This window comes from Nostoc sp. (genome assembly GCF_036917415.1).
GTDB lineage: Bacteria > Cyanobacteriota > Cyanobacteriia > Cyanobacteriales > Nostocaceae > Nostoc.
On the sequence record NZ_JBALDJ010000025.1, the window covers coordinates 115,344 to 313,863 of the forward strand.

191 protein-coding genes, 1 tRNA gene and 3 pseudogenes (1 of these 195 running past the window's edge) are annotated in these 198,520 nt (G+C 42.1%); 90 read left to right on the forward strand and 105 right to left on the reverse strand.

What is annotated here, in order from left to right; genetic code table 11:
• From purC to V7K41_RS03815, 7 genes are all read left to right on the forward strand, one after another.
• On the forward strand, window positions 1-442 hold the 3' portion of the coding sequence (purC, locus tag V7K41_RS03785) for a phosphoribosylaminoimidazolesuccinocarboxamide synthase (RefSeq protein ID WP_334845792.1). It extends 299 nt beyond the left edge of the window; 442 of the gene's 741 nt are visible here — the last part of the coding sequence; its start codon lies beyond the left edge, outside the window; it ends in the stop codon at window positions 440-442.
• Between the two features lie 175 nt (window positions 443-617).
• Window positions 618-3,224, forward strand: a complete 2,607-nt coding sequence (locus tag V7K41_RS03790) for a BamA/TamA family outer membrane protein (protein WP_334845793.1) — start codon at window positions 618-620, stop codon at window positions 3,222-3,224.
• A gap of 203 nt (window positions 3,225-3,427) precedes the next feature.
• Complete coding sequence (gene lpxC / locus V7K41_RS03795) at window positions 3,428-4,288, forward strand: UDP-3-O-acyl-N-acetylglucosamine deacetylase (protein WP_334845794.1); 861 nt, start codon at window positions 3,428-3,430, stop codon at window positions 4,286-4,288.
• 74 nt (window positions 4,289-4,362) lie between these two features.
• Entirely contained in the window at window positions 4,363-4,893 is a 531-nt protein-coding gene (fabZ, locus tag V7K41_RS03800; RefSeq protein ID WP_334845795.1) for a 3-hydroxyacyl-ACP dehydratase FabZ, read from the forward strand.
• 312 nt (window positions 4,894-5,205) lie between these two features.
• Window positions 5,206-6,024, forward strand: coding sequence for an acyl-ACP--UDP-N-acetylglucosamine O-acyltransferase (gene lpxA, locus V7K41_RS03805; RefSeq protein WP_194046773.1), 819 nt, complete (start codon window positions 5,206-5,208; stop codon window positions 6,022-6,024).
• A 213-nt stretch (window positions 6,025-6,237) separates the two neighbouring features.
• On the forward strand, window positions 6,238-7,407 hold the full coding sequence (gene lpxB, locus V7K41_RS03810) for a lipid-A-disaccharide synthase (RefSeq protein WP_334845796.1): 1,170 nt from the start codon (window positions 6,238-6,240) through the stop codon (window positions 7,405-7,407).
• A 119-nt stretch (window positions 7,408-7,526) separates the two neighbouring features.
• On the forward strand, window positions 7,527-8,792 hold the full coding sequence (locus V7K41_RS03815; protein ID WP_334845797.1) for a DNA cytosine methyltransferase: 1,266 nt from the start codon (window positions 7,527-7,529) through the stop codon (window positions 8,790-8,792).
• A gap of 34 nt (window positions 8,793-8,826) precedes the next feature.
• Here the strand turns inward: V7K41_RS03815 and V7K41_RS03820 are convergent, their stop codons facing one another.
• From V7K41_RS03820 to V7K41_RS03835, 4 genes are all read right to left on the reverse strand, one after another.
• Window positions 8,827-9,792 carry an aldo/keto reductase gene (locus V7K41_RS03820; protein WP_334845798.1) on the reverse strand — a complete coding sequence of 322 codons (966 nt, stop codon included), beginning with the start codon at window positions 9,790-9,792 and terminating at the stop codon, window positions 8,827-8,829.
• Between the two features lie 338 nt (window positions 9,793-10,130).
• A complete protein-coding gene (locus tag V7K41_RS03825; RefSeq protein ID WP_334845799.1) occupies window positions 10,131-11,309 on the reverse strand; it encodes a TonB family protein in 1,179 nt (392 codons plus the stop codon).
• 447 nt (window positions 11,310-11,756) lie between these two features.
• The gene (locus tag V7K41_RS03830; RefSeq protein ID WP_334845800.1) at window positions 11,757-12,920 is read right to left on the reverse strand and encodes a hypothetical protein; all 1,164 of its coding nucleotides are present in this window, start codon (window positions 12,918-12,920) and stop codon (window positions 11,757-11,759) included.
• 184 nt (window positions 12,921-13,104) lie between these two features.
• The gene (locus V7K41_RS03835; RefSeq protein ID WP_334845801.1) at window positions 13,105-13,626 is read right to left on the reverse strand and encodes a hypothetical protein; all 522 of its coding nucleotides are present in this window, start codon (window positions 13,624-13,626) and stop codon (window positions 13,105-13,107) included.
• Window positions 13,627-13,867: 241 nt separating this feature from the next.
• Between V7K41_RS03835 and nfi the strand changes: the two genes are divergently transcribed.
• From nfi to V7K41_RS03850, 3 genes are all read left to right on the forward strand, one after another.
• Window positions 13,868-14,533, forward strand: coding sequence for a deoxyribonuclease V (gene nfi, locus V7K41_RS03840; protein WP_334845802.1), 666 nt, complete (start codon window positions 13,868-13,870; stop codon window positions 14,531-14,533).
• A 107-nt stretch (window positions 14,534-14,640) separates the two neighbouring features.
• Window positions 14,641-15,192, forward strand: a complete 552-nt coding sequence (locus tag V7K41_RS03845; protein ID WP_334845803.1) for an FHA domain-containing protein — start codon at window positions 14,641-14,643, stop codon at window positions 15,190-15,192.
• Window positions 15,193-15,345: 153 nt separating this feature from the next.
• Window positions 15,346-17,304 (forward strand): FHA domain-containing protein, encoded by a 1,959-nt coding sequence (locus V7K41_RS03850; protein WP_334845804.1) that lies wholly within the window; start codon window positions 15,346-15,348, stop codon window positions 17,302-17,304.
• On the opposite strand, the gene V7K41_RS03855 is transcribed toward V7K41_RS03850, so the two are convergent.
• Window positions 17,296-17,706, reverse strand: coding sequence for a hypothetical protein (locus tag V7K41_RS03855; protein ID WP_334845805.1), 411 nt, complete (start codon window positions 17,704-17,706; stop codon window positions 17,296-17,298). The genes V7K41_RS03850 and V7K41_RS03855 overlap by 9 nt on opposite strands.
• 70 nt (window positions 17,707-17,776) lie before the next feature.
• Complete coding sequence (locus V7K41_RS03860) at window positions 17,777-18,037, reverse strand: hypothetical protein (protein ID WP_334845806.1); 261 nt, start codon at window positions 18,035-18,037, stop codon at window positions 17,777-17,779.
• A gap of 59 nt (window positions 18,038-18,096) precedes the next feature.
• On the opposite strand from V7K41_RS03860, the pseudogene V7K41_RS03865 reads away from it, so the two are divergent.
• From V7K41_RS03865 to V7K41_RS03885, 5 genes and pseudogenes are all read left to right on the forward strand, one after another.
• Window positions 18,097-18,219: pseudogene (locus V7K41_RS03865) on the forward strand (tetratricopeptide repeat protein); the annotation flags it as partial.
• Between the two features lie 586 nt (window positions 18,220-18,805).
• Window positions 18,806-19,537 carry a class I SAM-dependent methyltransferase gene (locus tag V7K41_RS03870; RefSeq protein WP_334845807.1) on the forward strand — a complete coding sequence of 244 codons (732 nt, stop codon included), beginning with the start codon at window positions 18,806-18,808 and terminating at the stop codon, window positions 19,535-19,537.
• A gap of 196 nt (window positions 19,538-19,733) precedes the next feature.
• Window positions 19,734-19,880 carry a hypothetical protein gene (locus V7K41_RS03875; protein WP_334845808.1) on the forward strand — a complete coding sequence of 49 codons (147 nt, stop codon included), beginning with the start codon at window positions 19,734-19,736 and terminating at the stop codon, window positions 19,878-19,880.
• Window positions 19,881-19,923: 43 nt separating this feature from the next.
• Complete coding sequence (locus V7K41_RS03880) at window positions 19,924-20,568, forward strand: hypothetical protein (protein ID WP_334845809.1); 645 nt, start codon at window positions 19,924-19,926, stop codon at window positions 20,566-20,568.
• A 531-nt stretch (window positions 20,569-21,099) separates the two neighbouring features.
• The gene (locus V7K41_RS03885) at window positions 21,100-22,866 is read left to right on the forward strand and encodes a tetratricopeptide repeat protein (protein WP_334845810.1); all 1,767 of its coding nucleotides are present in this window, start codon (window positions 21,100-21,102) and stop codon (window positions 22,864-22,866) included.
• A gap of 72 nt (window positions 22,867-22,938) precedes the next feature.
• On the opposite strand, the gene V7K41_RS03890 is transcribed toward V7K41_RS03885, so the two are convergent.
• Window positions 22,939-23,436, reverse strand: coding sequence for a pentapeptide repeat-containing protein (locus tag V7K41_RS03890; RefSeq protein WP_334845811.1), 498 nt, complete (start codon window positions 23,434-23,436; stop codon window positions 22,939-22,941).
• A gap of 256 nt (window positions 23,437-23,692) precedes the next feature.
• On the opposite strand from V7K41_RS03890, the gene gcvT reads away from it, so the two are divergent.
• The 3 genes from gcvT to gcvP all read left to right on the forward strand — a co-directional run bounded on the left by gcvT (window position 23,693) and on the right by gcvP (window position 28,508).
• Window positions 23,693-24,829, forward strand: coding sequence for a glycine cleavage system aminomethyltransferase GcvT (gene gcvT, locus V7K41_RS03895; RefSeq protein WP_334845812.1), 1,137 nt, complete (start codon window positions 23,693-23,695; stop codon window positions 24,827-24,829).
• Between the two features lie 123 nt (window positions 24,830-24,952).
• Window positions 24,953-25,342 (forward strand): glycine cleavage system protein GcvH, encoded by a 390-nt coding sequence (gene gcvH, locus V7K41_RS03900; RefSeq protein ID WP_069072677.1) that lies wholly within the window; start codon window positions 24,953-24,955, stop codon window positions 25,340-25,342.
• Between the two features lie 175 nt (window positions 25,343-25,517).
• The gene (gene gcvP, locus V7K41_RS03905) at window positions 25,518-28,508 is read left to right on the forward strand and encodes an aminomethyl-transferring glycine dehydrogenase (protein WP_334845813.1); all 2,991 of its coding nucleotides are present in this window, start codon (window positions 25,518-25,520) and stop codon (window positions 28,506-28,508) included.
• A 218-nt stretch (window positions 28,509-28,726) separates the two neighbouring features.
• On the opposite strand, the gene V7K41_RS03910 is transcribed toward gcvP, so the two are convergent.
• From V7K41_RS03910 to V7K41_RS03925, 4 genes are all read right to left on the reverse strand, one after another.
• Window positions 28,727-30,316, reverse strand: a complete 1,590-nt coding sequence (locus V7K41_RS03910) for an alkaline phosphatase D family protein (RefSeq protein ID WP_334845814.1) — start codon at window positions 30,314-30,316, stop codon at window positions 28,727-28,729.
• 227 nt (window positions 30,317-30,543) lie between these two features.
• Complete coding sequence (locus V7K41_RS03915; protein WP_334845815.1) at window positions 30,544-31,095, reverse strand: PEP-CTERM sorting domain-containing protein; 552 nt, start codon at window positions 31,093-31,095, stop codon at window positions 30,544-30,546.
• 501 nt (window positions 31,096-31,596) lie between these two features.
• Window positions 31,597-32,469 carry an SDR family oxidoreductase gene (locus V7K41_RS03920; protein WP_334845816.1) on the reverse strand — a complete coding sequence of 291 codons (873 nt, stop codon included), beginning with the start codon at window positions 32,467-32,469 and terminating at the stop codon, window positions 31,597-31,599.
• Between the two features lie 78 nt (window positions 32,470-32,547).
• Complete coding sequence (locus tag V7K41_RS03925; RefSeq protein WP_334845817.1) at window positions 32,548-33,291, reverse strand: tetratricopeptide repeat protein; 744 nt, start codon at window positions 33,289-33,291, stop codon at window positions 32,548-32,550.
• 643 nt (window positions 33,292-33,934) lie between these two features.
• On the opposite strand from V7K41_RS03925, the gene V7K41_RS03930 reads away from it, so the two are divergent.
• A complete protein-coding gene (locus V7K41_RS03930; RefSeq protein ID WP_334845818.1) occupies window positions 33,935-35,689 on the forward strand; it encodes a trypsin-like serine protease in 1,755 nt (584 codons plus the stop codon).
• A 231-nt stretch (window positions 35,690-35,920) separates the two neighbouring features.
• Here V7K41_RS03930 and crtO read toward each other — a convergent pair whose 3' ends face one another.
• The 4 genes from crtO to V7K41_RS03950 form a co-directional block, all read right to left on the reverse strand.
• The gene (gene crtO, locus V7K41_RS03935) at window positions 35,921-37,615 is read right to left on the reverse strand and encodes a beta-carotene ketolase CrtO (protein WP_334845966.1); all 1,695 of its coding nucleotides are present in this window, start codon (window positions 37,613-37,615) and stop codon (window positions 35,921-35,923) included.
• A gap of 105 nt (window positions 37,616-37,720) precedes the next feature.
• Window positions 37,721-38,479, reverse strand: a complete 759-nt coding sequence (locus tag V7K41_RS03940) for an LmeA family phospholipid-binding protein (RefSeq protein ID WP_334845819.1) — start codon at window positions 38,477-38,479, stop codon at window positions 37,721-37,723.
• Between the two features lie 102 nt (window positions 38,480-38,581).
• Window positions 38,582-39,958: a cytochrome P450 gene (locus V7K41_RS03945; RefSeq protein ID WP_334845820.1), complete on the reverse strand. Its 1,377-nt coding sequence runs from the start codon at window positions 39,956-39,958 to the stop codon at window positions 38,582-38,584.
• Window positions 39,959-40,437: 479 nt separating this feature from the next.
• Entirely contained in the window at window positions 40,438-41,820 is a 1,383-nt protein-coding gene (locus tag V7K41_RS03950) for a cytochrome P450 (protein WP_334845821.1), read from the reverse strand.
• A gap of 187 nt (window positions 41,821-42,007) precedes the next feature.
• Here V7K41_RS03950 and V7K41_RS03955 point away from each other — a divergent pair, with 187 nt between their 5' ends.
• From V7K41_RS03955 to V7K41_RS03965, 3 genes are all read left to right on the forward strand, one after another.
• Window positions 42,008-44,221 (forward strand): phosphoketolase, encoded by a 2,214-nt coding sequence (locus V7K41_RS03955; protein WP_334845822.1) that lies wholly within the window; start codon window positions 42,008-42,010, stop codon window positions 44,219-44,221.
• 394 nt (window positions 44,222-44,615) lie between these two features.
• Window positions 44,616-44,876, forward strand: a complete 261-nt coding sequence (locus V7K41_RS03960; RefSeq protein ID WP_334845823.1) for a DUF2281 domain-containing protein — start codon at window positions 44,616-44,618, stop codon at window positions 44,874-44,876.
• Window positions 44,863-45,276 carry a type II toxin-antitoxin system VapC family toxin gene (locus V7K41_RS03965; protein WP_334845824.1) on the forward strand — a complete coding sequence of 138 codons (414 nt, stop codon included), beginning with the start codon at window positions 44,863-44,865 and terminating at the stop codon, window positions 45,274-45,276. Before V7K41_RS03960 ends, V7K41_RS03965 begins: the two co-directional genes overlap by 14 nt.
• Window positions 45,277-46,345: 1,069 nt before the next feature.
• Here V7K41_RS03965 and V7K41_RS03970 read toward each other — a convergent pair.
• The 3 genes from V7K41_RS03970 to V7K41_RS03980 all read right to left on the reverse strand — a co-directional run bounded on the left by V7K41_RS03970 (window position 46,346) and on the right by V7K41_RS03980 (window position 50,961).
• Window positions 46,346-46,546, reverse strand: a complete 201-nt coding sequence (locus V7K41_RS03970; protein WP_334845825.1) for a hypothetical protein — start codon at window positions 46,544-46,546, stop codon at window positions 46,346-46,348.
• A gap of 58 nt (window positions 46,547-46,604) precedes the next feature.
• The gene (gene treS / locus V7K41_RS03975) at window positions 46,605-49,991 is read right to left on the reverse strand and encodes a maltose alpha-D-glucosyltransferase (protein ID WP_334845826.1); all 3,387 of its coding nucleotides are present in this window, start codon (window positions 49,989-49,991) and stop codon (window positions 46,605-46,607) included.
• 745 nt (window positions 49,992-50,736) lie between these two features.
• Window positions 50,737-50,961 carry a DUF4926 domain-containing protein gene (locus V7K41_RS03980; protein WP_334845827.1) on the reverse strand — a complete coding sequence of 75 codons (225 nt, stop codon included), beginning with the start codon at window positions 50,959-50,961 and terminating at the stop codon, window positions 50,737-50,739.
• A gap of 37 nt (window positions 50,962-50,998) precedes the next feature.
• Between V7K41_RS03980 and V7K41_RS03985 the strand changes: the two genes are divergently transcribed.
• Window positions 50,999-51,358, forward strand: a complete 360-nt coding sequence (locus V7K41_RS03985; protein WP_334845828.1) for a CopG family transcriptional regulator — start codon at window positions 50,999-51,001, stop codon at window positions 51,356-51,358.
• Window positions 51,359-51,466: 108 nt separating this feature from the next.
• Complete coding sequence (locus V7K41_RS03990) at window positions 51,467-51,769, forward strand: PIN domain-containing protein (RefSeq protein ID WP_334845968.1); 303 nt, start codon at window positions 51,467-51,469, stop codon at window positions 51,767-51,769.
• Window positions 51,770-51,774: 5 nt separating this feature from the next.
• Here the strand turns inward: V7K41_RS03990 and aroH are convergent, their stop codons facing one another.
• On the reverse strand, window positions 51,775-52,188 hold the full coding sequence (aroH, locus tag V7K41_RS03995; protein ID WP_334845829.1) for a chorismate mutase: 414 nt from the start codon (window positions 52,186-52,188) through the stop codon (window positions 51,775-51,777).
• A 24-nt stretch (window positions 52,189-52,212) separates the two neighbouring features.
• Between aroH and V7K41_RS04000 the strand changes: the two genes are divergently transcribed.
• Window positions 52,213-52,371, forward strand: coding sequence for a hypothetical protein (locus V7K41_RS04000; protein ID WP_334845830.1), 159 nt, complete (start codon window positions 52,213-52,215; stop codon window positions 52,369-52,371).
• A gap of 18 nt (window positions 52,372-52,389) precedes the next feature.
• Here the strand turns inward: V7K41_RS04000 and sppA are convergent, their stop codons facing one another.
• Both sppA and V7K41_RS04010 read right to left on the reverse strand, forming a co-directional pair.
• The gene (gene sppA, locus V7K41_RS04005; protein WP_334845831.1) at window positions 52,390-53,211 is read right to left on the reverse strand and encodes a signal peptide peptidase SppA; all 822 of its coding nucleotides are present in this window, start codon (window positions 53,209-53,211) and stop codon (window positions 52,390-52,392) included.
• Window positions 53,212-53,754: 543 nt separating this feature from the next.
• Window positions 53,755-54,051, reverse strand: a complete 297-nt coding sequence (locus tag V7K41_RS04010; RefSeq protein WP_292870244.1) for a hypothetical protein — start codon at window positions 54,049-54,051, stop codon at window positions 53,755-53,757.
• A 423-nt stretch (window positions 54,052-54,474) separates the two neighbouring features.
• Between V7K41_RS04010 and V7K41_RS04015 the strand changes: the two genes are divergently transcribed.
• The 4 genes from V7K41_RS04015 to plsY all read left to right on the forward strand — a co-directional run bounded on the left by V7K41_RS04015 (window position 54,475) and on the right by plsY (window position 57,936).
• A complete protein-coding gene (locus V7K41_RS04015; RefSeq protein WP_334845832.1) occupies window positions 54,475-55,269 on the forward strand; it encodes an MlaE family lipid ABC transporter permease subunit in 795 nt (264 codons plus the stop codon).
• Window positions 55,270-55,361: 92 nt separating this feature from the next.
• Entirely contained in the window at window positions 55,362-55,748 is a 387-nt protein-coding gene (locus tag V7K41_RS04020) for a DUF3119 family protein (RefSeq protein WP_334845833.1), read from the forward strand.
• A 127-nt stretch (window positions 55,749-55,875) separates the two neighbouring features.
• The gene (locus V7K41_RS04025; protein WP_334845834.1) at window positions 55,876-57,150 is read left to right on the forward strand and encodes a DUF3086 domain-containing protein; all 1,275 of its coding nucleotides are present in this window, start codon (window positions 55,876-55,878) and stop codon (window positions 57,148-57,150) included.
• A gap of 105 nt (window positions 57,151-57,255) precedes the next feature.
• Entirely contained in the window at window positions 57,256-57,936 is a 681-nt protein-coding gene (gene plsY, locus V7K41_RS04030; protein WP_334845835.1) for a glycerol-3-phosphate 1-O-acyltransferase PlsY, read from the forward strand.
• Between the two features lie 86 nt (window positions 57,937-58,022).
• Here the strand turns inward: plsY and V7K41_RS04035 are convergent, their stop codons facing one another.
• The 11 genes from V7K41_RS04035 to V7K41_RS04085 form a co-directional block, all read right to left on the reverse strand.
• Window positions 58,023-58,280 (reverse strand): hypothetical protein, encoded by a 258-nt coding sequence (locus tag V7K41_RS04035; RefSeq protein WP_334845836.1) that lies wholly within the window; start codon window positions 58,278-58,280, stop codon window positions 58,023-58,025.
• Between the two features lie 83 nt (window positions 58,281-58,363).
• The gene (locus V7K41_RS04040; protein ID WP_334845837.1) at window positions 58,364-58,582 is read right to left on the reverse strand and encodes a hypothetical protein; all 219 of its coding nucleotides are present in this window, start codon (window positions 58,580-58,582) and stop codon (window positions 58,364-58,366) included.
• 345 nt (window positions 58,583-58,927) lie between these two features.
• Window positions 58,928-59,500 carry a hypothetical protein gene (locus V7K41_RS04045; RefSeq protein ID WP_334845838.1) on the reverse strand — a complete coding sequence of 191 codons (573 nt, stop codon included), beginning with the start codon at window positions 59,498-59,500 and terminating at the stop codon, window positions 58,928-58,930.
• Between the two features lie 37 nt (window positions 59,501-59,537).
• Window positions 59,538-61,163, reverse strand: coding sequence for a hypothetical protein (locus tag V7K41_RS04050; protein WP_334845839.1), 1,626 nt, complete (start codon window positions 61,161-61,163; stop codon window positions 59,538-59,540).
• Window positions 61,160-61,864: a hypothetical protein gene (locus V7K41_RS04055; RefSeq protein WP_334845840.1), complete on the reverse strand. Its 705-nt coding sequence runs from the start codon at window positions 61,862-61,864 to the stop codon at window positions 61,160-61,162. The genes V7K41_RS04050 and V7K41_RS04055 overlap by 4 nt, the downstream gene beginning before the upstream one ends.
• 47 nt (window positions 61,865-61,911) lie before the next feature.
• A complete protein-coding gene (locus V7K41_RS04060) occupies window positions 61,912-62,736 on the reverse strand; it encodes a hypothetical protein (RefSeq protein ID WP_334845841.1) in 825 nt (274 codons plus the stop codon).
• A 107-nt stretch (window positions 62,737-62,843) separates the two neighbouring features.
• Window positions 62,844-63,893: a hypothetical protein gene (locus V7K41_RS04065; RefSeq protein ID WP_334845842.1), complete on the reverse strand. Its 1,050-nt coding sequence runs from the start codon at window positions 63,891-63,893 to the stop codon at window positions 62,844-62,846.
• Between the two features lie 111 nt (window positions 63,894-64,004).
• A complete protein-coding gene (locus V7K41_RS04070) occupies window positions 64,005-64,877 on the reverse strand; it encodes a hypothetical protein (protein ID WP_334845843.1) in 873 nt (290 codons plus the stop codon).
• A gap of 226 nt (window positions 64,878-65,103) precedes the next feature.
• Window positions 65,104-67,851 carry a hypothetical protein gene (locus V7K41_RS04075; protein WP_334845844.1) on the reverse strand — a complete coding sequence of 916 codons (2,748 nt, stop codon included), beginning with the start codon at window positions 67,849-67,851 and terminating at the stop codon, window positions 65,104-65,106.
• Window positions 67,805-68,176, reverse strand: a complete 372-nt coding sequence (locus V7K41_RS04080; protein ID WP_334845845.1) for a hypothetical protein — start codon at window positions 68,174-68,176, stop codon at window positions 67,805-67,807. Before V7K41_RS04080 ends, V7K41_RS04075 begins: the two co-directional genes overlap by 47 nt.
• A gap of 18 nt (window positions 68,177-68,194) precedes the next feature.
• Window positions 68,195-68,800 (reverse strand): hypothetical protein, encoded by a 606-nt coding sequence (locus tag V7K41_RS04085; protein WP_334845846.1) that lies wholly within the window; start codon window positions 68,798-68,800, stop codon window positions 68,195-68,197.
• 802 nt (window positions 68,801-69,602) lie between these two features.
• On the opposite strand from V7K41_RS04085, the gene V7K41_RS04090 reads away from it, so the two are divergent.
• Complete coding sequence (locus V7K41_RS04090) at window positions 69,603-70,070, forward strand: hypothetical protein (protein WP_334845847.1); 468 nt, start codon at window positions 69,603-69,605, stop codon at window positions 70,068-70,070.
• A gap of 209 nt (window positions 70,071-70,279) precedes the next feature.
• A complete protein-coding gene (locus V7K41_RS04095; protein WP_094350689.1) occupies window positions 70,280-70,513 on the forward strand; it encodes a DUF3134 domain-containing protein in 234 nt (77 codons plus the stop codon).
• A gap of 253 nt (window positions 70,514-70,766) precedes the next feature.
• Here the strand turns inward: V7K41_RS04095 and mltA are convergent, their stop codons facing one another.
• Both mltA and V7K41_RS04105 read right to left on the reverse strand, forming a co-directional pair.
• Complete coding sequence (gene mltA, locus V7K41_RS04100) at window positions 70,767-72,059, reverse strand: murein transglycosylase A (RefSeq protein ID WP_334845848.1); 1,293 nt, start codon at window positions 72,057-72,059, stop codon at window positions 70,767-70,769.
• 111 nt (window positions 72,060-72,170) lie between these two features.
• The gene (locus V7K41_RS04105; protein ID WP_442943117.1) at window positions 72,171-73,514 is read right to left on the reverse strand and encodes a proton extrusion protein PcxA; all 1,344 of its coding nucleotides are present in this window, start codon (window positions 73,512-73,514) and stop codon (window positions 72,171-72,173) included.
• Window positions 73,515-73,601: 87 nt separating this feature from the next.
• Between V7K41_RS04105 and V7K41_RS04110 the strand changes: the two genes are divergently transcribed.
• Window positions 73,602-75,782 (forward strand): recombinase family protein, encoded by a 2,181-nt coding sequence (locus V7K41_RS04110; protein ID WP_334845850.1) that lies wholly within the window; start codon window positions 73,602-73,604, stop codon window positions 75,780-75,782.
• A 346-nt stretch (window positions 75,783-76,128) separates the two neighbouring features.
• On the opposite strand, the gene V7K41_RS04115 is transcribed toward V7K41_RS04110, so the two are convergent.
• The 8 genes from V7K41_RS04115 to V7K41_RS04150 form a co-directional block, all read right to left on the reverse strand.
• A complete protein-coding gene (locus tag V7K41_RS04115) occupies window positions 76,129-78,102 on the reverse strand; it encodes a hybrid sensor histidine kinase/response regulator (RefSeq protein ID WP_334845851.1) in 1,974 nt (657 codons plus the stop codon).
• Between the two features lie 10 nt (window positions 78,103-78,112).
• On the reverse strand, window positions 78,113-80,245 hold the full coding sequence (locus tag V7K41_RS04120) for an ATP-binding protein (protein ID WP_334845852.1): 2,133 nt from the start codon (window positions 80,243-80,245) through the stop codon (window positions 78,113-78,115).
• Complete coding sequence (locus V7K41_RS04125) at window positions 80,242-81,249, reverse strand: ATP-binding SpoIIE family protein phosphatase (protein WP_334845853.1); 1,008 nt, start codon at window positions 81,247-81,249, stop codon at window positions 80,242-80,244. Before V7K41_RS04125 ends, V7K41_RS04120 begins: the two co-directional genes overlap by 4 nt.
• 1 nt (window position 81,250) lies before the next feature.
• Window positions 81,251-81,649, reverse strand: a complete 399-nt coding sequence (locus V7K41_RS04130; RefSeq protein ID WP_334845854.1) for an anti-sigma regulatory factor — start codon at window positions 81,647-81,649, stop codon at window positions 81,251-81,253.
• Window positions 81,636-82,049: an STAS domain-containing protein gene (locus V7K41_RS04135; protein ID WP_334845855.1), complete on the reverse strand. Its 414-nt coding sequence runs from the start codon at window positions 82,047-82,049 to the stop codon at window positions 81,636-81,638. Before V7K41_RS04135 ends, V7K41_RS04130 begins: the two co-directional genes overlap by 14 nt.
• An 11-nt stretch (window positions 82,050-82,060) precedes the next feature.
• Window positions 82,061-82,912 carry an STAS domain-containing protein gene (locus tag V7K41_RS04140; RefSeq protein WP_334845856.1) on the reverse strand — a complete coding sequence of 284 codons (852 nt, stop codon included), beginning with the start codon at window positions 82,910-82,912 and terminating at the stop codon, window positions 82,061-82,063.
• A gap of 138 nt (window positions 82,913-83,050) precedes the next feature.
• Window positions 83,051-83,209 carry a hypothetical protein gene (locus V7K41_RS04145; protein ID WP_334845857.1) on the reverse strand — a complete coding sequence of 53 codons (159 nt, stop codon included), beginning with the start codon at window positions 83,207-83,209 and terminating at the stop codon, window positions 83,051-83,053.
• A gap of 122 nt (window positions 83,210-83,331) precedes the next feature.
• Window positions 83,332-83,769 (reverse strand): YidH family protein, encoded by a 438-nt coding sequence (locus tag V7K41_RS04150; RefSeq protein WP_334845858.1) that lies wholly within the window; start codon window positions 83,767-83,769, stop codon window positions 83,332-83,334.
• 220 nt (window positions 83,770-83,989) lie between these two features.
• Between V7K41_RS04150 and msrA the strand changes: the two genes are divergently transcribed.
• Window positions 83,990-84,658: a peptide-methionine (S)-S-oxide reductase MsrA gene (msrA, locus tag V7K41_RS04155; RefSeq protein ID WP_334845859.1), complete on the forward strand. Its 669-nt coding sequence runs from the start codon at window positions 83,990-83,992 to the stop codon at window positions 84,656-84,658.
• 773 nt (window positions 84,659-85,431) lie between these two features.
• Here the strand turns inward: msrA and V7K41_RS04160 are convergent.
• The 6 genes from V7K41_RS04160 to lgt all read right to left on the reverse strand — a co-directional run bounded on the left by V7K41_RS04160 (window position 85,432) and on the right by lgt (window position 90,692).
• The gene (locus tag V7K41_RS04160) at window positions 85,432-85,899 is read right to left on the reverse strand and encodes a hypothetical protein (RefSeq protein WP_334845860.1); all 468 of its coding nucleotides are present in this window, start codon (window positions 85,897-85,899) and stop codon (window positions 85,432-85,434) included.
• A gap of 141 nt (window positions 85,900-86,040) precedes the next feature.
• A complete protein-coding gene (rlmN, locus tag V7K41_RS04165; protein WP_334845861.1) occupies window positions 86,041-87,132 on the reverse strand; it encodes a 23S rRNA (adenine(2503)-C(2))-methyltransferase RlmN in 1,092 nt (363 codons plus the stop codon).
• A gap of 79 nt (window positions 87,133-87,211) precedes the next feature.
• Window positions 87,212-87,565, reverse strand: a complete 354-nt coding sequence (locus tag V7K41_RS04170) for a phenylpyruvate tautomerase MIF-related protein (RefSeq protein ID WP_334845970.1) — start codon at window positions 87,563-87,565, stop codon at window positions 87,212-87,214.
• Window positions 87,566-87,849: 284 nt separating this feature from the next.
• A complete protein-coding gene (locus V7K41_RS04175) occupies window positions 87,850-88,668 on the reverse strand; it encodes a class I SAM-dependent methyltransferase (protein ID WP_334845862.1) in 819 nt (272 codons plus the stop codon).
• Between the two features lie 133 nt (window positions 88,669-88,801).
• Complete coding sequence (gene cobM / locus V7K41_RS04180; protein ID WP_334845863.1) at window positions 88,802-89,626, reverse strand: precorrin-4 C(11)-methyltransferase; 825 nt, start codon at window positions 89,624-89,626, stop codon at window positions 88,802-88,804.
• Between the two features lie 190 nt (window positions 89,627-89,816).
• Entirely contained in the window at window positions 89,817-90,692 is an 876-nt protein-coding gene (gene lgt, locus V7K41_RS04185; RefSeq protein WP_334845864.1) for a prolipoprotein diacylglyceryl transferase, read from the reverse strand.
• A gap of 292 nt (window positions 90,693-90,984) precedes the next feature.
• On the opposite strand from lgt, the gene coaD reads away from it, so the two are divergent.
• The 3 genes from coaD to V7K41_RS04200 all read left to right on the forward strand — a co-directional run bounded on the left by coaD (window position 90,985) and on the right by V7K41_RS04200 (window position 92,603).
• The gene (coaD, locus tag V7K41_RS04190) at window positions 90,985-91,536 is read left to right on the forward strand and encodes a pantetheine-phosphate adenylyltransferase (protein ID WP_292863671.1); all 552 of its coding nucleotides are present in this window, start codon (window positions 90,985-90,987) and stop codon (window positions 91,534-91,536) included.
• The gene (locus tag V7K41_RS04195) at window positions 91,446-92,114 is read left to right on the forward strand and encodes a DivIVA domain-containing protein (RefSeq protein ID WP_334845865.1); all 669 of its coding nucleotides are present in this window, start codon (window positions 91,446-91,448) and stop codon (window positions 92,112-92,114) included. Before coaD ends, V7K41_RS04195 begins: the two co-directional genes overlap by 91 nt.
• Before the next feature lie 162 nt (window positions 92,115-92,276).
• Window positions 92,277-92,603: a Ycf66 family protein gene (locus V7K41_RS04200; protein WP_334845866.1), complete on the forward strand. Its 327-nt coding sequence runs from the start codon at window positions 92,277-92,279 to the stop codon at window positions 92,601-92,603.
• Between the two features lie 104 nt (window positions 92,604-92,707).
• Here the strand turns inward: V7K41_RS04200 and V7K41_RS04205 are convergent, their stop codons facing one another.
• The 5 genes from V7K41_RS04205 to cysS all read right to left on the reverse strand — a co-directional run bounded on the left by V7K41_RS04205 (window position 92,708) and on the right by cysS (window position 97,665).
• Window positions 92,708-92,899 (reverse strand): DUF6887 family protein, encoded by a 192-nt coding sequence (locus V7K41_RS04205; protein ID WP_334845867.1) that lies wholly within the window; start codon window positions 92,897-92,899, stop codon window positions 92,708-92,710.
• Window positions 92,896-93,072: a DUF6888 family protein gene (locus tag V7K41_RS04210; protein ID WP_334845868.1), complete on the reverse strand. Its 177-nt coding sequence runs from the start codon at window positions 93,070-93,072 to the stop codon at window positions 92,896-92,898. The genes V7K41_RS04205 and V7K41_RS04210 overlap by 4 nt, the downstream gene beginning before the upstream one ends.
• Window positions 93,073-93,137: 65 nt before the next feature.
• Window positions 93,138-94,484, reverse strand: coding sequence for a TldD/PmbA family protein (locus tag V7K41_RS04215; protein ID WP_334845869.1), 1,347 nt, complete (start codon window positions 94,482-94,484; stop codon window positions 93,138-93,140).
• Window positions 94,485-94,600: 116 nt separating this feature from the next.
• Window positions 94,601-96,040, reverse strand: a complete 1,440-nt coding sequence (locus tag V7K41_RS04220) for a TldD/PmbA family protein (RefSeq protein WP_334845870.1) — start codon at window positions 96,038-96,040, stop codon at window positions 94,601-94,603.
• Between the two features lie 95 nt (window positions 96,041-96,135).
• On the reverse strand, window positions 96,136-97,665 hold the full coding sequence (cysS, locus tag V7K41_RS04225; RefSeq protein WP_334845871.1) for a cysteine--tRNA ligase: 1,530 nt from the start codon (window positions 97,663-97,665) through the stop codon (window positions 96,136-96,138).
• 347 nt (window positions 97,666-98,012) lie between these two features.
• On the opposite strand from cysS, the gene V7K41_RS04230 reads away from it, so the two are divergent.
• From V7K41_RS04230 to V7K41_RS04250, 5 genes are all read left to right on the forward strand, one after another.
• A complete protein-coding gene (locus V7K41_RS04230; RefSeq protein WP_334845872.1) occupies window positions 98,013-99,134 on the forward strand; it encodes a CobW family GTP-binding protein in 1,122 nt (373 codons plus the stop codon).
• Between the two features lie 222 nt (window positions 99,135-99,356).
• Window positions 99,357-99,809: a D-aminoacyl-tRNA deacylase gene (gene dtd / locus V7K41_RS04235; protein ID WP_334845873.1), complete on the forward strand. Its 453-nt coding sequence runs from the start codon at window positions 99,357-99,359 to the stop codon at window positions 99,807-99,809.
• A 104-nt stretch (window positions 99,810-99,913) separates the two neighbouring features.
• Entirely contained in the window at window positions 99,914-100,255 is a 342-nt protein-coding gene (psb28, locus tag V7K41_RS04240; RefSeq protein WP_334845874.1) for a photosystem II reaction center protein Psb28, read from the forward strand.
• A 253-nt stretch (window positions 100,256-100,508) separates the two neighbouring features.
• Window positions 100,509-101,018 (forward strand): MogA/MoaB family molybdenum cofactor biosynthesis protein, encoded by a 510-nt coding sequence (locus tag V7K41_RS04245; RefSeq protein WP_442943118.1) that lies wholly within the window; start codon window positions 100,509-100,511, stop codon window positions 101,016-101,018.
• Between the two features lie 328 nt (window positions 101,019-101,346).
• The gene (locus V7K41_RS04250; protein WP_334845875.1) at window positions 101,347-103,101 is read left to right on the forward strand and encodes a diguanylate cyclase domain-containing protein; all 1,755 of its coding nucleotides are present in this window, start codon (window positions 101,347-101,349) and stop codon (window positions 103,099-103,101) included.
• A gap of 267 nt (window positions 103,102-103,368) precedes the next feature.
• Here V7K41_RS04250 and mraY read toward each other — a convergent pair whose 3' ends face one another.
• Window positions 103,369-104,472, reverse strand: a complete 1,104-nt coding sequence (gene mraY / locus V7K41_RS04255; RefSeq protein ID WP_334845876.1) for a phospho-N-acetylmuramoyl-pentapeptide-transferase — start codon at window positions 104,470-104,472, stop codon at window positions 103,369-103,371.
• Between the two features lie 79 nt (window positions 104,473-104,551).
• Window positions 104,552-104,794, reverse strand: a complete 243-nt coding sequence (locus V7K41_RS04260; protein WP_334845877.1) for a DUF3134 domain-containing protein — start codon at window positions 104,792-104,794, stop codon at window positions 104,552-104,554.
• 243 nt (window positions 104,795-105,037) lie between these two features.
• Here V7K41_RS04260 and V7K41_RS04265 point away from each other — a divergent pair, with 243 nt between their 5' ends.
• From V7K41_RS04265 to V7K41_RS04285, 5 genes and pseudogenes are all read left to right on the forward strand, one after another.
• On the forward strand, window positions 105,038-105,622 hold the full coding sequence (locus V7K41_RS04265; protein ID WP_334845878.1) for a PAP/fibrillin family protein: 585 nt from the start codon (window positions 105,038-105,040) through the stop codon (window positions 105,620-105,622).
• Between the two features lie 298 nt (window positions 105,623-105,920).
• Window positions 105,921-106,136 carry a photosystem I reaction center subunit IV gene (locus V7K41_RS04270; protein ID WP_094349537.1) on the forward strand — a complete coding sequence of 72 codons (216 nt, stop codon included), beginning with the start codon at window positions 105,921-105,923 and terminating at the stop codon, window positions 106,134-106,136.
• Window positions 106,137-106,388: 252 nt separating this feature from the next.
• A complete protein-coding gene (locus V7K41_RS04275; RefSeq protein WP_334845879.1) occupies window positions 106,389-107,255 on the forward strand; it encodes a DNA-formamidopyrimidine glycosylase in 867 nt (288 codons plus the stop codon).
• A 72-nt stretch (window positions 107,256-107,327) separates the two neighbouring features.
• Window positions 107,328-107,543, forward strand: a complete 216-nt coding sequence (locus tag V7K41_RS04280; RefSeq protein ID WP_104907474.1) for an NAD(P)H-quinone oxidoreductase subunit O — start codon at window positions 107,328-107,330, stop codon at window positions 107,541-107,543.
• A gap of 341 nt (window positions 107,544-107,884) precedes the next feature.
• Window positions 107,885-108,031: pseudogene (locus V7K41_RS04285) on the forward strand (malate dehydrogenase); the annotation flags it as partial.
• A 295-nt stretch (window positions 108,032-108,326) separates the two neighbouring features.
• Here the strand turns inward: V7K41_RS04285 and V7K41_RS04290 are convergent.
• Both V7K41_RS04290 and V7K41_RS04295 read right to left on the reverse strand, forming a co-directional pair.
• The gene (locus V7K41_RS04290) at window positions 108,327-108,653 is read right to left on the reverse strand and encodes a translation initiation factor (RefSeq protein ID WP_334845880.1); all 327 of its coding nucleotides are present in this window, start codon (window positions 108,651-108,653) and stop codon (window positions 108,327-108,329) included.
• Window positions 108,654-108,747: 94 nt separating this feature from the next.
• Window positions 108,748-109,242 carry a hypothetical protein gene (locus V7K41_RS04295; RefSeq protein ID WP_334845881.1) on the reverse strand — a complete coding sequence of 165 codons (495 nt, stop codon included), beginning with the start codon at window positions 109,240-109,242 and terminating at the stop codon, window positions 108,748-108,750.
• Between the two features lie 338 nt (window positions 109,243-109,580).
• Between V7K41_RS04295 and V7K41_RS04300 the strand changes: the two genes are divergently transcribed.
• The 3 genes from V7K41_RS04300 to V7K41_RS04310 all read left to right on the forward strand — a co-directional run bounded on the left by V7K41_RS04300 (window position 109,581) and on the right by V7K41_RS04310 (window position 113,705).
• A complete protein-coding gene (locus tag V7K41_RS04300) occupies window positions 109,581-110,270 on the forward strand; it encodes a hypothetical protein (RefSeq protein WP_334845882.1) in 690 nt (229 codons plus the stop codon).
• Window positions 110,271-110,334: 64 nt separating this feature from the next.
• A complete protein-coding gene (locus V7K41_RS04305) occupies window positions 110,335-112,242 on the forward strand; it encodes a P-loop NTPase fold protein (protein WP_334845883.1) in 1,908 nt (635 codons plus the stop codon).
• A complete protein-coding gene (locus V7K41_RS04310; RefSeq protein ID WP_334845884.1) occupies window positions 112,239-113,705 on the forward strand; it encodes a DUF1802 family protein in 1,467 nt (488 codons plus the stop codon). The genes V7K41_RS04305 and V7K41_RS04310 overlap by 4 nt, the downstream gene beginning before the upstream one ends.
• Window positions 113,706-113,971: 266 nt before the next feature.
• Here V7K41_RS04310 and V7K41_RS04315 read toward each other — a convergent pair whose 3' ends face one another.
• Together V7K41_RS04315 and V7K41_RS04320 are read right to left on the reverse strand one after the other, a co-directional pair.
• Window positions 113,972-114,334, reverse strand: coding sequence for an aspartyl protease (locus V7K41_RS04315; protein ID WP_334845885.1), 363 nt, complete (start codon window positions 114,332-114,334; stop codon window positions 113,972-113,974).
• Window positions 114,331-114,648 (reverse strand): hypothetical protein, encoded by a 318-nt coding sequence (locus tag V7K41_RS04320; protein ID WP_334845886.1) that lies wholly within the window; start codon window positions 114,646-114,648, stop codon window positions 114,331-114,333. The genes V7K41_RS04315 and V7K41_RS04320 overlap by 4 nt, the downstream gene beginning before the upstream one ends.
• A gap of 279 nt (window positions 114,649-114,927) precedes the next feature.
• Here V7K41_RS04320 and V7K41_RS04325 point away from each other — a divergent pair, with 279 nt between their 5' ends.
• Window positions 114,928-115,587 carry a Nif11-like leader peptide family natural product precursor gene (locus V7K41_RS04325; RefSeq protein ID WP_334845887.1) on the forward strand — a complete coding sequence of 220 codons (660 nt, stop codon included), beginning with the start codon at window positions 114,928-114,930 and terminating at the stop codon, window positions 115,585-115,587.
• 196 nt (window positions 115,588-115,783) lie between these two features.
• Here V7K41_RS04325 and V7K41_RS04330 read toward each other — a convergent pair whose 3' ends face one another.
• The 3 genes from V7K41_RS04330 to V7K41_RS04340 all read right to left on the reverse strand — a co-directional run bounded on the left by V7K41_RS04330 (window position 115,784) and on the right by V7K41_RS04340 (window position 117,999).
• On the reverse strand, window positions 115,784-117,370 hold the full coding sequence (locus tag V7K41_RS04330; RefSeq protein WP_334845888.1) for a glucose-6-phosphate isomerase: 1,587 nt from the start codon (window positions 117,368-117,370) through the stop codon (window positions 115,784-115,786).
• A 112-nt stretch (window positions 117,371-117,482) separates the two neighbouring features.
• A complete protein-coding gene (locus V7K41_RS04335; protein ID WP_099102182.1) occupies window positions 117,483-117,740 on the reverse strand; it encodes a cytotoxic translational repressor of toxin-antitoxin stability system in 258 nt (85 codons plus the stop codon).
• 61 nt (window positions 117,741-117,801) lie between these two features.
• Entirely contained in the window at window positions 117,802-117,999 is a 198-nt protein-coding gene (locus V7K41_RS04340) for a hypothetical protein (RefSeq protein WP_334845889.1), read from the reverse strand.
• Between the two features lie 406 nt (window positions 118,000-118,405).
• On the opposite strand from V7K41_RS04340, the gene V7K41_RS04345 reads away from it, so the two are divergent.
• From V7K41_RS04345 to V7K41_RS04355, 3 genes are all read left to right on the forward strand, one after another.
• The gene (locus V7K41_RS04345) at window positions 118,406-119,539 is read left to right on the forward strand and encodes a branched-chain amino acid ABC transporter permease (RefSeq protein ID WP_334845975.1); all 1,134 of its coding nucleotides are present in this window, start codon (window positions 118,406-118,408) and stop codon (window positions 119,537-119,539) included.
• Entirely contained in the window at window positions 119,529-120,311 is a 783-nt protein-coding gene (locus V7K41_RS04350) for an ABC transporter ATP-binding protein (RefSeq protein ID WP_334845890.1), read from the forward strand. The genes V7K41_RS04345 and V7K41_RS04350 overlap by 11 nt, the downstream gene beginning before the upstream one ends.
• Window positions 120,312-120,493: 182 nt before the next feature.
• A complete protein-coding gene (locus tag V7K41_RS04355; RefSeq protein WP_334845891.1) occupies window positions 120,494-121,069 on the forward strand; it encodes a Uma2 family endonuclease in 576 nt (191 codons plus the stop codon).
• 83 nt (window positions 121,070-121,152) lie between these two features.
• On the opposite strand, the gene V7K41_RS04360 is transcribed toward V7K41_RS04355, so the two are convergent.
• From V7K41_RS04360 to glpX, 4 genes are all read right to left on the reverse strand, one after another.
• Complete coding sequence (locus tag V7K41_RS04360; protein WP_334845892.1) at window positions 121,153-121,743, reverse strand: Uma2 family endonuclease; 591 nt, start codon at window positions 121,741-121,743, stop codon at window positions 121,153-121,155.
• Between the two features lie 221 nt (window positions 121,744-121,964).
• On the reverse strand, window positions 121,965-122,531 hold the full coding sequence (locus V7K41_RS04365) for a DUF2087 domain-containing protein (protein WP_334845893.1): 567 nt from the start codon (window positions 122,529-122,531) through the stop codon (window positions 121,965-121,967).
• Window positions 122,532-122,631: 100 nt separating this feature from the next.
• Complete coding sequence (locus V7K41_RS04370) at window positions 122,632-123,918, reverse strand: glutamyl-tRNA reductase (protein ID WP_334845894.1); 1,287 nt, start codon at window positions 123,916-123,918, stop codon at window positions 122,632-122,634.
• Between the two features lie 228 nt (window positions 123,919-124,146).
• Window positions 124,147-125,184, reverse strand: a complete 1,038-nt coding sequence (glpX, locus tag V7K41_RS04375; RefSeq protein WP_334845895.1) for a class II fructose-bisphosphatase — start codon at window positions 125,182-125,184, stop codon at window positions 124,147-124,149.
• Between the two features lie 393 nt (window positions 125,185-125,577).
• On the opposite strand from glpX, the gene grxC reads away from it, so the two are divergent.
• The 6 genes from grxC (at window position 125,578) to grxD (ending at window position 129,632) form a co-directional block, all read left to right on the forward strand.
• Window positions 125,578-125,892 (forward strand): glutaredoxin 3, encoded by a 315-nt coding sequence (grxC, locus tag V7K41_RS04380; RefSeq protein WP_196523084.1) that lies wholly within the window; start codon window positions 125,578-125,580, stop codon window positions 125,890-125,892.
• Window positions 125,893-126,115: 223 nt separating this feature from the next.
• Entirely contained in the window at window positions 126,116-126,601 is a 486-nt protein-coding gene (tadA, locus tag V7K41_RS04385) for a tRNA adenosine(34) deaminase TadA (protein WP_334845896.1), read from the forward strand.
• A gap of 112 nt (window positions 126,602-126,713) precedes the next feature.
• On the forward strand, window positions 126,714-127,472 hold the full coding sequence (locus tag V7K41_RS04390; RefSeq protein ID WP_334845897.1) for a lysophospholipid acyltransferase family protein: 759 nt from the start codon (window positions 126,714-126,716) through the stop codon (window positions 127,470-127,472).
• 659 nt (window positions 127,473-128,131) lie between these two features.
• Window positions 128,132-128,740, forward strand: a complete 609-nt coding sequence (locus tag V7K41_RS04395; protein WP_334845898.1) for a hypothetical protein — start codon at window positions 128,132-128,134, stop codon at window positions 128,738-128,740.
• A gap of 223 nt (window positions 128,741-128,963) precedes the next feature.
• Window positions 128,964-129,221, forward strand: coding sequence for a BolA family protein (locus V7K41_RS04400; protein ID WP_292859473.1), 258 nt, complete (start codon window positions 128,964-128,966; stop codon window positions 129,219-129,221).
• Window positions 129,222-129,308: 87 nt separating this feature from the next.
• Entirely contained in the window at window positions 129,309-129,632 is a 324-nt protein-coding gene (gene grxD / locus V7K41_RS04405) for a Grx4 family monothiol glutaredoxin (RefSeq protein ID WP_292859475.1), read from the forward strand.
• 349 nt (window positions 129,633-129,981) lie between these two features.
• On the opposite strand, the gene V7K41_RS04410 is transcribed toward grxD, so the two are convergent.
• A complete protein-coding gene (locus V7K41_RS04410; RefSeq protein WP_104907495.1) occupies window positions 129,982-130,230 on the reverse strand; it encodes a DUF6761 family protein in 249 nt (82 codons plus the stop codon).
• A 601-nt stretch (window positions 130,231-130,831) separates the two neighbouring features.
• On the opposite strand from V7K41_RS04410, the gene V7K41_RS04415 reads away from it, so the two are divergent.
• A complete protein-coding gene (locus tag V7K41_RS04415; protein WP_069070133.1) occupies window positions 130,832-131,605 on the forward strand; it encodes a response regulator transcription factor in 774 nt (257 codons plus the stop codon).
• Between the two features lie 57 nt (window positions 131,606-131,662).
• On the opposite strand, the gene V7K41_RS04420 is transcribed toward V7K41_RS04415, so the two are convergent.
• The 4 genes from V7K41_RS04420 to V7K41_RS04435 form a co-directional block, all read right to left on the reverse strand.
• Complete coding sequence (locus tag V7K41_RS04420) at window positions 131,663-132,481, reverse strand: ABC transporter ATP-binding protein (protein ID WP_334845977.1); 819 nt, start codon at window positions 132,479-132,481, stop codon at window positions 131,663-131,665.
• A gap of 8 nt (window positions 132,482-132,489) precedes the next feature.
• A complete protein-coding gene (locus tag V7K41_RS04425) occupies window positions 132,490-133,056 on the reverse strand; it encodes a hypothetical protein (RefSeq protein WP_334845899.1) in 567 nt (188 codons plus the stop codon).
• A gap of 68 nt (window positions 133,057-133,124) precedes the next feature.
• A complete protein-coding gene (locus V7K41_RS04430) occupies window positions 133,125-133,586 on the reverse strand; it encodes a DUF4079 domain-containing protein (protein WP_334845900.1) in 462 nt (153 codons plus the stop codon).
• A 488-nt stretch (window positions 133,587-134,074) separates the two neighbouring features.
• Window positions 134,075-134,443, reverse strand: coding sequence for a DUF1830 domain-containing protein (locus tag V7K41_RS04435; protein ID WP_334845901.1), 369 nt, complete (start codon window positions 134,441-134,443; stop codon window positions 134,075-134,077).
• A 592-nt stretch (window positions 134,444-135,035) separates the two neighbouring features.
• Between V7K41_RS04435 and V7K41_RS04440 the strand changes: the two genes are divergently transcribed.
• From V7K41_RS04440 to V7K41_RS04455, 4 genes are all read left to right on the forward strand, one after another.
• Complete coding sequence (locus V7K41_RS04440) at window positions 135,036-136,628, forward strand: photosystem II high light acclimation radical SAM protein (RefSeq protein ID WP_334845902.1); 1,593 nt, start codon at window positions 135,036-135,038, stop codon at window positions 136,626-136,628.
• A gap of 136 nt (window positions 136,629-136,764) precedes the next feature.
• The gene (locus V7K41_RS04445; RefSeq protein ID WP_334845980.1) at window positions 136,765-138,162 is read left to right on the forward strand and encodes a DICT sensory domain-containing protein; all 1,398 of its coding nucleotides are present in this window, start codon (window positions 136,765-136,767) and stop codon (window positions 138,160-138,162) included.
• Window positions 138,159-138,797 (forward strand): pentapeptide repeat-containing protein, encoded by a 639-nt coding sequence (locus tag V7K41_RS04450; protein WP_334845903.1) that lies wholly within the window; start codon window positions 138,159-138,161, stop codon window positions 138,795-138,797. Before V7K41_RS04445 ends, V7K41_RS04450 begins: the two co-directional genes overlap by 4 nt.
• A gap of 57 nt (window positions 138,798-138,854) precedes the next feature.
• Window positions 138,855-139,097 (forward strand): hypothetical protein, encoded by a 243-nt coding sequence (locus tag V7K41_RS04455; RefSeq protein WP_334845904.1) that lies wholly within the window; start codon window positions 138,855-138,857, stop codon window positions 139,095-139,097.
• Here V7K41_RS04455 and V7K41_RS04460 read toward each other — a convergent pair.
• The 5 genes from V7K41_RS04460 to clpS form a co-directional block, all read right to left on the reverse strand.
• The gene (locus V7K41_RS04460; protein ID WP_334845905.1) at window positions 139,081-139,350 is read right to left on the reverse strand and encodes a hypothetical protein; all 270 of its coding nucleotides are present in this window, start codon (window positions 139,348-139,350) and stop codon (window positions 139,081-139,083) included. The genes V7K41_RS04455 and V7K41_RS04460 overlap by 17 nt on opposite strands.
• 161 nt (window positions 139,351-139,511) lie before the next feature.
• Window positions 139,512-139,739: a hypothetical protein gene (locus tag V7K41_RS04465; RefSeq protein ID WP_334845906.1), complete on the reverse strand. Its 228-nt coding sequence runs from the start codon at window positions 139,737-139,739 to the stop codon at window positions 139,512-139,514.
• Window positions 139,740-139,743: 4 nt separating this feature from the next.
• Window positions 139,744-139,920, reverse strand: coding sequence for a hypothetical protein (locus V7K41_RS04470; protein WP_334845907.1), 177 nt, complete (start codon window positions 139,918-139,920; stop codon window positions 139,744-139,746).
• A gap of 37 nt (window positions 139,921-139,957) precedes the next feature.
• Complete coding sequence (locus V7K41_RS04475) at window positions 139,958-140,788, reverse strand: CPBP family intramembrane glutamic endopeptidase (protein WP_334845908.1); 831 nt, start codon at window positions 140,786-140,788, stop codon at window positions 139,958-139,960.
• 118 nt (window positions 140,789-140,906) lie between these two features.
• Complete coding sequence (gene clpS / locus V7K41_RS04480) at window positions 140,907-141,188, reverse strand: ATP-dependent Clp protease adapter ClpS (protein ID WP_012410249.1); 282 nt, start codon at window positions 141,186-141,188, stop codon at window positions 140,907-140,909.
• 295 nt (window positions 141,189-141,483) lie between these two features.
• On the opposite strand from clpS, the gene V7K41_RS04485 reads away from it, so the two are divergent.
• On the forward strand, window positions 141,484-141,849 hold the full coding sequence (locus tag V7K41_RS04485; protein ID WP_334845909.1) for a hypothetical protein: 366 nt from the start codon (window positions 141,484-141,486) through the stop codon (window positions 141,847-141,849).
• 207 nt (window positions 141,850-142,056) lie between these two features.
• Here the strand turns inward: V7K41_RS04485 and V7K41_RS04490 are convergent, their stop codons facing one another.
• A complete protein-coding gene (locus tag V7K41_RS04490; RefSeq protein WP_094349495.1) occupies window positions 142,057-142,257 on the reverse strand; it encodes a hypothetical protein in 201 nt (66 codons plus the stop codon).
• Between the two features lie 469 nt (window positions 142,258-142,726).
• Between V7K41_RS04490 and V7K41_RS04495 the strand changes: the two genes are divergently transcribed.
• The 4 genes from V7K41_RS04495 (at window position 142,727) to V7K41_RS04510 (ending at window position 149,654) form a co-directional block, all read left to right on the forward strand.
• Complete coding sequence (locus V7K41_RS04495; RefSeq protein WP_334845910.1) at window positions 142,727-143,056, forward strand: STAS domain-containing protein; 330 nt, start codon at window positions 142,727-142,729, stop codon at window positions 143,054-143,056.
• A gap of 148 nt (window positions 143,057-143,204) precedes the next feature.
• The gene (locus tag V7K41_RS04500; RefSeq protein WP_334845911.1) at window positions 143,205-145,910 is read left to right on the forward strand and encodes a TIGR03960 family B12-binding radical SAM protein; all 2,706 of its coding nucleotides are present in this window, start codon (window positions 143,205-143,207) and stop codon (window positions 145,908-145,910) included.
• A 937-nt stretch (window positions 145,911-146,847) separates the two neighbouring features.
• Entirely contained in the window at window positions 146,848-148,986 is a 2,139-nt protein-coding gene (locus V7K41_RS04505; protein WP_334845912.1) for an Rne/Rng family ribonuclease, read from the forward strand.
• Window positions 148,987-148,994: 8 nt separating this feature from the next.
• Entirely contained in the window at window positions 148,995-149,654 is a 660-nt protein-coding gene (locus tag V7K41_RS04510; RefSeq protein WP_334845913.1) for a ribonuclease HII, read from the forward strand.
• A gap of 133 nt (window positions 149,655-149,787) precedes the next feature.
• Here V7K41_RS04510 and V7K41_RS04515 read toward each other — a convergent pair whose 3' ends face one another.
• Window positions 149,788-150,375, reverse strand: coding sequence for a DUF1997 domain-containing protein (locus V7K41_RS04515; protein WP_334845914.1), 588 nt, complete (start codon window positions 150,373-150,375; stop codon window positions 149,788-149,790).
• A gap of 465 nt (window positions 150,376-150,840) precedes the next feature.
• On the opposite strand from V7K41_RS04515, the gene pheA reads away from it, so the two are divergent.
• Window positions 150,841-151,716, forward strand: coding sequence for a prephenate dehydratase (pheA, locus tag V7K41_RS04520; RefSeq protein ID WP_334845915.1), 876 nt, complete (start codon window positions 150,841-150,843; stop codon window positions 151,714-151,716).
• Window positions 151,717-151,857: 141 nt separating this feature from the next.
• Here the strand turns inward: pheA and V7K41_RS04525 are convergent, their stop codons facing one another.
• From V7K41_RS04525 to V7K41_RS04565, 9 genes are all read right to left on the reverse strand, one after another.
• Window positions 151,858-152,505, reverse strand: a complete 648-nt coding sequence (locus V7K41_RS04525) for an LON peptidase substrate-binding domain-containing protein (protein ID WP_334845916.1) — start codon at window positions 152,503-152,505, stop codon at window positions 151,858-151,860.
• A gap of 295 nt (window positions 152,506-152,800) precedes the next feature.
• The gene (rpsJ, locus tag V7K41_RS04530; RefSeq protein ID WP_008232935.1) at window positions 152,801-153,118 is read right to left on the reverse strand and encodes a 30S ribosomal protein S10; all 318 of its coding nucleotides are present in this window, start codon (window positions 153,116-153,118) and stop codon (window positions 152,801-152,803) included.
• Between the two features lie 182 nt (window positions 153,119-153,300).
• Complete coding sequence (gene tuf / locus V7K41_RS04535; protein ID WP_334845917.1) at window positions 153,301-154,530, reverse strand: elongation factor Tu; 1,230 nt, start codon at window positions 154,528-154,530, stop codon at window positions 153,301-153,303.
• 23 nt (window positions 154,531-154,553) lie between these two features.
• Window positions 154,554-156,632 (reverse strand): elongation factor G, encoded by a 2,079-nt coding sequence (gene fusA, locus V7K41_RS04540; protein WP_334845918.1) that lies wholly within the window; start codon window positions 156,630-156,632, stop codon window positions 154,554-154,556.
• 137 nt (window positions 156,633-156,769) lie between these two features.
• Complete coding sequence (gene rpsG / locus V7K41_RS04545; RefSeq protein ID WP_069070112.1) at window positions 156,770-157,240, reverse strand: 30S ribosomal protein S7; 471 nt, start codon at window positions 157,238-157,240, stop codon at window positions 156,770-156,772.
• Between the two features lie 603 nt (window positions 157,241-157,843).
• The gene (gene rpsL / locus V7K41_RS04550; RefSeq protein ID WP_012410236.1) at window positions 157,844-158,227 is read right to left on the reverse strand and encodes a 30S ribosomal protein S12; all 384 of its coding nucleotides are present in this window, start codon (window positions 158,225-158,227) and stop codon (window positions 157,844-157,846) included.
• Window positions 158,228-158,359: 132 nt separating this feature from the next.
• Window positions 158,360-158,683: a HesB/IscA family protein gene (locus V7K41_RS04555; protein WP_334845919.1), complete on the reverse strand. Its 324-nt coding sequence runs from the start codon at window positions 158,681-158,683 to the stop codon at window positions 158,360-158,362.
• A gap of 250 nt (window positions 158,684-158,933) precedes the next feature.
• Window positions 158,934-159,353: a cupin domain-containing protein gene (locus V7K41_RS04560; RefSeq protein ID WP_104907515.1), complete on the reverse strand. Its 420-nt coding sequence runs from the start codon at window positions 159,351-159,353 to the stop codon at window positions 158,934-158,936.
• A gap of 271 nt (window positions 159,354-159,624) precedes the next feature.
• Complete coding sequence (locus V7K41_RS04565) at window positions 159,625-161,682, reverse strand: phosphodiester glycosidase family protein (protein WP_442943120.1); 2,058 nt, start codon at window positions 161,680-161,682, stop codon at window positions 159,625-159,627.
• Window positions 161,683-162,463: 781 nt separating this feature from the next.
• Here V7K41_RS04565 and V7K41_RS04570 point away from each other — a divergent pair.
• Window positions 162,464-167,176 carry a glutamate synthase-related protein gene (locus tag V7K41_RS04570; RefSeq protein WP_334845921.1) on the forward strand — a complete coding sequence of 1,571 codons (4,713 nt, stop codon included), beginning with the start codon at window positions 162,464-162,466 and terminating at the stop codon, window positions 167,174-167,176.
• A gap of 381 nt (window positions 167,177-167,557) precedes the next feature.
• On the opposite strand, the gene V7K41_RS04575 is transcribed toward V7K41_RS04570, so the two are convergent.
• A complete protein-coding gene (locus tag V7K41_RS04575) occupies window positions 167,558-168,466 on the reverse strand; it encodes a polysaccharide deacetylase family protein (protein WP_334845922.1) in 909 nt (302 codons plus the stop codon).
• 1,605 nt (window positions 168,467-170,071) lie between these two features.
• Here V7K41_RS04575 and lepB point away from each other — a divergent pair.
• The gene (gene lepB / locus V7K41_RS04580) at window positions 170,072-170,644 is read left to right on the forward strand and encodes a signal peptidase I (RefSeq protein WP_334845923.1); all 573 of its coding nucleotides are present in this window, start codon (window positions 170,072-170,074) and stop codon (window positions 170,642-170,644) included.
• A 77-nt stretch (window positions 170,645-170,721) separates the two neighbouring features.
• Here lepB and V7K41_RS04585 read toward each other — a convergent pair whose 3' ends face one another.
• Window positions 170,722-171,255 (reverse strand): ComEA family DNA-binding protein, encoded by a 534-nt coding sequence (locus V7K41_RS04585; RefSeq protein ID WP_334845924.1) that lies wholly within the window; start codon window positions 171,253-171,255, stop codon window positions 170,722-170,724.
• A gap of 14 nt (window positions 171,256-171,269) precedes the next feature.
• The gene (locus tag V7K41_RS04590) at window positions 171,270-171,644 is read right to left on the reverse strand and encodes an NINE protein (protein ID WP_334845925.1); all 375 of its coding nucleotides are present in this window, start codon (window positions 171,642-171,644) and stop codon (window positions 171,270-171,272) included.
• Between the two features lie 182 nt (window positions 171,645-171,826).
• On the opposite strand from V7K41_RS04590, the gene V7K41_RS04595 reads away from it, so the two are divergent.
• Together V7K41_RS04595 and V7K41_RS04600 are read left to right on the forward strand one after the other, a co-directional pair.
• On the forward strand, window positions 171,827-172,759 hold the full coding sequence (locus tag V7K41_RS04595; RefSeq protein ID WP_334845926.1) for a J domain-containing protein: 933 nt from the start codon (window positions 171,827-171,829) through the stop codon (window positions 172,757-172,759).
• A 126-nt stretch (window positions 172,760-172,885) separates the two neighbouring features.
• Window positions 172,886-173,209, forward strand: coding sequence for a DUF1825 family protein (locus tag V7K41_RS04600; RefSeq protein ID WP_104907522.1), 324 nt, complete (start codon window positions 172,886-172,888; stop codon window positions 173,207-173,209).
• Window positions 173,210-173,317: 108 nt separating this feature from the next.
• On the opposite strand, the gene V7K41_RS04605 is transcribed toward V7K41_RS04600, so the two are convergent.
• On the reverse strand, window positions 173,318-175,243 hold the full coding sequence (locus V7K41_RS04605; protein ID WP_334845927.1) for a transglycosylase domain-containing protein: 1,926 nt from the start codon (window positions 175,241-175,243) through the stop codon (window positions 173,318-173,320).
• Window positions 175,244-175,416: 173 nt separating this feature from the next.
• Here V7K41_RS04605 and tyrS point away from each other — a divergent pair, with 173 nt between their 5' ends.
• The 3 genes from tyrS to V7K41_RS04620 are packed head-to-tail and all read left to right on the forward strand — an operon-like array spanning window position 175,417 to window position 178,091.
• Complete coding sequence (gene tyrS, locus V7K41_RS04610) at window positions 175,417-176,607, forward strand: tyrosine--tRNA ligase (protein ID WP_334845982.1); 1,191 nt, start codon at window positions 175,417-175,419, stop codon at window positions 176,605-176,607.
• 21 nt (window positions 176,608-176,628) lie between these two features.
• Window positions 176,629-177,360 carry an orotidine-5'-phosphate decarboxylase gene (pyrF, locus tag V7K41_RS04615; RefSeq protein ID WP_334845928.1) on the forward strand — a complete coding sequence of 244 codons (732 nt, stop codon included), beginning with the start codon at window positions 176,629-176,631 and terminating at the stop codon, window positions 177,358-177,360.
• Window positions 177,357-178,091: a hypothetical protein gene (locus V7K41_RS04620; protein WP_334845929.1), complete on the forward strand. Its 735-nt coding sequence runs from the start codon at window positions 177,357-177,359 to the stop codon at window positions 178,089-178,091. Before pyrF ends, V7K41_RS04620 begins: the two co-directional genes overlap by 4 nt.
• A gap of 5 nt (window positions 178,092-178,096) precedes the next feature.
• Here V7K41_RS04620 and V7K41_RS04625 read toward each other — a convergent pair whose 3' ends face one another.
• Entirely contained in the window at window positions 178,097-179,122 is a 1,026-nt protein-coding gene (locus V7K41_RS04625; RefSeq protein WP_334845930.1) for a phosphotransferase enzyme family protein, read from the reverse strand.
• A gap of 254 nt (window positions 179,123-179,376) precedes the next feature.
• Between V7K41_RS04625 and remA the strand changes: the two genes are divergently transcribed.
• Window positions 179,377-179,643 carry an extracellular matrix/biofilm regulator RemA gene (gene remA / locus V7K41_RS04630; RefSeq protein WP_073639751.1) on the forward strand — a complete coding sequence of 89 codons (267 nt, stop codon included), beginning with the start codon at window positions 179,377-179,379 and terminating at the stop codon, window positions 179,641-179,643.
• A gap of 166 nt (window positions 179,644-179,809) precedes the next feature.
• On the forward strand, window positions 179,810-180,409 hold the full coding sequence (gene gmk, locus V7K41_RS04635) for a guanylate kinase (protein ID WP_334845931.1): 600 nt from the start codon (window positions 179,810-179,812) through the stop codon (window positions 180,407-180,409).
• 66 nt (window positions 180,410-180,475) lie between these two features.
• On the opposite strand, the gene V7K41_RS04640 is transcribed toward gmk, so the two are convergent.
• The 3 genes from V7K41_RS04640 to V7K41_RS04650 all read right to left on the reverse strand — a co-directional run bounded on the left by V7K41_RS04640 (window position 180,476) and on the right by V7K41_RS04650 (window position 181,958).
• Window positions 180,476-180,997 carry a photosystem I reaction center protein subunit XI gene (locus V7K41_RS04640; RefSeq protein ID WP_334845932.1) on the reverse strand — a complete coding sequence of 174 codons (522 nt, stop codon included), beginning with the start codon at window positions 180,995-180,997 and terminating at the stop codon, window positions 180,476-180,478.
• Between the two features lie 277 nt (window positions 180,998-181,274).
• The gene (gene psaJ, locus V7K41_RS04645; protein ID WP_094339707.1) at window positions 181,275-181,424 is read right to left on the reverse strand and encodes a photosystem I reaction center subunit IX; all 150 of its coding nucleotides are present in this window, start codon (window positions 181,422-181,424) and stop codon (window positions 181,275-181,277) included.
• Window positions 181,425-181,463: 39 nt separating this feature from the next.
• On the reverse strand, window positions 181,464-181,958 hold the full coding sequence (locus V7K41_RS04650) for a Photosystem I reaction center subunit III (protein ID WP_334845934.1): 495 nt from the start codon (window positions 181,956-181,958) through the stop codon (window positions 181,464-181,466).
• Window positions 181,959-182,241: 283 nt separating this feature from the next.
• Between V7K41_RS04650 and tsaD the strand changes: the two genes are divergently transcribed.
• Window positions 182,242-183,291 carry a tRNA (adenosine(37)-N6)-threonylcarbamoyltransferase complex transferase subunit TsaD gene (gene tsaD, locus V7K41_RS04655; RefSeq protein ID WP_334845936.1) on the forward strand — a complete coding sequence of 350 codons (1,050 nt, stop codon included), beginning with the start codon at window positions 182,242-182,244 and terminating at the stop codon, window positions 183,289-183,291.
• 55 nt (window positions 183,292-183,346) lie between these two features.
• Here tsaD and V7K41_RS04660 read toward each other — a convergent pair whose 3' ends face one another.
• Window positions 183,347-184,258, reverse strand: coding sequence for an alpha/beta fold hydrolase (locus V7K41_RS04660; protein ID WP_334845938.1), 912 nt, complete (start codon window positions 184,256-184,258; stop codon window positions 183,347-183,349).
• Window positions 184,259-184,365: 107 nt separating this feature from the next.
• Window positions 184,366-185,085, reverse strand: coding sequence for a hypothetical protein (locus V7K41_RS04665; RefSeq protein WP_012410214.1), 720 nt, complete (start codon window positions 185,083-185,085; stop codon window positions 184,366-184,368).
• Window positions 185,086-185,542: 457 nt separating this feature from the next.
• Between V7K41_RS04665 and V7K41_RS04670 the strand changes: the two genes are divergently transcribed.
• From V7K41_RS04670 to V7K41_RS04695, 6 genes are all read left to right on the forward strand, one after another.
• Window positions 185,543-186,094 (forward strand): GNAT family N-acetyltransferase, encoded by a 552-nt coding sequence (locus V7K41_RS04670; protein ID WP_334845940.1) that lies wholly within the window; start codon window positions 185,543-185,545, stop codon window positions 186,092-186,094.
• A 306-nt stretch (window positions 186,095-186,400) separates the two neighbouring features.
• Window positions 186,401-186,474 (forward strand) — tRNA-Pro (locus V7K41_RS04675).
• Between the two features lie 734 nt (window positions 186,475-187,208).
• Complete coding sequence (locus V7K41_RS04680; RefSeq protein ID WP_334845942.1) at window positions 187,209-188,012, forward strand: Tic22 family protein; 804 nt, start codon at window positions 187,209-187,211, stop codon at window positions 188,010-188,012.
• Between the two features lie 25 nt (window positions 188,013-188,037).
• Window positions 188,038-188,928, forward strand: coding sequence for a peptide chain release factor N(5)-glutamine methyltransferase (prmC, locus tag V7K41_RS04685; protein WP_334845943.1), 891 nt, complete (start codon window positions 188,038-188,040; stop codon window positions 188,926-188,928).
• Window positions 188,929-188,993: 65 nt separating this feature from the next.
• Window positions 188,994-189,599: an L-threonylcarbamoyladenylate synthase gene (locus tag V7K41_RS04690; protein ID WP_334845945.1), complete on the forward strand. Its 606-nt coding sequence runs from the start codon at window positions 188,994-188,996 to the stop codon at window positions 189,597-189,599.
• A 97-nt stretch (window positions 189,600-189,696) separates the two neighbouring features.
• Window positions 189,697-190,614: a sensor histidine kinase gene (locus V7K41_RS04695; RefSeq protein WP_334845947.1), complete on the forward strand. Its 918-nt coding sequence runs from the start codon at window positions 189,697-189,699 to the stop codon at window positions 190,612-190,614.
• Between the two features lie 71 nt (window positions 190,615-190,685).
• On the opposite strand, the gene V7K41_RS04700 is transcribed toward V7K41_RS04695, so the two are convergent.
• From V7K41_RS04700 to V7K41_RS04720, 5 genes are all read right to left on the reverse strand, one after another.
• On the reverse strand, window positions 190,686-191,180 hold the full coding sequence (locus V7K41_RS04700; protein ID WP_334845984.1) for a GNAT family N-acetyltransferase: 495 nt from the start codon (window positions 191,178-191,180) through the stop codon (window positions 190,686-190,688).
• 179 nt (window positions 191,181-191,359) lie between these two features.
• Window positions 191,360-191,770, reverse strand: a complete 411-nt coding sequence (locus V7K41_RS04705; RefSeq protein ID WP_334845949.1) for a hypothetical protein — start codon at window positions 191,768-191,770, stop codon at window positions 191,360-191,362.
• Window positions 191,771-191,842: 72 nt separating this feature from the next.
• Window positions 191,843-192,832, reverse strand: coding sequence for a protein translocase subunit SecF (gene secF, locus V7K41_RS04710; protein WP_334845951.1), 990 nt, complete (start codon window positions 192,830-192,832; stop codon window positions 191,843-191,845).
• Complete coding sequence (secD, locus tag V7K41_RS04715; protein ID WP_334845985.1) at window positions 192,829-194,241, reverse strand: protein translocase subunit SecD; 1,413 nt, start codon at window positions 194,239-194,241, stop codon at window positions 192,829-192,831. The genes secF and secD overlap by 4 nt, the downstream gene beginning before the upstream one ends.
• A 143-nt stretch (window positions 194,242-194,384) precedes the next feature.
• Window positions 194,385-195,368, reverse strand: coding sequence for an alpha-ketoacid dehydrogenase subunit beta (locus tag V7K41_RS04720; protein WP_334845952.1), 984 nt, complete (start codon window positions 195,366-195,368; stop codon window positions 194,385-194,387).
• A 351-nt stretch (window positions 195,369-195,719) separates the two neighbouring features.
• Between V7K41_RS04720 and V7K41_RS32800 the strand changes: the two genes are divergently transcribed.
• Window positions 195,720-195,875: a DUF6888 family protein gene (locus tag V7K41_RS32800; protein ID WP_442943123.1), complete on the forward strand. Its 156-nt coding sequence runs from the start codon at window positions 195,720-195,722 to the stop codon at window positions 195,873-195,875.
• Window positions 195,872-196,084, forward strand: coding sequence for a DUF6887 family protein (locus tag V7K41_RS04725; protein ID WP_334845954.1), 213 nt, complete (start codon window positions 195,872-195,874; stop codon window positions 196,082-196,084). The genes V7K41_RS32800 and V7K41_RS04725 overlap by 4 nt, the downstream gene beginning before the upstream one ends.
• Before the next feature lie 100 nt (window positions 196,085-196,184).
• On the opposite strand, the gene V7K41_RS04730 is transcribed toward V7K41_RS04725, so the two are convergent.
• A complete protein-coding gene (locus tag V7K41_RS04730; protein WP_334845955.1) occupies window positions 196,185-196,316 on the reverse strand; it encodes a hypothetical protein in 132 nt (43 codons plus the stop codon).
• Between the two features lie 46 nt (window positions 196,317-196,362).
• On the opposite strand from V7K41_RS04730, the gene V7K41_RS04735 reads away from it, so the two are divergent.
• Together V7K41_RS04735 and V7K41_RS04740 are read left to right on the forward strand one after the other, a co-directional pair.
• Window positions 196,363-196,590, forward strand: a complete 228-nt coding sequence (locus V7K41_RS04735) for a type II toxin-antitoxin system HicB family antitoxin (protein WP_334816955.1) — start codon at window positions 196,363-196,365, stop codon at window positions 196,588-196,590.
• A 37-nt stretch (window positions 196,591-196,627) separates the two neighbouring features.
• Window positions 196,628-196,807: a type II toxin-antitoxin system HicA family toxin gene (locus tag V7K41_RS04740; protein WP_334845986.1), complete on the forward strand. Its 180-nt coding sequence runs from the start codon at window positions 196,628-196,630 to the stop codon at window positions 196,805-196,807.
• Window positions 196,808-197,020: 213 nt separating this feature from the next.
• Here V7K41_RS04740 and hemB read toward each other — a convergent pair whose 3' ends face one another.
• Both hemB and V7K41_RS04750 read right to left on the reverse strand, forming a co-directional pair.
• Window positions 197,021-198,001, reverse strand: a complete 981-nt coding sequence (gene hemB / locus V7K41_RS04745) for a porphobilinogen synthase (protein WP_292740208.1) — start codon at window positions 197,999-198,001, stop codon at window positions 197,021-197,023.
• A 291-nt stretch (window positions 198,002-198,292) separates the two neighbouring features.
• Window positions 198,293-198,436: pseudogene (locus V7K41_RS04750) on the reverse strand (DUF4870 domain-containing protein); the annotation flags it as partial.
• Between the last annotated feature and the right edge of the window lie 84 nt (window positions 198,437-198,520).

Here is a 198,520-nt window from a genome sequence, read left to right on the forward strand (position 1 = left end):
TCTGTGTCAGCAAACAGGATTACCAGTGGGTACAATTCTGAAACAGCCTTTGGTTGAATTTTATTACAAAAACGATCAATTAGGAGATCCTTTGTTGACACGCGATCGCCTGTACCTGCTAGAACTAGCGACTGCGGAACAAGTAGACGCAATTACACATCTAGCATTGCAAATCAATGAATTTCTCAATAACTTTTGGCAGCGGTGTGGCATTACCCTAGTAGACTTCAAACTAGAGTTTGGTTTGGACTCACAACAGCAGTTGCTCTTGGCAGATGAAATTAGCCCCGACACCTGCCGTTTGTGGGATACCGCAGAAAAGGACTCAAATCGGCGAGTAATGGACAAAGATCGCTTTCGCCGAGACTTAGGAAATGTAGAGGATGCCTACCAGGAGGTTTTACAAAGAGTGCTAAAAGCAGTAGAAACTACTATAAGTTAACCAGGTAAAAACCAAAAGGTGAGAAGGAATTATATTTAGCTTTTGCCTTTTGCCTTTTGCCTTGTAAAGTAAAAAAGCAAAAGAAAAAAATTATGTTTTGAGTTTTACCTTGGGCATAAGGGCATTATTGCCTTGTGATGGTGTGTGTGTGGTCGTGAAGAGGAATATAAGTAAAATGCGTTTATCTCCCGTATTGCTGGCAGCAGTAGCAATTGCAGCCCCTTTGGGTGGCTCATTGAGTGCGAATGCAGAAATTGCCAACAATTCCAAACAGTCAACAGAAGTTTTGACACTAGAAAAAAATCAGCACTCAGAAAAGGACACTGGTCAGGTTAACTCTAGTAAAAGTCTAGAATCTCAACCTAAATCTACAGCAACTATAAAGGCAGAGCGTCTAGAATCCCGCGTCGTCGCAATTTACCCTGCCAACCCAGCAGCAAGCGCGACCCCAAAGGTAATTGTGCCAACCTCCACAACGCCAACAACTGCACAAACCCCTGAAATCAATCCTAGCCCTACTCAACAGCCGTCTCCGGCTCCAGACATTCCACCGCCAGAAATTCAACAACCAACGCCTTCTCCAACTCCTGAGACCACTCCAGTCCCAGAAAATGTAAATCCACCGACAACGGAACCTTTATTACCCACAACTCCAGAACCATCAGCGACTCCAGATATTCCCCCCCCAGCTAGTCAACAAAGAACACCTGCGTTATTCCCAGGCGCTACTCCCAGTCCGCAGAATGTTAATCCAGCGACAACTCCGGGCAATACTCCATTCCCAGGCGCTACTCCCAGTCCGCAGAATGTTAATCCAGCGACAACTCCGGGCAATACTCCATTCCCAGGCACTACTCCCAGTCCGCAAAATGTAAATCCACCGACAACTCCGAGCAATACTCAACCCAACACAGCCCCAGAAGCCAACGATCCCCGCGTACTGGTATCAGAAGTAGTAGTTAGATCCCAGGCTGGGCAACTATCACCAGAATTGGAAAGCCAAGTTTACAGAGTAATTCGTACCCAACCTGGACAAACAACAACTCGCAGCCAACTGCAAGAAGATATTAACGCCATCTTTGGTACTGGCTTCTTCTCCAACGTCCAAGCAGCGCCAGAAGATACCCCCTTGGGAGTGCGGGTGAGCTTTGTTGTGCAGCCTAACCCCGTCCTCAATAAAGTAGAAGTGCAAGCCAATCCTGGAACTGGTGTCGCTTCTGTACTACCAGCTAACACTGTGGATGAAGTATTTCGGGAGCAATATGGCAAAATCCTCAACTTGCGTGACTTACAAGAAGGCATCAAGCAGTTAAACAAGCGGTATCAAGACCAAGGTTACGTACTAGCCAACGTGATTGGAGCGCCCCAAGTCTCTGAAAACGGAGTTGTTACCTTACAAATAGCAGAAGGGGTAGTAGAAAACATTAGAGTCCGGTTCCGCAACAAAGATGGTCAAGAAACAGACGAGAAGGGACAACCAATTCGCGGACGGACACAAGATTACATCATTACACGAGAAGTGGAGTTGAAGCCAGGACAAGTATTCAATCGCAACACAGTGCAAAAAGACCTACAGCGCGTGTATGGGCTAGGACTGTTTGAAGATGTGAATGTGTCCCTTGACCCTGGTACTGACCCCAGCAAAGTGGATGTAGTAGTGAATGTAGCTGAACGTAGCAGCGGTTCGATTGCGGCTGGGGCAGGGATTAGTTCTGCTAGCGGACTTTTTGGAACAGTAAGTTATCAACAGCAAAACCTGAACGGTAGGAACCAAAAATTGGGGACAGAAATACAGGTGGGAGAACGGGAACTGCTGTTTGACGTGCGGTATACCGACCCCTGGATCGCAGGAGATCCTTACCGGACTTCCTACACAACCAATATTTTCCGCCGCAGTTCTATTTCGTTGATTTTTGATGGTCAAGATGAAGACATTAGGACCTTTGATCCAGGTAATCCCACCGATGTAGATTCTCAGGATCGCCCCCGCATTCTCCGTCTAGGTGGCGGTGTCACCTTTACCCGTCCCCTCTCTGCCAATCCCTACAAAACTTCTGTCTGGACTGCCTCAGCGGGTTTACAGTATCAACGAGTTTCCGCCCGTGATGCTGATGGCAATCTTAGAAAAACAGGAGCGGTATTTGATGATGATACTGGAAATCGCATCAGTGATGAAATTCCATTGACCCTCTCTAGCGGCGGTCAAGACGATTTACTACTGTTGCAAGTGGGGGCACAGCGCGATCTCCGTAATAACGCGCTGCAACCCACTAGTGGTTCTTATCTCCGCTTTGGAGTCGATCAGTCAGTCCCTGTGGGGCTAGGCAACATTTTACTCACTAGATTCCGGGGTAGCTACAGCCAATATTTACCGATAAAGTTAATTAGCCTTAGCAAAGGGGCACAAACCTTAGCATTTAACCTGCAAGCAGGAACCATTCTCGGTGACTTGCCTCCCTACGAAGCTTTTACCCTTGGGGGTAGCAACTCCGTCCGGGGTTATGAAGAAGGAGCATTAGGTAGTGGACGCTCTTATGTGCAAGCATCAGTTGAGTATCGGTTTCCAGTTTTTTCAGTAGTTAGTGGCGCACTATTTTTTGATCTCGGCAGTGACCTGGGAACTAGTACTAGGGCTGCTGAAGTGTTGAACAAAAATGGCAGTGGCTATGGTTATGGTCTTGGCGTTCGCGTCCAGTCTCCACTGGGGCCAATTCGGATTGATTACGGTATCAACGATGATGGTGATAGCCGGATTAATTTCGGTATTGGCGAAAGATTTTAATTTGTCATTAGTCATTAGTCATTGGTCATTAGTGAATCACAAAGGACTAATGACAATTCTCTTTCCTAATGAGCTTGCTAATTTTTACATTTACCTCAATACTGTTCCGATAAAGGGATTAATGAGATTTTTCGGGGAATATCAGGGATTTTACCAAAACAGATGATGAACAATACTAAAGGAAATATATTAACTTTTCGGCTATGCGACAGCACACTCTAGCAGCCCAAATCACCCAAATAGGGGTGGGACTGCATAGCGGTGTGAATACCCAGGTGCGGATATTACCAGCCGAAGCGGGAAGTGGACGCTACTTTGTGCGGGTGGATTTACCGGATTTGCCGATAATTCCAGCCCAAGTTGCAGCAGTTAGTCACACTGTTCTCTCAACTCAGTTGGGTAAGGGTGAGGTATGTGTTCGCACGGTAGAGCATTTGTTAGCAGCACTTTCGAGTATGGGCGTGGATAATGCCCGAATTGAAATTGATGGTCCAGAAGTCCCACTTTTAGATGGTTCGGCAAGTGTGTGGACAGCTAATATTGCCCAAGTTGGCTTAGTCTCACAACTCGTTAACAACCAAGTTCCCTTGGCTATTACAGAACCCTTATGGGTCTATCAAGGTGATGCCTTTGTATGTGCCCTTCCAGGAGCAGAAACCCGCTTTAGTTACGGTATTGATTTTGACCTGCCTGCCATTGGCAATCAATGGTATAGTTGGTCACTAACTGCTGAACTAGGAAAAACTTCTGCTAGCTTTGCTGCAGAAATTGCTCCTGCTCGTACTTTTGGGTTACTGCATCAAATTGAACACTTACAAAAAACAGGGTTAATTAAAGGTGGCAGTTTGGAGAATGCACTCGTTTGTGGTCCAGAAGGCTGGCTAAATCCACCGTTGAGATTTGCAAATGAGCCAGTCCGTCATAAAATCTTGGATTTAGTAGGAGATTTGAGTTTACTAGGAGCTTTTCCTCGCGCTCATTTTTTAGCGTATAAAGCCAGTCATAATTTACACATTCAACTGGCTCAAAGAATTTTAGATTATGGCATGAGAACTAAAGCCTAAAATCTAGGATTATTAAGGCTTTGGATATTCGCTTGCCTACTCAACTTTTAGATAAAAAATCAACTACACGGTCAATGTCAATCGTTACTGAAGTGAATACCATCGATACAACTACACCTACATCTACCGAACCACAGACTATAAATCAGATTACAATCAGTTCTGAGATTAAAACAACTTTCACATCTGAAGAAATTCAGAAATTGCTACCCCACCGCTACCCATTTTTACTTGTAGACAAAATAATTGACTACGTACCAGGTAAAAAAGCTGTTGGGGTTAAAAATGTCACTATCAACGAACCCCATTTTCAAGGACATTTCCCTGAACGTCCACTGATGCCAGGGGTGCTAATTGTTGAAGCAATGGCACAAGTTGGAGGCATTGTCCTAACTCAAATGTCTTCGGTCGAAGGCGGGCTGTTCGTCTTCGCTGGTATCGATAAAGTCCGCTTTCGTCGCCAGGTCGTGCCGGGGGATCAACTAGTCATGACGGTGGAACTGTTATGGGTAAAACAACGTCGTTTCGGTAAGATGCAAGGTCGTGCCGAAGTTGATGGTCAACTTGCTTGTGAAGGAGAATTAATGTTTTCTTTAGTTAGCTAAAAGTTTGCTTTCGTGGTATGGGTATAGCCGTGAAATGCCCTTACTGAATCCTGAAACAGGATAACAGTTAAAAGAAATCCACAATAGCATCTGATAATTTCTTGATTTTCGCCGCCCTCTCTACGAGATGCACTCACAAACACACTTAACTTGCTTTGCCCGACACTTTCGTTCACTGAAATATTTCACGCTCAACAACGCCAGTCGCCTCAATGGGGCGGTAGTCGGTACAACTCTCTTAACCAGAGTAACGCGCTGCCTCAAAAACCCCGCCTGGCGCTGGATTATTAAGACAGTTCTGGAGATTCACCCTTGAAAACGCTAATTCATCCAACTGCTGTAATTCATCCGAAATCGGAACTCCACCATACAGTGCAAGTCGGTGCCTATGCTGTGATTGGAGCGCATGTCAAAGTGGGCCCTGAAACAATAATCGGCGCTCATGCAGTGCTAGAGGGTCCTTGTGAAATAGGGGCGCAAAATCAGATTTTTACAGGTGCAGCCATCGGCATGGAACCCCAGGATCTGAAGTTTGTAGGAGAACCAACCTGGGTCAAAATTGGTGATAACAACTTGATTCGTGAGTACGTTACCATTAACCGCGCTACCGGTGCTGGTGAAGCGACGGTAATTGGTGACGGTAATCTTTTGATGGCCTATGTCCATGTGGCTCATAACTGCGTCATTGAAGACCAAGTAGTGATTGCTAACTCTGTAGCGTTAGCTGGTCATGTCCATATAGAATCACGCGCTAGGCTAAGTGGGGTTTTAGGTGTCCATCAATTTGTGCATATTGGTAGACAAGCAATGGTGGGAGGTATGGCACGTATTGACCGGGATGTGGCCCCATATATGCTAGTGGAAGGAAATCCAGCGCGGGTGCGAACCCTCAATCTTGTCGGACTCAAACGGTCTGGTATGGACTCAGCAGATTTACAAATGCTGAAAAAAGCCTTCCGCATTCTCTACCGTTCTGATTTGTCTTTTAAGGATGCTTTGGAACAGTTGGAATTGTTAGGAGATAGCGAAGAATTGCAGCATCTACGACGCTTCTTGCTACTTTCTCAGATGCCTGGAAGACGTGGCTTGATTCCTAGTAAAGGGAAAAAAGGCGCAAGTGATGAATCGTGAGATGTAAGATATATCATGTCTGTCGAATTACCTACAAGCACCCCACCCCCAACCCCTCCCCGCAAGCGAGGAGGGGAGCAAGAGCGCAACTGGCGGGGCGGGATTATGAGGAATTGTGGTTAATTTTCCAGACATCATAATTTATGAGTTATGAGTTGATGAATTGAATTTTTAACTCCTAACTCCTCATTTTTACTAATTACCAATTATCAAATGCGGATATTTATCAGCACTGGCGAAGTATCTGGCGATTTACAAGGGTCGCTACTAATTTCAGCGCTGAAGCGTCAAGCTGCGGCGATTGGGTTGGAATTAGAGATTGTGGCGCTGGGTGGCGAAAAAATGGTAGAGGCTGGGGCAATTTTGCTGGGAAATACCAGTAGTATTGGCTCAATGGGTATTCAAGAAGGTCTGCCTTATATTTTACCAACTCTCCAGGTGCAACGACGGGCGATCGCTTTCTTAAAACAAAATCCACCTGACTTGGTGGTGCTGATCGATTATATGACCCCCAATCTGGAAATTGGGACTTATATGAAACAGCATCTACCAGATGTGCCTGTGGTGTATTACATCGCTCCCCAAGAGTGGGCTTGGTCAGTCAATTTGCGTAGAACTAATAGGATTGTTGGCTTTACAGACAAGCTGTTGGCAATCTTTCCACAAGAAGCCTGTTACTTTCGCGAAAAAGGCGCAAAAGTTAGTTGGGTAGGACATCCTTTGGTTGACCGAATGCAAGATGCTCCTAGTAGGGAAGCAGCTCGTGCAACATTAGGGATTGCACCAGAAGAAATTGCGATCGCACTCCTCCCCGCCTCTCGCCACCAAGAACTAAAATATCTTTTACCAATTATTTTTCAAGCGGCCCAAACTATTCAAGCTAAATTACCTGAAGTTCGTTTCTGGATTCCCCTATCGCTGGAAGTCTATAGACAGCCAATTGAAAAGGCTATTGAGCGCTACGGTTTGCGGGCGACAGTTATATCAGGTCAACAAATGGAAGTTTTTGCCGCAGCTGATTTTGCTATTAGCAAATCTGGTACTGTCAATCTAGAACTTGCCCTGTTGAATGTGCCGCAAGTTGTAATTTACCGCCTCAGTCGTCTGACTGCGTGGATAGCTCGGAAAATCCTCAAAGGTTCTATAACCTTTGCATCGCCACCTAATTTAGTAGTGATGAAGCCGATTGTGCCAGAATTTTTACAAGAGCAAGCCACACCAGAGAATATTATCCAAGCAGCGATGGAACTGATACTCAATCCCAGCCGCAGAGAGCAAACTTTGCTAGATTATGAAGAAATGCGGCAAAGTTTAGGAGAAATTGGGGTTTGCGATCGCGCTGCTCAAGAAATTCTGCAAATGCTATCGGGGACTGGGGACTAGGAACTGGGGACTGGGGACTGAGAAAATTTTGTATATTTAATACGCGATACCCAATTCCCAATCTCTAATGCCTAATACCCACTACTCAATCCCCAGTCCCTAATCCCTTTAGAGGCGTCATGGCTTATGAGATGAAAAAACAAAGAGCGATCGCAGTTGACTTATTCGCTGGTGCGGGCGGTATGACTCTTGGCTTTGAGCAAGCTGGTTTTGATGTGCTGGCGTCTGTGGAAATCGATCCGATCCACTGTGCAACACATGAGTTTAACTTCCCTTATTGCTCAGTGTTATGTAAAAGTGTTGTGGATACAACCGGGGAAGAAATTAGGAATCGGTCTGAGATTGGCGATCGCGAAATTGATGTGGTAATTTGTGGCTCACCATGTCAAGGATTTTCCCTAATTGGAAAACGGGCTGTTGACGATCCCCGAAACTCTTTAGTGTTTCACTTTCATCGGCTGGTTTTTGAGTTAAAACCGAAATTCTTTGTGATGGAAAATGTTCGGGGGATTACAGTTGGCGAACATAAACAAATCCTCAAAATCTTAATTAGTGAATTTAAAATATCTGGCTATAAAGTAGAAGAAAATTACCAAATTCTCAACGCTGCAAATTACGGAGTCCCACAGTCCCGCGAGAGATTATTTCTTATAGGCGCAAGGCAGGATATAGAGTTACCGAAATATCCTCAACCGATTACTAAACAAGCTTTGCTAAATAATTTAAATTCTCAAAAAATATCTGACATTCCATTGAGTCCTACAGTAGGGGATGCAATTGGAGATTTACCGGAAATAGAAAAATATCCAGAGTTACTAACAAGAGATTGGGTTGTTGCAGACTACGAAAACCCTTGTAATTATGCTCTTGTACTTCGCGGTATCAAATGCTTACATGATGATTATTCTTACAAACGAGAATATGATTTGCGAATACTTTCTTCAAGTTTAAGAACCAAACATTCTGCGGAAACTGTTAAACGTTTTCAGGAGACTCAACAAGGCGAGAGAGAAAAAATTAGTCGTTTTTATAAGCTACATCCTGGTGGTGTCTGTAATACTTTAAGAGCCGGAACAGATAAGTATAGGGGTTCTTTCACATCTCCTAGACCGATTCATCCATCTACGCCGCGCTGTATCACCGTCAGAGAAGCAGCAAGATTGCATTCTTACCCAGATTGGTTTAGATTTCATGTAACCAAATGGCACGGATTTCGACAAGTTGGTAACTCTGTACCACCTTTACTAGCAAAGGCTGTAGCGTCAGAAATTATTCGCAGTTTGAATATTTCGCCTTTTAAGCCGAGTTTGGGATACAAGTTGGCAGAGGAGAAGCTATTACAATTTAATATGTCGCAAGCAGCACAATATTATCAGTGTGATTAGTAAGAATACACTCTGTAATATGTGCAAAGTTGGGCTAAGTCCAAGCACGGAAGAATGTACTATCTTCCCAGATATTAGCAGCCGCCAGTGCGATCGCTGTCAATTCTTGCTCCTTCAAGGGTACAAAAGCCCGCGCTATCTTGACATTATTCTCTAATTGTGAAACTGTCTCTGCTGCAATCACACAACAATGAACTCCAGGCTGAGACAGTGTGTAACCTAAAGCTTCCTCTATACCACTCAACCCACCTGATTTAAACAGCCGACCATAAGCCGGGACTTTCATCGCAATCACACCGACATTTTTTTCTTGAGCAACTGGTAAAACTACCGGAATAAATGGACGTGGGTGGTGTTTGTCGGCGGCATTCACAGGAATCAGTGTAGTGTGGAAAGGATAGCGACGCAACCCTTCGGCAATTACTTGAGGGTCGTGATGTCCGGTAATACCAGCAAAGCGCACCAATTTTTGTTGTATGGCTTCTTCTAAAGCTTTAATTGCACCTGATGGACTAAAGATAGTGTCGAGTTCTTCCGAAAAAGAGACGTGATGCAACTGCCACAAATCGAGATAATCTGTATTGAGACGTTTAAGCGATCGCTCCAATTCTCGCCATGCACCATCCCGATCTCTTTTATCAGTCTTGCTTGCTAGAAACAGCTTTGAGCGATGGGGTGGTAGCACTTTACCTAAATAATCTTCACTTGGGCCATAACTAGGTGCTGTATCAAAGTAGCGAATCCCAAGTTCCAGCGCTCTTTGAATAATTGCCGCAGCATCACCCTCTTTTCCTTCCCAGGATAGCGGCGTTTGTCCTGCTCCTCCTAACCCGAAGATAGGGAGTTTTACTTCTGTCCGTCCGAGTAACCGTTCTGGTATAGTTGCTGGCGGTGTTGCGGTGTTGATAGTATTTTGCTGTAAGGTATTAGTTGCCACAATATCTCCTGTCACAGCAATGCTGGTAATTAGGAAATTACGCCGCGTCTTTGCTTCTGTCATGATTGGCTTTGGGTGCAAAATTACTTTTATTCTAATATCTTAGCTAGGGAAAATTAATCTGAGAAAGCACGGCAGGTAAAGCGATTGATGCCTTACTCATGAACGACATGCTCTTTCATTACCTGAACGTCAAGCCCACTTTAATTATTAAGAAAGTAAATTTTCACTCATATTAAGTTAGGAGAGTATTGCTATTCTCCTTCTGTCTTTGCTTAAATCTGCTCAAATTAATGCCCAAATAATAGCCTGTTTGAAACTAAAAATTTCGATTCAGGTCGCTATTTAACGTTAAGGTCAAGTCGGTATAATACATAATTGAATTAATTGCTTACCTGTTGTTAGCCACCGTCCCCCGATAAATCTAGGTGCCCATAGACATTGATATCAAATGTAAATTGAATATGGATGTGGTTACTGGTATATCCTGTGGGCAAAGGTGCAAAGGGTGCAGATCGCTGTATAGCGTTGAGCGCCGCTTGATCGGTGACGCTGAATCCAGAAGTTTGTGCAAGTTGGAGATTGCTTAGTTGCCCGGAACGGTTAATAGTGAAGTTAAGCACTGTTCGCCGGGAAGACTGGCTCACTTCTGGTAGCCACTGCTGCTTGACTTGTTGCTTTAGTTGGTTTAAATAAGAGGTGATATCTATATCTTGACTGCTGGCATCAATACCAGAAGGAGCTTGGTTATCTCGGTTGGAATTAGGTAAGGCTGCCAAATAATTACCGCTAAAATTCCGACTAGATACACTCACAGTACCACCCAGCAAGCTTGCTGCACCTGTTTTCGGAGATGACTGAGCTATAGGTGTTCGTCCACTTAAGCGTCTTGCCGACTGGCTTAAGTTCTTAGGATTGGGTACTGGTGATGTAATAGCAGGTGCAAGCGCTGTTTTTCGGGGTAGGGCTGACGGTGGTGTAGTATTAGGCGCTACTGCTATTTTTTTAGGTTTGGCTGCTAGTGGTATAGTTGGTCTTGCGATCGCAGTTGGTTGTGGTTTAGCTGCTAGTGGTATTGTTGGTCTTGCGATCGCAGTTGGCTCAACTTTGGGTACTGGTGGTATAGTTGGTCTTGCGATCGCAGTTGGTTGTGGTTTAGCTGCTAATGGTATAGTTCTTGCGATCGCAGTTGGCTCAACTTTGGGTACTGGTGGTATAGTTGGTCTTGCGATCGCAGTTGGCTCAACTTTGGGTACTGGTGGTATAGTTCTTGCGATCGCAGTTGGCTCAACTTTGGGTTGTTGAAGAGATGGATTTGGTGATTCCGCTTTCTGCTGCTTTGGTTCTGGCTGGAATACTTTTGCTGAAGATAAGCTTGTTGAGTCAAAAGGACTCTTGCTAGAGGCTTTATGTGCATCTGAATTAGCTGACTTCACCGCAGAAACAGGTTTTTTCGGTAAAGCTTTACCACCTGCAATTGAATTTTTAGTAGCCCGGAATGAGGTTTTTTGGGGTATGTGTGTTTCATTGGGATAAACTTCAACTACCTCAATTGGAATCTCTTGCTTAGGCTCAGGCATAAAAGCTGTGAACCAATATTTGCTCCCGATCAGTAAAATAGAGTGTAGAAGGATGGAACTAACTAGACCTGGGAGGATATCGAGGGGGCCCACGCTCCGATAGCGCTGAAATTCATGAGAAAAAGCCATGTTATTGTGCTTTTGCGTGATAGATAACAGCCTCAACAGTCTATTTACTGTCTTCTAACTTAGAGGATATCGTATCTGATTCAAGCAAAACAACGAGATATTGGATGATATCTTTTTTCAACTCGATCGAGCCGAAATGGTCAACTGTGCCGATTTCAGGACATTCAGCAACATCCAAATATTCTTCTTCGTGAAGAATGGCAGTTAATGTTTTGGTCTTTATAGGGTTTTATTTTGATCTGGACAGTCGAGTGATGCCTACGGCGGCAAGCTACGCACTGCTTTTTCTAGTTTAGCTTTGAGGTACGATCGCATTACTTATTTATTACCAAGGGAATTTTTCTCAGCGTAGTTTAAATTTCTTTGATATTCACTGATTTTTTGTTGAGCTACTACATAATTTTGGCTAGAAGATGGCACGATTTTCATAAGTGCGATCGCAGCTTGCCATTGACTCACAACTATTTTCCACTCATCTGGAGATTTTGCTGATTGAGTCAGGTTAGCTGCATTAATTGCTTTACTTACTGCCTCTCGGAATGTATCAGTTTGAATTAACACAGTCGGCGATTCTGAAGTCACTGGTGAGGGTGTAACTAATACAGGCTTTGATGGTATTTGTGTTGAACTTTTAGAAGTTAGGGGGAATATTTCTACAAATCTTGAAGAAAAGTATATTCCTAGAGAAATTGACAATATCAGAAAACCGAGCAGCCACTTGTTATTTAAATTACGATACTTCCGCCTAGTCTCGATAATTGTAGTTTGTTTATGATTTGATAAAACATTTGATTTTATTTGGTGCAAACCCATTTCTTGACGCAAGTTATTGAGTTCTTTCTCTATAATTGAACCACTATTTGGTTTCTTGGTATCTTTTTCTGTTTTGCTAGAATAAGCAGATATTATTTTGTGTCTTACCAAATATTCAATTTGATAAATTAGTGCCCCAGATGAAAGATAGAATAGCTCAAATATTAATATTATATTGTTGATATTTCCTATTTGTGTATAGGATTCAATTTGTCTGTCGTAACTAGGATAAAATAATGGTATAAGTATTGTAGAAAAGAAGGCTGCTATCAGCGTAGAAATTGCAATTACAAGCCAGGCGTACAATCCTTCCCACCAACTCATTATTCCTGGTAACAATCCTTGTGTTCTACCTATTTCGGGTGCTTGAGTTTCTGATGCAAACCGACTAATAAGCAAGTGTAAGCAGTGATGAGTCAAAGAAATTATCGGAATTGGAGATAAGATTAACAATATTGTAAATATAAAAAATAATTCCGGGCTGTGTACAAAATATACGATGTCATAGCCAAACTTTCCAGTATTTTTGACTACAAATATAATAACTCTCAAAAATAGAGTCAAAATCAATGCTTTTAACCAAGAACTAGGATAAGGAAACCATAATGGCCAGTAGTAAAACTTTTGTAGTTTTTGCTTAATAACTTTCTGATTATTCGGCTGTGTCATAACCAATAAATGCAAAAAAATGATAAATTATTGTCTATCTTATGATTCCAGACGTACACCTGTAAAGCAACATTTTTAGAAATTTTATAACCATATATTTTAAATTTAGCTGGATTTGTTGTATCTCTTATAAAAAGACAGAATTGAGATTTCCTCGAAATAATTACATAAAGTAAATTAAATACTAACGTTCCTTTGTAATCATAGAACTACCATTACTAATATTGACTTTTTGGATAAAAGCGCCAGTACAAGATGATAAAATATCAGTACTGATTTGATTGGCAATAAATTCAAAATCCTGATTTGTTAATCCCTGTGCTGTATCACCACTTAAGTTAATACAAATAGTTAGAATTTGAGGATTATTGGCAGCCTGTTCATTATCTACTGCTTCTACTTTAGCTTCTGCTATGCTCAAATCAAACTCTTGACTCCAAACTGGAAACTCTTTACCCGTTTGTTGTCCATAAACTTTCACTCTTTCAATAGATGCAGCCCCTAAAGCCGTTAACCCTTTGCGGATAAATGCAACTAAAATTTGCTGATTTGGTACTTCGGCAGATTCTAGCATTACCTCCAAGCAAGCATCTTGGAAAGTAACCTTTGCAGCGATCGCTTTGGGGTGTAGGTGGCGATTCATCAGAGATGCGATCGCCTGGGTATCTCCTTGTTTTGCAAGTTTTAGAATATTTGGCTGTGTCATAACCAGTAAAAGAGAAAATCTAGAAAAATCAACTTATATTCTCAGGATTCCCTCTTGACAGCCTTAAGTAACATTATGATGCAAGATATCAGCTAACTTGGGCTAAAATATTTAATATAAAGATAGGTTTTCACAGATTTTTACAAAAATATATTTTCCCTGCATCAACATCAAAAACTCTTGTTTTTGTGGTTGCCAAATTAACAGGATTAATATTAATCAGTTAATTCCAATTTTAAATATGAACTTTTATCGAGATCGTGCTTGGCCTTCGACGCTAGAAGAAGCCATACTTATCCAAGAAACGCTGCAAAATCAAGTAATTACTGAAGATCGACTGCAAGAACCGATCCGGTATGTTGCTGGAGTGGATATGGGTTTTGAAGCTGATGGAACAATTAGCCGTGCAGCTGTCGCAGTCCTGAGTTTTCCTGATTTGCAAGTAATCGAGACAAGCCTAGCACATCGTCCTACAACCTTTCCTTATGTTCCTGGGTTCCTCTCATTTCGGGAAATTCCAGCTGTCCTTGATGCCCTAGAAAAGATTAAAACAACACCAAATATTATCTTGTGTGATGGTCAGGGAATTGCTCATCCCCGCAGATTAGGTATAGCTAGCCATTTAGGGTTACTTATAGATATGCCGACAATTGGTGTAGCTAAGTCTAGGTTGGTAGGTAAGCATGAACAATTGGCAGAAACCAAAGGTAGCATACAACCACTAATATATAACGGTGAAACCGTTGGGGCAGTTTTGCGATCGCGCACAGGAGTAAAACCTCTATACATCTCCAGTGGTCATCGAATTAGTTTACCGACAGCGATTGACTATGTATTACGTTGTACGCCCAAATATCGGCTCCCAGAAACTACACGCATCGCTGATAAATTAGCGTCGAACAGATAAAGCTTGTTGAAGTTTTTTCTAAATACTTGCTTGCACCGACTCAATCGTGTTAGGAATCGCACAGAAAGAAGTTGAAGTAGCTAAATACGATTTACGAAGTTAGAACAATGAACGCACTAACTTTACAGTGGCACGATGCAGGTCAAGATAAAACTCAGAACATTTACGAACAACAGCCAAGTCAAAATCATGGCACTGTCCGTATCGGTCGCGACCCCCTCCGGTGCGACATTGTTCTGAGTCATCCTACTGTGTCTGGACTGCACATTGAAATATTTTTTCATCACCAGCAACAACGCTTTTATATCAGGAATTTGCGATCGCAAAATCCCCCCGTTGTCGATGGACGGCAATTAGTCCAAGGTGAAATGCCTTTAACTGAGGGTACTAGCATCTCTTTGGGACAAATAAAACTCAATGTTACAAGCGTTTCCACAGGTAGCATTCCAGCAACAATTTTGCTACCACCCAATCCAGCAATAAATCTCGAACATCACCATCACCCACCAACACCCCCCGCACCACCGCCAGGAGTTTATGGCTTAGAATGCCCCAAATGTCATAAAGTTTCCCCAGGAGAGAATCTACAAATTGGCTGTCATTGGTGTGGGACATCTTTAGCTGCGGCTGTAAGTGTGTTGGTAGCACCAAGTAGTTGAGAAGGAGGGCAGGGGGCAGGGGGCAGGAGGCAGGAGGCAGGAGGCAGGGGGCAGGGGGCAGGGGGCAGGGGGCAGGGGAGCAGGGGGAAAATAACTAATAACTAATAACTAATGACAAATGACAAATGACAAATGACAAATGACAAATGACAAATGACAAATGACTTACAAATCCAATTGAGTTGGGACGATCCAGCGACGGGTGAACGGCGAGAACCACTGTTAAATATGCCGATCGCTTTTGGTCGAGAATTTGCTCGCTTACCTGCTGAACTCAAGGGACAGCGTGTTTCTAGGATGCTGCTTAACAGTAACGAAGTTTCTCGCTACCATGCCCTAATTGACTGGGAACAAGACCATCTGGTGGTGATTGACCAAGGCAGCGTTAACGGTGTGTATGTCAACGGTCAACCACAAATACGCAGTGTCCTGGTTAATGGCGATACGTTGCAAATTGGCCCTTATGTGATAGTAGTGACATTTGTTGCTAACGTACCCGCACCAGATACTAGCCCCCCTTCAACGATTCATTTCAACGCAAATACCAATCTCCCAGATCCCAGCTTGCCTGTAGCCCAACCGATAATGCCCTTGGCAAGTAATTTCCCGCCACTAGCATTTCAGTCCCAAAATGTTGCTGTGCAAGCACTTTATGCTACGGGATTGCCAGTGGATGAATCTGATTATCTAGCGATCGGGGCGGGATTGGGTAGCTTTTTATGGGCTGATTTGCTGAGAATTAGTGGTGTGCGTGCTAACAAGATTGTGGCTTTGGGATTAGAGGCGGAACCTTATGCTCGTTACAAACGCCTCTGTCTGAATTCACAAATTCCTTTATATGAAAGACTGCGTTCTAATTCTGACTCTTGTCCCGATAATATTTGGGGTTGGCCTAGTTATGCCTTGCGAGAAGCTTGGGGTGACTTAGCCAAGGGAGAGATAAAATCAGCATTCAAGTATTTATGGCAAGTATTTGCCGAACCAACATTTGCCGAAACTTATACTCCTCGTGCGGGTAATGTCTTTGATTCCATAGATAGGGAGACGAAGCGCATTGGCTGGAATCAAATTTATCGCTATGGGCGAGTTAGGGTAATTCGCAAAACTGATGACGGTAGATATTGCGTAGCCTATTCTCGCGGCCCAGGAAATTATGCTTTTTTAGTTAGTCGTTATTTACATTTAGCTACTGGATATCCAGCAATTCAGTTTCTCCCAGATTTGCAAGCTTATAGGGAAAAATATCAAGATTTTAAATCTGTCGTCAATGCTTATGAAGCCCACGATCGCGTTTATGAGCAACTAGAGCAACATGGTGGTACGGTATTGATTCGGGGGCGGGGAATTGTGGCTTCGCGGATTGTGCAACGGATTTATGAAGCCAGAAAACGAAATCGGAATATTGCAGTTTTGCATTTAATGCGATCGCCTAAACCCCAAGGCAACAAATTTCAAAATGCCCAACGCTTAGTCAAAAATCATTACGAATTTCAACCCTTTAACTGGCCGAAAGCCTGTTGGGGCGGCGAACTCCGGGCAATGTTAGAAAAAGCCACCCCCGATGAACGCAAACGTTTACTAGCAGACTGGGGTGGAACTACCACCGCCGACCGCCACGACTGGCAGCAAATTACTGCTCAAGGGATAAGCGAAGGCTGGTATCAAATTACTTTCGGTGAAGTGCTGGATGTAGAACGAGATGCCCAAAACCGGACTATTACCCATATCCGAGAGCAAAGCTTTGGGGAAATGAAATTGCTAGCTGACTTTATTATTGATGCTACTGGGTTGGATGCCAAAGTAGATGCTAATCCTCTGATAGCAGATTTAGTGAAACATTACAATCTCCCAGTGAATAACTTGGGGCGATTGACTGTAGCGAACAATTTTGAATTAGTAGAAATGCGTAGCGATAGAGGTCAAATGTATGCTGCTGGAGCTATTACTTTAGGTGGCCCTTATGCCGCAGTTGATAGTTTTTTGGGCTTGCAATATGCTGCATTAGTTGCCGTTGATGGACTCGCCGCCGCACGTGCGCCTGGAGTTCAAAGGTTGAATACTATAAGTTCCTTTAGACAGTGGTTGAAGTGGGTGTTAAATCAGTCACCTTAGTATTAGGAGGCAGGAGGCAGAAGGCAGGAGGCAGGAGGCAGGAGGAATACAGTATTTACCTGGCTGTTTTGAGTACCAAATCCCAACTTCGAGGATAAAAGGTGCAATTTCGAGGATAAAAGGTGCAACTTCGAGGATAAAAGGCTCAACGTTGAGGTTCAAAGGTGCAACGTTGAGGTTCAAAGGCTCAACGTTGAGGTTCAGAGGTTCAACGTTGAGGTTCAAAGGCTCAACGTTGAGGTTCAAAGGCTCAACGTTGAGGTTCAAAGGCTCAACGTTGAAGTTCAGAGGTTCAACGTTGAGGTTCAAAGGTTCAACGTTGAGGTTCAAAGGTTCAAGTGAATTAAATGGGCGGTTAGAAACCGCGTCTACACAGGCAAAACCCACCTCCGTGGGTTTCAAACCTTCAAATTTTTTCTTAGTCCGCGCAGGTGGACTTTGTTTGTGTAGCCGCGAATTCCATTCGCCTTGGCTACTTCTTTTTTTCCCTTGTTGGGTTTACCATTACAGGCACTAAAGTTTTAACTAAACCCGTAATTGCGACAATCACAGAAGCAATTCCCCCAATCGATAATGAAGTTAAAATTGCCGCCGCGAGAATAATTTCCGTGGGACTGTATCCGTCTCGCATCCAGGTAGATGGATTCTCTACTGATGTTGGCGAGGCGGGGATTAATTGCGAAGTTTGGGTGGTTTGATTGGAGTTGACTGGAGTTATTAAGACAATTTTCACGGCTGAACCTCTTCTAAATGTTTCTATGCAAATGAAAAGAGGTAGTTGAAAATCGTTTTGGTTTAGAACATCCCGATGTCGCCCAAAGCCTGAACAATCTCGCAGGACTCTACGATTCTACAGGACGCTACAGCGAAGCCGAACCCCTGCATCAGCAAGCTTTGTCACTGAGAAAACGCTTACATCGCACCTTCCTAGCAAGACTACACCATAACCCTTCACTTGTGGAAATCTCTACCCAACTGCAAGCAATAATTGATGCGACACAACAGTTGTAGTTTAAAGTTTAGGAGCGATCGCCCATAAATTATAACTTCAAACAGCGATCGCTCCTTCCTAATCTCTTCCTCCGTGTCCTCTGCGCCTCTGCGGTTCGATTCTCATGCTAAGTGACAAAGTGCGATCGCGCTTCCTCATATCCAAAGTACAGTAAACAATAGAGCAATTATTTAGCCGTTTTGAGTTCCAAACGCTAAATTTGAGGATAAAAGGCTCAACGTTGAGATTCAGAGGCTCAACGTTGAGGTTCAGAGGCTCAACTTTGAGGTTCAGAGGCTCAAGTGCGATCGCTTACGAACTGCAACACCACTTAATGTTGTTGTCATCAGAAATTTATTTTTATTTAGCTGGATTAAAAATGAACAACTGGTATTTTAATTTCTAGCATTTCACTTTTTTGTTAAGAAAGATGTGACTAATGCATAGCACTCCAGCATCGAATAGGGAGAATGAGATAATTACTCTAATTTCCTATTGGTTGAGAATCTGATGACTGAGCTATATGATGCTATTGGCGGTGTTTACGAGCAGTTTAAAACTGTAGCCACATTGCCGATCGCCGAAAAATTTACACTATTTAAGATTCTTGGTAATTTTCAAGGGAAAACCATTCTAGACTTAGCCTGCGGTACCGGCTTTTATAGCAGATTGTTGAAAGAACAAGGATCTGCAAAAGTTGTTGGTGTAGACATATCAGAGGAAATGGTAAACGTTGCACGCCAGCAAGAGATGAAAAATCCACTTGGAAATGAATATCAAGTGTTAGACATTGCCAAACTTCACAAGCTTGGCAGTTTTGATTTAATTACTGCCGTTTATCTTCTTAATTATGCAGAAAACAAAGAGCATCTACTACAGATGCTTTGTAATATCCGCAGGAATCTAGCGTCAAACGGGCGTTTTGTTGCCATGACGATTAATCCGAATTTCTCTCGGAATAAATCAAATTCGACAAAGTATGGACTTACCGTACTCAAACAAGAACCTCTGTCAGAAGGCTTTTCTTCTGAAGCTGAATTTCACACAAACCCACCATTTACTATTAAATACTTTAAGTGGAGTCAATCTATTTATGAATGGGCTGTAACAGAAGCCGGGTTTAAGAAGTTTTCATGGCATCCTATAGAAATTCCAAAGCAAGCAATAGAACAGTACACAGAAGATTACTGGCAAGATTTTTTAGACAATTGCTTAATCATAGGTCTAAGTTGTGAGAATTAACCTGATTTTTCATGGGAACTTCTCATCCTAGTACTTTGTCACATCAACTTTAAAGAAAATCAAGATTTAGGAGTGGTCAAAGCCATGCGAAAGCCAGTCATCAAGCTGGATTTATCTCCTTTTCCTGCACCCTCTTGACAAATGTGCAATTACCTTAACCTTTCACGAAGGCAATAGGGAGTGAGTATCAACCTTCATGCGTAGGCGTAGCCCGCCGCAGGCATCGCACTCGATTACGATCGACATTCCCAGTACATTCAAAATCGTCTTCAATGTGTCGCTCAACGATATGCTAGCGAGAATCGAGTCGGGTAGTACTTATGGTGCAAGCCATTCGGTTTAGCTACCTTGCTAACAGAACAATCTAGAATCATATTCGAGTGTTTATGGTGCTAGTAGCAGCAGTATTTCTTTTCATTGCGCTAGTTATCGGACAGCGCAATTCTAATCTCTTTCTAGAAAGAGAAATATATCTTTATAAATGGTTTAAATTAGCGATTATGAACCTTAAAGACATATCCCCAAATTTCCCCCGTCGTCAAGTTCTCAAAACTGCTCTCACTTTTGTGACTGGCTTAACCACGACATCACTGTTATCTTTTGTGATTACCAAATCCACAAAGCCAGCACAAGCAATTGTTGTGCAACGACCAAATGAATTTGAACTTGAGGGTAAAGATACTCACATTAAGTATTCAATTCTCAATGGAGTTCCACAACTTGATTACAGAAACCAAAACATTTCTGAGCATTTTAGTGGCGATCAAATTCAGACATTAGCTACTGATATCGGTACACTACTGACAATAATTATTAGCAGACCACCAAACCCTGATTTGGGAGGAAATATAGTTAAACTGAGCTTACTCTTACCAAGTATCAACCTACCGATTGGGACTCGAGAAACTCCTGTTCAAACTGAAGCCATTTTAACTACTGAAAGAACATCAGGAATTATTCGTACTCCACTGTTTGGACAATTACAGTCATATCAAACTATAGTACTCACCGGAACCGCGAGATACCGCTAGATACGGTCTAATTTCTGAAATTAATTCTTTGGGAAAACAAATTATCAATTATCCCTTGACTAAGATTTCCTATTTGTGAAAAATCCAAGAACAGATCCTAAGTCTGTTATCTATCTAAATAATGCTTCTTTTTAACACTGCTCTGGTGCAAATCCAGAGCATATTTATCTTGTACGCACCAAATTGATGCTACACAACAGTTGTAGTTCAAATTTTAGCAGCGATCGCTCTCTCTCTTCTTCGTGCCCTACCCTGCGGGAAGCCACTTCGTGTCTATGCGTGCTTTGCGGTTCGATACTCATGCCCTGTCATATCTAAAGTGAAAAATAGAGCGTAGGCGTAGCCCATCGTAGACATCGCATATCCATTTTGAGTATAAAACTCAAAACTTGAACTTCAAAGGCTCAAATAGCGATACCTAACGGCAGCCACTGTTTTTTAATATTTATATACAAATGGTATTTTTACCTCAAACAGAGAAGATTTACCATGAGACAAAGCTAGAATAAAAATAAACTTTACAAGCTGTTTATGCAATGGGCTAATTTTCTAGTCGAAGAAGCTGCTACGAATGGCTTATCTCTAGAGCAGACGGCAGCTTTTGCAAAATATTTTCAGACAGAAGACTTATGTAAAAGTAAAGCTAAACTTGCCAGAGAATTAAACGTTGATATTGCTGCTTTCACAAAGTGGGTGGGTGAGGTATATGACAAGTTTGCTCAGAATAATCCTGAGTTAGCTACTTTCAACAATCGAAACAAACTAGAAAAGTTACAAACTTATCTGAGCGTAAAATATAATAGCGAATTGGATATCCTCAAACCATTGGCGGCGATGAAATTATTAAAATCGCTAGTGGTTCGGGAACGACTGCAACAAGAAGCTTGGGTTGCCAGAAGAATTTGTAAGTTTTTGGGATATTTACCTTTAGCGTTAAAGTTAGTGGGACGATATTTGGATAAGATGCCAAATTTGTCTCTGGAAACACTGCTGAAGCAGCTAGAGAAGAAACGAGTGGAACATGAACTAGTAGTCAATGCTAACTCATTGATGCCTGATGAATACGGTGTAGCTGAAGTTTTTGAATTGAGTTGGGAACAGTTGGATGAAAATGCCCAAAGCTTTGGCTGTTTGCTAAGTTTGTGTGCTTTAGCTGATATTCCTCTATCTGTTGAGACAGTAGAAGATGACAAAAAACAAGAACTCAACGAGAAAGCCATAGCCGATTTACTAGAGTTGCATTTGCTACAACAGAAAAGTAAAGGAATTTATCGTCTAAATCCACAGATTCGGCAACTTTTCCGAATGAAGTTGGATAAGTCAAGTGAAGCGGATGAAGCAAAAACTAAATTTGCAGCCATGATGTTAGAGATAGCAAAGCTAATTCCGCAACAGCTCAACCCTGAAGACATTCCCAACCTCACTCCACATATCCTGCACATTACAGAAGTTGCAACCCACCTATCCGAATATCTGGGCGATGAAAATCTAATCACTCTGTTTACCAAATTAGCCTGGTTTTATCAAAGTCAAGGACTTTATCAGCAAGCAGAATCTTGGTTGCAACGGTGTGTAGAACTAACTCAAAATCGTCTTAGTTTAGAACATAGCGATGTCGCCACTAGTCTGAACAATTTAGGATTATTTTACGAATCTACAGGACGCTACAGCGAAGCCGAACCCTTGCTTGAGCAAACTTTAGCACTGAGAAAGCGCCTGCTAGGAGAAGAACATAGCGATGTTGCCACTAGCCTCAGCTATTTAGGATTAATTTACGAATCCACAGGACGCTATAGCGAAGCCGAACCTTTGTATCAGCAAGCTTTAGAACTGTGGAAACGCCTAGTGGGAGAAGAACATCCCCATGTTGCCACGAGTCTGAACAATTTAGGAGCATTGTACTGTTATACAAGACGCTACAGCGAAGCCGAACCCTTGCTCAAGCAAGCATTAAAATTGAGAAAACGCCTGCTGGGAGATAACCATCCCGATGTTGCTACCAGCCTGAACAATTTAGCACAACTTTACGAATCTACAGGAAGTTACAAGCAAGCCGAACCTTTGTATCAACAAGCTTTAGAACTCAGTAAACGCCTGCTGGGAAATAACCATCCCGATGTCGCCATTAGCCTAAACAATCTAGCAGCACTTTACCGTTATACAAGACGCTACAGAAAAGCCAAACCCTTATTTGAGAAAGCTTTGAGAATTTGCGAACGGACTTTAGGAATAAGTCATCCGACAACTATGACGGTTCGGGCAAATTATGCCAGCTTTTTAAGAGAAGCATATCACTAGCGATCGCTGCGCGTAATTCGTAATTCGTTAAAAAAATATCCCCCTCTCCACTAGCGAAGAAGGGGTTAGGATTTACTTACATCCTAAAGATTTGCGAGTCTCCACACCAGTTTTAGAATTCACACCACTTGCCTTAACACAAAGCTTTTTCACTTGTATTCCATCTAAAATTGCATTTGTAAAATCAGTACCTGTGATATCTACGCCATCAAAAGTAGAACGCAACATCATTGCATCAGTCAACACAGCATCACTTAAATCAGCATCCTTAAACCTTGTTAGATAGGCTATGCCTTCACTAAAATCAGCACCATGCAGATTTACTCCCTCCAATACGCTACTGTTGAATACGCCACCACGTAAGTCAGCATTGCTAAAATTAGCATTCTCTAATTTGAGATTGGTAAACTCAGTACCAATTAAGCTTTGACCAGAGTAATCCTTGCCCTTAAGTTCATCATTACCCACAGAACGGGTAATACTGGAAGAACTTGCAGCTTGTGCCGATAGGGGAAACAAAAAAAGAACCATAGCTAAGACAAAGCTAGCTAACAGTCGCCAATATGTCATAATCTCTTCTTAATAAATCTCAACACTTCCACCATTAACTATTAAACCTTACAGAAGGGGACAAGGGAGAAGAAGGAGTGAGGAGCAGAGGAGCAGGGGAGCAAGGGAGAAGTTGCAGTAAGTTTTTCCCTTCAGCCCCTTTGCCTTGTGTGCCCCATGCCCTATGCCCCATAACCAATTCAATACATAAAGACTGTAAAACTAGAAAGCATCTCGTAGGATGATAGATGTTGAGGTGCGATCGCAATAATTACCTGTGGCTAATCAAGAAGACAACGCCCAATCTCTGGCGCGAACCCATTTATATCAACTGGGTGTAGAACTCAAAGCACGCCTTACCAGCTTTGGCGGCTGGGAAATGCCCGTGCAATTTAGTGGAATTAGCCGCGAACACGAGGCTGTAAGAAATACAGCCGGAATGTTCGATATTTCCCACATGGGCAAATTTACTCTCCAAGGTAAAAACCTGATTTCCCAACTCCAGCCACTAGTGCCTTCTGACTTGAGTCGTTTGCAACCCGGCCAAGCACAATACACCGTATTGTTAAATCCCCAAGCCGGAATTATTGACGACATCATTGTTTATTATCAAGGTGAAAACACCACTGGTACACAAAAGGCATTCATCATAGTTAATGCGGCAACCTCTAGTAAAGACAAAGCATGGCTATTGCAACACCTTGACCTAGATAAGTTGCAATTCCAAGACATTTCACCAGATAAAGTCTTAATTGCCGTGCAAGGGCCAAAAGCGATTAAATATCTCCAGCCATTAGTGCAAGAAGACTTACAACCAATTAAAGCCTTCGGACATTTAGAAGCAACCCTACTAGGTCAACCTGCCTTTTTGGCCCGCACGGGTTACACCGGAGAAGATGGCTTTGAGGTGATGGTAGACCCGAATGTGGGAGTAGAATTGTGGCAAACTCTCCATAAAAGTGGTGTTATCCCCTGTGGACTGGGTGCGAGAGACACTCTGCGCTTAGAAGCAGCAATGGCACTTTACGGACAAGATATCGATGACATCATCACACCCTTAGAAGCAGGTTTGGGGTGGCTAGTTCATTTAGATACTAAAGGCGATTTTATTGGTCGGGAAGTTTTAGCACAACAAAAAGCCACTGGAGTGCAGCGCCGATTAGTAGGTTTGCAAACCCAAGGACGCAACATAGCCCGTCATGGTTATCAAGTGTTATCCGCAGGTAAAGTTGTGGGAGAAATTACTAGTGGCACCCTGTCACCTACACTTGGTTATCCCATTGCCTTAGCTTACATTTCCACCCAGCTAGCAACTGTCGGTCAGCAGCTAGAAGTCGAAATTCGCGGCAAAGCTTATCCAGCAGTTGTAGTTAAACGTCCCTTTTATCGGTCAAAAAATCGTGTTACCAACTGATAAGCGCCGAGGTTTTTGAGGAATAATGTGTTGTGAGTTATTCAACTACATAAGGTTCATTACCAGATATAACTTGGATGACTGTTAGGGAAATAATTTTTTTGATAAGGGAGAGGAAGTGATATGTCTTTTGAATATCCTCAAGATTTCAGATACCTGGATTCTCATGAATACGTGCGAATCGATGGTGAAATTGCCACCATTGGCATTACTGAGTTTGCCGTACATGAATTGGGTGATATCGTCTTTTTGGAACTGCCAGAAATTGGCGATGCTCTTACCAGGGGAGAAAACTTTGGCACAATTGAATCAGTGAAAGCCGTTGAAGAACTGAATTCACCAGTAACAGGCACTGTTATAGAACGCAACGAAGCTTTAATTAATTCTCCCGAAGAAGTGTCAGAAGACCCCTATGGGGAAGGGTGGTTTTTGAAAGTGCGCGTCAATGACCCTGGCGAAGTTGAGGATGCCTTGACAGCAGATGAGTATCGCGCCCAAGTAGAAGGGGAGTAGGAAAGAGGCAAAGGGGCAGAGAGGAAAGACTTGCAGCAAATTTCCTTCTCCTCCCCGGCCTTTTTCTATTCCACTGGAAAATAAGTCATGAAATTTAGATAAACTGAAAAGTTACACCTACTTATCATCAGTATTTATTGCAAAATATGAAATAGTACCATCTGGAGAGTAATTTGTGGTATTAAACGCCCCTATTCTCAAGTCTAATGAGCAGCAAGTGCTGGACGAAAAAAGTCAAAAGTTAAGTAGTTTTGTGCCAAGACACATTGGTCCTAACTCCGATGACATCCAGCAAATGCTTAAGGTTTTAGGGTTTCCCAGCCTAGATGCCCTAATTGACCAAACAGTTCCACAGGCAATTCGGCTGAAGCAACCGCTAAAGTTACCAGAAGCAGAAAGTGAGTACGCAGCACTGGCATCGTTAAAAAAAGTTGCTGCCAAAAATCAGGTTTTCCGTTCATACATTGGTATGGGCTATTACGACAGTATTACCCCACCTGTGATTGGGCGTAATATCCTAGAAAACCCCGGTTGGTATACTGCCTACACTCCTTATCAGCCAGAAATTGCCCAAGGGCGACTAGAAGCGCTGCTGAATTTCCAAACCCTGATTATTGACCTCACAGGTTTAGAAATTGCTAATGCTTCGTTACTTGATGAAGCCACAGCCGCAGCTGAAGCGATGAGCCTAAGCTATGGTGTTTGTAAAAATCAGGCAAATGCCTATTTTGTCTCTAGTGACTGTCATCCCCAAACCATTGACGTGTTGCAAACACGCGCTCAACCATTAGGGATTAAGATTATTGTCGGCGATCATCAAACATTTGATTTCGATCGACCAATTTTTGGGGCTGTTCTGCAATACCCTGCAAGTGATGGCACTATTTACGACTACCGCGCTTTTATAGAAAAAGCCCATGCTAAGGGTGCATTGGTGACGGTAGCAGCAGATCCTTTAAGTTTAACTTTGCTGACCCCTCCTGGGGAATTTGGCGCTGATATTGCTGTAGGAAGCACTCAGCGATTCGGTATTCCTTTGGGGTTTGGGGGGCCTCATGCGGCATACTTTGCTACGAAGGAAGAGTATAAACGGCTGGTTCCGGGGCGAATTGTGGGTGTATCAAAAGATGCCCAAGGGAAGCCTGCATTACGTCTCGCCTTGCAAACCCGCGAACAGCATATCCGCCGCGAAAAAGCGACTAGTAATATTTGTACTGCACAGGTGCTACTGGCGGTAATGGCGAGTATGTACGCCGTATATCATGGGCCCACTGGACTGAAGCAAATTGCTGAAAATATCCATTCTTTGACGGTATTACTGGCAGAAGGACTGAAGCGTTTGGGTTACAGCATCAGTTCCAAAGATTTCTTTGATACGCTGCGAGTAGAATTGGGAAGACGCAATTTAAAAGATATTCTGGCAGTTAGCAAACAACTTCAAATTAACCTACGGGTTTTTGATGCCACTGCTGTTGGTATTTCGCTAGATGAAACAACTACGCCAGAAGATTTAATCGACCTCTGGCAGATTTTCGCTGGTACAGATGATTTACCCTTCACTTTAGAAGACTTAACTTCTTCCTCATCCTCTTATCTTCCTCTCTCCCGTACAAGTACATATCTCACCCACACAGTTTTTAACCGTTATCACTCCGAAACTGAGTTGTTGCGCTATCTGCACAGGCTAGAAAGCAAGGACTTGTCGCTAACGACATCGATGATTCCTTTGGGTTCTTGCACAATGAAGTTGAATGCGACAGCTGAGATGATTCCGGTAAGTTGGGAGGAATTTGGCAAGATTCATCCATTTGCCCCGGCGTCGCAAACACAAGGTTATCAAATCCTGTTTGAGCAATTTGAGGCATGGTTAGCTGAAATTACTGGGTTTGTGGGAATTTCTCTACAACCAAATGCTGGTTCTCAGGGCGAATATGCTGGACTTTTAGTAATTCGTCAATATCATAAAAATCGGGGTGAAGCACACCGTAACGTCTGTTTGATTCCCACCTCGGCACATGGGACAAACCCAGCGAGTGCGGTGATGTGCGGGATGAAGGTAGTGGCTGTTGCCTGTGACTCACAAGGTAATATTGACGTTGATGACTTGAAGAGTAAGGCAGAAAAACACAGCAATGAACTCGCCGCCTTAATGGTGACATATCCCTCAACTCACGGTGTTTTTGAGGAGCCAATTCAGGAAATCTGCGCTGTTGTTCACAGTCACGGCGGACAAGTTTACATGGATGGGGCAAATATGAACGCCCAAGTAGGAATTTGCCGTCCTGGAGATATTGGCGCGGATGTCTGCCATTTAAATTTGCACAAAACCTTCTGTATTCCTCATGGTGGCGGTGGCCCTGGTATGGGGCCCATTGGCGTTGCATCTCATCTTGTACCTTTTCTGCCCGGACATCCTGTAGTAGGGACTGGGGACTGGGGACTAGGGACTAGGGAAGAAGAAATTCCCAATCCCCATTACCCCTTATCCCCAGAGGGGGCCCCACCTTCCCCAATCCCCAGTACCCAACATATTGGTGCTGTGGCAGCTGCACCTTGGGGTAGTGCGAGTATCTTGGTGATTTCTTGGATGTACATTGCCATGATGGGTGCAGGGGGTTTAACCCATGCAACTAAGGTGGCAATTCTCAACGCTAACTACATCGCCAAGAAACTGGAATCGTACTATCCGGTTTTGTATCAAGGGAAAAATGGTCTAGTTGCCCATGAATGTATTTTAGATTTGCGATCGCTCAAAAAATCGGCTGCGATCGAAATCGATGATGTAGCCAAGCGTCTCATAGATTACGGTTTCCATGCGCCGACTGTCTCCTGGCCTGTTGGGGGTACAATCATGGTGGAACCTACAGAAAGTGAATCTAAACAAGAGTTGGATCGTTTCTGTGATGCGTTGATTTCTATTCGCCAAGAAATTGCCGAAATAGAATTAGGCAAGGTGGATGCCCAAGATAATGTTTTGAAGAACGCACCCCACACCGCCGAAAATCTGATCGCTGGAGAATGGCAGCATCCCTATTCTCGCGAACAAGCTGCCTACCCTGCACCTTGGACTCGTGAGTATAAATTCTGGCCTGCTGTTGGTCGCATTGACTCAGCTTTTGGGGATAGGAATTTTGTTTGTTCTTGTCTGCCAATGGATGCTTATTAAATTGAAGTGAAGAGTTAGGAGTTAGAAATTAAACTCCTAACTCCTGCCTTCGATAAACACTGATGATTTACCTGTTTCTATCTCAGGACTTACGCACAGGTCACGGAAAATCAAACCACAGAGAACGCAGAGAACACAGAGGAATAAGAGTTAGAGAGGTTTTTTGCGTAAGTCCTATATCTGTAATTGTCTGGTTATGATACCTGGGAATTAAACGATTAGGCTTGTTGTATTTCTGGACGACCATCTTCAACCACAAATGAAGCCCGGTTACTAAGCGTGCCATTCGGGGTTGTGACGTTTGATAAAACTAGATAATCTGTCTTGCAGGTTGTGGGAGTCAGCGCACAGCGAACGTACCCCCGTTGACCGTTGAAGAATTTAATGTGTGGATTATCGGGTAAATAAGCTTCAACATTTGGGCTGGTATCTGCCCCATCTCCACCGGAGGTTATTGAGGTACAGACAAATTCACTCCCGACCGTAGCAGATTTTGGGTTATTAAAGTCAGCCTTTAAATTCATTGCCCAGTTGGAATGGATATCGCCTGATAAGACTACAGGATTAGATGGTTTGCGCTGTTCTAAGAAACGCATGAGGCGATCGCGGGAAGCCACATAACCATCCCACTTATCCATGCTGTAGGTTCCGCCTTTTCCTGGTTTTGTATCTATCTGAGCAACTACAACTTGCTGGGCCAAAACGTTCCACTTAGCCTGTGAGCTATCTAAACCATCATATAGCCAATTTTCCTGACGCTTGCCGGTAATCGTTGCATTCGGATCTAAATTTTCTGGGCAACGTTCTTTAGTGCCATCACCACATGGTTGATCGGTGCGATATTGGCGGGTATCTAGGACATGGAAGGTGGCTAAGTTACCAAAGGAAAGCCGACGGTAAAGTTGCATATCGGGGCCAACGGGACGCGAGAAGGGGCGCAGTGGCATGTGTTCGTAGTAAGCCTGATAGGCAGCAGCCCGTCGTTGGAGGAAGATTGCCCGATTTTGATCTGGTTCAGTATCGACTTCCGAGATGTCGTTGGCGTAGTTGTTTTCTACCTCGTGGTCATCCCAGGTGACAATCCAGGGAAAGGCTGCATGAGCTGCTTGCAGATTAGTATCGGTTTTATAGAGGGCGTGACGGTTGCGGTAATCTTCCAAGGTGAGAATTTCGGCACTGTTGTGCTTTCTGGGGCGATTGTTTGATATTCCTCCTTCATAGATGTAGTCTCCAACATGCACTACCAAGCTGAGGTCATCCTGGGCAATATATTTGTAAGCAGTATAGTATCCCTGCTCATAGTGCTGACAGGAGACAAGGGCAAAGTTTAATTTATTTAAGTAGCCACCTGCTAGAGGAGCTGTACGAGTGCGACCAATGGGGCTAGCGTCTTGGCCGACAAGAAAGCGATACCAGTACCAAGTATCAGGTTGCAGTCCTTCTACCACAACTCGAACAGAGTGAGCTAGTTGTGGAGTTGCAAGTACCGTACCTCTAGAGACAATACGCCTCATATCGGGATCGGTTGCTACTTCCCAGCGAATTGGCACATTAGCAGGTGGCATTCCACCTCCATTTAAGGGTTCAGGAGCGAGACGAGTCCAAATCACTACGCTGGTAGGATAGGGATCGCCCGATGCTACACCCAAAGAGAAAGGATAATTGGAAAATCTGCTTGTGGCGAGCGCTCTTTGAGGAGAAAATTGGTTAGCGATCGCTAAACCAGACAATGCTCCTGCCCCCATAATTAAGTTGCGTCGTTTCATTCGACTGTGCAGGAACTGCTCAAAATTCCGGTAATTTACCATTTTCTACTCCTGACTAACAGGTAAGTTAAAGTACAGCAACAGCTAACACAAAGAAGGCAGGGTAATTTTAGGAAAACTTGGTAACTAATTCCCTTAGCAAAATCAGATTTTAATTTCCACTTTTTTCTTCTGCTATCAATGTGTTAGATATTGTTTTCCTACATCAAAGCCTACTAACAATAGATTAATCCTGGGCAAAGAAAGCGTTAATATCAACTTAACCAAGGTTAGACTTTAACCTTTTTCATTGATGCCACCTTTTTCTTCATCGCCCAGCCAAGACTACAAGTAAAAAGAACACCAACTAAAGGTGTAGGTTCAGGTACTTTTTTATAAGAAACTGTACCTGATATAAGTTCTGCATCTGGAGAATTTTTAGAGTAAATTGTAAAATCCTCACCAATAATTTCATAACTGATAGAACTGGAAGTATTAGCTTTATCATTAAACTGATAATCTAACGCAAAATATTTTTTTCCTGTTAAGGATGTACTTGTAAAGATAAGAGGAAAATCTGGGTAGTTGGCATCATCTTGTTGCATATAAACGGTAGAGTCACCATCAAATTTAAAAGAAAGTGACTTAATGGCAGCTTCGGGATTATAGTCATTGCTGAAAGTTGAGTCATCAAAGCTAAAGAAGCCATTTCCCTTAGTTACTGGACTATCAACTGTGAAAGCGTAATTAAGAATTGCGGCAGATGCAGCTTTTGCATCTACGGTAGCAAAACTTAAAGTAAGAGTAGCAGCAGCAACCAATAATTCTGTAACCAATTTCATCTCAGTTTTCCTCACCATAAACTTCTGAAAGCAATGCACTACAAGCTACAAAAATAGCTTTTGTCTAACTTACTTATTTGACAAATGGATATTCATAACTGCTGATAACAGTTATGAAATCAATGATTTTCTCTTTTTGACTAAAAGAAACAACTGTCCAATTGCTTTGAGACACTCAATTTTAGAATTATGAGTTTAAGCTAACTTTAATCAAAGGTAAAAATAAAATTTAATTTAAGTTTGACAATGAAAAAGTTCGCCGATAACCACAGGGCAAACGTAAATTATCATTATGAGTGGGAAAGCTATAGAGGAAACCGTCGCTTGTCTGTCAAATAAAGGGGCAACGTGATTTTGTCAAATCGGGGTTAAATTATCAATTACATCACTAAATTATCAATAAAATAGGTTTTTTTGTTGCGATGCCTATGGCGGGCTACGCCTACGTGTAGCGTACCGGAGGTAATCGCATCCCCACATTTTTAGTTTTAACACTTAGCCTTAACTAAATTGTATTGCCTGTAATTCTTCCTTTACAGATAAAGGCTGATACCCTAATGCAAAAGCTTTGGAACTATCCAAAGAAACATCTGTTGGTCTAGGTGCTGCCATTTTCACATCTTGTTGTCGGCAGGATTTGAGCTTGGTGACGGGAAGTTGAAATACTTCTACTAATATGTGTCCAAAATCATAACGAGAAATCCGCTCTTTGCCACCTAAGTGAATGATGCCATTTACTTTTTCTAATGCTAATAAAAGTCCTCTGGCGGCAGATATTCCACTTACTGGTGTACGAAATTCATCTATAAATAAACTTAGTTCTTTTTCGGCTTGTAAAGTTTGAATAAATGACTGAATAAAGCTTTTCGCCGTGGGTGTTGCTGCACCAAACATCAACGGCATTCGACATACTGCGGTCATGGGATATCTTTCTAGCATATCTGCTTCTGCGATCGCTTTTTGCTCACCGTAAAGATTGACAGGACACACGGCATCTGTTTCTCGATATGGAGCATTTAAACCATCAAAAACTAAGTCGGTTGAGGTAAAAGCACAAGGAATTGAATTATCCGCGCAAAGTCCGGCAATATTGCAAGATGCTACAACATTAATTGCGTGCGATTCTTCAGGGTGGGTTTGACAAAAATTTGGTTGCGAATGTGCAGCAGTATGAATAACTGCTTCTGGCTTGACATCGTTAAAGATACGTTTCAATTCCTGAAAGTTTGTTAGGTTCGCTTTTAAAATTTTCATATCAGGAATCTCTAAAGGATGGGATAAATAAGTGCCATAAATATCCCATTCTTGTTTGGCAAGCTGACAAAGATGCCATCCTAAAAAGCCACTTGCTCCGGTGATTAACAATTTTTTCATGTTTAATCGGAAACCGCTCAAGAAAAAATCCTTGCTACAGCAGGCTTATATTTTACACTAAGTAGTGGTAATAAAATACTATTGCAGTAATTCCTGAAACTGCTTTTCATTACGCACTTTGCTAAAGTCGGGGTCAGTTTTTGCTAACTTCTTGTATTTATCAGGAACAAGCTTGATTGCTTTGTCTAGGTTCTCAATTGCTAATTCCAGATTGCTTTGTAAAGCATAAGAGCAAGCTTTGTTGTAATATGCTTGGTGCAAATCTGACTTGATGGCGATCGCTTTATCATAAGATACAATACCATCTTGGTAGCGGTGCAGCTTTGTCAGAGCAATGCCTCGGTTAATTAAGGCTTCATATTTGTCGGGTTTGATGGCGATCGCTCTATTATAAGATACAAGAGCATCTTGGTAGCGTTGCAACGATGTTAGGGCGATGCCACGATTATACCAAGCTTCATATTTATCGGGTTTGATAGCGATCGCTCTATCATAAGATGCAAGAGCGTCTTTGTAGCGTTGCAACGATGTTAAGGCGATGCCACGGTTAATCCAAGCTTCAGGACTCTCAACTTTGATGGCGATCGCTTTATCGTAAGCTTTTATGGCATCTTCATAATTTTGTCTATCTAATAAATTATTACCTTGATGAAAAAAATCTTCTGCTTTTTGTGTAGCCTTCGCTTCTATGAAAAGTTGGGTTACATTGTTTTCTTGGACAACCTGTGTAGTATTTTCTGCTGATGAGTTTGCCCCATCACTACAGCCAAATGCCAAGAAAGCTATCAAGCCAGATGCGACGAAGCAGTGCCGAAAAACCATGCTGTACCTACAAAAATTATTAGATGATGTTAAAATTTGTTAGTTTTTTGAGTATTATCAAAATACACTAGTTTTTACCCATTAATTTATTTCTATTTCTTTTCAGAAAGAGCCTTGTTGACGATGCATAAAACTTTATTAAAATCAAGCGTAAATAATAATATCATAGTAAATACACATAAAGCAATCGCTTAGAACCTACTTTACTCAAAAAACAATTATTTGTGTTGCTATACTATGTTGCGTAGCTGTAACCCGTCGTAAACATCGCATTCGTGTAGTAATTCACGGTTATGAAAAGCTTCTTTAATCCGCTAATACCGACGGTATAAATCAACCAGAATCGCAGGGGTGAGGACAAAAGTAATATCAAAATAGCTAATTTTTCTAACCTTTATCTCTATTAATGAGTTTTATTTTTTCTTTAAAATAAAACTTAAAGTCAACTATACATTATTGATAAATCATAGAAATAATTTATATTAAATATATGGCAATTCATAGTTTTGATATTACTTAAAATTTTAGTAAGAGAAAACATTGTTCATAAAAATTGCTAGCGAATTGCTAATGCCATGAGAGAATTTTTGGCATTAAATTTGTATATTTTGTATTCATTATTTTCTATTAAGGATCTAAAACTATGTCTATTTTCTCCGCTGATGGTCGGACAAAAGTTAGCAACACGACAACTTTTCCGTTTAGTGCTATAGGAAAGATGAGAATACATTGGAAAGGACCAGATGGGGTTATTGATACTGCTGATGATATTATCGTCAACGGTTCTGGTGCTATGATTGACCCCTACCATTTTTTAACAGCAGGACACTCTGTGTATGACACGAGATATGGAGGTTGGGCAGATAAAATTGAGGTGATGCTTGGTTCTAAAGGAAATATTATTGCTGGTACAAACCGGGCTGATTACGAGTATTATGCTGAAGCCAAATCTGTTTATACACGTTCTTTTGAAGGATGGACTCAAGGAGATCAGACTAAAAGCGAAACTTTTCAATACGATATAGGATTGGTTACTCTTGACCGCAATATTGGAAACTTCACTGGCTGGTTTAACTATGGATATGACGATAATCTCAGCAGTGGAACTTTAATGAATGTCACTGGATACCCTTCTGATAAGTTTGATTCCAACAGCGATGGAAAATCGGACAACTATGATATGTGGACTCAGAGTGGAAAAATTACAAGTACAACTGACTTGAGCTTGCGTAGTAATGAGCTAGATATTCTACCTGGAAATAGTGGAGGCCCTCTCTGGCTTGATAATTCCAATACAAATGAACCGACTATTTATGGAGTAGCTTCAAATGAGACAACCACCAATAACACTCCGCTTTACAACGAGTTTGCCCGAATTACAAGCACTCGATATAACGAGATTCAAAGCTGGATCGACGAAGACACTACCGCCCGCAAACCCATTGACAAAGCTGATTTAGTAGATTCTGACGTGTGGTTTAACACCACTCTTGGAAGTTTTAGTAATAACACTATCAAATATGGGGAAGATTTCAGCATCACAGTCTATCCTCGCAACAATGGTACAGCCGCAACAGGCAATTTCTCGGTTTCTTTTTACGCTTCTACTGATGCCAATATCACTAATAGTATTGGTTCTCATTACTTAATTGGTAATACAACTATTTCTTCGATTAATCCATTCAATTCAGGAACAGCGACTTGGAGTGGTGCGTTTCCTAATATCCCAATTGGAAATTACTATGTTATTTCATTTCTAGATCCAACTAATTCCATCCAAGAGTTTGATGAGAGTCTAACTAGCAACCAAAAGGTATTTAGAACTTTACTCACTGTTACCAATAGTACGCCCAGTTCGGCACCTCTGAACGTTTCATCAACCGTTAGCTCTCCTTTATCAGCCAATGAAGAAAATCTCACTTTAACAGGTACAGATAATATTAATGAGATTGGTAATTCTCTTAATAATGTTATTACTAGTAATAACGAGCTAAATGGTGGAAATAGTAATGACATCCTTATAGGAGGAAGTAGTAACGATACTTTAGTTGGAGGTTTAGGTAACGATACCCTAACGGGAGGAACTGGATCTGATATTTTTATTATTAATACCCCTTCTGAGGGTATTGATAACATTACAGATTTTTCGTCCTTAGATGACACAATTTATGTTTCTAAAATAGGGTTTGGAGGTGGACTTAGTGAGGGTATACTTCAAGCCACGCAATTTTTTATCGGTTCAGTAGCACAAGATAGCAGCGATCGCTTTATCTACAATAAGAATACAGGGGGTTTCTTCTTTGATGCTGATGGTACAGGCTCATCTGGTCAAATCCAAGTTGCTCAACTAGCAATAGGTCTAGCCATGACTAATACAGATATTTTCGTGATTGCCTAAATAATCCAAAACTTATACCAGTTCTCTATAAAGTTGCACATTATTTTAACCTCTGGCAACCTCCTTGCGAGTTCGGGGAAGTTGCCAGAGGTTCTTTCCATGTATCTTTATACAGAATTGGTATTACGCATTGAAAACCTGAAAATAGATTCTCTGTAACCCTTACAAACATGGCTTTTAAGGGGTTGGGATGATACTTATGCGTAAGTCCTAAATCTATCTGTGCAACGCTTAATTAATGCCAAACACTGATTCGACAGTTGACTTAATCGAATCCCGCGCATCTTTCAAAGTTTGGCTAATGGGATGTTTCGCCTGCAAAAATGCCCGCGCACAATTGCGTCCCGGCATTCCCGAAATTGAACCACCTGGATGAGTACCTGCACCAGTCAAAAATAGATTATCAATTGGTGTTTTGTAATTGGCTATTTCTGGCAAGGGACGGAAAAATATCATCTGATCTAGGGTCATGTCAACATGGTAATAATTACCTTTGTACGCACCTAATCTTTCTCCTAGTTCGGCTGGACTTTCTACCCGACGGGCGATAGTTGCATCTTTGACATTAGGTGCATAGTCTGCTAATTTATCAATCACCTTATCTGCAACTTTGTTTTTCAATTCATCCGTCCAACCAGTACCTTTTAAACCAGTACCTTCTGCACCAGCAATTTGATAAGGGGCAAAATACTCAATCCATACAGTGTGCTTACCTGGTGGCGCTAATGTGGGATCTAAATAACTAGGCATCACCACATACATTGATGGGTCAGCATCAGGAATCTGTCCCAAGGTACATTTACTATGAGCCTGTTCTACATGAGCCACAGAATCAGCAATCAAGATAGAACCGACGAGATATTCATCTTTGTGATCGTGGTGTGGAAAGCGCAGTGGTTCGTCTAAAGCCAAATCTATTTTGAGGATGGTTTCGTTGTTGTTTACGATGCGGCGTTCTAATCTTTCCCATAAATCTGGGTCGGCTGCATTAACATCGCTTTTATCTGTCATTTGTAAGAACAACCGCTTGGCATCAATATTAGAAATAACCCCATGTTTAGCGCGATATTCTTTTCCACCAGCAACCCGCACGCCTACAGCTTTTCCATCATCAATTAAAACTTTTTCAACATGCTGGTCTGTGAGAATAACCCCACCTTTACTTGTAACTAAATTCACCAAAGCTTGCACAAGTGCGCCTGTTCCGCCGCGAGGTCTGGCCATCCCCGGATTATGACGCATTGCCATCATAATTGCACCAATGGCAAGGGTTTTTTGTGATGGCGGCGCACCAAGTTCTGATGCTAGTCTGGCTAGTGGCGCTTTTAGAAATTCTTCATCAAACCACTCGTTAAGTAAATCCTCAGCGCTGGTCAACATCGTGCGAATGAAGTCCAGCGTTTTGTTAGGGGAACCAATAACTGAAACTAAATCTTTCAGTTTGGTGATATCGTAGTTACCAAGGATGTCTATAACTGATTTTGGCGGTGCGTTAAACATGGGAATCATTGCACCTAGCGATCGCTGCCAAAAGTGTACAAATTCTGCGTATTTTTTGGCATCACGTTCATTGTAACGAGCGATTTCTGCACAAGTCTTTTCTACCGACTTATGCCCTAAGAAATACTTGCCATCAGCATGAGGACAGAAAACAACCGGATCGCACTCCAGATAATGCAAACCGTATTTTTCTAGTTCTAATTCTTCAACTACTGGCCCTAAGTGAATAAATTCATGGTCAATCGCGCACAAATTGAATTTAAATCCAGGAGCTTCTTGGGGTAAGCATTCTTCAGTTGTTGCTGCGCCACCTGGAACAGAACGCTTTTCTAGTAACAAAACGCTATAACCAGCTTTTAGTAAATAAGCTGCACAAACTAGCCCATTGTGCCCAGCACCGATTAGCACAACATCATACTCTTGCATAGTTGTCATTTTGAAATTAAGTAGCTTTTAAAAGCTTATAAAACTTTTTAAAAATCTACATCATTCCCTAGTTACAAAAATTATCCTTAACTAGTGTCAATACTACTAAAGAGATAGTTCAGTTATTGATGATGGTATTTGCTTCACTTGAGTTTCTACCAGAAGTATTAAACTACCCTTTTCTACTTTTATATCTTTAATCTTGAACGCCATCTCTTCCCATTTAAAAGATGGTATATTCATCAATTCTTTGGCTTTCTGCATTAATGCTGTAACTACTTCTATTGAAATCCCGTCTCCCTCAGTGCAGTTAAAACTCTCCAGCATCGCGGGTTGTGAATGAGTCCGTGGGCGAAACACCGCAGTGTAAGCTAAAGGACGAGTATTTTCCATTTCCTTTAACAGCACTCTTCCCCTACATTCAATTTTGCCTTCACCAGGTAAAAATATTTGAATTTTTTGCGGCTCAAAACTCACAATCTCGCCATCTACATCCAAATCAAAGTTTTGCATCTGGCTGCTAACAAAGTCTGATGCCAAAGTGCGGTTCATATCCACTTCTGTGAGTACAATCCGAGCAATGGCATTTACAGCCTCATTGAGTTCTATTTGACCAAAAAGAGCGCTAAAAGGATTGATGGCAATACTATCTGTTTGCAGTTTTATTTCCTGTACGCGAATGTCTTCTTTAATCACTAATCCTTGACCAGCAACCGAAACTCCATCCGCCTGTCCCTGAAATATTTTCAACAGATCGGTTTTGACATCTATTTCTATTTGTTCTACTTCATCTAGCTGATTGGATATTTGTTTTTCAGCTTCTTGGGATAGAAATTGTTCTTCTAACCGATTATCGTCACGCATGAATTGTTAATCTTCTAAATGTCCTCTTACTATTTACTGTAAAGGCTAGATACTAACAAGCGGATCTATATTACGATATATGCAAATTGGAGGATTAACTAATTAAGTAGAAAGTATTGTTTGTCTTTTGAGTTTTGCCTTTTTAGTAACAAACATTTTTACACCACCACTAGGGACAATCGTAATCCCGCGACGGACTGGATGCACAGGACGTTTATCAGCAAGGCTTAATTCAAAATGCGATAATATTATGGCTGTTACTAATTTTAGTTCATACATAGAAAATGCGGCACCAATGCAACCGCGATAACCGCCACCGAAGGGTAAATATTCGTAAGGTGAAAATTTTTGGTTGAGAAATCTTTCTGGCTGAAACTGCTCTGGTTTTGGGTAAGTGTCCGTTCGGCGATGTGCTAAATAAATACAAGGAACTAAAACTGTTTCTGATGTAAAATTATGCCCCATAATTTCCACTTTATCTTTTACCATTCGCGGTGTGCAAATTAAAGCAATAGGATGAATTCGCAGTGTTTCTTGACAGACGGCGGTGAGATAAGGTAATTGTGTAATTGCTTCTGGATTTGTGAAATCATCCAAAGTGTTTAGTTCTTGCATTAGCCGATGTTTCACCTCTGGGTGAGAGTGAATTAAATAAAATATCCAGGCTAATACGCCAGATGTAGTTTCATAACCCAATAGCAATAATGAAACTAATTGATCGCGTAATTCCTCATTTGTCATCTGTTGTCCATTTTCGTCACGCGCTGACATCAGCATACTGAGAATATCTGTACGCGCAGCATCATTTTGGTAACGTCTTTCAGAAATTTCTGCATAGATGAGTTTGTCAATTTGTTCTCGTCTTTTTAAGAAAATTCCCCAAGGACTCCAAGCGCCTAAATCTTGTTGCAGCAAAGGAAAGAAAAACAAGCTGGAATACCAAGGTTTAGTTATGTCTTCTAATAAAGAACTCAATTGTTCTTTTAATTGTTGGTAACGCACACCATGAGTAATCCCAAATACCACTTGTAAGATAATTTCTAAAGTGATATTTGACATTAATTTGTGTATACAAATATCTGTACCTGATGTCCAAGTTTGTGTAAGCTCTTCAGTAATTTGGCAAATTGCTTGTCCATAAGACTTTAAATTCTCGCCATGAAATGCTGGGAGTAATAGTTGCCGTTGTTGTTGGTGCGATCGCGCTTCTTGAAATACAATAGAATTCTCTCCAAACAAGGGTTTAAATATATGGGTTGCTTTCTTAAAATCTAACTTGTGTGCAGAGATGGCAAAACAATCGCTAATTGCTTGGGGATGGCTAAAAAATACTATCGGTGGCGACTTTAAACCCATTACCCGCATTGTAAAAATGCCACCATACTTGGCAGCATAATTCTCTAAAGTTTTTGTGGGTTTAGCAATTAATTGCAGAGTTTGCAGCAACGCTGGTGTGCTTAGACTATTAAGTGTTTTCATTGTTTATTCCATACCTTTTAATTTAATAAGCTGCAAATAATCCAATACGCTTGAGGTCAACCTTGATTCTCCTTAACTTCTTTTTTAAAGAGGGAATTATTGCAAGCTTCTTTAAAAGTTTGGCAGGATATTTGGGATTTAATGTACCACTAAGTTGACCATTCTGGCAAATCATTACTATTAATTTTACAAGGATAATAATGTTTTTTCTGATTTGTAGAGGTATTTATAGAAAAACTTACTTAAGTATATTGGCATACCCCACTAAAATTAGTCTTTTGATGATATTAAATTTTCTTGTATTGGTGTATACAATCAGCTTTGAAATCCATTCTTTTTACAGTTGTAGTATATTAAAATCCCCCATAAATCTCCTTAAAAGAGGACTATGGGGGATTATTTAAAAGCATTGAAAATCTATCTAAATATATAGATTGAAGTTGAAAATTTGCTGAACGCAACCATCAAACCCCTCAGCATCAAACAGTGGTTGTCTGTAGAATGGGGGACTTCACCTGACGTTGACTCGTGACAACCATCTCAATCGGACGATCTGGGCCTGTCACCAAACCACGGCGCTTAGGTCGCACTTCACCTTTATTAACTAGTTCTAATTCCTTACTAGAAAGAATTTGAGCAAGTGCTAGCTTCATTTCCAACTGGGCAAATGCTAGCCCAATACAACGCCTAGCACCACCGCCAAAGGGCAAATATTCATAAGCAGAAAATTGCCGTTCTAAAAAGCGTTCTGGCTTAAACTGCTTAGGTTCTGGATAAATATCTTCCCGTTGATGGGTCAGATAAATAGAACCAAGTAGGACTGTACCGGGTTCTAGTTCGTAACCGCCTAGCGATATTGGTGTTCTTACCTTTCTGGCAAAAGTTAGTATACCTACTGGGTAAATCCGCAATGTCTCAGAACAAACAGCGTTAAGATAAGGTAATTTAAAAACGGTGCTGGGGTCTGGATTATCGCCCAAGTTATCTAATTCTTGCAGTAGCTTTTGGCGCACTGATGGTATTTTATGAATCCAGTAGAATGCCCATGCTAAGGCTGTTGCTGTGGTTTCGTGACCGCCGACTAACAGAGTCATCAATTCATCGCGCAACTCTTCATCAGTCATGGGTTGACCTGCTTCATCTCTAGCAGCCATGAGTAAGCTGAGAATATCTGTGCGTGATGAATCTGGGTGTTCTCGACGTTCCCGAATTTCCTCGTAGATGAGTTGGTCAGCTTCCTGCTGACGGCGCATCTGGTTTCCCCAGAAGTTAATCGGGCCAAAATCCCTTTGCAAAGCTGGAAAATAAAGCAAAGCCACATTTAACCGAGAACTGGCCTTTTCTAAAAGATCGCTCAAAAAATTCTGTAGTTTTTCGGCGCGAGGCCCTTCATGTAGCCCAAATACAGCTTGCATAATCACCCGCAGGGTAATAGCTTGGGTTGCAGACCGAATATTGAAGGGTTTGCCTATGTGATACTGACTGATAACTTTTTGGGTAACATCCGTAATTACCTGGCTATAGTTTCGCATTCTTTCGCCGTGAAAGGGAGGCATTAACAACTGGCGTTGGCGCCGGTGTTCTGCGCCACTGATAGTAATCACAGAATGTTTACCCAGCAAAGATTCAAAGATTTGATTCATGTCACCAGGTGCTTCTAATTCCTTGGTATCATTTGTCAAAATTTGCTGTAGTGCTTGGGGATTGCTGATAATCACCAAAGGAGGAAGATTTTTGTCTAATCTGATAGTAAAAATTTCGCCATAGCTTTTAGCACAAGCCTCCATAAATGACATCGGATTTCTAATCCAGCGCACCATCTGTACAAGGGGTGGGATTTGCGGCCCATTTGGTAATTTCATAAATTTTTTTGCTACTTAATATTTTTCTACTACTTAAACTAACTGAAATTTTGGTTGCATAACCATTTAAAGTACTTATTCTAACGTTGTAAAAAAGCAATAAACTGTTACAACCTCAAGGATGTAAAATTTTTGTTAAATTCAACGAGCATCTACAGTTTCACCTCATCGTCAAAAGGTACTCAGCATGACTGCAATCTCCCCAAAGCCATCTTCAGCACTTCCCGATTTTTTTGAAGGTATTCAATATTTTGGTGAAGCGTTACCAGATTTTGAAACTTATGGTGCAACTCCTGCTATTGAGTCGGGCAAAATAGCGATCGCATCTCCTACAGACAAAGCAGCTGTATATCAAACTTTACTGGCTGCCGATGCTTTACGCTACCTGATTTTACAAGTTACCGCTAGTAAGGCTTCTGGCCATCCCGGCGGATTCGCCAGCCAAGCAGAAGCTTACGCATCTCTTGTCATGCTGGGATACAAGAACATTATTACCGAAGTCGGACACCACGCCCCCGGATTTTATAGTGCCATGTTCTTGGATCGTTCGCTAGAGGACATGGGAATTTTTACAGTCCAACAATTGCGCGATCGCTTCCGAGAAAAGCACGGATTATTAGGACATCTTTCTGGTTTCATTCCCGGTATTCTCGCACCTGCGGGGCCTTTGGGACAAGGGCAACACTTTGCAATGGCGGCTGCACTGTTACACAAAGATAAATTGTTCCCCTTTACAGTTGGGGATGGTGGATTGGGTGAGCCTTATATTGTAAGTGCGATCGCTCATTTCCATACTGCTTATCCTGCTGTCACCAACTTTTTACCGATATTGGTGTGGAACGGTTACAGCCAAGAACATCACAGTATGGTTTCTTTAAAAACCAACGAACAGATGCAAGCATATTGGCAAGGTAACGGTTTTGATGAAGTTGTGTTAGTGGATGCTAAGGATTTCGACGCTCAAAACCAGTCAGGGGATTACGTTGATAGTACTGCTTTTTCTTTTGAAAAGCGCCTAGAATTTACTCAAGCAGTACTTTCGGGTGTGGATAAAGCAGCGCGATCGGCCCTTGGTGGTAAACTTACTGTCTTCATCATTAAACAACTCAAAGGTGCAGGAGTCCACGCGCGGGGTGCAAAATCTCACAACCTCTATCCTAAAGATACGTTGGATGCGCCGCATATTATTAGTGCATTGCAAACCCGTGCTTTGTCTGCGGAAGCTTGGCAATTAGTTAGAACAAATGCAGAACGTGCCGGTGGTGGCCCAGCAGCAAAAACTGTGGTGACAGAATTTGAATTCCCATTACCAGAATTAGGCGAATTACCTTTAGAAGAATATGCAGTCGGTGGCGAACCCAAAGTTTCCACAACCGCAATGGGACGATTAGTAGGAATCGTAGGAAATAAAGATCGGGATTTCCTTGTCACCAACGCCGATGGTAATGAAGCATCTGGAATTGCTAACATTAACCAAGCATTAAAGATTATCCACCCCACAACTGACGATTTATATTACCAAGCACCAAATGGACAAGTTTATGAACCATTGAGTGAAGATGCTTGTGCCGGTTTAGCTGCGGGTTTGGCATTAATGGGTGCGAGAACTTTGTGGTGTTCCTACGAATCTTTTGCCATTAACGGATTACCAATTTGGCAAACTGTGACTCAAGCAATGGCAGAATTGCGCCGTCCCACACCCTCGACTGTTACTTTATTCACAGCAGGTGCATTAGAGCAAGGACGCAACGGTTGGACTCACCAACGTCCAGAAATTGAAGCTTATTTTGCTTCGTTGATGCGAAATGGAAATGTTTTCCCATTATTTCCCCCCGATGCTAATAGTATCCAAGTCTGTTATGACTGGGCATTGAAAAGTAAGAATAAGGGAATTGTGATTACTGCAAGTAAAACGCCGTTGCAAATTCGCACAACTTTAGAACAAACTCGTCAAGGGTTGCGCGATGGTGCAGTACTATTACATGAAGTTGCTGGTGATAAACAAGTTGTATTTGCTGTAATTGGCGATATGACATTAATGCCAGTATTTGAAGCTGCGGCTTTCTTGGAAACTGAAGGTATTGGTGCGAAGATAGTTTCTGTGATCAATCCTCGGCAATTATACCGTAGTGATGATACTGCGTGGGATACCTGTTCCCAAGCCGAAGGCGGTTTCTTGGATGATGCGAAATTTGCCGAATTATTTGATGGTGATGCGCTAATTGCTGTCACTGGTGGTGCTGCGGCGATGCTAGAACCGATTCTGTTGCGGAGTACAGCCAAGCGCGACACCTTCGCTTGGAAGCGTGGAGAGACTACAGCTAGTGCTGGTGAGTTGATGGCGTTTAATGGATTGACTGCTGAAGCGTTGACGAAACGTGCGATCGCGTTAGTGCATTAAAGTTAGAATAGTTTCTCTTTTATCGCAAATATACGTATATAAACCTTGTCTATGTTGAGAACCGTAGTTTTTACCCTCACCCTAAATCCCTCTCCCAAGTAGGGAGAGGGACTTCTTTCCGGCTCCCCTTCTGGCAATATTGGGAGAAGGGGCTGGGGGATGAGGGTTTTTCTGTTCGTACAGAACTACAGTTTTTAATGTGGACGCGGTTTAAATGTTGAAAAATTGCGTTCAATGCGTATATTTGCGTTTTTTATTTAAAAGAATTTAAAGGTATATTAATCACTCCATTCTTGACCAAATTTATCACGCGCGATCGCGTCACCTCACTCAACTTTAAAAGTGGTCTATAATAGGGTCATCCCAACAATTATCCTCAATTTAGAACTTAATTATGCTTATAAAATTTGAAGAAATATATAGAGATATTGATACTTTACCAGAAGAAGCTCAAATATTACTACTAGATTTTATTCAGTTACTCAAAAAGCGTTATCCTCAAGCAGAATCAGAAAATTATAGTCAAGAAAAAAGTCTCTATGAAAAGTTTGACGAAATTGGATTAATTGGTTGTTGTTCTGTTGACGAAAATTTATCAACAACCTATAAAGAAGTTTTATCTAATACGTTGACAACTAAATATGATCATAGTTGATACAGGATTTTGGTTAGCTCTTATTGATAAAAAAGATACATACCACGAAAGAGCAAAACAAGCTTTAAAAAAATATAATGAACCTTTAATTACAACATGGTGCGTTGTCACAGAAACCTGTTATCTTTTGCTAACTCGCAAGGGAATTGACGCTGAAATTACTTTTATAAATAGTCTGCAACAAGAATTATTTACAATTTTTAATTTAGAACTTCACCATACTTCCCGAATTATTGAATTAATGAAAAAATATGCTGATCTTCCAATGGATTTGGCTGATGCTTCCCTAGTAATTTTAGCAGAACATTTAGGGCATGGACGCATTTTTTCAGTAGATAAACGTGACTTTAACACCTATCGTTGGAAGCAAAGTTATCCTTTTGAAAATCTCCTCTTTTGAGCTAATTAGAAACAGCGTAGCCTACCCCTGAGATTTATTACCCGAACTAGCCGGACTGTAAGCGCTCGTAATTATACTCTGTGAACTATTTATTTGATACTGATACCTGTTCTACGTTTATAAAAGTATTTATTTTTAAACGGTATAACAACACAGCTTTTTACTGTGGCATAATTACGGGAATAATTTGGTTTTAGCCAGCACTTCAATCGTTAGGCACTCAAGAGGATAAATTTAGAAAGTGCATAGACGTAGCCTATTGTAGACATCGTACTATTCACATTAATTTATCACGCGCGATCGCGCAATTTTTTTCTACCAATAGGACGTACTTGTACGAGGCAATGCTGGCGAGTTGATGGCGTTTAATGGATTGACTGCTGAAGTGTTGACGAAACGTGCGATCGCGTTAGTGCATTAAAGTTAGAATAGTTTCTCCTTTTATCGCAAATATACGTATATAAATGCTGAAAAATTGGGTTCAATGCGTATATTTGCGTTTTTTATTTAAAAGAATTTAGCAGACAGGAGAAATAGGGGTAAATTTACTGAAATTCGTTGACAATAACAGGTTTACGAGTCGCAAAAGTTAGTTTACGAGCCAGAAACTTAATTTACAAGTCGCAAAAGTTAGTTTGCGAGTCAAAAACTTAGTTTGCGAGTCAAAAACTTAGTTTGTGAGTCGCAAAAGTTAGTTTACAAGTCATAAAAGTTAGTTTACGAGTTCAAAAGTTGATTTACAAGCCAAGATAAAGCGCGATACTTTTATGGAAAACATGGCATTTAATGGATTAACTGTGGAGGCTTGACGAAAGGTGCGATCAAGTTAGTGCATTAAAGCTGGGTTTTGTAATTAGAATAGTTTGAATTTTTAACCGCATACACACGCAGATGAAGGTAGAGAGATAGACGTTTTAATGCGTGTATGTGCGGTTTTTATTATTCTTTTGGAAAAATATGCTGCTCCCTTAGTTCCATATTTGCTGGTTCAGCAGGTAAAACCTGAATCTTACCCAAAAACTATTGAAAGTATTACAGAACCGTACAACCATAACCATTTAAGGTAAAACTATTTATTTTCCAAAATGATAGTTATGTCATCTATTTCGGGAGTATAAATAATTCTCTTGACCAGCCATGTTTTGTTTTTTAATTGTACTTCTTCACCTACTCTCGGAATAAATTGTAAGTTATAATACTTACCTAGAAATTCTTCTGCATTCCCTTTCCAAAAAATTGTTCTTGTCAGTTCACCAGTTTTGTTACTCATTTTTCCTCCTCCTAATATTATTTATTTCTTGCAGTTTGTTCGTACTAGGAAAAACTGTTTAAGCAGTTTCACTCAGTAATCGCAGAATAAATTGGAGTGGAATTTCTACCCGATCGGAGCGATTATTTAGTTCAGAGCCTAGTCCATCAATCGCTTGCTCTAGAAGATAGGCAAAAAGCAGCACATCTAGTTCTTCTGTTGTCTTTGGCAAGAAAGATTCTTGATTAGCAGTTTCTAAATAAGAATTCAAAAAGCTAGTACTGACCCAGGTATACCAAAACTGTCCCCATTGTTCTAGAAGGGGTAAATTTTCAGGCACGATCATCCCAGATTCTTTTTGATAGCCCAGAGCTTCGTTAACTGCATAGTTGAAAGATAGCAACATTCCTGCTACATCTTGTAGAGGCGATCGCTTTATGCGTCGTTCGCTTAAACTGCGATCTGCTTTGCCTTCAAAATCAGGAATAATAAAGTCTTTTCCTGTGTAAAATACTTGCGATAAATGGTAGTTTCCATGATGACGAGTACGCAAGGCAGTAATTTTTTGCCCGACAACTAACTGAAAGCGTTCTAAGATTTTCTGTTGGCTATTAAGAACTTCTAATGCTAATGGTTGAATATCGGTTGGCAAGTAGTTTGCTCGTTCTTTTAACAACCGAAATACTTGTCCAGTTAAGTTACGTGCATTTTGATATATCGAACGTTGATAAAGTGATGAAAAAGATTCTGGAGCAAAGTCTGAGCTATCTATATTTGTAGCCAGTGCTATATGGAATTCAGCTGTGGATTTACCCAACAACTCAACACTTTGCAGGTAAGAAGTGATAGTTGCAATTGCCAATTCTGGAATCTCAATTCTCTGTAAATCCAACAATGAACCTGATGGCAAAGGCACTTCGGTAATAGTGGCGTGTTCTGTAGTCACTAAATCAAAGTACTTTTGCAAACTATCAAGGGTGTAGTCCCAGCCACTGCGAATATCTGAAATGAACTCTTGTAATATGCCTATAGTCGTGGGTAGGGCAGTTTTATTGCCTGTTTTATTTGCACGGCGGTACTCTAAAGCACCAGCTAGGAAAACTGATTGTTGCAAGCATTTTTTCTCGTATAGGAAACGCCGGATTTCTAAATCTGGGTACAAACCCTCCTCGACTTTGCGGAAGAGTTTCAACAACAAGCGATCGCCATAAACTATATAAGTATTGGTTTGTTCTTCTTTATTCAGGACAATTGGCTCACGATTGGTTAACTGTTGGCGCAATTCGGAGAATGAATCAGTAGTAGTGCCAAATAATTCTCCGGTTATCCCTTTATAAGAGTGATGATTAGCGATCGCATCATCTAGCAGTGAGGTGAGAAAGTTCTTATCTGCTAAAGCATCAAATAAAATTCCAACTTCTTGAGTATTGGGTGGAGGAGTGTCTGTTTTGCCTTGCACCCCAAGTCGCGCAATCACAGCTTGCGGCATTTCTGCCAAAAGATGTGTTGCTTGCTCACCTTCTGCATAGGCGAGAAACAACAGATAAGTTTCGTTGTTTCCCTGGGTATAATCTACCTGCAACCAAACAATTTGAGCTATCTGCTGGTTATAGGGTAAAGAAATTGCTTCAATGATTTGTACTGATTGTACAGTGCGAGTTTTGCCGCCAAACCAGCTACAGGTATAGAGGTAATCCCGCAGTGTTGATTCTAGAATGCTTTTTGACTCTCGTTGCCCAATCACATTCTGCCATGAACCATTTACCAACAGATAGCTCAAGTCTGCTTGGGGTTTAGGAGATTGCGTCAAGCTAGCTTTACGTTGTAAAGTGAACCAGTAAAACCCGTAAGGACTTAAGCTGAGGAAATAGGGCGATTCTGTAATCGGTGGGAACTCAGTGGAACCAAAAATTTCTACTGGTAGTAGCCCATTGAAGGTTGATAAATCTAACGCCACCGTTTGCACATAATGAGATAAATTTGCTACTACCAAGATATGTTCTTCAGAGGCGATCCGGCTGAAGGCAAAAACTTTGCGATTATTAGACTGTAGCAATTCAAAACGCCCTTCACCCAATGCCGGAAAACGTTTGCGAGTTGCAATTAAACGTTTCATCCAATACCAGAGAGAATTGGTATTAGTCCGTTGTGCCTCGACGTTGAGGGCTTCGTAGTGATATTCTGAGTCAACGATGACGGGTAGAAACAAGCGTTGCGGGTTGGCGCGACTAAAACCGGCGTTGCGGTCAGAACTCCACTGCATAGGTGTGCGAACACCATTGCGATCGCCTAGATAAACATTATCTCCCATGCCAATTTCATCACCGTAGTAAAGTACGGGGGTTCCTGGTAGGGATAATAGTAAACTATTGAGTAACTCAATTTGGCGGCGATCGTTGCCCAAAAGCGGCGCTAATCTACGGCGGATGCCTAAATTTACCCGCATCATTGGGTCTTGGGCATAGACCCCATACATAAAATCGCGGTCTTCATCTGTCACCATTTCTAGAGTCAGTTCGTCATGGTTGCGGAGGAACAATGCCCACTGACAGTTATCAGGAATGGATGGAGTTTGCTGGAGAATATCTACAATCGGGAAATTATCTTCCATCCGCAATGCCATAAACAAGCGCGGCATTAGGGGAAAATGAAAGTTCATGTGACACTCATCCCCCGCACCGTAATATTGCGCTGCATCTTCAGGCCATTGGTTCGCCTCAGCTAGTAACATCCGGTTAGGAAATTTTGCGTCGATGTGCGATCGCAACTCCTTCAAATACGCATGGGTTTCGGGTAAGTTTTCGCAGTTCGTTCCTTGCCGTTCGTATAGATAAGGCACAGCATCCATGCGTAGTCCATCTACACCCATCTCCAACCAAAAATCTAGAACATCAAATACTGCCTGACGCACCAAGGGATTGTCATAATTCAAATCAGGTTGATGGGAATAGAAACGATGCCAGCAATAAGCTTTGGCAACTGAATCCCAAGCCCAGTTAGATGTCTCAAAATCTTGGAAGATAATTCGCGCTTCTTGGTATTTTTCAGGAGTATCACTCCAAACATAAAAATCTCGCTCCTGACTCCCTTTTGGTGAGCGACGTGCTCTTTGAAACCAAGGATGTTGGTCAGAGGTATGGTTAATAATTAACTCAATAATTACACGAATACCCCGCTGATGAGCAGCTGTCAAAAACGCTTTAAAGTCTTCCAACGTGCCATAGATAGAATTGACACTAGTGTAATCGGCAATATCGTAACCATCATCCTTGAGTGGTGAAGGGAAAAAAGGTAACAACCAGATGGCAGTAATACCTAAATCTTGTAAGTAATCTAGTTTTTCTGTCAGCCCTGGAAAATCACCAATACCATCACCATTACTGTCGGCGAATGTGCGAACACCTAGTTCGTAGATAATTGCATTTTTAAACCATAATGGGTCATTTTTCAAGCTGGAGTTTGGCATTTTAAAAAGATATGCGATCGCATATCTAATAGAACTATATTTTTACTTGATACAATCGCTGAGATTATCATACACGAGTAATGTTTACACTTTCTTACTTAAGTAATGAAACTACCAAACGAGCTATATTTAGTCATAAATAATCATCCCAACTGCGTATATACATACAGCAGTTTTCATTTGCATGAAGTACAAAGTTACGGGTTTTGAGGCAGGAGGTAGAAGCTCTTTATATCTGATGCTCCCGTACTGCATTTTGTACTTCACTTAAAAAGCAATCTGCTGTATAACTTTTATTTTCGGGTGATAAAATGTAACAAAACTTATTGTAGACTATATCTTTAGTTAGGGGTTAAGTTAGCTAGCTGATGTACTTAAATTATATTTAACAGGACTTACGCACAGGTCACGGAAAATCAAACCACAGAGAACGCAGAGAACACAGAGGAATAAGAGTTAGAGAGGTTTTTTGCGTAAGTCCTATTTAAGTAGTGAATAAGCAGGAATGAGGATGAAGACGTTTCTTTAATTTTCTGATTACTGACCGCAGTTGCTCTATTTCAAGTTTTTCGTTCTTTTATTGTTACTTGCAGCTGGTCGATCGCGATCGCCTACTTGACGGTCAATTTGTACCAGTTCTTCCTTTGTTTGCTGGTTTAGTTCTTTGTCAATACCCCATCATCTGAATCCTTACGAGTAAATATATGCGACGATAGTATTAATTCATCACCCGCGATCGCGCAATTTATCTTCTACCAATGGGACGTACTTGTATGCTGTGGAGTGAAACAATTGCCACAGTTTCCCGATCGAGTGTGACAAATTCAACCTCATATCCTTTGCCACCCTGATGTACCAAAACAACTGTACTTAGATCACCCTGCTCTAAACTGTATTCTGGGAGATTAGTTGTCAGAAGAATGTCAAGTTCTTGAATCATCATCGCTGTCAATCTTATAGCTTCAGCCAACTATAATGTACTTAAGATTTTACACCAGGATGGAACCATGACTAACACTCAAAAGATGGTTCGCTTAAACTTAGATTTGTCACCTGAACTAAATCAGATATTAGACGAATTAGCAAATAAAATAGGCACAAGTAAAAGTGATGTTCTGCGTCAAGCTATAACCTTGATGCAAATTATAGTTATAGCTAAAGAGGAAACCAAAAAATTAGGAGTTCCAGAAGCAAATCAATTAATATTGAATGAAATCATTCTCCCATCTGAACAGCAGCCAAAACCGCATCCACTAGACACGTTTATGGAAAGGCTTGGCCCTTGGGAAGATGAACGTACTGCTGAGGAAATAGTCAAAGATATTTATGATAGCCGTACTATTTCTAACAATGACATTAGTCTATGACTTATTTACTTGATACTAATACTTGCATCTATTGGATTAAAGATATTAATTCAGTCAGAACTAAAGTGAGAGAAATAGGCTGGGAGCAAATTTATTTATATTTGCAGCATCACGGTTGCTGAGTTATATTTTGGTGCTTATAATTCTCAACAAGTAGTGGAAAATTTAACTCGTGCAGAAGAATTTATTCAAAACTTACCCGTTCTACCTTTAAACGATCCTGCTCTGAGAAAGTATGGTGAATTAAAAACAGAACTCCGTAGAATAGGACAAACTATTGCTGAATTTGATTTACTAATTGCTAGTGTTGCAGTTGCAAACAATTACACTTTAGTAACAAACAATACTCGTCACTACAGCCGCATTTCTAATTTAAAGTTGGAAAACTGGATTTCATCTGAAAAATATTAAGTATTTTACACTTTTGACTTAACTGCTTGCTGCGATGCTTGTAAAGTCTGAGGCAAACTCCAGTCAGGACGCAAGCTAGCGGCGTTGCGTAAATAAATATGATGAATTGAGGCGGAGGTTGGCAGATAAGCGTGAATTAAGAAGCGAATACAGAGCTGTAAGCTGCCTTCGACGTGCATTTGCTGCACATCTAACATAGCCACATTATCCCAACCAGGACGCGCTCTAGCGATCGCAGCTGGAAAAATTGCATCCAAATCGCGTGTCACTGAGAAAGTCACACTAATGATGTCCCTCGGCTGGAATTGATTCCGGTTTTCCAGTTCATCTAGTAGTTCTGTCACCACTTCTCGGATTGTCTCAACAGTATTTTCTGAAGCGGTTGTTGCTCCGCGAATAGCCCGCATTTGCCAGTCCACGCCAAAATCCTCCTTAATTAGTCATTGGTCGTTGGTCATTGGTCATTGGTCATTGGTCATTGGTCATTGGTCATTGGTCATTGGTCGTTGGTCATTGGTCATTGGTCATTGGTCGTTGGTCATTGGTCATTAGTCATTAGTCATTGGTCATTTGACTCTGAACAAAGGACAAAGGACAAATAACTAATGACAAACAACCATTTATGGTCGATATAACCACAGAGGTAAACCACTAGTAGACATTTCAAATTCGAGCCAATCAATACCAGCCCCAATTCCTGATGAAAACTGACGACTCCCTGGTATAAAGCGACTCAATAAAGGTTTACGCTCTTCTAGGGTATAGCAGAGAGTTTTTTCTGGATCGAGACCAACCAGTTCTGCTGTCCAACGACGGGCATCTTCTTCTGTGCCCAGGCGGTCTACAACACCCAAGGCTAGGGCTTGCTGTCCAGTAAAAATCCGCCCATCGGCGAAACTTTTCACAGCTTCTACTGTTAAAGAACGGCCCTCAGCTACTGTTTGGACAAACTGCTGATAACTTGTGTCAATCAACTCTTGCAGGATATTTTCTTCTGGTTGAGTCAGTTCTCGGTCAAAAGCCAAAATGTCTTTGTAAGGACCAGACTTAATTACCTGGAAGGAAACACCAATTTTATCTAGCAAGCGTTCCAAGTTATTTCCACGCAGAATCACACCAATGCTACCCGTAATCGTACCTGGGTTGGCGACGATGTGTTCGGCTCCCATGCCGATGTAGACTCCTCCAGAAGCCGAAATATTGCCAAAGCTAGCGACAATTTTGATTTTTTCGCGCAAACGCTTCAGGGCACTGTAGATTTCTTGAGAATCTCCGACTGTACCGCCAGGACTATCGATACGTAGCAATAATGCCGGAAACTTTTTTTCTTCTACAGTTTTCAGGGCTTCTAGGACGCGTTTGCGAGTAGCACTGGCGATCGCGCCAGTAATTTCAATCCGCGCAATTTGTTTTCTAAACTTGGGCTTAAACGGCCAAACCATGATCTGTCAACATACCTCGTAATAAATTCAATATAAGATGCCTAACGGTCAGACGACCTGCTTTCCTCTGTTAAGAAACATGAGCAGGCATTGTACTCATCAGAATTTTAAGGAAATTTTTATATTTCTCAGTGAGTTTTATTTAATATTCTCAATTAATGCTAATTAAACCCTTAAAGATTGCAGCTAGCACAAAATGCCAAACTCTAGTTTAGCGTTAACGTGATGATTTAGAAAGGCTAGTTTAGCTATTTTGTCAAATTCAAAGTGCTCAATGCTTTGTTATTCTAGCTTTTTAAATGCTTTAAGACTAGTTTACTGCGGTCTTGCACGTTTACTAGTTGTCAGTAATTAATAACTAATAACTAATGAATATATAAATATTTAATCAATCACTTTCACACTTAATTTAATTAATAAAAATCCATTCAGCAACACTAATCTCTATTTAGGTTAAGACCTGTAGTACTTTCACTCTAGTAAATATCACTTTTTGCTGTCTTCTACAGCCCAACATCTCCTGACGAAGCTATTTTTTACTACTTAAGAATTTATTCGTAAGATTTGATACCGATAATAGACAAACATATCAAACAGTGCCCCAACGAAACTACAGGTCAAGCTAATTACAAATAATCCGCGTAGGGGAGTTCCACTGCCGAAGGTGGCGAGAAAATGCATAATCTCAGTTGCGATCGCCTCAGTTAAGTCTTGTAAGCCAGGGAAGTGACCAATGAGGGATAGAAGGAGGAATCCGCCGCCAATGAAAAACATAGGAACGACAAAACTAAAAATGATTGTGAGTACTAGGGAGCGGAGAAAGTTAGTGAAAATAGTCATTTAAGACAAACTCCGTGAGTAGAGATGACAAAAGCTGAATAGCGGTTTGTCAATTTCTACAATACGGGCGATCGCTCAAAAGCAGCCAATCTGTCAAAAATCTTAAGTTTTCATTAAAATAAACGGCTAGTAGTTACAGCCCATGCTGGGGATATAAAAAATAACTTCAATCTACAAAAACCTTGCATAATGGAGGTTATAGCCAAGAGTACTACTTAGAGGTTGCTTTGCAGCACGTTAAATAACAGCTTCATTTTCTGAGAACATCTTTAATCTAAGTTAATATTCAGTCTTTTTATGGGAGTGGGGAGATAAGGGGACAAGGAGAATAATCCATGCCCAATGACAAATGACCAATGACAAATGACAAATGACAAATGACTTCCGCTATTCTTAAGGCAGTTACGAGTTAGCTAGAGAACATTGAACCAGACTACATCCAAATCCAGTTTAGAGGAATGGAGTCAGCGGCTGCTGGCAGCGATTTTTCTGGGTGGACAAGTACTAGTTCACCTATTGAAAGGCAAAATCCATCGGCGCAACACTTTAGAACAAATGGCAGCAGTTGGGCCAGATTCCCTATTTATTGCTCTACTTACGGCTATTTTCGTTGGCGCGGTGTTTACCATTCAGGTGGCGCGGGAATTTATCAACTTTGGCGCCGGAAACATTATCGGCGGAGTGCTTTCTGTAGCTTTGACACGAGAACTCTCTCCCGTGTTGACAGCAGTGGTTTTGGCAGGACGAGTCGGTTCTGCCTTTGCAGCAGAAATCGGTACCATGCGAGTCTCAGAACAAATCGATGCCATGTTGATGTTAAGAACAGATCCAATCGATTATCTAGTTATCCCCCGCGTCCTTGCTTGCTGTTTCATGCTACCAATTTTAACCCTTCTGTCTTTGGTGACAGGGATGTTCGGAGGATTCATCATTGCGACAAATATCTACAACCTGTCTGATACGGTATTTCTAGACTCAGCCCGTAACTTTCTTGGCATCTGGGATATTTTTAGCGCCATGATTAAAGCCTGTTGTTTTGGTATTTTAATCGCTGTAATTGGTTGCAGTTGGGGGTTGACGACAACAGGAGGTGCCAAAGGTGTAGGACAGTCAACTACAACTGCTGTTGTGACTGCCTTGCTGATTATATTTGTTAGCAACTTCTTTCTTTCTTGGTTAATGTTTCAGGGAACTGGCAGTGCATTCATCGGTATATAAAACTGATGAGTTAGGAGTGAGGAATTTTAACTCCTAACTCCTGACTCCTAAAATAGGAGAGATGCCTACTAAACAAAGCAGGATTTAAGACTGTGACCAGTTCATTTGCTTCTAACTCCACATCAACTGTGGAACTCAAGCCTAGTTACAATATACCTATAGTGTTGGTAATTGCCGCGATTCCACTACTATTGGTACTACCGTGGGTAGGCTCCGTTTTCACACTGTTTGGTTTTTTTCTCATGTTTCAGGCGTTAACGCTGCGTTTGCAATTTACCGCTACCGACTTAGATATTTACAGAGGCGAAAAATTGATTCGGCGCTTTCCCTACCAGGAATGGCAAAACTGGCGGATATTTTGGAATAGAGTCCCTATCTTGTTTTACTTTAAAGAAATTAAAAGTATTCACTTTTTGCCGATTTTATTTGACCCTAACACCTTGAAAACTTGTTTAGAACAACGTTGTCCGCGTATTTAGTGCTGAGTTCTGAGTCATTTTGATATAAACTCAGAACTCAGCACTCATGCTTAGGACTTTTATGGCAGGTCAATTGTAATATTTCTGAAAGCTATTTATTCGCGTCATCGGAATTACACTATTGTTTATGAACCCAGAGGCATCTCAAACCCCAGAACCAATTGATGAGCGGTTGACAGAAAAACCAGAAGAGAACAATGTAGTTGAACATCCAGTCAATCCATCAGTTGAGTCAGTAGTAGACACAAAAGCCATTAGCTCATCAGAGGACTACACAACTTTTGAGCCACTCATTTCCAATGCAGAAGTGGTAGATTCTACAGTAGAGCTAACAGAAAATTCAAATGGCGAGTTTGTCGTGCAGTTAGAAGCGGAAAATGTCGCCCTGGGGTCTGAAATAGGATCGGGAAATAATTCTTTATATACAGAAGCAGAGCAGCGAGTGGCAGAGTTGCAGAGTGCCCAAGCAGCTCTCAAGTCAGAAATAGCCAAGCTGCAAGCTTCTTACGAAAAGCTTCAGGCACAGGTGAGTGAAACTCAAACCTCACTGGGACGACTTGTGCAAGAGTCGCTAGTGCAGTTAGAACAACGCAAACAAACCCTGCAAATTTCTGTAGAACAATTAGAACGCCGTCAAGAACGTATCCGCAATGAGATGCGAACTACTTTTGCTGGTACATCCCAAGACTTGGCAATTCGGGTACAGGGTTTTAAAGACTATCTCACAGGTAGTTTACAGGATTTAGCTTCTGCCGCCGAGCAGTTGCAACTAACGCCAAGTGTGGTGGAACGAGAAAAACCATCTGTAAAAGAGGCTAAATCCGCTGAACCTCAACCTGGAATACCCCAATTTGCCCAACAGCAGTTTCAAGATACTACAAAGCAAATTCGCCGCCTAATTGACCAATACCGCAATAAACCAGATTACTACGGCCCACCGTGGCAACTACGCCGTACCTTTGAACCAATCCACGCTGAACGAATCTCCAACTGGTTTTTTACCCAAGGAGGAAGGGGTGGTTTGCGGACAATGGGTAGCCGCTTACAAAATATTCTGATTGCCTCATCTGCAATTTCTATATTACACAAGCTCTATGGCGATCGCGTCCGTACTTTAGTCTTAGCTAATACGCCGGAGCGATTAGGTGAATGGCGGCGCGGCTTGCAAGATTGTCTAGGAATCGGTCGCCCAGATTTCGGCCCAGACCGTGGTGTGGTATTATTTGAGGCATCTGATGCTCTGGCTCAAAAAGCAGACCGATTGACGAAAGCCAATCAACTGCCTTTAATTATTATTGACGATTCCGAAGAGCAAATCAGTCTGTCACTGCTACAATTTCCCCTGTGGTTAGCCTTTGCTCCTGACCCCAAAATAGTGAGAAACTATGATGATGACTTTTAAATGAGTCATTGGTCATTGGTCATTGGTCATTTGTCATTAGTCATTGGTCATTGGTCAAGAGTAATACCTCTTGACTTTTTTAAATTTTGAATTTTGAATTTTATTATGGCTATTTGGTTAACTCTGTGCGGAGCAATTGTGGTCATAGCGTACCTGCTGGGTTCTTTTCCCACTGGCTATATTGCTGTGAAGCAGTTAAAAGGTATTGATATTCGGGCGGTTGGTTCAGGTTCCACTGGCGCAACTAATGTACTAAGAACCTTGGGGAAAGGGCCAGGAGGATTGGTTTTAGTACTCGATTCCTTAAAGGGAGTATTAGCGATCGCTCTAGTTTATTGGTTGTTCAACTTTGAACCAATTCAAAATTATATCTCTCCAACGGTAGATGCACAACTGTGGCAACCGTGGCTGTTAACAATATCTGGATTAGCTGCCATTTTGGGACATAGTAAATCAATTTTTTTGGGCTTTACCGGTGGTAAATCTGTTGCTATCAGCTTGGGGATTTTGTTGGCAATGAGTTGGCAGGTAGGTTTAGCTACAGCGGGTGTGTTTGCTGTGGTTGTGGCAATATCGCGGATTGTCTCTTTAAGTTCAATTACAGGTGCGATCGCAGTTTCCATTTTCATGGTACTTTTCCATCAACCTTTACCCTATATTCTGTTTGGGATTGCCGGTGGGTTGTATGTAATTTTGCGCCATCGCACTAATATTGAACGACTGTTTGCGGGAACGGAGCCAAAAATTGGGCAACCTGTAGCGACAGAACCCGAACAAGCTGCATGATAGGGAAGTAGGAGCCTAACTCAAAACTCTTTTCTCAGAAGGGGAGAGCTTCTTCCAGAATTACTATCTATATTGATGTTTTAGGATTATGAACGAACGTTGCCTTTAATTAAACGGTGGAAAAGGCGGCAAGGCCACAAAAAAGCTCCACAAATACTGACTGAAGCGATGGCGGCCACAACTCGCCAACTTGAACTAGACCCGGTGTCAGACTCTGAAGGATGAGCTTGTGTATTTTTAGCTAATTCTGGCATTGAATGAGATAGCTGACTGGCTGTACTCACCCCTTCAATCGCTGCTCCAATTAGATAAGCTACTAGGGCAACTACTAGCCAGTTATTCATAATATTCCACTGTTTGAACTCTGAGCGTATGCTTGGCAGCGAGCAATTATTTGATTTTTCAGACTAATGATTGCCGCCTTGCCCTAAGATAATCGACCCTCAGCCGTATCACGAATTAGGGGCAGTTTAGATTTTATATAAGTGTTGAGAGTGCTATCTGCCTGGGCATCAAGCCCCTGCTTCGCTTGTAACTGCTGGAGAAGCAATTGTACTAAAGCAGCATCGTCAAACTGGAGCAGGGTGCTGACCTGGGTAGACTCGATTACAGCCCAAAGCTGTTGCATCATTTTCGCTGTCACCATGAGTCTGTAACCTCTTAAGCTTTTCTTTATATTTACACGCTTTTGGAATTTGTGGTTAATTTTTATCTGAAGATTTATAAAGATGTCGGCTAAAAATGCCTGAATCAGTTAAATATGTTAAGTTATAACGTTTTTCAATTTTGAACTACACAACTAACCACACGTTATATTAACGGTGCTATATAAAGAAATAAAACTGCCCAAAGACTTAAATTTTCCCTAACCGTTTTTTATAAGCAGGGAATTATAGCAAGGCTCTCGATCGGCCACAATGCAGACATACGTAGGCATTAATGCTTTTTTCGAGGGGAAACTTTTGTGGCTATCGGGTAATTTACTAGAACTTTATTGTAAAACTTTCGCACAAGCTCCTTCCTGACCAGAAGGATCGGGAAAAACTGCTAAGGTGTGATATTCAGGGTTATCTGTTTTATATATCACTCGAAAAGTATACAACTTGTTTTTCCCTTGCGCTTCGGTAACAACTGTTAAAAGTGTATTGCTAGTGGGAGGAAGTCCAGGAATATCCAGTTTTTGAATTCGTCTAAGTTGAATTACATTGGCTGCGGAGTTTTTACAATCTCCTGAACTACTATTAGCTTGTTGACCAAACTGCATACATACTGGCCCATCAAAATCCATAGTTACCTCTGATGGGTCATTTAACCAAACTTTTTTAATTACTTCTCCAGCCGGAATAAAACTTAAGTTTGTTCCTTGTTGATACCAAACGTCGATCGTAGGTATTAGTCCCCCTAAACCCTGTGCTTGGCAGGAAAATACGGAACGCAGAACGGCGTTATTAGCTACAGCACGACCTACGAACAAGAACATAGCAACCGAGAAAATTAAGGAAGCTATAGGTAGGAAATAAGAACGTTCTGGATTATTTCCTGACAAGTTAATATTCTTTTTCATGGTTGCAAATATATAAAATTGGTATAAATATTACCCCTTAAAACTGAGTTGGTTGATTAACGTAAATTTCAATATTTGTGCCTGCTGGTAAAAACCACACACCACCTTGCTGTTGCATTTGGGCGATCGCCTGTTGATTGCGTTGGGCAATTTGGGGTGTCATAGCGCTGACACCACCTTCCAGAACCGCAGCTCCAAGATTGCGTCTGTTATCAGTGATAGTAGTAGGGTAGTAGGAGGTAGAGGTTTGTGGTTGCGATTCACCCTCGCCGTTGCCAGATGTATTAGCTTGAGTTGTTGTTGGATATGGTATATTTACGATTTTGGTATCAGGGCGATTTACTAACTCTGCTGCTTTGCCAATTCCTCCCAAAACGAATTGTCCTATATCCATCGAGGCTATAGACGAACTTTGACCGGGATATTTATTTGCGATTAAAGGTTTACCTTGGATACCGCGAAGAATAATTGCATTGTTGGGTAGGCTTTGTTCTGTACGGTTGCCATTATTTTGCGAGATAACTTTGATTACGTTCATCTGCAAAAGACCTTGTTCAGAAAGCGAACCAATTTCAGTGAGGAATTCGGTGTTTGCAGGTAGAGCGATCGTACCATCGGTAGATTTTAGCGGTTCTTTCAATCGGATCACAAATACGTTTTTCGCTTCATCTGCATCACCACCACCGCCTGACTTATTACTAGTTTCTCCAAATATTGCTGTCGCCAACACAGCTTTGGCACTACTCCCAACTGCTACAGATTTCTGTCCCTGCGGTTGGGCTTGACTAACCGCAGAATTTTCCGGTTGTGGGGTTTGCTCAGGATCGGGGTTTGATGTCTCTTGCTGCGGCTGCGTATTTTTTGCAGGTTCCAAAGTAGCTATATTACTAGTAGGTTGATTGCTAGGATTGACTTGACCGTAGCTACCTAACTTTGCTAACCTTGCCCACTCTTCAAATGGGCTTGGTGGAGGTGGTGGAGTTACATTAACGATCGGTTGAGTGGCGTTCACAACTGGTGGCTGGGGCGATCGCGAAGGTTGAGAAGCAGGTACTCTAATGACGCGCTCAACTGTCACTGTCCGAGGTACATAAGCTGTTGGTGGGGGTGTTGGGATCGCTTTCTGTCTAACTGAGGGTTGTCGTAAGGCTACTGTCGGCGTTGATTTGGCAATTCTAAGCTGTTGTTGGGCAGCTTTCACCATCTGTGCTTGTTCTGTCAGAGCTAATTTCGTTTTGAGAGTATCTATTTGGCCTTCCATCTGTTGAGATATGGATTCATCAGTAGGCTGCTCTTGCACTGGTGGAGAAACAATATTTTTTGGCTTTTGATTGCTGCCACTCATCAACTGAGACAAAAACACACCACCCACCAAAACGATCGCTAAGGTAGCAGCTCCTACCAAGCCTAACTTGGCAAAGGGATTAGATGAGAGTGCTTGCTTGGTCTGAACTTCTTGTGGAAAAGATAGCGACTCTGGCGGCGTTGCAGAGTCTTCCGTTCCTTGGCTATCACTAGAAGAAGATTCTTCTTCAAAGCCGACCAACCTTGACATCCGCGATTCCCAATCTACAGATTCTACTTCTGGTTGGCGATCGTCGGTAGTTAGAGTAAATCCATTATTTTGGGGAGGCGTTTGGGCAGGAATTGAGTATCGGGTCATGGTAGAGCCTTGTTTGGATTTCCAGAACAATTATTATCTTTAATTTCACATATATTATAAATTTCTAATCTGGCTTCTCCAAGGCGGTAAGCTGCAAACTGCGACGGTAGTGCTGCATTTGGTAGTGAAGTTGTAGGTCGATCTATTACTCTAACTAAAATTTGTTTATTAAAGGAAACTGATTTCCCTAATTTATCATAACTGTTAAAAATTAATTGATTGGCAAGTATCTCTACTTTCCACTTTCCATTACTTATTTCTTTCGGTTGAGAAACTTTTTGGATTACTAAGACATTCTCCGCTCCTCGATTAACATTTTCAAATTGGCTATCTGGATTTAAATTAGTAATTTCTGACTTAAGTTTTTCTTTAAAATCATCAGCTACTAGTTGGGAAGTAATTTCCCAGACTTGTGTTGGTGGCTGCTGTTGTGACCAGGTAAGCATTAAACTCATAGTTTCACCCACAAAGCGCCGAATAGTCTCTGGTTGCCGCTCTAAATTGGGTTGGGGGTCTACCGTTATAGCATGACCATCAACAAGTTGCACTAAACTTTGAGGTGTGAGTTGTCGACCTAACTGTTGTAACATAGACCAGTGAAATATTAGTAACAGCAAGGTAAATAGATGTAAACCAAACGTTCCTACTGCCAACAGGGGTAAAGGGCTATTTTTTTTATTTTCTGGTTTGAGTAATTGCATTAATAATTGATCGTATAATATTGAACTATTTTCACGTCAGAAATCGATTATCTGATAAAACTATCAGATGTTTGTCCAGTTCTGCATTGTTTTGATTTATCTTGGTTCAGGTTGTTGTAATCATCTAGCAAACATAAATTACGAATTTCATAAATTTCTAGTCTATCAGCGCGGACACTATAAATTGCTTTTTGCAAATCGGTACTATTGTCGGCTTGGGGATTAGCGAAATAATCTGCTGCACGTACAAGGAAATCTTTATTAAAAGGAGTTATAAGTTTTGCACCACTAACTCGATTTTTTTGAATTAAGTCGGCTACCATACCGACTTGCCACTTCCCTGGTGCAATTTGTTTTGGCGGATAAAGTCTCTTAATTACTAATTGTGATGTCATCGCTTGGTTGGGATTTTCCGAGAAAACTTCTGGCGGTGTGATTTCTGCAACTGTGCTTAAGAAACCTTTGCGAAAGTCTTCTGACAAGGCAAAACTAGCTACCCAACTGCTGGTAGTAATTTTTTGGCTACTACCTTGAGGTGTGTTAATCAGTATTCCTAAATCGAATTTGGGGTTTGCGACTTCTTCAATAGTTTGTGGTGGTAAGGTTCCAGACCAACTAAACATTGATATCATCGTTTTGCTGATAAATTGGCGAATTGCTTCTGGTTCTCTTGCTAAATCATCAATATTAGCTACTGGTTTACCGTCGATTAATTGCACAAAGTTGGGAGGTTTTCTCAGACTGAGTTGGCGAATATTTAGCCCTTGTAATAAGAATAAAAATAAAACTAATATATGTAAACTAAAGGTTGCGATCGCAAAAAATGTTAAAACACTTGCCGTTGCTTGTCTTTTTTCTAGTAAACGCACCATTTCCTCACCTCCTACTCCAAAAACTTCAGCTAATTATATAATATGATTTTTTGCATATACTTACTATTTACAACACTTACATTTAGTCATTTTTAATTTTTAATTTTCTATATTCTCTCTTTGACTAAAGAAGCTGTATTGCTGATAGCACTGAAGACCGCAAAACCGCCAGCAGCAGCCACAAGTAAAGATAAAATTGGTGCTAAAATTCCCAGAAAAATTATGAACCACATTAAATCTGGATCGACATTAGCATTTTGACCTGGGCCATTGACAATCACTGCGGCAGTCAGCACAGCAATAATATTGAATGAAATTTTGGCGATTCCAATAGATAAAAAGCCAGTCAGCCATGCAAAAATTGGTTTACCAGCTACAGGTAGTAAAGATCCACCTACAGCAATTGGCCCTAAAGCTGCTATTAACAACATAGTAGCTTCTATCAAATTTTGGAAGGCATATTGTAAGGAAACTAAAAAGTTTTTGATGCTCGTTTGGACTGTAGAACCTAACAGAGAATTAAAAGAGGTTTCTGATACAATGCCAGTGCCATATCTGATATTATCTACCTTAGTTTGTAGTCTATTTATCCAGTTTTTATTTCCATAAATATTTCTATATTTCTGCCAGAGAACGTTGACTTTTTCAGCAGCTTTCACAAAGCATTGACTTTGTTGTTCGCCAGTAAGTGATTGACAAGGACGTAGTAAAGAACCAGCTACTTCTTCAGCAACACTCATATTCAGTGCTTGCTGGTATATTTTGCCTGCATCTGCTGATACCACTACTTGCTGATTCACAGTATTTAAAAAATTCCGCACTCCCAGCGTCAGATTAGAAAGTATACTTCCATTGCCTGAATTACTTAAAAGTACTACCACAATAAAAGGCCAAATTAAAGCTGATATGGGACGGCTGTATTCATAGGATATTAAGTCTTTGAGGAATTGTATCATAAAAAATAACAAGGTTCCTACAGCAAAAAAAATACCCAGATTAGTCAGCGTTCCATACAAATTATTACTAGTATTAGTTTGTAATAACTCCAGCCATTGTTTGTCCCAACCTTCGGCCAGACTTTGGGAAGTTGCGGCACCATTATCGAGAATCTGATCGATGCCTACTTGGGCAAAAATTAGTTTAATAGCAAGTTGCATTTTGAATTTATCGGCTGTTTTTTTTAGATTTAGTAGGGTACGTTAGGAAGGTAACGCACTCTACCAAACTTTTTTTAGATTTTCTGTTGGCTTGTCATCAGTTAAAGGGTTTTAAAAGTTCTTTGGAAAGTTAGAGTTTTTTAGCTTCAAATCCTTATTATTAACGTTTCTACCAAACAAATCTAGTTGAGAAGTTGCTCGTAAAAGTCGCGCTGCTTCTGTAGATGTTTCGACTCTTCGAGCGCGATTCGCTTCTTCCGCCTGCTGAGAAATATTTGCTAAATTTAAGTTGGAATATTGCAAAGACTGATTATTTTGTAATGATTGAGCAAATGTTTCCGCTACAATTTTTACTTGTTCCTGTTGAATTTTCATCATTTGGACTTGACTTACACCTAGCAATTCTGCCAGTCCAGAAATAGCATTTGCTGCTGGATCGGCTGTCTTAGCTGCATTAATACCGGTTTTAATTTGCTCGAGAAATGTTCTATTAGTACCCTCTGTTTCCTCAGCAAATCCCTCAATATCTTCCAGACTTTTCTCTGTATTTTCTAACTTTGTTTTTGTCCTAGTTTGTCCATTTTTACCGAGAACACCTACCGCTACTCCCCGGGTAATTATACGATTAAGTTCATTACTAATTAAATTTCCCCGTACTGCCGCATTATTCTCAAAGCGAGTTGATTTAGCATCTGAATTATAAGAGTAGTTAATTGAATCATCACGAATTTTTTGTCCCGCGGCAACGGGGTTAGGTATCTTCAAATCTCCCTTGGCACTCTCAATAGCAATTTGACTCTGGGCTTGTTCTAAAGGGTTTAAGGTATACTTCAAATTATTATGTTGAAAGTAATCTTGCATATCTTGGGAATATGATTGAAAGTCAGTCCAAACCTGACCTAATCCGCCCGTCTGAATTTGTGCAATTGCTGGTAGTATTGCCAGGGATAGCAAGGTAAAAGTAAAAATGGTAGTTTTTTGCATACATCAGTGCCTGAAAAAGGTAGACTACATTATATAGTGAGGTAAAAATTTAGCTTTTGAACCGTGCTGATTTTGGATTTTGGATAATAGAATTAGTTTTTCGGTTCAATCCCCGACCCTATTCTAAAATCTAAAATTTCTAAGCTACAAACTAAGAGTGGGTGCAGTGCAGTCAATCTAAAATCCAAATTTGTTTGACTCACTATTAATTACTTACATAACCCGATTAACTACTACGCAGAGTGGCCACTAACTGACGTGCAAACGCAGAAATTGCTTCATATTTATCGCTGTGAAGTTGCATCATTTGGCTACGTGCAGTTTGCTCATAAGGGTTATTAGCAACTGCTGCCAATTGTTCGTAACCTGGATAGTAACGGCAGAATGTATAAATACCATTATCATCTAATAACCATTGGCTATAAACACCTTCTTTGCGGGGAAAAAAGCTTTCTGAGGCATTACGAGAAATAACTTGGCGGGGATATTTCAAGATGTCTGCAAAACTATCAACTGCAACTGGCTGAATGCGTCCAATCAATCGTGTTGTCAGGTTTTGCAATATTTTCGATGCAGCTTTAGATTTAGCAATGGTGTCAGGATCTTGTCCTGATAAGATGACTCTGATACCGGCTTTAGCACCGTTAGCACAAATTCTACCAACTAAGTCGGAAATTTGCTCAAACTCAAATAAAATTGGTGCTTCGTCGATAAAGAATATGGAAGCTGGACTACTTAATGCGCGTCGGAGTGCGGCTGAATAAGCACTCAAGGATAGTACGGCTGCATCTTCACTATCTGATAGGTTTCTGAGAGCAAAAACTAAAAGTTGTGCATCGGTAGGAAAGCTGGATGGTGCAGAAATGGCTTGTCCCACGCGGCTAGAAAGCCAAAAGCGTAAGCGCAATTGAATTTGACTGAGGGCGTCTTCTACTCTGCCAGTTAAAGAACTTAGCTGCAAGTGTTCTGGCGAGCAGAAAAAGAGAAAATCTTTTAAAGTGGGGGTTTTCTGCCAAGCAAGAGTGCCAAATCCTCCTTCCATCGCCTGTCGATATCGCTCTTTGATCCCCTCATCTCTAAAGAAGGCTTCTAAAGCGAGGTTGAGGAGCGATCGCACGGTTTGCGATAAAATTTGACTTTCAGTCGACGATCCTAAAACCATTGTCATTAAAGCTGATTCTAGGAAGGCGGTATAATCATTAAAGCGATCGCGCTGTTGTTCTGCTTCTAGCGATCGTAAATCTGGCTGTTCAAATAAGTTATTCGATTGTTTGGAGATATCAAAATAGGCTCCATTCCCCTCCATAAACTCTGTGTAGTCAGTGAAAGTAGATGTCCCATCAGGTTTGGGGAAATCTAACGCTACAACCGGAATCCCATGCGCCAAAGCCTGAGTTAAAATTCCTGATACCAATACCGATTTACCAGCACGAGTTGTCGCAAACAAAGCTAAATTTTTGTGTTGATTAAATAAATCTAAATGTATTGGTGTTCCACCTTCTTCAGCAATCAACTCAAAACCTTGTCTGTCACCTTTTTTACTTAAAACTAGAGGCATTAATCCCGGAACTTCACTTGTTAAATATAGCTGGCGACGGTTGAAGGGTGTTGCTAATAAACCCTCCCAAACTATTGGTAGAGTTTGCAGCCAAATTTTCCAGGCATATTCATTTTCCCTAATTACTCTGGCTGGACGTTGAAAACAATTTTCAATATATCTTGTCGCCTCATCTAATTTTTCTAAAGTTGGACGATGTACTAAAATAGCGACACTCGTATAAATCGGGACTGCACCTTCAAATAACTGTTCTTGTGCTGCTACCGACTTTTTCAACTTTAATTGAGCATTGACATCAATAGTTTTACTTTTTTCTTGAGCCAGAATCGTTGTCATGTTTGACTGCTTCAACACTCGTTGCAGAGTAGTTTTTACCAATGCTGGATTTGCAGCAGTCAACTCACAAAATATTTCTGTATCTACTACTGTTTCTCTGGCCAACAATTCCCATAAATATCGCAGTTGAGCCGATTTATTAGTCCAACCGCCGGGTTTTTCCAGAAATGACAGTGCGCCAATATAACGATTGTTAACATTAACCCAGCGGCGATCGGCACAAGGTACGCTAGATTCCATCAGCAAAGTTGTGCCGTGGATATTGTCTAGAAGTAATTTAGTACTAGCTAAATCGGAATTAACTTGTTCGTGTAATCCTTCTTCATCTAATGTCATTAACTGGGGAATATCTATTGGCTGCGTATCATTAAACCTTTTCCAGATTTCCCCCCAGAGTTCATGAGCAGTCAAAGGTTTGACATCCAATCCCATTTTGTTAGATAAGATTTGTTCCCAGCGGAGAAAACCCTGGTTATAAGCATTTGTAATCAGGGTTTCAATACGTTGATTTTCTACTTCTAAAAGATCGCCTTTAAATTTCAACCACCAGGATTCTGCTTTGACTAAAAGCTTTTCTATCCAATCATCTGCGTGTTGCGAGTTAGATTCAATGGTGTAAGTTACATAAATCCGCAAAAATTTAGGTTTACGAATCCCAGAAATAGTCAGTTCTTTAATTCTGGCTCTCTCCGCCATCAACAAATATTTGATGTCTCGCGATGATGCATTTCTGATTAATGTTGCTAACTCTTTTTGGCGCTCTTTATCTGAACTAAAAGAACCCAAGTGCAGCGTCATCCTTTCACCGCTAGGAATGTCTTTTAATCCGGCTTCAATGTTATTAAAAAGTGTATCAATTTGTTCAGGTCTTAAGGTGGTATGAATTCCCTTACAATCAAAACCAAAAACAAAGCAGAACCGATCTTTTTGAGTACCTTTTGTTAACAGATAAGCGCCAATATCACGTCCATTCATTGCGACACGCAGCATTGTCGCCAAGTGCAAGGCATCTTCAAATGGCGTTAATCTACTTTCACTTCCGGCGATGCCGACGCTTTGTTTTCCGATTTTTTGCTTCATGGTTTACTTCCAATAAGCTTTGATAACGAGCAAAGCCTCTTGTCCAAGCGGGAACGCCGATAAATTTACTTAAAAAACTCCAACTCCTACCACCAGTTAAGATCCACCAAGTTCCTATTCCCCAACCAGTCATTAGTACTGTCCACAACCATTTTTGAAACTCTTCTTGGAAAAGACCCCCAAAAATTCCATTGATAATAAAATAGGAGGCTAAGGCAATTACCGTCCAAGGAAGAATTTGATCGGCAGGGATGGGCCCTAATGAGGGTTGACTTCCCAGGACTTGATTGACTGGACGAAAATCTTGTTCCCGCTCTTGAGACATTTGAAATATCTAAATTATTTACTGCTGTGGTCCAATTACAAAGCGTGTGAGTACATCAGCAATGGTAACAGCAACAACTACTAATAGGGGAGTTCTGGCAATGCTTTGCCAATCTTCATCTTTACGCACTGCGTTAATCACACCAACCAGAGAAATTGCTATATAGAGTAAGTAAATCGCCCGCAACACATTAAATATCAAACCTACTGCCTCGCCACCACCAGCATTTGTTCCTGTTAATCTTTTTTCAAAAAACTTTTGAGCTTCCCCAAAAAACTGTGCTTGTGCAGGGGCTGCAAACCAGTCTAACCAATATAAACTCAGAATAACGGCTGCTGCTAGAATTTGTAATAATATTAGCGATCGCCTTGGTAAATTCACTTGCTGCCCAATTTGCTGGATGATGACTGCAATTAAACTACCAACAAGTAAACAAAACAGCAGGATAGGACTTTTTAGGCTGATAGCGCTAACAAATACAGCACAGGCAATCAAAAAAGGTACAGATTCAAGCAAAATAGTCAGACAGGATTTAAATGCCAGTCTTAACCTGTGAGATTCTTTCGCCGCACTACCAGTTAAAGCTTTGAAAAAGTTTCTCTTGTGAGAACTTTGTCTAAACATTTGCTAATTTTCCTATGGTGTACTATAATTAAATGCTGTGTTAAATATTACAACCATTATAATTTAACATGCTTTAACATGATTATTATTAATCAAATCATAAACCTGTAGTAAAGTTCTATATTCTACATCAGTATTCTGAAGTTAAGTTAACATGATATTAAGATTTATCTAAAACCAAATTTCTCTGATTTGAGAAGCTGGATTGCAAATATCGAGTATTATTGTCCCCACCTGTAGAGCTTGTCCCCCACAAATTGCCATCAGTACCTGTAATCAGTCGGCATGTACCCCCAGCCCTAGCCGGATTCCCAAACAGTACTTATAGCCCTGTGAATTCGAGCGTTACATTCAGATATACTTCAGTTGGTAGTAGTAAAGGTTTAATAACTTTTCTCAACCAAACCGCCTGCAATATTTAATGAGAACGTAGGAAGCAACTATGGTAAGCAGTAAATTGAGTAATCTCTAAGCTTAAAATTACATAGGTATAAATAAATTAGATATCAGATAATTTGTAATTGCGATCGCTTTTAGGCATAGGTGAAGCGATCGCAGGATTTGGCATCAACTATGTTATAATTTTATCTGTTGAGAAATATTTTCGGTTATATAACTGACTATCATAGACCCCTCTCCGAATCTAAATCTCTACACCCTTTGATTCTGAAGGTATTTGATGTCATAAGTATTCCAAAAATTGAAATTTTAGTTAGCCGAAATGTATTGTAATACCTCGCGTGACACTGATACACCTAACTGTCAAAGAAAATGTGCTAATAAGAACGGACAAGTCTAGTGTGTGACACACACAGACAACCTACGGATACTACTGGAACTTATGCCCACGGATATAATTACTCGTCCTGAGTCCCTCACAGAAGATTGCTTTTTTACTTACGCCCTTGGGACTGATTTGCACGATCATAATTCGACAGCCAAATATTTACGCCGAATCAGAAAAGAAGATAAACCATATATCGATATAGCTGTTTCTCCCAGACCTGGCTATCGGTTTGAGGTTTGCCTTATCCCTGTCGAAGGATTCGTTCAAGAAACAATATTGACAAAAGACGGGTTAGCCAAAGCTTTAGCGATTATTTGTGCCGTATCTAGTAAAGCTAGGAAACGATTCCCTTCAGGAAATGGACAAGAAATAGTCCGGTGTCAATTTAGTAACTTAGCTGATGCAGTCGCTGTAGCGAATAGACTATCTGCATTACCCTCTGATATGTATGAAACTCTCGTCAAGCTACCAAATGCTTTGTAATAATATAATATTGCATCGGCTGGAATATTTATGATTAAAACTGACGCGGGGACATTTTAATGGTAAATAGCTAGATGGACTTGAGACGAAAACCTCAATGGGTCATATTTCGTCTGTTGATAAAAAGCTTGTCATACAAGACTTTTAACCTGAATGTACAATTTTGATGTTTTTGTACGCCAACCTATAATTCAAAGTGAGTTTTTTTTATGCCTATAAGTCCTTTGCGTGAAGAACCTCGTAACCAGCGAGCGCCTGTAATTCGTACAAGTAATGAGTTTATTCTCTTGGAATGGCTGAAGTCTACTGGTCGTTTAATCGAGCGCGAACATCAAGAATCTGAGTATCTAACTGAAGTAGAAGAAATTTCCGAAATGATAGACCTTGACGATATCCCTTACGATCATGACGATGATGATGCTGAAATGGATTTGGAAGCCTAAGTAGGTAGGCAGAATAAAACCAAACTGTGTGTTAAAAAATGAACGAGGCTAAAACCCTCTTTTCTCCTGCCTTCTGCCTCCTGCCTTATCCCAACGACAAATATTTACGCCCACCTACTTAGTAGCGTAATTCGTAATTACTATATCGCAAGCGTTCCATTGATTTGGAATGGGTGTCTCATTTACGCCAAAAGGCTAAAATTCCTGACTGCTCTAAAAAGTCGGGAATTTTAGTATTAAAATGCGAGTGTGTTTAATTCTTGGACTTGAGTAAGAGATAAAATAATTGTCCATTACTAACTGTAATACCAGCGCGATCGCCTGCTATTTTCCCAGTACCTAAAAAATAATCTACTCTACCTGCACCTTTAATTGCACCTCCGGTATCTTGGTCAAGAACATAGCGACTAACGATGCGTTCTTCCATTTTTCCAGTAGGATTAACAAAGGGAATGGAAGCGCGAATCAACGCTAAAGCACCAGGAGGCATGAGAGATTTATCTGTAGCAATAGAACGCTCTGCTGTTAATGGTACGTTGATAGAACCTTGCGCTGGCTCACCGTGATTTTCTTGAAAAAAAACAAAGCTGCGATCGCGCGGAATATAAATATTTAATTCTTGGGGATGCTTTTGGAAATAATCGAGAATAATTGGCAGAGTCATACCTTGTAGGGGTAATTTGCGATCATTCGCTAATTCTCGTCCAATACTTTTGTAATTATAAGCGGTATGACCCGCATAGCCGATTGTTGTCTGAGTTCCATCGGGAAGCTGAAGTCTCGCCGAACCTTCAATTTGAGCTAGATATGGTTCGAGGCGATCGCGAAACCAAAACAACTCTAATCCTCGCAATTTCCCTTTTGCACTTTGTAAACCATCTACTCCTTCTAACTCTTTGCGTGTTGGATGAGGCTTAGTCCAGGAGTTGAGATCGGGAGGTAAGCGATAAACAGGATAGCAATATTCGGTTGTGGGGACGCGACTGGCTGCGTAAAGTGGCTCATAATAGGCGGTGAATAAAACGGAACCTTTGTTATCTTTACCGACTGACTGATAAAGAACAAATTCTCGCAGGATGGCTTGATGTAATTCTGTTGCAGAATTAGTTTTTAATAGGAGTTCGCGGAATCTTTTCAAACTTTTGAAAATGCGATCGCGCGTAATTCCAGCCACCGGATAGTTTTGATAAGCAGCCGCAGCATTAGCTGTTTGCAGATATTGAAGACTGTGGGCGATCGCACTTATCAGTGCCTTTTTCTCTGCTATTTTTCCATAAATTACTTCATCCAAACAAGAGGTATCACTTTGACAACAAGTGATTGGTAGTCTTGGGATTAATGGTAATTTTTGTTTTTGTGGAAATGCATCTTGATTTTCAGCAGTCAAGGACACTGGTAGATCCCACTTTTTTACCTGACATTCTGGCGAAATGAGTTCCTGATGCGTCAAAGATTGCATCCGCACCAGAAAAATTGACAAAATCACAGGTAAACTGATGGCGATAATTTTGTTAAACTTTCCTAATCCAGTAAGTGTCTTTTTCATTAAAATTCAAAATTTTTAAGATTATCCCACCTCGCTCAAATTCTAAAATCAAAAACCAAAAATTTTTCCCAATTCCCAATCCCCAATCCCCAATCCCCAATCCCCAATCCCCTATTCATTCATATTACGGTAAGTCGCAACAGCAGAAGGCGATATCCGGTTCAAATATCGGAAGATCCAATACTTAAATATGGTATCTAAAATCACCGGAAATGTGGCGATAAATAAGAAGATAACATTTCGACTTGCTGGTAATCCCCAATGACGCGATACACCTTCTAAAAGTACTTCCCAACCATGAGGAGAGTGGAATCCTACAAAGATATCAGTAAACAAAATAATGATAAATGCCTTGGCACTATCACTAAGTCCATAGACAATATTATCAAAGAAATCTTTGAGTACAGCAATAGAAGACTTGCTAACTAGCAAAAGCCAGATAAAAGCAACCACCGAAAACATATCTGCAAAAATATTTTTGATTGCACCAGAGCTTTCGTGACGAAATTCTTCAGCCAGCTCTTTCGCCTTCTTTTTCATTTCAGTCTCTATCTGCTCAGGTAACAGTGGAGGAGCTTTGACAATGAGATTTTCAAACTTGAGCTTTTCTTCAAATCTTTGTAATTCTCCAAAGGCTTCCTCTTCCATTTCGGAATTGAGAAATATCTGCATTTCCTGAGTGCTTCTAAATCTCTCAATAATTGGCCCGACTACAAAAGCTTTTGCTATCTGATGCGTTAAAAGTGGTACAATAATTAATAGTAAAAGAAACCTGAGAGATATTATTGTTCTTTTTTGAGTTTGACGAAAATTCTGAATTACTTCTTGTTCCGAATTAGGGTCTAATTCAACTTGCAGACGAGTAATAGTACTTAAAATAGAGCGAGGTAAAACACCCGTTGTATCGGTTTTACTCTTGGCTTTTGGTTTATGATTTAAGTCTTGATTTGATATTTTGGGTGGTAATGTTGGAGTATTGACGAGCAACGATTTGTCGTCAGATATCACAGAGTTAACTGGTATTGGAGGTTTGACTACTAAAGCGTTAGAAGTTACTCGCTCGGAATTTGTTGTGTATTTAGATAAAACTTGGTCGATATAGTTTAGCTTTTCCAAAACTAAAGAAGGAGTCAGATACTCTATACCTGCTTTTTGAGCAGCTTTTTGATTTTCTTCATTTAGAAACCAACGGCTTGCTCTAAACTCCGTCAGCCGCATTCTGGCAATTTTTAATAGCTTGTTGAGGTCTGACTCAAAATAATCCATCACGCTGTTACTGTACATGGCTGAGTCAATGTCTATTTTGTTACCATTGAAATGCTTATCTTCTATTTCCTTAACCTTTAATGCTGCATCGTAAGCTTGATGTAAAGAACGTTCAGGAGTCTGTAAGTACCATCGATAAGCAGCAAGTAAGAAAGAATAGATTTTTTGACTAAAAACAGAGTTTTTCATTGCAGACAATCATTCAGTATTATTTGGTGACTATTAACCTTAAGTTAACGCACGAGGTATACTAACAAATCTACAAGGAGAAAGTTTGTGGTTTCTCATTCGGTTTGGATTGTTGGCAGTAGCCGCAGTGGTAAGACGGCTCGCTTGGTAGAGCAATTTTGTAATTGGGTAAAATCAGAAAATCCATATACTGAATCATTTTATACTAAAAAATTAGGACGGAAAAAAACTGGTCATATACCGGAATTTTTAGATATTAAACAAACAGAACCGGGAGTTTTAGTCTTAGCTGCCAATGATGATAATCGTCGAGAATTAGGAGATATAATTGTTACATCTACTTTTGGTAAATATCCGGTTCGTGCCAAGACGCTACTAGGTTTTTTTCAGGATGAAGTTATTTTATTTTGGCCATTGCTGATTAACTCGTTGAACCTGAAGGCACAGTTTCCGGTAAGATTGCGACCAGAAACTGAGCAAGAGTTAGCAACCAAACTTTGGCGTCCCCAATTAGACGAAGAAATTTTACGTCTTGCGGGAGTGAATGAATCTCGTTTGGTGCGTCGCATCTTGGACTTATTACAATTAGCAGCTTACAGTGGTGTACCTTGCGAAGATATTGCCCAGATTTTGGCCAAGGGGTTTGGGGAAAATACCACAACTTTAGAGCCGGAATTTTTGGCATCTTTGCTACTAGATTGGCATAATTGGTGTTTAGATAGGGGGTTACTAACTTATGGGATTATTACCGAACTTTACAGTCAGCATTTGTTAAACGATCGCCATTACCAGCAGCATCTAACTAAACGCTATCAGGCGGTACTGGCGGATGATGTCGATGACTATCCTAGCGTAGCGCGGCTTTTGTTTGAGTTGCTATTAGATCGCGGTGCAGTCGGGGCCTTTAGCTACAATCCTGACGGTGCGGTGCGATTGGGATTGGGAGCAGATCCCAATTATTTAGAAGGGTTAGCAGAGCGTTGTCGGGTAGAAATTTTGAATGGGCCGCCTCCAGAGTCTCTGAGCGAACAACTGACTAAACAGATGGTGGAATTAGTCACAGAACCGATGGTACTGTTGAGTTTACCAAAAACAGTGCATTCAATTCAAACTACTTCTCGCGCCCAATTATTGCGGCAGACAGCAGAGGTAATTGCTAATGCCATCCAGTCACAGCAAGTGCAACCAGAAGAAGTGGCAATTATTGCACCAGGTTTAGATGCGATCGCTCGTTATACTCTAGTAGAAATCCTCGTCAAGCAAAACATCCAAGTAGAATCGCTCAATGACCAACGTCCCCTAATTAGTTCGCCCGTGATTCGCGCCTTACTCACCATGCTGGCGCTAGTTTATCCCGGCTTGGGACGACTAGTAGATCGGGATGCCGTCGCAGAAATGCTGGTTGTGTTGAGCAGGAAACAACAACCATCACAAAACTCTACAGACGCGATGAATCGCGTCTCTACTGATATTGACCCGGTACGTGCTGGTTTGATTGCAGATTACTGCTTTGTACCCCATCCCGATCGCCCCAATTTGCTACCAGTGTCAGCCTTTGAGCGCTGGGATCGAATCGGCTATGCAGCTACTACAGCCTATAGTGAGATATTACAGTGGTTAGAAGAGCAGCGATCGCAACAAGAATTGCGGTTAATTCCCAGTCCCATTTCTCTGTTAGACAGAGCAATTCAACGTTTTTTGTGGAATGGTAGTAATCTTCCTTACGAACAACTAGCAGCATTGCGGGAATTATTAGAAACTGCCCAACACTACTGGGAAATTGACACCAGGTTACGACAAATTGCCCCAGTGGAGACAACGCCTCACACAACTATTATTGAATTCATTCAATTACTGCGACGTGGTACGATTACCGCCAACGCTTACCCTGTGCGTCCCATTGGTGGAGCGAGAAAGGCTGTCACATTAGCAACCATATTTCAATATCGATCTAGTAGGCGATCGCACCAGTGGCATTTTTGGCTGGATGCTGGTTCACCTCTATGGGCGAAAGGTGGCGCGGCTACTTTGTTCGGTGCGCCGTTTTTCCTGCGAGATAGATTAGGCGAACCTTGGACAGCAGAAGATGAAAAATTCGCACAAGAACAACGACTGCAAAGGATTTTGACAGATTTACTCTCTCGTGTATCTGAGAGAGTTTATTTGTGTCACAGCGATTTAGCCGTAAATGGACAAGAGCAACTAGGGCCGCTGTTACCCTTAGTAAATGCCTGTGTGACAGTTATTTCTGAGGCTAATGTTAATTGAGTGTCTTTATACCCAGATTTCGTAACTGATAGCAATCAAAAAACTCTATCCGCTTAGGGATGGAGTGTGGGCATATTTATTTTTGTTGTTAATACTAAAACGCTGATTATCAGACAGGACTTACGCACAGGTCACGGAAAATCAAACCACAGAGAACGCAGAGAACACAGAGGAATAAGAGTTAGAGAGGTTTTTTGCGTAAGTCCTATCAGAATCAATAGTAACTTGATAAGTGCTTTATGGTTTAATAGTTAATAAGAATAAGCGACAAAAAAATGGGACTTTAAGATAGGGCTTAACAGGAGCGATGGCATCCTCTCCAAAAAGAACAGCAAAAGTCAGGTTGCTAGACCGTTACTATATTCAAAATAGCCTTTATTAATAGTTCTAGCTCAATTGGTTTAGAAATATGCTGTTGAAATCCGGCGGCTAGTGCTTGTTGTCGATCGATTTCTCCCGCATAAGCAGTCACGGCGATCGCTGGAATTTCTCCGCCCCGATCGGGTGGCTGCTTTCTAATTTGACGAATTAGTGTGTAGCCATCCATATCGGGCATACCAATATCACTAATTAACAAATCAAATTTTGCTTGCCCCAAATTGCTCAAAGCATCATGTGCTGAGTCCGCTTCAGTCACTTGTGCGCCGTACTGTTCTAGCACGAAGGCAATGAACTCCCGCGAATCTTTGTCATCGTCTACAAGCAGCGTTTGTAATCCATTCAGATTGAAATCTGAGCGATCGCGATCGGCAGTATTATCTTGATTCAATTTTGAAGCAGCGATCGGTGGAAGTTTGACTGTAAACACTGCTCCTTGCCCTTCTCCAGGACTGGCTGCTTGAACAGTTCCGCCGTGCAATTCAACCAAATGACGCACGATCGCTAACCCTAACCCCAACCCGCCAAATTTTCGCGTCGTTGTCCCATCGGCTTGGCGGAAGTAGTCAAAGACGTAGGGCAGAAAGTCACTAGAGATACCCCTACCAGTGTCGCTGACAGTGATTTGAGTGTATTCCGTAGGATGAGTATCTATTTCATCCTTGGTTGTTTCTAACCGTACCTCTACTCGACCACCCTGTGAGGTAAATTTAATCGCGTTAGAAAGTAGATTCCAAATAACTTGTTGCAAGCGACCAGAATCACCCAACACTTGCCCAACGTTCGGTTCAAATATTGTTTGAATCTGAATGGATTTAGCTTCAGCAGCAAGCCGCACGGTTTCAAGGGCAGCTTTGATGGTAAAAGTAAGACTGACTGGAAATGTGTTTAAACTCAACTTACCTTGGAGAATGCGCGACACATCGAGCAAATCTTCGATTAGTTGTGCTTGCAGTTTCGCGTTGCGCTCGATCGTTTCGAGGGCGTATTGAGTTTTAGCTGCATCTTGGTGACTCTTTTGCAGAATTCTTGCCCAACCTAGAATCGGATTCAGGGGCGATCGCAATTCATGAGACAGTACTGCCAAAAATTCATCTTTGATGCGGTTGGCTTGCTGCGCTTGTTCAGTCTGTTGCTGCAAAGAAATCATCAATTGATTGAGGCGATCGTTTTGATCTTGCAGCAAGGCTTCTGCTCGTTTGCGTTCGGTGATATCGGACAGGATGAAAACGGCACCTGTGAAAGTCCCATGCTCATCAAGTACCGGGTCGATGGTTTTGGCAAACCACCGTTCTTGAGACTGAAATTCGAGAATTTGCCGTTGGTGAGTTTCTTTCGCACGGCGAAAACAAGTGCCATCGCCGATTCCCAATTCTGCGCCCATCAACTCATGGTGAGCACAACCTAAGATTTCATGGTAGGGCTTGCCAAAAAGCTGCATCATCGCTCGATTACAGCGCAGAATCATACCTTCTGGGTCTACCAGAGATACGCCGTCGTTCATAGAGTCAAAGGTGGTTTGCCACTCCCGCGCTGAGGACAAAGCAGCTTCCTCCGCCCGACGAATTCGGAGGAGCGATCGCAAAGTGGCAAGCAGTTCAATCGGTTCAACGGGTTGCACCAGATAAGCATCGGCACCGCTATCCAAGCCTTCTGCTTTATCCTGGCTTTGGACAAAACTTGCAGAAAGGTGTAGCACAGGGATAAAAGCCATTTCCGGGTTTGCCTTAATTTGGCGACAAACTTCAAAGCCGCTGATATCTGGTAATTGGACATCTAAAATTACTAAGTCAGGCTGAAAGTTAGCAACGGCTTCTAATCCTGTCGTTCCAGTTGCCGCTTCCAGGACACTAAAGCCTGCATTTTGCAAAATACGGGTAACAACATAACGATTAGCTTCGTTATCATCAACATGCAGGATCGTAACCCGTGGCTCAGACATGACTTTCCTCTTAAACCTCTAGAACAAGTCCGGCTTTGACGAGCGCATCTTGAAGTTGAGCGATCGCTGTGGTTTGAGAGCCTATTTCTTTGGAAACAATCGCAATGCTTTGTTTCGCTAATTGGCTATGCACTTCTGCATCCAGTTGAGCAGATGAGTGGACGATTACAGGAATTGACTGAGTGAAGGAATTGTTCTTAAGCTGCTTGAGTACATCAAACCCGGCGATCGTTGGCATCTCCAAGTCCAACACGATCGCGTTTGGCTGCTCCCGTTGTGCCAAATTTAATCCTTCCTGTCCGTTCGCGGCTTCTAAAATACTCAACGGTGTATTTATCAACAATTGTTTCACAATATACCGATAAGCGGGGTCATCGTCAATTAACAAGACTTTTTGAGGCTTGTTCTCAGTAATTAGCGTATTGAGTTTGTTCAACAGCGGCAATCTGTCTACTGGCTTAATTAGAAAACCGTCTGCTCCTAGCGCCAGTGCTTGCTTCTCGTTATCAATGATGGTAATAACGAGTACAGGGATAGTGCGAGTTGTTTCATCCCCTTTGATTTCTCGCAAGAACGTCCAGCCGTTTTGCCCCTCCAGCAGAATATCTAGCATAATCGCCGCCGGTCGAAATTGTTCTAAAGCAAGCCTTGCCTGAGCTAGGGTGCGAGTAGCAATCAATTGATAGATTGATTCTTGAAGGTGCTTTTCGTAAATAAATAGAGTTTCTGGATGATCTTCAACCACCAGAATGGGCAGGCGAGTTGGCTCAACTGATGCGATTGGTTGCAGTACGGTGGTCGATTCGGTAGCATCTGGGTAGACGATGGGAATTAATGCTGTAAAGGTAGAACCCTCACCCGGCTGACTTTTCAACGAAATGCTGCCGCCAATTAGCTCCGCTAGCTTGCGCGATAACGGCAATCCTAAACCGGTTCCCTTCACCTGCTTTTGCAGAGGGGACTCAATTTGCATAAAATCCTCAAAAATCCGCTCTTGATCGGCGCGAGCAATGCCAATGCCCGTATCAGATACAGAGAAGGTCACGGTATGACCCGTTTGCACAGCGGTGACACGCACCTCTCCCTGCTCGGTAAATTTGAGCGCATTCGAGACAAAGTTTCTCAGAATTTGAGCGACTTTCCCCTCATCGTTATAGAGCGGCAAAATACCTTCAGGTTCCTCGACAATCAGCGCCACGGAGGAGCCTTGAACCAATAATGGGCGCAGCATCCCCCGCAGCGTCCCAAACAAGTCACTCACTTCAAAGGAACTGGGATGCACTTCAATTTTTCCAGCTTCCACCTTTGCCAAATCCAGCAAGTCATTGACCAGTTCTGATAATCCGCTTGCTGCCTTTTGGATGAATGTCACCTGCTTTTCTTGCTCGACAGTCAAATCGCCATCCATCCGTGCTAGTAGCATCCGAGAGAGGGAGAGAATCGAGTTGAGCGGCGTGCGAAACTCGTGGCTCATGTTTGAGAGAAAGCGGGTTTTTAGCTCGTTTACCTGTTGTAGGGAGCTTGCTTTCTCATCCAGTTCTGCATAGAGGGCAACCACACCGCGATTAGTATCTTCCAGTTCCTGATTGAGTTGGCTCAGTTCTTCCTCACGCTTCCGTAGCTCTGCCATTGCCCGGAGTAATTCCTGGTTTTGCTGCTGGATTTCTTGATAGGGATTTTCGGGCGATCGCCCAATCACGGTTTCTCGAATCTGCTGCAATTGCGAATCGGTGAAAGTAGGCGTGCGCTTCGACAACCTTTTGCCGATTGTTACCGTTGTTCCCTGCTCTGGCAGCGATTCAATCTCAAAGAAATCCATTAACCTGCGAGTGCCTACGATGCCTAGCCCCATTCCCGTATTAGAGGTATAGCGTCCTGCCAAAACGTCTGCTAAATCAGGAATGCCTCCACCCCGATCTTGAATCCGAATCAGAAACGCTTGCGGCTCTCCTGCCACAGAAAATTCAACCGTTCCGCCTTTGGCATATTGAAACGCATTGCGGGCAATTTCGGAAACTGCCGTTGCCAATCGCGCCCGATCTTGAGCATCAAAGCCCAACTGCTCGGCGATCTCACGAGTTCGTTGCCGAGCTTGCACAACATCCTGTTCGTACTGGATGGCGATCGTGAAAACGCTTGTCATCTGGCCATTCCTTTAGCAACTAACACCGTCACATCGTCCCGCTCTCGGTTAAAGTCTCGGTATAGCACACCTGCAATCAGGCTGGGATGTTTTTGAATCAAGCCTGGATAGCGATCAATCTGCCACTTAGCGCCTAATCCGTCAGAATGCATAATTAAAAGTCCGTTAGCATACCAAGAATAGCGAAACTCTTGAATTTTGCGGATTTCATGTCCGACCGTGCCATTGTGAGACACCAGATTGTGGTGCTCAGTAAAGGAGAAAATACTGGCAGCAATATTGCCAATTCCAGCAAAGCGGACAGACTGTTGTTCAAAGTCGATTTCGGCAATAGCGAGTGCTGCTCCGCGTGTACTTCGCAAGGCTGCGTGGGCAGCTTCGACGATCGCACCAGGAGAACGCTGAGAATGTTCTTGAAACATTCTCACGGCTGCTTCAGAAGCACTGGCAGCTGCAGGCCCATGCCCTAAGCCATCGGCTAATAGCAACAGACTGCGACAATCATCGATTTCACAAGCCCAGGCATCTCCAGAAACCTCTTCTCCTCGTTTGGGCAAACAGATCGCTCCGATTTCTAAAATCTTCTCAGGCAGATGAGGTGCTGGGTCTAGCCAGAGGTGAGCCAGGAGCGCTGTTCCTTGGTTGGGAATGGAGTAAATTTCAAATAAACCACAAAGGCGACGAATTGCACCCATTCCATTGCCTAAAGTTCCGGCTGTGGAAAAGCCATCTTGCAAACACTCATCCACATCGACCATTCCCCGTCCTTTATCTAGCGATAAGATTTCAATGCCAACTCTGGAATGTTGCTTGAGCGATCGCAGCAGCACTACTCCGCCGTGGGCGTGCTGCACCAGATTGTTAGCAATCTCTGTCACCACAATACCAACCTTGGCCCGTTCAGTTTCCTGAAAGCCAAGCTGAGTTGCCAAAGCGATCGCAGCTCGCCGAGCTTCTCCGGTCTGGCTGGATTCAATAATTGTGATGGCGACAGATTCTCTCATTTTATTTCCATCGTACAATTGTTACCTGTGTCCCTTCTCCCACCGCAGACTGAATTTCAAACTCGTTGGCAAGTCGTTTGGCACCACTCAGCCCCATACCCAACCCGCCCCCGGTTGTGAACCCATCCTTAAGCGCCAACTCAATATCGGGAATTCCCGGCCCTCGATCTTCAAAGGTCAACCTCAGTCCTCGTCGTCTTCCTTCCTCAAGAGTTTCTAGCTTTACTGTGCCGCCTCCACCATAGTCTAGGGTATTGCGAGCTAACTCACTAGCGGCAGTCACAATTTTAGTTTGGTCTACTAAGCCAAAGCCAATCTCTACGGCAAGCTGGCGCACGGTCTGCCGAACTAAAACTACATCTGTAGAAGATTGAATGTCGATCGTTTCAGTCTTCTGCATCGTCATCTGCACGCCGTTTCGTGGCAGTGATTTGATTTGTGGTTTGATTGAGTGACGATTGTAACAGTGCCATGCCCTTTTCAACATTTAGGGCAGTGCGAATGCCCGTCAGCGACAGCCCCAATTCCACTAGGGTGATTGCCACGGCAGGCTGCATCCCGACGACAACCGTCTCAGCATCCAGCACCCGTGACATTTTGGCAATATTACCTAAAATCCTACCAATGAAGGAATCAACAATCTCTAATGCAGAAATATCAATTAATACACCGTGAGCATGGGTTTGAGTGATGCGGCTGGTCAGGTCGTCCTGTAGTGTCATGGCGAGGCGATCGTGCATATCTACCTGGATCGTCACAAGCAGGAAATTGCCCATTTGGAGTATAGGAATGCGTTCCATTTCTTATGCACCTATTTGGATTGAGAGCGGGTAATGGTCGCTCCCAATCGTTTTAGCGCCATGAGAAAGGCATCGGCTAACGTTGCTTTCGTGACTACATTTGCCAAATCAATGCCGAGATAAACGATTGTTTGGGCAATTTGAGGACGAATGCCACTAATCATACAATCGGCTCCCATGAGACGGGCGGCGGTAACGGTCTTGAGCAGATGTTGAGCAGTCAAAGTATCGACGGTGGGAACGCCAGTAATGTCAATGATGGCAACTTCCGAACCGGTTTCAACAATCTTCTGCAATAACGACTCCATCATCATTTGAGTGCGGGCACTATCCAGGGTGCCGATAATCGGCAATGCCAAAATTCCCTCCCAAAGTTTAACCACTGGGGTAGACAGCTCCATCAACTCTTCCTGCTGCCGCAAAATCACCTCTTCCCGCGTCTTTTGATATACTTCAATTGTCAGCAATCCTAGCCGATCCAGTAAGTCTGTGGCTAGCCAGATATTTTCACCCAACTCAGTGGGGTCTTTCAATTGCTCACGCATTCGTTTGAAGAGGGATTGCTTGAACGAAAAGACGAATGTAGCCGTTTCTGAGGGTGTGAAGCCATTTTGCGATCGCGATCGAGAAATACTGTTGAGCATCTCCCGCATCTCCTGCCACTCTGCTGCCTGAATATTGGTAAAATTGCCCCGCCCAACGGCAATCCGAAACAAACTCAGGAATTCCCGGCACTCCTCCTTTAGCTGGGCTTCTTTAATCAAGCCTCTGCGAATATTGACAATGGCTAGTTCCTGAGTCCACTCCGACAGTAAGTCTGCCTCGAAGGTTTCTAATATCTCTGATATCTTACTTTCACTCATCGTTTCTGTGAGGGCAACCTTTCATTAGTTAAAAATCAGTGTATGACGATTCAGCCCAAGGTGAAAGCTATGATTACAAAAAGCCTAAAAGCTTACTAGATATGAAGTGCAATAAATTGTGCAGGTATACAGCGATCGCTAAGATTGATTGAGAATCGGCAAAAAAGTTACAAAAAAATGCGATCGTCCAAAAAGTGTATTTAAGTAGAGCGGTGCAACTAAAGATAGCTGGTGTACCTCTTCGGGGAAGCAAGCTACGCGTAGCGTCTCCGACAGGAGAGGGCTGTCATTAGTCATTTGTCATTGGTGAGCCACTGCGTTGGACGGGTTCCCCGGCTTCAAGCAAGTGGCGTCATTGGTAAGGGTTTCAAGCCTCTTTACGTTTCGTAACATAGTTGGGTTTATTTCCACCGACTTACTTAATGCAAATTTCGAGACTGTGGTTGAATGGGAATTGGAGAACGAGAAGGTACTTTATCGCGCCTTAAGAGTAAAGGAATACTGAAAAATCCTAAAATAATTACTACTCCAGTCATTATCCAAACCATTAACCTATTTGGTCTATAGTCGCCTCGTTCAATTTGCCAGAAAACTTGGTTGTATCGCCATGCAGCTAAAGCAATAGTCGAAATTCCAAAAATTACCAAAGCAACACCCAAATTTTCCGAATTAGATAATGGCCTTACCGGAGGTTCTTGTTGAATAATCGCAATATTCAACTGGCGCAGAAATATACCAAATCGGGCAATAGCAAAACCAAAGCCAATCAATGCAATAGAAGTGCGTAACCAAGCCAAAAATGTACGTTCGTTCGCTTGATGCTCCCTTTGACGGTCAATTTTCGGTATTTTATCCATAATTATCTTCTGAGATTAAGTTTGCCTTAAAAAGTATTCATAACATTGATGAATAGCATGGACTAACACCACACAGGACTTACGCAACTGCCACAATCGCTCTCAGTGCGGCGAAAACGCACCTTCAATATCAATAAAGTATTAATACTTACAGCCCAAGCGATCGCCAGAATCTTTACAATAGTAAATAAGGTAAAGATATATATCAGAGTCAAAATCAATGGCACTATTCGGATTTGGCAAAAAAGCAGTTATGCCCACACCTGAAGAAGCTTTGTCAGGAAGGGCACAATCTATGTCAGTACCCGCAGCTCATTATGTCAACAAGAATCCCTTAAAACCTCCTTTTCCCGACGGATTAGAGAAGGCAATCTTTGGCTTGGGCTGTTTTTGGGGTGCAGAACGCAAATTCTGGCAACTTAAAGGAGTTTACACCACCGCAGTCGGTTACACTGCTGGTTTAACACCTAACCCCACTTATGAAGAGGTATGTAGTGGGCGAACCGGTCACAATGAAGTGGTGTTGGTTGTATTCGATCCCAAAGTGATTAGTTATGCCGAACTACTCAAAGTCTTTTGGGAAAGCCACAATCCCACCCAAGGGATGCGTCAAGGTAATGATACTGGCACTCAATACCGTTCGGGAATTTATGTATATTCCGAAAGTCAAAAGCAGCTAGCAGAAGCATCGCGGGAAGCTTATCAGCAAGCCCTCAACGATGCAGGTTATGGCAAGATTACTACAGAAATCTTGGATGCGCCGGAATTCTACTACGCTGAAGCCTACCATCAGCAATACCTGGCTAAAAATCCTAATGGGTATTGTGGTTTAGGAGGGACAAATGTATCTTGTCCCGTGGGTATAGTTGAATCGCAAGTTAGTAGTTAGAAATGGAGTTAGTGGGGTAGTCAGCTTAAGGTGAGTTCGACGAACCTCTCCCTGCCTTGAACTTTAGTTCAAGTCTTTCCCTCTCCGACTCGGAGAGGGATATGTTTTGTCTAATTAAGAATATTTGTAGGTTGGGTTGAGGCAATGCGTTACCCAACAAACCTCGTAAAACGTTGGGTTTCGTTCCTCAACCCAACCTACATATTTTTATTTTTTGGGATTAACCGAAACATATTGCATTAAGTAGGTCGGCGTAAATAATTATTGTTGGGATAAGGCAGGGGGCAGGGAGCAGGGAGAGAAAGAGTTTGAGCCTTATTTACTTTTCTTCACACAGTTTGGTTTTATTGCACCGACTTACTTATAGTTCAGTAATTTATGAACGCCAGAGAAATACTTTTCTCATTATATAGGACTCATATTTGATTGCGTGAAAAAAACTCAGTACACCTTTATTCCTTCTTCCCAGTCCCCAGTCCCCAGTCCCCAGCCTCTACGAGTAATTCAGGAATCAAATCGGATTGCTATATAGCAACCGTAAAATAGAATAAAGGTGTTAGTCGTCAGAATTTAATATGAATTGGAGTCCGACTGGCAGATTAATAAGTTAGTTTAAAAAATAGGCTAAATCGTCCCTTGTCTTTTCTGAAAGAGAAGATTTAGCTGTTTACAATTAATAACGAGTTTGTAGCTTGCTTCCCGCAAAGTATCCGCCATTTTATTGTTCCGAATTCAGGATTTGGAATTCTTTTTCAACATAAATTTTGAACACTTCACAGGTTGTTCTGTTGTCTAAGTTCTTGCTGTCGTCTCTGTTCTTGTAATCTAAATTGTTGCTGTTGTCTAATTTGTTGATCTTGTCTGAGTTGTTGATCTTGTATTCTCAGCTGCTGCTGTCGTGTAAATTCTTGCTGTTGTAGTCTTGTTTCTTGCTGTTGTAGTCTAAATTGTTGCTGGCGTATTAGTTCTTGCCGTTGTCGTGTAAATTCTTGCTGTTGTATGTTCTGTTGTTGTTGTAGTTGTGGTTGTTGAAGGTTGAGCCGTAGCCATGTATCCTTCAATTGCTCTTGTGTTTGCTGAGTTTGCTCCTCTTGTTGTTGTCTCATTCTTTCTTGAAAGGACTCAGGTTGCTGAGGAAACGGTTGAATTATTTGTCCATAAGCAGGAGAATTCATCGGCAAAGCTTTTGCAAGAACAATCGCTAGTAGCCAAAGTTTAAGCGTCAATGATCGATTCAACATACAGTTATTTGTTATCGGTTGGGTTGAGCGATCGCTTAACCTTAATATAACAATTTCTACTGCCGCCTTCTTGAACCAATTGCGACTAACGTCAAGATATCTGTGAGATTAAAGTAATTAAATTTACTGACTGGAGCAGATTTAATTCTTACTTGCTCTTAGTTGCCCACAAGCAGCATCAGCTTCTAAACCACGGGAATAACGGACACTAACAGCAGTATTTTGCTGCTTGAGAACGTTCACAAAAGCTTGAATGCGATCGCGGTTGGGGCGTTTGTAGTCTACTTCTTGAATGGGGTTATAAGGAATCAAATTTACATGACTTTGAAATCCTCGCATACATTTTGAAAGTTCTAATGCATGTTCTGGTAAATCGTTGACACCAGCTAGGAGAACATATTCAAAGGTAACGCGCCGTCCAGTGATTTCTACATATTCTCGACACTCAGCCAGTAAATCTTCGAGAGGATAGGCGCGGGCGCTGGGGACGAGTTTTTCTCGTAGTGCTTGGTTGGGTGCGTGGAGACTTACAGCCAGAGTGATTTGCAAATTGTTTTGCGCGAACTGACGGATGCGATCGCGAATCCCCACTGTAGAAACTGTAAGCGATCGCTGCCCAATACCGACATCTTGATTCAGGGATTTTAGGGATGCTAGGACATTCTCAGTATTTAACAACGGTTCACCCAGTCCCATAAACACCACATTGCTAACCCGTTGCTGAAAATCTTCTTGCACAGTCAACACCTGATCGACAATTTCGTGCCGTGCTAGGTTGCGTTTGTAGCCTCCCTTACCAGTAGCGCAGAAATCACACGCCATTGGGCAACCTACCTGAGTAGAGACACAAACTGTCAGACGGGCTTTTGGGCCTTCTCCCCTTTCTGCAAAGGTGGGGATGCCTACAGTTTCAATAATCTGCCCGTCTGTTAATCGTAAAAGATATTTCACCGTACCGTCGGGAGCCTCAGAGCGGTAATGTAAAATTGAGCGCCCAATGGGGATTTCTGCTACTTCTTTGCGCCATTGCTTGGAGAAGACAGAAATATCAGCTAGCGATCGCACCCCTTTGTCATAGATCCATTCATGCAGTTGCTTTCCTCTGTAAGCAGGTTGTCCTTGTTGCTGCACCCAAGTGTTTAACTCTGCCAGAGAAGCACCTAGAAGGGGAGGGATAAATTCTGATTTTTCTGGGTTGAAGTCAACCTGAGATACAAGAGGCGTAGCAGACATAAAAAAATCGCGAGTTGATGTTGGATCTCTATCCTACACCTGCTAGATCGAGTTAGTCTTGACCAAAGAAGATGAGGAATTAACCAAAAGTTGTGCTGTTCCACCCCCACATTGCACCCTTTGCGTCTGCAAACTCGATGTAAATACGATTTTTCGGCACACCTAGAGTTTGGTTAATCTGCTGGCAAAAGTCTTGACTCATTGCTGCGGTTTGCTCTGGCTTCATCGTACCAACGCTCTTTATTTCAATGTAGCAAACTGGGTCTGTATTCCCTGCAAAAGTCATAGAAATTCCTGGTTCAAAAGCAGTCATTACATAAGATTCTGGTTTTCCCAAATGTTTCGCTAACTTGGCTGATAGGTTTAAAAGCATTGACTCAATTTCAGCTTTTTCAGGAGATGATGCAGAAGTTTGCACTTTAATTAAAGGCATAGTACCGAAATTAGAATTTTGGATTTCATTTACACTGTTAAGTTTATCAAAAGGCAGAGGTATAGAGTATAAGGGACTGACAAAAAATAAATTATCCAAAATTATTTGTAAATTTATAGGGGTGCAAGCTCTTGCGCCCCTAATGTCGTTGGGCTTAATTCTCCTGTTTCACGTACTACTCTAATACGTAATGTTTTAGCTTTAGCTAGAAAAAAGGGTATTACTGTACCATATTTAAAAAGTATGGATGATGCAGCAATACAAAAATTTATTAGGTTTAATTCTTAGAATGGATACTCTTCAATTATTTCATTTGATATTGTTAACTTAGTATTTATTCCTTTATTTTTGTGTGCTAGTAGCATAAATCTGTCATCATGTTGTCCTGGTACTATTGGTATAAAGCATTGATATACTGATGTATATTCTGATGCTCTTAGCAAATTAAATAATGAGTATGGGGTAAACCAAAAACTTTGATTGTTGTGCAGTGCTGCCCATAATGATTTTTCTTTATCTTCTGGTTTTGTTTCTTCGTTGAATTCTTGAAAAGTTCTGCCCCAATACTGCTTTTCATTATATTTTCTGTATTCTTCGGCTTCTCCATAGTGTGTATCTATGATGGTGAATCCTGTACACATTTCGCCCATGTTTTTTACAAATTTAAAAATATCTGGTGTGTTTAAATGGTAAAGAATTCCACAACATAAAATTATGTCGAAGTATCCATATTTATCAGTACTTATATTAAGTACGTCGTCTTGGATGAAAGTGATATTTTCTAAGCCTAAACATTCTCTTGCAAATCTGGCTTTTACTATGTTTGCTTGTCTTCCTTCGATTCCTACTACTTCTGCCCCATGTAATCCTAATTCAATTGAGTACATTCCTTCCAGACAACCTAAGTCAAGAATCCGAGTATCAGAAATTTTCTTTTTTGCGTTATCTGCAATTATTTGTAGAATGCAATTTATCGCTTTTCTGTCCCCCATAAAATTTTTATCGATTGTGTATATATCATCAGTGAGTTTGATATTGTGTGCTGTCCATTTGCCATAGTTTTCGATAATTGATTTTCGTTTTTCTTTGATATCGTTAGTCATGATTAGCACCTTTAAATTATTTTGTAAGTTTAGCAGATGGATTTTAATTTGGCATTAATTATAAAAAAAAGCTGGCGTTTTTAGCCAGCTAATTATTAAGCGATCGCCTTGGATTTATGCTGTATCTTGTATTTCAGTTATGAGATGAGCGAAATAGATGACTATGTTCGGGATGATATAAACGCGATCGCCCTGTTGTTGTCGAAAGTGCTGGACTAATTATATAAAGTGTAGTGCGAATTAGTTTTTCTTGATGAGTACAGTCTGCCATTTGATTCAGGGGGACAACCCTAATTTTTTCATCGGGCCATCCAATGCGAAAGCAAATAGCAATCAGGGTTTCGGCTGGGTAATGTTCGAGTAGTTTTGCTTGGGCATTTTCGACGTGACGCGCACTCAAATACAAGCAGAGGCTAGCTTGATGTGCTGCAAGAGTGGCTAATTCTTCGGCGGCGGGGACTTCTGTACGTCCACTAATACGCGTCAAAATAATGGTTTGAACTAAACCAGGGACAGTCAGTTCTACTTTGAGTTTGGCAGCAGCAGCTTGAAAGGCGCTAATACCAGGTATGACTTCAAAAGGAATATTTGCCTCTTTTAGGAGGTGCATTTGCTCGTGGATGGCGCTGTAGAGACTAGGATCGCCAGAATGGAGACGGACTAGAGATTTGTGCTGCGATCGCACCCTATCGATCGTAATCGCCAAAATTTCTTCTAAAGTCTGATTCGCAGTTCTAATTATCTCGGCATCTTTCCGACAAAGTTCTAAAATTTGTTCGGGTACTAAAGAATCAGCAAATAAAATTACATCAGCAACAGCCAGTAATTTTTGCGCCTTCACCGTTAATAAGTCAGGATCTCCAGGGCCTGCTCCGACAATATACACAGATGGTTCTACAGTATATAGTGTTTTTTTATAGCTTAGGCTTTCTGTATATTCACTTTTAAAAGAACACACGGCAATCCCTCAAAAAATTTTTTGGCAAATTCTTCAGTATCTTTCCGGATTCACCCTCTTTCCCTAGTAGAGAGTAATGGTAGATGCACCCTGGTTAAGCCCTAGAGAATACTCTGGGGCATTTTTTATTTTTTAGTCATTGGGAATTGGGCATTGGGCATGGTTATTCTCCTTGTCCCCCTTGTCTCCCTCATCCTCCCCTCTCCCCATTTCCCTTAAGAGTAGGAACTACATCGGGTAAAGGGCGTTTGAGTAAGTAAAGCCAAGCTAATCCAACTAATCCCAATAGAATTCCTAAACTACTGACTACTTGTGCCATCCGTAATGGCCCCAGCATCAAGCTATCAGTGCGAAAGCCTTCAATCCACAAGCGTCCTAAGCTGTAGGCTGGCCAGTAAATTAGAAACAGTGTGCCTATCTTGAGACGTGGCTTACCGGATAAAGACCGGAAAAACAATGTTATTAGTAGCGTAAACACCATTAAATCCCATAGAGATTCGTAGAGGAAGGTGGGATGAAAGTAATCGAAACTAACATATTCTAAAGGACGATGCTCTGGTGGAATATAGAGCTTCCAGGGTAAATTAGTCGGATCGCCAAAAGCTTCAGAATTAAAGAAATTGCCCCAACGTCCGATCGCCTGCCCTAAAATCAGCGAAGGTGCTACTAAATCTGCCAGCTGCCAGAAAGAAACCTGCTTGATTCTGGCAAAGATTAACGCAGCCACAACGCCACCAAGAATCGCTCCATGAATGGCAATACCTCCTTCCCAGATCGCAAAAATTTTTCCTGGAGTTGGGGCATATTTTGACCATTCAAAAAAAACGTAATATAGTCGTGCGCCAGGAATTGCCCCAATCAACAACCAAAAGAACAAATCGCCTAGCAACTCAGGATTAACGTTACGGCGCTTTGCCAAATTCTGGGAAAGGATGACGCCAATTAACACTGCTGTGGCAATTAACAAGCCGTACCAACGAATACTTAGTGGCCCTATTTTCACCAGAATCGGTCCTGGAGAAGTAAATTGAAACGCCAAGGGCAAAGTGGGAAAATCCAGTGCCATGAAAAATTACCTAGAATTCGTTAACTACCCGCGCACTTTGCTAAGTACGGAGTTTCTTACATCTCGAATACTGAAACTCCACTTAAATCCACCACAACATTGTAGGGAGGTAGGTAAAAATCCAGTATACATATTTAGGAGTCTAATTCCTAACGCTTAATTGAGCATAACTTGTGCCACTAAAACAATTGACTTTACCATCCTTACCGAGAGCGCAAGATGGTAGATTTGAGTAAGTTACACAAAATGGTTTCGATATAATCACCTAAATAACTTTGATATATTTAAAATTGTGATTGCTATTTATCCTGGTAGCTTCGACCCCATTACCTTGGGACACCTCGATCTCATCGGGCGCGGTAGTCGGCTGTTTGAGCGGGTGATTGTCGCTGTACTACGGAACCCTAACAAGATGCCACTTTTTAGTGTGGAGCAACGGCTAGATCAGATCCGTCTTTCTACAGAACATCTACCTAATGTAGAAGTAGACAGCTTTGATGGTCTTACCGTTAATTATGCTCAAATGCAACAAGCACAAGTTTTGATCCGGGGTTTACGGGCTGTGTCAGATTTTGAAGTGGAACTGCAAATGGCTCACACCAATAAAACTCTTTCTACCCAAATAGAAACAGTTTTTCTTGCAACCTCAAATGAGTATAGTTTTTTAAGTAGTAGTGTGGTAAAAGAGATTGCAAGGTTTGGTGGCTCTATCGATCATCTCGTTCCCCCACACATTGCCCTAGATATATACCAATGCTACAATCAGAAATCTCCAATGTTGAACCCAATCTCAACGGAAGCAATCCTCCCTCTCAAGAATATCTCGGTGGAGAGGGAAGCATAGATATTCAGCAGGAACTCAACCGCCTAGAGGAAATGGTTCTCTCTAGTCTCAGGATTCCGCTGACGGGACGCACACTCATAGATGAAGAAAAGCTGCTAGATCAGCTTGATTACATCCGCCTTGCTTTACCATCCCTTTTTCAAGAAGCAGCAGCAGTTCTCGACCAAAAGAACGAAATTCTGCTGGAAGCGGAAGAGTATGGACAGCAGGTTGTTGAGGCTGCACAAGCAAAAAGAGCGCAAATTTTAGCTGAAAGCGATATTATTCACCAGGCAGAACAAGAAGCTGAACAACTGCGGCGACAAGTGCAACAAGAGTGTGAGGGAATAATGCAAGAAACCCTCGCCGAGATTGACCGCAAGCGGTATGCTTGTCAGCAAGAGTTAGATCTGATGCGACAGACTGCGATCGCTCAGGCTCAAGAAATTGAAGATGGTGCTGATGCCTATGCTGATGGCATTTTAGGCAATATCGAGCAGGATCTCAAAGATATGTTGCGAATTGTCACAAATGGACGGCAACAATTGCAAATTGATAACCTCACTCAGCGTAATTCACCTCCTGGCAAAAAAAGATAGAGGTTCTAACGAGAGATGAGGAAAAATTATCGGTTGGGTTTCGCTATTGCTTAACCCAACAATTTGCATTCAGAAATACTTTTAGCTTTCCATAGTTGAAGCTGAATCTAGCTGGTAATAGGTTTAATATTTTGGCTTGTAATTAAACAGGATTTTTTAGAAATGCTTACTTTCGCTCAAGTTAACTTTGGAGCAAATTCAGCTAGTATAATGGGAATTATTTATTTGCTTTTAGCAGTAGTTTACTTGATTTTTATGGTATTTTGGCTAGTCAAACGTGGAATAAGACTTACAAGTTGGGCTTTAGCACTTTATATTATCCAAGCGATATTTACGCCAATTATAATGTTATTGTCCGGGTTTATTTTGGTTTTCCAAGGCTGGCGGTTAGATCCAATTCTTCAATTTGGGCAATTTTTATTGTTTTTATTAATTATTTACTTACTTATCAAAGATATTATAATTAATGCAGTTTACAGAAATAGGTGATTTTATAATTGGGAGAATCTCATTAATAAAATTTGTGTTTAAAACTTAGGAAAATTGTTACTGGGTACAGGGAAAAGTACCTAATCCCTAATCCCCAGTCTGCTTTACTGCGATCGCGATTGGTTAATTCGCTTTTGCAATTCGGCTTCAATTTCTTCATCTGTGCTGCAAAAGACTTTTGGACGTTGCTCTAATCTATCCATGAGAATGTGGAAGGCTTTTACATCTTTGGGATGGTAGCGAACCCAGTCCCGCAACTCTTCATCAGTCATTGCTTGGTAGTTAGAATCTGTCATGGAAACGTTACCTCACCGTTAGAGTAGATTTCTATTTGTATTGTGCCTCCAACTAGCATATATATGCGCTTTGTCCTTTCGTCTAGGCGCACTACGTTTATCGATTGAAGCAGATTGCTTGCTCTTACTGACATCCGGTAATATGCTCCCAACTGCTCTGATGTCGATTCCAATTCTACCTCCTTATTTAATTTTCAAGGTTCCGATGGCTGGCTTTTGATTTCCTGTCAGCACATGATTACAAAGTATATGTAAAATCTTCCACGAGCATACCGGGAACTAAACTACCTCCTAGTTGGCGACTTTCATAAGTACCTACTTCGGGAATGAATTCTTGAAAACTAGTCAAATCTATGAGATTTTCTCCCCAAAAACGATAGAGACTTTCATCAAAACGTAAGTTTTCAATGGGTGCGATAATTTCTCCATTTTCTACCCAAAAACAAGCATAACGGGTCATACCTGTGATTCTACCAGTTTGGCGATCGCTCCAATTCAAGTAATGCAAATTTGATAAATATAATCCTGTATCCAATCTCGGAAGAATCTGCTCAAATATTAAATTTCCAGTACTGATTTCTGGCGCTCGTAAAGTCTCTGAACCATTAGCGCCATTGGCAGTTTTCTGATATTCCTTAGCAGTGCGAGAATTCACCAGAGTGTTTACCAAACGTCCTTTTTCTATTACAGGTAACTCCGGTGCTGCCATTTCTCCCAATTCATTAAATCGCGGCACTAATCCGCGTTGAAAGTTTTCTTTCAAACTAAATGCCGTCGAAAGTTGTTTTTCTTGACGCGATAAAGCAGCTAAAGCACTGTTTCCTTGTTGGATATCAGCTTCGCTTACTGCTCCCCAAGAAAGCATTACTAATAAATCTGCAACAGCAGCAGGTGCAAAATAAGTTTTGTATTGTCCTCGTGGTAATTCTTTAATTGGGCGAGCTAGCAATTCGAGTTGCTTTTTGGCTTCGCTAATTTTGGCTATATAAGCAGATTCATCCCAATCACTTCCGGCAAATGTGCCCTTAACTGCTTGTCCAGACGTGGAAAATAAAGAATAATCTAAGCTAAAAGAATCAGTAGCAAACCAGTGTTTTTGACCACTGGAATCACCATAACCTTTAATTACTATTCCCCCAGCATATATACCAGTAAAATCTAATTCAGAAACTTGTTCTAATACACTTGTGACTACTGCTTCCTCTGGCAATAAATTTCCAGAATGTACTTCCCGGCTGATATTATTGCCTGATGGTAAAACTAGATATGGATCGATGGGTAATAGAATCAGTTCGTCGCGTAGTTCCTGCAAAGCAAGATATGCTAATTGCCAGTCTAACCCCCAATTTCCAGTAAAGGGAAACTGCCTAATACTGCTGCGTTGATCTGCCATCAGAGTCAGTTCTATCCAACCATCAGCAACACAACCAGTTTGTCGCACTTTCGCATGGTTGAAACGAGTAAATTGACTTCTTTCACTACTAAGTCTCACAGTGAATTGTTCATTTTCGGTTTTTTTAATCAGCAAACTTTCAATCAGTCGATTAAAACTGACTTCTAATGCAGATAATTCCTCAATTTTCATAGAAATTAAATATCGATAGGGAATAAAGAGGGGGAAAAAGTTAAAAGTTATGAGTTGAAGAAATTGTTAACTTCTAATTCCTAACTTCTAACTCTTGTATTTGTATTTGCACTTTTTCAACTTCCTCCACCAAAAACTTCGACATTAGCAAATACACAAACAGGTGAACCGTGTCCTACCGAAATGGCCTGATTTGGTTCTCCTTTACCACAATAAGGAGTACCATACATTTGCCAGTTTGTGGCATCTCCTACTTGGATTAAGCTATGCCAAAATTCTGGTGTTGTGGCGCGATAGTTAGGATTACGAAGGGTTTTGGTGAGTTTGCCGTTTTCAATTAATTTAGCGTACTCGCAACCAAATTGGAATTTGTAACGGCGATCGTCAATTGACCAAGAACGATTAGATTCCATGTAAACGCCGTGTTCTATCCCGCCAATAATGTCTTCAAAAGTGCCGTTTAAAGGCTCTAAATTCAAGTTTGCCATGCGATCGATCGCTGGTCGATTCCATGAGGAAGCACGGGCACAGGCAACTCCTGCTACACCTGCTCTGGCTTGACTTTCCAGACTGCCTAAACCCCGTTGGAGTACACCTTCTTTAACCAAATACTCCTTTGTTGCTACAGCACCCGTATCATCAAAGTTATAGCTAGCAAATTCACCAGGCACAGTAGGATCAAAAGTAATGTTCATCAGTGGCGAACCATATACTAGGTTGCCAAAATCACTTTTATTAACGAAGCTGCCCCCAGCATAGTTACGTTCATCTCCCAAAATTCGGTCAATTTCTAGGGGATGCCCGACACTTTCATGGATTTGCAGCATCATTTGATCTGGAGCTAAAACTAAATTGGTACGGGTGGTTGGACATTCCTCTGCTGTCAAGAGTTCTACAGCTTGTTCGCCAATTTGCCGCACCCGATGCCATAAGTGTTCTTGTTTTAAAAGTTCGAGTCCGCCTTGGTAACAGTTTGCTTGCGAACCGTTGTTGCTGCGTTGTTGTACAACCGCTCCATCTTGGGCAGTGGCTCCGTAATTAGTGCCTATAGATAGTATTTTTTGATAGACTTCTGAGCCGTTGCTGCTAACAAACCATGATTCTCTCTCAGTGGTGCTGGCACTGGCTATGGTTTGCACAATTTTGTCATCAACTTTGAGCGTTTGGCAAATACGAACCAGTAAATTGTTGATTTCTCCTGGACTCAAAGCATCCAATGGTTCAAGAAATGGAGATTTATATTCACCAACGACTTTAGGGCGCTCACTTTCACCGAAGGGATGTATCCACCATTCACTGGCTGCTAGTGCCTGTTTATAGGCTGTTTGAGCAGCGGTTTGAAGGGAAGACAGTTCTAGAGAGTTAGTAGCTGCATAACCCAGACAGCCATTGACCAAAACTTCCAGCATGACTCCGACAGTGGAGGATTTGCCGTTTAGTTGGGGTAAGGCATCACGAACTGAACGGATAGTAGAAGTCTCCTTGACGGCTCTAAGACCAATCCAATCAGCGGGAATATCGAAACTAGCGATCGCTTTTTTAAGTTCAGACCACATAATTTAAGGAATTGGGAATTGGGAATTGGGAATTGGGCATTGGGAATTGGGCATTGGGAAGAATTCAATTCTTAATCCCTAGTCCCCAGTCTCTTCTAATTCCGATGCCAGCGTGTACCATCACGGCTATCAATTAGCGTAATACCTTCTGCTTGGAGTTCGTCACGAATGCGATCGCTTTCGGCAAAATTTTTGCCTTGACGCGCTTCTTGTCTTTGTTGAATTTTCGCTTCAATTTCCGCATCGCTTAAACCGCTACTGGCAGGTGTTTTTACTTCTGGCTTCGCGGTTAAACCAAAAACATCAGCCAAAGTAACAAGTGTTCGCCATACCTGAAGCAATTCATTGTCTGGATTATTTGTTTTCCCTTCATGTATCAACATATTCCCCTCCTGGCGTAATTCTTTAGCCATTTCAAACAAGCTTCTTAACCCACCAGGGAAATTAAAGTCATTGTTGACAGCGTTGCAAAAACCTTCAGCGTAAGGATGGAAATTGGAATCGATTTTTGTGTTTAATGGCCAACCAAGTTGTTTAGCGTGTCCCTCAAAGAGTTGACCGTTGCGATGAAGCATGGGATTACTGACTATATCCAAATCCCAACCTAGTTTTTTGCCGTATTGGTAGCCGAAGAGTAAACCTTCTTTAATGGTGTGCCAGCCATTGGTTGCTGCGGCGATCGCTTCGTCGGTAAAATCTATGGGTGTACGATATTGAGCGGTCAGCACGAACAACCGCACTGCCATCGGGTCAACTCCTCGATCCAGCAATTCTCGAATAGTGGTAAAGTTGCCCAAAGATTTGGACATTTTTTCACCATCTACCTTCACCATGCCGTTATGTAACCAGTAACGCGCTAGGGGTTTTCCTGTTACAGCCTCTGATTGGGCAATTTCGTTTTCATGGTGGGGAAAAATTAAGTCAGCACCACCAGCATGAATATCTATGGTATCACCCAAGCGATCGCGCACCATTGCCGAGCATTCTATATGCCACCCCGGACGGCCTGCGCCCCAAGGTGATTCCCAAGCTGGTTCTCCCGGTTTTGCTGCTTTCCATAAAGCAAAATCAGAGGGGTCTTTCTTTTTCTGGTACTCTGGATCTTCTATGTTGACGCGATCGCTCGCTCCGGCTTGCATATCTTCTAACTTGCGTCCCGAAAGTTTGCCATATTCAGAAAACTTTCGTACTGGATAATACACATCGCCATCAGCAGGGTAAGCAAAACCTTTATTTTCCAACTCATGAATTAACCGTTGAATGCCATTCATCGTATGGGTAGCGCGGGGATACTCATCGGCTTCTTTAATCCCCAGCCGCGCCATATCCTCAAAATATGCTTCGATAAAGCGATCGGCTACAGCCTCCATTGATGAATGTTCAACACAGGCTCGATTGAGAATTTTGTCATCAATATCGGTAAAATTTTGGATATATCGGACTTTATAGCCGATAAACTGGAGGTATCGGCGGATTACATCCCAAACGATGCAAGCTCTAGCATGACCCAAATGGCAGTAGTCATATACCGTCACGCCGCAGTAATACATCTTAACCTTGCCTGGTTCGACTGTTTCAAACGGTTCTTGACGACGGGTGAGGGTATTGTAAAGGGTTAGGGTCATATATCAATTCAAAATTCAAAATTCAAAATTCAAAATGGAAAACCCTGTATTGGCAGGCATTCTGGCTGCTGACTGTATGGAAGTCAAAGGTGGAACAGCTTAACAGATGTAATCCTGAATAGGGAGATAAGCAATAATAGGGTAAAGCAGCTGGGATGACAGTCCAGCATCCCTATGCTAGTACGTCATGGCGGAAATCAACATACTATTGGACAAAATCTCGAAAGCCCAGAAATCAAGGGTTTTTGAATTTTGAATTTTGAATTTTGAATTCCGTGTAGCGGCGCTAGTATTTTCTGGACTATCTGCGCTACATTACTACTTTTTGACTATTTGATAACAGCGCTATGCAATCAGCAGTTACACCCGAATCTTCGGCAATGGATACGCCCAAACAAGGAATGCCAGTAACAATTATTACGGGTTTCCTCGGTAGTGGCAAGACGACTTTACTCAATCATATCCTCAACAACCAACAGGGTTTAAAAACCGCTGTTCTCGTAAATGAATTTGGCGAAATTGGCATCGACAACGAGCTAATTGTTTCCACTGGTGAGAACATGGTGGAGCTAAATAATGGTTGTATCTGCTGCACTATTAATAATGATTTAGTAGATGCAGTTTACAAAGTTTTAGAACGCCAAGAAAATCTAGATTATCTAGTAGTGGAAACAACTGGATTGGCAGATCCGCTACCAGTAGCTTTAACATTTCTGGGCACAGAATTGCGGGATTTAACCCGCTTAGATTCAATTATTACCGTGGTAGACGCGGCGAATTACAGCCTAGATTTATTTAACTCTGAGGCAGCATACAGCCAAATTGCCTATGGTGATGTCATTGTGCTAAACAAGACTGATTTGGTTGATGAAGCCACTTTGAACGAGTTAGAAATAAAAATTAACGAAGTCAAGGAAGGAGCAAGAATTATCCGCGCTACGCGATCGCAAGTGCCACTTCCTTTAATTCTAAGTGTTGGTCTGTTTGAGTCTGATAAATATTTTGACACAGTGGTGGATGAACACGACCATCACGACCATCACGACCATCACGATCATCACGACCATGACCATGACCACTCAACATGCGGTCACGATCATCACGACCATGACCATGACCATCACGATCATCATCATTCTGACCATTTAGAAAATGATGGTTTTACTTCCATATCTTTCCAGAGTGACAAGCCTTTTTCTATTAGGAAATTTCAGTATTTCTTAGATAACCAGCTACCCTCAAATATCTTCCGAGCGAAAGGGATTATGTGGTTTGATGAAAGTCCAAAGCGTCATATTTTCCACCTTTGCGGTAAACGCTTCACCTTGGATGATGATGAATGGAAAGGTCAATTGAAAAACCAACTAGTGCTGATTGGTCAAAATTTGGATCGTGAGGCTTTAATTAGTCAACTCGAAAACTGCATTTGTCTACCTTCAACCTCTCGCGGTAAAGGCTTTGGCAAATAAAAGTTAGCAGCTTACTACTTGTTCCCAGGTTCCACCTGGGAATGCATTCCTAATGGCTCCGCCATCGATTTTGAGCAATGAAAATGAGAGAATAGCGTAGGCGTAGCCCGTCGTAGACATCGCATTTCTCACTCCCCTGCATTATCAGCTTCTTAATTTGCTAACTGCTGTAAATTACGTGCGAGTGTTTGGCCAATAATTACGAATTACGAATTAGTTAAAATGCGCGTTGTTATCCAGCGAGTCAAATCATCTCAAGTTACAGTGAATGGTGAAATTATCAGCAAAATTGGGCGGGGGCTAAATTTGCTCGTAGGTATAGCCAATACCGATACTGATGCTGAAATCGACTGGATGGTGCGTAAGTGCTTAGAGTTGCGGCTGTTTCCTGACGAAGGAGGAGACGACCGTTGGCAAAAATCTGTACAAGAAATTGGCGGCGATTTGTTAGTAGTCAGTCAGTTTACGCTTTACGGTGACTGTCGCAAAGGTCGTCGTCCTTCTTTTGACTGTTCAGCCGCTCCTCAATCAGCAGCAGATTTGTATAATCGTTTTGTTAGCAAATTAAGAGCTAGCGGGTTGCAGGTGGAAACGGGTCAATTTGGTGCAATGATGCAAGTTACAATTGAAAACGATGGCCCCGTAACTTTGTTACTTGAAAAAGAAGCAATTTAAGTATATACACTAAAAAAATGAATAACAGTAGCCTCTAGACCGTGGTGTTCTAATTGATGAGAGAATATTAAATTAACCATCACAAAAGTTTAAATTCATTCATCATGACGAAAATCCAGTTTTCTAGAGGTCTTGACGAAGAGGTAATTCCAGATGTGCGCTTGACGCGATCGCGTACTGGGGAGAGTGGTACAGCGACGTTTATTTTTACGAATCCGAAAATTTTAGATCAAGGTACTACCGAAGATATTACCGGGATGTACTTGATTGATGAAGAAGGCGAGATAATAACCCGTGAAGTTAAGGCTAAATTTATTAACGGGAAACCAGAAGAATTAGAAGCACTTTACGTAATGAAATCTGCCCAAGAATGGGATCGCTTTATGCGCTTCATGGAGCGGTATGCTGAAGAAAACGATCTGGGACTGAGCAAAAATGAGGCATAGGGGAGCCAGTGCGTTGCGGTGAATCCAGCGCTGTAGGCGGGTTTCCCGCCGTAGGCGACTGGTGAACCCGAAGGGAGGTTCCCGACGCTCGAGTACTCGCTAACGCTGCGCTATCCGTTGTTCGCGCAGCGTCTTTGGTAAGGAGAAGCAACTGGCGTCATAGGGTATAGGGCATTGGTAATTGTCATGTTCAATGAATGTGCCATTTACCATGCCCAATTATCCATTATTAAAAGTTCATAAGTGACATATAATGCCACAACCCCATCCAGACTCGCCTGAAGTTTTAGTAACTTGTGCTGTAGTTACTGTCAGCGATACACGCACTTTTGAAACAGACAAAAGTGGCCAGCTAATTCAGCAGTTACTCCTTGGTGCTAACCATGCTGTAGGAGCCTATACAATTATCAAAGATGAACCAACACAAATTCAAGAGCAGATAGAAAATCTAGGTAAAAGCTCAAATTTGAATACTGTAATTTGCAATGGTGGTACAGGCATTGCACCAAGAGATACTACTTATGATGCCATTGAGAAGTTACTGGAGAAAACCTTACCGGGATTTGGTGAGTTATTCCGTTTTTTAAGTTATCAAGAAATTGGTTCGCGGGCGATCGCTTCTCGCGCTGTTGCTGGTGTTTATCAAGATAAATTAATCTTCTCGCTTCCTGGTTCCAATAACGCTGTGCGCTTGGCGATGGAAAAATTGATTTTGCCCGAACTCACTCACTTGGTAAGTCAGGTTTGTAAGGGGGTGAAATAGGGAGCATCCCAATGCAAGCCAAAAGACATAGGACTGGTACAAAAACCCTGTACAAACTTCTTTCCTTTGCGTTCTTCTCTAACGAGACGCTACGCAAATGCCTCTTTCTCCCAAGGGGAGACGCTAACGCGAATACGGTTCGTTATTTCATTCTCCGCCTAAGTCCAAATACCGTATAAAAATAAACTTGCACATTTGGGATGCTCCCATAAAATAAGCAGCAGTTCAGACGGATGACGCACTAATCTCATCCTTTGTACACATGGATATTGAAGCTACCAAGAGATAATTATAGTTAAACAAATAAGATGTTGATATCAGGTTAGTGATGGAGTTTATTTACTGGAATTGCATAATTGCTCACGGCATTACTGCATTTTCATACTTTGGTATCCCTACAGTAATAGGGGTTTTCTTTGCCAAAACTAAGGCAACTATCCCTTCTAAGTTTTGGCTAGCCTTTTTATTATCAGGTGGATTCGTACTATTTTGCGGATTTCATCACCTTTTGGCGGTCTTTGAGCCACATAAAGCAGTGTCCCTGCTGCACTTAAGCATACTCGATCTAATGGCATTTATTTCCTTGTCTGCCTTACTCTACCTGATACCAACCGCTTATCAAATTTTAGAGGCGATCGCCAGATATCAAGAAGATAGCCGCGAACTTCAATGCAGGCAGCAGATACAACGGCTATTCCTAGATCAGGGCCCGTTTGGAGCCTATATCAAAGATGACCAATCTAGAGTGCTTTACTACAACCAAGAGCTACAGTCTAGATTTTCGCTAGAGCCACAAGAATGGGTGGGGAAAAGAAATAGTGAATTCTTCCCAGATCCAGAAGAGGGGCGGCAGATAATGGAAAACGATCAAATCGTTTTGAAGACTCTACGCCCCTTGAAGCTGATTGAAGAGGTAAAGATGCCTGGTAACGATCAGCCGTGCTACTGGCTATCGTTTAAGTTTCCGTTTAGCGATTACGCAACGGGCGCTTGGCGCATCGGTGGGATCAGTATCGATATTACAGAATCCATAGAAACACAGCGATCGCTCACTGAGCTAAATCGGCAGCTAGAAGAAAAAACACTGAAATTAGAGGTAAAAAAACGGGAACTTATATATCTCTCAGATATGGCGGATATGCTTTATTCCTGCGAGTCTGAAGATGAGGTGTATCAAGTGGTCGCTTTAACCTGTTCCAAGCTGTTTCCTGATATGAGTGGTTGTATCAATATAATTGCTAATTCCAAAAATTATGTTCAGATGAATAGTAATTGGGGACGCAAAATAAGCAGCAAAGAAGTATTTTCACTATCTGATTGTTGGGCATTGCGGAGAGGGAAATTAAACCTTTCATCGTCTTGTCATCCAGGATTGATATGCAACCACTTAATACTACCTGTTAGCGGCGTCCATTTATGTGTTCCATTGTTTGCAAAAGGCGAAATAATTGGCATTTTACACATTTATGCCCTTGAAGAAATCTGCCCAGAAGATCAGCAAATTGCTGAGATTCTTGCTAGATATTTAGCCTTTGCACTAAATAATTTATCGATAAAACAACGTCTAACCTATGAGAACTTGCGGGATGGGATGACCCAACTATTCAATCAAAACTATATGCAAACCATAACGGGACAAAGGCTAGCGGAGGCTGAACGGTCGGGACAACCTCTTAGTGTTATTTTCCTTGATATCGATGACTTCAAATCTTACAACTCGCACTATGGACATGTGACTGCCAACATTGTTCTCCAGGAATTAGCAAAACTGCTGTTAAAATCTATTCGCTCCTTTGACATTGCTTGCAGATGGGGTGGTGAGGAATTTGTAATTGTGATGCCTAATATGACGCTGGAAACACTCAGGAAGCGAGCAGAAGAACTAAGGGTAGATGTTGAACAAATGCAATTGAAGGACGGCGATCATATCCTCAAAAGCATCACCGCTTCTTTTGGAATAGCTGTATCAGAACCAGGGATTACGGTTAAAGATTTTCTGAATCGGGCAAATCAAGCAATGCTTGAGGCAAAGCGAACAGGGAAAAATCGGGTTATGGAGTATGTAAATATAGCAAAGTGCTGAGTGCTGAGTTCTGAGTAAAAACCCAGTTGCTTTAAAGCTTTGAGCAATCAACACTGTCCTAACCTATGTGGCTACGGCTATACCTATAATTGAAAAAGAATATCGAATTTATAACACCGTAAGCCGTGAAATAAGCAATTCTTCAGTCGGCATCAAGCGTTAGACTTTCCAGCATAGAAATCAGAAACTCAGAAATTTCCCGTATAAAAAAACAACTCCCTGAAGATGTGGGAGTTGTTTTTTATATTCAAGCAGTTTTTAAAACATTCAGAATGGAGCGATCGCTAAACAAATGGTAGCCAAAATCGCAGCGATTATATAAAACACTCCCACTACTTGCAATTCTGACCAGCCAGTAAGTTCTAAATGATGGTGTAAGGGTGCCATTTTGAAGAGACGTTTGCCTTTGCCATCGGGGCCCTTCGTGGCTTTGTAATAACTTACCTGTGCCATCACCGAAAGGGTTTCTACGAAGAAGATACCACTGAGAATAAACAGACCTACTAAGGTGTTTGTCAAGAGTGCTACAGCAGCTAAAGCTCCTCCCAGTGCTAAAGAACCGGTATCTCCCATGAAAACGCGGGCTGGGTTACGATTATGGGCTAAGAAACCTAAACACCCGCCACTTAAAGCAGCACAGAAAACCATCAATCCTGGTGCTGTAGGCGCGACTAGAGCACCTAATGCCAAAAGTGCGATCGCAACTGTTCCTGCTGCCAAGCCATCAATACCATCTGTTAAATTAGTCGCATTACTTTCTGCAACTAGCACAAAACCGGCTATTGGCCAAAATAGGAATCCTAAGGGTAGTGTGAAGCTCACCCAAGGCAAAGCAATATTTGTAATATTAGAAGGTTGATTAAACATCAGCCATAGACAAAACATAGCCGCAAAACTCACCTGCAAAGCCAGTTTTGTTTGTGGAGATATACCTTTATTTGATTTCCGGCGCAGAATTTGCCAATCGTCGAGCCAGCCAATCAATCCGTAGCTGATTGTCAAAGCCGAAACTGCAAGCACCTCTTTAGAAAAGTTAGACAATATACAGGCAAGTAGCACAGATACAGGTATAAAAAATATACCGCCCATTGTGGGAGTGCCTGCCTTTTTTAGATGAGCTTGGGGCCCATCTTCGCGAATTATTTGTCCAGTTTTAAGTGCTTGAAGTAAAGGTATTACCCAATAGCCCACCACACCTGAACCCAACGCACACAACAGTAATGGCAGGGTTAACGACGTACTTTGCCAAGGTAGCCGATTGGCGATCGAATCCAAGATAAATGCTGTTGTACTTAGCCCTATGGCTAATAAAGAGGCTAGAGCGATTCCAGAAATGTTTAATCCTTGCTCAGGAGATAATTTAGCGTCCACAGAAGTTTCCCTTCACTCCACACTTATAAAATTGAATACCATTAACTAGGGATACTACCAAGTCCCTAGCCTGAAAAGGCTAATTCTCAGCGATTCCTATATCATCATCATCATCATCATCGAGGTCGTAGCCAATTCCATCTTCTACACCCATTAAGGAGTCTATTCCTTCTTCGTCAGTTTGAAAATCCGGTTCGTGAACGTCACGCGCGATGATGCGACCGTTGTTTTGTAACCAATCCAACAAAGAAGACTCTGGCTTTAGGGGGATGACATCGGCTCGCTGGTTACGGGGTTCTTCACGTAATGGAGAGTTCAACATATCGAGTGAGGACAAGAAAAGGTTTACGTAAGTTGACATTTAGAGTCTATCACTTGACACGGATTAATTTAGTTATCTTTTCAACCCTTTAGTTGATAAATCCGCATTCAGATAGAAATTTTTTTATTTAATAAGCATAAGGCTTAAGTCAAGCGATTTTAGTAATTTTTATGGCTCTACATATATGTCATGAATATCTTGTTTATGCTGATGGAAAATGAGTGATTTTTGAGGTGACAAGCGATGATGCCAAAAGCGGCTCTTATGGATGCGATCGCACTTACTAATCGCGGTCTACTAGCGACTGAAGAACAGAAACAGGCTATCTTAATCGCGATCGCCAATTTAGAAGACTTTAATCCTACACCCCGTCCGGTGGAAGCTAGTAATTTGCTAGATGGCAATTGGCGATTACTATACACCACTAGCAAGGCTCTTTTAAACTTAGATCGTCTACCTTTGTGCAAACTGGGTCAAATCTATCAGTGTATTCGGGTAGAGACTACCAGTGTTTACAACATAGCTGAGATTTATGGCTTACCTTATTTAGAAGGGCTAGTCAGCGTTGCTGCTAAATTTGAGCCAGTTTCCGGTCGGCGTGTCCAAGTGAAATTTGAGCGTTATATTATCGGCTTACAACGTTTAATAGAATACAATTCTCCGGTAACTTTTATCCAACAAATTGAAGCAGGTAAAAAATTTCTTGGAATTGATGTTGCTATAAACAGTGACAAACAGCAAGGCTGGTTAGATATCACTTATATAGATAACGACCTGCGGATCGGCAGAGGTAATGAGGGAAGTGTGTTTGTCTTAACTAAAACATAAGCTTCTACAAAATAACTGTTTGCGAACGAAGGTACGCTATAACGTGTGCCTTGTCAAGTAGGGTCTAATATAGTTTTAAATTTGAGTTGGGGAGAACTAATATTCAATACTCTCCCCATTTCTCCATTTCTCATTCCCCAGTCCCCGATCCCCATTACCCCTTATCCCCAGAGGGGGCCCCACCTTCCCCAATTCAGACAAATAACTTAACAAAGACTCTTGCTGCGACCTTGAGGTTGTAGAGTGAAATCAATTAGCCCTCTAGATTGGCGATTGATAACTAAAAGGGAAAATAATCATGGTTCAACGTGGTTCTAAAGTACGTATTCTCCGCCCTGAATCCTACTGGTTTCAGGATTTAGGAACTGTGGCTTCCATTGACCAAAGCGGCATCAAATACCCTGTAATTGTCCGCTTTGAAAAGGTCAATTACTCTGGTATTAATACCAACAACTTTGCCCAGGATGAATTAGTCGAGGTTGAAGCACCAAAGGCTAAAGCACCGAAAAAATAGCAGCAAAGCTACAAGGGGGTTGTTTAATGCAATGATGAAGGGTAGTCTTAAGTCTGAAGTATGAAGTCTGAAAATTTCAGTGCATTCATTCTTTGTCCTAGCCTACCCTAATCTCCGAGAGCCGCCCTGCGGGTATTTACGGTTTCTTTTGGGTAGTAATACAACCCACTTACGGGTATGTAAGTTACTACCCCCATCTCTTCTTCCTCGATTCCTCAAATAAATCACAATAGCCTGCTTAACTCAGCTTGAATGCCCGAACTGCCTGAAGTTGAAACAGTCCGAAGGGGTCTAAATCAATTGACCCTCAACCAAGAAATCACGGGTGGAGATGTGTTGCTCGATCGTACCATCGCCTACCCGTTTTATGTTGGTGAGTTTGTTGGTGGAATTGAAAAAAATGCGATCGCTACTTGGCATCGTCGCGGTAAATATCTCCTGGCCGAACTCTCCTCATCTTCTCCTTCATCAACCAGTTGGCTAGGGGTTCATCTGCGAATGACCGGTCAATTACTATGGCTGCATCGAGATGAACCATTACACAAGCACACGCGGGTTAGATTATTCTTTGGGGATCGGCAGGAATTACGCTTTGTCGATCAGCGTACCTTCGGTAAAATATGGTGGGTTCCGCCTGGTGTTGCTGTAGAAAGTATTATGACTGGTTTGGCAAAACTGGCAGCAGATCCATTTTCACCCGAATTCACTGTTGAATATCTAGCAAACAAACTCCAAAACCGCCGCCGTCCAATTAAGACTGCGCTACTAGATCAATCGGTGGTGGCGGGATTAGGTAACATTTATGCCGATGAAGCCTTGTTTAAGAGTGGAATTTTACCTGAAACCTTGTGTATAGATTTGCAGCTAAAGCAAATTGAGCGTTTGCGAACAGCCATCATTCAAGTGTTAGAAACTAGCATTGAGGCTGGTGGTACAACATTTAGTAATTTCTTAAATGTCAAAGGTACTAACGGCAATTATGGTGGTGTAGCCTGGGTTTATAACCGCGCTGGAGAACCTTGTCGACTTTGTGGTACATCAATTCAACGGATTAGGTTAGCTGGGCGATCTAGTCATTTTTGCTCCGAGTGTCAAACGTTAAAGGGAGTTAGGAGTTAGGAGTTTTTACTTTTAACTCGGAACTCTTTTAAAATGCAGGTAAAAGACGTTACAAATTTGAGAGAGGAACTCATGGCAGTCAAAAAAGGAGATATGGTTCGTGCTGTGCGCGAGAAACTAGAAAACAGTCTGGAGGCTAAAGCCAGCGATCCTCGCTTTCCTTCTTATTTGTTTGAAAGCAAGGGCGAAATTGTAGACATCAAAGGTGATTACGCCCTGATTAAGTTTGGGAAAGTGCCAACACCTAATATTTGGTTACGTGTGGATCAACTCGAAGAGTTTAAATAATAAAAAATAATTCAGGAGTCAGAATTCAGAATTCAGCATTTATTCGGACTCCTGAAATTACCGCCAGACTTCCCCGCAAACCAGGCATGATATCATGTCCGGTGAAAGACTTATCATTAAGAGCGCAGGGGGCAGGGGGCAGAGAGCAGGGAGCAGGGGGCAGGGAGCAGGGAGCAGGGGGCAGGGAGCAGGGGGCAGGGAGCAGGGGGCAGGGGGCAGGGAGCAGGGGGAAAGAGGGTTTTCCGGTTTCTGCATAGATTACGGGAATTATAACTAATTAACCGGACATGATATGAGTCGGGATGATTCGCTGAAAACCAATGCCACCAGACATCGCATTATTGGGTATGGCTGGTGTGTTAGATTCCGCCCGTTTTGAAACCTTCATTGCCCTAGAATTGGGCGTTTTACCCGCCGATGTCAAAGCAATGGTATTGGGTAGCCACGGCGATTTAATGGTTCCCTTGTCTGGTTATGCTACCGCAAACTTTTAGTTACCCTGAACTCGCAACTGTGGCGCTGCTCGATCTGTGCGTCTAAATATTGAGCGATCGCAAGAAGTTTTAGGTAAAAAAATAATTCGTAATTCGTAATTTGTAGAAATAACAGCAAAAATAAAAAGCAGTAGGTTCTAATCCCACTGCCTTATTTTTTCTTCTGAAATTTATCACCCTATAAATCAAATCTGTAAATACCTCTGCATACCTCTCCCCTAGAAGGGAAGAGGCTTTGAATGGTCTCCATTTTCTGGTAGGGAAGGAGCCTGGGCAGTTGGGTTTTCGGTTAACGGCCTTGATCTGCGGGGTCGCCGTAAGGATCTTCGCTGGCTGGGCGAACGTCACCAAACTCCCCTGTGTCTGCGGGGTCGCCGTAAGGGTCTTCGCTAGCTGGGCGAACATTGCCGTAAGACGAGATATCTGCGGGGTCGCCGTAGGGATCTTCACTAGCTGGGGTGACGTTGCCGTAAGATGCCGGATCTGCGGGATCGCCGTAGGGATCTTCGCTGGCTGGACGTACATTGCGATCGCGGAATTCGGCATCTTGATCGGCTTGATCGTTGTTCGACCCCAAAAGCAACTCCTTCGCCTTTCGGAAAAATTCATCTACCATAATCTGTCTCCTGATTTAAGTTCGTGTTTCCGACGTGCGCGATCGGCGTTATCCTCCGGGAAACCCGCTTTAGATTTACACACGCTTAGGTGAGCTAGAGTGCCGGAGCTGCGGATGAAGTTATACCAGTGAGATCGCGACCTGTAGCACTTCGGTTATAGCCTTGGAATTCCCGGTACTTTTGTGCTTCAGATTCTGGTACTCGAATTCCTTCTGATGGTGGCGTTACCCAGTGAGCGCGATGTTCAGCATCACGGTAGTATACACGCCCATTCTTGGAAAGATAGTACTTACCTTGCGCTCCTTCTTGGGGAGCATTCTTATGCTGGTTGTACATATAGTAAAGTGCCGCAGCTCCAGCCAAAAGTGCCACTTTTTGCCCTGTACCCAATCCCTTCTTAGCTTCGGTTTGGCTTGCAGTCTTGCGATCGCTCACTGTTCTACCGACGGTATCATCAACAGGTGGTGGAACTGAAGCGTTTTTAGAACCGCCTCCGCAGCTACTCAGCAAGGGCACCATTAGCAATGCCGAAAGTAGCACTGCAAATAGACGCGAAACTATTTTACGTTCTTTATATATTGTGTTCATTGGATTTCGTTCTCACCTGTATTTGCTAAAAGCCTTGCTGTTGCAAAAACAAAGTTGGAATTCCTGTTATTTCGCTGGGATTTGAAAAAACATATACCACTCAATTTACAACTGCACAGCTACAGCGTTTCTCTGTCATGATCGTCGATTTTTTTGAGTATTTCATCCCGCCTTTGAGAGAAACTGCATTCATCCCAAGGAAATATATTGTTGGTTTTTGATGAGTCTATTTAGCTGAAACGCCGAAATTTTCAGCAATTTCTCGGTTATTTTTTCTGCATAAATAATTTAGAAAGATACAGTTACTATGATGCTTTTGCTCAAAAAATACACTCAATATGACATCAAAAAATACTAGTACTCGTCTTCTTTTGGCTTTGTGGGATTTGGGAGGAACGCAGCAGGAAGTTAAGAAGGGTCAACTCACTAAGCGAATTGTAGCCAAAAGCCAGAAGGTGGCAGATTATCAGGGCATATTCGAGGAATTACAGAATCAAGGTGCGATCGCAATCTCCAAAAAGGGATATTCTCTGACATCTGGCAAGGGTTTAGAGCTATTAACTGAGGGTTTAAGGAGTGGCGATTTTAAGTTTGAAGGGACGATTGTCGGAACTTGGGCGGTGAATGCTTTGGTGAGGTGGATTAGTCAGATTGATCTTGCGGTTAGTAGTGCAGATGTACCAGTTAATGGAAAGGGTGCGTTAGCGGAGCTTTCCGATCGCGTAGCGTCTCGAAGAGAAGGAATCGCATCTTACGACGAGTTTAAGTCAGTGGCGTTGGAAGTCTACGACAAGTTGAACCAAAACTATAGCTTAGATGATCTAGTGCCAATTTATCGCATCAGGAGAGAAATAGGCGATCGGGTGAGCCGCGAAGATTTCAACAGATGGCTGCTAGAAATTCAGGAGAAAGACATTTTGCAACTTCAGGGTGGAAGCATAGAAGATAGTGCTCAAGACAAGATTGAAGACTCCATTACTACTAAAGTTAGTGGATTACGCTGTTATGCTAAACGCCTCAATTCCTAAACTAAGCTACTTACTTTTTTTTTGCTTTTGTTTGTCAGTCATTATTTTCAGTAGATAAACAATCATGAGTAATTCTCTTTCTTCATATTCCGACCTCAATAAAGCTATTACAAGTCATAACCCATTTGACAGATCGTTAGTAGTCAGAAATCATGATATCTGGAACAAAAGTTTTCCTGATGTTTCTTCCATCAATGCTCATGTATCAGACGCTGTATTTCAAGCTATAGAGCAAATTCGCGCAGGAAAGCGTTCAGTTATTGGTATAACTATCAAAGCTGAAAAAGGACTTGGCAAAAGTCACTTAATGAGTCGAATTCATCACCGTCTTCAGTATGAAGTTGATAGTTTTTTTGTCTATATGAGTGAGGTTGATTATGGTGACTTAGACAGAATATATTCTAAATTTCTAAACACTTTGACATCTAGCCTAAAACAGAATGGTAATCAAAGTGTAATGCAATGGCAAGAGCTAGCAACTACTTTAGTCAATGAGGTCTATAAGTCAAGTTATACTCCTCAAGAGTTAATAAAGCGATTTCCTGGGGTTTTAGCTCAACATCCCAAAATAATTGATGCCTTGACTGCCAAAGTACTTAAACTTAAGTCAAACATTGAAAATCCTTATTTGATTCAAGCTATCCTATGGACGCTCTCTTCAGAGAAAGTTTCATTTGCTATTAATTGGCTTGCTGGCAGAGACTTAGCACAGTCACAAGCTGATTCTATGGGATTACCAAATACTAGTCACGATGATAAAGAAGCTGAAGCATTCCAAACGGTATGCCAAATTCTAGACTTAATTAGTGATTATAGGACAATAGTCATCTGCTTTGATGAGTTAGAAAGTATTAATTGTAATGAGCAGGGTTTTACAAGAGCGCAGGTTATTGCTCTCTTGGCAAAAGATATATATAGCAAAATTAAACGTGGAGTCTTAATTTTAGCTATGTTCGATGAAACTTGGACACAACAAGTTAAAGTTGTGCCACAAGCAGATTCAGTTATTGATAGAATTGGCGAGAAAAAATTTGACTTAAAGCATCTTAATAGTGATGACGTAGTAACTCTTGTATCCCACTGGTTAAAAGATTTTTATCATACCAATAATTTAACTCCACCTCATCCTGTATATCCTTTTGATGAAGATAAATTGAGAGAACTTGGTAAAGAAAAACCAATAGTTAGAAAGGTTCTACAATGGTGTACAGATAATTGGAAATTGCCTGGTAGTCCAGAAAAGAAAATAGATCCGCTACATAAAGTGGAAACAGCTTTCAATAAAGAACTTACAGCACTTAATAACACAATAGAAAATTACTTTGAAGAGAGTAGTATCATAGCTGATGCTATACGTCTTTGTTTACTAACACTGAAAGACAAAAGTGTAGAAAAAGTAAAAATCGATACAATTGAGGAAGTTATAGTCAAAAATGTAGACAAAGGCTACCTCAACTTTAGAATTATTGGTAAGGAAGACGGAAGAGTTGTCAAAATAGTAGTAGCTGTTGTGCAAGAATCTAGCAATAGATTTGTAAGTGCTGCCTTGAAAAGATTAATAGATTATAAAACGTTTGATATGACTCGTGGCTGCTTAGTTCGTGCTAAAGATGTAAAACCTAATACTAAAGGGAAAGAGCATTTAGATGAACTACTTTCTAGCAATTTAGGAGGCGAATTTGTCAAGCTTAATGTCGAGGATATAAAGCCTCTCTTAGCTATATTATTTGTTAGACAAGCTTGTAAAGATTATGAAGTGAGTGAAGAGGAAATTTATCAGTTTGTTGGTCAATCCAAAATTGCAGTTGATAACTACTTAATACGTGAAATTTTAAGCGATCCCTCTGGTCAAATTCCTAGTGGCTTAATAGACGAGGAATATGTTACTGAAACTCAGTCTATACAAAATAATTATGCAACTAAAGAAGTAGATTTTATGATCAATAACTTACTTGTTAAACTCGGGTTATGAGTGATTTAATTTTGCTCAATACTGCATTGTGTCTACCTTCTCCAGATGTTGAAGCTTTGCTACAAGGTCGAATCATTACAACTATACCCCAGACATTTATTCATCCAGGGCGTTTTTTTGCTATCTATCCATCTACAACTTCAATCAACTTGTTACCCGATGAACAATACTACAAGTCAAATGTATTAACGGTTAACCAGAAAGTCACTACTCTAATAAATTCTGAAACAGTCAGGATTAAATCTTGGGGTAAGTGTGAACTGTGCCAAATACTGACTAACTCAGAGTCGTTAAAAGATTTGTCACAATTAACTGTTTGGACAACAAAAGGATTACAACAGATTCTGCTGCAACGGAAGCATATCTTTCTTGCTTATTTGCGTGTCTACTTGTTGTCTCAGCCGATTGAAATAGCTGTGAATCCTCAAAGTCAGTTTATAGGTTTACCTCATCCGTTGAGGGTATCTGTTGATCTACCAGTATTAAACGATCGCACCTTCGCCCAACGCAAACACCAATTAGAAAAGCTAGAACCCTCGCTGCATCCTGAATTGGAAGAATTGCAGAGTGCGATCGCATCCCTAACCATTAGCCAACCAGCAGCTAAACAATTAGACGACGATATCAAAGTCTTTTTAGGTTGGAGTAGTGACAAGCTAATTAAGCAACCCGATCCAAATTTAGCTTGGATAAATGATATTGCAAAATTGGGCGATCGCAGCATAGAAAAAGATGAGGGTAAAAATAACTATCAAGCTGGTACAGATTTTGAAAATATTGCACGCCGTAGCCTTGATTTTTTAGGATTCAAAGTTGAGGAAAACTATAAAGGTGGTGCAGGTGGCTTAGACTTATTTTGCTCACAACCTTATCCTGTTGTTTGCGAATGTAAAGCAGGTAAAAGCATTCCCGATCGTGCAGTAGAAGAATTAGATAGGATTGGGAAAAGGCATCTTAAAGAAAATTATCTTCAAGCTATGCGGTTGATTATTGGCCCAGGTCAACCAACTAAAAATCTGAAAAAATCTGCTGAAATATCTAAAATCAGTATTATAAATGTAATGACTTTACAAAAGCTAGTTGAATTTAAAGCCAAATATCCAGGTGCTATTAACTTAGTCGAATTACAGCAATATCTAGAACCTGGGCAAATTGACTATAAAATTGATGAATATATTGATAAAGCTAAAAGAGAGATTAAATTGCGATCGCAGATTATCACAGCAGTCAAAGAACTTTCTGAACAAGACAACGAAACTTCAAAAGCTACACATCCGAGTTTCACAGTTACAGAAATTCGCGTTCATTACAATGCTACTCATAATCCCCGACTAAATGATGAAGTAGTTCACGATTTACTGATTGAACTTTCTTCACCCTTAACAGGCTATTTAGGGCGAATTAAAGGTAGTGATTGGAATAGCGATCGCTTTTACTTTCTCCGTGATTTACTTATTAACTAAAGATAGCAAAATAAATATATCTCTTTTCTTCCCTCTGCGTTCTCTGCGCCTTTGTGGTTCGTTTCCAAATAACCGAAGTGTATAGGCGTAGGCAGCCGTAGCCATCGCTTTTACTTTCTCCACGATTTACCTATTAACTAAAGATAGTACAATATCTCTTTTCTTCCCTCTGCGTTCTCTGTGTCTTCTCTGCGAGACGCTGCGCGATGGCGGTTCGTTTCAAAATAGCTGAAGTGCGTAGGCGTAGCCAGCTATAGGCATCGCAGTTATCCCAAAGTTAATATACCAGCTTGATAATTCACCACCAACGGCAGAATTTTTAACCACTCTGAACCTAACAATACTTCCATAATTTCATCACCCACATAAACATTGATTTCATACTCATATTCGTTTAATATCACCGTACCTAAATAAATATCAAATCTTGATTCTCCCTTAGCGGTTTGCAAAGGTTCTTCACCGATGTAAGCCCAATCAAAACACTGTAAATCTTGTTTATTAATAGCCAAAAAGCCTGTAAAACCAGTATCTAACATGGCATCCACAGGCAAGTTTAATCCATCAGATGTAATCAAATCAATTTCAAAAAAGAGTTGCCCGCTATCCCCAAAGTTACCCTCAATCATATTGTGCCAGTTGTTCCCGTCTCATTTAGGCAGAATACACAATGTCTACTATTTGGGTATTTTTCAAGGGATTTTTTATGAGCTTGCATTTTATTCGCATCAATTAAGTAATCACCACTATTTGGCTCTACTGCAATATACCAGCCGTAGCGTTCCTTAATCAAATCTGGACGCACACACTCAAAGATTACCCGGCAACGCCGATAAAATACTTCATCTTCAGCTTTGCGTCTAGCAAGTTCTTCGGGTGGTAAAGTCTGTTCTGGAAAAATTCTACCCCGACGTGCAGGTTGTTTTGCAGTTGATTCAGTCATAGCATTAATCCTACTTATTGATGCTGCCTTAATTTTATTTTATGGGAAGCAATAAAGAGCGATCGCACAATCCACCGCAGGTATTGCCATCTTCATCTTTTTCTCAGTATCTTTTATTTATAGTGATAAACTTTACATAAATTTTATACTTAGCCACTGTGTAATTTCATTTACATGATATCAGGGTTTAGTACTGTCGAAGAAACACATTATACTTACTACACTGGTGTTCATTAATCACAAATCTCTACCAAGTTTAAAACTTAGGCAAGATGACCCATGTATTATCAAATTTGGAATTTCTTTCTTAAAGAAGATAAATACATTTATTGGAAAGAAAAAATAAAAGTTAACAAAAACTTTGACAAAGTGACATGGCAAAAGATTATTGATTTCTTGTCACTAGTAGAGCAAACTTTCCAGTTGAAAAGTCAACTAGCAGAAACTGATAGCCTTGAGCCGTTTCTCAAGTTAGCAAGAGAAAACGGTTACAATTTGACCGCAGAAGAACTTGCCTGGTTTCTAGTTACAAGAAGACAGATTTGGGATCTTTTTGATATTGCACAAAAAACGCCATCTCTCAAAGAAGAATTGCTAATAGCTAAAGATCCACAGCAGTTCATCGACATCGCTACCGAAAATGGCTATTATTTTTCTGTCGATGAGTTAGCTTGGCTGTTAACTGACATCAAATCATCGTCAGATTTAGTATCTATTAACAACAGCGTTGGAGAGATTCTCACGGTATCAAGCTACGGCAGAATTGAAACAGGATACTGGATTTGGCTAGCAGAACATTGGGGAATCGTGCCACCATTTTGTCATCGGGATAAACCCAGTACTTTCTTATGTCAAAATCTCAACAATCCTTTTTTACCCGATCGCTGTTTTTTACCCAAGAGTTACTTTAATCAACGCCTTATGGCAATTCATAATTAAAATAAGTCGTAATTAGGCAAAAAAAGAGAAGAAAGCAATACTTAACCAAACGGTATTGAGTTATGAAACTTAATTACGAATTATACAGTGAAGCATCCTAGACAGAAGATATATCTTCTATTTAGGATGCTTCACAATAAAAAATTGTTGTTGAGACAACAATTCTGGACAAAATGTGAAATTTAGATTAGAGCTATCAGCTAGCAGAAACGGTCAAACTACCGGGTTTCTGAAGATCGCCTTGCAAAACTACACCCCGCTGATTGGCATGGATATGACGTAAAATCTTGTAAATTGCCTCAACTTGGTCTGATGCGCCTGCCTTCTCGGCGAGTTCGTCAAGAGCAAGGGGAGTTTTTTCTTTTTGTAGCACTGCTACCACTCGTGTTTGTAAATCGAGAATGGAGGCGGCAGCTTTTTTGCCAGCTTCTACTCCTGGTTGATGGTAAGCGTTGATGTTTACCAAGCTAGCGTATAAACCAACAGCACGTTCATACAAAGCAATTAATGCCCCTACAGTTCGGGGATTAACTTGGGGAATCGTGACTGTAATTGAATCGCGGTGATTTTCATAAAGCGCTTGTCGGGTTCCTTGGAGAAAACCGGAAAGATAATCGCCTGTTGTAACTCCGGGATCTATTTCAGTGGATGGGCCTTGACGATCTTCCAACACTTCGATGAAGGTAGCAAAGAAATTCGCTACACCCTCGCGTAACTGCTGGACATAAGCGTGTTGATCTGTTGAGCCTTTGTTGCCATAAACGGCAATGCCTTGATAGACAACGTTGCCGTCTAAGTCTTTTTCCTTGCCCAAGGATTCCATCACTAGCTGTTGCAAATAGCGACTGAATAAAAATAAGCTGTCCTTGTAAGGTAAGACAACCATATCTTTTTCACCCTTTCCATTGCCTGCAAAGTACCAAGACAAAGCAAGCAAGGCTGCTGGGTTATTTTTCACATCTGGGACGCGGGTAGCGTCATCCATTTCTTTGGCACCATCTAGCATGGCGCGAACATCAATCCCCTGTAATGCCGCTGGTACTAGCCCCACAGCAGACATTTCTGAGGTGCGTCCTCCTACCCAGTCATACATCGGAAATCTGGCCAGCCAGCCTTCATCTTTGGCTAGCTTATCGAGGTTGCTATCAACGCTAGTAATTGCTACCGCATATTGGGCAAATTCCAAATTGTGTCCGGCGTAAGCTTTTTTAACTTCAATCATGCCGTTGCGGGGTTCTGGCGTTCCCCCAGATTTGGAAATTACCAATACCAAAGTGCTGGCGAGGCTATTTCGGAGATGATTGAGAACGCGATCGATACCTGCGGGATCGTTATTATCGATAAAGTGAATTTTCAGGGGCGGGAAATCAGGAGCGAGAGCTTCCGCGACGAATTGGGGGCCGAGAGCGGAACCACCAATGCCGATGGAGATAATATCCGTGAAGCGGCTTGCTCTGGGAGGATGAATAGCACCTGTTTGGACTTTTTCCGCAAAGGCTTCGATTTGTTCTAGAGTATGGACTATTTCTTGTGTAAGTTCTGGAGCTGGCGCTAAATCAGGATTTCGCAGCCAGTAGTGTCCAACCATGCGGTTTTCGTCAGGATTTGCGATCGCACCCTTCTCTAGTTGAGCCATATCCGCAAACGCCTTGTCAAACTTCGGCCGCAACGAATCCACGAAGGCATCATCGAACCGTATCCGACTCACGTCTAAGTACAGTCCCAATCCCTCGTGGAAATATAACCAGTTTTGGTATCGTTGCCAAAGTGCCCTAGCATCCATAGGGAAATCTCAAATAAAGTGTTTTTCAAAAACCAGTTTAATGTAAGGTTATAGCGATCCCTGCCTAGCCTTATACAGTTTACAGTTTTAAGTGTTCCCTTGACTCTTCACTTTAAACATCTGGCATAGGGATGACACGCAGAAATTTCACAATTTCACCCCGAATTTCTATACCAATCAGATAATTGTCTAGGGTGAAGCGGTGAAAAATGCCTTCACTATCAAGCTGTCGCAGTTCTTTTAAATCGGTCAGTTGCCACTTTTGGGCTAACTCAATAAAAACAAAATCATGCACCCGCTCGTAGGCGGCAGGTTCTAAATTCTTCAGGTCTAGCAAAAAAGACCTGGCATAGCGCATTTCCAGACTCACTGGGCGTTACCTTCACCAAAACTTGAGGGGCCACTGGCACTAGCTCAAAAGCGCTGCTGAATCAGAAAAACATCAACAGTCTTACCGCTTCTTCATGGGTTAAGATATCCCACGGTTGCTGCGATCGCTTGACTTTTTGTATGGCTTTAAGCATATAAAAGTCATAATGTAAACCTTCGAGAACGTTCCAAATGTCTTGCAAATCGTCATCGCCTAACTGCTCGATTAAGTGATGCATTCTAAGGCGCAGCAAATTCATACGTTAATTATTCCCTACCAGCAAACACCAACAATAAATAGTATTCCCATAAAATTAGCTACGCTCAAGCTACGCTAAAATTTATTCGCCAAGCGTTGAGGGCAGAGGGGCAGGGAGCAGGGGGCAGGGGAGCAGGGGAGGCAGGGGAGGCAGGGGAGGCTGGGGGCTGGGGAGCAGGGGAGGCAGGGGAGGCAGGGGAGGCAGGGGAGGCAGGGGAAGAAGAACTATTAATTATTGATCAATTCCCAATGCTCAATGCCCAATGCCCAATTCCCAATTCCCAATTTCCAATTTCCAATGCTCAATGCTCAATGCTCAATGCTCAATGCTCAATGCCCAATTCCCAATTCCCAATGCCCAATGCTCAATGCCCAATTCCCAATGCCCAATTCCCAAATTATTTAATATGGTTGACTATCTCATTTTCTTAGCAATTTCTACAGCACTTTTTGCTCTATTTGCACTAGGACTCAATTTACAGTGGGGCTTTACGGGGTTAATTAACTTTGGTCATATTGCTTTCATGACCTTGGGAGCATATACAACGGTATTGTTAAGCTTAAAGGGCGTACCCTTACTGATATCAGCACTGGCTGGGGCAATTGCCGCTGCCTTGTTGGGTTTGATAATTGGTTTTGTAACTCTCCGCTTACGGGAAGATTATCTAGGAATTGTCACCATTGGTACGGGCGAATTAATTCGTTTGGTGGTAAATAATCAGGAATTACCTGTGGGTGATACCTGGATTTCTGGGGCGTTTGGTGTGCAAAGTTATCCCATACCCCTATCCACAGAGCCAAGTTTGTTTGTCAGATTAGTAATGATTGGGCTTTTAACGCTGCTGGCTGCCGTAACTTTTTTTACGTTGTGGCAATGGATTCGTACCACTCAAATATCTCGGACTACTGATTTAGGTAAAAGGACAACTAGCAAGCAAGAATTTGCATCGCGCTTGGGTGTGGGAATTGTGTTAGCAGTTTTGGCGGCAGCGATTTATATTTCTGGGGTAATCGGACTGTATAATTACAACCCAAAAGCGGGTTTAATGCTGGTGTTGTTGCTGGTTTTAGCATTTGTATACTGGCGGTTAGAAATTTTGGTGCGATCGCCTTGGGGTAGAATTCTCAAAGCCATCCGTGAAGATGAAGAAATTCCCAAAGCACTGGGAAAAAATGTCTTTTGGTATAAATTACAATCTCTCATGTTAGGAGGTGCGATCGCAGGTATTGCGGGTGCTTTCTTCGCTTGGCAACTTAGCGCCATTTACCCTGATAATTTCCAACCGCAGATCACCTTTGACACTTGGATTATGGTGATTTTAGGCGGTTCTGGGAAAAATGTTGGCACAATCGTAGGCGCGATAATTTTCTTTGCTTACGATGCGCTAACGCGAGAAGTCTTACCCAGAATCGTTTCCCTTGATGAAGCACGTTTGGGCGCATTTCGCATCATGGTAATCGGACTAATTTTGATGGTACTGATGATTTGGCGTCCTCAAGGTATCTTAGGGAAAAAGGAGGAACTCACCCTTGGTAAATAACTATTCATCCCAGCTTCCCCTTTTGGTAGCCACTGGACTTTCTAAAAGCTTTGGTGGTGTCAAAGCAGTTAATGAGGCGAAAATCGAAGTTCCTAAAGGCAGCATTACGGGCTTGATTGGCCCCAATGGTGCTGGTAAAACTACTTTATTTAATTTACTCTCAAACTTCATCCGCCCCGATAAGGGACGAGTGATTTTTGACGGCGAACCGATTCACAATTTGCAACCATATCAAATCGCCCAGCAGGGGGTAATCCGCACCTTTCAGGTTGCACGGACTCTCTCGCGGTTGTCGGTGTTAGAAAATATGCTGCTGGCGGCGCAAAAACAAACGGGCGAAAATTTTTGGCAGGTGCAGTTGCAACCGCACGTTGTCGCTAAGGAAGAAAAGCAACTCGAAGAACGGGCAATGTTTTTATTAGAATCAGTGGGCTTGGCAAAAAAAGCACACGATTATGCTGGTGGTTTGTCTGGTGGACAACGCAAGCTGCTGGAAATGGGGCGGGCGCTGATGACTAACCCCAAGTTAATTTTGTTGGATGAACCGGCGGCTGGGGTGAATCCGAAACTGATTGATGATATTTGCGATCGCATTATCACTTGGAACCGCCGAGATGGCATGACCTTTTTGATTATTGAACACAATATGGATGTGGTTATGTCCTTGTGCGATCGTGTTTGGGTACTTGCGGAAGGGCAGAATTTGGCTGATGGTACACCCGCAGAAATTCAAACTAATCCCAAAGTTTTAGAAGCTTATTTGGGAAAATAGACTGCAACTGGCCTTCTGTTCCAAGGCTCTCCCACAGAGAGAGGCTTTTATTCTTGCTCTGATTCGCTGGTAGGGAACGGGTTGAGGCTTAGGTTTAAGAGAAAGTTGCACACGGTGTCAAATCTTCGGAAATTTGGCTCTTGTTAAAATCGAGTTGTATATCTCACTGGAAAAAGCTTTTTATGTCAATGATGACAGTCAGAGATTTAGAGCAAGTTCAAACCGCTTTTACCGAAGCAGGTTTAGATTACCAGCTGGAACTCGAAAATGGGAAAATTTCAATAATGCGCCCGTCAGATATTGTATCCAGCGAAATTAGTAGTCGTCTCATCGCCTTTCTCTTTGCTTGGATAAATCCTCGTCGCTGGGGAAGAGTATTTGATTCTGCCGGCGGTTTCATCATGCCAGATACAAACCTCAAAGCACCTGATGTTTCCTTTGTTCGGGCTTCCCGACTTCTCCAAAGTCCTCGTTACTTTGGAGAACTTGTTCCTGACTTGGTGGTAGAAATTAAATCTCAGAGTGATAAAATTAAACTTATAGTAGCCAAAATTCTGAAATTTATAGAACTAGGAGCGATCGTCGGCATTCTGATTGATCCTGATGAAGAGACAGTTACAATTTATCGCTCTACAGGCGAACCTATAGTTTTAGAAAATGGCGATATTTTAACGATACCAGAACTTTTTCCCGGTTGGAAATTGCCGATTACTGAATTGTGGCCTCCTATCTTTACGGAAGAAGAAACACAAATTTAGTGAAGGACTTAGGTAGCGACTGAACCCTATTATTACTATTACGAATTACTTTGGCGAATCCACAAACGTCATTATTAATTATTTTAATCTTCGTTATTTTCTGCAAAATTGACTTGCTCGTAAAGGTCACGCAATTCAATTTGAAAATTAACCGTTTCCAGTGATAAAGTTGCATATTCATGTTCAAGTTCAGTAAACAACCATTGACTTTCGGCAGTTTTTACATACTGCATCACATGATACTGATATTGGTCAATTAAAATATATTCCTTAAATTCTGGAATAGAGCGATAATAAAGAAACTTATCGCCTTGGTCATAATTTTTAGTCGATTTAGATAAAACTTCAGCAATTAACATCGGATTCATAACGGTTGTTGTGCTGGTTCCTGTATAAATAGGTTGTCCCTCAATCACCATCACATCGGGATACGTATGCTGCCGATAACGGGGTATCCACAAACGCACATCACCAATATAAACATCATAATTTTTACCTCTCAAACCAAACTTCAAATAAGCATAAAAGTTGCCTGCAATTTTATTATGATTTGTAGTGCCACCCGTCATTGGTACAATTTCTCCATCACGGTATTCGCTTTTATATTCCGCCTTTTCTTCAATTTCTAAATATTCTTCAGGTGTGTAATATAATTTTTGTGTTTCTAACTGCATAAAGATACGACCTATAATTGTGCTTTGTGAAAATTTTTGTTGATATTTTATCTCTGTGTTCTCTGCGTCTCTGTGGTTCGATTAAAAACCAATTTTCATAATTCAGATAAGATTGTTATAGATGATAAACTAATCCTCATTCATTTTTTCAGAAGAATTCCTTTGTAATAAGCGGTTCCAGATTTGCTTTTATGCAACTTAAATGCATTCATCTTTTATACCTATGTTGTACGCCAATAAACCCCATTTTCTCGCTGCATTAACTGGCAAGCAATTAACTCTCGTCGCAGAGTGGCACAGTCAGGATGGTAACGTTTGAGAATTTCATTTACCAGGCGTTCAGGGTAGTTGACTCCTACATCAAACTGGTTTGCTAACCACTTGAGAATTACTAGGCGTTTTTTGCGACTAGCAGGAATTTCTTTGAGGCGTTGAGTATCGTCTTCTATATAATTTTTCAACACTTTACTTTCCCAAGCCTCAGTATCCACATCCTCAATCAAGGATGCTATTTTCTCAGGTGTGAAAATTTCCTTGCTAATGCTTTGCAAAGCCTCACTATCCAACTGGTACAGACGGCTATTACCTTCGGGACGCATTGTCACCAAATTTAGCTCCTTAAGTTTCGCTAAATGATGGGATACCGTCGGTTCCTTGAGTTGCAGTAGCACCGCCAATTCTTCAACGCTGCACTCCTGATTCGCCAGGATACCTACAATCTTCAATCGGCTATCATCTGCTAATGCCTTAAAAAAGCGCAGTAAGATGTTAAATTGCTCTGGTTGCATAACTAACTTCTAATTAGACATTTATCTAATTAGAAGTATATCTAATTGAAAAGCTAAAATCCCCAACTTCTCACAGAAGCCGGGGATTTTGTTGTTTAATTTAACTAAACTGTTCCTCTGCATCGAGGTTGAACAGCATTTGCAGAGTTTGCATACAGCGCCGTCTAGCTTCCACATCTTGCTGCGATCGCAATTGCACCATCGGGTCATGTAAAATTTTATTGACAATTCCCCGCGTTAATGCTTCAATTACTTCTTGATGTTTTTCCGCAAATTCCGAACCCAATCTCGACAAAGCTTTTTCTAATTCTTGTTCGCGGATGGTTTCGACTTTATTTCGCAGACAGCTAATAGTGGTAACAGTTTCAAGAGAGCGCCACCAAATATCAAAGGCTTGCACTTCTTCCTCTAAAAGTCGCTCGGCTTCCTGTGCAATCTTCCGACGGCTTTCGTAGTTTTGCGCTACAACAGCCTTTAAATCATCCACATTAAACGCCTGCACATTTTCCAATTCATTTACATCCGCATGAACATTACGCGGCACAGAAATATCAAATAACATTAAAGAGCGCTGAACTTCTAAAACCATTTCCAATTTGGCACGGTCAAGTATTGGCTCTATTGCTGAAGTACTTGTAAACACTAGATCGCTATCGGCAATTACGCTCATCATTTCCGATATTGGATGAATTTTGATCGGTTGTTGAGGGAACAGCTTTGCTAATTCTTGGGCGCGATCGCGAGAGCGATTTACAATACTAATTTCCACAGCACCTTTAGAAAGTAGGTGTTGTACCAGCAGCCGCGACATTTTGCCTGCACCCAAAATTACCACTCGGCAAGCAGCTAAATTTGCCACTTTTATCTGCGCTAACTCTACAGCAGCCGAACTGATAGAGACAGCGCCAGTACCAATACTAGTTTCAGTACGAACCCGCTTACCAGCTGTCAGCGCTTGTTTAAATAATCGATTCAAAATGGTTTTTATGCCGTTATATTGCTGTCCCAGTTTGTGAGTAGTCTTCACCTGAGCCAGAATTTGACCTTCTCCGAGTACCAGACTATCTAAACCACCTGCTACCCGCATCACGTGCATCACTGCATCATCATGTAGCAGCATAAACAAATGCTGTCGCAGAGAAAGCACGGGTAATTTACTGTATTCTGCAAGAAACTGCGTTATTTCCCGGATACCTTGGTCTGCTTCACTGGTAACAATATAAATTTCTAGACGGTTACAAGTACTAAGAATTGCAACTTCGTCAATATGGGGATAGCTGGCCAGTTGAGCGATCGCATTTTCAATTTGTGGTTCTGGAATGCTCAGTTTTTCCCGGACTTCTACTGGGGCTGTTTTATGGCTTAACCCCACCACTGCTATATTCATTTGCTAAATCGTAGTTACTAGTTGGTAGTTGGCAATCGGGCATTAAGTGAGAATAGGGAATGGGGAAGATTTATTGGTTGGTAGTTTTTCCAACCAATAATTAATCACTAACTACTAACTACTAACTACTGTAAGGGGAAAGCATTTTGGTGACTATTTTTCCGTTTTATAGAAAGATTTATTTCCAAAGCTTCACCCTTACTTTGACCATTCCCCATTCCCTAAAAATTAGTTCAGTTGGAGAGTCTTGGGTTCACCAAACATGTGAATTGTATCAACAAATCGAGCCGTTTTCGATTGGTTAGAAATTACCAAGCTTTGAGTTCTGGCTCCGCCGTTGAAGAAACGTACACCTTCCATCAGATTACCACTGGTAATGCCGCTAGCAGCGAACAGAACAGTTTTACCAGATGCTAGTTCATGAGCATCATAGACCTTATCAGGGTCATTGATATTCATAGACTTTAAGCGATCGATATTGGCTTCTCTGCTTTCTCCAATCAGACCTGTTTTGACTATTGCTGGATCGTAGATCAGTTGACCTTGAAAGTGTCCACCCAAAGCACGCATTGCTGCTGCCGAGATTACACCTTCAGGAGCCGCACCGATACCCATCAGCCCGTGGATATTAGTTCCAGCAAAACCACAGCTGATAGCTGCACCCACATCACCATCTGAAATTAAGGCGACTCTCGCTCCAGCCTCACGGATTTCTTTAATTAAATCGTTGTGGCGTTCGCGCTTCATGACCACAATCACGAGTTCTTCAATCGAGCGCTCTAGACACTCAGCGAGAATCTTGAGGTTTTCTGTTGCTGACTTGTTGATGTCTACCTTGCCCTTAGCTGCGGGAGGTGCTGCTAACTTCTTCATGTAAAAGTCAGGAGCAGCAAATAATCCACCCTTTTCAGAAATTGCCAAGACAGCCATCGAACCAGGTTGTCCATAAGCTACCAAGTTCGTACCTTCACAGGGGTCAACGGCGATGTCAATTTCAATTAGTTCATCAGGGTTACAGAGAGCTTCGGCATTTGGTTGAGTACAAATACCAACTTCTTCCCCGATGTATAACATCGGCGCGTCGTCGCGTTCACCTTCCCCAATCACAATGCGACCGCGCATATAGATTTTATTCATCCGCTCCCGCATAGCTTCTACAGCTACCTGGTCAGCGGTATTTTTTTCGCCTTTACCCATCCACTTTGCGGATGCGATCGCGGCTTGCTCTACTACTTCAATAATCTCTAACCCAAGTGTATTTTCCACAGAGTCTGCCCTCTCAACTGCTTGAATTTCCGCCGCTTTATCTGGCTATTTCAGTCTTCAAGTCTACCAAAGGGCGGATACACGTGGAAGAAAGTTAAGTTTTACTGCTAACTCGTTAGAAAAGTGCCAGTTAACACATCCTGATTTTTTACTCATAATTACTCCAGTATAATAGGTGGTATTTTTGCAGCACCAACTCTTTATTGGAAATCCAACCGAACTTGACGGCTAATTGGCGTAGCAGTGCTGGTAGTAGCCGCTCTAATTTGGGGATTTACTGGATATTTATCTTACTGGAATCATTTAGAGAGTTTCTAAAAGTGGGTTCCAGCGCCGATGGGGTAAGCAATGATCTAGGCTAGAGACATAGTGAAAACCTTGCTTAAGATCAATATGCTGGACTTTCTTAATCCCCTTTTAAATCGCCATCCAGAACGAGTCAAAGCCAACGTCGAACTTTACACCTGGCAAACTTGTCCTTACTGCATTCGTGCCAAAATACTGCTGTGGTGGAAAGGTGTAAATTTTACTGAATATAAAATCGACGGCGACGAAGCAGCCAGAGCTAAAATGGCAGAACGCGCTAACGGCCGCCGTTCCGTACCACAAATTTTTATCAATAACCAGCACATTGGCGGCTGCGATGACCTGTATCAGCTAGACACACAAAGTCAACTCGATCCCCTTTTAGCCCAAGCCGCTATTTAGAAATCAAATTAGCCCCCAACAATTTCTTTGGTGATGCGATGTTGGGCAATTTTGGATTTTAAATTGCTCGGTGAGCAAGTTCGTAGTAAGGACTTTATTCCTTAATTTTTTAAGCACTAAAGTGCTTACTACAAACTTTTCATTACTAGCTTGACAAAGTGCCAGTAAACTGTACTGCAAGTTCGCCCACCTTTAGGGCAAGGAGTATCGAATTGATAAGAATATGCTAACTAAGTATACAGAATATCTTATACATCAACAATGGATGAGTTATGCCTTAGAATTAGCAAAAACAGCAGGTGAGGCAGGTGAAATCCCTGTAGGTGCTGTTATCATTGATTCGACAGGCAAATTGCTGGCACAAGGAGAAAACAGAAAAGAGCGCGACAAAGATCCTACCGCTCACGCGGAAATTCTCGCTATTAAGACAGCGGCAACAACTTTACAAAATTGGCATCTTAATGAATGCACCCTCTATGTAACTCTCGAACCTTGCGCGATGTGTGCAGGTGCGATCGTCCAATCACGACTAAAACTACTTGTATATGGAGTAGACGATACAAAAACTGGCGCAATTCGTACAGTTATTAACATACCCGATAGCGCTGCTTCTAATCACCGCTTACAGGTAATTGGAGGCATACTAGAGTCAGCTTGTCGTCAGCAATTACAGGCTTGGTTTGCTACTAAGCGGCGTCGGGTAAAATAACGGACAGAGGTAAAACTGTCCATCTAGTACGACACAAGTCACACAAGAGAATCTACGGTGTAACTAATCAGGCATTTCATTAAATTTTACCCGTCAATCAGCTGCATCCGTCATGATGGAATTTTACTCTTCATCCGATACCTGCCAGCAAACCCCAGTAAATCCTCAGGTAGATAGCACTACCTCAAGGGTTTCTCCTTGGTTAAGTCCTCTGGCATATTTATTAGGGCGTCACTGCCTATTACCATTATTCTTTGGACAAATTAGAATAACCGGACAAAAAAATATCCCTAGAACTGGGCCTGTGATCCTTGCACCTACTCATCGGGCGCGTTGGGATGCCTTGCTTGTACCTTACGCTACCTCTGATTGTCGCAGAGAACAAGACCTGCGGTTTATGGTGACTATTGACGAATGCCAAGGTTTGCAAGGCTGGTTTGTCCAACGTTTGGGGGGGTTTCCTGTAAATTCTAAGCATCCATCAATCCGCACCCTGCGACATGGAGTAGAGCTACTTCAGCAGCACAAAACCTTGGTGATTTTTCCAGAAGGTAACATTTTTCGTGATGGCCAAGTTCACCAGTTGAAGCCGGGAATTGCCCGTCTTGCTTTGAGTGCCGAATCTAGTCATTCCGGGCTGGGAGTGAAAATTATACCCATAGGCATTAATTACAGCCAATCTTATCCCAATTGGGGTACAGATGTGAGTATTGACATTGGCTCTCCAATCAAAGTCGCGGATTACATGAATGGCTCTATAAAACAAGATGCCAAAAGCATTACAACTGATTTAGCAAAGGCACTGCAACAGTTAAGCCATCAAGAAACAAAAATTACTAACCACGCATTTGCAGAAATTACTAATTCTTGAAATAGTCAAACCTCATAATTATTGACCGTGCATAATTTAGAAACTGCACCTTTTCAATATTTGACACTAATTGCTAACTGCTATATTCATCCTGAGTAAGTTACAAAAGATTAGTGGTGTTTTGCAACCTTTGAGTATGTATATATATAGATTACCCTCTATTAATGATATATTCAGCCAAATTGGCATTTTTTTGAGCCAATAGCTACTTAATTGTTTGAAAACTACTGAATTACTTGATGATAAAAATTTTGATTATTTGGTCATATAGTTAAATAAAAGTTGGAAAGCGCCGACTGAAGACATTGCCATTCTGAACTAGTTTGGTGCAATGCCTACGGCGGGCTACGCCTACGCAAATACTTCAAGCAGTGAAGAAGGGAAAATTATCCTGCCAAATATTCCAGTTAAGCTCAGATAATTATTGGGGAAAAAAATCGGGAGTCAGACAGATGGTAATGCACTCCACCGTAGGTATCGCTCATTACAGCGACATAAGTTAGTTGGTATACAGGGGTAATGGGAACTCTATTAAACTGATTTTTAGTCTAAATCAGAGATACTTAGGATGTAACTTTGCTTTGTCCAAGACCAAAACAGAGTTAAGATACCCGAAGTTTCCGTAACTCTTTTATATAGTTGTCGCACTAATTGATCCCATGAACACTGCTGCCGCTGTTACCTTGATGCACCGTACTGTTTTATCAGTTATAGCAGTCCTCAGCCTGCTATCACCTGTGAATGCTCAGGTATCACAGTCACCAGGCACTACCAGCCAACCACAACTGATTGACCCCAACGATCCAAATAATCTGCGCCCCATAACCGAAAGTAACAGCCTTTTGAGCATTGCAGGTGGCGATCGCTTAGTAAAAGATGCAGAACAAGCTGTTTCTGCTCAAAACTACCCCTTAGCAGCCAAAAAACTGCAAGAAGCACGTCAAGTTTATAATCAGCTATCTAATTTTTATCAAGAGTTAAATTCTAGCTTTTCGGGAATTGACAACAGAGTTTCTGATTCTCAGCGTCAAAAAGCTCTATTAACAGCCCAAAAGCGAGATGAAGCTACTTTTCAGCTAGCATTGGTACATCGGGCACAAAATCAACCAGAATTAGCTGTACCATTGTTGATTCAAATAATTAAGAGTCAAAACCCAACGCGGGATTTAGGCAAGAAAGCCTATAAACAGTTGTTTGAGTTGGGTTTTGTTGATTCTCCCTATCCCAGAGAAGGTAGTAATTCATCCTCCTCATCCCCAAAAAAATAAATTAAATTTTTGTTACCTCTTTTTACCTACATTTTCCTTTCTCAGTTGCTTGGGAACGCCCCAGTGCTAGGATAGAGCTATCCGCCGTAACCTTGACCCAGCGTTCTCAAGCAATACACCCCAGAGGTGCCTTTGTCTACAGCCTTGCCAAAGCCTGAAGTTGGCACAGGCATTTGCTCTATATCTGTTAATAATAGAAAAGTAAGTTTTTTCAGGAATTGCGATGATTAGTCCGCAACAGGTTGAGGAAATGATCAAGGCGGAACTGCCAGACGCACAGGTTCAGGTGCAAGACTTGACTGGGGGCGGCGACCACTATCAGGTGACAGTAGTTTCATCGCACTTTGCAGGTAAAGGACTAGTGCAACAGCACCAGTTAGTTTATGGTGCGTTGGGTCAAGCTATGTCAACTGAAGCGATTCATGCCTTGGCGGTGAAAACATACACTCCCGAAGCTTGGCAAGCAACAGCAGCTTCGTAAATAAGAGTTAGAAGTTAGGAGTTATGAATCTAGACTCCTCACTCCTCACTCCTCACTGTTGAATCCAACATAGGAAACATAAATACCATGACACCAGAACTCAAAGACAAAATTGATAGCTTGGTACAAGAAAACAAGATTTTAGTTTTCATGAAGGGAAACAAGTTAATGCCCCAATGTGGTTTCTCCAACAATGTTGTGCAGATTCTCAATACCTTAGGAGTTCCCTTTGAGACGGTTGACGTTCTATCAGACCCTGAAATTCGTCAAGGTATTAAAGAATACTCTAGCTGGCCCACAATTCCCCAAGTGTATCTCAATGGTGAATTCCTTGGTGGTTCTGACATCTTAATTGAACTGTACCAAAAAGGTGAATTGCAGCAAAAGGTAGAAGTAGCATTAGCTTCTTAATTTTTCTTTACGCAAACTAAAGGCTATACTGCTGAATTTGCGCTTCGCAATCAAGGCAATCTGCCGTTTTTAATATCCTTGAAAGGAGAGACACTATATTCCTCCCCTTTCAAGGGTTTTTTAATCGGTTTTTGACAAAAATACTCTTTGTTAGACTTGATTTCATAGCTAGCCAACAATCCCCTCAGTCGTATTGGCAAAACCAATATAGGACTGAGGGGATGCGTTTAATCAATACAATATCATCTCCAAAATTTCACACCACGGCAACCCGTTGACTAATACAAATAATATGCTATAATTACTTGCGGTAATTAACGGTTACTATCAATGACCAGGTAAATGGTACTTAGTAGTAATCGGGTTGTGGCTGTGGTTGCGGGACTGCAAAGTTCGATCCATCGTATAAGTAGCGGCTGGCTTCCTCTTCTAGGCGATGAATCAGAAAAGGTTCAATGACGTTGCTATGTCGCAGTGCGGCTAGATATCCATCCAAATACATCCGCATATCATCCGTGCGATAACCGCGATTCCATAGCTCGACGAAGGCGTCGGTAAGTCTTTGGTAATAGCGGATGGTTTGTGTGTCTTGGAGCATAACTGCTGTATTAATCTCTTTGGAATGAGAATTGTAAATGATTCACGCTCAAAAGTGAAGTGTAATTTCACTTTGGCATTAACTCAAAGTCAACACATCTACTTTGGGTAGTACCCTCATAGCAGCTACAAGCTTCTTTAATCCTATTCCAGAAAACACCAATTCTAGTTAGCTGCTAAGTTATTTTTTTTGATTTTTACAATCAACAGCCCAATTGTATTAATGTTATATTCCTGGATAGAAGCATTAAAATTTCTAATTTCTGCGAAAAAATCGACTTTCACCATCAGGTTGAAAAGCTGTTGTAGTAGTGGTTAACTGATTGGGTTATAGATATTTGCTACATAACACCCATTTAAAAGCAAAATGTTAAGCTAAAAGAACTTTTCATAAGTCTAACAACACTTTCAAAAAATTTAATAAAAATTTAATAATATTTATAATCGCCTATCGGCAAGGCATAAAGGCATAAGTTAAAGATATTGACACCCATTTTATTAGGAAATGTAAAGTTAATCGCAATTGAAGTAACAAAGGCTACAAAACCTTAGAGATGGGCTTGTTACTTTGAAAGTCATCGACGCTAAGGGGTCTTGCCACCGTGGGTTCGGTTTGTATAGAAATCATTGAGGGGAATCCCCATCTGAGGTCGTTGTTGGGTTGGCACTTGCAACAACTGGAATACCGCGTGCATCAAGCTGCCAGTATTTATCAAGCAAGGGAAGTATTTTTAAGCCATCAACCAACACTGGTAGTTTTAGATGCAGACCTGCCTGATGGTGATGGCATTGAGTTTTGTCGTTGGTTGCATCGTCAGCAGCAGCCTCTAATTTTAATGCTATCTGCCCGTAATAGTGAAGCTGATATAGTCGCAGGTTTAAAGGCGGGTGCAGATGATTACCTGAGCAAACCTTTTGGAATGCAAGAGTTTTTGGCACGGGTAGAAGCACTGATTCGCCGGAAGCGCACACCTACGGCACCAGCTTATTTGGATTATGGCACTTTGCAAATCGATTTAGTTCAGCGTCGTGTCCGCTTCCAAGGGGAGTTCATTGACTTAACGCCCCAGGAATTCAGTTTGCTGTACGTTTTAGCACAAGCTGGAGGAGTACCTCTAAGTAGATCGGAATTGTTGCGTCGTGCTTGGCCTGACGCTATTGATAACCCTCGTACCATTGATACTCACGTTTTATCGCTACGGAAAAAGGTTGAACTCGATCCTCGGCAACCCAATTTGATTCAAACTATCCGCAATGTTGGATACCGTTTTAACATGGAAATTTTGAATACTAATATTTCACAGTCACAAACAACAAAGTTAGCTAGAGAGAGATTTAGTAATCAACGTTCAACACTTAGTAGTAGTCAAGTTTGATGGGGCATTGGGGAGTAAGATAACGACTTCTGACTTCTGTCTTTTTATCAAGCCAATTTAAAATCCAAAATCATCTTGAGCTTCTGCTTGAATTAAGCTTTTTTGTAATTCAACCCAGTCTATCTCTGAGACTCTTTGATTTGCGAATAAACGACCTTGTTGTAGGTGTAATAACCGAGTGCAAAACATCTGGGCTAGTTCCAGTTGGTGATTGACCATCAGAATCGTGCTTTGATGAGTTTGACTCAACTGGATTAAGACTTGCATTAGATGAGAAGCTGTACCAGTATCTAGGGCAGAGGTTGGCTCGTCTAATAATAATATTTTAGGCTGGATGACTAAGGCACGAGCGATCGCTACTAGTTGTCGTTGTCCGGCAGAAAGTTGCACCTCTGTTCGCTCTAACCATTCATTGGGAATGTGCAGTTGGTCTGTCCAATGATTAACTCGTTGCTGAATTGTCTGTTTGGGCAAACCACGCAAAACTAAAGGATAAGCCAAGGCTTCCCCAACTGTCATCCCCAACAGCTTTGACTCTTGCAATACAAGTACAAGCATCTGCCGTAGCTGGATGACGGGTATTTGGCGATATTCTTGATTTTCTAGATAGAGTCTACCACTCGTGGGTTCAATTAGGCGGTTGATGAGGTGTAATAACGAAGTTTTCCCAGTGCCTACTGGGCCGACAATGGCAATGCGTTCGCTCTGGAATACCTCTAAGGAAATATCCTGCAATATGGGGTATCCCTGCTGATTGCCGGGAAGTTGGGTTTTCAGCTTTGTAAACAGATTAACTTGCTCTAGCCTGACTGTGGCTTTTGCTGTATTCAAGGGGAGTAGGGAGTAGGGAGTGGGGAGAAATAACCAATGCCCCATGCCTAATTTTAAGTTAATTGTGCAGTAGTTAAAGCTGTAGCGATCGCCCAGCCATCGACTAATAGTAGCAGCAGAGTAAATCCCAGTAAAATCAGGTACATCCACGGCTGTGCTAAAGGGCGAACATCTGTAGTATCAATGCCCGTCTTTACTTGGACAATTTGCACTAAACGGGCAAATCCAGCTACACGCATCGGTAGTAAATAAGCTTTCCCATCCTGGCTGAGGAAGTAATAAACTAGCCCTCCTTGCCCAGTACTGCGGGGTTTTAACTCTTTCACCTCTGACCAAGGTAAAGACCAGCCTTTACGAAAAAAGCGAGGCACCCAGGCGGGGTAAGTAACCTGAATTCCTTGGTCATCTACCGTTACTTGTTCAGTTAATACCGCGTACAAGGCAACTAAACCGATGCCAATCCCTATCCACAATAATTCTGGAGGTACGGGTGCAGCTGTTACCTGCGATAAGAAGGGTAATGGGACTGTGAGTGCTATGTATAGACTCAGCAACGTTATCCGAATCAAAGGAGACAGATGAAAAACAGAAGCTGAGATATTGGCTGAGTTTGCTGTCACGGCTCAATTACAATGCTTTTCTTCATTGTAGGGTAGGTCTATCTCCCTGGTAGTTGGTGTATGGTAGTTCACGGTAAATACTTTTGCACTACAATCCAACCAGTAAGGGACACCCAGGCAAATCCTATAAACAAAATAATATTGACGCTGATGTGTAAGGGTCTGGCCCAAGGTCGTCTGTTACTAATTTGGGTCGCACTGAAAGCAGACAGTAGAACTAATCCAACCACTATCAACCCAGCGATTAGGTGTGACGAGTGACCTAAAGAGCCAAAGTGCCCTAAAGTGCCAACAATGCCGATCGCTAGCAACAGTAGCACTAAATTTACCATGCTGATGCCCATTGTATAGTGGAGCGATCGCACCCCTTTATTACCACCTATAAACGGGGTAATAAAAGGGAATTGCTGCGAAGTTCTCGCCCGAAACATCCAAACGCCAGTAACTGCTAACATCAGATATGCCAGCAGGGACAATCCCATTGACCAGGCGGCTATTTTCCACAACCAAAGAAATGAAGGCAGATTCATAAGAATGATTGTAGATGAGATAGGGGAGCAGAGGAGAACAGGGGGAGATGAGGGAGGGAGACAATGAGAATAACCAATGCCCAATAAATAATAGACTTCTTGCCCTCATCCCCCAACCCCTTCTCCCAATATTGGGGGATGAGGGCAAGTTTTGCATTCCTGCAAGAGGTCTAATAAACAAAAAGGGCTGCTGAATTAGCAACCCTGAAATTTATAGGACTTACGCACAAGTTACGGAATAACGAACCGCAGAGGCACAGAGAAGCCAGTGCGTTGGGCGGGTTCCCCGACTTGTAGCAACTGGCGCGGCACGGAGAAATCAGAGTTTGAGAGATATTTTGCGTAAGTCCTAATTTAGTAAAATTGTTTTTTTTAATCAACCGATGCTAAATCAATGATTTGTAAAGGTTTTGTAGTAAGCTGTCGCGCTTATAAATTGCGCTTTTTCGGGTTTAGAACCCTTGTTGCAACAAGAATACTCTGAAAAATTAAAGACGCAACAGCTTATCTCCGTTTTTTGTATTAAGTTGCTGCACGATTGCTTGGGTATTAATAGGGTCTTTTCCATCTGATGAGTCTGTATCAAACTCATAAGTACTGGGTTCTTCAAGCATCAGGCGATCGCACGGAATCTTATCGGATAAAATTGCACTTGCCATCATCCCTGTATGAATCTCCACTTGACCTTTTCGCGGAGCTTCAAAAACTAAACGTTGTCCAGGGAAAACAACCCTTTCAAAATACCAGTTGGGAATGTTGGAGATGCGAGCTACCTGTATTTTGCTCGTGGCATTAATGTAGCAGCAGAGAATTTTTCCTGATTGCTCAGGTGGTAGAGGATCTAATATTTGAGCCATAACTGCTGAGGAGCTTTACGCCACAATTTTACATTACACTAGCCAAGCCTAGCACCCACTGATCCCCAGTTGCTGTAACTGCGAATACCAACTGAGTAGTTGTAGATTATTTTTGTCTAAAGATATATTTTTAGTTATGAAAATTTTGTAAATATTCACACCTTTTTCGCAATTATACACTATAAATAAATAAAAATTTTTGATATTTTTTTCTGGGATGAAAGTTTCAATTCTCTTAAAACAGATTGTTGGAGAATTGACATAACAACGATCCCCTTGCTTTTTGCATAGCGGGGAAGTGAGTTTTGCTGTTTCATCTATCCCAGGATTAATCGACGGGGATCATCGCTTAATGAATAAACTCGATGTTATGGTAAAGCTATATGAAAAAATGTCTTCATAAAGCTCTCTATAGATTCTATGTATGTTTTATGCATAGAAATTTTAGCGTTTTCCGCAGTTGCTAACGGCAGTTTCGGACATACCAATAATCGGCTGAAATGTCAAGCACGATTCGACCGATAAAACCAAATAAAACAAGCAGACACTTTAAGACTGGATGTTTCTCTCGCTTTCTCCACAGATTGGCAAGATGGAAGTTAAAACACAAATGATGGAAAATCGAATTCTTTACGTTCGCCTTCCTTGTAACCCCATCTTTCCCATTGGGGTTGTCTACCTGAGCGATCATGTCCACAAGCAATTTCCTAATATTGAACAGCGCATCTTTGATTTGGGAACAGTGCCACCTTTAGATTACAGTTCGGCTCTGGATCGCTGTATTGATGAATTTAAACCGACACTACTAGTATTTTCTTGGCGGGATATTCAAATTTATGCCCCAGTTGGTGGACGTGGTGGCAACCCCCTGCAAAACGCCTTTGAATTTTACTACGCCAAAAATCTTCTATTGAAACTACGCGGCGGATTGGGCGGTTTGCGAATCTTCATCGCTTACTATGTAGAATTGTGGCGAAACCAGAGCTTAATCAAACACGGTTTAAAACGCGCTCAAAAATATAATTCTGATGCCCGTGTAGTTGTAGGTGGTGGTGCAGTTAGCGTATTTTACGAACAGTTAGGTAAAAGCTTACCCCAAGGGACAATTATTTCTGTAGGTGAAGGCGAAACCCTGCTGGAAAAACTTTTAAGTGGCAGAGATTTCCGAGATGAACGCTGTTACGTTGCCGGAGAAACTCAACCACGGAAACGGCTAATTCACGAACAACCTACCCCAATAGAAAAAACAGCTTGTAACTACGACTACATCGAAAGCATCTGGCCGGAATTTAACTATTACCTCCAAGAGCAAGACTTTTATATAGGTGTACAAACTAAGCGTGGTTGCCCTCACAACTGTTGTTATTGTGTCTACACCGTCGTCGAAGGCAAACAAGTACGCATCAACCCAGCAGATGAAGTAGTTGCGGAGATGCGCCAATTATACGATCGCGGCATTCGCAACTTCTGGTTTACCGATGCCCAATTCATCCCCGCGAAAAAATTTATCGCCGATGCCATAGAACTATTGCAAAAAATCGTCGATTCTGGTATGACAGATATCCACTGGGCAGCATATATCAGAGCTGACAATTTGACACCCCAGTTGTGTGACTTGATGGCGAAAACCGGGATGAACTATTTTGAAATCGGCATTACCAGTGGTTCTCAAGAACTCGTGCGGAAAATGCGGATGGGGTATAACCTGCGAACCGTCTTGCAAAACTGCCGTGATTTAAAAGCTGCTGGTTTCAACGACTTAGTTTCCGTCAACTACTCTTTTAACGTGATTGACGAACGTCCTGAAACCATCCGCCAAACCATTGCTTACCACCGCGAACTAGAACGGATTTTTGGTGCTGATAAAGTCGAACCTGCCATCTTCTTTATTGGACTACAACCCCATACGCATTTAGAAGAGTACGCTTTCAAAGAAGGCATCCTCAAACCAGGGTACAATCCAATGAGTTTGATGCCGTGGACAGCCAAAAAACTTCTCTGGAATCCCGAACCCCTTGGTTCATTTTTCGGCGAAGTCTGCTTGCAAGCTTGGCAACAAAACCCCAACGACTTCGGACGCGAAGTTATGAAAATCTTAGAAGAAAAGCTGGGTTGTGCTGACTTAGAAGCAGCACTGACAGCACCATTGGAAACGAAAGAAAAACAGTTAGCAGGTGTATCCTAGTAAACACAAATTCTAATTTTCCTCCTCTGTGTCGCGCCAGTTGCTTCTCCTGTCGGAGACGCTGCGCGAACAAGTCGGGAAACCCGCCCAACGCACTGGCTTCTCTGTGCCTCTGCGGTTATTTTTACCAAATCCCATGTTAGAAGGTTCAATCCTACAACAGCTAGAAACAGCTCATCGCCACACCACCAGGCCAATTCGATTCGGTGTTTACTACAAAAATACCTTAGTTGCCCTGTGCCATGCTCTCGAAGACCATATCTTAACCGATGACGGTACACCCTTAGTCATCACAGCCTTCCAACAGGGTAAATGGTATCTACAAGAAGCTGAACGATATGCAGACATCGCCCAGCGCAGCCGCCAAATTGCCATCATGGCTGCCTCTGAATCCGGCTTTGCTGAACATCCTACCAGTCAGTTACCCAATGTAGATTTAGTAAGATTAGATCCAAGCGATCCAGTAGCGCAAGAGTGGCATTTAATTATTTTATCGCCAAAACACACAGCAATGGTAATTTGTCAAGAATTATCAGAGGCTGATTATGGCAGCGCTGGAGTACCGACATTAGACTTAGAGCGCAAATTCTATGGTTTGTGGACATTTGAGCCAGAGTTAGTGCAAGAGACAGCAGAAATAGCGATCGCTCACATCAGTAAATACAACCCAGAATTGGCGGAAAAACTCACAGCCGATAAAGAACAAATTGTACCTTCAATGGACAGATCCCAAAATTTAGGTGCAGTTGTCTCGCGTGTAGTAGATTACCTCCAGACTGGGCAAGAGAATTTATCCATCCCCACAGCGCTTCAGAAACAAACCCTAGATCGCAACTTGGTTTCTAACGAAATCCAAGCTTTTTTGCGAATGGCGCAACTGATGGATATGGCAGATGTCAACAATCCAATGGCAGCGGCAGAAGTAGTAGTACTTGCTGAAGCGATCGCCCAGCTTTTGGATCTTCCCGCATGGCAGATTAAAAGATTGCGGCTGGCGGCTTTGTTACATCGCATAGATCCATTACAGAAGGCAGAAAGCGTTCTCACAAGCGGTATATCCACACGCTACCAAGAAGATGCCCCCAGTTCCCCCTTAACTTGCCCCTTAGTACCAGGGGCGCAAGTATTGCGAACTATGCCACGACTGCGAGCAGTTGCCCAAATTATTACTCATCAAACCGAGTGGTGGAATGGCACAGGGGAACCAGCAGGTTTAGCTGGAGATGAAATTCCCTTAGAGTCGAGAATTTTGGCATTATTGGCAGACTTTCAATGGCGACTCAATCAGCGAAAATCGTCAAATCAAAGCCGGGAACAGATATTTACTCAAGCTTTAGATGAGTGCAGACAGCAACAATCTACCCACTTTGACCCTAAACTTGTAGATACCCTAACTTTATTAGTAATGGGTTTACAACAGGGACTAGACTTACCCTTGATGACACCCAAATTCAGCGCCGGCATCTGGATACTTGATTCCCAATGGGATAGCCACAGCAAGATAAGTGAGGAGATTGGTAGTTACTTTACATGAATATTGAAGCCATTAAATTAGGAAAACTCAAACAACTTCCAGGGGCAAATTTAGAAGACGAGGAACTCTCCCGACTGGATTTAAGCCGGATTAATCTTGCTGGTGCTACCCTTGTCGGCACTAATTTCGCGGCTTCCAAACTCGAAGGTGGGCATTTGGAGGGAGCAAATTTGATGGGGGCGAACCTCCAAGAAACTGACTTGCGGGCGAACTTAATGGGAGCAAACCTGATGCAAGCAGATTTAACCGGGGCTGACTTGCGGGGTAGTAATTTGCGTGGCGCTAACTTGATGGGAGCAAGACTTAGTGATGTGTCATTAGTAGGTGCTTTCTTGAGTGGTGCCAATTTGATGAACGTTAACTTGCAAGGTGTTGATTTGCGGGGTGCTGACTTGCGGGGTGCAAACCTAACTGGGGCAAATCTCAAAGGTGCAGATTTGAGTCGTGCTGATTTGCAAGGGGCTTTGTTGAGTGAAGCAAACTTAGAAGAAGCTGATTTGCGGGGGGCGAATTTGGCGGGGGCGAATTTGACGGGAGCGAATTTACTCTGTGCAGAGTTAGAAGGTGCAAATTTGAGTGGCGTTAATTTGAATAAAGCGTGTTTGGTGGGGACAGTGGTTGAGGCGCTTACGTAAAGATTGCATCAAAAAACCACCTATGCCGATTATTTGTATTTTCGAGGACTACCCAGAATGACATCCGTCGCCGCACAAGTCTCAATCACCGCAATTATTCCTATATTGACCGCGATCGCAAATCGGCAATGGGAACAATTCAAAGAATTGGAGGCAGATTTTGTATCCCAGTATGGCGTAGAGGTATGGCAAGAGGTTTTTAATTTTCGTCTCAAGCCAGCACTGGATAAAGATTCTGACAGATGGCTACTGATTCAGTGGTATGGTGAAGGAATTATCTCAGTCAAAAATGTGGCTTAGGTACGATCGCCCAAAGTAAATGATGATCGTTGTTTTTATTCCCATCGTAATTTCCCACAACCAGAAATTCTCGGATTTCATTTAGTTGCAGAGCTTCTTCTGGGGACTGAATCTCAGCGAATGATAGCTCTACTAATGGCACAAAAGCTAGTTTATCTGTATCAAAATTAACCAGAACACCTGTAGGCTCCAGCTTAATGATTTTTCCAGTGATGATACCGTCGAGTTGAAAGCTATCTAAGCTAAAGCTCATAGCATAGTGGGCTTAACATAACTCATTATAACTATGTGCCAATTTGGGAAAAGCACCTTCTACATAGAAAATTGATGTAGCGCGTAGTCAAGAATGGACTAGCTTTCCACGGAAGGATATTTGATGTTGTCTGCTGTAGCTGACACCCATTCAATCATCTATTACGTTTTTGGCGATTTGCGATTATCAATATATTCTTGTGGGAAAATTTGCCTTCCTAATACCAGCGCTTCTTGCCTTTCCTCATCTGTCATATAATCATCTTGCTTGAGTCCGCTTGGAGTCCGTTGAGGATTTCCTCCTGCATCTAAATATCGCTGACGCGCGATCGCAAATAATTCTAATATTCTTTGCGCTTGCTGCTGTTTAATGGTATTAGATTGCTTCATCGTTTTATTCCCATCCAAAGGTCACTACTTCGCCGTTTCGTAATATCGTTGCCAAGGGTAAAACAGTGCTAGGAGTTTGAATGTGCCAATACCCTGTGTCTTCATCATATAATCTCCAAACAAGTAAATTTAGAGTTTCTAAGGCATTTATTACCAAGTATTGCTCTTCTGTGGGTTCCACAAGTAACCAGTGTATATATAAGCCAACGCTTATATTATTAGAGAGGCGATCGCTCAGTTCGCCCTCGTATCCACAAAGCTAGTACACTCATTAACAACACCCCCATCACTCCTTGTAGGGGATTATTATCTACACCAGTTACCCAATCAGGAACCTGACCAGAATATTTCACTAATTTACCCACATTAATAATGTAGTAACCCCAAACTAAACCACCATGCAAACCAATTGGAAAACCCAAGCGTCCCCTCCGCCAACGCTTTCCCCATACTTGCGTTAATCCCAGCAGTACTAAAGCTGGAAATTGCGGTAGTGTATGAATAATTGCCTCCAATGGTTTAATAAAGTGCAATGTAGAAAACGCAGTTGCATCTGTCCACAATGCCACACGTGGACTGTAATCTCGTTGTAATTCATCTAGCAACCAGCCTCGGAATAACAATTCCTCAGCAAATCCAACACCTAAGCCAACAAGTAAACCCTCTAAAATCACTTTCAGCAAAAAAACTTTTGGTTGTTGCCACACCAACCAACCCAACAAACTTTCTACCCCAAAAAGTATCAGAATATTAATTATTCCCAGAGCTAAACCACGCAATAAATCCACACCGTTTTGCCGCGTGAATTCTAAGCCATAATACCGCAGAATTTGGGGCTGCTGGTAGACATATTTACCCCATAATCTCAGAATAAAAATAAATACTGCATATAACAATACCAATGTCAATATACTTTCTAAGTTTGAATCATGCACTAGTAAGTATATTGGTGTAGCCAATGGCAACCATAGCAACAATAAAGTCAAAATAAAAGCACCCAGCCTAATAAGGGCAGGGCGTTCAGCTAAACGGACAAGGTTTTTTTTCATACTAAATAAGTCACTAATCAGCAGCCAATACTCTAAATTTCGACTAATGACCAATGACTAATGACTATTCATCGAGTTCAATGGTGCTACTTAAACCATGACGACTAATGACTAATGACTATTCATCAGGTTCAATGGTGCTACTTAAACCGTGACTTATCAATGTTTCGCAATAGAACTCAGCGTGTTCTAGAGCGCAAGTAATGACTAAAGCTAGCCCATTAGTATGGGCTTCCATCATGATGCTCACAGCTTGGGGTTGGGTAAGGCTTGGTACAGTGGCGATTAGCGACTGTACAACATGCTCCATAGAGTTGTAGTCGTCGTTATGGAGCAAAACGCGATACCGAGGCGCGAGCTTGCGGGTTGTGGAAGGCTTTTGAATAGTTTCAACTGACACGGCTCTTTGCTCTTTTCTCGTTACTTCACTACAACAAAGTCTCTGTTTTGCGATCGCTCAACAGTTATTTACCTATTCTATAGTATTTCTGCTCAGATACTATGCTAGGAAAACCCTTGGCTGCCAGGGATTGGTTGTATTAGTTTTGCGTAGCCACTTGATAAGGCACACGTCTAAGACATGGCTGCCGTAAGAGTGCTACCCTAATCTTACAGAAGCTTTCCTTAAACGTAGCGCATTTTTCCTTTTAAGATTAAGGAAGTTGCAAGCAAAATAATCCTTGCCCCTGCCCAAGATGGACATGAGCCTAGATTTTCTTCAACCGGGACAAATTGTGTCTTTAGAGTATGGCAACAGGAACCTGTATGCAGAAGTCATTCAATTTGTAGTTTCCCGCCAGCTGTGCTGGGTGCGTCCTTTATTAATGGTTACTTTCATAGAAGAATCACCCCTAATTACCGATTTGCGAGATGCGTCTGACTTACTTTGGCCTGCCAATTCATTTCGTGCAGCATTAGACACAGAAGTAATTACCTTCTTGAGCCAACTTTTAGCAAAAGAGCCAAAAACTGAACCTGATTCAGCCGCCAAGCAGCAACTCAATCAGTTTATTCACCAACTTTGGCAAGCATATCAAGAGGGGTTGGAGATTGGGGATTAGTGATTGGGCATTGGGCATGGAGAATAGACAAGTAGAGACTTTTTCAATAATTCTTCCTTGTCTTCCTTGTCCCCTTGCTAAATTTAATTACGAATTATGTTAGGGAGTCCTCGTACCCTTAAAGAGAAGTAAGCTATACACAACTTCTCGTAGAGAGTGTCATTACGTTAGTGCAGCGTCTCGTAGAGAGCGTCATTATGAATTATTTTAAAATCCCAGGCTAGGAACCAACTGGATTCGTCCAGCATCCATCTCTGCCATTAATAATTCTAGGGCTTCGTAATCAACATCAGAAATGTAACCTAGTTCCGTCAGTTCTGAGTTGATTTCATTCTCTATCTCAGGAGTTAGTTTTTTAATGTCAAGAGCTTTTTCTACCAATTTCCGAATAGCGTACTGAGTTCTCATAAATAATAACCCAACTGTAATATGACACTAATCATCCCAGATCAGCCTCAGTATAAAGAGCGATCCAAATACTAACTTATTAGTGATATATATCACAATTTAATTAGTTAACTAGATAATTCACTATGACTTTGCTGTATACCATCAGCAACGCTAAAGTGGGATTTAACCTACCGTTAAGACTTGGCTAAATTAGCTTTAGTTATAGACTAAGCAAGGTTTATCAGCATAGTTACTGATAATTTGTCTGCTCTATGGCCGTCTATAGTTGATTGTTTTTGAACTGACATAAAAAAAAAGTATATATAAACACATTTTAACTTGGAATTATAACAATCTTTAAACAGACATACTAAAGCAATAAAGATTCAGCAAAGAGAGCTAAGACGTAGGGTCGATGCAACAAAATAGAGTTTATGTTCAAATAATCCTTAGCTTGACGCTTCAAAATTCTTAATAGGATGTAACTATGCAGGCAGTGCTTAACTATCCCAAAATTGCAGTTATTCGCCCCCAAGGGTGTTTAAATGCTGCAAACGCCTTGGAATTTGAACGAGATATGACTACAGCGTTGGCGCAAAATGGTATTTCCATCTTGGTAGTAGACCTCGCAGCAGTAGAATCGTTAGACAGCGCGGGGTTGATGGCATTGTTATCTACACACAAGCTGGCTCTTACTTTAGGAAGAAGTTGCCGACTTTGTGCTGTTGCTGCACAAATTAGAATTATTTTTGAACTAACGCAACTCGATAGGGTATTTGAAATATTAGACGCTGAAGCTGAGTTTACCCAAATATAACTTTATGTAAAAGCACAAAAATTCGGGCAATAAGTGGAGTTTTTGTAAAGGAGTTGTAAGTTACAACGATAAATTCTGTTATCAGACCTAATTCAATGCTAAGGTTGGGGTTGGGTAGCTGTAATTAAGGTAGCTAGAAGATAGCACAGTGGTTGTTGCAGTTGAAAGATTAATAACGTCGGATATTTTAAAACCAGCCCGTTACCTGGGTAACGAGCTGTTAGCAGTACACAAACCTTGGGATACGACAGCAATACATTGGGTTTTAACCTACCCAGAAGTATATGAAGTCGGTGCATCTAATTTAGGGCACATCATCCTTTATAACATCTTAAATGCTCAACCGCGTCAATTATGCGATCGCGCCTACCTCCCAGGAAAAGACCTGGCAGCCAAACTCCGCGAAACTAATACGCCATTGTTTGCGGTAGAGTCAAAGCGATCGCTGACAGAATTCGACATTTTAGGCTTTAGCCTCAGTTACGAACTGGGTGCAACTAACATCCTCGAAATGTTGGATTTGGCTAGAATTCCATTGACGTGGCGAGAAAGGCAGGGAGGTAGAGGGGCAGAGGAGCAGGGGGGCAGGGGGGAACTTACCGATACCCAGTCATGCTTTCCGTTGATTTTTGCTGGTGGGCAAACAGCGACATCGAATCCTGAGCCTTATGCTGACTTCTTCGACTTTTTCGCCCTTGGAGATGGAGAAGAACTACTGCCAGAAATTGGTTTGGTGTTGGAAGAAGGCAAACAAGCAGGATTGAGTCGGGAAGATATATTACTGGATTTAGCGCAGATACCAGGCGTATATGTCCCTCAGTTTTACTACATGGCAGAGGATGGCTCAGTTCATCCTTGTCGCCCAGACGTGCCAAAACGAATTCTGCGACGGGTTGCAACTCCCATACCAGCATATTCCATTGGTCTAGTTCCCTATGTAGAAACGGTGCATGACCGCTTGAGTATTGAGATTCGGCGTGGTTGCACTCGTGGCTGTCGCTTCTGTCAACCAGGAATGCTAACTCGACCAGCACGGGATGTAGAACCTGATAAGGTTGTAGAAGCAATTGAACAGGGTATGCGGGCAACTGGTTACAATGAGTTTTCCCTCCTATCTTTGAGTTGTTCTGATTATTTGTCCCTACCAGCAGTGGGGATGGAAATCAAAAATCGCTTAAAAAATGAAAATATTTCTCTGACTCTACCAAGCCAACGGGTAGACAGATTTGATGAGAATATTGCCAGTATCCTGGGAGGTACGCGACAAGGTGGACTAACTTTTGCTCCAGAAGCTGGTACTCAGCGGATGCGAGACATTGTGAATAAGGGGTTGACGAATGAAGAATTGTTGCGGGGAGTAAAAACCGCTTGGGAACAAGGCTGGGATAAAATAAAGTTGTATTTTATGATTGGCTTGCCGGGTGAAACGGATGCTGACGTTGTGGGCATTGCGGAAACGGTAAGCTGGCTACAGCGAGAATGTCGAGGTAACGGAAGAAAACCCCTAAACTTTAACCTGACAATTTCTAACTTTACGCCCAAACCCCATACACCATTCCAGTGGCATTCAGTTTCTACCGTTGAATTTAAGCGAAAACAAAACCTGTTGCGGCAAGAATTCCGCCGAATAAAGGCAGTAAAGGTAAATTTTACCGATGTCCGCATTTCGGCAATGGAAGATTTTGTGGGACGAGGCGATCGCAATTTGAGCAAAGTAGTCCGCCTTGCCTGGGAATTGGGTGCTGGTATGGATTCCTGGTATGAAAATTTAGATCGAGCTTTTAGTGCTTGGGGGTCTGCGATCGCCCAAGCCGGTTTAGATTGGAAATACCGCCAAGTAGAAAATGGTGAATGGAATTTGTTTCACGCAGAAGCGCAGAAGGGCAGAGAAGCAGAGGACCAGAGGAGCAGAGAAGCAGAGGATAATACCCCACTTAGCACTCACTCCCTAGATATGCCCCTACCTTGGGATCATATTGATACCGGGATTGACAAAAAGTGGCTTCAAGAAGACTTGCAACGCGCTCTAGAAGCTGCAATTGTACCCGACTGCTCTTTTGAAGGTTGTTCTCATTGTGGTGTCTGTGGCATCGACTTTGGGCATAATATCGTGATTGAATCACCTGCCATCCCAAAATTTGCTGGCGAGTTTGTTCCCAACACAACTAAGGCGCAAAGACTGCGAGTTTGGTTTGGTAAGCAGGGTAATATGGCTTTGATGAGTCATCTGGATTTAATCCGTCTATTTGACCGAGTTGTGCGGCGAGCAGGCTTACCAATTGCTTTTACTGGTGGGTTTCACCCAATGCCACGGATTTCTCTAGCAACTGCTTTGGCTTTAGGGGCTACTAGCAGCGGTGAAATAGCAGATTTCGAGTTAACTGTGCCAGTGGAAGTTAATACTTTCCGAGAAAAGTTGACTCGTGAAATGCCCACAGATATACCTATATATAATGTGGAGCAGATAGATTTAAAAGCAAGTGCCGCTACCCAATTGCTAGAGACCGCAGAGTATTTGATTACTGTAGCAGCACTTGCAGAAACAACACCCATACAATGGCAAAACTGGATTGATACAATCAAAGCAAAAGAGGAACTTTGGTACGAGCAAATAACTAAGTCAGGCAAGAGCCAGTTAATAAATCTGCGCGATCGCTTGTTTGAACTGGAATTAGTAGAAACCCATAATCACAAAGCAGAATCTATGTCATCTGTAATCCGTTATCTAGGTAGCTATCGCCAGGACGGTTTGCTGTTGCGTCCCGAACAAATCCTGTTTATGCTAGAGACAGTGGCTAATGTAGAATTTCAACTCCTGCACATCCACCGCAATCGGCTAATTTTAGGGGTATAATCCCTATAGGGCAACTTGCTAGTAGTTGTCCTAAGATGGCAGACCGCAGGAATTGATTTTTAGCAAGGTTGCGTTAGAATAGGGTGAAGAGAAATTTTCTGGCGCTGCATTGAATTAGCTGGTTCACTACCCTGGTATTCAGGGGGCGAAAGCAAAGATATTAGAGTGCAACTTCTAGGATTTTATCCTAGACAAATCAAAAAGCAGATTAAAGAATGCACACTTTCTCTATAGCTACCTTGTGAATCAGTAACTAACAGCAGACTCGGTTAGCTTCTCTAAATCCATGCTTTTAAACAACTGCTGAATGTCTAATCCAGGTAGTGCCCAAGAGCTAGTGCATTACTTTTTTAGAGTTAAAGCAACCGGTGTCGGTTATGCCGACTTGTAGACGTTCACCAGACGCGCAAAGCGCTGCTTGTCTTAAGCTAGAGCGGCTCAAGGCAGGTTAGCAACTGGCGCAGCTGAGTATAACCCTAAGATAAATCCGGGGAATGGAAAATAGAAATAGTTTCTTTTTCTTAACGAATTCAGTTGGTTACTCTCAAATAAAGCATCCTGAGTTAAAATGCTCACTCAGGATTTAGAACTTTCAACTCAGAACTCTCTTGATTGAGGGTATTGCATCACAAATCAACCACGGACGGTTGATTTAATTGCTTAAACGATATGCAGCAGTTCTGGAATAATCAGCCGTGGAAACGCTCTTAAGAGCGCCAATAGCTATTTAACTTAGAAGCTCAGATTTGCGATTTTTATTATCAGTAGCGCCTTTTGAGGGTTGCGAGGGCAGCGAAAGTATAATATCAAACCGATAAAACACTGCTAATTCAAACTGACGCGGAGACGCAGGTAGTTTTGAATTATTAAGTAATTAACCGGACTTGATACAACAAACCTCAAACCTGTAAGTGCTGCCAATTTTTGAGGAAATTGAATGCCAAAACAAATTATCATCGCGGAGCAGCACCAAATTGCTGCGGTTTTTTCTGAAGATCAAATACAGGAACTTGTTGTTGCTACAGGTCATCATCAAATAGGTGATATCTACTTAGGAGTAGTAGAAAACGTATTACCTGGGATAGATGCGGCTTTTGTCAATATTGGCGACCCAGAGCGCAACGGTTTTATTCACGTCACCGACTTGGGGCCATTAAAGCTCAAGCGTACCGCAGCGGCAATTACAGAACTACTAGCACCACAACAGAAAGTTTTGGTGCAAGTAATGAAAGAGCCAACGGGGACAAAAGGGCCCAGGCTCACGGGTAATATCACCTTACCTGGACGCTACGTAGTACTGATGCCCTACGGTCGGGGCGTCAATTTATCCCGACGGATTAAAAGTGAAAGTGAGCGCAACCGCTTGCGAGCGCTGGCGATTTTGGTCAAACCGGCGGGAATGGGTTTGCTTGTGCGTACAGAAGCAGAAGGCAAACCCGAAGAAGCGATTATGGAAGATTTGGAGTTACTGCAAAAGCAATGGGAAGCGATTCAGCAGGAAGCCCATTCCACCCGTGCTCCAGCACTGCTCAACCGAGATGATGACTTTATCCAGCGCGTATTGCGGGATATGTACGGCGCGGATGTCAATCGGATTGTCGTAGATTCTAGTACTGGTTTGAAGCGCGTCAAACAGTACTTGCAGAATTGGAGTGGCGGTCAAACACCGCAGGGATTGTTAATAGACCATCATCGCGATCGCTCCCCAATTTTAGAGTACTTCCGCATCACTGCTGCAATTCGAGAAGCCCTGAAACCGAGAGTAGACCTACCTTCTGGTGGTTACATTATCATCGAGCCAACGGAGGCATTAACCGTAATCGATGTTAACTCAGGTTCCTTCACGCGATCGGCAACTGCTAGAGAAACAGTTTTGTGGACAAACTGCGAAGCGGCAACAGAAATTGCTCGCCAGTTGCGTCTGCGAAATATCGCTGGGGTGATCGTCGTTGATTTTATCGATATGGAATCGCGACGCGATCAATTGCAAGTTCTCGAACACTTTAATAAAGCACTCAAAGCAGACAAAGCTCGTCCCCAGATTGCCCAACTTACCGAACTAGGTCTAGTAGAATTGACCCGCAAACGTCAGGGTCAAAATATTTATGAATTATTTGGTGAAACTTGCCCCACCTGTGGCGGTTTAGGACATACCGTGCGTCTGCCTGGAGAACTCGAAAACCGATTACCGATACCGGCAGAGACACCAGAGCGTGAGCGTTTTGTATCCTTGCCTCACCGAGAACCACGTCAGGCGTCTGCCCGCATCCCGGAACAACGAGAAACCTATGATGGATTTGGGGAAGCATTTGACGGCGACTCGGAATTGAGCAACCTCAATCTGATCAATCATCCTAGTTATCAAGAACTTAATGATAAGCGTCGTACCCGGACGCGCCGCAGTCGAATTGGTGTCAATGGATTAAACGGGAAAGATGAATCTCGGGTTGTTCCCAATCCCCTAGCTTTTGTTAACGAGCCAGACCTAGACCTGGATGTGGAACCAGAACTAGGAGTTACATCAGAAATTCCCTCACCCACCCTTGGTAAACCAGGCTGGAGTGAAAGAGTAGAGCGTACTAAAATTATCAAGGCAGAACCAGTTAAGCCAGTGGTAGAACCACCGGAGATTAGAACCGTAGAAATGAGCCTCCAAGAACAGGATATATTTGCCTTAATGGGAATATCTCCCTTGGTGAAGTTAGAGCAAGAGGTTAAAAATACCAAGTCTGTGATTATAAATGTGATTCAGCCCGGTCAACAGCCAACGACGCCAATTGAATCAACCTCAGAATCAACAATTGTCCAAAAAGCAACACCTGAAATAATCACTATTGCCCAAAAGGCAACACCTGAAATAACTACAAGCAAAATACCGACACCAAAAGTTATTGAGCCAGAACAAAAATCTTTGATCGAAGAGACAACTGAACCATCGGAGTTGACTGTGAATCCTTCGGGACGCTTATCTGCGAAAGCCGCCGCGAACGAGATCGCAGATGAAAGTGAAGCTAATAGCAGCGCCACTGCCAGCCGCCGCCGTCGTCGCCGTTCCTCTGCGATCGAGGATAATTAATTTACTTTATGGTAGAAACATCGCCAACACCTTTGGAACAATCCACTTGGTTGGAGTTTTCTACCTTGTTGTCAGAGATTCCAGGGTTGGTTGCAGGTGTGGATGAAGTAGGGCGAGGCGCTCTATTTGGCCCTGTGGTGGCGGCAGCAGTTATCTTACCAGATCGCGCCTTGCCAATACTGATGGCAGCTAAAATCAAAGACAGTAAAAAGTTGTCTAGTTCTCGGAGAACTCAGCTAGCGCAGCAAATTTGTGGGCTAGCTATAGACTGGAAAATTGGGTTTGCTTCTACTGCCGAAATTGACAAGATAAATATTTTGCAAGCGACGCTGTTAGCAATGAAGCGGGCTGTGCTGAAGTTAAAAGTACAGCCTGCACTTTGCTTGATTGACGGCAATCAGTCCATCAAAGATTTGCTATTACCGCAACAATCAATAGTCAAAGGAGACGAGCGATCGCTCGCTATTGCCTCTGCTAGTATTATCGCTAAGGTTTGGCGTGACGATCTGATAATGCGTCTAGCACTAAAATACCCTATGTACAACCTGGAGTGTAACAAGGGTTATGGTAGCCAGCGGCATTTGCTGGCTTTGCAACAATACGGGCCCTCGCCCCTACACCGTCAGTCTTTTCGTCCTTGTCAAATCAAAGGTCTGAGTGTTGAGTGATTGAAGAAGAATACAGAATTTAGAATGAATTAGTAGAAGATATCCTGCGGGAAGCAAGCTACAAACCTTCCACTAATTACAGAATTCAATTCTGAATCTGGTTCCTGACTCCTGAATTCTGTTTGTTTAAAAATTACTCAGCATTCAGGATTGGTAATTCAGTACTATCACTGTCAAGTCCTCTATCTTTGGTTTGTGATATTACCCAGTAACGATAATCCGTCAAAAGTTGATTTAATAAACGTTGCTTGACCGACAACAGCACGCTTTTGAGCAAACCATTGCCAGTAGCTTCTAAAATCGGCTTAGGAGTGAAGGAAAATGGCGGTGGGAAATCCACCAGCACTTCTAAATCAGCTTTTCCTTGCAGGCGAGTGCCAGTGCTAAAGTCTTTGGGAGACAAATACCCTTTTAAATTGAGAGCAAAGCGCTGGTTAATATACTCGAAACCTAAAATTTCACAGCCTAGCGATCGCAAATAAATTATTCCATTTGATTCTGCCCAGACTCTCATGTCTACAGTAGGTTGAATACTCAATGACATAAAAGTCAGCGGACGCATTTTCAAGCGAAATACTTCTTCAGAAAGTTGCTGAATCCGGCTATTGTCAACCAAAGCCTTAACCAGACGTTGAGGCTGACGCAAGTAGTGCTGAATGGGAATAGGCTGCTCTGGAACAGCGATTTCAACCGATTGGCAGGCAGTAAACCGGGTAGCCATGAGCTAATAAAAATATCTGTTTCTTAATTTTAATATTTTTTAACAACTTAGTTCTGATTATTAGAAAAGTACAAAATTTATTGACTATAAAAATGATTGTTGCTTATCAGCTATACATCATTAGCAAAAAGTTGGTACGCTCATTCTATCTTTAGTTCAATAAATATAGATTAGGATTTAAGTATTGACAGAAAATCAAGAGTATGCTTATTTGTTTGGTTAGAAACCAATATAATTGCTCTTAAATCTTCAGAGGGATTTAGCAAAAAAACTGCAAGGAAATCAGTCTTTTAGCAGATAGATTTCCATAACTTGTTTTCTTGGATACATATTTCGTTCTATCCCTTTAGTGCGTAAATTTTAGAGATAACAGTGTTTAGTAAGAGTAGATGTTGGATATATTTGCCAAACCAAAATATCATAATCTCTGTTTACGCATTAAACTCGCAACTCAAGGCTAAAAGCATGACTTTATCGATCGCACATTTAGGGCCTCCCGGCACTTACACAGAACAAGCAGCTGTTCTTTATGTCAACTGGTTGACTAAAAGTATGGGAGTTGAAGCTATGTTAAGTCCTTATCCCACCATCTCCCAGTCACTGCACGCCGTTGCTGATGGTCAAACCCACTTGGCTGTTGTGCCAGCAGAAAATTCTATTGAAGGGAGTGTTACAACAACACTGGATACACTTTGGCAGTTAGACAGTTTGCGAATTCAGTTGGCTTTGGTATTACCCATTGTCCATACGTTAATTTCTTGCGCGTCTAGCTTAGATATAATTAATACTGTTTACTCTCACCCGCAAGCTTTGGCACAATGTCAGGGATGGTTAGAGCGGTTTCTCCCGACTGTACAGATTATTCCCAGCAATTCTACAACCGAAGCACTACAGCGATTGGAGCAAGATACAACAACGGCAGCAATCGCTTCTAGTAGAGCAGCTCAACTCTACAACCTGCCGATACTTGCTAGTGGTATCAACGACAATCCAGAAAACTTTACTCGTTTTTGGGTAGTAAGTCAGGGTGAAGTGGACGCTGGATACCAGGCAACAAAAGCGCCTGCTAGTCACACATCACTGGCTTTTAGTATGCCTGCCAACACACCCGGAGCATTGGTAAAACCTTTGCAAATATTTGCTCAACTGGGAATTAACCTCAGTCGGATTGAATCTCGTCCAACGAAGCGATCGCTAGGCGAATACTTGTTTTTCATGGATTTAGAAGCAGATGTCAAGGAAGCACAAATGCAATCTGCTTTAGCAGAATTAATTACTCACACAGAGATTTTAAAAATTCTTGGCGCTTATAATGTTTTACCGATCGACGCCGTTACTTAAGAAATTAGGAGTTATCTATTAAGAGTGTATAATTTAGGATTTACCAGTTATCAGCTAGGAAATATAAATTATAAGTTGTCGATCTTTTATTTTTGTTTTTTCTTCATAACTACTCACTTTTAACTCCTAACTCCTAACTCCTCACTTTTCACTAAATGTATCTTTAAGAACAGCGCGAGCTGCCAAGTGATTCCGAGTAGAAGTTAAAATTTCTGCTTCCCGCTCTAGACGAGTTACAGTATCTTGCATTTCTAACAATAATTGCTGCTCTGCGGCGACACCATAAAGATTACTGGCTACCCAATAAGATAACTCTGTTGGTAGATCGGGCAAATCTTCTGGTAATTCAATGTTTTGTTCGGTTAATTTGGCTGACAGACGCACAACATCTCGCAGTAATTGGTCTACCTCAGAAGATAAAGGTCGCAAATCCTTAGTAGGCGGTTGGTCTTCAATCCACTCAACTAAGCCAACGCGATATGGCTTTTCACGAACATACTCTAATACACGAAATCTTTGCTGCCCTAAAGTCATCATCTTGATCCGATCGTCTGGCAGCCGTTGGTGATGAATAATTTCGGCACAGCAACCAGTGTTTGCAATTGTACCTTTGACTGGATCGAACATTAAAACACCGAACCTGCGATCACTTTCCAAAATCGTGTTCATCATGATTCGGTAGCGAAATTCAAAGATGTGCAGGGGTAATGGCCTGGTAGGAAACAGAACTACTTCGGGTAACGGGAACAGAGGTAGTTCGCGAACTGCAATTTTAGAAGATGATGTCATTGTTGCTTTGGGATAAACTTAATCTTTAAAATTTCTTTTTCTCTGCTTTTCCCGTACTTTATCTACATTCTATCATTTGTTTCCTAGCTAAATAAAAGCCCTGAGATATATTTCTTCAGGGCTGTGTAAATATTCATACTAATGTCATTTGTCCTCTCTTACAAAGTTCTGATGCCTTCTCTTCGAGACGCTTCGCGAACGGCGGGTTACGCCAACGGAGGAAATCTCCGCTCAGACTTTGCGTTTTGTCCTTTGTCCTTTGCTAATGACAAATGACCAATGACTAATGACTAAATTAAAGTTTGACTTCAATATCTACACCCGATGGTAGATCCAATTTCATCAGAGCATCAATAGTCTTAGAAGAGGGCTGGTAAATGTCAATAATCCGGCGATGAGTACGGGTTTCAAAGTGCTCCCGTGAATCTTTATCTACGTGAGGCGATCGCAGCACACAATAGATCCGGCGTTTTGTTGGTAAAGGAATTGGGCCTATGGCTGTAGCGTTGGTGCGGTTAGCTGTGTCTACAATCTTCTCGCAAGATGTATCTAATAAGCGCCTGTCAAAGGCTTGTAAGCGAATTCTAATCTTCTGCTGCTGTAGAGTTGCCATCTTTAATTTTCCAGGTTCTGCGTAATTAGGGAAGTATTTACAGGTTAAAGGTTACAGGGTAAAGGTTACAGAAAACTATTACCTGTCCCCTGTAACCTATTACCTTATTTATAGAGGAACAGAAAGGAGCAGAGAGGCAAAATACATACCATCTCCGCTCCTTTGTTATGAGCAAAAAGGTGCTACTTGATAATTTTGGAGACGACACCAGCACCGATGGTGCGACCACCTTCGCGGATAGCGAAGCGCATTCCTTGTTCAATCGCGATCGCATTGATCAATTCTACTGTCATCTTGATGCGATCGCCTGGCATCACCATTTCTACTTCTTTGCCTTCATCGGAAGTGTAGGCTTTGATAGTACCAGTTACATCGGTTGTCCGCACGTAGAACTGGGGACGGTAGCCAGCGAAAAATGGAGTCTTACGACCACCTTCTTTTTCTGTTAGGACGTACACTTCACCTTCAAATTCATTATGAGGTTTAATTGAACCTGGTTTGGCAATTACCATACCCCGTTCAATATCAGCCTTCTGGATACCCCGGAGTAGTACACCAGCGTTATCTCCAGCCATACCTTGGTCAAGACTCTTCTTGAACATTTCAATCCCAGTTACGGTAGTAGCGCGAGTATCTCTGATACCCACTAGTTCAACGTTATCGCCAACTTTGACTACACCCCGTTCAATCCGACCAGTGGCTACAGTACCACGACCTGTGATTGAGAACACGTCTTCTACAGCCATCAGGAAGGGTTTATCAACATCCCGCTCAGGAGTGGGAATGTAAGAATCTACAGCATCCATCAGTTCATAGATTTTGTCTACCCAAGGATTTTCTCCTCGTTGGGTCTTGGGATTCTTGGTCATTGCTTCCAGAGCTTGCAGACCAGAGCCTTTGATAATAGGGATATCATCGCCAGGGAAATCATAGCTGCTTAACAGTTCTCTCAGTTCTAGTTCCACTAGTTCCAAGAGTTCTGGGTCATCCATCAAGTCTTCTTTGTTCAAGAAGACAACCAGACTGGGAACGCCAACCTGTTTTGCCAACAGAATGTGTTCGCGGGTTTGGGGCATAGGACCATCGGTAGCAGCAACTACGAGGATACCTCCGTCCATCTGTGCAGCACCAGTGATCATGTTCTTCACATAGTCAGCGTGTCCTGGACAGTCTACGTGAGCATAGTGCCGACTTGCGGTTTCATACTCTACGTGAGCGGTATTGATGGTAATACCCCGTGCCTTTTCTTCTGGTGCATTATCAATTTGGTCGTAGCCTTTAGCTATAGCCTGACCCATAGCAGCCAAGGTCATGGTGATGGCTGCTGTCAAGGTAGTTTTACCGTGGTCAACGTGGCCAACTGTACCGATATTGATGTGGGGTTTATTCCTTTCAAACTTTGCGCGTGCCATGAATGCTCATTTCCTTATTTTAACTAAGCGTTCCCTTTGCTTTTTGCAATGATAGTTTCAGCTACGCTGCGAGGCACCTCTTCGTAGTGGCTGAACTCCATCGTGAAGATACCCCGACCTTGCGTCTTTGACCGGATATCAGTGGCGTAGCCAAACATGGTCGCCAGTGGAACTTTGGATGCGACCTTAGCAAGTCCCTGTTCGGTGCTTTGACTTTCAATTTGCCCTCGGCGGGCGATGAGGTCGCCAATGACGTTCCCGATATAGTCTTCAGGAACTTCAACCTCAACTTTCATCATAGGCTCTAAGAGGACGGGTGAAGCTTTCAGCACAGCCTCTTTCATCGCCATTGAACCAGCGATTTTGAAAGCCATTTCCGAAGAGTCCACATCGTGGTATGACCCATCAATTAGCGTTGCTTTAACGTCAATTAATGGATATCCAGCTAGAACACCGGATTCGCAGCTTTCTTTCATTCCTTGTTCTGCGGGGCCAACGTACTCTTTCGGTACTGAACCACCGGCAATTTTGGAAACGAATTCAAAGCCAGTACCGGGGTCTCCAGGCTCCAAATTGATCACAACGTGACCGTATTGACCTTTACCACCACTTTGGCGGATGAATTTGCCTTCAATTTTGCTCACAGCTTTCCGAATTGTTTCCCGGTAAGCTACTTGCGGCGCACCTACATTCGCTTCCACCTTGAATTCTCGTAACATCCGGTCTACTAGAATTTCTAGGTGTAGCTCTCCCATCCCTGCGATCACGGTTTGGTTTGTTTCCGGATCGACGCGGACACGGAAGGTGGGGTCTTCTTCTGAGAGAGATTGCAGAGCCTTGGACAGCTTGTCCATGTCGTTCTTGGTTTTGGGTTCAACCGCTACCGAGATTACAGGCTCAGGAATGAATAGGGATTCCAGAATTACTGGCGAGCCATCATCACAGAGCGTGTCACCTGTCAAGGTGTCTTTCAATCCCAAAGCTGCTCCCAAATCACCCGCTCGCAGTTCATCGACATCTTGCCGATCGTCTGCCTTCATTAGAACTAAGCGGGAAATCCGTTCTTTTTTATTCTTACTAGCGTTGAGAACGTAGCTGCCCTTTTTCAGGACACCAGAATAAACGCGAACAAATGTCAGGCGACCATAAGGGTCAGCCATAATCTTGAATGCAAGAGCTGCTAGGGGTTCGTTGTCATCAGCCCGCCGCTCAACAGTATCGCCATTCGGCAGTAAGCCTTGAATTGGTGGTACTTCACTTGGCGCTGGCAGGTAATCAACAACGGCATCCAGCATCAACTGTACGCCTTTGTTTTTGAATGCCGAGCCGCAAAGTACTGGTACAATTGTCCCCGCAATTGTCCCTTTACGCAGGGCAGTCCGAACTTCCTGTTCTGTAAGTTCTTCGCCCTCGAAGTACTTAGTCATCAGAGCATCATCTGTTTCTGCCGCGGCTTCTATTAGCTTGGTGCGGAATTCGTCTACCTGCGCTTGCAATGCTTCCGGGATATCAGTTTCCTGGATATCAGTTCCTTGGTCATTTGCGTAAATATACGCGCGCATCCGTACTAGGTCAACGATACCTTGGAAGTCGTTTTCACTACCGATTGGTAATTGAATAGCGATCGCATTTGCCCGCAGGCGATCACGAATTTGCTCGTGAACTTTATAAAAGTTCGCTCCGGTGCGATCCATCTTGTTGATAAAGGCTATCCGAGGAACTTTGTAGCGTTCTGCTTGACGCCACACTGTCTCAGACTGCGGTTGCACGCCGCCCACAGAACAAAATACTGCGATTACACCATCCAACACGCGCATGGAACGCTCAACTTCAATTGTGAAGTCTACGTGGCCCGGAGTATCGATAATGTTAATTTGATGATCTTTCCAACTGGTACTGATCGCAGCAGCAGTAATGGTAATTCCCCGCTCCCGCTCCTGTTCCATCCAGTCTGTGACGGCAGTTCCTTCATGAACTTCGCCAATTTTATGAATTATCCCAGAGTAAAATAATATTCTCTCTGTTGTTGTTGTTTTGCCCGCATCTATATGCGCCGCAATACCAATGTTGCGTACTTTCTCTAGCGGGATCGTGCGTGCCACAGCTACCTCCTATAGTTTTTGCCTCATGATATCTTGTATATTACTCTTTGTTAAGATTCTATACTTTTACGGAAAACCGTCTTTTTTTGTAAATCCACGATATACCGCTTCGGCAAGTTGATATATCGCTTTTTTACTTAATAACGATAGTGGGCAAATGCTTTGTTAGCTTCCGCCATCCGGTGCGTTTCTTCGCGTTTCCGAATAGCATTGCCAGTTTCGTTGGCAGCATCCATTAACTCATTTGCCAATTTGCTTGCCATTGTCCGCCCTGGTCTAGACCGGGAATATTGCACTAACCAACGCAGTGCTAGGGTAGTGCCCCGTTCTGTACGCACTTCCATTGGTACTTGGTAGGTTGCTCCACCAACTCGCCGAGCTTTTACTTCTACTAAAGGCGTGGCATTTCGCACTGCTCTTTCAAAGGTTTCTAATGCACCAGCACCAGTGCGTTCTTCAATAGTTTTTAATGCATCGTAAACAATGCGTGCGGCAAGTGATTTTTTGCCATGACGCATGATCCGTCTGATAATCATGCTCACAAGGCGACTGTTATATACGGAGTCAGACGGAACTGGGCGCCTTTGAATAACACCACGACGAGACATACTTCACCTTTAATTCGGAATTGGCAACGAAATTATATGCTATCAGACACCGGAAACTAAAAGCGGTAGAACCCAACCCTCAGACTTCCTCAATTTTTTCGACCGTTGCAGCAAGGCTGACTTCTTAACTGGCAATTTTGGATTTTGGTCGCACCTTTTGTTGCCCTTCCAGCGCAACACCGAATTTTGGATTAAAAGTTTTCGGTATATGTTCTGACTACAAGGATCTGAACAAATCAAAAATCTATAAACCTCATTCCCTTGTGGGTTCGACCAATCCAAAAAATGCTCGATAAATCGCTAAAGCTACGCGATCGCAAACCTAAAATCTAAAATTCATTGACTTGCTACCTGCAACTAAATACTCAAGACACAAGATTATAAACTTTAATGTTCAGATGAGAAACTCGCTGTATATTACAGCATTCTCCTCAGAACTTCTACACTTGCTCGCTTAGTGTAGATGTAGCTTGCTTGATTTTTTCAAACAGACTTTAGCAGCCTTTATGACTACTGTTAGAACACAGACGGCGATCCTTTTTTGCCCTCTAACGCTTTCAAGGTAGACGATTAATCGAGTTGGATGCGATTAATCGTCTAATCCTATTTTTTCGCTTCTTTGGGACGCTTGGTTCCATACTTGGAACGGCCTTGCTTGCGGTCTTTGACTCCGGCTGTATCTAGGGTGCCACGGATAATGTGGTATCTCACGCCTGGTAGATCCTTAACTCGACCACCACGAATCATCACAACTGAGTGTTCTTGTAAGTTGTGACCAATGCCTGGAATGTAAGCTGTGACTTCAAATCCAGAGGTAAGTCTGACTCTTGCTACTTTGCGTAGGGCTGAGTTAGGCTTTTTTGGTGTGGTCGTGTATACTCTGGTACAAACTCCCCGACGTTGGGGACATTGTTTCAGAGCAGGGGACTTGGTTTTCTGACGCGCTTGTTCGCGCTCATTTCGTATTAGCTGCTGTATTGTTGGCATGAGTTACAGCGCGTAAAGCTGCTTATGGTCTAAGTTTTAACAAATCCTGATTATATCTTTTTTTACGGCTTTATGTCAATTGTTGTTTTTCCTTAGTAATTGAACATCTGTTTTTTGACTAATGCTCAATCACTAATGACTCAAGGAGAAGGAGTTGCCACAACCACAGGTAGCGATCGCCTGGGGATTGTGGAAGCGAAAACCACCACCCATTAAGTCTTCTGAATAATCCACCCTCAAACCGTTGAGGTAATTTAAGCTTGTGGCATCGATGACTACTTGAATCTCATCCAACTCGAAAACCTGGTCGCCAACTTTTATTGCTTCATCGAAGGACATATCATAAAAGAATCCAGAACAACCACCTGGTTTTACTGCCAATCGAAATAAGACATTTGGCTGCTTGGACTTAATTCGCCCAATCTCACTTATGGCTGCTTGACTCAGATGAATCATGGAACTCGTTTTTTGCAATTGAATACCCCATCTTCCATTTTACAGATGGGTTGACCTTTGCTTGTGCAAAATTCCAAATCACCAAAGGTATGAGCGCGATCGCTATTACTACATTTATAACACTAATATGCTTCAGTCCCCACCTTAACAAGGTAGGGACTTCTGGGGTGCAATAGTTCGTTTACAAAGACGGTTTACATAAAAATGTATCCAGCTTTGGAATTAGAGCTTTAATAGCATTCTTTTAGTTTTAATCTTTGGTACGGGCATAGTCATCTTGGTAGCGGATAATATCATCCTCTCCTAAGTATTCGCCATTTTGGACTTCAATCAACACCAAGGGGATCACGCCTGGATTCTCTAAACGATGAGATGTACATTGAGGTACATAGGTTGACTCATTATTACTCAGTAAGACTTCTTTTTCGCCACAAACTACTCTAGCTGTACCAGAGACGACAATCCAATGTTCGCTGCGGTGATGGTGCATTTGTAGACTGAGGCGGTGTCCTGGCTTAACTTCGATGCGCTTAATTTTGTATCCGCGCCCTTCTTCCAAAACTGTAAAAGCACCCCAAGGACGTAATTCAGTTGCAGCAACGCCTCTGGAAGTTATATTTGGAGGAAGGTGTAGAGTTTCAGTCTGTGTAGTTTCTTGATATCGAGCCATAGTTACCTCATTTGAAGACATAACAAACCGTTGGTACTCTTAATTATTGATAAAAAAATCTGGCGCTATCTTGCAACCTTGAAAATCAGCAATTTTGTCGCACTTTGATAAACATAGCAAAATCAAACCTTATGGTGTAAACCATCACTACTAAAACTCTGATGTCTACACCAAGTCTTCATCAAGCTAAATGACAGCTTGTTCTAAACTTTAAAAAGTGAGTGGGGATTGGGGATTGGGGACTGGTAATTGAGTTTTTTCCCTATTCCCCTCATTTTCGTGGTTGCAGGAAAATACCAATTCCGTTATGAACACGAGCAGCGGTACTGGGCGAGCGATCGAGTAGTTGCCCTCCCAAATAAAGGCTGGTAGAACTACCGCCGTCCAAATTTAGGGCATCCACACAGCCCATGAGTTGCATCAATTGGGCGTGTTCTGCCAAATTAGGGCCATAACCGCCGGCACGATTATGTGTGGCAGTAATCATCACTGTGCCTGTTGCCGTTGTGCAAATACCGCTACGAATAGCCTTTTCAGCAATAAAGGCATTGCTGAATTTTTCGCCTTTGGCATCAAGGACAATTTGACGATTTTGGACTAATAGCGGCCCAGCACCAATAATCTGGGGATAACGACTAAAATCGGCTGGAGTAGTAGCGCTGGAAATACTTACTGCGCTTCCAATAGGTAGTTGTGAGGCAGCACTAGCAGCGTTAGCGCGTAAAGTTAGCAGGTAGCCATCTTGGGGAATTGGAACCGCTGTCGCACCAACTTTGCCGCCTGGTAACTGATTAGTAATTTGGTCTTTCTGTACTACTAAGATAATTTCGTTATCAGTCAGGGGTGTGTAAGTTGATCCCCAAGCTGAGGTGTAACGAGCAATGCCACTTTGAATGTAACCGCTGTTGAGAAACAAAATTGGTAGGCGCTGGTCATTTGCTGTAATTAAAGTTTCTTCTAAAGTAAGACGACCGAAGTAAAATTGGCCTGAATCATTCCAAGCGATCGCACCCCGGTTAAGAATTGGGCCTGATAACCACTGACTATCCCGACGAATTGCACCCAAGGGCAATTTGTTATTGCGGTTAAAATAACCACCATTAATTCCAGCTACTGCTAAGTAACGTTGTGCTGTTTGAATTAAAGGAGCAGTACCTGCAAGTCCATCAGGACTAGCCCACATCGGTTTCAACATTAGCCCAAATTTGCGGGGATTAACTTCTAACCAGACTACAGGAAAGCGTTCTGTGCCTAAGTTGACATAATGCTGTCGCCAGCGCAATCCTGGGGCCCAAGTAATATCTCGTTCTTCTAGAGGATCGGGTCGAATATCAATAATCAGGCGATTGGGGTTAGCGACAGTACTAACTTGAGGCGATAGACCAAAGGGAACGCTCAGACTAATAATCGTTTGGTTTTTCACCACCTCCACTTTTTGAATCAGTGGTTCAGGGGCTGGTACTATTGGTTGTGTTGGTGTCGCTGGTGATAATTGTTTGAGCAGGTTTGGCAGCAATGTTGGTGGTGCTGCTGGTGGCTGGGGAGTATAGCGTTCTATCAAAACAGGGTCAGCTATTCCATCCAGGGTAATTGTCCACTGTCTATTTGGCGGTACAGTGGATTTGGGAGTTGGCGTATCTGGATCGGAAGATGGAGTTTGCGGTTTGGCGATCGCTGACCCTTGTGCAACTTGCCAGGGAGTTGAACGATCTAAATTGACAAGAATCCGAGTCTGTTGCAAAGGGATACTTGCTTCTGGAGGTTGCTGACTCTGAACAATATTTGTGACTTGTGCTTTTGGGGTAGCAATTTCCAAGGTGTTGCCATTAGCTTGGATTTGCCATCCTGATGTTCGAGCAAAATTAGTAATATCCAGATAGCGATATGCTCCTACTAGGCTGGCGGCTAAAACTTGTGGCGTTGTTATCGGCGAAAACCACTGTATTGGTTGCCTCGCTGAATTACTATTGTTTAAGAAATTTACTCCAATTAATTGCCTGAATGCCCCGTCACTGAGATGAGTTGTCACCTGACCAGATTTTCCAGCTTGCTGCAACCAAGTTCCTGGTAAAGTACGACCATTGAGGGAAATTTGATTACCAGAAAATGCCGCGCCTGTTAAAGGAGATGCAGGTGACTGTGAGATTAACTTGGGTGTTGATTTGGTGGTTTTTAAGGACTCTTGGGCGTTGAGAGGATGGGTAGTAATTAAGCACAGTACTGTCAAAAGTATTGGTGACACAGTAGCCAGAAAAAATTTGCGTTCGCCCTTGGCGTTGACTTCGCCATCGCTAATCCCTGATTGGCAACAATTCGGCATTTTTACCATAATTTACTAGGTACTTTTGAAAACTATCACCCAAGGTATAAACTAAGCAATTATTTGAAAATATAAAGAAAGCATGACTTTATTTTTGAATAAATATGGTAATCTATATGTTGGCTATTTATCTCTTTTAAACACACATTAATTTATTTAGACGCTAAAGCCACTGCAATCAAGTGTTTTAACTCCCACTAATTTTAACCACACCATATACGGTAGTTTTGGTTATCAAAACTGGATTAAGATATTTAATCCTAGCTGAAGGTTGCTAATATGATTACTTCAGTAATGTCTAGTTAATAGTAATACATGCGGCAACTGGGAAGCGGCAAAATTCTAGACAACAAAAATATTTGGGAATTGTCAAATGGGTATATATTGTAATACGCTGATTTTATTGGTGGATCGGGATGATTTTGGCTTTAAAACATAGTACAGCGTTTAGTTTTAGTTTTGTTTCAGGTGAGCCAAAAAAATCGGCTCGGTAAGTAGCTAGTGTGCATCTGGAAAAAAAAGGGATTGAGAAAATACTTAACTTCAAAATATAAAAAAGAAACTGTCAGGGCAAAAATAATGTCTTGGCGGAGGTAACTTGTCTAACACCGCATAAACACATAAAAAATACGTAATCATTTTAACACGGGGGAACTGATAAAGTAAAACCGAAGTTAAAATTTTTTTTCCCTAAATTTCGGTGCTTATATATTTTTCCATCGCTGAAATTAGAAATTTTTTTCCACAATGTAGTGGCAAAATTGGTAACTCAATACTTCAGGAACAGGGTATGAATAATAAACCGATGAATCAAGGCCAGAAAATCACAGCGGATATCAACTCAAGAGATACCTATCAGGGGCAAAAGTGGTTAGTAGAAGAACGAGATGCCTGTGGTGTAGGTTTTATTGTTCATCGCCAGAATCATACCAGCCACGAAATTGTCGAAAAAGCCTTAGCTGCTTTAACCTGCTTAGAACATCGGGGAGGTTGTAGCGCCGATCGAGACTCTGGTGATGGTGCTGGAGTATTGACAGCAATACCTTGGGAGTTGTTCCAACAAGACTTTGCTAAAAGAGAGAAGGAATTTCCATCCACCAATAATATAGCTGTGGGGATGATATTTCTACCACAAGACCAACAAGCTGCACAAAAAGCTAGAGCAACAGTTGAGCAAGTAGCTACTGAAGAAAAATTGATTGTACTGGGTTGGCGAGTAGTGCCAGTGCAACCTGATTTGCTGGGAGTACAAGCAAGAGAAAATCAACCCCAGATTGAACAAGTTTTGTTAGCTTCTGTTGACAAAAGCGGTGATGAATTGGAACGCCAATTGTACATTACCCGCCGCCGAATTAGTAAAGCTGCAACCAATATCTCAGAAGAATTTTATATCTGCTCGTTGTCAAGTCGCACAATTGTCTACAAAGGTATGGTGCGTTCCGCCGTTTTGGGCAACTTTTATGACGATTTAAAAAATCCAGCTTACAAAAGCGCCTTTGCTGTCTATCACCGCCGTTTTAGTACGAATACGATGCCCAAATGGCCTCTAGCCCAACCGATGCGGTTTTTAGGTCACAACGGCGAAATCAATACCTTATTGGGTAACATCAACTGGATGATGGCACGAGAAGCTAGCCTAAATCATCCTGTATGGAACGATCGCATCGAGGAACTCAAGCCATTAGTTCATATTGATAACAGTGACTCAGCCACCCTAGACAACGTAGTGGAATTACTGGTTTGCTCTGGACGCAGCCCCTTGGAAGCCTTAATGATTATGGTTCCAGAGGCTTACCAAAATCAGCCTTCTTTACATAAATTTCCAGAAATTGTTGATTTCTACGAATATTACAGTGGTTTGCAAGAAGCGTGGGACGGGCCAGCACTTTTAGTATTCAGCGATGGCAAAAAAGTTGGTGCAACACTAGATCGTAATGGTTTAAGACCCGCTCGTTACGCGATCACCAAAGATGACTACATTGTTGTAGCTTCGGAAGCTGGTGTGGTGGACTTCCCAGAAGCCGATATTGTCGAGAAAGGTAGACTCGGCCCAGGGCAAATGATTGCTGTGGATTTAGAAAATCATGAAGTGCTGAAGAATTGGGATATAAAGGGGCGCATCGCCAAGCAGCACCCTTACGGGGAATGGTTGCAACAGTACCGTCAAGAACTCAAAGAAATTGTCAGTAGTCAATCGTCAAATGTGAATGGAAATGGACATTTGGCTGCTGAAAATGGTAACGGGCATAGTCCAAGTGACAAAATTGATAAGCAAACCTTGCTTCAGCGTCAAACTGCCTTTGGCTACACCACAGAAGATGTGGAAATGGTGATTCATCCAATGGCGATCGCAGGTTCTGAGCCGACTTTCTGCATGGGTGATGATATTCCCTTAGCGGTGCTATCACAAAAGCCTCACCTGCTTTATGACTATTTCAAACAGCGCTTTGCTCAGGTGACTAACCCGGCGATCGACCCCCTGCGGGAAAAGCTAGTGATGTCTCTGAAAGTCGAATTGGGTGAACGGGGTAACTTATTAGAACCCAAGCCAGAATATGCTCGCAGATTAAAACTCGAATCGCCAGTGTTGACGGATGCTGAATTAGAGGCAATTAAGCTGTCAGGATTTGCCACCGCTGAGTTGTCAACCCTGTTTGCGATCGCCACCGGCCCAGAAGGATTAAAATCCGCAGTCCAATCTTTACAAGCACAAGCCGCTGAATCAGTCCGCGCAGGTGCAAAGATTTTAATATTAAGCGACCAGATCCCCTCAAGCTCTCTGGATGCGGGTATCAGCACGGAATACACCTACATTCCCCCCCTGTTAGCAGTGGGCGCTGTGCATCACCATCTGATTCGTGAGGGGTTGCGAATGAAAACATCCCTGATTGTGAATACTGCTCAATGCTGGAGTACCCATCACTTTGCTTGTCTCATTGGCTACGGAGCTGGTGCAGTTTGCCCGTATATGGCTTTAGATACGGTGCGTGATTGGTGGTCCGATCCCAAAACTCAAAAGTTAATGGGGGTACAAAAAATTCCCACCCTCACCCTAGAACAAGCTTTAGGAAATTATCGCAAAGCAGTAGAGTCAGGACTACTAAAAATTCTCTCCAAGATGGGAATTTCTCTGCTCTCCAGCTATCAAGCAGCCCAAATCTTTGAAGCGATTGGCATTGGTGGAGATTTAATCGAACTGGGATTTTGTGGTACGACTTCCCGCATCGGTGGTTTGAGTGTTACCGAACTCGCTGATGAAGTGCTTTCCTTCCACGTCAAAGCTTTCCCAGAACTAACGACCAAGAAGTTAGAAAACCTGGGCTTTGTGCAGTACCGTCCTGGCGGCGAGTACCACATGAATAGCCCAGAAATGGTTAAGGCGCTGCATAAGGCTCTAGATGGTAAAAACTACGACCACTACGAAGTTTATAAAAAGCACCTCCAAGGCAGACCAGTAACAGCCTTGCGGGACTTGCTGGATTTCCAAGGCGATCGCCCGTCGGTTCCTCTAGAAGAAGTCGAGTCAGTATATGAGATTGTCAAGCGCTTCTGCACAGGTGGTATGTCTTTAGGCGCTTTGTCAAGAGAAGCCCATGAAACTTTAGCGATCGCCATGAACCGGATTGGTGGTAAATCAAATTCTGGAGAAGGTGGCGAAGACCCAGTTCGCTACACAGTTCTAGATGATGTAGACGAGTCTGGTTACTCGCCAACCCTACCCCATTTAAAAGGATTGCGAAATGGCGATCGAGCTTATAGTGCGATCAAGCAAGTTGCATCGGGACGTTTTGGTGTGACGCCAGAATACCTAGTTAACGCCAAACAAATTGAAATCAAAATTGCCCAAGGTGCCAAGCCTGGGGAAGGTGGACAACTGCCAGGGCCCAAGGTGAGCCAATACATTGCGATGTTAAGGCGCTCCAAACCAGGTGTAACGCTGATATCGCCACCACCGCACCACGATATTTATTCTATTGAAGACCTAGCACAACTAATTTTTGATCTGCACCAAATAAATCCGAAAGCAAAGGTGTCGGTGAAGCTAGTTGCAGAAGTTGGCATTGGTACGATCGCGGCTGGTGTAGCCAAGGCAAACGCTGATATTATCCAGATTTCTGGGCATGATGGTGGTACAGGTGCATCGCCACTAAGTTCCATTAAACACGCTGGTTCACCGTGGGAATTGGGTTTAAGTGAAGTGCATCGCGTTTTGATGGAAAATAGTCTGCGCGATCGCGTGATTTTGCGCGTAGACGGCGGACTCAAGAGTGGCTGGGATGTGGTAATAGGTGCATTGATGGGCGGTGAAGAATTCGGTTTCGGCTCCATCGCCATGATTGCTGAAGGCTGTATTATGGCGCGAGTTTGCCACATGAATACCTGTCCTGTGGGTGTTGCTACTCAAAAAGAAGAACTCCGCAAGCGGTTTACGGGAATGCCGGAACAGGTTGTCAACTTCTTCTACTTCATCGCCGAAGAAGTGCGTAGTTTGTTAGCACGACTTGGCTACCGTTCTTTATCAGAAATCATTGGACGTGCAGATTTGTTGAAACTGCGTCAAGAGGCAAAACTCACCAAAACGCGATCGCTGAATCTCGACTGTTTACTTCAGCTACCAAATAGCAGAGACAATCGTAGCTGGTTGGTGCATGAAGAAGTTCACAGCAATGGCGTGGTTTTGGATGACAAGTTCCTTGCTGATGCCGAAATTCAGACTGCTATTAGAAATCAGTCTACTGTCACCAAGACTTACCCAATTATCAATACTGACAGAACAGTGGGCACAAGATTAGCGGGTGCGATCGCTTCCCAGTACGGTGACAGTGGCTTTGAAGGACAAATTAATCTCAACTTTACAGGTAGTGTTGGACAAAGCTTTGGTGCTTTCAACCTCCCAGGGATAATTCTGAGCCTAGAAGGAGAAGCAAACGACTATGTAGGTAAAGGTATGCATGGTGGTGAAATCATCATCAAACCTCCAACGGATGCTACCTATAACGCATCACAAAATGTGATAGTTGGCAATACCTGCCTCTATGGTGCTACTGGTGGCATATTATTTGCCAATGGTCTAGCAGGAGAACGCTTTGCTGTGAGAAACTCCAAAGGCATCGCAGTGATTGAAGGCGCTGGGGATCACTGCTGTGAATACATGACAGGTGGTGTGATTGTCGTCCTCGGTAAAGTAGGACGTAACGTAGCAGCGGGAATGACTGGTGGACTGGCATACTTCTTGGATGAAGACGACTCATTTCGTGAGTTAGTCAACCCAGAAATTGTCAAAATACAGCGGGTAATTACAGAAGTAGGTGCAAAGCAACTGCAAGAGTTAATTCAAATTCATGCAGAACGCACTGGTTCACCAAAGGCGAAGAAAATTCTGCAAAACTGGCAAGAATTTTTGCCGAAATTCTGGCAGTTAGTTCCGCCTTCTGAAGTTGATAGTCCAGAAGCCAATCCTGAAAAAAAAACAACTGAGTTCAGTTTAGTAAGCAGTCATTAAGAGACTAACAACAAATAAAAAACTCCATCCCGCAAGTGGGGTGGAGTTTTTGGGCATGAGGAAGAAGTTACCAATGCCCTGTTTGGCCTGTTTGGACTAAGAGGATGTTTGAAAAGTCTTCTTGTCGGTATCAAAAGTTTTAGATCCCTCTAAATCTCCCTTAAAAAGGGAGACTTTGATTCGTGTTTCCCCCTTTTTAAGGGGGGTTAGGGGGGATCTAAAAGTGCCTATAGTCACAGCGAAACACTTTTCAAACAACCTTTAAGCGACGGGGAGAACAACCTCGCCCACCTACTCAATTCCCTTGAGTTTCCCGTCGCTTTCAATGAATTTTAGTTTTTAGCTAATTAATATTGACTAATTACCTATAATTAATAATTATTACTTTTTGTTAGCAAGCAACTTTTGGTCTGCATCTTCGATTTCTAAAAGTTCTGGAATAGTTACAAAGCGATAACCTTGCTTTTTAAAGTTGCTAATAATTACTGGTAAAGCTTGCACAGTTCTCGAACGATTACCACCACCATCATGCATTAGCACAATCCCACCAGGTTTTGAATCTTTAATCACGTTATTGATTAACTTTGGTACAGTAGGTAACTTGTAGTCAGTGGAGTCAGCCGACCAAATCACCACAGTATACTTTTGTCCTTTAGCATAAGCAGCTAATCCATTGTGCAGGATGCCCCCAGGCGGTCGAAACAAATTTGTTTTCGCACCTGTAACTTGATAAATTAGGTCTGTTGTGCGATCAATTTCAAACGCAGCTGCTTGTTGATTAAAGAAGTGATACCAGTGATGCCAAGTATGGTTGCCAATAACGTGACCTTGAGCGACAATCTGTCTTCCTAACTCTGGATAATTTTTTAGGTTCTGCCCGACGACAAAAAACGTCCCTTTGATATTATTTAATTTGAGGATATCTAGTACTTGCTCTGTGGTTTGAGGCCAAGGGCCATCATCAAAGGTGAGAGCAATTACTTTCTCACCCTGAGTGAGTTTTGCAGCGTTAATGATTTCTCCTTGAAAACGTGATGGTATGGGGTAGGCTAGACCTTTTGTTTGTGCTTCTTGCTGCCAACTTGTAAGCATCGTCGCCTTTAATTTCTCAATGCGCTGCTGAGTTCCTACGTTTGCAGATACATCCTTGATATTTATACTCGATCTACTCTGAGCATCCGAAGCATTTGGCCTTAGAAGCATCATAAAAGCAAGACTAAAAACACCACCTAAAGCAAGTAGCGCAATTAATATTCCTTCTGGCCACAGAAACGACTTATTGTTTTCCACCTCAAAGCTCCTTCAAAGATCGAACCATCACCACAGTTATGACGGTACGTTATAGCACATTTTTATTAGATATTTAGATACCAGTTGCTTTCTGGTAATCATGAAAATTGGAATTGGTACTAACGAGAATTCAGAATTGATAAGACAGACTATATTGCTTTAACTGAAATCTATATGCTCTAGATTTGGACAGCCTTGAATATACAATACTTGGTACTGTTTAATTTCAACCTAGTCATAAAAGGTAAGCTCTGCACTTCCACATTCTTACCGCTAGCTCTAAGAAGGAGAGGAACACAATCAGATAATTAACCACACCCCAAAATCCTCTTAAATAAGAGTTCTGAATTAGTTGCTGTTTTTCAGTTCACCGCTAAGGCAGCATTATCCTTTCAAGTTTTATAGATTTTCAAATAAGATGAACTAAGCTGTCATACCTACAATTTGCACTTTTAGCAGACTGAAGTTTTTTAGCCAGACTTCCTGACAGTAAAACTGTATAATTTACAACTTAAGTAAATTGTTTGATTAACATACAAAACTACTTACAAGGGTGGGTTGTCTTTAAAAAAGAGTCTGGTAAACTATTAGTTCTATTCTTGATAGGATATATTTTACTGCCTGTTGCCATTGTTTCCTTTTTAAGAAAAAGTTAAATTTTCAACTGACAGAATGTTACCTTGTACTTTCTATGAAATAGACCAGACGAAAATTGATTCAATATAGTTTCTCATTACCAAGGGGCATTTATTCTTTATATCTAGTCACCTTTGACTCATTCAGCAAAAATAATTCTATCAGCAGCTTACTTCTCTTTCGGATGCTGATACTTTAGCCGAAATTGCTAGTAGCTTTCTGTCTATGAATGTTTTTCTCGATAATTAAGTATGTTTATATCTTAATTAATAGTACAGTTTAATATGCACTGTCACCGTGTAATTACGGAAATTAATTTCGTACATATAGGCAAGTGATTAAAGTTACAATAAGATGACATCTATCCATTGAAGCATTAAAGTCTATATTTAATATTTAAAAGTAATATTTTTTACTAAAAAGGCTTATTAAGCTAGATTTCTGCATTTAAAAATATATTTACATTTTGAATAATTGTATGTAATATAACTTAATAATACAGATCAAAATATATTTTCTTGCTACTCAACCTCCAGCAGAACTACTCTCTGCCTTTTTCAGTAAAGTGAGGTAGATACTGTTAAACATCGGGCAGACTATTTTGCGACTCTACGACCAATTTTCTGTTTAAAGAAAAAACCTACTGGTTGTATCGCTCTAGCAGTCTGTAACTAGCTTCTTTTGCATAAATAGACAAATCTTAGAATTATCTCATAACTTGCCTTATAATTACAGCAATTAGAATTTTTATTTTTAATTATCTATTTAGCAATCCTAATTATTAGCTTATATTACCTTAGACAAGTCATAGTTTATTTACAGCACTTTTGCTCATCTTTGGTAAATGGATAAGTGTATTATTTAATGTCTGTATAGGTTGACCCTAAACCCTGTTTTCCTATTAATATACCTTTTGAGTCAAAATAATCAAGGTATTTGTCTCACTTCTGAAACTGGCTAGAAACTTTTATGATTCCTCACGAAAGTGATGCAAAAGAAGAGCGTGCGTCGTTCAAAGTATGGCGTAGTTGGCAAGAAAATCTGATTTTAATTGCGATCGCACTGTGTTTGGCATTCTTAATCAGGACTTTTATCGCCGAACCGCGCTATATACCTTCTGACTCGATGTTACCCACCTTACATACAGGCGATCGCTTGGTAGTTGAAAAAATCTCCTACCATTTTCACCCTCCGATAACTGGAGATATTATTGTTTTTCAGCCACCCGCAGAACTACAACGTCGAGGATATCCCAAAGACCAAGCGTTCATCAAGCGAGTTATTGGCCAGCCGGGTGAGGTAATTAGTGTTGCTTCTGGCAAAGTCTACCTCAACGGTCAACCCTTGGCAGAAGACTACATCGCTGAACCTCCAAATCAGCCATATCGACCAGTGAAAGTCCCAGAAGACGAATTTTTCGTCATGGGAGATAATCGCAACGATAGTAATGATTCTCGCTATTGGGGCTTTTTACCCAGAAAAAATGTCATCGGTCGGGCAACGTTTCGCTTTTGGCCTCTCGATCGCATTGGGTTCATTTAATCAATTTTGGATTTTAGATTTTCTTTCCATCCAAAATTCCAGAGTTAGAAGTTATTTTAAAACTTCTAACTTTTAACTTAAAACTTCAAATAATACATTATCTGGGCGATCGCATCACCAGTTAACTCTAACCGTCGCTGAAAATCAGCCAGGTTACGGTAAGGCCCGGCTGATTGCCGATTTTGCACCACTGCTTGCGCCAAAGACAAATCTATAAATGGAATTTGTGCTAATTTTTCAACGGTTGCTGTGTTCGGGTTAATTAAATGCGGATGATTTTCTAAAGATTCGTGGTCATAGTAAATAAAATTCAGTAGAGGCTTTAATGGCTCCAGGCGCGGCGCTGGCATACCCAAAGCCGCAGCGATATCTTCAATACAGTAAAATTTCACACCCGAATGTGAAAGTTCCACAAGCGATCGCGCTTGGTGAATTGACAAACCTGGTAAGCGTAACCAATCATCTACAGTCGCTTGATTAGCATCAATGCGGATACCTAATTTAGCCGCTATCTGAATTTCTTCCCCAGATTGTAGGCGATAGTAGGGATCGTTGAGGAGCTTGGCGCGGAGTTTTTGCAGTCTGGAATTTAAAGGTAGCCAGTTATTCATGATTGTCGCTTACCTCAAGAAATCTGGTCTAGCAATTGGCGGCGCTTTTGTTCAAACTCATACTCTGAAATCAGTCCATCCTGGCGCAGAGCATCTAATTCCCGCATTGCGTCAGCGATCGCTCCTACCTGATTACTCACCTGATGTAAATTCTTTGGGGCTGACTTCCCTAGATTAAAATTACGATCAAAAGCTTCTTCATCTTGGGCTAAATACCAAACTCCCTCAATAGCACTAGCTACCTTGGGTATAGGCGTCCAGGAAAGCAAGAAATATAAAATACCCCACACCGGCTGTCCTAGATAAAATTTATGCCATCCTGAAATTGTCAACGTACCAGAAAAAGCTAGAACAGCAGCAATACTTCGGCTTTTGCGCTTAGTGAACATATTTCTAATAAATCTACCAACACCATAGTTTCTACAATAAGACAGTCAAAAGGCACAGAAACAATTCATCCCTAACTAAATCTTCCCAATCCCCAATTTGAAGAAATTTGAGTAAGTTTCACATGACTGTACATTGAGCTTTGATGCTAATTTTAAGTTTTTAACGGATCTAGACTACTACGATGTCACAGACCTTCCTACCCCCAGAATGGTTTAAACAGCTTTACGATCCTTATGCTGTGCTAGGAATTTCTGTGAGTGCTGACGATCGCCAGATTTTTAAACGCTATCACACTTTAGCGAAACTGCTACATCCCGATCGCTATGCTAAAAGCTGCAATCCAGACCAAGAATTAGCAACGGCAATACTTAGCTATTTAATCAATCCAGCTTACGAACAACTCAAACATCGACACAAGCGTTTGATTGCTATAGCTATGCTGCGATCGAACGCAAGAGTATTACAGCAGCAAGCTTTGTGTGGGCAAAGTGCCATAGCTGAGGAAATTATAGAAATGTCTGCACCCCAAGCAGAATTGTTTTATGAAGAAGCGATCGCCTCCTATGCAGAAGCTCAATACAAATCACTCCATCAGTTTTATCAAGTTACGCAACAAATTAGTATACTGAATTTAGTTTATTTACAGTTGCATAAACCTGACCTGTTTCTACCGCAAAAACCCGTTCCCATCATCCCTGAAGTAGAAGTCAAGCCAGTTGAATTGACATTAAATGAAAAAACTCATGTCAAACCAGTTTTGACAAACTACGCTCAACGTCACTACCAGCGAGCGATTGAGTACGTCGGGCTAGCTAATTGGCCCCTAGCTGTGCAAGAACTGCGCGATGCCATCAAGTTGGAGCCAAATAACAGCGAATATTATGCCTTATTAGGTTTAGTACATCTAAAACAGAAATTTATCGGGATGGCTAGGGTTTACATCCGTCAAGCCTTAAAACTTAACCCGCAAGATTCATTAGCTCAAAAATACGCTACCAAATTGAAAATTGAACAGGGTGAAAACACCAATCCTAAATCAATGGCTAAAGCTCTGAGTATTGCGGCTTTATTAAGTCGATTTAACAAGGGTAAACGTTCTCAAGTCAAGTGTTGAAATTTCGGTAACAAACCGTACTAAAACCGAAGCTTCGTGACTAGATTACTCCCCTAGACTAAAATAATAAATAGAAGTAAAACTATTAAGCTACTGAGTCTGGGCACTCAGTTTAATATAAGCAATATGGGATTCTTCGATTCTGAAATAGTTCAGCAAGAAGCAAAACAGCTGTTTGAGGATTATCAAGCGCTGATCAAGCTTGGCAACAGCTACGGCAAATTTGACCGGGATGGCAAAAAGCTGTTTATTGAGCAAATGGAAGCCATGATGGATCGGTATCGCATCTTTATGAAGCGCTTCGAGCTATCAGAAGATTTCATGGCACAAATGACAGTAGAACAACTGAAAACGCAATTAGGTCAGTTCGGTGTCACCCCACAACAAATGTTTGACCAAATGCACCTTACTTTAGAACGGATGAAAGCCGAGCTAGAAAAACAGCCTTAGTCAATGTTAGATTTTGTGGAAAGTCAGATCGCCCGTAGTCGGCACTCCAACTTTCCAAGGCAGATTTTGGATTCATTGGCAATCCAAAATTCAAAATCTAAAACTAAATTATTGTGACTTGGGACGAGAAAACTGCGAAGGTGGCTTGAAGTTTTCTACTGGTACGTTCTTGAGTGCCTTCTCCATAAAATCTTTCCAAATGGGAGCGACCATAACACCACCTGTAGCATGGTCAGCTAATTGTCTGTTGTCATCTCTCCCTACCCAGACAGCAGTTGTTAGCTGTGGTACAGTGCCAACAAACCAAATATCCTTTTCTGATGATGTTGTTCCCGTCTTTCCAGCAGCAGGGCGACCGATAGCAGCACCTTTACCTGTACCCTCAGAGATTACCGATCGCATTACATCGATAATTGCTGCTGAAGCCCAAGGATCGAGGACTAGCTGCGGTTTAGGGGTGCTATCTAACAACACATTACCACTACTATCAGTAACACGAGCAATTACAGTTGGTGGAGATTGCCAGCCATAATTAGCAAAGGTAGCGTATGCACTAGCCATTTCCAGAGGAGTGACACCAATTGCCCCAAGCGGCAAGGAAGTCACAGGTTCCATCGGACTCGTAATCCCCAAGGTACGGCACGTTTCGATCACTCTATTCATCCCCACAGCCTTACCAATCTTGATCACGGGAATATTTCGCGATTGGGCTAAAGCTGTGCGGATTGGCATCGCTCCCCTAAAACCGCCATCATAATTTCTCGGAAAGTACCAACCGTTACCATCTCGATAGCTAACTGGGGCATCGACGACCGTTGAATCTGGCCCATACTTACCACTAGCAAAAGCAGTATAGTATACAAATGGTTTAAAAGAAGATCCGGGCTGCCGTTGAGATTGAGTTGCACGATTGAACTCACTCGTCTTAGGATCTATACCACCCACCAGTGCTTTGATAAAATGTGTACGCGGATCAATTGCCACCAGAGCCATTTGATTTTTAGATAATCCTTGCCCCAAAAGTGTTTTATGCCACTTACTAACAGTTTCCTCCGCCATGATTTGGAAGTTGGCATCAACTGTAGTTTGCACCCGCATTCCACCTTTAAGTAGTGTCTCACGCCCAAACTTCTTAGCTAACTCCTGCGCTACGGTATTGGTTACATAGGGTAGGGCACTACCTTGAAAGGATTTGATTTTACCAAGTTTGATTTCTTGCTTGAGGGCATTGTCGTATTCTGACTGGTCGATCCAGTTCAATTCCAGCATCCGTCCTAGCACTTCTTTTTGTTTCTGTTTTGCCAGCTTCATGCTCACAAACGGGCTGAATTCTTCTGGGGCTTGGATTAAACCCGCCATCATTGCTGACTCACCCAAGCTTAAATATTCTGCTGACTTATTAAAGTAACTGCGGGCTGCCGTTTGTGCACCATAATTGTTATGACCCCAATAAACTTGATTGAGGTACATTTCTAATATTTGGTCTTTAGTGAGAATTTGCTCTAACCGGATTGCTAGCACAGCCTCTGCTAACTTGCGGGTAAAAGCACGCTTGCGAGACAAAAATAGGTTTTTTACCAATTGCATGGTGACAGTAGAGCCACCCTCTTTGACTCCGCCTGCTGCTGCGTTAACTACTACAGCCCGCCCAACGCCGACGGGGTTAATACCGTGGTGATCGTAAAAGTGGCTATCTTCACTTGCCAACACTGCCCGTTTTAAATTCGGCGAAATTCTGTCTAGAGGTACGACTTCCCGGTTGGCTTCCCCGTGAATACTCGTTAAGAGTTTGCCCTTAACGTCATAAATGTAAGTCGTTTCTGAGGGAAAGAAGTTACGTAGCTGTCTCACATCTGGCAAATTACGGAAACTGATGGCTAAACCAACCAGTCCTCCGGCTACAATGGAACTTGCCAGCATGGTGATTGAGAGGAGAGTACCGCCAGTTACCTGACCGACTCCTTTCAAAAACTCAAAACCTGATGAAGCCCGACGCTGTGGCTGTTTATCTTCAAAAGTCCTAGACGACGACACGGCTATTTCACTTCCTCACTTGTAAATTTAACTGTAATTGATTGGGTGAAGCAAGGCGGTTAGTTTTTTGCAATTATAGTAGTTTGGCAGATGAGAAAGTGGATAAATTGCCAGTGAATATAACCAACTTAACTTCTAGTGTGCAAAACATAGCTAATAATCAATCTCTTCGGATGACGCAAGATTTTGCTTGGTTGCGTCGTGGTGTAGTAGAAGTATTCCCACAATCAGATGATGTTAACAGCGAAAGTTTAGAAAAGCTCTTACTAACTACACAACAACCTTTAAGGGTCAAATTAGGGATTGACCCTACAGGTACTGATATTCATCTTGGTCATAGCATACCAGTACGAAAACTGCGAGGATTTCAAGATGCAGGTCATACAGCAGTTTTAATTATTGGCGATTTTACAGCACGTATTGGCGATCCAACTGGTAAATCTGAAGTGCGTCGTCAGCTTACAGAAGCAGATGTAGCTAAAAATGCTCAGACTTATTTAGATCAAGTACGTCCTATCTTGGATTTTGACACACCAGGAAGGTTAGAGGTGCGTTATAACTCCGAATGGCTCTCTGGTTTGAACTTAGAGAAAATTTTGGAGTTACTCTCCACGATGACGGTGGGACAGATGTTAGCGAAGGAAGGATTTGCCGATCGCTATAAAAAAGAGAATCCGATTTTTATCCATGAGTTCCTGTACCCGTTGATGCAAGGTTTTGATTCGGTTGCCGTTGAGGCAGATGTGGAATTAGGTGGCACGGATCAGAAATTTAACCTTGCTGTGGGCAGAGATTTACAGCGCCATTTTGGTCAAAAGCCCCAATTTGGTATGCTGTTGCCAATTTTGATTGGCACGGATGGCGTGCAAAAAATGTCTAAGTCTTTAGGTAATTATATCGGATTGTCAGAACACCCAGCACAAAAGTATCAAAAGTTGCAAGGAGTTCCCGACCATCTGCTGTCACAGTATTTTGAACTGTTGACGGATTTACCTTTGGACAAACTGCCAGAAAATCCCCGCGATCGCCAAACACTCTTAGCATGGGAAGTCGTTAAACAGTACCACGGTGAAACCGCAGCCCAAGAAGCCAAAGAAGCAGCCCAAAGCGGCGGTAAGGAAGGTGCAGTTCCAGAATTTTCTCTAGCTGGCGTGCAGCAATTCCCTACTAAGTTAGCGTATATTCTCAATGTCACTGGCTTGTGCAAAAGTACCGGGGAAGGAAAGCGAAAAATTCAAGAAGGTGGAGTGCGCCTAGATGGCGATCGCATCAGTGATGCTGATACCACTTTCGATGCTCCTAGTGAATTACAAGGTAAAGTTTTACAAGTTGGAAAAAATAAGTTTGTGCGCTTAGTGCCTTAAATGGGGAATGGGGAGTCGGGAATGGGGAATGGAGAACAGGTAGGACAACGAGTTATTGTGGCTTTGGATGTGCCGGATGAACAAGCTGCGATCGCTCTTATAGATCGGCTACCGCAAGTTAGTTTCTGGAAAGTCGGTTTAGAGTTGTTTACTAGCACTGGCCCGAAAATTCTGGAAGTGTTAAAGTCTCGCCAAAAGCGCATTTTCTTGGATTTAAAGTTTGATGATATCCCCAATACCGTTGCTGGTGCTTGCCGGAGTGCAGCTAAATACGGAGTGGATTTACTGACAATTCATGCCACTGCTGGTAGAGATGCCCTGAAAGCCGCAACTGAGGCGGCACAGGAAGGGGCTGCAAAAGCAGATGTACAGCCACCAAAGTTAATTGCTATTACCCTGCTAACGAGTATTTCTGCTCGGCAGTTGGCATTTGATTTAAAAATACCTCTAGAATTGCCAGAATATGCTCTAGAAATGGCACTGCTGGCTCAAGAATCTAGTTTGGATGGGGTAGTTTGTTCGCCTCAAGAGGTGGCACAGCTACGGCAAACTTGTGGAAATGACTTTTTGCTTGTTTGTCCGGGGGTTAGACCAACTTGGGCAGACAAAGGCGATCAAAAGCGATCGCTTACTCCAGCACAAGCTATTATTGCCGGTGCAGATTATCTAGTGATTGGGCGTCCGATCACCGCTGCTACTGAGCCTGAGTTAGCCTGGAAGAGGATTTCTGAGGAGTTAATCACGGTGGCATGAAGCTAAGAGTTAGTAATAAACTAGAGAACAGAGTGCAAGGTGCAGGGGAAAACAATCTTGCCTCTTCGCTCAGAAAGAAAAATTATAGTTGGCTTGTAGCTTGTGGCTTCTGGGTTTTAGTATCAAATAACCTTGCTTATCCAGCGTTCTCCACAAACCCCACCCCTAAACCCTCTGTCTTAGCAGAAAAGGAAAATGTCAACGACGGGGCGAAGTCTTTGTGTTCTGAGCAAAATTTAGAAACATTTACTATACAGCTACTAGAAGATTTGCCTAGCTATACCAATCGCGCTAGTCAACGCGCCCGTCGTCTTAGAAGAAGCAGTGATGTTTACAGTTATATGCTAGTGGCAGGAAGACCTGAGTTTACTCCTCTGCCCCTTAACCTTGAAGAATATAGTACAGATGCACCTAAAAGCTCTGCATCAGGAGTTGAACAAGTTTTTTTTACTACCTTAGAACGGGAGTACATAGGAAAGAAAGCGGTAGAATTGCAGGAATTTCACTGGCTATTTTTGACTAAAACTAAAATTGGTTGGCAACTAGTGATGATGTTTTCTCAAACTGGTTCCTATTCAGCACAGCAGCCATTATCTCCGCCACGCGATAGTAGTAAAGGTACTGTTGCCCAAGGCGTTAAAACTTGGTTACGCGATTGTCAAGCTGGAAGTATACGCCGGATGCGTGCTCTAAATCTGGGAGACAAAATTAAACCGTTAATATCAAAATAGAACAGCTATGGCTCAAACAAAAATGCCTCGCCTTTAAGATATTTGCTACAGAGACTTTCAGTAACGTAGGGTAGAGTTTCTAACAAGTAATCGTGTTCATTTGGCTGCGACGCTAAAAAAGCAAAATTGTTTACCATTGCTCCGAGAAAGAACGCCTCCAAGATACTCTGATACTCATCGGGCAGTTGACATACGCTTTGATATCCGCTGAGGAAATATCTACGGTTTCGGGGAAACAGATGTAGCAGTGTATGAGCAATGTCATAAAGGTAGTAGCCGAAGCCACAACAAGAAAAGTCGATGGGTCGTGCTTTACCTGCATAAAAAATGTAATTATTTTCATTCAGGTCTGCGTGAATCAGACCCCAATTGGCGCGTGTTTTTTCTAGTGCTGTCATCACATTACTAATTCGCTTAACCACACTCTCAAGGACAGCGAAATCAGTCACAGATATCGTACCAGCATCTACTAGCGATCGCAGTTTCATTAGTGAAGCGTGTAGTTGCTCCCAGTCGTATTTTGGTCGCGTCAAGCCTGAAGGCAATTCCCAAAGGCTGGTGTGCTGGTGCAACTGAGCCATAAGTTCCCCAATTTGCCTAGCCTGCGTCGTTGTAGGTTCAGTATCAAGAGGAGAACCATCGACCCACTTTAGTAGTGTACAGTTGAGCCTTTCGCTGATGTCATCAACTACTACAGAGGTAATGAAACTGCCACTGATGTTCTGGATGGGGTATGGCACAACTAAATCAGTATCTCGATGCAACGCAATCAGCCAGATGAGTTCTGACTCAATGACGGCTTGTTGTTGCCAGATGCGATCGCAAAACTGAGCGATCGGATAATGGATACGGAGAAGAAATAACGCTTGCTCGTCATATTCTCCAGATGTAGCAAAATTTTGATTATTGCGAGTATCAACGCGAAACGTCACATTTTCGCTCTGACCCAAGAATACCAATTGAGCTGCATTGACATTGTATTGAGCTAGTGCAGTTAGAGCTAGGCCCTTCCAATCGATTTTGCTCTTCATTAATTTCCGAGTCAGATACTTATTTCAAACAAAATAAATGTACATCATCCAACTAGCTTGTATCAGTGGAATTGCACCTGTATCTTTAGGAAGATTTTTAGGAAAAATAGCTAATAAATAGCTAAAAGAAGCAGACATTATTTAAAAACGCAGATTGGCTTGAATTTAAGCGTTGTAACTCCCGTTTTTTGGCGATAACATGGAAAGAAGTTTATTTCAAGCTTTATCAAACCGCGTTTAGCGTCAGTTTTTTTATGGACATTCAGTTAATCAACATCGGCTTTGGTAACATCGTGTCTGCCAACCGAGTAGTTGCCATTGTCAGTCCAGAGTCTGCCCCGATTAAGCGGATTATTACCGATGCACGGGATAGAGGTCAACTGATTGATGCAACTTACGGTCGTCGCACTAGGGCTGTAATTATCACCGATTCCAGCCATGTAATTCTGTCAGCGATTCAGCCGGAAACGGTAGCGAATCGCTTTGTGATTTCTCGCGATCATCAAACTGTAGATAATTGACTAGCAATGGGTTTTTCCCACTCCTCTTTGCACCGTATCGGTAGTACCATGTGAATTAGATAAATTTTTTGTCACTCTTGCTACAAGTTCTTTAGTCACTAGTGGACTAGACCAGGAACACAAGACTAAGGAATAATATGTATTAATTGATTCACAGGTTGAAGGGATGATGCCAGTTTTACCCATCCAGAGTAGTGCGACTACCGAAGAATGCTTACATTTAGGCAGGTTAATTGTTTTAACTGGCCCCAGTGGGGTCGGTAAAGGCACTTTAATGCGATCGCTCCTAGAGCGTCATCCAAAACTCTATTATTCTGTATCTGTAACAACTCGTTCTCCCCGCCCAGGGGAAATCGATGGCAAAAGTTATTACTTCATCAGCTGCGGTAAGTTTGAACAATTAGTTGCTGAAGGTGAATTTTTAGAATGGGCAGAATTTGCTGGTAACTATTACGGCACTCCCCGTGAAGCTGTACTTAACCAAATTAATTCTGGGAAGTTGGTGGTGCTGGAAATTGAACTAGAAGGGGCAAGACAAATTCGTGCTTCTTTTCCCAGTGCCCTCAGCATTTTTATTTTACCGCCTTCCTTTGATGAATTAGAAAAACGAATACGCTCTCGTGCCCAAGACTCTGAAGAAGCGATCGCCCGCCGTCTGCTTCGCGCCCAAGAAGAAATTCAAGCCGCAGATGAATTTGATATTCAAATCGTTAATGACGATTTTGAAACTGCTTTAAATGATATTGAAGTAGTTTTGTTTAAATAAGTTAGGAGTTAAGAGTTATAAGTTATGAATTTAACCTCCTAACTCCTAACTCCTAATTTCTAGTAATTAACCAAATAGACCTTGAATTAGTGCCAAATTACTAGTCAAAAAGTAAGCAACTACTGCACCACCAATACCACCAATCAAGAAAGAACTGGCGAAGTTGTTCCAGCTTTCTTTAGAGTTAAAAGCATCTGCTGGAGGCTTGGGTACGGTAACACTAGGAAGTGCTTTGGGTGGATTGCTATTGGCATAGAGCGACAGAGCGCCTGTGAGAACTACAACCAGCCCAATCGCTGACAGCAATCCAGCTAAGTTAGCATCATTTGTATCCCGCAGTGGGCCCAATTTGGCAAAGGGGCCAAATAGCCAGTAACCATGAGCCATACCAACTTCTAAACCGCGTCTAGCAGGAGCCAGACCTGGGCGATAGGCAGGTAAATTATTAATTAACCACTTGCTCAAGGGAGAAGAATTAATCGGGGTTTCTAGATTGCCTATTTGTGGATCGCCGAATGCGGGAAAAACAACTTCCCGATTTCGAGGATCGCTGGGAAGATTCTTTGATGCATCTACTGCTTGTGCCATATTTTATGTTCGCCTCTAAAATTAAAATGGTGGCATTTTTATATTAATAATAATTCTAGCTAAAGAAGCATTTTGTTTAGGAAGTTTAGAAAAATTAATTTAGCTGATTTTAAAACTGTGAAACTCGCAATCTGTAAACAGTATCACGAGTTTCAAAAAACTATTTTTGCTGTCTATTTGGGTGATAATTCTGCCTAACTAAGCTGAAAAAATCAACTACACAATGTTAGGCAAAAAACAAGACATTGATTCAACTGTCCTAAATCCAATTTGACCCTTATGGTAGTGGGTGGAAAAGTAAGTCGGGGAAAAAGCGGTTGAATTCAATCAAGATACCTGCTGTGATCGTCAGCCAGATAGTAGCTGCCACAGGCGCTGTGGAAATGAATTTAATCAAATAAGCTGATTGGTCGCCTTTGTCTGCCATGAATTGAGTCTCCAAAACAAATGAATTAGTTAAGCTGATCTAGCGTGGGGAAATAGGGATTTCTGAATCCTTGGCTGCTAATTTTGCAGAGAGCAATTCTTGGACTGCTGCTGCTGGCCAAGCAAAGCCTGACGCGATTATGGGTAGTGCCAAACCAAGATCGATTTGGATTTCTTTTTGTTCAGTGTTAGATTCCTTTTTAATTGCTTGCAGATAGGCACGACCTACCCAACCAATCCAACCAGCAATATATAGAAACAAAATGCTGGGGATTAAAAAGTCACCAGCATGATTTAGACTACCATCAACAATCAAGTGGGGGTATCCTTCAGGGCCGCACAGCTCCTGAGAATAACGCTCAAACCGCTTTATCCCGGATTGGGGGTCAGCGGTAGTATTACGGGCATTAGCTGCTAGCTCTTGAAAAGCGGGATTGTCTTTGCACGGTGTCAAATTCGCCCCTAAAGCTTGTGCTGGGGGGACAAAGTTGAACCAAAGACTAATCGCTAACATGAAAGCAAACAATCGTCGCATAGAGTTGTTTCCTTTTATTACAAAACAAGAAGTTCTTTGTACAAAACGAAGCGGCTTGTACAGTTGTTTATTTACATAACTAGGAAGTCATCATACTCTTGGGTGGGAACCGAGTAAAGTTTAAGTAAATAAAAGTTAAAGCTTCTCAACCAAAATGAGTGCTGAGTACCAGAATTGTTGTTGTAGGGTAGTAAAGAAGCAAGATTTTCTCTTTATTACTCAGGACTCCAGACTCAGCACGGGCTAAACCCTAGCTATCCGCTAACAGCACTGATTACTCTCAATGACAACCGTTTTAGCAATAGAAACCAGTTGTGATGAAACAGCCGTCGCAATTGTTAAGAATCGTAAAGTTTGCAGCAGTATCGTAGCCTCGCAAATTCTAGTCCATCAGCAGTATGGCGGGGTAGTACCAGAAGTAGCGTCTCGCCAGCACCTAGAAACGATAAATGTTGCGATCGCACAAGCCTTAGAGCAAGCCCAATTAGACTGGGGAAAAATCGACGCAATTGCCGCCACTTGTGCCCCTGGACTTGTAGGAGCGCTATTGGTGGGGTTGACTGCTGCCAAAACCTTGGCAATGGTACACAACAAGCCATTTTTGGGAGTTCATCACCTCGAAGGTCACATTTACGCAACTTATTTAAGTGAATCAACTTTAAATCCCCCTTTTCTTAGCTTACTGGTTTCAGGCGGACATACAAGCTTGATTTATGTCAAAGATTGTGGTAAATACGAAACTCTGGGACAAACCCGTGATGATGCTGCGGGTGAAGCCTTTGATAAAGTGGCGCGATTGTTAAAGCTGGGTTATCCCGGTGGGCCAGTGATTGACAAGTTGGCACAAGAGGGGAATCCTCAAGCCTTTGCTTTACCAGAAGGAAGAGTTTCTCTACCCGGTGGTGGATTTCATCGTTATGATGCGAGTTTTAGTGGGTTAAAAACGGCTGTGTTGCGTTTAGTGCAGCAGTTAGACAAAGATAGTAAACAAGTACCAGTAGCAGATGTAGCAGCTAGCTTTCAGGATACGGTAGCGCGATCGCTAACCAAAAGAGCGATCGCCTGTGCCCTTGATTATGGTCTAGACACAATTGCCATTGGTGGCGGTGTAGCAGCTAATAGCGGGTTGAGAAAAAACCTCCAAGCTGCCGCCGTTAAACATAACCTACGCGTCCTATTCCCACCTCTAAAATTCTGTACCGATAACGCCGCCATGATTGGCTGTGCCGCTGCTGACCATCTATCCCGTGGTCATACATCTCCCCTTACACTAGGCGTTGAGTCTAGGTTAGGGCTTACTCAGGTGATGAAGTTGTATCAACCTATTGAGTAGTCATTTGTCCTTTGTCCTTTGTCATTTGTTTGTTGTAACCACCAATGACTAATGACTAATGACTAATGACTATTGATCGGATATGGTCAGCCACAGCATCCGGCTGTTCCAACATAGCCAGATGTCCGCAATTAGGAATTTCCAGGACATTTTCACCACAATATTGAAAAAGTCTGTGAAAGCTAGCTAAATGGCGCACATACTTGGGTTCCATAACCTTGTCTTCCGCGCCAGCCAAAAAATAAACTGGCTGCTTCAGTTGGGATACTAGCTCAGGTAAACGATTGATTTCTTCTTCAGTTGTGGAGTCTAACAGAGTTCCCAGAGCCGCTTCTGGATCAGCCACAACGAAATCTATTACTCGCTGACGTGCCCAATAGCGCTCCAAAGGACGAGCCACACTAGCTCTAGTAAACAGTAAATCAATCAAAGGCACTTGGGACAGCCAGCGCGGACGGATTTGCAAAAATTTCTGACCCGCCGAGCGAAACTGCTCAAAGGCTTCTTTGAGGTAAATACCACCGCCAGCGTTGATACAGATAACTCCCTTAACACACTCAGGCATTTGATCTGCTCCCCAAAGAGCGATCGTCCCGCCTAATGAGTGACCAATTAGCCAAGCACTGGTAATATTAAGCTGTTTCAGGAGAGCTGCTAAATCTTGAGTATACGCAGCAGGAGTATAAAGAGAATCGAAAGATGAGCCAACCGTACTACTGGAGATAGGCGTAAGACTCAGAGACGTTTGTGCTCGACTAAAATCGGTTTTTACCTGGGATTGGGATTCACCAAAACCCCGCAAATCATAGGACAGGCATTGCAAATCATCTGATAGGCGGGAAATCACAGGTTGCCAATATCCACGGCTATTGAGCCAACCGTGGATAAATACTAAAGCATGGGGGCAGGAAGTGGGAGCCGTTAGCTCGTATGCGTGTGGAACGCCCAAGATTTCGATAGTTGCCATACTTATATCGTACCCTTAAGGACGGGTGCGACTAAATACTAAAGTGGAAAGAGTTAGAAGTTAGGAGTGAGGAATTTTTAACTCATAACTCATAACTCCTCACTTTTTTATTTACCCAGCAACCTCTGTCGCACTCCTTCAGCAATTTTGTGACCCAGATATTCAGGAATGAGGCTTTCATTCGGCCCTAACAAGTAGAGAATTAGCCGTGTACGTCCGCGCCAAACCAGTAAATTGGCATTGACTACCAAAAGGTCTTCCTGCCAGATAGCGTACATCACTTTGTAGAATAATCCTGGTTGATTATCAGCTTCAATCACTAGAGCAGGGAGATGAAAGACCGGATCGACATAAAACTCAGTTTGTACCTGCTCTAAGCCAGTGTCAAGATTAAATTCTACTGCCAGCATCTCTTCTACCTCAAACCGACCTCCTAAAGCCTCGCGAATGGCGCGACAGACATTTTCTGCGGTTTTCTCGGTCAAGGCTTTACTACCACGAGATACCAACAGTTTGATAAAAACTAACATTGGCGGACGGATTTGACCGTATAGACTTAAACCGTGGATGGTCAACCCATAAGCTGCTAGTACACCAAAAATATCGCTAAGGAGAAAAGACTGGTTGCGGTAAGCAAAATGCAGGGCACTTTTGCTACCTTCCGGTTTCAGTTCAATAACAGCGCGTCTAGTTTTATAGAGACGGTAGGCTAGCCGCAAATTTTGCAGTTGAATTTCACTACTGACGAATTGCTCATAAAACTGGGGAAACGCTCGGTTAAAGCGCTTTAGGAGTTCCAGTGTCGAAGATTTTAAACCAGAGGCCATTGTTAAGGGTAAAACTCGCTTGCTTTCGTCATCTGGGGGCTGGGTGTTTGGGACTGGGGACTGGAGATTGAGGATTGGAAGGACAAGGGGACAACAGAAGAGTGTTCTCGATAGCCAATGCCCAATCCTGTGTATACAATTCACTCCTAAGCTAACGTGCATTTAAGCTCTATAGGAGCAATTGCAGGATTAGGTTTTTCCATTATGAATTTTGAATTTTGAATTGTTTATATCCTTACCCTTTTGGTGAATTTCTCCTAGCCTTTACAACAAAATGCTAAAGTTGAAAATGATTGGTGTGAAACACGCTCTAACTGGCTGTTACCATTGCAAATCCCGAAAACAACCGAAAAACTTTGAGTGTAAAGGGTAGTAAATGGGGGTAGCGATGTTAAAAGTGAATCAACACTCCTGAGAGTGGAAACCAATTCAGTTATACTACCCGAACCGCGTTGGCATGGGTTTTTGGAAAACTTGGTTTAGTACTCCTGAATCTGTAGGGACAACTAGGACAAATCTCTTTGAAGAGCATACAGCAGAAACTGCGGGCAACTCTAGCCCCAGTAGTATTAGCGAAGCTTCTTCAAAGGAGGCTCGGATCGTGTTCAGCACGGAACGAGATATTGACCTGTATGAGCTAGAAGAACTCTGTGATGCAGTTGGTTGGTCGCGTCGTCCTCTAAGAAAAGTGAAAAAAGCTATTGAGCATAGTTTTCTCGTTGCCTCAATGTGGCAAGTGAGAGGAAACCAAAAGCGGCTCATTGGTTTTGCCCGTGCTACCTCAGATCATGCGTTTAATGCCACTATCTGGGATGTAGTGGTTCACCCAGACTTTCAAAGTCAAGGACTGGGCAAGGCGCTGATGAAATATGTTCTCAAAAAACTTAGGAGTGAAGAAATTAGTAATGTCACTCTGTTTGCCGACCCCCATGTTGTAGATTTCTACCGAACTATGGGGTTTATGGCCGATCCAGAAGGCATCAAAGGTATGTTCTGGTATCCTCACTAACACTCAATCCAAATAAAACCCGATTCGCACAATAAAATCAGGTAGGTATAGTAGTATAAATCTATTATTTTAATTTGGTTTGACAAGGTTTAGCCGACGAACGAACAAGTAATATCTCTTGTAAAACGAAGTCGGCAAACAAACCTTTATCAGTGTAATTATCTAAATTTAGCTCGAATTTGCAGAAGATATAAATATATTACGCATGAGCGGTCTTATGTGATATGATTGGCTTAACGCTTTTGTGAAGTGCGATCGCTTTGATGGGAAACTAAAACCAAACCCAAAAAAGTAGATTAAGTGTAACGGGATGTAGCGCAGCTTGGTAGCGCGCCTGCTTTGGGAGCAGGATGCCGCAGGTTCAAATCCTGTCATCCCGATTTAATTAATATAGTTAACAGTTAAGGTAATTAGCTAGGTTTTCTTTGCTAAATCTGCAATTTAATTGGATATTTTTACGGAGAATACCAATTAGGCTGTTCTGCTATTGAAGCCTAACAAGCAAGTTTCGTCATTAAGTAGTAAGGTTATTTTTGACACTGAGCTTTGTATAGTAGGACTTACGCACAAGTTACGGAATAACGAACCGCAGAGGCACAGAGAAGCCAGTGCGTTGGGCGGGTTCCCCGACTTGTAGCAACTGGCGCGGCACGGAGAAATCAGAGTTTGAGAGATATTTTGCGTAAGTCCTATATAGATTTGATGAAGATATTAAACCAATCGCAAATGGAACGATTGATTAAGTAATAGCGTCAACCAATATTAGAAAAAGCCGATAAAATAGCATTTATCATCTCCAAGGTTGGAGAGATGGAGAGACTTTTTGCTGTTTGAGAAGACATATAATAAGCATCTACAGCATTTCGCAGTAAATAGCGAAGCGAAACCTAGAAAAACACAACGTTAGCACAGCCAATTTGTGAAAACGATACTATAGCAACTCTAAATAGTTAGGGAACATTGGATTTGACCGTTGAGGCTTAACACTCAACCTCAACACGCACAATGAATTTTTCAAAACTAAAATGAATTGCTATATAACTAAAGCTAGTTGGTGCTGTGCAAATCCAACCATTTGTTTAATTTAATTGGACTATTGATGCGAGGAGCAGTCATGAAATCATTTATTCGCTTGGGCGCGACATTGGGTATAGCTGGCAGTGTCTTTTTAACAGGGCTTTCAGGAATAGGCAATATGCCAGGACTGGGCAATCTAGAGGCGATCGCGTTGCCACAAGATCAGGTCGTGAAAAAGCTCCAAGAAGTACCTGTATTCACGCTCACCAATCCTAAAGGCGAATTCGTAGTTCTTTCGAGAAACAACGCATCCAAGCCGATCTCACAAGTAGGATTTTTTATTAGCAAGCAAGATGCTCAAAAATTCCTTGACAGCCGGCTCAAAAAAGAAAACCCCCAGTTGGCAGGCACGCTACAGGTTAGACCTTTGTCCTTGGCAGACTACTATAAAATAGTCCAAGAAAGCAAAAAGAAATCAGACTCTGTGATTTATACTTTAGTCCCGACGCAACAGCAAGTAGCCTCGGCAACAAGTATGCTGAATCAAAATGGTAAAAAGGTAGAGCAATTCAATGGTATTCCCTTATTTGTACCCAAATTTAAGAAAGATAATAGCTATCTGACTATTCCCCTTGCTAAAGGTAATGAGCGATACATCCCTTTCTTTTTTGAGAAAGAACAAGCAGTGGCTCTGTTAGATGAATTCAAAAAAGCCGTGCCAAAGGAAGCAAACAACACTGAAATTCAAGTGGTGGATTTGTACGGTGTTATGGAGGCTCTCAATAGCAGCAGCGATCCTAGTATCAATAAAATTGTTCTGTATCCATCACGGGAGTCGATCAATTTTATTCGCTCCCTTGCGCCAAATCAATCACCAGCTGCCCCCGCTGCGAAAAAATAACGGATATGCGCTCCAAGGTTGAGGTATGGGGGAGAAACATCTAATAGTCTCTGGTTTACAACTTTGGCAGTGGCGAAATGCAGCTCTTAAAGCAGCGATCGCCACTGATGTCCCACCAATGGAAGTAGATTGGCTGCTCCTCGAAGTTGCTGGGTTAGACCGCTTGGCACTACGTTTAGAGTCTTTTAAAAACTGGCCGCAAATCCAGCTGCAATTGCCCTTAGAAAAGTTAGAACAGCTATGGCAGAGACGATTAAATGACCGCTTACCAGTGCAGTATATTGTGGGAGTTACACCTTGGCGTCAGTTTAAAATTGCAGTGTCGAGTGCGGTTTTGATTCCTAGACCAGAGACAGAGTGCTTAATTGATTTAGCTAAAGCATCTGCTAGCAATGCTTCAGGACATTGGGCAGATTTGGGTACTGGGAGTGGAGCGATCGCACTGGGATTAGCAGATGTCTTACCAAAAGCAACAATTCATGCGGTTGATTACAGTTTAGAAGCTCTGGCGATCGCCCAAGCTAACGCCGATAATTTGGGTCTTGCTGACCGGATTCAATTTTATCAAGGTTCCTGGTGGGAGCCACTGACATTCTTAAAAGGTCAGTTCAGTGGTATGGTGTCGAACCCTCCTTACATACCCACCAGTACTTTACCTACTTTGCAACCAGAAGTAGTTAACCACGAACCACATCTAGCTCTGGATGGTGGCACTGATGGCTTAGATTGCATTCGCTATTTGATAGAAATTTCTCCTAGTTATTTGCAACCTGGTGGCGTGTGGCTGATTGAGATGATGGCTGGACAGGCAGATACAGTGCGAGAACTCTTGCAAAATCAAGGTTATTATTGCAATATTCAAATTCACGCTGATTTAGCTGGAATTGAACGCTTTGCCCTTGCTTATAAAAGTTAGGAAATAGGGTATGGGGCATGGGGCATAGGGAATAGGAAAAATGTCCCATGCCAAACCCCATAAAAATGACACAAGTTTCTTTAACAAATCTAATAGCTGGCGCACGTGCTGGTCTTTTGGTGAGCTTTCCTACGGACACTGTTCCTGCACTTGCAGCCATACCAGAAAAAGCAGGATTAATTTTTGCGGCGAAGCAACGCAGTCAAGACAAACCTTTGATTTTAATGGCGGCTAGTGCTGAAGGTTTGTGGCCGTATGTCAAAGGTAGTGAGAATGAGTATAAAGTTTGGCAAGAATTAGCAGATAAATATTGGCCAGGAGGGCTGACATTAGTTTTGCCAGCGAGTCAACGCTTACCAAAAGTTATGAATCCCATCGATCCCACAACAATTGGCATTCGAGTACCAAACAGTGCGATCGCTCAAACTATTTTGGCGCAAACAGGCCCTCTTGCCACCACTAGCGCCAATTTTTCTGGTCAGCCACCTTTGCAAACAATCGCAGAAATTGAGAATCAGTTTCCCAAGGTTCTGATAGCAACGACAGAATACCAGCGTGAAATACCAGGGATAGGTATACCTTCCACCGTTGCTAAATGGACAGGGATAAATTGGCAAATTTTGCGGCAAGGTGCGATTGAGTTAGATTTATTAACTGATAACCAAGTATAGGTAGCTATAATGTTGTTTTCATGGTTTTAACAACAGAAAAATCTGAAACTTTAGTTTGCGCTGTTGTACTTAATTAGCAAGTTAATAATTGCCAGATATGAATTGGAGCAACTGGATATATCTAGGAGTAGGAATAGCACTAGGTATGGTTTTCCGTCAGTTATTTGGGCGATCGCCTAATGTTTCATCTAGCTCATCCCTAGTAGCGCCATTAGCTGAACAGGATATGCCACCAATATCGCAACAGCTACAGCAAACGCAGCTGGCATACCTGATGGCAAGCGAAATGAGCTTGTTTAAAGCTGGTTTTTTAGCACGGACTACCCATGAGTTGCGATCGCCTTTTAATGGTTTGATTGGCTTACATCAGTTAATTTTGTCAGATTTGTGTGAAAATCCAGATGAAGAGCGAGAATTTATTGCCCAAGCTCACGAGCGAACGCTGAAGCTGCTGAAGCTAATGGATGAAATTCTCAACGTTGCAAGAGCTGAACATGGCACCAATAAACTAGATATTCAGCCCAGACCCTTAGCCCAAATTTTGGATGAGGTTCATGACTTAACTTATATGCTGGCGGCAAATCGCAATTTTCCCTTACAATTATTAGCCGCCAACCCAGAAATTTATGTTTTGACAGATTACCTCTGGCTCCGCCAAGTATTAATCAGTTTAATAGACACTGCCATTACTCAGATGGAGGAAGGCAGCATTTGTATTTCCAGTAGCACTCTACCTACAAACAATTTTGTAAACATTTGGCTAGATATCCCAACCCATGCTATGACCTGGAGTGAGCCGATTGATTTGCTCAAAATTGAAGATCGGTTGACCCAGATTGACCAAAAGAAGACTGCTCTTTCCCCAGGAATGAGGCTATTAATCAATCAGACTCTGCTGGAAGTTATGGGAGGAAAGTTAGAAATCTTGCCCTCGACCACTGTGAAGGAACCACTTCAGCAGCTTACCAGACTACAAATCTCTATCCCCTTAGTAGTGCTGAGTGCTGAGTCCTAAGTCCTGAGTCCTGAATAGTAAAGACGAAATCTTGCTTCTTGACTACCCTACTGCTACAACAGTTCTTATACTCAACACTCAGCACTCATTGCTCGGAACTGTTTCGGTGATTCCTGAAGCTGAACTTCTGTAGCAGCAAGGAAAGTACAACGATCGCGGTTATGTAGTACCATCGTAGTACTAGTGTTAGGTTGAAAACCAATCTTTTCGTAGAAACCCTGTTGGTAAGTAGTCATCAGATAAACGCGCTCAACCGACCTCATGCGGGGATGTCTCAAAACGGTTTCTACTAAATTGCTTCCCAAACCACTATGTTGATACTCTGAATGAATCACAACATCCCAAATTGTGGCGCGATAGATGCCATCAGATGTTGCTCTGGCAAAGCCAATGAGTCGATCGCGAAGGCAAACAGAAATCACTGGCTCACTGTTGGCAATAGCTATACCTAAATCTTCAATACTGCGTCCCTTTGCCCAGAAAGCGGAAACGTTTAACAGTTCTTGGAGTTGGTAAAGGTCAATTTCAGACTTGCGATCGCTAAATTTAATCTGAAGATGGTTCATGTATGGCATCCACTTTTGGCAGTATCTTTGAGCAGACATTTGGTGAAATTAAATATGTATTATCCAGAAATCTTGTAGAGACGTAGCAGTGCTACGTCTCTAGATTCTTTTTCAGTAGATGTCTAGTAAAGTTAAGTCATATTTTGCTATAAATTGCTGTACGTGTTGAGAAAGAAAATTTAATGACAAACCCACTTCCATAGAGGATGAGTTGCTCCCTGTTGACGTATCCGATAAACTTGTTTTTCTAAACGTTGTTTTTCTTGTGGTGGCAGTCCAAATAAAATATTCCGACTTTGCCAAACTAAAACAGCAGCAGTCATCCCCAGACAAAAGGCTAAACCGAAGGTAGAAAGTGGATGGTAGAATAATCCAAATTTCACTGCCACCCAGGTAAAATATTGTTGCCATAGAGCAATTTCTGTACGTAGACCCCACAAGGAGACAGGCGCAATGGTCAGCCATAAACAGCCCACAAACAGCCACCGACCATATACTGTTAACTGATGTAGTCTTTGTACTTGTTGAGCAAATGATGGGTCAGATTTCTCAAAATTTGGGACAGTATTTAATCGTTCCGGTTGATCCATAGGGGAATAAGAGTGCAAGGTGTGGGTAAGCAATTCAAAATGCTTTCACCCAATTGGGAAATATACACAAGTTTAACTATCCTGGGAACTAGGAGATGTATCAATCGAATCAGCGTTGTCTAACATTTGGGATTCCCCTTTTCGCTCTCGCCACCAAGTTAGAAGAGTACTGGCGATGAAAATACTCGAATAAGCCCCCATTGTGAAGCCAATAATCAAAGCGAGGGAAAAGTTTTTCAGTGTTTCTCCGCCAAATAAAAAGATTGCCGATAATGTCAGTAATACGGTTAAGGTAGTGTTGATCGATCTTGTCAATGTTTGGTTAACAGCATCATCTACAATTTCAGCAATCGGCTGTTCGGGATGGATTTTAATGGTTTCCCGAATGCGATCGTAAATTACCACTGTATCGTTGACTGAAAAACCTGTGATCGTAAGTAAGGCGACGATAAAAAGGCTATCTACTTCAATGCCCGCCACCAAACCAAAAATTGAGAACACCCCTACTGTGATTAAGATATCGTGGAGTAGGGCAACGATCGCAAACACAGCATAATCTAACTGGAAGCGGAAGCTCATATAGATAGTAATACCGATGAAGGAAACTATCAGAGCTAACACCCCGGATGTAAACAGTTCTTTTCCCAAGGTGGGGCCAACGGAGTCAATCTGATTCTTTTGTGGGTCAAAAACGCCGATTTCTTCGCTCAAAGCGTTTTGTAACTTGGTACGCTGATCGACACCCAAATCTTTTGACCGAATTAGTACACCATTTTCTGCACCATTTTCCGAGACAAGTTGGATACTGCTATCACCTAATCCCTGTGCTTTTGCTACTTCCCGGACAGCGTTGATATCAATTGGTTTGTCGCAATTACCGGGTTTAGTACAATCTCGGACAAACTGCAACCGTGTACCACCGATAAAATCTAAACCTGGGCGTAGGGGGGCGCGAATATTCGGTTGTTGCCAAGAAATCACCATTGAGATGATACCAGCAAGGATGATAGCGGCAGAAATAGTCCACCAAAGCGATCGCGATTTATTGATATTCAGTTTCATGGAGTCACCTCTGCCTTATTCGATGCTGGCAGGTTTGGACAGAAAAGTTCTGTCTTCCGCAAAGAGTGAATTGAAATTGCCAAAAACAGCAATGTCCGACTACAGGTAATTGCAGTAAACATACTCACAGCTACCCCCAAAGCTAAGGTAAGAGCAAAGCCTTTGACTAAACCAGACCCCAGCCAAAACAGGGCAGCGCAAGCAATCCATGTAGTGACGTTGCTATCTAAAATACTAGAAAATGCCCGATAAAAACCAGATTCCACAGAACGATACAGAGATTTACCTGCCCGCAATTCTTCCCGCGTCCTTTCAAAAATTAGCACATTGGCATCAACTGCCATCCCAATACTGAGAATAAAACCAGCAATTCCCGGCAAAGTTAGGGTAACGCCCAACAAAGCAAAGGTTGCCCAAGTTAAGAGAGAGTAGATCACTAGTGATACATCCGCAATCAATCCTGGTAGTCGATAGTAAACCACCATGAATATTAATACTAAAGTCAAACCACCGACTCCAGCATAAATACTACTTTGAATGCTATCTTTACCCAAGGTAGCTCCGACTGTCCGCCTTTCTGCAATTTCTACTGGTACGGGTAATGCGCCACCGCGTAACTGCACGCCTAAGTCATTGGCTTGTTGGGCAGTAAACCGTCCTGTAATCACCGCAGAGCCACCAGTAATGCCAGTAGCGGCAAATTCTATACCCACAGTGGGAGCACTGATCACTTCATTGTCCAGAAAAACACCAATGCTACGCCCAGTACCAGCGAGATTTTTCGTCAAATTGGCAAACAGTTCACCACCCTTTTGGTCGAAGCGAATAGCAACATTCCAGTTGTTACCTTGAGTGGGTTCACCATAGGCATCCTTGAGGTATTTGCCAATGAGCGGTGGATTAGTGCTTTCAAACAATTCTGCGATCGCTTGATTATTTTTCTGTAAATTTTCTTGATTCTTGACAATTGCCGCTTTGTCGGTACTCTTTCTTAATTCTTCTTGCTTGAATTTCAATTCGGCTCTTGATGCTTGAAAAGCAAGCAGTTGAGTTTCTGTATTCGGTTTTTGGGTACGAAATTCTAACTGCGCCGTACCTCCTAGCACCCGTTCAGCTTGTTCTGGATCGTTGACTCCTGGTAATTGCACCAGTATTTTATCTGTGCCGACTGTTTGGATTACTGGCTCAGAAACACCCAGACCATTAATCCGGCCTTCGACAACTTTCTTCACACCTTCCAATTCTCGGTCGGTGATTTTGGGAATATCCGCTGATGGTTTCACCTGAATTGTGAGCTGTGAACCTCCGCGCAAGTCCAGTCCAAGAGGTATCGGAATTGTGGCAATCACCGTACTAGCGGCGATTATCAGGACTAAAATCAAAATTAATAGCGATCGCTGTCTTTGCATACCATAACTCGCAACTGACAAACGCTATAATAGCGTTCTTTTGAGGAGTTATGAGTTAGGAGTTTGGGGATGGGGCATTGGGCATTGGGCATTGTTTTTCTTCTGTTATCCCTCTGCCCTTCTGCCCCGCTATTCTTCAGTCTCTAGACTCGCAATGCTACCATTTTTTCCACAGCTTCTACTATTTGCTCTGGTTGGATGATTGTTAGTCGTTCCAAATTGCCGTTATAGGGTGTGGGGATATCTTGGGAAGAAAGCCGTAGTACTGGCGCGTCCAATTCATCAAATAAGCGATCGTTTATTGAGGCGATGACTTCTGCTCCAATACCCGCAGTTCGCATGGATTCTTCCACAACAATGACTTTATGGGTTTTACGTATTGATGCACCAATGGTATCAAAATCTAATGGTTTGAGAGATATTAAATCGATAACTTCTGGATCGTATCCTTGTTTTTCAAGAGTTTTTACGGCTTGCGCTACATGATGGCGCATCCGTGAATAAGTAATAATGGTTACATCTTTACCCTGGCGCACAATTTCTGCTTTATCCAGAGGTAGTAAGTATTCTTCTTCTGGTAAATCTTCTTTCAAGTTGTAAAGCAGAACGTGTTCAAAGAACAACACTGGATTATCATCGCGGATAGCGGATTTCAGTAGTCCTTTAGCGTTTCTTGGTGTGGAGCAGGCAACAATCTTTAACCCCGGCACAGCTTGGAAGTAGGTTTCTAGTCGCTGGGAATGTTCTGCGCCTAGCTGCCGTCCTACACCTCCAGGGCCGCGAATTACCATCGGAATTTTAAAGTTACCGCCAGAAGTATAGCGTAGCATTCCAGCGTTGTTGGATATTTGGTTGAAGGCAAGCAGTAAAAAGCCCATGTTCATGCCTTCAATGATCGGACGTAACCCAGTCATTGCTGCTCCCACAGCCATCCCAGTAAAGCTATTTTCAGCAATGGGGGTGTCTAGAATGCGGAGTTCGCCATATTTTTGGTACAGGTCTTTGGTAACTTTATAGGAACCGCCGTAGTGTCCAACATCTTCACCGAGAACGAATACGCTGGAGTCACGCGCCATTTCTTCATCAATGGCTTCCCGTAAGGCGTTGAAGAATAGTGTTTCTGCCATTTAGACCTTCTAGTACGATTATGGTTTTAGAATTTTATCGTGCTGCTGTCGCAAATACAGTGAGCGATCGCACTAGTTAGAGTTTAGGTTTTTTAAATAAACTGCCCCTAGCATAGAACGAGTGATTGCCATAACTATATCAAAGCTATTTAACTTAGATTTTAGAGGTTTTATGAGCGATCGCCTCCTCCTCTGGCAAATGCGGCTGATTTTTTTATGTAATAAAACTTAGAATTAATGTATAAAATCAATTTAAAATTTACAGGTTGAAAGATACCAACCTGACTCAAGTCACACCAGAGTAAAAAATTTGTTGTAGCAATAATTTAAATATGCCTACTTATAGAACAATTGAAAACATTGTTTATCTTAAGTTTTTGGGCTACTAAAATTTATTTACCTGTGTTTTTAGTGCGAATCGATGAACAAACAAAAAATCTTGTAATTCTCGCTGGAGAAGAAAATGAAATTATAATTTACCTAGACGGGAAGTGGAGATATGTATGAGTAAGCCAGATTTTATGACAATGCCCCGTGCCCAATTGCGTCAATATATCCTTGACCATAGAGAAGATGATGAAGCTTTTCAAACTTATCTAGATAGATTCACCTCTGAAAACGCTGTAATCTTTCCTGCACCACAGTCAATAGATGATTTAGAAAACTTCCCAGAGTTGCATCAACAGAACCTAGAAAGACTACGAAAGCAAGCTTAAGCTCTCCCAAGCCTCCAAACGCACGAAAAATATTTCTGCACAAGTTTATTATTATAGGGCAGGCGAGATGCCTGTCCTACAAAATTTAAATTACCAAAGATTAATTTCTCACAAACAAACTATCTAGGAAATCGATTTTTACCGTGCGATCGCTATCCCCATAACACCCACTCGAAAGGTTTTTGACGATATACTGTCCAAAGTTGCGTAGGCTAGCAAAAACCGCAAGCATCGCAGTTACTATCAAGATTGATAGATTTACTGTACTAAAGACAAAAATGAAGCAAACAACACAATTCACTGCTATCATTGAGCGCGAAAGGGATGGCTATGTATCCCTCTGTCCCGAACTCGATATCGCCAGCCAAGGTGACACAATTGAAGAAGCACGGAATAACCTAATTGAGGCATTAGAATTATTCTTTGAGACAGCAGATCCTTCTGAAATTCAGCAAAGGCTGCACACAGAAGTTTTTGTTACACGCTTAGAGGTAAATATTGGGTAAACTGCGTGTTCTTTCTGCTAGATAAGTCTGCCGCATTCTGGAAGAGAACGGCTTTGTACAAGTGCGCCAGCGTGGTAGTCACATTATTATGCAGATGCAAACCGAAGACTCAACAATTACTGTTCCTGTCCCTAATTACGAAGAGTTACGCATCGGTACTTTGCGATCTATTATTCGTCAGTCAGGATTACCTCGTGTTTTATTTGAAGTTACTTAAACCGAAAAAGTCTTTTTAGCCTTATATTGAACTTGCGTAGGCTAGGAAAAACCGTAAGCATCGCAATAGCCAAAATACAAAGAATCTCACGCCCAAACACTAAAACACAACTTTGCGTCTTTGCACCCACCGAAGTTCTGAGCGCCGGAAATCGGCGCTTAGACTTCTGTCTGCGTGAGATTTCCCACTAAATTATTATTTAATAAGCCTAGCCTACTTCAACCATCGCGCCGCATCTTTGGCATGATAAGTCAAAATTAAGTCTGCACCAGCCCGTTTAAACCCAGTTAAAGTTTCCAAAACCACGCGCTCCTCATCAATCCAGCCATTGAGAGCCGCAGCTTTCACCATCGCATACTCACCAGAAACATTGTAAGCCGCAACTGGTAAGTTACTCGCTTCCTTAACGCGCCAAATAATGTCCATGTATGCCAAAGCTGGCTTCACCATGAGCATATCAGCACCTTCAGCGATATCCAATTCAATCTCTTTAATCGCTTCGCGGGCGTTACCTGGGTCCATTTGGTAAGTTCTTCTGTCCCCAAATTGCGGTGTCGAGTCTGCTGCATCCCGAAATGGGCCATAATAACCCGAAGCATACTTAGCAGCATAAGACAGAATCGGCGTATCTTGAAATCCTGCTTCATCCAAACCCTGACGAATCGCCTGCACAAACCCATCCATCATTCCCGAAGGCGCGATGATATCAGCACCAGCTTTTGCTTGAGAAACCGCTGTTTTCTTCAATAATTCCAGAGTTGGGTCATTTAAAACTCGTCCTGTTAAATCACCAACTTGCAGATAACCACAATGACCGTGACTTGTGTACTCACACAAACAAGTATCAGCAATTACAATCAAATCTGGCACTGCTGCTTTTACCGCCGTCGCTGCTTTTTGGACGATACCGCAATCATGCCAAGCGCCAGTGGCATCCACATCTTTATCAGCCGGAATCCCAAATAGAATAATAGAAGGAATTCCTAAGTCGTAAACTTCTTTTGCTTCTTCAACAATTTTATCTACCGAAAGTTGGTAGACTCCAGGCATCGATTTCACCTCATTAGCGATTCCCTCACCCGGTACAGCAAATAATGGGTAGATTAAATCGCTTGTTGTTAAAACAGTTTCACGAACCATCCGGCGCAGTTGAGGATGAGTACGCAGACGACGGGGGCGATGTATAGGAAACATAAAATTTTATGAAGAAAAACAACGCAAATGGACACAAAACAAAGCGTCACAAAAGCAGGCTAAAATTTTCCTGCCGTCAGACAGACTACAAACAGTGCTTAACTGTCCTTTGCCCTACTCTTAATCAAGTTGTAGGGCAATTTTGTATTCTACAGCTTGGTTGTACCCATCCGACGGACTGGAAAAAAAAACAACATTATGAAGCAATTCAAAATTCAAAATGATAAGACCATCTGTTGGCAAAATATTGGCAATTACCAATGCCCAATGCCCAATCCTGATAAATTTGTGTTAAACAACTCGGAAAATATAGGGATAACGGAAGGGTATATCAGGATTGCTGAAAACTCCGATCAGCGCCCAAATTGTTAATCCCCAGTGTAATAGATATCCCAGACCAGCTAGTGGCCCCAAGAATAATAGAGGCAGGGTTAGCGCGTCTCAAACCCTATTGACAAATGGATTCTATGAGAGAGTTGAGTTAGGGAGAGCCGCCGCCAAAACAGAAACCATATACTG

Coding starts and splice junctions, on each gene's coding strand:
- V7K41_RS03790 (WP_334845793.1), top strand. CDS start 618: ATGCGTTTATCTCCCGTATTGCTGGCAGCAGTAGCAATTGCAGCCCCT.
- lpxC (WP_334845794.1), top strand. CDS start 3,428: ATGCGACAGCACACTCTAGCAGCCCAAATCACCCAAATAGGGGTGGGA.
- fabZ (WP_334845795.1), top strand. CDS start 4,363: ATGTCAATCGTTACTGAAGTGAATACCATCGATACAACTACACCTACA.
- lpxB (WP_334845796.1), top strand. CDS start 6,238: ATGCGGATATTTATCAGCACTGGCGAAGTATCTGGCGATTTACAAGGG.
- V7K41_RS03815 (WP_334845797.1), top strand. CDS start 7,527: ATGGCTTATGAGATGAAAAAACAAAGAGCGATCGCAGTTGACTTATTC.
- V7K41_RS03820 (WP_334845798.1), bottom strand. CDS start 9,792: ATGACAGAAGCAAAGACGCGGCGTAATTTCCTAATTACCAGCATTGCT.
- V7K41_RS03825 (WP_334845799.1), bottom strand. CDS start 11,309: ATGCCTGAGCCTAAGCAAGAGATTCCAATTGAGGTAGTTGAAGTTTAT.
- V7K41_RS03830 (WP_334845800.1), bottom strand. CDS start 12,920: ATGACACAGCCGAATAATCAGAAAGTTATTAAGCAAAAACTACAAAAG.
- V7K41_RS03835 (WP_334845801.1), bottom strand. CDS start 13,626: ATGACACAGCCAAATATTCTAAAACTTGCAAAACAAGGAGATACCCAG.
- nfi (WP_334845802.1), top strand. CDS start 13,868: ATGAACTTTTATCGAGATCGTGCTTGGCCTTCGACGCTAGAAGAAGCC.
- V7K41_RS03845 (WP_334845803.1), top strand. CDS start 14,641: ATGAACGCACTAACTTTACAGTGGCACGATGCAGGTCAAGATAAAACT.
- V7K41_RS03850 (WP_334845804.1), top strand. CDS start 15,346: ATGACAAATGACTTACAAATCCAATTGAGTTGGGACGATCCAGCGACG.
- V7K41_RS03870 (WP_334845807.1), top strand. CDS start 18,806: ATGACTGAGCTATATGATGCTATTGGCGGTGTTTACGAGCAGTTTAAA.
- V7K41_RS03875 (WP_334845808.1), top strand. CDS start 19,734: ATGCGTAGGCGTAGCCCGCCGCAGGCATCGCACTCGATTACGATCGAC.
- V7K41_RS03880 (WP_334845809.1), top strand. CDS start 19,924: ATGGTGCTAGTAGCAGCAGTATTTCTTTTCATTGCGCTAGTTATCGGA.
- V7K41_RS03885 (WP_334845810.1), top strand. CDS start 21,100: ATGCAATGGGCTAATTTTCTAGTCGAAGAAGCTGCTACGAATGGCTTA.
- V7K41_RS03890 (WP_334845811.1), bottom strand. CDS start 23,436: ATGACATATTGGCGACTGTTAGCTAGCTTTGTCTTAGCTATGGTTCTT.
- gcvH (WP_069072677.1), top strand. CDS start 24,953: ATGTCTTTTGAATATCCTCAAGATTTCAGATACCTGGATTCTCATGAA.
- V7K41_RS03910 (WP_334845814.1), bottom strand. CDS start 30,316: ATGGTAAATTACCGGAATTTTGAGCAGTTCCTGCACAGTCGAATGAAA.
- V7K41_RS03915 (WP_334845815.1), bottom strand. CDS start 31,095: ATGAAATTGGTTACAGAATTATTGGTTGCTGCTGCTACTCTTACTTTA.
- V7K41_RS03920 (WP_334845816.1), bottom strand. CDS start 32,469: ATGAAAAAATTGTTAATCACCGGAGCAAGTGGCTTTTTAGGATGGCAT.
- V7K41_RS03925 (WP_334845817.1), bottom strand. CDS start 33,291: ATGGTTTTTCGGCACTGCTTCGTCGCATCTGGCTTGATAGCTTTCTTG.
- V7K41_RS03930 (WP_334845818.1), top strand. CDS start 33,935: ATGTCTATTTTCTCCGCTGATGGTCGGACAAAAGTTAGCAACACGACA.
- crtO (WP_334845966.1), bottom strand. CDS start 37,615: ATGCAAGAGTATGATGTTGTGCTAATCGGTGCTGGGCACAATGGGCTA.
- V7K41_RS03940 (WP_334845819.1), bottom strand. CDS start 38,479: ATGCGTGACGATAATCGGTTAGAAGAACAATTTCTATCCCAAGAAGCT.
- V7K41_RS03945 (WP_334845820.1), bottom strand. CDS start 39,958: ATGAAAACACTTAATAGTCTAAGCACACCAGCGTTGCTGCAAACTCTG.
- V7K41_RS03950 (WP_334845821.1), bottom strand. CDS start 41,820: ATGAAATTACCAAATGGGCCGCAAATCCCACCCCTTGTACAGATGGTG.
- V7K41_RS03955 (WP_334845822.1), top strand. CDS start 42,008: ATGACTGCAATCTCCCCAAAGCCATCTTCAGCACTTCCCGATTTTTTT.
- V7K41_RS03960 (WP_334845823.1), top strand. CDS start 44,616: ATGCTTATAAAATTTGAAGAAATATATAGAGATATTGATACTTTACCA.
- V7K41_RS03965 (WP_334845824.1), top strand. CDS start 44,863: ATGATCATAGTTGATACAGGATTTTGGTTAGCTCTTATTGATAAAAAA.
- V7K41_RS03970 (WP_334845825.1), bottom strand. CDS start 46,546: ATGAGTAACAAAACTGGTGAACTGACAAGAACAATTTTTTGGAAAGGG.
- treS (WP_334845826.1), bottom strand. CDS start 49,991: ATGCCAAACTCCAGCTTGAAAAATGACCCATTATGGTTTAAAAATGCA.
- V7K41_RS03985 (WP_334845828.1), top strand. CDS start 50,999: ATGACTAACACTCAAAAGATGGTTCGCTTAAACTTAGATTTGTCACCT.
- sppA (WP_334845831.1), bottom strand. CDS start 53,211: ATGGTTTGGCCGTTTAAGCCCAAGTTTAGAAAACAAATTGCGCGGATT.
- V7K41_RS04010 (WP_292870244.1), bottom strand. CDS start 54,051: ATGACTATTTTCACTAACTTTCTCCGCTCCCTAGTACTCACAATCATT.
- V7K41_RS04025 (WP_334845834.1), top strand. CDS start 55,876: ATGAACCCAGAGGCATCTCAAACCCCAGAACCAATTGATGAGCGGTTG.
- plsY (WP_334845835.1), top strand. CDS start 57,256: ATGGCTATTTGGTTAACTCTGTGCGGAGCAATTGTGGTCATAGCGTAC.
- V7K41_RS04035 (WP_334845836.1), bottom strand. CDS start 58,280: ATGAATAACTGGCTAGTAGTTGCCCTAGTAGCTTATCTAATTGGAGCA.
- V7K41_RS04040 (WP_334845837.1), bottom strand. CDS start 58,582: ATGGTGACAGCGAAAATGATGCAACAGCTTTGGGCTGTAATCGAGTCT.
- V7K41_RS04045 (WP_334845838.1), bottom strand. CDS start 59,500: ATGAAAAAGAATATTAACTTGTCAGGAAATAATCCAGAACGTTCTTAT.
- V7K41_RS04050 (WP_334845839.1), bottom strand. CDS start 61,163: ATGACCCGATACTCAATTCCTGCCCAAACGCCTCCCCAAAATAATGGA.
- V7K41_RS04055 (WP_334845840.1), bottom strand. CDS start 61,864: ATGCAATTACTCAAACCAGAAAATAAAAAAAATAGCCCTTTACCCCTG.
- V7K41_RS04060 (WP_334845841.1), bottom strand. CDS start 62,736: ATGGTGCGTTTACTAGAAAAAAGACAAGCAACGGCAAGTGTTTTAACA.
- V7K41_RS04065 (WP_334845842.1), bottom strand. CDS start 63,893: ATGCAACTTGCTATTAAACTAATTTTTGCCCAAGTAGGCATCGATCAG.
- V7K41_RS04070 (WP_334845843.1), bottom strand. CDS start 64,877: ATGCAAAAAACTACCATTTTTACTTTTACCTTGCTATCCCTGGCAATA.
- V7K41_RS04075 (WP_334845844.1), bottom strand. CDS start 67,851: ATGAAGCAAAAAATCGGAAAACAAAGCGTCGGCATCGCCGGAAGTGAA.
- V7K41_RS04080 (WP_334845845.1), bottom strand. CDS start 68,176: ATGTCTCAAGAGCGGGAACAAGATTTTCGTCCAGTCAATCAAGTCCTG.
- V7K41_RS04085 (WP_334845846.1), bottom strand. CDS start 68,800: ATGTTTAGACAAAGTTCTCACAAGAGAAACTTTTTCAAAGCTTTAACT.
- V7K41_RS04095 (WP_094350689.1), top strand. CDS start 70,280: ATGCCTATAAGTCCTTTGCGTGAAGAACCTCGTAACCAGCGAGCGCCT.
- mltA (WP_334845848.1), bottom strand. CDS start 72,059: ATGAAAAAGACACTTACTGGATTAGGAAAGTTTAACAAAATTATCGCC.
- V7K41_RS04105 (WP_442943117.1), bottom strand. CDS start 73,514: ATGAAAAACTCTGTTTTTAGTCAAAAAATCTATTCTTTCTTACTTGCT.
- V7K41_RS04115 (WP_334845851.1), bottom strand. CDS start 78,102: ATGTCTGAGCCACGGGTTACGATCCTGCATGTTGATGATAACGAAGCT.
- V7K41_RS04120 (WP_334845852.1), bottom strand. CDS start 80,245: ATGACAAGCGTTTTCACGATCGCCATCCAGTACGAACAGGATGTTGTG.
- V7K41_RS04125 (WP_334845853.1), bottom strand. CDS start 81,249: ATGAGAGAATCTGTCGCCATCACAATTATTGAATCCAGCCAGACCGGA.
- V7K41_RS04130 (WP_334845854.1), bottom strand. CDS start 81,649: ATGCAGAAGACTGAAACGATCGACATTCAATCTTCTACAGATGTAGTT.
- V7K41_RS04135 (WP_334845855.1), bottom strand. CDS start 82,049: ATGGAACGCATTCCTATACTCCAAATGGGCAATTTCCTGCTTGTGACG.
- V7K41_RS04140 (WP_334845856.1), bottom strand. CDS start 82,912: ATGAGTGAAAGTAAGATATCAGAGATATTAGAAACCTTCGAGGCAGAC.
- V7K41_RS04145 (WP_334845857.1), bottom strand. CDS start 83,209: ATGACTAATGACAGCCCTCTCCTGTCGGAGACGCTACGCGTAGCTTGC.
- V7K41_RS04150 (WP_334845858.1), bottom strand. CDS start 83,769: ATGGATAAAATACCGAAAATTGACCGTCAAAGGGAGCATCAAGCGAAC.
- msrA (WP_334845859.1), top strand. CDS start 83,990: ATGGCACTATTCGGATTTGGCAAAAAAGCAGTTATGCCCACACCTGAA.
- V7K41_RS04160 (WP_334845860.1), bottom strand. CDS start 85,899: ATGTTGAATCGATCATTGACGCTTAAACTTTGGCTACTAGCGATTGTT.
- rlmN (WP_334845861.1), bottom strand. CDS start 87,132: ATGTCTGCTACGCCTCTTGTATCTCAGGTTGACTTCAACCCAGAAAAA.
- V7K41_RS04170 (WP_334845970.1), bottom strand. CDS start 87,565: ATGCCTTTAATTAAAGTGCAAACTTCTGCATCATCTCCTGAAAAAGCT.
- V7K41_RS04175 (WP_334845862.1), bottom strand. CDS start 88,668: ATGACTAACGATATCAAAGAAAAACGAAAATCAATTATCGAAAACTAT.
- lgt (WP_334845864.1), bottom strand. CDS start 90,692: ATGGCACTGGATTTTCCCACTTTGCCCTTGGCGTTTCAATTTACTTCT.
- V7K41_RS04195 (WP_334845865.1), top strand. CDS start 91,446: ATGCTACAATCAGAAATCTCCAATGTTGAACCCAATCTCAACGGAAGC.
- V7K41_RS04200 (WP_334845866.1), top strand. CDS start 92,277: ATGCTTACTTTCGCTCAAGTTAACTTTGGAGCAAATTCAGCTAGTATA.
- V7K41_RS04205 (WP_334845867.1), bottom strand. CDS start 92,899: ATGACAGATTCTAACTACCAAGCAATGACTGATGAAGAGTTGCGGGAC.
- V7K41_RS04215 (WP_334845869.1), bottom strand. CDS start 94,484: ATGAAAATTGAGGAATTATCTGCATTAGAAGTCAGTTTTAATCGACTG.
- V7K41_RS04220 (WP_334845870.1), bottom strand. CDS start 96,040: ATGTGGTCTGAACTTAAAAAAGCGATCGCTAGTTTCGATATTCCCGCT.
- cysS (WP_334845871.1), bottom strand. CDS start 97,665: ATGACCCTAACCCTTTACAATACCCTCACCCGTCGTCAAGAACCGTTT.
- V7K41_RS04230 (WP_334845872.1), top strand. CDS start 98,013: ATGCAATCAGCAGTTACACCCGAATCTTCGGCAATGGATACGCCCAAA.
- dtd (WP_334845873.1), top strand. CDS start 99,357: ATGCGCGTTGTTATCCAGCGAGTCAAATCATCTCAAGTTACAGTGAAT.
- psb28 (WP_334845874.1), top strand. CDS start 99,914: ATGACGAAAATCCAGTTTTCTAGAGGTCTTGACGAAGAGGTAATTCCA.
- V7K41_RS04245 (WP_442943118.1), top strand. CDS start 100,509: ATGCCACAACCCCATCCAGACTCGCCTGAAGTTTTAGTAACTTGTGCT.
- V7K41_RS04250 (WP_334845875.1), top strand. CDS start 101,347: ATGGAGTTTATTTACTGGAATTGCATAATTGCTCACGGCATTACTGCA.
- V7K41_RS04260 (WP_334845877.1), bottom strand. CDS start 104,794: ATGTTGAACTCTCCATTACGTGAAGAACCCCGTAACCAGCGAGCCGAT.
- V7K41_RS04265 (WP_334845878.1), top strand. CDS start 105,038: ATGATGCCAAAAGCGGCTCTTATGGATGCGATCGCACTTACTAATCGC.
- V7K41_RS04270 (WP_094349537.1), top strand. CDS start 105,921: ATGGTTCAACGTGGTTCTAAAGTACGTATTCTCCGCCCTGAATCCTAC.
- V7K41_RS04275 (WP_334845879.1), top strand. CDS start 106,389: ATGCCCGAACTGCCTGAAGTTGAAACAGTCCGAAGGGGTCTAAATCAA.
- V7K41_RS04280 (WP_104907474.1), top strand. CDS start 107,328: ATGGCAGTCAAAAAAGGAGATATGGTTCGTGCTGTGCGCGAGAAACTA.
- V7K41_RS04290 (WP_334845880.1), bottom strand. CDS start 108,653: ATGGTAGATGAATTTTTCCGAAAGGCGAAGGAGTTGCTTTTGGGGTCG.
- V7K41_RS04295 (WP_334845881.1), bottom strand. CDS start 109,242: ATGAACACAATATATAAAGAACGTAAAATAGTTTCGCGTCTATTTGCA.
- V7K41_RS04300 (WP_334845882.1), top strand. CDS start 109,581: ATGACATCAAAAAATACTAGTACTCGTCTTCTTTTGGCTTTGTGGGAT.
- V7K41_RS04305 (WP_334845883.1), top strand. CDS start 110,335: ATGAGTAATTCTCTTTCTTCATATTCCGACCTCAATAAAGCTATTACA.
- V7K41_RS04310 (WP_334845884.1), top strand. CDS start 112,239: ATGAGTGATTTAATTTTGCTCAATACTGCATTGTGTCTACCTTCTCCA.
- V7K41_RS04315 (WP_334845885.1), bottom strand. CDS start 114,334: ATGATTGAGGGTAACTTTGGGGATAGCGGGCAACTCTTTTTTGAAATT.
- V7K41_RS04320 (WP_334845886.1), bottom strand. CDS start 114,648: ATGACTGAATCAACTGCAAAACAACCTGCACGTCGGGGTAGAATTTTT.
- V7K41_RS04325 (WP_334845887.1), top strand. CDS start 114,928: ATGTATTATCAAATTTGGAATTTCTTTCTTAAAGAAGATAAATACATT.
- V7K41_RS04330 (WP_334845888.1), bottom strand. CDS start 117,370: ATGGATGCTAGGGCACTTTGGCAACGATACCAAAACTGGTTATATTTC.
- V7K41_RS04340 (WP_334845889.1), bottom strand. CDS start 117,999: ATGAATTTGCTGCGCCTTAGAATGCATCACTTAATCGAGCAGTTAGGC.
- V7K41_RS04345 (WP_334845975.1), top strand. CDS start 118,406: ATGGTTGACTATCTCATTTTCTTAGCAATTTCTACAGCACTTTTTGCT.
- V7K41_RS04355 (WP_334845891.1), top strand. CDS start 120,494: ATGTCAATGATGACAGTCAGAGATTTAGAGCAAGTTCAAACCGCTTTT.
- V7K41_RS04360 (WP_334845892.1), bottom strand. CDS start 121,743: ATGCAGTTAGAAACACAAAAATTATATTACACACCTGAAGAATATTTA.
- V7K41_RS04365 (WP_334845893.1), bottom strand. CDS start 122,531: ATGCAACCAGAGCAATTTAACATCTTACTGCGCTTTTTTAAGGCATTA.
- V7K41_RS04370 (WP_334845894.1), bottom strand. CDS start 123,918: ATGAATATAGCAGTGGTGGGGTTAAGCCATAAAACAGCCCCAGTAGAA.
- grxC (WP_196523084.1), top strand. CDS start 125,578: ATGCTGGACTTTCTTAATCCCCTTTTAAATCGCCATCCAGAACGAGTC.
- tadA (WP_334845896.1), top strand. CDS start 126,116: ATGCTAACTAAGTATACAGAATATCTTATACATCAACAATGGATGAGT.
- V7K41_RS04390 (WP_334845897.1), top strand. CDS start 126,714: ATGATGGAATTTTACTCTTCATCCGATACCTGCCAGCAAACCCCAGTA.
- V7K41_RS04395 (WP_334845898.1), top strand. CDS start 128,132: ATGAACACTGCTGCCGCTGTTACCTTGATGCACCGTACTGTTTTATCA.
- V7K41_RS04400 (WP_292859473.1), top strand. CDS start 128,964: ATGATTAGTCCGCAACAGGTTGAGGAAATGATCAAGGCGGAACTGCCA.
- grxD (WP_292859475.1), top strand. CDS start 129,309: ATGACACCAGAACTCAAAGACAAAATTGATAGCTTGGTACAAGAAAAC.
- V7K41_RS04410 (WP_104907495.1), bottom strand. CDS start 130,230: ATGCTCCAAGACACACAAACCATCCGCTATTACCAAAGACTTACCGAC.
- V7K41_RS04420 (WP_334845977.1), bottom strand. CDS start 132,481: ATGGGGCATTGGTTATTTCTCCCCACTCCCTACTCCCTACTCCCCTTG.
- V7K41_RS04430 (WP_334845900.1), bottom strand. CDS start 133,586: ATGAATCTGCCTTCATTTCTTTGGTTGTGGAAAATAGCCGCCTGGTCA.
- V7K41_RS04435 (WP_334845901.1), bottom strand. CDS start 134,443: ATGGCTCAAATATTAGATCCTCTACCACCTGAGCAATCAGGAAAAATT.
- V7K41_RS04440 (WP_334845902.1), top strand. CDS start 135,036: ATGGAAGTTAAAACACAAATGATGGAAAATCGAATTCTTTACGTTCGC.
- V7K41_RS04445 (WP_334845980.1), top strand. CDS start 136,765: ATGTTAGAAGGTTCAATCCTACAACAGCTAGAAACAGCTCATCGCCAC.
- V7K41_RS04450 (WP_334845903.1), top strand. CDS start 138,159: ATGAATATTGAAGCCATTAAATTAGGAAAACTCAAACAACTTCCAGGG.
- V7K41_RS04455 (WP_334845904.1), top strand. CDS start 138,855: ATGACATCCGTCGCCGCACAAGTCTCAATCACCGCAATTATTCCTATA.
- V7K41_RS04460 (WP_334845905.1), bottom strand. CDS start 139,350: ATGAGCTTTAGCTTAGATAGCTTTCAACTCGACGGTATCATCACTGGA.
- V7K41_RS04465 (WP_334845906.1), bottom strand. CDS start 139,739: ATGAAGCAATCTAATACCATTAAACAGCAGCAAGCGCAAAGAATATTA.
- V7K41_RS04475 (WP_334845908.1), bottom strand. CDS start 140,788: ATGAAAAAAAACCTTGTCCGTTTAGCTGAACGCCCTGCCCTTATTAGG.
- V7K41_RS04485 (WP_334845909.1), top strand. CDS start 141,484: ATGGACATGAGCCTAGATTTTCTTCAACCGGGACAAATTGTGTCTTTA.
- V7K41_RS04490 (WP_094349495.1), bottom strand. CDS start 142,257: ATGAGAACTCAGTACGCTATTCGGAAATTGGTAGAAAAAGCTCTTGAC.
- V7K41_RS04495 (WP_334845910.1), top strand. CDS start 142,727: ATGCAGGCAGTGCTTAACTATCCCAAAATTGCAGTTATTCGCCCCCAA.
- V7K41_RS04505 (WP_334845912.1), top strand. CDS start 146,848: ATGCCAAAACAAATTATCATCGCGGAGCAGCACCAAATTGCTGCGGTT.
- V7K41_RS04510 (WP_334845913.1), top strand. CDS start 148,995: ATGGTAGAAACATCGCCAACACCTTTGGAACAATCCACTTGGTTGGAG.
- V7K41_RS04515 (WP_334845914.1), bottom strand. CDS start 150,375: ATGGCTACCCGGTTTACTGCCTGCCAATCGGTTGAAATCGCTGTTCCA.
- pheA (WP_334845915.1), top strand. CDS start 150,841: ATGACTTTATCGATCGCACATTTAGGGCCTCCCGGCACTTACACAGAA.
- V7K41_RS04525 (WP_334845916.1), bottom strand. CDS start 152,505: ATGACATCATCTTCTAAAATTGCAGTTCGCGAACTACCTCTGTTCCCG.
- rpsJ (WP_008232935.1), bottom strand. CDS start 153,118: ATGGCAACTCTACAGCAGCAGAAGATTAGAATTCGCTTACAAGCCTTT.
- tuf (WP_334845917.1), bottom strand. CDS start 154,530: ATGGCACGCGCAAAGTTTGAAAGGAATAAACCCCACATCAATATCGGT.
- rpsG (WP_069070112.1), bottom strand. CDS start 157,240: ATGTCTCGTCGTGGTGTTATTCAAAGGCGCCCAGTTCCGTCTGACTCC.
- rpsL (WP_012410236.1), bottom strand. CDS start 158,227: ATGCCAACAATACAGCAGCTAATACGAAATGAGCGCGAACAAGCGCGT.
- V7K41_RS04555 (WP_334845919.1), bottom strand. CDS start 158,683: ATGATTCATCTGAGTCAAGCAGCCATAAGTGAGATTGGGCGAATTAAG.
- V7K41_RS04560 (WP_104907515.1), bottom strand. CDS start 159,353: ATGGCTCGATATCAAGAAACTACACAGACTGAAACTCTACACCTTCCT.
- V7K41_RS04565 (WP_442943120.1), bottom strand. CDS start 161,682: ATGGTAAAAATGCCGAATTGTTGCCAATCAGGGATTAGCGATGGCGAA.
- V7K41_RS04570 (WP_334845921.1), top strand. CDS start 162,464: ATGAATAATAAACCGATGAATCAAGGCCAGAAAATCACAGCGGATATC.
- lepB (WP_334845923.1), top strand. CDS start 170,072: ATGATTCCTCACGAAAGTGATGCAAAAGAAGAGCGTGCGTCGTTCAAA.
- V7K41_RS04585 (WP_334845924.1), bottom strand. CDS start 171,255: ATGAATAACTGGCTACCTTTAAATTCCAGACTGCAAAAACTCCGCGCC.
- V7K41_RS04590 (WP_334845925.1), bottom strand. CDS start 171,644: ATGTTCACTAAGCGCAAAAGCCGAAGTATTGCTGCTGTTCTAGCTTTT.
- V7K41_RS04595 (WP_334845926.1), top strand. CDS start 171,827: ATGTCACAGACCTTCCTACCCCCAGAATGGTTTAAACAGCTTTACGAT.
- V7K41_RS04600 (WP_104907522.1), top strand. CDS start 172,886: ATGGGATTCTTCGATTCTGAAATAGTTCAGCAAGAAGCAAAACAGCTG.
- tyrS (WP_334845982.1), top strand. CDS start 175,417: ATGACGCAAGATTTTGCTTGGTTGCGTCGTGGTGTAGTAGAAGTATTC.
- pyrF (WP_334845928.1), top strand. CDS start 176,629: ATGGGGAATGGAGAACAGGTAGGACAACGAGTTATTGTGGCTTTGGAT.
- V7K41_RS04620 (WP_334845929.1), top strand. CDS start 177,357: ATGAAGCTAAGAGTTAGTAATAAACTAGAGAACAGAGTGCAAGGTGCA.
- V7K41_RS04625 (WP_334845930.1), bottom strand. CDS start 179,122: ATGAAGAGCAAAATCGATTGGAAGGGCCTAGCTCTAACTGCACTAGCT.
- remA (WP_073639751.1), top strand. CDS start 179,377: ATGGACATTCAGTTAATCAACATCGGCTTTGGTAACATCGTGTCTGCC.
- gmk (WP_334845931.1), top strand. CDS start 179,810: ATGATGCCAGTTTTACCCATCCAGAGTAGTGCGACTACCGAAGAATGC.
- V7K41_RS04640 (WP_334845932.1), bottom strand. CDS start 180,997: ATGGCACAAGCAGTAGATGCATCAAAGAATCTTCCCAGCGATCCTCGA.
- psaJ (WP_094339707.1), bottom strand. CDS start 181,424: ATGGCAGACAAAGGCGACCAATCAGCTTATTTGATTAAATTCATTTCC.
- V7K41_RS04650 (WP_334845934.1), bottom strand. CDS start 181,958: ATGCGACGATTGTTTGCTTTCATGTTAGCGATTAGTCTTTGGTTCAAC.
- tsaD (WP_334845936.1), top strand. CDS start 182,242: ATGACAACCGTTTTAGCAATAGAAACCAGTTGTGATGAAACAGCCGTC.
- V7K41_RS04660 (WP_334845938.1), bottom strand. CDS start 184,258: ATGGCAACTATCGAAATCTTGGGCGTTCCACACGCATACGAGCTAACG.
- V7K41_RS04665 (WP_012410214.1), bottom strand. CDS start 185,085: ATGGCCTCTGGTTTAAAATCTTCGACACTGGAACTCCTAAAGCGCTTT.
- V7K41_RS04670 (WP_334845940.1), top strand. CDS start 185,543: ATGGGTTTTTGGAAAACTTGGTTTAGTACTCCTGAATCTGTAGGGACA.
- V7K41_RS04680 (WP_334845942.1), top strand. CDS start 187,209: ATGAAATCATTTATTCGCTTGGGCGCGACATTGGGTATAGCTGGCAGT.
- prmC (WP_334845943.1), top strand. CDS start 188,038: ATGGGGGAGAAACATCTAATAGTCTCTGGTTTACAACTTTGGCAGTGG.
- V7K41_RS04690 (WP_334845945.1), top strand. CDS start 188,994: ATGACACAAGTTTCTTTAACAAATCTAATAGCTGGCGCACGTGCTGGT.
- V7K41_RS04695 (WP_334845947.1), top strand. CDS start 189,697: ATGAATTGGAGCAACTGGATATATCTAGGAGTAGGAATAGCACTAGGT.
- V7K41_RS04700 (WP_334845984.1), bottom strand. CDS start 191,180: ATGAACCATCTTCAGATTAAATTTAGCGATCGCAAGTCTGAAATTGAC.
- V7K41_RS04705 (WP_334845949.1), bottom strand. CDS start 191,770: ATGGATCAACCGGAACGATTAAATACTGTCCCAAATTTTGAGAAATCT.
- secF (WP_334845951.1), bottom strand. CDS start 192,832: ATGAAACTGAATATCAATAAATCGCGATCGCTTTGGTGGACTATTTCT.
- secD (WP_334845985.1), bottom strand. CDS start 194,241: ATGCAAAGACAGCGATCGCTATTAATTTTGATTTTAGTCCTGATAATC.
- V7K41_RS04720 (WP_334845952.1), bottom strand. CDS start 195,368: ATGGCAGAAACACTATTCTTCAACGCCTTACGGGAAGCCATTGATGAA.
- V7K41_RS04725 (WP_334845954.1), top strand. CDS start 195,872: ATGAGTAAGCCAGATTTTATGACAATGCCCCGTGCCCAATTGCGTCAA.
- V7K41_RS04730 (WP_334845955.1), bottom strand. CDS start 196,316: ATGCTTGCGGTTTTTGCTAGCCTACGCAACTTTGGACAGTATATCGTC.
- V7K41_RS04735 (WP_334816955.1), top strand. CDS start 196,363: ATGAAGCAAACAACACAATTCACTGCTATCATTGAGCGCGAAAGGGAT.
- hemB (WP_292740208.1), bottom strand. CDS start 198,001: ATGTTTCCTATACATCGCCCCCGTCGTCTGCGTACTCATCCTCAACTG.